We start from the raw sequence: 223129 nt of genomic DNA, 5'->3' as shown, positions 1-223129 counted from the left end.
CAAAGACGCAGAGCCGATAAAATGAGATTAATACAATCTCATTTTATCGGCTCTTTCCGTTATGTATGGATTCTTTTAATTAGTCTTCGATGTTTCTTGCTTCGTTGATACCGCTGGCTAAAGATTCCATTAAGGATAGTTCTTTGTCTGTAAAGCTATCCATGTATTTCTCTATCTGTAATCGTCGGGTGCTTTTTACCAAGTTATTAGCAGGTAAGAAAAATTCATCAACGGAAACATGAAGTAACGATACAAGGTCATAAAGAACTTGTATGCTGGGGTGTTGCCCTTTATTTTCAATATTAGTTAAGTACCGTGGGTCAATTTCAATCAATGCTCCCACTTGTTCACGAGTTAAACCTCGTTTCAATCGAGCTTCTTTAATGGCTAAACCAAAGGCTCTAAAATCATATTTATCTTCTTTTTTACGCATAGTAGACCACCTCTATACATTTTATTGTTCCTACTGAATTAAAAACAGGTATAGAAAAACGTGTTATATGGTTTATAGGTTTATATTTAATAAAAAGCACTACTAAACGCCAATAAAAAAAACCGTTATATGGTAGTGCTATTTACGCTGTTAAAATATTGTATATTACTTCCAAATGGCGGTTTGTTGGAGGTCAACGTCGCCATGAAGTACATCATATACAATAAATTTCCTTACATTGGGTTCTTGTCAAAAAAAGTCGTCTATCTGCAATAGATAAGTACGTCCACCAATGTGGTTTTATAAATCATATAGATAGAATAACAGAAGCATGTAAACAGAGAAATAAATCTGTTTATATGCTTTTTTGGCTATTCAGAACTTTTTTACAAAGTTTATTTATCAGTAATGCAACAAATCCCCCTTTCACATTGGGACTAAGAGTGAAAGGAGATAAACGAGCAAGGCTCACTTCCTTTCCTAGACAGAAAGGGGGTGAGAAACATGAAACCATCTTCTTTTCAGACCACAATAGAAAATCAGTTTGACTATATCTGTAAACGTGCTATGGAAGACGAGCGAAAGAATTATATGCTTTATCTTTCAAGGATTGCAAAGCGTGAGGTGTCCTTTTCGGATGTTGGCGATTATCTTGTTAGCCAGTTTGCGACAACAGATAACTATTCAACTGACTTTCAGATTTTTACACTCAATGGGTTATCAGTAGGCGTTGAAAATGATTTGTTGAGTGAAGCATTACGTGAGTTGCCAGACAAGAAACGTGAAATTCTACTGCTGTTTTACTTTATGGACATGAGCGATTCAGAAATTGCAGACCTGTTGAAATTGAACCGTTCTACTGTCTATCGGCATAGAACCAGTGGACTAGCCTTAATTAAAAAGTTTATGGAGGAATTTGAAGAATGAAAACACAATATCCTATGATTCCCTTTCCTCTCATTGTAAAGGCAACAGATGGCGATACCGAAGCGATTAACCAGATTCTACATCATTACAGAGGGTACATAACGAAGCGTTCCCTACGACTTATGAAAGATGAATATGGCAATCAAAGTATGGTCGTTGATGAAGTCTTACGTGGAAGAATGGAAACCAGACTGATTACAAAGATTTTGTCATTTGAAATTAAGTAATATCCTCTCTCCTTTCGTGGAAGCGTGCTAAACCATTCCACGCTTCCCGAACAGGGAGGTTTGTTATTCCACCAAAGCATATTGAGCTTTCAATGTGTTTTGATAGGCTAACGAGCCATTGTTCTTTGAAAACTGAATAAAAGTAATCGAATACGTTTCGATAAGAAAAGAGCCAACGGAACTAACCGCCATGACCTATCTTATAAAGATAGCGAGCGATTCATGTTAGTGATCCGAGAAGCAATCTTTAGCAGGATTGCCTGCAACGACATTCTTATCGTGATAATGATACTCCCATACAGTCAATAGTCCGAGCGTGATAAAACCGTCGCAGGCAATGAGTATGGCTACATGAGAACCATGCAGGGGTGGAACTCCCGTGAGCTTTGCTAAAGCTGTTCGATTGCTGGTAAAACAACTTTTATGAAATCCAAATAAGTGATTTGGAAAGGAGGATTTTATGAAGCAGACTGACATTCCTATTTGGGAACGTTATACCCTAACCATTGAAGAAGCGTCAAAATATTTTCGTATTGGCGAAAACAAGCTACGACGCTTGGCAGAGGAAAATAAAAATGCAAATTGGCTGATTATGAATGGCAATCGTATTCAGATTAAACGAAAACAATTTGAAAAAATTATAGATACATTGGACGCAATCTAGCGTCGCCAAAGGGTCTTGTATATGATAAAATAGTATTAAGTCGTATCAAGGCTCTTTCCATAAAGGAAAGGAGCAAATGCCATGTCAGAAAAAAGACGTGACAATAAAGGTCGAATCTTAAAGACTGGAGAGAGCCAACGAAAAGACGGAAGATACTTATACAAATATATAGATTCATTTGGAGAACCGCAATTTGTTTACTCGTGGAAACTTGTGGCTACAGACCGAGTACCAGCAGGAAAGCGTGATTGTATCTCACTTAGAGAGAAAATCGCAGAGTTACAGAAAGACATTCATGATGGTATTGATGTTGTAGGAAAGAAAATGACACTCTGCCAGCTTTACGCAAAACAGAACGCTCAAAGACCAAAGGTTAGAAAAAACACTGAAACTGGACGCAAATATCTTATGGATATTTTGAAGAAAGACAAGTTAGGTGTAAGAAGTATTGACAGTATTAAGCCATCAGACGCTAAAGAATGGGCTATTAGAATGAGTGAAAATGGTTATGCTTATCAAACCATCAATAACTACAAACGTTCTTTAAAGGCTTCATTCTATATTGCTATACAAGATGATTGTGTTCGGAAGAATCCATTTGACTTTCAACTGAAAGCAGTTCTTGATGATGATACTGTCCCTAAGACCGTACTAACAGAAGAACAGGAAGAAAAACTGTTAGCCTTTGCAAAAGCTGATAAAACCTACAGCAAAAATTATGATGAAATTCTGATACTCTTAAAAACAGGTCTTCGTATTTCAGAGTTTGGTGGTTTGACACTTCCAGATTTAGATTTTGAGAATCGTCTTGTCAATATAGACCATCAGCTATTGAGAGATACTGAAATTGGGTACTACATTGAAACACCAAAGACCAAAAGTGGCGAACGTCAAGTTCCTATGGTTGAAGAAGCCTATCAAGCATTTAAGCGAGTGTTAGCGAATCGAAAGAATGATAAGCGTGTTGAGATTGATGGATATAGTGATTTCCTCTTTCTTAATAGAAAGAACTATCCAAAAGTGGCAAGTGATTACAACGGCATGATGAAAGGTCTTGTTAAGAAATACAATAAGTATAACGAGGATAAATTGCCACACATCACTCCACATAGTTTGCGACATACATTCTGTACCAACTATGCAAATGCAGGAATGAATCCAAAGGCATTACAGTACATTATGGGACATGCTAATATAGCCATGACGCTGAACTATTACGCACATGCAACATTCGATTCTGCAATGGCAGAAATGAAACGCTTGAATAAAGAGAAGCAACAGGAGCGTCTTGTTGCTTAGTAGTACAAATGAATTTACTACTTATTTACCACTTCTGACAGCTAAGACATGAGGAAATATGCAAAGAAACGTGAAGTATCTTCCTACAGTAAAAATACTCGAAAGCACATAGAATAAGGCTTTACGAGCATTTAAGAAAATATAAAAAGATAATTAGAAATTTATACTTTGTTTTATTTAAAAAAATTATAATTAATGGCTATGAGAATTCTCATAGCCATTTTTATTAAATATTAATCATCTTTAAAGCTATATAAATTATATTCTATTTGTTTTTTCTAGATTTTTATCCAGTGCTTTTGAAAATAAAGCTCTATATTTACCATTCCAATCATTCACCAAATAACTGACCACTGCAGCTATATACATTATTTTTATATTTATAAAAAAAAGTATTATTATAAGTATTCTATACCTTTTAGCCTGCTTTACACTAGCACTCTCTGCTATCATTTTATTTTCTATTATGACCATTGAATCTTTAAAAGTAAATATTGCAAACAAATATTCTAGAGAAAATATAAATCCATCTACATATTCTATCCCTGAACTTACTTTGAATACCTTTAATAATTCCGCAAAAAGAATGTATACAATCATTATAATGAACAATTTTCTACTTGAATAAATAAATCGAACATTCCTTTTTAAACTACCAATTAGTTTTAATTTATATTTTTTCCCATAAAAATCCAACTTTATTTTTTTAGAGGCTATCATAGTTAAAAAATATATTATAACTCCACTACCAAATGATATCAATGAAAAACTAAAAAAGAAACTCTGTTTGATAGTATCACTGGCTAACATCTGTCTATAATTATCCAATATTTGTATAGATGACTTGCCTGATTCTCCTGAGTTTAACATTTTAGACACTTTATCTATAAACAAATACATTTCTTTTGAAAATTCATCAAAATTGGAAACCAAAGAAACATTGGTAAATGTTCTCATAATGTAGTCAAATACAAATAACATCAATAAGCTAAGGATTGATACTACTATTATTTCATTGCCTAATTCATCCATATTAAGTAAAATATATCCTGTAAAAAGCCCTATTATAGATCCTTGAATAAGCATAATTGGCGTAATAGGATTTCCCAAAATAAAAAAAGTAATCAGTATAGAAATAATTACACTCAGAGATGAATATTTCCAACCACATCTTATATATATAATTGCAAAAAAAACAGGAACTAAAAAATCATAGTATCCAAAAAAACCAAGACCAATAGCCGTACAAGCTAGTGTCAAAACCACAAAAATAGAAGTTAAAATACTTGCTTCTACCATCGGTTTTATAGTGTTTTTATTATCCATATTATACCTCCAATATCATTGAGTATATCAAAATACACTTTTCAAATCAATGAATCACTGGTTATTTGTTCCGAAAAATGTTAAAATTTATATAAAGCTATATCTTGTAATTGTATTTGTTTTTAATTTAGGAGGTGTTATTTATGCAAAAGGTAGCATTTATTGGAGCAGGTGTAATGGGAAAGAATATGATTAGAAATTTTATGAAGAAAAATATAGATATTTCTTTTTACACTAGAACTAAAGAAAAAGCATTAGATTTAATAGAGGAAGGTGCACATTGGTGTGATTCTGTAAAAGAATGTGTATCAGATAAAAAAATTATAATAACTATGGTTGGCTACCCAAGTGATATTGAAGAGATCTATTTGGGAAAAGATGGTATTATAGAAAATGCCGAAGAGGGTTCTTACTTAATTGATATGACCACTACAGATCCTGAACTAGCAAAAAAACTATTTAAGGAAGCTGAAAGTAAAGGTCTTCATTTTATGGATGCACCTGTCTCAGGAAGTGATATAAGAGCTGTGGATGGGACTCTTACTATTATGGTTGGAGGGGAATTAAGAGATTACGAAGCATGTTATCCGATCTTTAATTGCCTAGGCAATATTGTTATTTATGAAGGTCCTGCTGGAAGTGGACAACATACTAAAATGGCTAATCAAATAGCAATATCTGGTGCTATATCTGGCGTTTGCGAGGCTTTATATTATGCAAATAAGGTTGGACTAGATGAGACTAAGACCTTAATTACAATCAGTACTGGCGCTGCAGCTAGCTTCCAAATGGAAAATATGGCTCCAAAAATTTTGGATGAAGAATATGATCCAGGCTTTTTTATCAAACATTTTGTAAAAGATATGGAAATAGCTATAAAAGAAGCTAATAATAAAGATATCGATCTACCTGTTTTAAATACTGTATTAGAAAATTATAAACTACTTGAAAAAGAAGGTTATGGAAATCTAGGGATACAGGCTTTATATAAGTTTTATGAAAAAGAAGATGATTAATATTTAATAAAAATGGCTATGAGAATTCTCATAGCCATTAATTATAATTTTTTTAATTATAAACTTACTTATTAGTGGTCACAGTTTTCATCACATACATGATCTGGATTTTCAGCGATAAATTCTAAGTACTCTTTTTCAGTTTCCTTGAATTCTCTAACCATACGATCATATGAAGGAAGAGCATCTTCTTCTTCTAGCTCAGTACCATTCCAATCAGCATACATCATCTGATCACCGTTTGTTAGTATCATTCTACCAACATGAGTAGTTGCATCGATTAGTTCTAAGAAGTCCATCTGACCATCTACTACATCACTATCTAATTCGATATCATCATCCATACACTGTACTACCATTAGAGGTATTAAACTTCCCTCTTCATCTTCTGTTACTACAGTGATATCTAATAGACCTTCTACCCCATCTTCATATTCTGATAGTGGTACATCAGTTTCTACCATGTTTTCAGGAACACTTAATTCTTGAATTAAATATTCAACTACTCTATCCTTAACTAATTCTTTTGACATAGCTTATACCTCCAAATTATTATAATCAATCTTGCTAATATTATACCATTGAATATATTTAAAGTCTATAAAAAGGAAAGCACTAAAGGATAAATTAAGTAAATTAGTATAATCTTGTCTTAGACTCTTAGTGTAACTATTATTGTTATTAGTATTGGAGGGAAAGTATGAAAAATATTAAGAGAATCGTCTCAGTATGTCTGTCTTTAATGATGGTATTTACTATGATGATAGGATTTGCACACGCCGATTCAACTGGCGAAGTAATTACAATAGGTGCTAACTTAAATCAACAGCAGAAAAAAGAAATTTTAAACTATTTTGGAGTTGATGAAAATAATCCTGAAATAATGTATGTTAATAATCAGCAAGAAAGAAAATACCTAAGTGGAGTTGCTCCAGATAGCCAGCTAGGGCATGTAACTATGTCTTCATCTTATGTAGTTCCTACTGCTAGTGGTGGTATTAATGTTAAAACATCTAATATTACGTGGGTAACAAGCTCTATGATAGCCTCTACTCTATCTACTGCAGGAGTAGATAATGCCAATGTAGTTGCTGCAGCACCATTCCCAGTGAGCGGTACTGGAGCCTTAACTGGAATAATAATGGCGTTTGAAAAATCTTCTGGTGAACAACTTACTGAAGAGAAAAAACAGCTTGCAAACAAAGAACTTGTTGCTACTGGTACTCTAGCTGAAGAGGTTGGAAAAGACAAAGCTTCTGGTATTATAAATGATTCAAAAAAAGAAGTAATTAAAGATGGATTAAAAGATGAAAAAGATATTGAAAAAGCTGTAAAAGACGTTGCTAATAACTATAATGTGACTCTTAATGCTGGTGATATCAATGTTATCGTAAATTTATTAAAAGATATCGGTAACCAAAATTACAATTATAAAGATATGAAAGATACTTTAGATAATATAAGTGCCAATGTTGGATACAATCTTAAAGAAGCCGGTGAAAAGGTCGATATAGATGGTGTATTTAATAAGGCTAAATCTTTTATAAACAATAATAAAGATGCAAAAGAGTTCTTTAACCAATTTGACGATTCCAAACTATCTAAAGATGCTGTAGTAAGTACTACTGCTTCTGGTATAGAAAGTGCGCAAAAAGCTGCGGAGGATGTCGGTCAAAAGGTAAATGATAGTGGTCTTTGGGATAAAATTAAGAGTTTTTTCCAGTCACTATTTAATTAATTTAGTCGATACTATTATTCAATAAAATAAGAAAAAGTCTTCTCTATATAGGGAAGACTTTTTCTTTTATTAAATAAATTCTATAAATTAGTATAGAAATTATGACCGTAAATTAATTTTAATTAAAAAGATGGTATTATAGCACCTTTATAATTATCTTCTATGTATTTCTTTACTTCTGGAGATGTTATAGCCTTGCTAAGTGCCTTTATTTTTTCATCATCCTTATTATCAGATCTCACAGCCAAGATATTTGAGTATGGAGAATCCTTAGCTTCAGTTGCAATTGCATCCTTCAGTGGATTTAACTTTGCTTCTAATGCATAATTTGAGTTTATTACATCTAAATCAACATCTTTAAGTGCTGTTGGAAGTTGTTCTGCTGCAAGTTCTTTTACTACAATATTCTTAGGATTTTCTGTGATATCATTCTTTGTAAGAATTTCCTTATCTGCTACTTTTATCAAACCTTCTTTAGCTAATAGCTTTAGTGCTCTTGATTCGTTCGTTGGATCATTTGGAACTGCTACTAAGGCACCATCTTTTACATCATTTACCTTTTTCACTTTATCAGAATATACTCCCATTGGTTCTAAATGAACCTTTACAGTATAAGTTAGATCCGTGTTATTTTTCTTATTATACTCGTCTAGATACGGACTATGCTGATAGAAATTTGCATCTAAAGACTTTTCTGTAAGACCCTTGTTTGGGAGTACATAATCATTAAATACCTTTACTTCTAACTTATATCCATCTTTTTCAAGTAGAGGCTTTACCACATCATTTAGTATTTCAGCATGTGGATTTGGTGTTGCTCCAACTACAATAGTCTTATCATCACCCGAAGTTTTTCCTGCATCCTTATTTCCACCACAAGCTACTAAACCTAAAGATAATACAGCAACCGCTGTAAGTGTTAACAATTTTTTTGCTTTCATAAATGATTCCTCCTAAATTATAATTTTATAAAATATATTACAAATGAATAAATAATATCCATATTTTTCTAATTTTTATGACTTTTTAAATTAAATTTACAGTTTATTTAATTTTACTTCAACTTCTAATTATATATTTTTACTTTAATTTTTTATAAAGAAAATCTCCTATACCTTGTATAATTTGTACTATAATTACAAGTGATATAACCGTAAATATCATTACATTCTTATCAAACTGTTGGTATCCATACATTAGAGCTACATTACCAAGTCCACCAGCACCTACAGCACCTGCCATAGCAGTATAGCCTAGTATAGTTATAGCTGACAAAGTGATACCTGTAATAATCGATGGTGTAGCCTCTTTTACCATTACCTTAAATATTATTTGTGTATTACTAGCTCCAAATGACCTAGCTGCTTCTATTAATCCCTTATCAACTTCATCAAGAGAACTTTCTATAAGCCTTGCTATAAAAGGAGCTGAACCAACTGTTATAGGTACTATAGCCGCTGTTTCGCCTATACTTGTACCAACTATCATTCTTGTAATTGGTATCATTGCCACTATAAGTATCATAAATGGAAAACTTCTAAGTACATTTACTATTAACCCAAGAACTCTGTTTACAGATTTGTTTGGCTTTAAGCCATCTTCTTTTGTTGTAACTAATATAATTGCTATAATAAATCCTAAAAGAGATGCTATAATAGTTGGAACCAATATCATATACATAGTCTGTAACATTGCACTTGGAAACAAATTTCTAAAATAATCACTAAAGCTCATTGTCTACCTCCTGCCATCTCATATCACGCTTTGTTAAGTATTCTTTTACTTGCTCTACTGAATCCTCTGGAATATTTATTATAAGTGATCCTAAAATATTATCTCTGAATTTTTCTAATTTACCAAATATTATTGATACATCTATATCTAATTCTCTAGACATACCTGTTATAATTGCCTCATTTGATCTATCATTTGTAAATAAAAGCTTTAAATTAACACCACCTGGCAAGACAATATCATCTTCACCGAGTATTTTTCTAAGAGCAATTGGACTATTTAAAAAGATTTCTTCTGTATCCCCTATTTCAAGCACTCTACCGTCATCCATGATAGCAGTTCTTGTACAAATTTGCTTAATAACTTCCATCTGATGAGTAACGACTATTATAGTTATTCCTAGTTTTTGATTTATTTCTTGTAACAAAGATAAAATAGAACTCGTTGTCTTTGGATCTAGTGCAGAAGTTGCCTCATCACAAAGAAGTACAGATGGATTCATTGTTAGCGCTCTAGCTATTGCAACTCTTTGTTTTTGACCTCCACTTAAATTCTTTGGTCTTGAATCTTTCTTATCTAATATCCCCACCAAGTCTAACAATTCTTCTACTCTTGCTTTTATTTCCTCTTTGCTGTAACCATGACATTCCATAGGTAATGCCACATTATCAAACACTGTTTTTCTTTCTAATAGTGAAAAATGTTGAAATATCATACCTAAATTTTTTCTTAGGTCTCTAAGTTTTTTATCATCCAGAATACCTACATTTTGATCGTTGACAATAATTTCTCCTGAATCAAATGCTTCCAATCGGTTTATACATCTTAAAAGTGTTGATTTACCAGCACCACTATGCCCAATTATACCAAATATTTCGCCATCTTTTATTGTAAAATTTACATCTGTCAATACTTTGTTTTCTCCAAAACTTTTATTGACATTTTTAATTTCTATCATAAATTTTTTCTCCTTTCTATTTTATTTATATTAATTTTTATATTAATTTTTTTAATTTTGTGTACTAAAAAATGTCTGAGTAAAATAAACCCAGACATAGGAATTTCTACTCATCTTTCAGCTATATGCTGCTGGAATTAGCACCTTGATTTCTCAGGTTGCCGGGTTTCATAGGGCCAGTCCCTCCACCTCTCTCGATAAGAGATATGCAATTGTTATGTATTAATGATATATCCTAATAAGGTATTTGTCAATACGTAAATATTTTATTCTTAAAAATAAGTCTTAAAAAGCACTATAGCATTAAAAATCATGCCACCTACAATTAATAATATCATAATATAATCAATTATTAAATTTGTTTTTGAATACCTTTTAACTCCCTTTGAATCTGCTATAGTTCCTCTGTGTATTTTTATTGACTTAACTACCCCAGATCCCATAACGCCAAGACCTAATATAGCTATCAACCTAGCTGATAAAGGAATTGCCAACATCCTAGAGTACATAACTATCAAAAACCCCATAGCAATCATAAATGATGGATTAGAAAATAAATCTACCTTTTTTTTATTTTCTTCTTTTAAATGTTCTGGTCTTATATCTTTTTCATAATATGCTTTTTCTTTCTTTTTCTTCTTAGCCATAGTATCCTCCCAAAAGTTCCTACTCTCACGATATTTTATATACCGTATAGTATTATATCATAATTAGGGGGTAATTAAATGTATTTTCTGATTTTTATACGCAAATATTTTTTGGAATTTATTTACTTTAAAAAATTAATATATTGCAGATTTTTTGTTAACTTTTTTAATACTCTTATTTATTTTTTCTAATACACACTTTATATTTAAGTTAATAAAGATTTCTTATTTCTCATATTTTGTAAACAAATATTTTTAAAACACTTTTATTCTCAGGACAAAACACTACTTGGTATATTTATTTTCAATAATAAATATCTATTTAAAAATGCTATAATATAATGCATAAATAATTGTAACTATAGCAATAATTTTATAATTGAGCATTTTTACAAATAAAATTCTAAATAAAAAAATAATGCCTGTAAATTTACAGGCATTGCTTTTATTTTTAAAGATTATCTTTTTTTAATATACATACTCCTCAGTCATATTTGATTTCTCAATCATAGACTGATAAAGTTTGGAATTTGATAAAAATTCTTTATGCGTTCCTTGTGACTCAATCTTTCCATTGTTCATAACTATAATTTTGTTAGCATTTTCTATAGATTTTAATCTATGAGAAATTATTACTACTGTCTTACCTTTTATCAATTTATTCAAACTTTCTTGTATTTTTTTCTCATTTTCTATGTCCAAAGATGCTGCTATTTCATCCAGTATAATAATTGGAGCATCTTTTAATATTGCTCTTGCAATAGAAATTCTTTGTCTTTCTCCTCCAGATAATTTTGATCCATTTTCTCCAATAGAAGTATTATATCCTTGTGGTAACTTGTTTATAAAGCTATCACAGCCAGCAAATTTAGCTGCTTTTATGACCTCTTCATCACTAGCTGATAGTTTTCCTATTCTTATATTTTCCATAATTGATGAGTTAAATAGAGTTACATCCTGAAATACTATTGATATATTTTCAAATAGTGAATCAGTATCAATGTTTTTAATGTTTTTTCCATCAAGTAAAATTTCGCCTGAATCATTATCATATAATCTAGACATTAACTTTAAAATTGTAGTCTTACCACAACCAGAAGGACCTACAAGTGCAGTTACTTGATTTTGCCTTGCACTAAAGGATACATTGTCTATTATCTTTCTTCCCTCTCTAGAGTAAGAAAAGTCTACATTTTTAAATTCTATATCAAAATTATTAATTTCGCATGGTTTTCCCTCTTGTGTTTTTGTTTCCCTCAATTCTTTTATTCTTTTTATTCTTGCATCTATATAGAAGATTTCCCCTATATTTTCATATACTCCATCTACACCTTCCATAATCTTTGCTGCGGCTATTATATAACCAATCAAATATAACAGTGAAGCTTCTCCATTTAAATAAACGGCTGTTCCAAAGAAAATTGTAACTCCTAGAGTAAGCTTTAAAATTGAGCTCGATATCTGTACTGGTAGTATTTGTGAAAACTCAGTTCTTAAATGTATTTTTTCACTTTCCTCCATTTTTTTATCTAAATTCTTCTTTATTTTATTTTCTAAACCAAAACTTTTTATTTCTTGTTGCAACTCTATTGATTCCTGAAAACTTTCAGAGTTTTCTCTAAGCTGATCAAAGTACTTTGTTGAAACTTTGATTTGGTATTTTTTTGAGCCTTTGATTATTAAAAAACTCAATACCACTGGTATCAAAACGCACAAAGCAAGCTTTATATTTCCAACTAACATCATGATTCCTATTACACAAAAGTAGGCTGAAAAGCCTATAGCATGAGGAATTGCATGAGACATGGCGTGTTCAATTCTTTCCACATCACTCATTATCACCTGAGATAGATCTGATATATTGTGCTTTGAAAAATATGATAGTGGTAATGATTTTAAAGTTTCTGCTATCTCTATTCTTAAATTCGCACTCTCTTTATATGTTTCCGTATAAAGAGCATTATAATTTATATATACAATTGTACATATAACAATAGCAATTATAACTATTTCCATCACATAAAAACTCACACTTTTTAAATTACCTTCTAAAACATCTTGTGTAAAGAACATAATCAAAAATATAGGTAACATATATGACGCATACATAAAGAAAGCTGACACCGAAGCCTTCAATAATCCCTTTGCCCCAGATTCAGTAAGAGCAAATTTATTTTTTATTTTATTTATCATATTAGACCCTCCAATCATTCGCTAATTCATATAGGGTTTGTAATTGTTTATATTTCCCATCATTTTCCATGAGCTCTTTATCTGTTCCACGTTCAATAATTTTACCATCATCAACTACTAGTATTTCGTCAACATTTTTTATAGAACTTAGTCTGTGTGCTATCATTATTACAGTTTTTCCAGACATAAGATTTGAGAAAGCTTTCTGTATTTCATACTCATTTTCTGGATCTGTAGCTGCTGATGCCTCATCCAATATAACAATATTAGCATCCTTAAGAATTGCTCTTGCTATAGCTATTCTTTGTTTTTCTCCACCTGAAAGATGAACTTCACTAGACCCTACTATTGTATTTTCTCTATCTTTCAATCTATCTATTATCTCATCACAACAAGCTAAAGATAGTGCTGTCATTACCTGCTCTCTAGTAGCATTTGGATTTCCAATTTTAACATTATCATATATGCTCTTTTTAAAAAGCTTAGAGTTTTGGAATACAAAAGAAATATTGTCCATTAGAGCTTCTTTTTTATATTCCAATATATTTTTATTGGCTATTTTTATTTGTCCTGACTGAGCATTATAAAATCCTGAAAGCAATTTTGCTATCGTACTCTTTCCACTTCCACTTGAACCAACTATTGCATAGACACGTTTTTCTTTTAGCTTAAAGCTCAAATTTGAAATTATATCTTTTCCCTCTTCATATCCAAAGCTAACATTATCAAATTCTATATCATATGAATCAAAGTTTGTAATATTTCCTTCTTTCAAGGTATCTTTTAACATGTCATCATAAAGATTTTCTAGCTTTTCTACTGTTGAAATTCCCATATATTTAAATCTTCCAACACTCATAACTTTTAGAAGTACTCCAAATATCAATCCTCCAAAGCAAGCAAAGAATATAACATTTCTAAGTATAATATCAGAACTTTCTCCTCTATTGATTAAAAAAATTCCAATTGGAATTGTAAATGTTATAAATGTATTGAATAATACTTGAAACATTATATATGGTTTTCTACAACTAAATGCATAGTCTAATGCATATTTTGAATAACTTGTTATTGCATTAAAAAGCGATTTAAAAGAGGATACCGTAGTTTTAAATATTTTTACTACCTGCATACCTCTAACATACTCTATAGTTTCACTATTTAGAGTCTCCAAAGATTCAATATAAATTCCCATGAATTCTTGATTCCCAACCATTGCCTTGATCTGTAGGAAACCAACTAATGTCATTAGTATAAGAAATGCACCTATTTTAGGATCAATAAAAAATCCTAACGCAATCATAAGTATCGGTGTTACGACTACAGCCGTGTTATCTGGTATTAAATGTGCTACTATAGCATGAGTTTCTTGGGCATTATCATCTATAATTTTTCTTATTTTTCCTGAAGAATTTAAATCGAAAAATGAAAATGAAGATTTCATCAACCCTTCAATACCTCTTTTTCTCAAGTTGGTTTCCAATCTAAATCCTAAAGCATGAGTTATTGCTACTGCTACAAAGTACATTATTCCCTGTAATATTAATAACACTACTATTAATACCGCATATTGCTTAGTGTTATGAATATTTTGTGTAACTATTAATCCATCTAAAAATTTGAATAGATAGTAATATGATCCTATCAAAAATAGACTTGATATTGCTGAAAAAAACACTCCTAAATATGCCAATTTTTTCTTTTCTGGCACATAGGAAAGTAATTTATTGTAAACTTCAAACATAATTTACCTCCTTATTATTTCTAGTTTATCAATATAAATTTTATCTTCTTAATGACAATATATATCAATTAATATTCTTTTACCACTCTCAAAAAGCAGTTTTTGCTCCACTTAGTTATTTTTTTGAAAAAGTTATTGAATTTTATTTTTTAGCTCAAATTTTACATAAAAATACCGATAAGATTTTATCGGTATTCTAATTTTTTATTAATATTTATAGATTTTCATTAATATTTATAGATTTTTATTTATATGCAATATTTTGAAGGTATTACTCCCAACTCTTTTTTAAAAGCTTCTGTAAATTTAGATGGGTTTGAATATCCAACCATACTTGCAATATTTGTAACTGAATAGTCTGTTTTAATTAAAAGTTCTTTTGCCTTTTCAATTCTCATTTCTTTTGAATAACTATAGATACTTTTACCATATACTTCCTTGAATTTAATTTTTAAAGATGATACTGAAATATCAAATATTGTAGACAGTTCATCTAAAGTATAGTGTGTTTCAATATCATCAGCAATAAATTCAGCTATTTTTTTTATTTTATTTAAGTCATTTTCTCTAATATAACTAAATTTCAGGACTTCCTGATTCCAATTTGTATCTATGAGAATCATCAAAAACTCAAGGATTTTCAACATCATAAAGTTTTTGTTTATCTTACCACTTTTTTTAATATTATATATTTCTTCAAATACATGTTTTATTTTTTCGTTAGACTTATAAACTTTCACGCCTTCAGGCTTTATCATTTCTTCTATTTTATAAAGATCCATATCGAAGTATTTTATCATTTCATTTTTTAAAAGTTTTTCTATATCTAGAAAAACTGATATTCCATAATAATGTTTAATTGGAAAAACACATAGTTTATTATCTTTAATCATTCTTTTTGAAATAGCTATATCACCACTTGATACTTTTGAAGCCTCACCCTTTTTAAAAAAATATTCACCTGAACCAATCATGGAATAGTTAATTTCTATTAAATCATTTTCCGTTTGTATATTATTTCTAAGGGCTGACATATTCATATCGTTAAATGTAAGGCTTAATCCCTCAACAATATTATAAGTTTCTATATTACCCTCTCCACTTTCATCTATTACTTTATAAAAGAAACCATCTTTATTATTCAATCCATTTGTTATATCCAAAGAAAAATCATAGTAATTATCCATCTATTATTCACCCTTTCGAAAGTATATCTGTAAGTAATTGTCTTATTTTGCGGTTTTATTTCTAAGTTCTATTATACATGTCATTGATAATTATTGTCAATAATTACCGGATTTATAGCTATTTCTTTTCTAAATTTTTATTTTAATAATAATCGTTTTTCTAATCATATCTACTGAAAACATAAAAAAGACAGACATTAATTAATGTCTGTCTTTTATTTTAATTTAAAACTAAATTAATTGTATTCTTATTTATTTGTTGCCTTCATAGGTATAAAGTTACCAATTATACCAGCTATTACTACAGGAACTATCCAGAAGAATCCAAGTGTACCACCTGGCCAGCTGTTCATTGATTCTGCTACTGATGTTAATCCAGTAACTCCTATAGTAGGTAGTACTGATACTACACCAAGTATTAAAGCTACCCATACTGCACATCTGAAAATATTATTATTTTTAATTTTATCATTAAAGATACCTAATATTATGTAAGTAACAACTGCTGGATAAATCATACCAAGTAGTGGGGCTGCCAAGCTTATAATAGTATCAACACCGAAGTTAGAAACTATAGCTGAGAACACACATACTACTACTACTACTACTTCATACTTTAATTTTCCGTTTGATAATTCTCTAAAGTAGTTACCACAAGAAGAAGTAAGTCCGATTGCAGTAGTTAAACATGCAAGTGCTACTATAACTGCCAATATAACCTTACCTGGTTCACCAAGTATTGACTGAGTGATAAATACTAATAATGAAGTTCTTTCTACTGTGTCATCGAATAAAGGTGAAACTGTAGCTCCTAGATATGATAATCCACCATATACTAGTGCAAGACCTATAAATGCTATTATACCAGCTATTATAGTTGCCTTAACCATAGTTTTCTTTTCAGTATAACCTTTTTGATGAACTGATGCTATTATTATACCTGAGAATATACAGGCTGCCATAGCATCCATTGTCTGGTAACCATCATTGATACCAGTAACAAATACGTTATCAACCAAAGTTCTTTCCAAAGGCTGACCTAGAGGCATTACTATTCCCTTGATAATCAATACTGCCAAACATATTAATAATGCTGGAGTAAGGAATGCACCAACTATATCGACAACCTTTGAAGGTCTGATAGTCAATAAAAGTACGATTGCAAAGAAAATTATTGAGAATAATATTGGACTAAATGAAGTTCCAAATATAGGTGCTATACCTATCTCAAAAGTAGTTGCCGCTGTTCTTGGTATCGCCAAGAACGGTCCAATACATAGGACCATAATAGTTGCGATTACAACTGCTAGCCTACTGCCCGCTCTGGAAAACAATTTCCTTACATCTCCACTTGTTCTGGTAAGCGCTATTACTCCTAATAGAGCTAGACCACCATCTGCAAATAGAAATGCTATAAATCCTGTAAGCCATTTGGTCCCTGATAAAACTCCTAGATATGGAGGGAATATCAAGTTACCTGCTCCGAAGAACATTGCAAATAATGCGAACCCAATTACGATCATGTCTTTAAATTTTATATTCATAGAACTCCTCCTTTTTTTTAGCCCTGACTAAATTATAAGTTCAATATCAGTATACCTACAATTTTCAGTATTGTCAAACAATTCTTTAAATTCGACTTTTTTATAACAAATAGGCTTAATTAATTGTTTTATTTTCGTAATTACGCTATTTTTTATTAATTAAATAAATATAAAAAACAGTTTGATACTTTCATTTATTTTTTTAAGCTTTACTCAAAATAATCTTTTTTTCAAAAAAAATATTTTACTTTCATGAAACTTATTAAAATACCTCACTTATTATTTTAATAAGTATAGAGGATATAATATTTTATTTTTTATAATATGTTATACTCAATATTGATATTACTTTTATAAAGTTTATATGTATTGTTTTTTATTAAAGCTATATTCTTAATATTTTTCACTTTATATGTATCTATCATATCTTTTACAAATATACTTAATTCTTTAATAAGTTAAACCTTATATTTTTCTATTTTTTGACTACTTTTTTATTTAATTCAACTTTTTATTTAAATTTATAAAAAAATGAGCTCAAATAATAATTATTATGCGAAAACTAAATTTATAGTTAATTTTTAATCAATCCTTTATAACTTATTTTTGCATACTAAAGCACTTTTTAACAAGTTTTTTACAATAAAAAAAGCGACTGATTATAATTATCTGTCGCCCTTTTTAATACTAGCTTAACATATAAAGTTGACTATAAATTTATTTTTTATTTAATAACAACTCTGCCATCTTCTGCTACTATATTAATTGTATCTCCACTAGATATGTTTCCTGATATTATCCTCTTTGCAATCTCAGTTTCTAAAGTATTGCTGATATATCTCTTAAGTGGTCTAGCACCATATACAGAATCATATCCAACTTCTACTATTGAATCTTTTGCTTCATCTGTGATATTTAGTGAAATATCTTTTTCTTTTAATCTATTTCTTACACTCTGCATGAATATATCTATTATCTTTTTGATTTCTTCCTTCTGAAGTGGCTTAAACATTATTATATCGTCCACTCTGTTTAGGAATTCCGGCTTAAATCTCATCCTCATCATTTCTTTAATTCTAGAATTTACATCCTCATCTATTTTGCCACCAGCCTCTAGAAGTATTTCACTACCAATATTTGAAGTCATAATAATAAGTGTATTTCTAAAATCAACTGTTTTGCCCTTATTATCTGTAAGCCTTCCATCATCTAGTATCTGTAAGAACATGTTAAAGACGTCACTATGAGCTTTTTCTATTTCATCAAATAGTATTACAGAATATGGCTGTCTTCTTACAGCCTCAGTCAACTGTCCACCTTCTTCGTATCCAACATATCCTGGAGGTGGTCCTACCAATCTAGATACACTATGCTTTTCCATATACTCTGACATATCTATTCTTATCATATTGTCTTCGCTATCAAATAGTTCTCTAGCTAAAGTCTTTGCAAGTTCAGTCTTACCAACGCCTGTTGGTCCTAGGAATATAAATGATCCTATTGGCTTATTTTCATCGCTAAGACCAGCTCTAGACCTTAGTATTGCATCCGAAACAGCCTTTACTGCTTCATCCTGACCTACTACCCTTTCATGTAACTTATCTTCAAGTAAAAGCAGTTTTTCCCTTTCAGTTTCAACTAGCTTTGTAACAGGTATTCCTGTCCATTTTGAAACTATATCTGCAACTTCATTTTCTGTTACCTCTTCTTTTAGTAGAGTATTTTCTTCAGTATGCTTGGACATATTTTCTTCATATTTTTTAATTTGCTCTTCAAGTGTAGGAATCTCACCAAATTTCACTTCAGCAGCCTTATTAAAATCATATTCTCTTTCATATTTTTCCGCTCTACCCTTGGCGTCATCTAATTTTTCCTTTAATAGCTTGATATCCATTATCTTGCTCTTCTCAGCTTCATATTTAGATGTCATACTATCATTTTCTTCCTTTAGATCCGCTAGTTCAGCCTCAAGCTCATTTAATCTTGCCTTAGATTTTTCATCATTTTCTTTTAAAAGAGCCTCTCTTTCTATTTCAAGAGTAAATAATTTTCTTCTAACAACATCAAGTTCAGTAGGAAGAGAGTCTATTTCACTTCTTATCATAGCTCCTGCTTCATCTATCAGATCTATAGCCTTGTCTGGAAGAAATCTATCCTGTATATATCTATCAGAAAGCTTGGCTGCTGCAACAATTGCATTATCATGTATTCTTATGCCGTGATGTATTTCAAATCTTTCTTTTAGACCTCTAAGTATTGATATAGTGTCATCTACTGTTGGTTCCTCTACTATTATCGGTTGGAATCTTCTTTCCAAAGCCTTGTCTTTTTCTATATACTTTCTATATTCATCAAAAGTTGTTGCCCCTATACAGTTTAGTTCACCTCTTGCAAGCATTGGTTTAATTAAGTTACCAGCATCCATTGAGCCTTCAGTCTTTCCTGCACCAACAATATTATGTATCTCGTCTATAAATAATATTATCTTACCATCTGAGCTAGATACTTCTTTTAAAACTGCCTTTAATCTTTCTTCAAACTCTCCTCTATACTTTGCACCTGCTATCAGTGCTCCCATATCAAGAGAGAATATTATTTTATTCTTTAATCCTTCTGGAACATCACCCTTTACTATACGCTGAGCCAAACCTTCTATAATAGCTGTTTTACCAACACCTGGTTCACCTATCAATATAGGGTTATTCTTAGTTCTTCTTGAAAGGATTCTTACAGTTCTTCTTATCTCTTCATCTCTACCAATTACAGGATCTAGTTTGTTGTCCTGTGCTAGTTTTACAAGATTAGTACCATACTTTGCCAAGGCATCATATGTTCCTTCTGGATCTTGTGTATCTACTCTTTGATTCCCTCTTACTGAGTTTAAAGTATTTAAAAATTCTTGCTTAGTAAGTCCAAATCTATTAAATAAATTTCCTATATTACCATTTTTTTCGATATCAAATATTGCAAGCATTATATGCTCAACACTGATATACGAATCTTTAAACTGTTCTGAAATTTCTTCAGCCTTTACTAGAACTTCATTTATCTTTCTAGTGGCAGTAACTCCCTGTGCACTTGCTGCTTCACCTGTTACTCTAGGTAGCTTCTTCATCTCATTTCCTAGAGAATCCTTTAAAGCATCTACACTAATATTCATTTTCTCTATTATGTTCGGAATTAAACCGTCCTCTTGGTCCATCAATGCATATACCAAATGAATTATATCTACCTGCTGATTATTATTTTTTACAGCCTCAGCAAAAGCGTCATTTAGTGCATTTTGCACTCTTATAGTCATTTTTTCTACATTCATATAATACACGTCCCTTCTGTATCTTTATTAATATAACTATAGAATCTTATTTATTTTATTGAACAATTATTTATATATTGTTCAAACTAGTCATTTTTATTTTTACACGACATTAAGCTCTGTTTAATCTTTCTTAAACAACAGTATATATAACTATCGTTCAGATAGTTATCACTATATTTTATAAGTTACTAATTTTTAAATTATTCTTTAACTATTATTGATTTTCTTAAATCCAGTATGCTATCTAAAAGATCTTCACCTTTTGTTGGTTCAAAACTTAGATTTAATTTAAAGGTTTTTGCGAAGTTGAAAAAATCAAAACTCTTATTTGATAAAGGTATCAAATACAAGTCTTCATCTATGACTCTCTTTTCACCTACCTGTAGATATCTGCATTTTCTAATGAACTCATCATTATAATCCATGTAGTAAACTTTTTCCATTGGATAGTAGCTATATTTTACAACATTGTCCATAATCTTCATTATATATAGGTTTATAAAGTCATATATTTTATCATCACTATAAATTGAAATCTGATCATAAATATACTCACCAAAAAAAGGATGAACATTCTTTTTTAACTTTATAACATAGTTTCTTGGTATTGAAAACTCTAATCTCCAATAATTTGAATTTTCCTTTTCTAGTACAATTAGATTATCCGTTCTCTTTTTAGAATCAAACTCTTGCATTGAGCATAAAAAATCACTGACATTAAATATATCAATTTGATCTTCAAAGAATGAATCAAACCATTTCATTATTTCTCTATCAAACTTAAAATCCATATTAATACCCTCTTTCTTCTGCCTTTCTTCATACAATATTTTCCTCAATAATTCTACTGTACTCTTTAACTAATTTATCTCTTTCATATTTAGAGCCTTTATATGAGACTAATGGGTTAATCATATACACCCCATTTCTTACCTTTTGCATGAACTCATATTTTCTATACTCTCCAAACAATACCGATAGGCTTGTCTTTGGATAATCTAATAGCTCTGATAACTCTTTCAATGTCATCTTTATTTTATTATCCTTGTCCATAAGACTAATCAACATCATAGGTATCATTGCCTTTTTAGAACTTATAGATTCCATAGTCTTTACATAATTTTTTGGGGAAACATTTAAAAATTTTTCTACATTTTTTTTAAAGTTTACATTTCTACTTTCTGTATACTCTGTACTATCTATTTTTCGATCATGTTTTTCTATATCAAACATTCACTCATCCCCCTTTGTCTGTAACAATAATATACAACGATAATAAAATCATGTCAATTGAAAAAAAACCAAAGTTTACCTAAATGCTAAACTTTTATTTATCTAAATGCTAAACTTTATTTTTACAAACTATTGTGTTTATAAATATGCTAAACTTTTTTCAAAAAAATTATTTTTTTTATTACCCATTTGTTTTACTTATTAATGAGCATACTTTAAACCATCCGTATTTTAGACTTTTTCAGATACTAATAATATAAAATACCCAAATAGGTCAAGTTATAATTTAATCTATCTATCACATATACAAAAGCTATCATACATACAAAAGTTTCTATAAAATAACTATACAACATATATAATTACTAAACCTTTATTTTTATTTTTTTTAAAGAAAATAAGTATATTCATTTTTTTTAATTTTTAGATTTTTTATGTGCAAAGAACTCTTATCAAATATTCATTTTTTTTAAATGATAAATTAAGCAATTATTTAGGTTTTTTATGTTATAATCTATTAGGTAATATTTAAAAGAAAAGAATAGGATGTGAGTAATTTGATTTTAAATAAAAATCTTAAGTCTTTGAATGAGAATGAGACTTTAAATACAAAAAAAATAATTTCTATACTCGGTTCAACGGGTTCAATTGGAACACAAAGCTTAGATGTTATCAGGCTAAATCCAGAACTGTTTGAGGTAGAGGGTATCACTACTAATAAAAATACCAAACTACTTTTAGAACAAATAAAGGAATTTAAACCGCGTAAAGTTACAATATTTGATGAGGATTCTTATTTGGATTTTCTAAAAATAAAAAACACTTCTCTAGATAAAGATCTAGTGAAGCTGGATGTATATACAGGCCTCGACGGACTTGTTGAAATTGCCAAGTCTAAATCGATAGACATACTTGTAACTGCTGTAGTGGGTATGATCGGACTAGTTCCAACCTTAGAGGCTATCAAAAATTCTACTACTATAGCCCTAGCAAATAAAGAAACCTTGGTCACTGCAGGTAGCTTAGTTATGAAAGAAGCCAAGAAATACAATGCTTCAATTGTGCCTGTTGATAGTGAACATAGTGCAATATTTCAATGTTTAAATGGAGAAGATAATAGTAAAATAGACAAAATACTTTTAACAGCTTCTGGTGGACCTTTTAGGGGTAAGAGTAAAGAAGATTTAATAAATGTAAAAAAAGAGGCTGCTTTAAAACATCCCAATTGGACTATGGGTCAAAAGATAACTATTGATTCTTCTACTCTTATGAATAAGGGTCTTGAAGTTATAGAGGCTAAGTGGTTATTTGGAGTAGATCCTGATGATATAGTTGTACATGTTCATCCACAAAGTATAGTTCATTCTATGGTACAGTTTAGCGACTCTACTGTAATTGCTCAAATGGGTTGCCCTGATATGCGAGTTCCTATACAATATGCACTTACTTACCCTGAAAGAATAGATGCTGATTTTGAAAGGCTAAACCTTTTTGAGATAGCTAATCTTTCTTTTGAAAAAGCTAATATGGAAGTCTTTCCTTGTTTAAAATTAGCCTTCGATGCTCTAAAGCATGGAGGAACAGATTGTACAGTTTTAAATGCAGCAAATGAAGTATTAGTTGGTAAGTTTTTAAATGATGAAATCGGATTTTATGATATAGCAAAATACATTGATATAGCCATTAAAAGTCATGACTATATAGAGGAACCTAACCTAGAAGATATTCTAAAACTGGATGAATGGACTAGAGATTTCATAAATAAAACTGTAAAGTAGATAATTTTATAGTTTTATAACACTATCAATACACAAATACAGAGCCAATTTGTAAATAAGTTGGCATATAACGTAGAAAAGGAGTAAATATATGAATATTATTGCAGCAATATTGGTATTCGGATTCATTATATTCATACATGAATTAGGGCACTTTTACTTTGCTAAAAGAGCTGGCGTAACTATCCATGAGTTCTCTATAGGCATGGGGCCTCGACTGTTTGGTTGGGAAAAAGAAGGGATAGTATATAATGTTAGATTGTTTCCAATAGGCGGTTATGTGGCTATGGAAGGTGAAGATGAAGATTCCGTAGATCCAAACTCATTTGGTCAAAAATCTATTAAAGAAAGATTTCTTTCAATATTTGCAGGACCAATGGCAAATATTATCTTGTGTGTGGTTCTTTTAATACCATTTTTCTTTGTAGTTGGTACTCCAAGTACAACTTTTGGAAAAGTAATGCCAGATTCACCATCTTACAAAGTTGGTTTGAAGGCAGATGACAAGATAATCTCTATAAATGATAATAATGTGAAATCATTCAATGAAATTAGTTCTATAATTACAAAGAGTGAAGGTAAAGAATTACAAATAAAATATGAACGTGATGGAAAAACTCAACAGGTTGCTATTGTTCCAGAAAAAAATGCAGGTAAATATGCAATAGGGATACAGCCAAAGAATGAAAAAAATCCAACTAAAGCTATTTCACAAGCATTTTATTCTACATACGAAATTGCTAAGGCTATGCTACAGTTCTTATGGCAACTAGTAACTGGACAGCTTTCAGGCAATATTACCAATTCACTAGCTGGACCAGTTGGTGTAATAAATATGGTATCTAATGCCGCAACAACAGGCTTTATAAACTTAGTCTATTTAACTGCAATTATAAGTCTAAACATCGGTATAATGAACCTACTTCCTCTACCGGCTCTAGACGGTTGGAGAATATTGATGCTTATTATAGAAGCTATAAGAGGTGGTAAGAAATTACCATCAAAGGTTGAAGGATATATAAATGGAGCTGGATTGTTTGTATTACTAGCATTTATGGTATTTATTACCTATAAAGACATTCTTAGATTGTTTGCTTAATAAAATAGAAATTACTTTAAGGTATTTAATTTTTTAAATACCTTAATATATTTTTAAAGCATTGAGTTTGAATCAATAATATTTTATTGATATTACTTCTATTAGACTATATCAATAAAGTTTAATAAGTTAAAAAGGAGTCAAGATGAGTTATAAAAGAAGAGATACAAGAAAAGTAAAAATCGGAAAATTAGTTATAGGTGGAAATTCTCCTATATCAGTTCAATCAATGACTAATACGGACACTAGGGATCCAAAGGCTACAATTGAACAAATATATAGATTACAGCATGCTGGTTGTGACATTGTAAGAATAGCAGTACCAGATATGATAGCTGCCAAAGCAATTGGTGAAATAAAATCTGCTACTGCCATACCTATAGTTGCGGACATACACTTTGACTACAGGCTTGCCCTAGAGGCTATTAGGCAGGGAGTGGATGCTATTAGAATCAATCCAGGTAATATTGGTAGCATTGATAGAACCAAGGAGGTTGTTCACGCTTGTAAGGAAAAAAACATTCCTATAAGAATTGGTGTTAATGGTGGTTCTTTAGAAAAAGATCTGTTAGATAAATTTAATGGACCAACAGCAGAAGCCATGGTTGAGTCTGCTCTTAGGCATGTAAAGATATTAGAAGACCTTGATTTTTATGATATAGTTATCTCACTAAAAAATTCTGATATCAGAAAATCAATAGAGGCTTATAGGTTGATATCACAGAAGGTGGACTACCCTCTTCATCTAGGAATTACTGAAGCAGGAGGCGTATTTAAGGGTACTATCAAATCATCAATTGGTATTGGATCTTTACTGGCAGATGGCATAGGAGATACTATAAGAATATCTCTTACTGGAGACCCTGTTGAAGAAATTAAAGTCGGAAAAGAAATTTTGAGAAGTATAGGATTATTGAATGATAAAATTAAAATAGTCTCTTGTCCTACTTGTGGAAGGTGCCAAATAAATCTTATAAATTTGGCTAATGAGGTTGAAAGCAAAATTGAGCATATAGAAAAAGATATCACTGTTGCCATTATGGGATGTGCTGTGAATGGTCCTGGAGAAGCCAAAGAAGCTGACATTGGTATAGCAGGTGGAGATGGCATAGGACTTCTATTCAAAAAGGGAGAAATCGTTAAGAGGATACCTCAAGATGAAATAGTTGATACGCTAGTAGATGAAATAAATAAGCTTTAAATAATATATAGATAATATTAAAAAGTGGTGATTATAATAATCACCACTTTTAATTGATACAAATTAATTTTCTATTTTAAATCGTCTTAACTCATCAAGTTGGAATGTCCACTGAGGGCTAAGTAGTTTCTTTTCTTTTTTTACTTTTTCCAAGCTATACCATGGACTTATTTCTTTTTCTTTTTTATTGACCAATATTTGCGTCTGTTGTGCGGGCATATATGATTGCGCTAACATAAACACCTTATTATTATTCTTGTCTTTGGCCATGTCAACTACCATTATAGCGTGTCCTACTCTTTTACTTCCAGGAGTTCCACCGATAACAAATACATCTCCTATTTGCATATCATCTATATCAACTGCATATGTATCTACCTCAAGGGATAAAGTTCCTGAGTATGCATATACTAGATTTATAAATTTCTTGTATACATCTTCTGAGGATGAAGAACCTGCCCCCTCATAATAATTTCCTGTTTCTGGATCAACCCTATACCCTTTAGTATATTTACCAAAATCAGCAATTCCACCAGAAACAAAATGAAACTTAATACTATCATATTTTCCCTGCGAATATAAATAATCACCCATAAACTTGTAGCAAGCATCTGCACAATGAAGAAGGTTTTTCCCTTCCAAATCTATATCAAAAACTGAATCATAAACACCTTCACTCTTTTTCTCTTTTCCATTGTAATAGATACTTTTTTCGCCATATTTCTTTAATTTTTCATGCCTTAAAAAATATGCAAAGCTGTCTTTATCTGCCTCAATTCTACTATATCCTTTAGGTGGATTATATCTGCTTTCTATATTATCTCCATCTTTATTTAAAATTTCGTAAGTATTTTCTTTTTTATCTATAGAACAAGATGTTAATATTATCAACATTATAGAAATACTTAATAAAATAATTATATTTCTAATCATTTTATTATAAGCAGAATTGCTTTTTTCAACTTTCATCTATGATGCACCACCTAAGTTTTAAACAATATAAATTATTTAATAAAAAATACTAGAACTAGATATACATATGGAGATACTAACAGTACACTGTCAAATCTATCAAGTACTCCGCCATGCCCTGGTATTAGGTTTCCAAAGTCTTTTATACCTGCATATCTTTTGATAGAAGATGCTGTCAAGTCACCTATTTGTGCTACAATACTACCAACTAATGCAATTAAGATAAGCATTAGTACAGGAAGTTTGAATGCTATAGCAAACAAGGCACTAAACACCACACTAGCCAGGATTCCGCCTAAGCTACCCTCTACTGTCTTGTTTGGACTTACACTAGGTATTAACTTATGTTTTCCATAGTTCTTGCCAACAAAGTATGCAAATATATCTGTAGCAAATGCTATTATAAATATCAACCAAACATATAAGTGACCATCAGGAATTTTATCCACCATCATAATGATATAATTAAAGCATAAACATACATACAGTATTCCTGAAAAAGTTAAAGAAACATCTACTACATTTGCTCTATGCGATAAAACATAAATTATTGCCCCTATAAAAACTATAAATAATGCAAATGCAAAAGCTTCTGTTTGCAGCTTAAATACATTTCCAAAAAATACAAATATCGTAAATGCATATCCTAAAAATTTTATTGGCTTGTAGTCAATGTTTTCAAATGCGGAATAAAATTCATATAATGCTATTAACATCAAAATTGCACCACCAATATAGAGTGGTATTCCACGAACAATTAAAAGTATCAAAAGTGGAAGCATAATTAATGCTGAAGTAAATCTCTGTTTCATAAAAAACCTCCTATTTAACAGCGCCAAAGCGTCTATCTCTGTTTTGATAAGAATATACTGCCTTTTGTAGTTCTTCTTCATCAAAGTCTGGCCAATGAATGTCTGTATAGTAAAATTCTGAATATGCAATTTCCCAAAGCAAGAAATTGCTAAGTCTCTGTTCTCCACTTGTTCTGATAACTAAATCAGGATCTACTATATCTTTTGTATCTAGATAAGCAGAAAATACGTCATCATCTATATCTTCTATCTTTATCTTTCCATCAAGTACATCGCCACACGTTAGCTTTACAGCATCTATTATATCTGCTCTTCCACCATAATTTAATGCAAGAGTAAGAACAAGCGATTTGTTGTCCTTTGTTTTTTCTTTTGACTTATTCAGTTCATCTACACATGCTTCTGGAAGTTTTGATATATCTCCTATGGTATTTATTTTAACATCATTTTTATCAAGTTCAGCCAATTCACGTCTCAGATATGTAACTAATAACTTCATAAGTGCAGATACTTCATCTTTTGGCCTCTTCCAGTTTTCTGTTGAAAATGCATACAGAGTAAGGTATTTTATACCTAGTCTTTTAGATTCCTTTACTACTTTTCTAATTGTTTCAACTCCAGCCTTATGCCCATAAGTTCTTGGCATCATTTTAGACTTTGCCCACCTACCATTGCCATCCATTATTATCGCAATATGTTGAGGCACTCTTTCTTCATCTATATCGTAATACATCTTCTCCATACAAATGTCTCCTTTAATTTATTAATGCTTTTATCTTATATTTAGTTCAAAATATAGATACCTTAAAGATATTATACCATAACAAAAATTGTTCTACAATTATAAAGAAATTAATAATAGCTCAAAAAACAAGTCATAATTCTTTGTATTTTTGAAATATAATTTATTTTAATTTTTATATAAGCATCTTAGCCATACAATTACTTTAACAATTTTTTAAAAAAATAAAATTTTATTTTCACTCTATAGAATTTCCATAAATTTTATTTCCTATCTTTTTATTAGCATATAAACTGAATTTCACTACTATATTTTGTCAATATACGTTTCTAGGATATATTTGTCTTTTATTTCTTTTAGCTTCTTCATATGCTCTTGTTTCATATGTTCTATTTGATAAGATTCATCTTCCCATGATTCTACTAATAATATTTGATTGTCTTTGTCCATTGATACAAAATATTCATACATAATACATCCATCTTCTGATCTTATTTTATCTAGTATATCATTTTTATCAACTTCATTTAAAAATTTATCTCTACAATCCTTTTTTGATGTATATCTAACATATATATTTAATCTTTTCATGTTTTCTCCTTTTGCAACTTAGATTTTAAATAAAAAATAAGAGAGATGGAAATCCATCTCTCTTAAAAATTAAACTGACATAATGTCCTTTTCTTTTTCAGATGTTAAGTTCTCGATTTCCTTGATGTATTCATCAGTCATGCTCTGAACTTCTTCTAAAGCTTTCTTAGCTTCATCTTCTGCCAAATCTCCAGCCTTTTCCATCTTCTTTATTTCATCATTAGCATCTCTTCTGTCATTTCTTATTCTTATTTTGAATGTTTCAGATGACTTAGATACTTTTTTAGCTAGTTCTTTTCTTCTTTCCTCTGTAAGTTGAGGAACAGATATTCTTATTACAGAACCGTCATTTGTTGGTGCTATGCCGATATCTGATTCAGCAATTGCCTTTTCGATATCGTGAATACTTGACTTATCCCATGGTGTTATAGTCAATATTCTACCTTCAGCTACAGCTACAGCTGCCATCTGATTCACTGGAGTAGGTGTCCCATAGTAATCCACTCTTACCTTATCAAGCATTGATGGATTAGCTCTACCTGCTCTAACAGTACCAAACTCAAATTTTAACGCTTCAATAGTTTTATCCATTTGTTCTTCTAAAAGAACGTGAATGTCCAACTTCATAAAAACCCTCCTGAAAATAATTTTTAAAGCCAATTTCGTACTTATATTATACTATTATTCCACGATTGTTCCAAGATTTTCTCCATAAACAACCTTAATAATATTTTCAGTTGAAAGCTCAAATACCTTTATAGTGATCTTATTATCCATACATAACGATGTAGCAGTTGAGTCCATAACCTTTAGTTCTTTATTTATTACTTCCATATAAGTTAAGTTACTGAATTTTTTTGCATCATCATGGATCTTAGGATCCTTATCGTATACGGCATCAACATTCTTTGCCAATAATATTACATCTGCTTCCATTTCTGCAGCTCTAAGTGCAGCGGCTGTATCTGTTGAGAAGTATGGGTTACCTGTTCCGGCACCAAATATCACTACTCTTCCCTTTTCAAGATGTCTAACTGCTCTTCTTCTAATATATGGCTCTGCAACCTGTCTCATTTCTATACCTGTTTGAACTCTAGTAGGAACTCCTACGTTTTCTAAAGAGTCTTGTAGGGCCATAGCATTCATAACAGTAGCAAGCATACCTATATAGTCAGCAGTTGTTCTATCCATTCCTTGATTGGTTCTACCTCTCCAGAAATTACCTCCACCAACTACTACAGCTACTTCTACTCCTACATCATTTAGCTCCTTGATACCCAAAGATATATCGTGTAACACATCATTGTTAATACCAAATCCTGTTCCTCCAGATAAAGCTTCGCCACTTATCTTTAGCAACACTCTTTTGTATATAGGTTCATTCATATTAATATTCTCCTTTAACAATTAATTTTGTGTTGTATACGAAATAATTTTTATCTTGTATATTAAACACGTATTCTTATAAAAAAGAGAACACGCTAAGTGTTCTCTTTACTTTATTGATTAGTTCATCTGCTTAGCAACTTCTTCAAGGAAGCATTCCTGCTTCTTTTCAATTCCTTCGCCTACTTCATATCTAACCATTCTAGAAATCTTTATTGGGCTAGCAACTTCCTTGGCAACCTTTTCAATAAGCTTTCCTATAGTTATTTCAGAGTCCTTAATGAATACCTGATCTAATAGACAAACTTCCTTTAATTCCTTATTTAGTCTACCAACAACCATTTTTTCAACTATATTAGCTGGCTTTCCTTCGTTCAATGCCTGCTGCTTTAGAACTTCTGTTTCATGAGCTATATAATCCTGATCAACATCTTCTCTAGAGATATACTTAGGGTTCATAGCTGCTATTTGCATAGCTACGTCCTTACCTAATTCAAATATCTTATCGTCGTTAGAATCAGTGTCTAATTCTACAATAACACCTATCTTACCAGCACCATGAATATAACCTGCCATCTTTCCGTTTGTAGAGATCTTTTCAAATCTTCTTATGTCAAGCTTTTCTCCAATTTTTGCTATTTTATCATTTAAAATATCCTGAAGAGCCTTTCCTTCTTTATGTTCAACTTCAAGTAATTCAGCTACGTTTTCAGCAGAACCATCTAAAGCCATTTCTACTACATCATTTACAAAAACCTTGAAATCTTCATTCTTTGCAACGAAGTCAGTTTCAGAGTTTACTTCTACTATTGCAGCAGCAGTATTATCTTCATTAGTCTTTATAGTTACTAGACCTTCAGCAGCTACTCTATCAGCCTTCTTTGCAGCCTTTGAAAGACCTTTTTCTCTTAATATATCAATTGCTCTTTCCATATCGCCTTCAGCTTCTGTAAGAGCCTTCTTACAGTCCATCATACCTGCGCCTGTTGCTTCTCTTAATTCTTTTACCATCTGTGCAGTTACAGCCATCGTAAAATCCTCCTATTAATTAAATTATTATTTATTCACAAAATGGTAAGGGCATTGCCCTTACCATAAGCTTTACATTATTCAATGTATTTTTAATGTATTAATTACTTTTCTTCTGCAGTTGCTTCAGCTTCAACAGCTTCTTCTTCTACAGCTACATCATCAACACCTTGTCTAGCTTCGATTACAGCACTAGCCATTGCACCAGTTATTAATTTTACAGCTCTAATAGCATCATCATTAGCTGGTATTGGATAGTCGATCTCATCTGGGTCACAGTTAGTATCAACTGTACCAACTACTGGTATACCTAGTCTATGAGCTTCCTGTATTGCTATGTTTTCCTTTCTAGGATCAACTACATATATTGCAGCTGGTAGTTCTGGCATATCTTTTATACCACCTAGGAATTTTTCTAGCTTATCTTTTTCTGCTCTAAGCTGAAGAACTTCCTTCTTTGGTAGTACATCAAATGTACCATCTAATTCCATAGCTTCTAGTTCTCTTAACTTCTTGATTCTAGTCTTTATAGTCTTATGGTTAGTAAGCATTCCTCCTAGCCATCTTTCGTTTACATAGAACATTCCACATCTTTCAGCTTCTTCCTTTATAGCATCCTGAGCTTGCTTCTTTGTACCAACGAATAGTACTGGCTTTCCAGTTTCTGCTACTTCCTGCATAAACTTATAAGCTTCATCAATCTTCTTTACAGTCTTCTGTAGGTCGATTATATATATACCATTTCTTTCTGTAAATATATACTTCGACATCTTTGGGTTCCATCTTCTTGTCTGATGTCCAAAGTGTACACCAGCTTCTAGTAATTGTTTCATTGAAATTACTGACATTAATTTTTCCTCCTCGGTTTTATACCTCCAGCACGTTCTTCTCTCTAAAAAACCTCTTATAAAATATACGGCACCTTTTAGAAATCCCGTTGCTGTGTTTAATTTATTGGTCTTAAAATAACCTATATCATTTTATCATTTAAATATATAAAAGTCAACATCCAATATAAATAGATTATCTATAAAAACTTACCAAAATATAATTGTTATAATATTACTATGAATTATCTTAATTAAATTTGTTTATTCAAAATAAACCTTACTAAAATGAGTTAGTTTTTAGTTAATAATTATTTTTATATTGAATAAAATGAACATTTTATTTATGATTCTTAACAAACTTTCTTTATAAAAAAATTGAAGCCAGCATTGTTCCTACTATCAATACAACAATGGTAAGTATAACTGCCTTTTTTAATTTTTGACCTTTGTGCTTTTCTTCTATTTTTTCTGCTTTTATCGATGCTTTTTCTTCGATGGCTTGCTTGATCAATTCCTTATCGATATCCTTTAAGAATATTTGATTTGTCTTATAAAAATCTTCTGGATCAATTCTCCCTGTCTTATCCAGTACTGACTCAAGCTGTGGTTTAGATGCCATATTATTGATTTCTGTTGTACTGATTTTTGAAGTCTTATACATAAATTGGCTCAGACTCATAAGAACTTCATTATAATTTTTATAACATAAGTTATCATTTCTTTCTAATAATTTTTTTATTATATCTACAAACTCTTGATTATAATCATTTGTATTTACTTTTGTCCACATTACACCCTTATCAATTGCTCTCATCAATTGTTTTTCTGTATGAGCTTCACTAAAGGGAAATCTTTTAAAAGTTGCTTCATACAATATTACACCAACGCAATACAAATCTGTCTTTATATCCGTAAAGTCTATAGAAAGCTGTGATGGAGACAGATATTTTAAATTACCAGAGCATCTAATGTTTGTGCCTCTATTAGCTTCTGTTATACCAAAGTCTGCAATTTTGATTCCGTATTTATCATCTACCAATATATCATCAGGCTTTAAGGAACCATGATTTTTACCAAGACTCTTGTATGATTGAAGAGCTTTTATAACTTGAGTTGCTATTCTTATCAATGCATCAAGATGAAGGTAGGCTCCCCTTGTAAGCGTTGAAAGCGATACTCCATCAAAATTTTCATATACTACATAGTAAAGTAGGTTGTCCACGGTTCTGTGCACGCCAACGTCTAGTATGTTAAGTATATATGGACACTTCAACTCATTTATTATCATACTCTCATCAATAAGGTTTGGTATAAAATCTATGCTTATGTATCTATTATTTTCTATTATTTTTATCTTAACGTTTACATTTTTTTCTGAGTCATAAGCATTATAAAGCTTATTTTCCTCAATATAAACGGGCCTATCCGTTATCTCATATCTATTACCTATAAAAATCACTTTTTCTCTTCCTCCTCCAAGAAAGTAAATTTCGATTCATAAATTAAACTCTTCTTACTCAATTTTATCACAAAATGAGAATTCTTTCTATATATGATTGTTGACTTAGTGCTATAAATTTAGTATACTTTCTAGACATCATTATTGACTATTATTTATAAATTTAATATAATTAGGATATTAATAGTGTTTTTGTATTTTTAAGACTGGAGGGTTACATTTGAGCGAAAAAATAAAGAAAACAAATTCCGGTAAGGCCATTAACTTTGCTGAAAAGAAAAAAGCATACAATAATAAAAAATCACAGGCCGACACGCAAAAAAATGTATACAACGATAATCGTGTAATCCAATATGATATAAACAAGATGCGTGAACAAATAAATCAACAAACTAAAAGTAAAAACAAAGCAAAGCTAAACAGACTTAACTCACCAATTTGGGTGAAGGCAATTTATGCTGCTGCAATAATCATGTTTGTTCTTTTAATTGCTGGTAAAATTACAAATAATTTTGGAATGTCTAGTTCGGATGGTTTGCCCGATAAATTCGTAGCACAAAGTTCTACAATATCTAGTGAGGATAACTCTAAATATGAAAAGTTGATTTCAAGCTACCTAAATACTTATGTTCCAGTAGATGGCGATGTAAGGGTAGTTACAACTTCCATGCATAAAAACGATAAAATGGTCTATGCAAATGGATACTTTTCCTACCCAAATGAGAAATCTAAAATAAAATTTGATGCAGTTCTAACAGATGAAAATCTTAGTTCCTTGATTGTAAATGGATATGAACTTACAACAATAAAAAAATAAATAATTAGATTGTTCGATATCTAATTTAAGTAGAAGGCTTTTGCCTTCTACTTTTTTATATTGTCATAAAATAAAAAAGGACCAAAGTAAAATACTTTAATCCTTCTAATAAACACATTTTTTCAACGAATATATGCAAAATGTGTAGCAATCGTTCCTATTACAATACCTATTATATTCAAAATCTGACATTTCTTATAATCTTTCTTAAACACAAACAAAGTAAGAATGGAGATAACGAATGTTACCAAACCAAAATAAAAACCTTGTATTAAACCTAAATTGGATTTAAGAATAGATAATAAGCCCAATATCATAACATATACGCCGACTGTGTTTCTAATAATATAATTTTTCACGCCTCTACCATTTTTACCAACCATACAATAAATAGCAAATAGTGACAACAATATTAAAATAATTAGTCCTGCTGATGACATCTTGGCCTCCTCATACATTTAATGCTAAACAGTTTTTCTTATTTTTCAATATATATATGATAAATACTATCCAAGAAATTGTCAATGTTTTTTTGATTTTCACACATACCTTGAGCCATGAAAGCTGATCCTCCACCCTTGGCATCTACCAATTTAGATTTGTTTTTAAAATCTTCTCCCAAATTTATATATTTATGCTCTTTTGTCAATTTCTTACTTGCTTGAAGTTTTATATCTACAAAACCGTCTGCTTTATTTGCAAATAAAACTATCGCCTTATAATTTTCAGTTATATATTTCGCAATATCAGCCAGCAGCCAGTTTTTTTCACCTTCAAATATTTTATATACTATATATATATTATCTTTATTTATTTTACTTGAGTTTATAATTTCATTTGAAAATAACTCTATGTATTTAAGGCTTGAATACCTGTTTTTTTCATACAGTTCATCTTTTTTATTATTCAAGTTATGTATAGCATTTTCAATATTTTTTTCATCACAATTGAAGTTATTTAATACACGTTCAAATACGTTTTCTCTTTCCAAAACATATTTTACTGCTCTTTGTCCTACTAAATACTCAAATCTAGTTGATCCTTTGTGTCTATAAAATCTTTTTATCTTTATCATACGAAGATCTCTAGTATTGTAACAATGAACTCCACAACATGCATTTATATCCAAATTGGGAATCTCCAATACTCTTATTTCTTCTTTAGTATCTGGTAATGGTCTTCTTGTAATATTTTTTTTTCTTAATTCATCATCTATAATATAGTTTTTAATATCAATTCCTTCTTGAATTATATTATTCGCATATTCTTCTATTTCTTTTACCATATCATCTGTAAATTCGCCCTCTATATCCAGTTGTGAAAGCTCTTTTCCAATATGAAGGCCCTTTGTATTTCTTTGAAATATTTTAAAAAAACAACCTGATAATACATGTTGACCAGTATGTTGTTGCATACCATCTTCTCTTCTGTCCCAATCAACTGTACACTTTACAGGGGCATCAATATCTATTTCTCCTATATTCTCTATCAAAACCACTATTCCAAATTTTAAATCCTCTAAAACATTTATCACTTTTACTTTTATCTCATTATTATTTTTATCTACACCAGTTATATATCCAGAATCTGAAATCTGACCTCCTCCACCTGGAAAGAAGATATTTTCTTTTAGTAAAATCCCAGTTTTTCCGTTATAATCAATTACTTTCTTTATTTGAGTTTTTACTTCTTTTAGATTTCTCTCTCTATAATATAAATTCTCCATAAATAAAACAACCACCCATCTAAACAATAATTCCTTACATAAAGAGTTAGCTCATAAAAATTATTCTACAAGTGATCTAAACTCTTCATACCCTTCTTCTTTCATTTTATCATATGGTATGAACTTTAGGGAGGCTGAATTTATACAATATCTTTTACCACCCTTTTCTTCAGGGGCATCATCAAATACGTGACCTAGATGACTGTTAGCGTTTACACTTCTAACCTCAGTTCTTACCATTCCAAAAGAATAGTCAGTTCTGTTAAATATAGAAGTATCTTTTATAGGTTTATAAAAAGCTGGCCAACCACACTGAGAATCATATTTATCAGATGAAGAAAATAAAGGTGTTCCATCCACTATATCTACATAGATACCCTTTTCAAAATTATCATAGTACTCATTTTCAAATGGAACTTCAGTCATATCATTTTGGGTTACCTCAAACTGTATATTTGTAAGTTTTGCCATCAATTCGTTTCTATTTACATTTCTTCTATCCCAATTACTCTTTACAAAATTATATCTTCCTGAATTTTTATAATAATTGTTATAATGAGTAGAGTTTTTCTTGTAATAATCTTGATGATAATCCTCTGCAGGATAAAAAGCGGTAGCCTCTAATATCCTAGTTTCTACCTTTTCTTTAAAATTACGACTTTCTTCTAGTTTTTTCTTTGACTCTAATGCTATATTTTTCTGTTCCTCATCATGATAAAATATGGCCGTCTGATATTGAGAACCTCTATCTGCAAATTGACCTTGGCTATCATATGGATCTACCTGTTTCCAATAAATATTTAATAATTCTTCATACGAGATTTTTTCATCATCAAAGTGTATCTCTATAGCCTCAAAATGTCCCGTAGTACCACTGGAAACCTCTTTATAGCTAGGTTCTATAGTATCCCCACCAATATATCCACTGACTACCTTCTCAACGCCATCATACGCTGTAAATGGTTTCACCATACACCAAAAACAACCTCCAGCAAATGTTGCTAACTTCTTCATGACAATTCCCCTTTCTTTTTTAAAATAAAAATAAACTTTTATTATTTATATTATGCCCAACAAATTATATGTATAAACAATATTAGATAATCATATCATATAATTATCAATTAAAAGTGAATTCTATTTTAAATATTTAGACATCTTTCAGAAAAAAATGATATAATTAGTTGATATATTATTATTTTTTTATAAAAGTGATCAATATATTATTATTTTCAAAGGAGAATTAGGTGTATTTCATGGAAGGTAATAATTGTAAAAATACAAATAAAACAAACTATAAAGAAGAATTTTCAAATAAAAATATGGAAGTTCTCAATAAACATATTAAAAAGTTAAAAAACATAAAACTTTTTGAAGGTCTAACAGAGGAAAATTTATATTCATTTTTAGTTTCTATGGATAATAAAATAGTTCAACTAAAAAAGGGCGAAATTCTTTTCAATGAAGGCGATTTCTTCTCTAGCCTATGTATCTTACTAGACGGAGAAGTCCTTCTAACAAATAGTGACGAGTATGGAAATAGAAACATCATAGATATAGTTAAAGAAAATCAAATGTTTGCCGAAGTCTTTTCATTTACAAGTGATAAGCTAAGTCCCGTAACTGCACAAGCAAACTTAAATTCAACTGTTTTTCTTATAGACACACAGGAGCTCTTATCTATTAACAATGATCTAGACAATGAGATTCTTACAGATAAAACTATAATTGTCTCCAACCTCTTAAATATTTTTGCCAATAAAAATTTAATTTTATTATCAAAGATAGAGGTTATTTCTAGAAGAAATATCAGAGAAAAAATTATGCATTTTCTTGAATTGCAAAGGGAAAAATCAGGTAAGAATATCTTTGAAATATCATATTCAAGAAAAGATATGGCTGATTTTTTAGGAGTTGATAGAAGTGCTTTATCTAGAGAGCTGAGTAGGCTAAGAGAAGAGGGCATCATAGACTATGATAAAAATAGTTTCAAAATAATATAAATTCAGGATATAGAGCTAACTATACTTTTAACTGTTAGCTTACTTGTGTGAGTAATCTATGAATCTAAAGTTTATAAGCTTTAATTAAAAGATCGAGATAATATTATAGCCATAACTGACTTTAAAACATTAATAGTCATCTAAAATTTTCGTGAATTATTAATGTCAATCAAATTATATTTTTAAAAATTTAAAAAAAGAGCCGTTATTGTATAACGGCTCTTTTTTCTTTATGTCTCTTAATATTTTATTTGTATTTTTCTTTTGAAATGGGTAGTCCCTTCTTTTGAAGTCTATTATTTACCGATTCACCTATAATTGTATAGATTATCGCAAATAAAGGTACACCTATAACCATTCCTATTATACCAAAGAATTTTCCAGCTAATAAAAGTGAGAATAATATCCAAAAAGAAGATATTCCAATTGAATCTCCAAGTATTTTTGGTCCTATTATATTTCCATCTATTTGCTGTATTATTAATATAATGAGTGCTAGCCATAGAGCCTTTATTGGATCCACCAATAAAACAATTATTATTGAAGGTATTGCACCAATAAAAGGTCCAAAGAAAGGTATTACATTTGTTATACCTATTATAAAAGTTATTAGTATCTTGTAAGGCATTGCAGCTATTGAAAGTGTTACGAAAGTAATAAATGCAATTATACAAGAATCTATAATTTTACCAACTATAAACTTACCAAATATCTGATTTGAAAGCCTTGTTATATATAATACTTTATTTCTAACCTTTATAGGGAAGATTGCTGATATGAATTTTTTACAAAGTGCAAAAAAGCTTTCTTTATCTGCTAGTATATATATTGAAATTATCAAACCTAATACAGTATTCCATACACTCTTAACAACATTCAAGAATAGGTTTGCAAGATATGGCATTAAGTTAGTAGCAAACTCCACCGCCTTTTTACCAATTTCATTGACTCTAGAGTTGAATAAATGTTTGGATTCAGCCGATAAATTAAGACCCTCCACTAACTTGTTTGTATATGTATATAACTGATCCATTATACTTGGAAAGTCAGTCAAAAGCTTTGATAAACTGTCCGCAACCTGTGGAAGTACAAATTTTAAAAACAGGGCAATTACCACTAGTACTGTAAAATATGTCATGACTAGTGATAAAGCTCTCTTTTGTTTAAGTTTCAAGTCTCTTTTTGCGAATTTTTTGATCACTTTTTCTTCATAAAAATCTAAAACAAAATTAAATAAATATGCAAGAGAAAAACCTAATATAAATGGTTTTAATATAGCGAAAAAGGCATTTGTAAGTTCGCTTAGTCTTGAAAATTTTGTAACGCTTAAATAAAATGCTATACTCGAAAAGATGACGATAAGAGAGTATACAGCTATTGTTGTATATTTCTTGTTCCAATCAATCTTCATTAATTCGCACCCTCCAGATCCTCATATTGAGAGTCATAAAGGTTCTTATAGAAGCCTCCCTTTTCCATTAATTCACTGTGACTTCCTTGTTCTACTATATCTCCCTCATTTAATACAAGAATAAGATCTGCATTTCTTATTGTAGACAGTCTATGAGCTATTATAAAGCTAGTTCTATCTTCTATAAGGTTGTCCATAGCCTTTTGTATTAACTCTTCTGTTCTAGTGTCTACTGAGCTTGTAGCCTCATCCAAAATTAGTATTCTAGGGTTAGATAGTATTGCTCTCGCTATTGTAAGTAGCTGCTTTTGTCCCTGTGAAATATTTTTGGTATCTTCACTTAGGATCGTTTCATATCCATCTTGTTGAGTTAGTATAAATCTATCTGCATAGGCTGCATTAGCTGCCTTGTATACTTCTTCATCGCTAGCATCTAGCTTTCCATATCTCAAGTTTTCCATGATGCTACCATTAAATAGCCAAGTATCCTGTAGAACCATCGCAAAGTTGCTTCTATAGTAATCTACATTTAACTTCTTAATATCTCTTCCATCAAGTGTTATCTTACCACTATTCGGCTCATAAAATCTCATTAACAGCTTTACCAAGGTAGTCTTTCCTGCACCAGTAGGACCTACTATTGCAATTTTACTGCCTGGCTTAACATCCAAGCTAAAGTCATTAATTATAATCTTATTTTCATCATAGCCAAATTCAATATTTTCGAATTTTATGTGGCCTTCAAATTCATCTTCAGGTATAGTCTCTGTCTGAGATAGGTCTACCTCTTCTTCATCTAAAAATTCAAAGATTCTATCTGCTGCCGCTACTGTTGATTGTAGAAGATTCATAATTTGAGCTATCTGATTTAATGGCTGAGTAAATGATCTCATATACTGGATAAATGCCTGTATATCACCTACTGTTATTTTGCCCATAATAGCCATATATCCACCCAAAATAGATACTATTACATATCCCAAATTTCCAACAAACATCATGATTGGCATCATTATACTAGATAAAAATTGTGATTTCCATCCTGTTGTATAAAGTTTTGTATTTATAGAACTAAATTCTAATTCCTCAAACCTTTCGCCATTGTAACCTCTGATTACACTTTGACCCGCGAAACTTTCCTCTATTCGTCCATTTATCTTTCCTAAGTACTTTTGCTGCATTTTGAAATATACTTGTGATTTTCTTATAACGAATGTTAAAAGAAGCATCGTAAGTGGTAATATTATTAAGGCAGCCAAAGTCATCCATACATTTATAGACAACATCATTATAAATACACCTATTATCGTGATTATTGAAGTCACCACTTGCATCAAACTCTGGTTAAGTGTTTGGCTCAATGTATCTACATCATTTGTTACTCTAGATATTATATCTCCTCTACTGTTACTATCAAAGTAAGACAGTGGAAGCTTATTAAATTTTTCAGATATTTCTTTTCTTAAATTATAAGAAACTCTCTGCGAAACACCACTCATTATGTATGACTGTATATATGAAAATATTGAGCTAAGAGTATAAAGAACTGCCAGTATCAGCACTATCTTCAATACCTTAGAAAAATCAATACCATTTTGTGGATTAGATATTTTTCTTATAACACCATTAAATATCTCTGTTGTCGCTTGACCCATTATTTTAGGCCCAACTATTAAAAATATGGTTGACAGAATTGCAAATACAAACACTATTGCTATATTTTTGTAATCACCCTTCATATACTTTAAAAGTCTTTTTATACTTTTGGAAAAATTTTTATTAGAAGAATCTTTATTTTTATTTTTTGCTTTCATGCTTCAATTCCTCCTCTGTCAACTGTGATTTTGCTATTTCGTAGTAAACATCGCATCTTTGAAGAAGATCTTCATGGGTACCTTTGCCCACTATATTACCATCTTCTAATACTACGATTTCATCTGCATCTATTATTGTATTAATTCTTTGCGCTACTATAATTAGTGTTTTATCAGCTAAATTATGTTTAAGTGAGCTTCTAAGATTTCTATCTGTCTTAGAGTCTAAGGCTGAGAAACTGTCATCAAATACTATAACCTCAGAATCTCTTGCTATGGCTCTTGCTATAGAAAGTCTTTGCTTTTGACCACCTGATAAGTTTGCTCCACCCTGAGAGATTTCACTTTCAAAGCCATCTTCCTTACCATCTACAAAGTCCATTGCTTGAGCTACTTCTGCTGCCAATTTCATATTTTTATTGTTTCTTATTGCTTTACCATATTCTATATTGGAAGCTATTGTTCCTGAGAATATTACAGACTTTTGCGCAACTACAGATACTTTTTCTCTTAATGTCTTCATAGGTATTTTTCTTACATCAACACCATTTAATTTGACACTACCTTCTGTTGCATCTAAGAATCTAGGAATCATATTTACTATTGTAGTTTTACCTGATCCTGTAGAGCCTATTATAGCAGTTGTCTTACCCTTCAAAGCAGTAAAACTTATATTTTCGATTACATTTTCTGGAGCTCCATCGTATTTAAAAGAGACACCATCAAATTCTACTTTTCCTTCTTCATTAAACTTTGTAACTGTTCCATCATCTTTAATTGCTATATCACTTTTTACTACTTCTTCAATTCTGTTCGCACTAATCATTGCTCTAGGTAGTATTATAGACATCATTGAAATAAATAAAAATGCCATAATTATCTGTATTGCATATTGAATAAACGCCATCATATCACCCACTTGGATATTACCTGCATCTATACTCTTTGCACCTACCCATATAATAAGCAAAGTAGCTCCATTCATAACTAACATCATTATAGGTTGCATAAACGACATCAACCTACTAATAAATAAAGTTGTATCTGTTAATTCTTCATTTACATCATCAAATCTGTTTAATTCATACTTATTTGTTCTAAATACTCTGTTAACCTCTATTCCTGATATAAATTCTCTAGTAACAAGGTTTAACTTATCTACAATTTTTTGTATTATTTTAAACTTTGGTAGAGCTTGCCTCATTATTAAAAATATAGAAACTAAAGTTATTGCTATGGCAAGTACAATCACCCACACCATTGAAACATCTAGTTTAAACACCTTAAAAAATGCTCCTATAGCCATTATTGGACCATAAAATAGAAATCTCAATCCCATAACTGATGACTGTTGTATTTGTTGAATATCATTTGTACATCTAGATATTAATGAAGCAATTGAGAATTTGCCCATTTCGTGATTTGAAAATGAAAGTACTTTATCAAATGAATCTTGTCTCAAATCCTTTGACACCTTTGATGAGACCCTTGCAGAGATAAGGCTGACAACTATTGATAAAAGGCCTGTAGCCAATGCTATTAATAACATTATTATACCGTTTTTCCATAGATAGTTTTTCTGCATCTTATTTACATCTATTCCATTTTTCTTATAAATAGTAGAAACAGCCTTTACACCAATCTGCTCTTTCATAAAATCTGGAACTTTGTCTTCACTCATAGTACTCCACTGACTCTTTTTGTCACTTGGCATACTATTGTTCATATACTCTGCGTACTTTACAAACCCATTATTCATATGTACTTCTAATGTTTCAGTATCAACCTTTTTTTTCAAAAGATAATAGTTGATATTATACTTGTCTGTGTTTACTAATTTTGAATTCGGATTGTTCTTTTTTATATTCTGATTTTTTGAATCTTTGGACTTTGGAACCCATAGCTCATATGATTTAGCTATAGAATTTTTGTCCTTCTGATCAGAAAGCGATAGTAACACACCATAGGTATTTTCATCTATTACCTTTGGAATTGAATCCTTGATACCGTCTTGCTGGATACCTACGTTTACTATATCCGAAGTGTACTGTGGAAGTAAAAGCTCAAACTGAACTTGTGCCCCTAACACTACAATCAATAGTAAGATAGAAAGTATGTGTTTCTTAAAATATGACAATATCGTCTTCATTTTTTCTTCCTTTCTTAAAAAATATCTTATTTTTTATTATAACACTTAAAAGGCTTTTTCCCAAATAAAGTTTGTAGATATATTGAAATTAAAAAGAGGCTCCTAGGAACCTCTTTAAGCAAAATAAACACTTAAACAATATATTGCAAAAGCAATACACATTATTCATTCAAGTATTTCATTTTTTAAATCAAATCTCTTTAATTTTTAAACCATTAATTGATTTATTAAATTATTTTTCTTTGTTTATGTCTAATATATCCTTGTACTTATCTGTTAAAGCTTCCATCTTGCTTATGAATGCTTCATTTTGCTTTTGGTACATTATAGCCTTTTCTACTTCTTCCTTTACTTCTTCATATTCAGCCTGAGCAGCTTCACTGTGATCTTCTACTAATATTAAGTGATATCCAAACTGAGTCTTAACTGGAGAAGAAAGCTTTCCTACTGGAAGTTCAAATGCTATTTCTTCAAATTCTGGAACCATCTGTCCTCTACCAAAAGTACCAAGTTCTCCACCGTTCATGTTTGATGGACAAGTTGAGTATTCAACAGCAGCATCTTCAAAAGAGATTTCCTTCTTGTTTATCTTCTTTTCTACATCGCTAGCTATTTCTTCACTATCAACTAGTATATGCTTTGCAGTTATAGATTCAGGATTTACAAACTGTTCTTTATTTTCTTCATAGTACTTAAGCATTTCATCATCATTTGCTGATACTGATGATAGACAAGCGTTAATAGCAAATTGCTTTAACATATTTGCCTTGATTAATTCCATTTCCTTTACAAAGCTTTCATCTTCGTCAAGCTTATTGTCAATAGCATCAAGATAGAAAAGTTCCTGATTTATTAAATCAGCTAAAACTCTCTTTCTTCCTTCTTCACTATCGAACTGTTGTCTTTGGAATTGGTCTAAACTGTTTATTGCAGCTTCTACATCAGCAGCTGTTATTTCTTTTTCGCCTATTTTTGCTAAATAATTTAATTCTGTCATAATTATATTCCTCCGTTAATTCCCTAATTATCTTACCATTCAATGATAACATTTTTTATATACTATGTCTACAATATGTATTTTTTTGTTCTATTTATTATTATTTTATTCTAAATTATTCGATATTGTAAAATATTATAGTCTTTCTAATACTATTTAAAACGACTATTAGAAATCTTTATTATTTCATGTGCTTATTCTATTTTTAGAATATCTATACCTATATCTAATAAAAGTATGTCAATATAAGTATTAATGCTCCTGCAAGTATTCCGACAACACCTATATCATTATATTCTTTTTTTATTAATTTCCAAGATACCATCATCAAGACTATACACATAATAATCTGTGCGTATAAAAGCATTATATTTGTTTTAAATATCATAAAACTAGACAGTGTTATCAAATATGTAATCGACATGGAAAGAGCAAATAAAAAATATCTCTTAGAGTCGATTTTTTTTCTAAAATACCATATCACAAGCAGTAATATAAATAAACTATCAACAGTCAAATATATATAAAATAATATATAGTTGTAGTTTTCTATAGTTATTACACTCCACTTGTACCAATAAATTGGCCAAAACAATAAACTAATAAATCTAAAATATAATTCCATAAATGTGAGTTTTTTCATTTTAGATAGCAAATATATCCCTCCAATCTATTTTTTGTTGTATAATAAAGATATAAGTTATTTTTAATTATACCAAAGATGAGCACAATTTTAAATCTTTTGATTATACCCTTTAATTTTATTTCAATATATGTTAAAATGATAAGGTATTTTTTATAAATATTATAAACAGAAACGGAGGCTTGGACATGGGCATAAAAGATAGATTTGCTGATCAATATGCTAGGCAAAAGACTATGACTGGACCTGAAAAAAAGGCTAACGATATAATCGGTAAGCTAATGCTAAAAAAGGCTATCATACCTATAGTTATTGCAATCGCTGTAGTAATACTTGGAATAGTTGTGAAAATACCTTGGTGGGGAGTACTTATTATAGAAGTACTTGTTGCTGTTGGTACCTACTTCTACCTTAAGAAAGTAGGGGCAAAATACAATAATTTCATCCCTTATGTGGGTAATCTCATTACCTTAGAAAAAAAGGGCAAGGATGAATATGTAGCTTTGATAAAGCAGGGAAAGAAACCTGTAAAGCTTGATATTAAATACGGCGGTGAAGACTTAGAAAGAGTAAAGAGAAATTCACTTGTACAGATAACATATAATCCAGATGCTAAAATTGCAGTCTTGGTAACAAAAAACAATATCAAGAAATAAAAAAAGGTAGCTGCTTAGCTACCTTTTTTATTTTAATCTATTATTTAAATAACGGTAAAGAAATATTAAACTTATTATTTTTTATTAAATAAGCTTAATAAAATTAAAAATCAGTTTAAATTTATTTATTATATAAACATAAGATATATTTAAAATAAAAAACGCAGCACATATAATTACTTTTATATGTGCTGCGTTTATAATACTCTAAGTCAAAATATAATAGTATTTGATTCTTACTATAATTCTTCTTCTTTTAACCTCTCATGGGCATAAGATATTACATCTCGTCTTTTTATTATACCTATAAATATATTTGCATCATCTATTACAGGCACAAAATTTTGGCTTATCAATATATGAAATAGATCCACTACATTTGCATCTACTTTTACTGTTTCATTTGTAAGCCTTCTTGGTATATCCATTATATTAGTGTTTTCCAGAAGATTTCCGTCAAAAGATTTTTTAGCATTCAAATACCACAACAAATCCCCTTCCTTTACAGTCCCTAGATAATTTCCATCTTCATTTACAATGGGAACTGAAGAAAACTTATGTTGTTCTAACGTTTCTAACACTTGCTTTAGGTTGTCTTTGTCACATACACTCACTACTTCTACCTTTGGTGTTAAAAAGAATAAGATATTCATTTTATTATCTCCTTACGTTTATTTTATCTCTTATAAGTATATCACATTATGAATTTTCTTTCATTATATTTTAAAATTATAGTTAATAAAATATCAACCACAAGTAAGAAGAAAGGCTAACCAATCGGTTAGCCTTTCGCACTGTAATCACGATAAAAATTTAATAACTATTTAATCTATCTATATGTTAAAATTAAACTGTCTAAATTATTATATTCTTGATACGTTTGCAGCCTGAGGTCCCTTTGCACCATCAACGATTTCAAATTCAACCTTCTGACCTTCTTCTAGAGACTTGTATCCGTCTGCCTCTATTGCTGAGAAATGTACAAATATATCATTTTCTCCATCTACTGATATAAATCCAAATCCCTTTTCATTGTTAAACCACTTTACTACTCCGACTTTCATTAAATATCCTCCTACATAACGGACTACTGAATTTTGTTGTAATCCATTTCTATCATACAATAACACACTTATGAAAATTAGTCAATAATTTTCTATAAAACATTTACGCTTTTATGTTTTATTTACAACGTTATCGTATCTTTATTATAGCACAGTCTTTTATAAAATACCACAATTATATTAAAAAATTTTATTTAAAATGATTTTATTAGAAACATCTTATTAGATATTAGCTCATTTATACTATAATTCAGTATCTTTTCTTACTTATGCTCTATTTAAAGATCTTTCCGACCTTTGTAAATATCAAAAAGTGTGATATTATATATACAGAATTAACAATCGGAGGCAAATCAAATGAAAAATATGCAAAAAAAAGTAGCATGTGTAAATGATATTTCAGGTGTAGGAAAATGTTCCTTAACCGTAGCTCTACCTATTATATCAGCTTTAAAATGCCAATGCTGCCCTCTACCAACATCAGTGTTATCAAGTCAAACAGGCTATCCTAAGTATACCTTTACTGACTTGACTGATTCTATACAAGAATACATACAGGTATGGCATGACTTAGGTCAAGAATTTGATACAATCTATAGTGGATTTTTGGGCTCTGCTGAACAAATTAAATTAGTTGAAAATTTAATAAATTTAAACAAAAACTCCTTTGTTATTGTAGATCCTGTTCTTGCTGATTTAGGCGTATTGTTCCCAATTTTTGACGATAATCACGTAAATGAAATGAAAAAGCTAGTATCTATGGCTAATCTTATAACGCCAAATATAACAGAGGCAAACCTTTTGGCAGGCAGAAAAGCCGATTCATTTGATTATGATGATGAACAACTTCTTCAACTATGTAGAGAACTATCAGACCTAGGTCCTAAATCTGTTATAATAACAGGATTTGAGACAAATGGATCAATTATGAACATCTGTTACGATTCATCAAAGGATACTATATCAAAAATAGGAAATAAATATAACAAACTTAGCTTTAGTGGAACCGGTGATATATTCACCTCAATAGTAACTGGAATGGTCACTAGAGGTTTTGACATCAATGATAGCGTAAAATGCGCCACAGACTTCATTTATGATACTGTCAACTATACTGTTAAAGATCAAAATTTTGATAGAAATGACGGGATTCTATTTGAAAGCTTTTTAGACAGATTAGTGTCTATTTAGAACTAACAGTCGATACTTACATATATATTAAATATCTTAATTATATTTAATATATTGATCTTAATTACAATATATTAGCATAGATAAAAAGTCGGGATATTTTTCTCCCGACTTTTTATCTATGCTATTTCCTACGATCATTTAGTAGCTTGATCATAGTTATTTATATATTTCCACTGCGATATAATAGTTTCATATAGAATTTTTCTCTTTATCTAAATTAAAATTTCATATATTTTTTCTTAATAATCCATAATATTTATACTTAAATAGGCAATTATCAGTTTTGCATATGATTTTTTTAAAAAACCTCATATGTTTTCTATAGTTTATATTTATTATATGATTTTATACATTAACTGTATCAAATATTTACTTAAAATATATTTTTTCTATAATTTATATATAATTGCTGAATCTCTTCCATTTTTTTCTTTGCAATCAATTGAAGTTCCGATGCTTCCTTATAATTTCCTATTTCAATTGCATTTTTTATCATTCCGTAAATTGATGGTCCACTCAAAGTATTTTTCATAAGATCATATTTTATTTGTGCTATTGAGTCCCACATCACCTCATCTATAGCGTCCATATCGTCATGCTTATGTAACTTCTTAAAAGTTCTTAGTAATCGTATGTTTCTGTCTATGACTCTAGAAGAAAGTTTTTTCTTCCATATATCCAATGACCCTACCTTAAATGAGTTTAATATAGCTGGCGTAAACACATCATCTTCTGTTAAAACTGCTAATTTTTCTGGATAATTTTCAAAATTTAACATTGCTTCATATACAGTTGCTGGTGGTTGCCCAAATCTTTCATTTCTTTCTTCCAATGTATAGAAGTTAAATACATTATTTTCATCTCTATAAGCTCTTCCCTTTTCAAGATAAAATCCTTCTTCTTCAGGTTCTTTTGAAAGTTCTGCTTCTAATTCTTTAGTATCATATTTACCTGCATCAGCAATGGCCTTTATTCCATCTAACATAGTTTGATAACACCCAGCAACTACAAGATACTTATTTGTTCTAGGATTTGGCGATCTAAGTTCAAATCTAAGTGTCTTAGGATTTTCTATATCTCTTATTAGTCCAATCAGTACCGATCTATTTCTTGAAGAAAACTCATAGTCATGTCCAAGTGAAGTAACTGTACATACAGGAGCTTCAAACCCTGGCTCTAATCTATTAAATCCATCATTTGTATTTGTAACAATTGGCGATAAAACTTCATAGTTTTTAAGCATACCCATAAGAGATCCATATCCCATTGGGCTGAGGAAGTCCTTTCTAAGGTCTTCTGGTGCAAATAAATTTACAGATTTACCATTTTTAAGCTTTGCACTTACACCTAGATGAACATGGGCTCCACTACCTGCCACGCCATGTATTGGCTTGGCTTTAAAACTAACTTCTAATCCATGTGATTCAAATATATCGTATACCAATTCTCTAACTAATATTTCATTATCAGTTGCTTGAAGAGGTGTACTAAATCTCCAAGAAATTTCTAATTGCTCCATCGCATGGTTTGTAGAGCCTTCATTATTTATCGAACTATGTATACCACCAACTTCTTTATGTGCCATCTCTGGATTTAAGCCATACTTTTCCAATTCCAAAAGACAACTTTCAAGACAAGTTCTAATTACTCCATGTGTTCTTTTCCAATACTGTTCCTTCAAACTCTGAGAAACAAAAAGTTTTTCCAAATCTGCCTTATCTTCTGGAGTATTGACCCAAAATTCAAGTTCAGTAGCCACTGTTAAATCTATACTTTCTATATCTTTAGGGTTATTAATGTTCGTATTTTTTAATATTTCAGGATTTTCCTTTACAATTTTTCTGATAGTTTCTTTAAAATGATTCTCTGCTCTTAAAAGTGTTGCTCTAGAACATACCATTTTGTTATCATGTACCAAAAAAGCTGGTATTTTGATAGTCCCCACTGGCATTTGTGTTTTTTCATCTATAAAATCATAATTATAATCTACAAACCAAGTGGCATCTACATCTGACATTAAATCTACCTTAGCGTTATTAAGTGTAGCTATTTCATATAATTCCACCGATGAACCATCTGTTTGTATTGTAGAATTCAAAAATGAATCGATATCTTCTAAAAATAGCTTTACTGGTATCTTTTCATCTGTTGAATTCCCCCCCAAATCAACACCCATCAAAGAAACAAATTTTATATTCTTGTTTTCCTCCAAAATTTCGGCCAACCTTTTGCTTGAATGGTCTTCTTTACCTATAAAATATAATAAGTCTGACATACTTCCTCCTCACAAAATATATGAATTATTCTCTAATTATCCATTTTAATATTCGCTTTTAGTTTTTTTATATTATATATCAATTTTGATATATTTTCAAGACGATAATGGCAATTATCTGATATTTTATAGTGACAACGTTTTTATTTGCACTATAAAATATACGCTTAAATACCAACTTTACAAAACTAGTATCTTCTAGCGTATCTAACTAATATTATCTATAAATTACTATTCTGTCAATTTTATCTATTCAGAATAGAAAAAATATCGTTTGCCACTTTAAAATATAAAATTAACTTTTTAGTCATTTTATAAGATAAATTTTAATATTCTCAAATTAATTTTATTTAGTAGATTTTTAAATCACAGATATCCATCTTTCATTTTTTAATATTTTAAGATTTTTTAATAGACATTCACATCTAAATTCAACTGTAAAATACCGAGCTTATATATTATAGAAGAAAAAGTTTTTAATTGCCGTTTTTTACTACTCTAATTATAGACTAGCAATGTTTTATAATATAGTATCGATATTTTAAAGACAATATAAAAAATAACACTATTAGGAATACTTGTAACGCATATATTCTTAATAGTATTATTTATTTTTTCTTTATTATTATAGCTTAATTTTGGATCGTATAATTCAAGCAAAACATATTGTATAATTTAACTAAAACTTTAAGTCACTAGCTAATGCATCTGGATCTGTACCACATACAAAGAAATTTGTGCTCAACTCAAATCCTCCAAAATTATATTTTCTTGGAACTATATGCATATGTGTTCTAAATACTTTTCTACCTTCACATTCTAGCGGATAAGTATGAACTAATAGATTGAAAGGAATCTCTCCTTGGTAGGCATCTAACTTTACAAATAAATTTTTAAATATATAAGAAAGTTCATCTATATGTTTTTCTTTCCAATCCCCCACATCATCTTTTGTTTTAGCAATTATTCTTACTTCACCGTTATATCTGGTAGCATAGGGAACAAACGCCAAGAAGTACTCACCATTGTATATAATTCTCTTTCCATAAGAAATTTCAGACATTATTATATCATCATAAAGGTTTCTACCAGTAGCGGCTATATGTTTTTTGGCTACTTCTAACTCTTTCTCAATTTCAGGTGGAATCATATTAAATGAAACTATCTGAGAATGAGGGTGCATTAAAGACGCTCCTGCATTTCTTTTCGAATTTTTAAATATACTTACATATTTTATACCCTTAGTTTCACTTAGTTCCTTGTATCTAGAACTAAACAATCTAAATGTATTTTTAAATTCATCAATACTCATATTATAATAACTACCATTATGTCTATTTGTTTCTATTATTACTTCATGATCACCAAAGATTTCCTTTGTGGACATATCTAGTATTGGAAATTTATTACTTACGCACTTTGCAACCCAATCTTCATCATCGAATAACTCTTCTTTTAATGTGTCTGTTTCTTTTTCATTACCCCTGCAGAAAGGACAACTGCTACTATATTCATTATCTTTACTATCAAAATCATTTGTCGAATTGACCTTATCTAGAGGTCTTTTATTTCTAAAACTTGAATAGATCACTGAATCTCCAGTTATAGAGTCTCTTCTTATTTCTTTCATATCAAACACCCCTCAGTATACTTTTTTATATTAATTTTATAAATTAATATATCTCATTTATTTAAAATTATATCACTAATTTTCTATTTTTAGGAGATATTTATAAATAATTCTTTGTTAATTTATAAATATAACATAAACTTATTTATTTTTGTACAATTTTGTGTTATATTAATTCTAGAAGAAAAAAAACGTTTTTACAAATTATTTTCTTTGTAATAATACAAATTATCGTTGTAGAATTTAGTTCTACAACTATTTGAATGACATTTAATATTATGGAGGTTTATATTATGAAATTTTCTAACAGAGTTGGTTCAATGCAGGCTTCACCAGTAAGAAAGCTTGTACCATATGCTACAGCTGCAAAGAAAGAAGGAGTAAAGGTTTACCACTTAAACATAGGTCAGCCAGACATCAAGACTCCAGACGGATTTATGAATGCAATAAGAAACTTCGATCAGGATGTTTTAAAGTATGCTGATTCAGTAGGTTCTGATGAACTAGTTAACGCTATGATCGACTACTACAAGGGATACGACATACATTTCGAACCAGGTGAAATACTAATAACAAATGGTGGTTCAGAAGCATTATTATTCTCAATGATGACTCTTTGTAACTCTGGAGACAACCTTTTAGTTCCAGAACCATTCTACACTAACTACAATGGTTTCGCTAGCTGTGTTGAAGTTGGAATTAAGCCAATAACTACAAAGGCTGAAAATGGATTCCACTTACCAGCTAAGGAAGAAATACTTAAGGTAATAGATGATAAGACTAAGGGTATATTACTTTCTAACCCAGGAAACCCAACTGGTGCAGTTTATACTCGTGAAGAAATGGAAATGTTAGCAGAAGTTGCTATAGAAAAGGATCTTTGGATAATCGCTGACGAAGTATACAGAGAATTCGTTTATGATGGATTAAAGTATACAAGTTTCGGAAACATAGAAAATGTTGCTGACAGAGTAATAATAGTAGATTCAGTATCTAAGAGATACTCTGCTTGTGGTGCAAGAATCGGTTCTCTAGCTTCTAAGAACAAGGAATTCATAGCTCAGGTTCTTAAGCTTTGCCAGGGAAGACTTTGTGTTCCTACTCTAGAAATGGTTGGTGCTGCTGAACTTTACAGAACTCCTAAGTCTTACTTAGAAGAAGTAAACAAAGAATACAGCAAGAGAAGAGATGTATTATACAATGAAATAATGAAGATTCCTGGACTTGTTTGTGAAAAGCCAACAGGTGCATTCTACATCGAAGTTAAGCTTCCAGTAGAAAACGCTGAAGATTTCGTTATATTCATGTTAAATGACTTCAGACACAATGGAGCTACTACAATGGCTACTCCATCTGAAGGATTCTATGCAACTCCAGGTCTTGGTAAGGATGAAGTAAGACTTGCTTACATCTTAAATCAGGATGATCTAGTAGCTGCTGCTGAATGCTTAAAGTTAGGTCTTGAAGCTTATAAGGCTGCTGGAAACAAGTAATAATTACTTGTTCAAATTTTAAAAAAATTTAAATTAACAATATTAAACACCACTATTATATAATAGTGGTGTTTTTTTGTTTGTAAGTATAATCTGTGAATCAAAAAAGCTATTGGAATTAACCAATAGCCCCCTGACCATGCAATTTTAAACTATAAATATTTAAACTACTAATGTTAGTCAATTGATTCCATTGTATTTATTATTACCTTCATTGAATCAAAAAACTTTTCTAGATTTTCATGACCTATACCGTCTATTTTTCCATGAAGTTCATTCTTCAAATAATCCAAAAACTCACATGCCAGTTTATCGCCATCTTCTGTCAAAACAATATTATACTTTCTTCTGTCCTTTTTATCCTTTACTCTTTCGACATACTTTTTTTCTTCCAAGTCATCAATCATACTTGTCAAACTACCCTTTTCTATGTTTAACATGTTACATAATTCGCTCATACTTATAGAACCATAGTTCTTTATAAATGTAAGAGCTCTTACCTGAGTCTTGTTAATATTTCTATCCTGTATAAATGATTTTATATACTCTAGGTAAAAATCATTATACAATCTTGGCAATGATTTTACCAAAAAGGATATTGTTGTGTCCACACTTTTATACATATATATACGCCTCCATTCATGTACTCTTAAATCCATTATAAGTAAAATTGTAAGATTTTTCAATATCTCCAACTAAAATATTCTTTTTTACAGATATTAAGGCATTTTTAAAGAGGCCAAAAATAACTTTATAAGGTAATGTATAGTTAAAAAACTAAATAAAAAAAGTAAGTTAAAAACTCACTTTTTTTAGATAATATTTGCTATTTTAAATTAATACTTTTATTTTTTCGAAAAATATTAATAAATCCTTATTTTAAGAATTTTCTGTATTTTATTTTTATCTTGATTCTATCTCTATTTTATGAATTCTATTTTCTCAGGATTTTCTAATTTAATTCCCAATTCTTTCATAGTTTTTTCATTTACTACTATTCTAGCTTTATCAGTAAATACAACTGGCATTTTGCTTGTATCTTCTCCATTTAGTACTTTTGCTGCCATCTTGCCTGCTTCTCTTCCTATTTCTTTGTAGCTTAGTGAGTTTGCAGCTAGGGCACCATTTTGTACATGGGCTTCTTCAGAACCTATTACAGCTACTTTATCCTTCTTTGCAGTCTCTACTATCAAAGGCATAGATGCTGCCATTAAATTGTCTGTAGGAGTGAATATCACATCAGCCTTTTTTGCAAGAACACTTACAGCTTGACTTATTTCATTTGTTGAAGATACTCCCATATCAATTACTTCCATATCTCTTTCCTTTGCACTCTTTTTAAGATTTTCAACTTGAATTTTTGAGTTTATCTCTGATGTATTGAATATTGCACCTATTTTTTTTGCATTAGGTAATACTTTATTCATTGCATCCAATGACTTATTTATATTTTGGAAATCCGATGTACCTGTAATATTACCACCAGGATTTTCATTTGACTTCACTAACTTTGCATTTGCTGGATCGCTTACAGCCGTAAATATAATTGGTATTTCACTCGTCGCATTTTTAGCTGCTTGAACAGATGGAGTTGCAATAGCGAATATCAAATCCTTATTGTCAGTCACAAATTTATTTGCTATCGTCTGAGCCGTAGGGACGTCTCCTTGAGCATTTTGCATATCTATCTTTAGGTTCTTACCTTCTTCAAAGCCACCCTCTTTTAAGCCCTCAATGAAGCCCTCTTTTGATAAATCAAGAGCAGGATGCTCTACCAATTGTGAAATCCCAATATTTTTTGTCTCGTCTTTTTTAGAGCCACATCCAGATAATAATCCTATTGATAAAGTCGCAATCATTGCCATGCTTAAAACTTTTTTAATATTAGCTTTTTTAAATTCTTTCTTTGTAAATTTCATAATAATACCTCCAAGTATAATAAATAATAAATAGTTTTAACAAAATAAAGACTAAAACAAAAAAACCGCCAGCAAATAAACCGGCGGTAGTAAACTCAAAAATGGTATAAAAAAAACCGCCAAACATGCGGCGATTACTTAAGAAAACTACTTTAACATAAATGTTAAATCACTTTGGCCGACACGTTACAATCCTTGTACTGTTGTACTTTAAAACGGGCTGTAAACATTGTCGAAATAACTTAGTTAGTTCAAAATATGCTACAATCCCTAAATATAGTAACCAAAGTAATAATAATATGTGTTAGTAAATTTTCTCATCTTTTTTCTCCTTTTTTTAAGTGTTAGTCTCTTTTTTATTGTTATTATTATTCATCTTAACATCGACAATAGGATATGTCAATAAAAATCAGAAAATTTCTTTATTTTAATAATATTTATATATTTAAGATTTTCTAAAGAAGAGTCTATCTTAATTGATTTTTCAAGTTTTATATGGTAATATTAATAGGTAAATTTTGAATTAAAATGCAACTTATAATTGAGTGGGAGGTTATAGTTTTGTTAGAAATTTTAAAGGCCATATTCCTTGGTGTAGTCCAGGGTATAACAGAATGGCTTCCAGTAAGTAGTACTGGACATATGATTTTAGTTGACCAATTTCTGCACTTAGCAGGATCGAAAAAATTTGTCGACACATTCCTAGTGGTTATACAGTTTGGTTCTATACTGGCTGTTTTAATTTTATTCTTTGAAAAGTTAAATCCTTTTTCTAAGAAAAAAACCGCTAAAGCAAGAAAAGCTACTTGGGATCTTTGGTTAAAGGTAGTTATTGCAGTAATTCCATCAGGTATTATTGGAGTATTATTTGAAGATGAAATATCCGCTGTATTGTTTAAACCATCCGTGGTAGCTGCTGCACTTATTGTATATGGTGTTATTATGATTTGGTTGGAAAACAGACATAAAAAACCACAAATCACCAAATTTAGTCAATTATCTTATAAAACTGCCTTTCTAATAGGTATGTTCCAGATTCTTGCACTGGTTCCAGGTACTTCTAGATCAGGTTCTACTATTATAGGTGCAACACTTATAGGAACGTCTAGATTTATCGCTGCTGAGTTCTCATTTTTCTTGGCAATACCAACAATGTTTGGTGCAAGTATACTTAAGCTAATGCACGCTGGATTTGCTTTTAGTGGCTTTGAATGGCTTATTATTCTAGTTGGTTCATTAACTGCATTTATTGTTTCTATTGTAGTTATTAAATTCTTCCTAGAATATATTAAAAAACATGATTTCAAGGCTTTCGGTGTATATCGAATTGCTCTAGGTCTAATAGTATTTATTTATTTTGCCTTTGCAGGATAAATAATATTTGTATAAACAAAAAGCTATGCATAAATGCATAGCTTTTTATTTTCACTTAATTTTTTACTAGTATTTTACTCACTAGTACTTTATTTAACTCTTAGTAAACTTCACTTTTAATCTCTACTTATCAAACTCATCACTTAATACTTTTATTATATCGCTATTTTCTTCAGTGTATGAGATTATTATACTCAAGCTTTCTTCTGCTCTAGTCATAGCTGTATATACTTTGTTTAAATCCCCAGCAAAGTCATTAATAAGATAATCTTGGCTTTCAGGAGATATAGTATGGTTGTATAACATCTCTAACTCACAGGCTATCACAACCTTATATGACAGTGATTTAATTGAATATATATTCGATATAGTTACTCCATCTTTAGGAGTTATATTACTAACTGTATCATCTGCAAACATATATCCTATTCCCGCTTCTTCAAGTGATTTTCTCAACATATATTGAAAATATATAGTTTTTCCATTTTTAAGTCTTTTTTTATTGTAGGGATATACTATTGCAATATCCTCTGCAAGATATCCCAAATCATTGACCATATGTTGAATTTCCCAAATTACAGAACTAATCTGATCATCTAAATCTTCAACCCTTACTATATTCACCTCTCTATGAGATTTCCATGTTGCCTTTGTTTTCATAAATACGTCATGTGAAATATTATCTCTAAGACCGGACATAAAAGAATTTGCCCTATCACAGTATCCATTTATAAAGTTTGTGATTTCTTCACCTTGGCTATAATTGTTTTCTAGAAATAATTCATCCTCATACTCTAAAACATTCAAATTACATTTAAATATATTGAGATTATTGTTTATATTATAAGCCTTACAAACACTAACATTAAATATGTTCTTTGTACTGTATAAAAATTCATTTATCAGAAGTATTTCTTCCTCTGTTAAATTCTCTGCCTCATCAACAAATATGCCCTTATACATCTTTTTATTCTTCATAGAATTATTTATTTGTTTCATTATATTAATAAAAGATTTATCATAATTCTTTTTCAATAAATTATAATCTATTACGAGGTTATTTGCCTTTGCCAACTTAAATATAAATGAACTAAAAGTAAATACCTCTATATTGGATGTGTCTACATTTAATATATCTAGCATTTCCTTATACATATTTAACTGTTGCTTTGTAAATGTAAGTATTAGGAATTTATGATGAGGATATATCTTTGATAGCTTAATAGCTCTTCCCAATAAAAGCGAACTTTTGCCAGTGCCAGATCCACCTGCTATCAAATGATTACCATAATTTGCTGATGAAATATCAGCTATTTGTTTCTCCTCCATCATACATACTTTATATTCCAAACTATCGTGTTTGAAGGATATTTTCTTCATAAATGGATTTAAATTAACCCCTTTTGTTATTGCAAAATATTCGCTACAAATTCCATATATATACATTGATAATTCTATTTCATTATTATCGTTACCCATATATTTTTTGATATTATCTCTATCCCTCAAAAGATCTTTTACTTCTTCGCCCACTAAAATATGTTTGTTAACAAAGTCATCCATACCATATTTTTCTCCTATAGATTCTATATTGGGCATTAAAAATATGTAATTATAATCTATATTGGGATATGTTTTTTTCATATTTTTAAAAAGTAAATCATATTCTTCCTTCATTACTTCTAAAATTTCTTCATCTAAAAATGAAAATAATTCTTCTGTTGTATCCATAAACTTGATAAAAACCATAGAGTTCTCTCTAATGTAAAGCATATCCGTATTAACACCTTTAAATGGTATTACCTTTGGGATTAAAAAGTCGCTATCTTTTGCATTATGATATATTTTTTTCTCTATATCCTTAAGCTTAAGAGCTTCCAAATTTGAAACTATGCTCATATAATTTTTCAATGTTATTCCCCCCTACAAAAGCGATTCAACTATTCTGTATCGCATTGACAGATTTTTACTTCTATTACTATATTAAAACTTTACTAATATTCTAAAATAATCTTCTATAAAAATGCTCTGCTTTAACTGGTTTTTAAAATCAAGCTTATCTTTCTAATTTTCAATTCTAAATAAATACTAAAAGATTAACTTAAACAGTTTTATTAATTATTATGGTGGTGATCATGCCCACAACACTCATGACTATGATTATGGCTAGCATTAGAAATCATGCCCATAATCCTATCATAACTTTCATTTGCCAATTCCTTATAACCATTCATCTCAGAATCATCTTCATTATATATAGAATCCAATTTTTCATCATAATCTTCTGCATTAAATTCTGGTTTATTCTTGTCACCCTCATAGTGTTCTTCAAACAGTTCACTTGCAAATAGATTCTGTCCATTACTGTCAGTTAAGAATTCATTTGCCATATCTCCACAGATTTCTGACATATATCCTATATTAGATACTAAACTTTCCAAGCTTCCTTCAAAATTTTTATATACATATCCAGACATTCCATACATATCAGAAACCTTTTTGTATGTATCTAGAGATCTCTCAAACTTAGCTAGACAATCTATAGCATCATTCTTTTCCATTGCATATATCTGATTATCCATACCATATGCAGTAATCAAAGTATCTTTAATATATGTCATAGCAACACTTATTATTGCAAATGCATCTTTAATATTATATCCTTTTTCCTGCTTAACTTCATGTAATAACTGTCTACCTAGACCAAAAGTATTTGCTTCATATTCTTCTATTGTAAGCTTTATATCACCTAAGTCATCTAATCTCTTAGTTAGTGCTGATGTGTCATCATCAAACATATTAGTATCATTATTTTCCATCATGATCATAGCATATTCTGCCATAATTTTATTTCCAACCATCAATATTTTAACGGGTGAAAAATCCCTTTTCATATTAACATCAAATATATTTTTTTTAATGTTAATTTTAATTTCTATCTTATTAATTTTCTTCATAACTACCTCCTACAGGTAAGAAACCCTTAATAAATTTCTATAATTATTAAATTTATTAAATATTTGCAACTTTCTTTTTTTAGCTATTAATTGCCGATAATTTTCAGATTAATTACCTAGTTTAATGATAACATTGTAATAAAGATTATTCAATTAAATTTAGATTACAATATATTGAAATACTCGTATTTTTATATATTTATAGACATTATAGAAAAAAATATAAATTTCATTGTTAATTTTCAAAGTTTATATATAAAAAATACCTAAACCTTAGTACTGTCTATAAAATTATCAAATAATATTTTTATTATAATAAATAGGTCAAAGACGTGAAATCATGTCTTTGACCTATTTTGATTTTTATATTTTTATTATTCTATATTAAACTCTTTTGCATAAATCATTTTTCCTGATATCGAATCTACATATTGGGATAATTGCTTAACCATAAAGTTTTCTTTTGAAACTCCATCCATAGTTTCTACCCCCAATAGTTCTGATTGCACATACCCAAATCTAGGGTAATAATCTTCACTCCCTAAAACCACACTATATCCGTATCCCAATTCCTCTGCTATATTGTGTCCTGCATTTATCAAAGCGGTGCCTACTCCCATATTTTGATACTCTGGTAAAACTGACACAGGTGCCAAAGCTACTACATCTATTTCCCCTACTTTTGCCTTACTAAACATTATATGACCGACTAACATGCCATTTATTTTTGCTACTAAGGATAGTTCTGGAATAAATCCATTTCCATTTCTTAGACTATCTACTAAGTCTTGTTCATTACCATCACTATGCTTGGCACTTTCAAATGCTTTTTTTATCAAATTGTGCACATCTTTAAAATTTTCTTTTTCTTCCATTTTAATTTTTATGTCTATTTTCAACATTCATACCTCCAAAATCTCACACTTTTTGTTCTATCAATAAAGAACCCAATAGCTAAAGATTTACACTTAAGTAAGTTTCATTTAGATCTTACTTCGCCTTTACTTCATAAAAATCATATATTAATTGATTGCTTATAGATTTTTCTCCACCTACTATTACAAAATCATTTCTATGATCTTTTTTCCAAACATTATATACCGTATTTGGAATTGCATTCTTTCTTACAAGAGCTACTGGAGAGTTCAAACTTCCTGCTAGAGGGGCTGCCACAAGAGCATCTGCAAAGTTTTCTCCACTTGCCAATACTGTCATTGGATAATCATTTAATAAGCTATCCAATACTTTTGCTGATGTTTCATATCTATCCTTTCCTGCAAATCTCTTTAAGTTTTCTACAGGATTAATATTCACTTTGCTATCATGTTTACTATTACCAGTTTTCAATGTATTTTCTACATCCTTTGATACCGATGACTCTCCACCAGCAATATTAACATTTTTAACTTTCCAATTGCTTAAAGCCTTTTCTGTATTCTTAGTTAAGTTATCTTTCTTTGTTAAAAGAATTGGAGCATTTTCTTTCATTGCTAGAGAGCTAATTGATAGTGCATCTGGATAATTTTCACCCGATGCTATTTCAACTGTGTTCTTATTTCCATTTTCTCTTATCTTCTCTCCAATTAAAGCTGCTGTTTCATATCTATCTTTTCCATCAAATCTAACTACATTGTATCCATTTTCTTTTAGTTTGTTTTCAATATCTTTAGATACTGAATTTTTACCACCATTTATATAGATATTTTTAGCACCTAGACGCTCTATCTCTTTTTGAGTATTAGCTGAAATAGCTTTAGAATCTGTGTAAAGTATTGGAGCCTTAAGCTCAACTGCAAGTGGTGAAGCTGTCAATATATCTTGATACTTTTCATGATTAGCTATTATTACTGAATCAGACTTATCATACATATTTTTACTCACTTCTATAGCTGTTTCAAATCTATTATTACCACTCAATCTTTTTGCAAATCTCTCTTCACTTACTTCTTCATCAATTCCCTTCATTTCCCAGCTTGAATAAGGCGCATTTCCTTGCTTTGCTGAAACTGATATGAAATCATTTCTTCTAAAAATATTATCCATAGTAAAAGATACACTACCGTCATCATTTAATCTCGGGTTGAGATCTTCCTCTACGCTATTTTTAACTACTTTAGCTTCATTTTTTCTACCCATCATTTTTGCTGTATTTATTGTTTTAGATACTGTATTTTTGCCAACCACGTATACATATTCAGCATTTTCTTCAAATACTATTACATCTCCATTTTTAAATGGTTTATCTTCATCTCCAGGAACTACTCTTAGTTCAAAAGACTGTTTTAAAGGATTGATGGCTCCATCTGCATCCTTTCCATTTTTAATTACTGTTTCTATCTTAGGAGTAGGAGTTGAGTTGGAAACAGTTGCATGCCACTCAGTACTAGGAACGATTTTGCCAAAGTTATCAGTATATTTATGAGGACTTGAAACTATTATTTCAACTGTTTTACCTTCCTTTACAGAATAACTTCCATCAGAATTTTTAATCAAATCATCTGCAAGGCTATGTCCACTTTCTATTGAATGTTCACTTACTCTAACCTCGTTGGGTGTATCTCCATTTACATCTTTTAGTTTGTATAGAGGAATCTTATTATCAATAGTAAACATAGTGATAGATTGATATGATGCCACTGTATTTTTATCTATTTTTTCTCCCTTAGGAATTACTGATACATCCTTTAATCTATTCTCTCTAAAGGCTGCAGCCTCTATAGTTTCTATACTCTTAGGGAAACTTATTTTCTCTATTTGATTTCTAAAAAATGCGCTACTTCCTATTGATTTAAGACCCTCTGGAAAATCCACTTCTTTTAACTTGTTACTCGAAAAGGCACCTTCTTCTATACTTTCTAAGTTATTAGAAAAGTTCAGTTCTGAAATGCTATTTTCTGCAAAAGCGTACTTAGAAATACTCTTCATACTATCTGGAATAGTTAGTTTATTTATTGCATTACCCAAAAATGCCTCTTCTCCTACACTTTCCAGTTGGCTAGGTAGCTTTAATTCAAAGATAGAGTTATTTTCAAATGCTGACTTACCGATTTTTTTCAAAGAATTTGGTAGCTCTAAATTCGATATATCAGGAGTATTTATTGGATTTACATAAAACGCAAATGCATCTATCTCCTCTACCCCTTCCCCTATTATCAATTCATGCGGAAGAGGAATATTTTCTTCTGATATTTTGATTGAAATCTTTTTTACTCCTAGGTTCGATGGAAGCTTGATTGATGCCGTATTTGTAAACTTCTTTTTTCCTTGTTCCGTCAAGGCTACCCATGAATCTCCCTTCATGACTATATCACTTTTATTTAATTCTACTATATTGCGTTTTTCTTGCTTTGAATTACTTTCCAATTTACTATCCACCGTCTGATCTGCCATGGCAATTTGTCCTGGAAACATTACACTCGTCGCTATAATTGCCGACATTAATACTTTACTTATTTTTTTACTCATAAATTGTCCCTCCAAGTATCTTAAATAATCAAATAAATTTTTTTATTATATTTATATACTCATACTATATTGTACTAGTTTATTTCTATTCTAACATTTTTATAATATTGCTGCACGTATATTTTTTTATAAACTTTAAATAAAGTTATAATTTGATTTATCATATCATAAATACTTTACTAAAACAGTAAATAATTCATATTTTCAATCTATTTATATGTAAACTTAAAATACCTCAATACTAATTGACATAACATGATTTTTGATTATCAAAAAATAATAGACACTAAGAATCTACTTAGTGCCTATCGTTTTAATTTCAGAAAAAGTATTTAATTATGATTAGCTTTTTATTTTCAATTATTGTTCACTTTATATATTGATCTAGTTACAGGCAAGCCTTTAAACTATAAACAATCCTATAAAGATTCTTCATATATTGTTCTCACTCTTTCTCTAGTTGCTTCTACTGGAGCACATCCTAACAGACCATCAAGAGATGGTGTAGTAAATGCCAAATCAACTAACTTATCAAGATCAGCCTCAGAGAAACCTTCATCCTTTAGAGTTTGATTAAGTCCTACAGACTTTAACCATTCTCTTGTAAGATCTTCTGCCTTTTGAGCATCTATATTTTTTTCATCTCCAAATATTGGAGCAAATATTTCCATTATAGTTTCTTTTCTTGAATCAAAACATTGTTTTACTACTGCAGGAAGAAGTATCCCTAATCCAAATCCATGAGTCAAGTCAGTTTTTACTGCACTCAATGGATGTTCCAATGCATGTGTAAAATGTAGCATACCGTTATCAAACGCAGTTCCTGCTATCAAAGATGCGTAAGATAGATAATATCTTGCTTCTATATTACTTTTGTCTTCTAATGCCTTTGGTAGGTATTTATGTACTAATCTAACTGTTTCTTTTGCACATAATATACTGAATGGATTTGCCGCCAAACTAGTTGCTGCTTCAAACACATGATTTACAGCATCTACTGATACTGACATTGTCTGAAACTCAGGTAAACTAGTCATAAGTGCTGGATCATCAATAGCGTACATTGGATATATACAATCGTAAGCTATTGCTGGCTTATATTCTTTTTCTGGTATTGATACAACTGCGAATCTATCTACTTCTGTACCTGTTCCATGAGTAAGATTTATAGCTATTATTGGAGCAGCTTCTTTTGGAACAAATTCCAACTCATACAATTGAGCAGCTGTTTTATCAGGATACTTAAGTAGTATAGCAACAGATTTAGCTGAATCTATAGGGCTTCCTCCACCTATACCTATTACGGCTTGAGCTCCTATTTTCTTTCCCAAATCAGTAGCTTCATCTACATCTAAGTGCTGTGGATTCGGAGTAATTTTGTCAAACAAAGCATATTCTATCTTATTATCATTTAATGCCTTTTCTACAACATCCCAAGCACCTGTTTTTTTATAAGCTGCTCTTCCTGTTAAAATTACAACTTTATTAATTCCGTTACTTGCAAGTTCTTCGGCTATATTGTTAAACTTTTGTATAGCACCTGCACCTATATATGCAGTAGTCTTTACCCTTATTTCCTTAACTTCATTAACGTCCATTTCCTTTTCCCACATGATTACACCCTCCATTAATTTAAATAACTATTATTTTTTAGTAAAATAATTAACTTTATAATTATTTATCATTTTCATATCTTCTTTGAATAAATATATTATATACCTATTTAGTTAGTTTGTAAACATATTTCACAATATTTTTGTTAATTTTTTTTCTATCTTTTTAAAGTTATTTTTAATTTTGTTTTTTTAAAGTAAATTAACTTTATCCTTATATAAATATATTATATTGGTATTTTTTAGTTTTAATTATAGTTTAATCTTAAATAATTAAGATAATTATTAGTTATATTTTTATCATTATTTTACAGCTAAATATTTATCATTATTAATTTTTAATTATAATTATAAATTTTTTTCTATTACTTTCTATTAAATACTTTTTCCTGTTGATCAAAAACTATTTTCAATATCAAAATACAATCAATCTAAACTATTAATATTTTAATCAGATAAATTTCTAGACTTTTATTTTAAGTAAATATTATTTTTTAATCAACAAAAGACACCCCTATATTTTATAGAAGTGTCTTTTTATGTCTATCATATACTTATACATTCAAAACTTTCAAATTAGTTATGTAGTAATTAAAAAGTTTTTTATTTTATACTCGCATTGCTCTGAACAATTACAGGTGTTCCTACAGCTACATTATTATAAATAAGAGTTGCATTGTTATAAGGCGTATTTATACATCCACGTGAACCTGCATATTGATATCTATTTCCACCATATACTGGCTGCCAAGAAGCATCATGAATACCAATACTTCCATTAAAAGGTATCCAATAAGTTACTGGAGAAGCATATCCTGGCCCTCTTAAAACAACATTTTTCATCTTATTTTTTATTGTAAATATCCCTGGAGGTGTTGCCCAACCCTTATTAGGATTACCTGTCACTATCGGAGTTGATACAATTGCTTTACCATTTTTCCACAACCACATATGCTGACTTTTTATATCTATTTGAACATATTTATTTCCTAAAGGTGTCGCATTATTAGGTATTGTACTTGTAGTTTTAATGTATTTTGGAGTTAATCCACTATAAGATTTACCAGTAGATAGAAGCTCCATTATTCTATTTGTTTCATAGTTTACATCAACGTATGATGTTGAACCACCCTTGCCGATTATAATATTACCATTTCTTCTATATGCATAATCTTGACCACCACTAGTAGTGACTCCACTAGTGTCTATTGAAGATGCAAAGTTTTTCACTAGGTTTTTATCAAACTGAATATTAAAATCATTTTTCATATTACAGTTTAGCATTTGTAGTATATTATTACCATCTATACTCTTAGTATTTCCTGATACATTATAGGCGATAGTTACTCCCTCGTATCCAAGAATTTTATTGAATGCTTGATCTGCTTTCGGATCTCCCTTTGCATTTATAAAATCAGTAATATTATTAATTGTATTAGTAAAGTTTGCTCCACCACTTACTTGAGTAATCTCTTTCACTCTATTATTATCATTATTTAGTGCTCTCATTTGATTGTATCCAAGACCTCTTTTTTCAGAAACAAGCATTACAGGACCTTCTTTTAGGTTAGAGTTACTTGTTGAAACTGGTGCAGACTTTATATTGTTTTCAGCAGAAGCTTTGTTGTCACTATCTATAGTTTCAACTGTTTCCCCACTAATATCTTCTTGTTGAGAAGAACCTTTCTTTACATTACTATCTATTGTTGTTGTTCCTATAGTCTGATCACCTTCTGCATCATCTACTGTTGTTGTTCCTATAATGGAATCATCCTTATTGGGATCAACCTTTGTAGTTGGCTCTTTATCTTTATCCTTATCCTTATCTTTGTTGTCGATTGGTTTAGATGTATTATCTGTTATATCTTCACCATTATTGTTGCTCGCTATAATACCTGCATTTATAAGAACTGAGTCTATTAGCTTAGTAGGATTCTTGCTACCATCATCTGCTATATAGACAGTGTCGTAATTCTTATAAAATCTATTAATCATATTGTAGTTAGTTTCCTGTCTATCCTTACCAGAAATACGCTCTACATGTGTAGCAATTGAATCATATGGATTAGGAAGACTTGCAATTCCACCTATTAGAAATACACTGTCTATTCCAAGCCCATTTAAATTTGATCTAACACTTTCTGAATCATATTTATTTACAAATATAATTGGAGAATTATTTTTAGCTGCTACTGATCCTACTCCTGCAGCATCTGCTAGACCTGTCATTCCATTTACTATAAATGCATTTTCAAACTTCTTATTATCTAAATCTTTCAACTTTTCTGCTATCTTCACAGATGTTTCCACTCTGGTACTACCAGCAATTCTTTCAACTTCATAGCCTTGAGACTTCAAAGAGTTTTCTACATTTGAAGAAACTGAACCATATCCACCTATAATCGTAACTTTCTGAGCTGATAATCTTTTAATTTCTTTACTTGTGGCATTATTTAAAAAGCCATTATTAGTCAAAAGAACTGGTGCCTTCATCTTACTTGCAAGAGGTGCTACTGAAAGCGAATCCGCTACAGCATCAGAATTTACAAGCATAATATTTTTGGAACCGTTTGGCCAACCACTCTGTGAAATACTCACTGCTGTAGAGAATCTATCTACTCCACTTATGTTTTTTACATTTACCTGATCTGCAGACGCATGTGATCCCCCAAATGGAACTAGCAAAGCTGCAGCAGTTGCTATTATTAATGTTTTCTTAAATAATTTTTTCATATGATACCTCCTTAGTACTAACATACTAGTCTATACTTCTATTATACCCAATAAACAGCTAGTCTTTCAACATCGATATGATGACAATATCTAATTGAGTATCTATTTATCTGTAACAAATTGTAGCAATGGTGTCTTTTTTGTTAACTTTTTAATACTAATGTTAGTTCAACATTATTTAGTACTTATATATTGTGATCAATATTTTTTTGACTCACTGATATTTTATTAGAATTTATATTTAGCTTTGATTTTATTTAGCTTTAGCTTTATTTCTATGCATAAATATATTTATCAAAGATCTCTGTAGTAGTTTAGAATAAAAGTATCACTTCTTATAAAAGAGCTTTAAATGATTCTTTATTGATAAAACTGCAAAGAATAAATAGAATATACTAAATTTCCATAAAATTAAATTCTTATTTAGCTTTATTTATAGCTACATACTCTTCATTATTTGTGGTAAAATATATTCTAGGCTATAAGAAGGATATAATTTATTAGGAGGTAACTATGACGATAGCAGATAAAAATTTCAAGAAACTTTGTACAGAGATACTAAATAGTGGAAATAATACTCTAGGAGAGAATGTTCGTCCAAAGTATGCAGATGGAACACCATCTCATACTTATTTTATAAATCAAGTATTTGAAAAGTATGATTTATCAAAAGGAGAGCTTCCAATACTTACTCTAAGACAAACAGCTTGGAAATCAGGTATAAAGGAAGTTTTGTGGATATATCAGGATCAAAGTAACAGTTTGGATTTATTGAAGGATAAATATTCTATCACTTGGTGGGATGAATGGGATATAGGTGATAGAACTATAGGTCAAAGATATGGTGCTACTGTCAAAAAATATGATCTTATGAATAAATTATTGACAGGTTTAAAAGAACAACCTTATGGAAGAAGACATATAATGAATCTATACCAAGAGGCAGACCTTGCTGCAACTCAGGGACTTCACCCTTGTGCTATGGAGACACAATGGAGTGTTCGTGATGGATTTTTGGATATGACACTCATTCAAAGATCTTCTGATGTTCCAGTTGCAAATGCGATTAACAAGATACAATACGTTGCGTTACAAATGATGGTAGCAAGACATGTTGGCTTGGAAGTTGGAGTTTTTTGTCATTACGTAAATAATGCCCATATATATGATAGACATGTAGATCAGGTTAGAGAATTAATTTCAAGAGATCCACAGGAAAATAGTGAAAGAGTAAAGTTAATATTAAATCCTGATAAAACAAACTTCTATGATTTCACACTAGAAGATTTTACTATGGAGTCTTATACTCCTGTAAAACCAAATCTTAAATTTGAAATGGCCATATAAATACTGAGCCATATTATTAATAGAAGAAAAGAGGACAAAAATGTACGAAAATATATTTATGATTGTTGCAATGACTGGACAAACAAATGCCATTGGCTTAAATGGAGATATGCTCTATCATTTAAAGGAAGATCTAAAATATTTTAAAGAAACTACTTTGGATAATACAATTGTATGTGGAAGAAAAACATATTTTAGTTTCCCCAAAAGACCTCTTCCAAATAGAAAAAATATTATACTTACTAGGTCAGATTCTCAGTTTGAGGGAGCTTTTACACTTAATTCTAAGGAAGAAGTACTTGAATATGCACAATTAAACCCTAATGAAAAGATATTCATATGTGGTGGTGATAGCGTTTATTCTCAATTCATAGACATAGCTTCAAAGCTTTACGTTACTGTAATAGATGAAGAAGAAAATGTAACATCAGACAGCCACTTTCCAAATATAGATAGTCATATCTGGAAAATAGAAAGTGAATCTGAATATGTATACCCAGAAAATGCACCCAAATATAAATATTTGGTATATAAAAGAAACTAAGCTTTATTTTCAAGACACTCTTATTTAAGAGTGTCTTTTTTAAAAATTGTGGAAGCTTTATATTTATAATTTAATTATATATTTCGAATTAATTATAAAAGTTTCATACTTCCCGAGATATTTTACTTTTAGCAATTTTATAAAATATATTATTTCAATTTGAATCAAATAGATTCACTAAATAATTTCACTTAAAAAATGAGCAGTCAAAATAACGGCTACTCATTTAAATGCTATCCAATTTTATTTTTTATCTTCCTTAAGTTGCCATTTAATTTATTCAATATCTGATGATGATTAATTTATCAGTCTATATAAAAATATTGATATTCTTCAATTTATTTTTAGATATTAAAAATAAAACTATAGAATGGCTTCTAGATAGTTTTTATCTAAAACTTTTATTTTCTTTCTATCCAAGGTTATTATCCCCTGATTTTCTAATAGCTTCAACTCTTGATTAAGACTACTTCTGTTTACATGAAGTATATCTGCCAATACTTCTTGAGAATTCGGTATATCTATCAATTCCTCTGGATTTTTGACATATAAAAGCCAAAAGCTAAGTCTTTCCATTACTTTTCTATACTGTGTACATCTGATTATCAATTTGCTATAGCAACAGTACTCTGCCACAAATCTCAAAATATTATGAAGAAAAATTTGATCATTATCAATTATAGGAACTAGTTCCTCAACCTTTAACCATACTACTTTTGATTTTTTGAGTGCATATGTATCCGAGAAATAATTTTTGATATCGCCATACACTAAATAAAAAGGAAATGCATCTCCACCAAAATAATATGAAGAGTTAAGCTCTTTTCCACCAGCAGTATATTCAGTAGCCTTCAAAGCTCCTGATAGGATAATACCAACTGATTCTATCGCTTCTCCTTCATTCATCACAAGGTCATTTGCATGATATGAACTTTCTACCATATGCATATTTTCAATAGCATTTTTTGACTCTTCCGATATTCCTTTGAATATCATTCTATCCCAAAATAAATTATCCACTAATCTCACCCCGCCATATTTTATTTCCACATAGTTAAAAATATAGGCATTGCATCTATTTTCTGTTTATTCAATTATAACATAAAATAGAGACTATTCTGTATAGAAAAAGCAATTAGCTATTATTTATTAATTGAATATTAGATAATTAAACAATATCTTTGCAATAAATTATTAGCTTTCAATTTTTACAAAATTTTGAAATAATATGATTAAATAAAATAAATAAAGGATGAATATACTCTATCTTGCATCGATAGAAATTCACCCTTTACTCATTTTCAATACTTGAGACATCGTTTATATTAATTTATTTTTATAGCTTTTTATATTTTTGTGTTTTAAATTATTTTTGCTTATTACTTTTTCTTTGTATATTTACTTTGTATATAGATTTAATTATAAAAGACTTATAGATCTAATCATAAAAACTAATTTATTTATCAAATTTTTTTTGTTTTATCTATATTTTTTATTTCATCTATATTTTTTGTTTTTTACAGATTTTATTTATCTATATTTTGATTTTCATGGATTTTATTTATCTATATTTTTTTGTTTTTTATGGATTTTGCAATCATTATAAACAGAAGTACTAGGCCAACATATCCATTGAGTACATATACATAATTAACTAATACATCAAACTTTAATATTAATCCCATAAACGTTCCAATTATTCCCATCAAAATAGTTAATACTCTAAACTTAAGCGTTTTTTCCTTTGCAAACCTTGCTATCACCGACCAAAGTAAGGGTACAGATGTTGTATATATTCCTAAAAGAATTATTACAGAAAATACATTTGCCAACATAGGGTGTATTCTACCAGCCAATATCAAGGTTGGTATTTGGCTTCCCTTTAGACTTGCGATAGAAAAAAATATACCCAAAGACATTAATAAAACTGCTATCGAAAATCCAGCTGCACCTGTAAATGCCCCTATTCTACCTTCTTTTTGACTGTTAGCCCCTGCCCCTATTTGACCCAAAAACGCAGCGAGCCAAAGCATACAAAATCCAACATATGATCCAGCTGCCAAAAGCCAGTTGCTAGACGCTACTTTTATCTCTTTATTCTTCACTAGTTCATTTATTATAGCTGGGGCTTCTTTTGCACCGTCTAAGTTCATAATTATACTTGCTGCTCCAACAAATATTGCTATTACTACTATAATGGGACCTATATTTCCTATTATATCTACTATCTTACTCAATCCAAGGAGCACAGTTACAACAGTAATCCCTGCCATTAGTATTCCCCCTAAGTAAGGTGACCAAGAATAATGTTGACTTGTTGTTGCTCCTGCTCCTCCTATCATAACTGTAAAAGATAAAAATATAAAAAATATTGAAAAATAATCATAAAATGTACCTAACTTTTTTCCACAATAATATCTATATATATCGTTTGGAGTTTCAAATTTGTTATTATACCCAGCGGATATAAAGCTTGTCCCAATATATGCTAATAATAAAAAACAGACTACTACCCCCAAAATACCTTTGTATCCCCAAGCTGCAAAGTATTGCATGACTTCTTGACCTGTAGCGAACCCTGAACCAATTAGCAATGCTATAAATGCCCCTGCATAATTGATTACCTTACCTTTTTTAACTATTTCATTTGATTTTTCTCTAAATATTTTTTCTGATCTAATTGCATGATTTGATCCTTTCATAGAAATACTCTCCTTCTCTAAAAAATCCTGAAGGTTATTAGTTCGACCCTCAGGATTTATTATCATTCAATAATTAAATTTCTTCTAGGTCTTCGCAAGTTAGAATATTGTAGGTCCATCTACTTTTGTGCTTAATGCCTCCATAGCCTTGTACACTAGTGAATTTCTTAAACCTAATTCTTTTTTACCCTTTTCTGGATTACCAACTGGATAAGGTATAGCTATTGTAGGTACTATTCTGTTAGCACCAACTGATTTGGATATAGTTACTATAGTGGCCATATGGACAATTGGAATGCCAAATCTTTCTATTTCCTTTACTATCGTTGCACCGCAACGAGTGCAAGTACCTCATGTAGAAGTTAGTATGACACCGTCCACGCCCGCATCTTTTAGTTCTTGCCCGATTTCTTTACCAAATACGATTGAATTTCCTATCGCTGTACCAGTTCCAGTAGTTGTATAGAAATAATCGTACACCTTTCCTATTTTCCCCTCTTTTTCCAATATTCTTAATGAATCTAGAGGTACAACTCTATCCGGATCTTCATTGGCATATACTGGATCATATCCACCATGTATCGTACAATAATTTCCTTGCAACTTATCTATTGCTGATATATCATATTTTCCCCATTTTTGAGCTGATGCCGACTGAATCCTATCTGGATTCCCTAGAGGAACTATACCGCCGGTAGTAACAAGTGCTATCGTAGCCTTTGATAGATCTTTTATCTCTTCTGCAGCATCTACATTATCAAATACTGGCATAGGAAGTTCAGTTTCAAATTCTTCATTATTTAACCTCTTCATCAACATTTCTACAGCTCTTTGTGAGCCTGTCTTTTCTGAAATAACAGTTAACCTCTTTCCTTGTGCAAAATATTTATCTGTATCAGGCTTTACAACTTCTCCATTCAATAACTTCCTTGTAATATCAGCCATTATAGGGAGAGCTTTTCTCATTTTAGCTGCTGAATCTCCCGTCTGAGCAACATATGCTATTTTTTTCGCTTCATCTAGACCAGGATTTTCTTCATACATACCAGATACAACAGGAATTTGTGCTTCTTTAGCAAAAAATTCTGCAACTCCCTGACATGCCATACCATATCTACCTGCATTGAATGCTGGTCCAGCCACTACAATATCTGGCTTTATTTCTTCATTTACCTTTCTCAAGAACTCTATAGCTTCTTCCTTATTTTCATTAAAATAGTTATCTCCACATATTACAGTCGCTACAAGCTCTGCTGAATCTCCTATTTTCTTGGCAAAGGCTTCTGAAGGACCTACCCCACCTTCTTTTAAAATAGGAGCTATACCAGCCTTTTCTTCTCCACCTATCTGCCCAAAGAACTGATTTAGATAGTACAAGATTTTTTTATCTGACATTTTTACTCCCCCTTAATATAATTCTACTGTTGCATTATGTGTACCTATTTCTGAAGTTGCACCAATAACGGCATTTAATTCACACTTCATTGTTCCATCTTCTGGATTATAGGCACCTGCCCATCCACCTGCTATATTTGACACCGCTTCTGGATTCCCAAGGATTCTATCGGCCTTTTCAAGCTCTACAAGATGAGATACATTACCAGTAGATACTACAGCTATTGCTTCCTTTGCTACATCCGTCAATGGTTGACTCATTCCATCCCAGCCAGAACATTCATCTGTAATCAGAACTGACTTTATACCCTGCTTTTCAACTCTAGAGCAAATCATTACCAAGTCTGAATCTGGATTTCCATATCCTTCTTCTGATATAATTACGCCTTCAGCACCCAATATTTTGCAAAGTTTAGCTGTATAATCACAAGATACAAACTTACCATCTAAAGTTGTTTTTTCAGGCACTAATATTACACCCAAGAAATTTATTTCTTTTCCATGTAACTTATATAATTCCTTTATCACTGCATTGTTTTGGTGTTGGTAAGTTGTTATTTTATCACATGCTGCCACACAGTTACCACTGATAACTGCTCCGTCTAGTTCTTCATTTGGATGAAGCACTGTTGGAAGTATGTGGGCAGAGTCTACACCATATATATAACTTGCATGTAATAACCCTTGAGATATCAGCATTTCTACATATACTACTTTGGGAAGTTCTGGATATTTTTCTGTTTCAACATTATTATCTCCCATTTCAAATATCTCTACATTTTCAGACTCTATGTCTTTACCCGCAAGTCCTATTATTTCCGATGCTCTAAGACCCACAACTCTACAGGCCTCTTCATGTTCGTGAGGATCAAGATCATCCACTACGCTTATATCTATAACAATATTATTTGTTTTAGAAAATGGTGTCCATTTTGCACCCTCACCCCACATGTCTATAATACCTTCTTGAAATCCTACAATATCACCAATTGTTACTATAGCAGTACCATCTAGTATATTGACTACACCTTCCCCTAGCTGAGCTACATCTGACGTTACTCCTGCAAATCCTGAATTACCTTGAATTGTACACCTAGGTTGTATGACATCTTTTACAGGTATTATCCTAGTTTTCTCACCCGGTTTAGCCAGATCAATTTTAATGTCTTTTACATTTGGGATCTTTTTAAGTTCCTCAATTATTTCTTCCTTATTTAATACAAGGCTAGTATTAAACACTTTTGTTTCTTCTCCAAAGCTAATATCATAGATTGGAATTTTTCTAAGTTCTAGTTTCAATTCTGTCACCCCTTATAGTTTATATAATATTTTTTATAAAATCATTTTCCCGAATTGCCGATACAATTAAATCATAGTCTATAAGTTCATAGCCACTTATATTTTTTCTATCCACTTGCCTTTTTCCCATAGTTATATTATATTTTTCAATTCCTTTTTCTATTACTTCAATAGACAACTCATCTAGACTATATGCCTTTGTAGAAATTAATATTGATCTTACTGGCGAATAAATCATACGTATACTTGCAGCCAAAGGATAAGAAATTATCTTATGCCTTTTTTCTACAAATTTTTTGCTTGTGTTTAATACATCTATAAATTCTCCATCAACCCATATTACATTTTCAAATTTTTCTAAAACCCTTTTATTATTGCTTATTATCATATATTCATCATCTGCTACATTGATATCTATGTCCTTATACATAGACAATGTATATTTTTTATCTATTAAGTTTTCTTTTTTAATTATTTCCAATTATTATCACCCCGATTTAATAAAATACCTCTTCTGTTGATTAGTTTTTAACTATCTTTTTTAAATTTTTTTTAATTACAAAAACACAAACAAAATATAACTAATTATAAATACCCGATTACTAGTTTTTAACTTATTAAAATTCAGTTTTTCATATTTATTTGTTTTGTTAATCTTGTTACATTGATTATAGCTAATTAATAAAAAGTATAAAAGTTATTAATGCAACACTTTTTAGAATTATCTATAAAAAATAATTTAATTATCTCTTTAAAAAGCTTAGCTTACTTGATAACACTTGTATATGGATATTAATTGCGTTTTTATAAAAATACAATTAAATATCTAAATAATTGTTATAGATTTAATTGATAGAAATTGAATAGGATTTAAATTACTCAATCAAATATTTTTTAATTTATGAATAACTATTTGAATAGGCTATTTGCTTTTTTATTTATATTCATAATATCTATTATAAGTATCGTTTTTTTTAATATTCATTTAGTTAATACAAAAAAAGCCAAGACAATTAAACCTTTTAGTTTTTGTCTTGGCTTTTAATTTTATATATTTTCATTATTTTAATCAGATTATACTTAAACAAAGATATTCTAACTATTGATTATTGTTAATTTGCTTCACTTTTTAAACAATGAGCATAAACAAGAAATGAGCTGCTACACCTGCTACCAAACCACCTACTGTATGAGACAAGATTGCCTTACTTGCTAGAGGTCTTGAGTGAAGTGCATCCATCATACCTATATGAGTACTTAAATAACCTGACCAACACATACCCATTGCAGTAAATACTGCTATGTCATTTGGAGTAGCAACACCAGTTTTGATAAATTCTGGAACTAGTGACATTGCAGCTCCAACTGCTCCTAAAGATGTTACTGGAAACGCTATTGCTTCTGGTGACTGGAATCCAAATAATGGTTCAATTATAAATGAAATCTTCTGTCCTAAATAAGGTAGTAATTTTACACCCTCATAGGCAGCTCCCGTATAATTTCCATCTGGTGATGGTCCGAACGTAAGCATCATAACTAGTGTACAAACTATTAATACTCCTGGTATTATGTCCATACCCATTTCAACACCTGTCTTTCCACCTTCTAGCATTGCATCTAATATTCTTTGGAATAAGTTACCATCTCTTACAAGTCTTACTTCTCCACTTATTTCACTATTAGAATCATTATCTTCAACAATTACTGAATATGGCTCTTCCGCCTCAGATCCATAGTACTTTTTTGTTTGCTTTGTCATCAACCTTACACTTATTACACTACCAATTATAGCTCCTAAGTTACCTATTAAAGCAGGTGCTATATACTCTTTTCCTTGTGATATCATAAATGTGGTTAATATTAATCCCATACCAAAAGATGTTCCTAGATTACATAGTGCTGGAACCTGATATTTTTTAAAATACTGAGTGAACGTTTTATCCTTCGCAAAGGATATGATCGCTGGATTATCTGATAGATAAGTCGCTATTACTCCTGTTATACTTGCTCCAGGTAGCCCATACATCGGCTTCATAAGAGGAGCGAATATCTTATTGATCAGTGCAATTGCACCAAACTCTGATAATAAACCACTAATTGCTCCTGCTAAAACAGCCATTGCCATTATTAGAAATACTGTTTGCAACAATAAATCATGCGCGGTGGCCATCATCGTTTTAAACATTAGCCCCACACCCATTATATGCCCAACCCAAGCAAATCCGCCTATAAATATAAATAGAAATACGAACGTCTCAAGGGATATGGCTTTTACTTTTTTACGTCCTTCCATGTGTTACCTTCCTTTCAAGTAATGTTTAATCATCAAAAAGTTTAATATAATAATAACTAAACAAGGTCTTTTTTATTTATTATATATGTTATTGATATTTTTTTCAACTTTTATTTATTTTATATGTTATTTTTTGCAATTAAATTACTATTCTAAATAGTTTCTAAAAATAGATATATGAAATAACTATTTACTCACTCCCATTTTTTTAAATATTCATTATTTTTAGTTAGAAAGCTTATAGTCTTGTAATCATTGATATTTTTATTTACTTCAAGATATTTCGTTATGAAAATTATGATTATAATAAATGTTGCTGTGATATTCTTTCAATCAATTGACTATTCACTCAACTGATACCAAATGTTAATTACTTATATTTTTTATTTATAAAATATATACTTTGTATGTTTTTACCATATCTTTTAGTATAGTCCTTTTTAAATTATTTTTCAATAAAAAAATCATGGTAATTGAAAATAATTCAATTACCATGATAAAAATAGTTCAATATTTACTAAATTTTAATGATATTATAAAAATAACTCTAGATACTTAAGATACTATAATCAAATAAAAATTGTTTTTTAAAGCTTTATATTCAAAATTTTATTTCATTATATGTTGTGTACTTTTTAAAATTTTTATATTTTTTAAAGGATCATCAATGTACTATCAGCATAAACAAGAAATGCGCTGATATACCTGCTACCAAACCACCTACTGTATGAGACAAAATTGCCTTACTTGCTAGAGGTCTTGAGTCTAGTGCATCCATCATACCTATATGAGTACTTAAGTAACCTGACCAACACATACCCATTGCAGTAAATACTGCTATATCATTTGGAGTAGCAACACCAGTTTTGATAAATTCTGGAACTAGTGACATTGCAGCCCCAACTGCTCCTAGAGATGTTACAGGGAATGCTATTGCTTCTGGTGACTGGAAACCAAATAATGGTTCAATTATAAATGCAATTTTCTGTCCTAAATAAGGTAGTAATTTTACACCTTCATAGGCAGCTCCTGTATAAGTTCCATCAGCTGATGGCCCAAATGTAAGCATCATAACTAGTGTACAGACTATTAATACTCCTGGTATTATGTCCATACCCATTTCAACACCGTTTTTACCGCCTTCTAACATTGCGTCTAATACTCTTTGGAATAAGTTACCATCTCTTACAAGTCTTACTTCTCCATCGATTACTTCATCATCACCGTCATTACCAATAACTGTGAAAGGTTCGTCTGCTTCTGCTCCATAATACTTTCTAGTCTGCTTAGTCATTAATCTAACACTAATCACACTACCTATTATTGCTCCCAAGTTACCTATTAGAGCAGGCGCTATATATTCCTTTCCCTGTGCTATCATGAATGTAGTTAGAATCAACCCCATACCATACGCTGTACCAAGGTTACATAGAGCTGGAACCTGATACTTTTTAAAGTACTGTGTAAACGTTTTATCCTTTGCGAAAGGTATAATCGCTGGATTGTCTGACAAGTATGTTGCTATTACTCCTGTGATACTTGCTCCAGGCAGCCCATACATTGGCTTCATAAGAGGAGCGAATATCTTATTGATTAGTGCGATTGCACCAAACTCTGATAATAAACCACTAATTGCTCCTGCTAAAACAGCCATTGCCATTATTAGAAATACTGTTTGTAACAGCAGATCATGCGCGGTGGCCATCATGGTCTTGAACATTAATCCAACACCCATTATATGTCCTACCCAAGCAAATCCGCCAATGAAAATAAATAAGAAAACGAAAGTTTCAAGAGATATCGCCTTTACTTTTTTTCGTCCGTCCATAAATAGTTACCTTCCTTCCAAGCCTTTGCTTTTATATTTACAAAATATTGAAACCCTTTTATATATTATAACTTTTCTAAATATTTTTTTCAACTTTATTTTGTTCTATCCATGTTTTTTTGAAAAATACAAATTAGAGAAAAGAATATTTTACTTTTAATTAATAAAGATAAGTTCAGAAAAACGTTTCTTTTTCATGTTATTAAGTTAATTTTCGAAAAAATACTAAAAAAAATATACATTAATTTTACAACTATATTATTAGCATGAAAAATAATTAAATTATAAAGGAAAATAAATTATCAGTAATTTATTTTTAGTTTATGACTACTTTATAAATGTTTTTCACGCATTTTCACTTAATATACTTTAAATTATTTTTTTATCAATTTTTCATTAAAAATACACCTTTAAGTATACTTAAAGGTGTATTTATTAATTATTTAATTGATTTATTTATCTCTATGTATGTCGCCTTTATGTGCTTTTATAGTTGCTTGAGCTGCAGCTAACTTAGCAATTGGTACTCTAAATGGTGAACAAGATACATAGTTTAATCCTTGTCTATAACAGAATTCTACTGAAGATGGTTCTCCACCGTGTTCTCCACAGATACCAAGCTTAAGTTCTGGCTTAACACCTCTACCTAGCTTAACTGCCATTTCTACGAATTTACCAATACCGTCCTGATCTAACACCTGGAATGGGTCCTTTTCTAGTATTCCCTTGTCTACGTATTCATCAAGGAACTTACCAGCATCATCTCTTGAATATCCGAATCCCATCTGAGTAAGGTCATTTGTACCGAAACTGAAGAAGTCAGCTACTTCTGCTATTTCATCAGCAGTTATACAAGCTCTAGGTATTTCTATCATTGTACCTACAGTGTAATCAAATTTAACTCCAGCCTTTTCCATTTCATCGTTTACAGCTTCTTCAATAATTGGTCTTAGCATCTTAAGTTCATTTGCTGTACCTATTAGAGGAACCATTATTTCTGGCTTAACAGCAATGCCTTCCTTTACAGCTAATATAGCACCCTGTGCTATTGCTCTAGACTGCATTTCACATATTTCTGGATATGTTACAGCCAATCTACAACCTCTGTGTCCTAGCATTGGGTTGAATTCTTCTAAGTCAACAACTCTCTTTTGAAGATCTGATGGCTTAATATTCATCTGCTTAGCTAATGCATTTATTGAAGGTTCATCATGAGGTAAGAATTCATGTAGTGGTGGATCTAGAAGTCTTATGTTCGCTGGCATTCCATTCATTGCCTTGAATATACCATAGAAGTCATCTCTCTGGTATGGTAGAAGCTTATCAAGAGCTGCTACTCTGTCTTCTAATTCTTCTGCTAATATCATTCTTCTAACTGCTGGTATTCTTTCTTCATCAAAGAACATATGCTCAGTTCTGCATAGACCTATACCTTCTGCTCCGAATTCTATAGCCTTCTTTGCATCTCTTGGGTTGTCTGCATTAGTTCTTACTAACATATCTCTAGATTCATCTACCCATGACATAAATACTGCGAAGTTACCATGAACTTCTACACTAGTCATTTCAATAGATCCGATATATACCTTACCTGAAGAACCATCTATTGATAGATACTGTCCTTCTTTGATTACTCTATTTCCTACTCTTATTTCTCTAGCTGCTTCATCAACTCTTAACTGTCCGCATCCTGCAACACAGCACTTACCCATACCTCTAGCAACAACAGCTGCATGAGAAGTCATACCACCTCTTGCAGTAAGTATACCTTCAGCACTTACCATACCTTCGATATCTTCTGGAGAAGTTTCCTGTCTAACAAGTAAAACTTTTTCCCCTTCCTTAGCATGTGCTACTGCATCTTCTGCGTGGAAGTATACCTTACCAACTGCTGCACCTGGAGATGCTGGAAGACCCTTTGCAATTTCTTCAGCTTCCTTTAATGCCTTAGGAGCAAAAGTAGGATGTAGAAGCTGATCTAACTGATTAGGTTCTATTCTCATTATTGCTTCTTCCTTAGTAATAACACCTGCGTTTACTAGGTCAACTACTACATTTATAGCAGCCTTAGCAGTTCTCTTACCGTTTCTTGTCTGTAGTATATATAGCTTTCCTTTTTCTATTGTAAATTCTATATCCTGCATATCTCTGTAATGAGCTTCCAAAGTATGTGTAGCCTTTACAAATTCGTCATATATTTCTGGCATATCATTCTTTAGTGTATCAATACTTTGAGGTGTTCTTATTCCTGCAACAACATCTTCGCCCTGAGCGTTTATTAAGTATTCACCGAATAACTTATTTTCTCCAGTTGAAGGGTTTCTTGTAAATGCAACACCAGTACCACTATCGTCACCCATGTTACCAAATACCATTGACTGTATATTTACTGCAGTACCCAACTTGTTATCTATATCATTTAATCTTCTGTAAACGATTGCTCTTGGGTTGTTCCAAGATCTAAATACAGCTTCAATTGATAACATTAACTGCTTCTTTGGTTCCTGTGGGAAATCATCTCCAACTTCTTTTTTGTATATTGCCTTGAATTCTTCTACTATTTCCTTTAAATCTTCAGTAGTCAACTCAGTATCATCAGTATATCCCTTTGCTTGTTTTCTCTTTTCCAAAACATTTTCAAACTTATACTTTGGAACTTCCATAGCAACATCTGAGAACATTTGTATGAATCTTCTATAACTGTCATATGAGAATCTCTCGTTTTTAGTTGACTCTATCAATCCATTAACACTTATATCATTTAATCCCAAGTTCAATATTGTATCCATCATACCTGGCATTGAGAATACTGCACCAGATCTTACTGATACTAGAAGAGGATTCTTCTCGCATCCTAATGTTTTTCCCTGCTCTTTTTCAAGCTGAGCTAACTTTTCGTCGATTTGATCTAATACTTCTTGTCTTATCTTTAGATCATTATCATAGTAATCATTACAAGCCTCTGTAGTGATTGTGAATCCCTGAGGAACAGTTAAACCAATATTAGTCATTTCTGCTAAGTTTGCTCCCTTACCACCAAGCAAACCTCTCATTTCCTTATTTCCTTCGTTAAAACTGTAAACAAATTTAGTACTCATAACTTCCTCCTAAAATAAACTCGTTATTAGTCAATATTTAATCTATATTTAAAAATTTTTAGAGAGTTAGATATATATTATGGGACTTTTTAGCCCCATAATATATAGCCAACTATATCTCATAATCTTTTAATATATCAATATCATTTTCTTTTAATATATCTAATATTATTCCAGCTGTCTCTTCAATAGCCTTATTTGCTACATTTATCACTGGACATTTCAGTCTTTTCATTACTTCTTCTGAGTAATCTAATTCTTCTAGTATTCTATCTAGTTTTGCATAATTTGCTGACCCACTAAGTCCCATAGCCTTTAATCTTTCTGTTCTTATAACATTTAGCTTTTCTGGTGAATTTGTAAGCCCTATTATTCTTCTTGGATCTACACTATCTAATTCTTTTGGAATAGGAACCTCAGGTACTAGAGGTACATTTGCTACCTTTATATGCTTATTTGCTAAATACATACTAAGAGGCGTCTTTGATGTTCTTGATATTCCTACTAAGACAAGATCTGCCTTTAGAACCCCTCTTGGATCTTTACCATCATCATATTTAACTGCAAATTCGATAGCTTCCACTCTATTGAAGTAAGACTTATCCATTTTTCTGATAACTCCTGCTTCTCTTAATGGCTCCATACCAAATTTTTTACTAAGTTTATCTATTATGTCAGATAATAAATCAACATATTCTATATTTTCTTGATGACATATTTCTCTGGCAAGTTCACCTAGTTCTTTACTTACTATACTATATAAAACAAGTGCATTACTTTCCTTTGCTTGCTTTAATACTTCTTTCAATACTTCTTCATTATTTACGTATGGGAATCTCTTAATGTCCCAAGTCTCTATATCTGGAAACTGTGAAATAGTCGCTCTAGCAACAGCTCTAGCAGTCTCACCAAGAGAATCTGACACGATAAAGATTTTAAAAGTTGTCTTCATAATACCTCCCGATGTATAGAATTTATTCAGTAATTTCTACAAAAAGTCTTGTAATCGATGTCTTAGAAATTTTTCCAATTATCTTCATTTTTTCTTTGTCACCATTTATATATCTTACTACTGGGACACTGTCTACCTCTCTTTTTACAAGCTTTTTAGCTGCTTGACTAACTAAGTCGTCTTCTAATACCGTAGCAATGTTTGGTACTCTAGTCATTATCATTCCCACAGGCAGTTTAGTGATATCGCTTCCACCAACAGTTGCCTTCAAAAGATCTTTTCTAGATACTACACCGCACAGATAATCTTGCTCATCTATTATGAACACTCCGCCAGAGTCTTCTAAGAATATATTTACCACTACATCATAGACTGAATCTTCCTGTCTAGCTGTAAGGGGAATTCCCATAACTTCAGATACTTTCATTTTCTTCATAGAGGAATTTTCATTCGAAAAATCTCCCTCTCCTAAATAAAAGTAACCAACTTTAGGCCTAGCATCCAATATTCCTGTCATAGTGAGAACCACTAAATCCGAACGGAGAGTTGCCCTTGTAACATTTAATCTATCAGCAATCTTTTCTCCAGTGATTGGTTCATTTTCTTTTACTATGTCAATAATCTTCAATTGCCTTTCATTAAGCTGGATAACAATCACCTACTTTCAATTAATCTATACTAACCACTATATATGTGATATACCATTTGTATATAGTATATTATAATACTATATTTGTGATTAATCAATAGATTTATTGGAAATATATAGATATTTTAGAAAAACTACTTTTATAAAGCTTTAAATAGCTTTAATAAAAGATAATACAAAATCAAATATTACATTTTATTTAATTAAGTAGTGTGTAAGATAAAAAAAGAGAACTAAAAGGTTCACTATAACAGTTCCCCCTCTAATTCTCACAATTATGATACACTATTATTACTACTTATACACTATCTTAGATAGGTCACATATTTGTAGCATTGAGCTATAAATATTGTCAAGAAGTGCTAATCTATTGTTTTTAATTTTTTCATCATCATCCATCACCATCACTGAATCAAAGAAATTATCAATAGATCCTTTTAATGTTGCAAACTCATCAAGAGATTTAGTATACTCTTTTTGAGACATCAATTCAGATATTTCTTTATCAACAACTAAAAATTCTTTGTAAAGTTTGCCTTCTGATTCATCTACAAATAAAGATTTATCTATAACCTTGCTCTGTGATTTTTCAGCTAATGTTGATACTCTATTAAATGCTACCAACATATCTGTTAATGAATCTCTATTTATCCACTTATTTATTGCTTCCGCTCTCGTATATAGATCTAATATATTTTTTTCTTTCTGAGATAATACTGCATCTATAACGTCATATCTTATACCCATATCCTTAAACATATTCTTTGTTCTTTCATTGAAGAATATTACGATATTTTCTATAACATCTTCCTTGTTAAACTCTATGTTAGTATACTCATCCAAAACAATGCTTGCTAGGCTGGCTACATCTAGTTCTATATTATTCTTCAAAAGTATAGTTAGTATGCCTAGACACTGTCTTCTAAGAGCAAACGGATCTGCAGATCCTGTAGGTGTAATTCCTATAGCGAAGAAACCTGCAATAGTATCCATCTTATCTATTATTGACAGCATAGAGCCTTCCATAGTACTAGGAACTATATCGCCATTAAATCTTGGTAAGTAGTGTTCAAATATTGCTTTTGAAACAACACTATCTTCACCCTTGATTTTAGAATATTCCATACCCATATATCCCTGTAATTCATCGAATTCAAATACCATGTTAGTTACAAGATCTGCCTTACAAAGATATGCTGCTCTTTCTATTTTATCATTATCAACATCATAACTATCCTCTAGCTTCTTTGAAATATTACATAGTCTTTCTGATTTGTCTAGCAAAGTTCCCAACTTTTCTTGGAAAACTACTGAACTTAGTTTTTCTCTAAAATACTCTAGATCATGTAATGTGTCTTCCTTAAAGAAGAATAAAGCATCTGCTAATCTAGCTTCTAGAACCTTTTCATTACCTCTTTTTACATTTTCAATCTTATGTGAATTACCATTTCTTACAGCAATAAAGTATGGCAATAATTCACCATCATTATCTATCACTGGGAAATATCTCTGATGAGCCTTCATAGGAGTCTTCACTACTTCTTTTGGTAATTCTAGATATTCTCTGTCAAATTCACCATAAAAGGCAGTTGGATATTCAACTATGTATGTAACTTCTTCTAGCAATTCTTCATCCATATCAACATTTCCACCAACACTCTTAGCTACTTCATTGATTTGATCTAGAATCATCTTTTTTCTTAGGTCCTGATCTAAAATTACATAATTTTCCTTTAGCTTTGTTAGATACTCTTCTATACTATTTACTTCTATGTTCTTTGCCCCTAGGAATCTATGACCAACTGTTATATTTGATGCAACTATTCCTTCAAGGTCTACTGGAATTACAGTGTCATTCATAAGAGCCACTAGCCATCTAATAGGTCTAACAAATCTCATACTTCTTCCACCCCAACGCATTGACTTAGGGAATACAACATTTTTCACTATATCAGGAAGAACTTCCATCAATACTTCTGATGTTTCTAATCCCTCTTCTTTAATTGTAGCAAATAAATACTCAGTTCCCTTTATGTCTTTGAAATATACATCCTTTTCATCAAGGCCTTTACCTCTCATAAAACCAAGGGCTGCCTTTGTAAAACTACCATCTTCTGCCAATGCAATTTTCTTAGATGGTCCTCTTAGCTCTTCTTCTAGATTGCTTTGTCTATCTGCTAAGCCTTTTACTATAAGAACCAATCTTCTTGGTGTTGCATATGTATTTATTTCATCAAATTTTATTCTTTTTTCATTTAAGTCTTTAGTTAAATTTTTCTTTAATTGAACTAATGTAGATTCCACAAATCTAGCGGGCATTTCTTCTACACCAATTTCATATAGTAGATAATTATTCATTTCCTTCACCTGCTTTCATCAATGGATATCCCATTTCTTCTCTTTGCTTTACATAACTTTCAGCTACTACTTTTGCAAGATTTCTAATCTTAGCTATGAATGATGCTCTTTGGCTTACACCTATAGCTCCTCTTGCATCCAAAGTATTAAATATATGAGAACACTTTAAAACATGATCGTAACAAGGTATTACCAAGCCTATTTCAGCAAGTCTTATAGCCTCTTTTTCATATAGATCAAATATCTTAAACAACATTTCATAATCACACTCATCAAATGAGTATCTTGAATTTTCATATTCTTGCTTTTTGAAGACTTCACCATATGTTATTTTGTCATTCCATTTTAGATCATATACACTGTCTACATCCTGAATATACATTCCTATTCTTTCTAGTCCATAAGTAATTTCTCCTGTTTCAAGTTCACATTCTAAATTACCTACCTGTTGAAAATATGTAAACTGAGTAATTTCCATACCATCAAGCCAAACTTCCCAACCAAGTCCCCAAGCTCCTACTGTAGCCGCTTCCCAGTTGTCTTCAACAAATCTAATGTCATGTTCATCTGGATTGATACCTATTGCACGTAAAGAATCTAAGTAAAGATCCTGAATATTGTCTGGTGATGGCTTAAGTATTACCTGAAACTGGTGATGCTGGTATAATCTATTAGGATTTTCACCATATCTACCATCTGCTGGTCTTCTAGATGGCTCCACGTAACATACTCTCCATGGTTCTGGACCAAGAGATCTTAAAAAAGTATTTGGGTTCATAGTCCCCGCACCTTTTTCGACATCATATGGTTGTGTCATCAAACAACCTTGCTTTGCCCAGAAATTTTGCAAAGTTAAAATCATATCTTGAAAATTCATAAAACTCCTCCTGAATATATTATAGTTTTTTCAAACTACTAATTTGCTTTTTCTTTCTCTTACTTTTCTTCTTCATTTAATTCAGTTTTTTTATTATCTAAAATTATATACTCTGAATCATTTTTACTTTCTTCTTCATTAATTAACTCATCTGTAATATCTGAGCTATTATTTTTTTCATCTTCTTTATTCTTTTCATTTGCAAGAATTATTTTCATCTCTTCTAATGAACTTGTCAGCATCTCTTTTAGTATTTCTAGTTTTTCTGGAGTCATCGCACCAAATTCTACCTCTGCATCACTATTTTCATCAGCGATTCTTACAGTAAAATTGGCTATAACAGCTGCTGATAGACCTAATAATGTCGGTATCGGCATAGCAGCTACACCTAACACCCCAACACCTAGAGGGATATTTAGTATAATTCTATCAGATTTTTCTATAATCAACCTCACACTTTTTGCATTTTTTAAAAGTTCAACGATTTGTTCTCTCAATCTTTCTGTTTCTTCAGTAAATTTATCACCTATTGAATTGATATTTTCTTTCTTTATACCATCTTTCAAACCATCAAGATTAAAAGGTTTAGATTTTTCTAAAATAATAACTGCATCTAATACATCCCCATCAGCTTCCAACAAAGCGCTTTTTGCATCCTTGTAAGAAACGTATGGAAGTCTTTCCATTACTTCATCTACCATTTCTATTGTTATCTGTGCCATAATTTTCTCCTTCCCCTACTATTTAAGATTTTTTAACATTTCAAGAGACTTGAAATCTATCTTTTCAAAATAATTTACAAGATACTTTTTTAATAAATAAAAAAGCTCATTTACTAAAATATTTGAAACTTGTGCCTTACTACATACTATTATATCATTATTTAATATATATTGCATAAGTGATATCGTAGTTTGATCTATTTTTATATAAAATTTATTCGGATCTACACAACTATCACATACTATTCCACCATCTTCTATTGAAAATACTGCATATTTGTAACTTGTTTTGCCACATGATACACACTTACTTACTTGTGGCTTATATCCCATAAGATCTATAAATTTCACTATAAATATATCTAGCAGAAATATTTTATTTTCATACCCTTCTGAATATAAAAATAAAGTTTGTACCAAAAGGCCAAATAATTCATTATTAACCTGACCTTCTTCAGTGTTCATTTCCACCAACTTTAATATAAATGCAGAATAAGAAAAACTATCAAAATCCGCTGATATATTATAAAAACTCTTAATATTATCGCTTTGATATACTACAAACAAGCCTTTTTGTTTTTTTAAAGTATAGTTGTTATAAGAAAACAACTGTGATGTTGGAAGGAGCTTGCTTTTAGGCTTTTGAGCACCTCTTGCTATTGCTGATACCTTGCCATACATCCTCGTAAAAATCGTTAAAATCAAATCGTCATCATTATATTTGAGACTCTTAAGTACCACTCCTTGAGTGTTCAATACTATCATTATCATCACCTTTTAAATTCAAAAAATCCCTCTCCAATAGGAAGAGGGACATATTTCTCTATACAAAGACTGATATCAATGCAAAATACACTAGAATACCAATGATATCCATTATTACAGCTACTATTGGAGACGATATAACTGACGGATCCAATTCCATTTTTTGAAGCACTATTGGCATCAATGTACCTAGAGTAGCACCTAGTATCATATTTATTAGCGTTGCCAATACAACTACTATTGTAATACTTGGTTTTCCAATAAATATCATCATGATTATACCAACAATTACTGAAATCACGATACCATTTATTACACTACTTATTACCTCTTTTAAAATTGTATCAGAATCAACGTCTTTATCTTTATTTGTTAGATTTATAATTGTAACAGCTGATGATTGGGACCCTACATTTCCTCCCATAGCTATCACTAACGGTGTAAAGAATAATAGCTCCATCACTCCTGTATCCATCAAAGGTCTAAATTTCATAAACACATATACTGCAATCAATGATAAAAACACAGTTAGAATAAGCCACGCTATTCTACCTCTTACACAAGAAACAACTTGTTCATATAATGTAGATTTCTCATTTTCTGCTACATCACGTTCATGTTCGCTACTTCCAGCAAACTTGTACATATCTTCCGTTGCTTCTTCTTCCATAACATCTAAGACATCATCTACTGTAATAATTCCTTTTAATATTCCTTCGTTATCTACTACAGGAACCGCTACTAAATTGTACTTAGAAACAACTTTTACTGCCTCTTCTCTATCCTCATTATCTCTTACTGATTTTACATTTTCTACCATAATATCTTCTATTATTTCCGATTCTTTGGCTATAAATAGATCTCTAAGTGATAATACTCCAACCAATTTATGTTCATTGTCTATTACATATATATAATAGATTGAATCTGCTTCCGTGGCTTCCATTCTAATATGTCTGATTGCCTCAGTAACATTTAAATTTTTATTGACAGTAATAAATCCCTTTTTCATAGTAGAGCCTGATGTATCATCTAAATAAGCTAATAATTCCCTTAACTCAATTTCATCTTCCTTACTAACTACATCCAAGATTTTTTCTCTTTGTTTTTCATCTAGATCACGAAGCACATCTGATAGATCACCCAACGACATTTCGTCAAATACACTTCTAATATGTTCTTGATCCATTCTTGAAATAATATTGATAAAAAATTCTGCTTCACTTTCTTCAAGAACTGAAGCAGCCGTATCCAATGGCAATAGTTCAAATAGTTTTACTTGATCTGAATCTTCAAGTTCTAACAATATATCATATATATCCATTGTGTGATACTCTTCTAGCATTTCTCTAAGCTCTATGAGCTTATTTTCATTCATCATTTCTTTAACTACATCGTACAACTCTCGCGACGAGTCCTGTTTTTTGTCCATTACAACCACCTTTAAATTTACATTAATAATTTTTTAAAAACAAACGACCATCATCTTTAGTAATTAATCTCTGTTTTCATTTAACCCAAAATCATTGATATAATTTGGTAAATTTCTCCAATTTTCTTTTACTTTAACCCATAATTGAAGATTTACCTGCGTATCAAGTAAAAACTCTATCTCTTCTCTAGCAGATTTTCCTACTCCCTTTAATTTTCTTCCACCTTTTCCTATAATGATACCTTTATGAGAATCTCTTTCACAATAAATAACAGCAGAAATATCTACAATATTTTTATCTTTTCTCTTCTTCATTTTTTCAATTCCCACAGCTACACCATGAGGAACTTCCTCATTAGTATATAAAAGTATCTTTTCTCTGATCAATTCAGCCACTAGTACTCTTTCTGGTTGATCTGTAATCATACTGTCTGGAAAATACTTTGGTCCATCTGAAAGTTTTTTCTTTATTACTGTTACTAATTCCTCTACATTTGATCCCTTTAATGCTGATGTAGGTATTATATCTTCAAATACATTTAAATCATCATACATTTGTATTATTTCAAAAAGTTCCTCTTTATTTTTTATCTTATCAACTTTATTTATAACTAAAAACTTTGGTGTTTTAGTTTTTTTAAGATTTTCTATTATCATTGAGTCACCTTTTCCGATACTATCTGACTCATCTACTACAAAAATAATGCAATCAACATTTCTAAATGCATCTTCGGCAGACTTTACCATCATTTCACCAAGTTTATTCTTTGGTTTATGTATTCCAGGTGTGTCTAGAAAAACTATCTGAGATCCCTCATCTGTATATACAGCCTGTATTGTATTTCTTGTTGTTTGAGGTTTATCACTCATTATAGCTATCTTTTCTCCTACAATATTATTCATAAGAGTAGATTTACCTACGTTCGGTCTTCCCACAATGCTTACGAAACCCGATTTATATGCCATACTATTCTCCTTACTTTCATAATTTTATAATTTAACCACATTATATTATAACACATTTTTTATTTTAATAAAATAGTTACATAAGTAATAACCATCACATTTTATAACTATTTCAGCTTTATAAAATTTCATTTTTCATTCTTGCCTGCTTTAGCCTTAATAAAATAAACCTAGCTGGAATATTACTATTGCTATGAGAGTTCCTAATATTCCTCCTGCCATGGCTTCCCAGAAAGTGTGAATTTCTCCTTCTATACGGCTTTGTGCGACTAGTATTGCCATCAAATATGCCAAAGAAGATGCTTCTACTCTCTCAGTCATAAGTGTAATTGATGTAGCTAGTGCAAATGCCAAAGCGGCATGACCACTTGGCATACCACCCCTAAGTGGAGTACCTGTGAAAGTAATTGCCTTAACTACTACTACCGCTATTAAAACTATCACTATACATATTAACGTTATATGTAATTCTGATTCCCTTATTCTAAACACTAAGTTTCCAGTTAAATCCGTCAATTTATTATAAAACAATATATAAGCAACTACAACAGCATACATGGCAGAAACTAATACCGCTCCAGCTGCTACATCTTTAGCAATTTTTGCTAACGGATGTATTTCACTCGTAACTAAATCAACAGTTTTTTCTACTGCAGTATTCATCATTTCAGATATTACTACCAAGGTAATCGCTCCTAAAAGCAATACAAACTCAATCTTAGAGAAATTGAAAAATAAACTGGCAATCAACACTACAAAAGAGGCCAAGTAATGTAACTTCATGTTTCTTTCACTTTTAAAAGTGTACATTATTCCTTCTATTGCTGCATTTACAGATTTTACAAAACTTTGTTTTTTCTTTTTACCTTTTTTTTTGCTTCTTCTATCAGTTCTATCTCCCATCTACAGATCCCTCGTAATAGATAACTTATTTAATACATCCTCTTCTTTTGAGTGCATTTCTTTCGCTTCATCTTCTTCCATATGATCATACCCTAATAAATGGAACATACTATGACAAACTAAAAAACATATTTCTCTTTCCAGGCTGTGATTGTATTCTTTTGCTTGTTCATCAGCTCTTTCAATAGAGATTACAATGTCTCCCAAAGATTGTTCTTCATACTCAATATCAAATTCATCATCAGTCAAAAGTGGAAAAGAAAGTACATCTGTTACTTTATCTATTCCTCTAAAATCTCTATTTAGTGTTTTTATTTCATCATTTGTTACAAAAGAAAGGCTCACCTCATAATCATCTGAATATCCTTCATAGTTCAAGCATTCATTTATTACCAATTTAATCTTTTCTAACAAATCTTCGTCTAGTTTTTTAAAATCTTGTCTATCATCAAAAATTATATCCATTTTATTACACCTCTATATTTTTTATCGTTCAAATTATTTTCTTCTATTGTTTTTTGAGTTATCGCTTCTCAATTTAGGATTATCGTTTCTCATTTTTTTGCTTTCCTTATACTCTCTTTCTTTATCAAACTTAGCATAAGCCCTTATAATTCTCTGAACCAACTCGTGTCTTACAACGTCTTTTTCAGTTAGTTCCTTGTATCCTATCCCCTTCACTCCCTCTAAAATCTTGGCAGCTTGCACTAGACCACTACCTCTATGTATAGGCAAGTCTATCTGTGTAATGTCTCCTGTAACTACAGCTTTTGATCCAAAACCTAATCTAGTCAAAAACATCTTCATTTGCTCTGAAGTAGTATTTTGTGCTTCATCTAATATTATAAATGCATTATCAAGAGTTCTACCTCTCATAAACGCCAAGGGAGCAACTTCTATAGTTCCCCTCTCTAAGAATTTATTAAATTTATCAGCACCAAACATTTCAAATAAGGCGTCATACAATGGTCTTAGATATGGATCAACCTTATCTTTTAGATCTCCTGGTAAAAAACCTAAAGATTCACCTGCTTCTACGGCTGGTCTAGTCAGAATTATTCTTGAAACCTCATCATTTTTAAACGCCTTTGCCGCCATAGCAACTGCTAGGTATGTTTTTCCAGTACCAGCAGGACCTATACCAAAAGTTATATCATTATTTTCTATAAGTTTAACATACTCTTTTTGTCCAATCGTCTTTGGTTGCACGGGATTTCCTTTTTTGGTAATAACTATTGTACCCTCAAGTTCCTTTATCTTTTCTTCACTTCCATCGAATAAAAGGTCTATTGAATACAAAATAGATTGCCTATCAAGACTTTTACCTGCCTTTACCATCGAGTGTAGTTCATTCATTAGCTTCATAGCCATATCAACATTTTTTTCTTCGCCAATTAGAACTAGTTTTCCTTCTCTTAGCAATATATCTATCTTCAAACTTTTTTCTATAAGTTTCACATTTTCATCAAAATTACCAAACATTTCTCTTTCAAACTCTTGCTCGTATATTTGAAACTGCTTTTGTATTATCAAACTTTTCACTCCTTAATATATAATTTTATTTATAGTAAATATTATATCACGAATAAGTACGACTTGCATTAAAATAGAAATAATAAGGAGGATAGCACAAGCCTTTAAAAAGCTATACTACCCTCCATAATATTCATAGTGAGGCCACTACCTACTTTATTCGATAGCGACCTCTATATGTAAACCCTCTAAGGTTTCAACATAAACTACGCCTGTTCTATTAGACCGTATCCACCGTCGCCTCTTCTATATACCAAAGAAACTTCAAATGTGTCTTGATCTTTAAATAAGAAGAAATCATGTCCTAATAAGTTCATCTGCAAAACTGCTTCTTCTGGACTCATTGGCTTTAGATCAAATCTCTTTTTTCTTTCAAATGCTAATCCATCTTCTTCTGGAACGATTTCTATCTCTTCATCTAAAAGTTCTTCAAACTTGTCAAATCTGATAGTATCATTGCCTGATTTTCTAGTCTTGAATTTATTCTTGTATTTAACTATCTGTCTATTCAACTTATCACAAACTAAGTCTATTGCTGAATACAGGTCATCCTGTACCTCTTCAGCTCTTACTATTTGCCCGTTGATATTATCCAGTGTAACTTCCACTTTCTGTCTTGTCTTCTTATTTGCACTTACCGTTACTCTTAATTCTGCCTCTGGATCAAGGAGCTTTTCCAATCTGCCAAACTTCTTATTGATGTATTCTGTGATAGCATCCGTAAGTCTAATTTTTTTCCCAGATATTATGATCTTCATAAAAATCTCTCCCTTCAAGTATCAAAATATTTTTGTAAAACTAAATCTCTGATACTATTATTCTTATATATACTATACTACTTTTTCAATATTAATAATAGTCTTTAAATTTAATCTTTTTTGTGTTAGAATGTAATTATGGTTTGAAATAGCACAAAAGGACCCTCTAAACTGATTTAGAGGGCTTTTTATGCTTTTAAATTAGATTTAATCAATTAAATCCATAATATCATCGTCATCTTCAAACGTTCCAGTTTTTTCATCTCTTGTTCTTTTTTTTCTAGGATCTGATTCTGGACCTTTTCTTCTATAAGATTCACGTCTTTGTTTATCTTCTATTCTTTTTTCTCTTCTACTTTTTTCGTAGACCATTTTTTCTTGAACTTTTCTTTTATGCAATTCTGGATCCTCTAGTGTATTTATAAAGTAGGCTAAAAGAATCAAAGCACATACTAAAAACACCAAAACATATTCAAAATACATTAAATAGTCAATAAAAGCTATCCTCATTTTGTTATCAATTAGATAATTATTGAAATACATAGATGCATACACTGACACAGATACTGATACAGTATAACAAGACCAACTCGGATAAAATCCATGAAAAATCTGAATCAGCATATCTATTAAAACAAATAACAAAATCAACTGAATAACAACAAACATTATCCACATAGTTCTCGCAGAAAGAGGATCTGATATCAGCATTAAAGCTGGTAGTATCAATCCTAGTGGCAAGCTTATTAGCGAAAATACTGGTCTGGCAGCCTGAGTGCTTCCAACCGACTTCATCCTAGCTAAGACTAAAGGCACTAACACGACTGAAACACCTATGCAAAATTTTAATACTGTTCTACCAAATACAATCATTCCAAAATCGTTACAGGTAATCGCAGCTACTCCTATACCTGAATATACCAAAAACCAACTTGAAAATACATACTTCATTTTAAAGTTAAGCACATACTTTAAGGTAAAAATAATCATTATAATAGTATGAAGAACAACGCCGACTATCCAAATATATATATTTGCCTTGTCTAGCACTCCCTTCATCCAAACAGATATCAACATCAAAGACATACTAAAACTTGAAAATATCGAAAGTCCAACAGGAGACCTAAGGCTCTTATAAAAACTTTTTGTATCAAGCACTAGCTTTACAATTGTCAGTATCAATAATATCAAAGATATTATCATACATATATCACTTAAAAATGGAATTAAATTCTTAAATATATTGCCCAACAATACCCAACCAAGAGCTAATGCGGCAACTGGTAGAGGCAGTTTGGATGCAAAATCCTTCAAATACTATCACCTCACGTAAACATAATACAATACTCTATATTATATCATAAATTTATATTTTTTTGTAAAGTTTTTAAAATGCTTTTTATTTTAATTAAATTTTCAATAACTTTAATTATTTACTTTATTTATCCTCTACATTTAATACTATACTACTATACTACTTTTTTCATTTTAGTAAAAGCACTTTAAAATATTTTTCCATTCACTTTTATGTTACAATTAATATATATTATATTAGTAAAGGAGACAATTATGAACGATAAAAAACAATCACAAGTAGATAGTATAAAAAAAAGTAATAGAAATGGTTGCTTAATTGGTTGCTTGATTGCTTTTATATCACTTGCAGCTATCGTATTTTTAATTATGGCGATTTTTTTGTCTATGTATGATGAACATAGCAGTAAGTCTTCAAATATTAGCGATAAAAGTCCTTATCAATATACTAATAAGATAGATGGTTTTCACTATGTATAATTTATAAATATATTTGTCTAAAATTTCATATTTTTTTCTATCTTTCTATTTTTAAAATATGATATATAATTTAAAAATTTAAAACGATGACATAAAGGCAGTTATATACAATTGTTCTTTATTATAGAGAAATATATGATACATTCGTCAAAAATAACTATTTTAGTTAGTAAACTAATTAATATTGAAAAAACATTTTTCTTTTGATATGATAACTATAATCATATCTTTTATAAGAAAGGAAAACATATTTATGAAGTACGATTTAACAGAAGGTAGCATAACAAAAAAGCTCCTTAGATTTACACTTCCACTTATGGTCGGTAATATGCTCCAACAATTCTATAATATTGCAGATACACTGATCGTTGGTAAATTTCTAGGTAAAAACTCCTTAGCAGCTGTAGGTTCCTCGTATACCCTCATGGTCTTTCTAACTTCCATAATTTTGGGCCTATGTATGGGAAGCAGTGCATTTTTTTCTATACAATACGGTCAAAAAAAAATTGATGACTTAAAAAATAGCTTTTTTATGTCATTTGTAATGATTGGAGTTGTAGCTGTTGTAATTAACATTTTAGTATATGTTTTTTTAGACGAAATCATTACACTACTAAGGATCCCACCTGAAATTTATGACATAATGAGATCTTATCTCTTCTATGTTTTTATGGGTATTATGGCAACATTTCTATACAACTTCTTTGCAAGCCTCTTGAGGGCTCTAGGAAATTCTCTTGTACCTTTACTATTCCTATTTATATCAACAATTTTAAATATTGTTTTGGATCTTATTTTTATTTTATATTTTAAATGGGGCGTAAATGGTGCTGCAATAGCAACTGTTATAGCACAATATGTTTCTGGTATAGGTATAATGTTATATTACCTACTTTGCTTTCCTGAATTCAGGGTGGAAAAAAAGCATATGTTTTGGAATACAAGTACAATAAAAGGAATTGGAAATCTTTCTTTTCTAACTTGTGCACAACAATCAGTTATGAACTTAGGAATACTTGCTGTTCAAGGTTTGGTTAATAGCTTTGGTACCATAGTAATTGCGGCATTTGCAATAGCTGTCAAAATCGACTCTTTAGCATACATGCCAGTCCAAGATTTTGGAAACGCTTTTTCAACATTTGTTGCTCAAAACTATGGAGCCAAAAAATATGACAGAATATCAAAAGGAATGAAAATTTCTCTTATCTCTGTATTTATTTTCTGTGCTATTATAAGTTCTATAATAATATTGTTTGCCGAACCTTTAATGCGTATTTTTATTGATGCATCTCAAACTGAAATAATTGCAATCGGTGCAAAATACCTACGTATAGAAGCTTCATTCTACTTTGGAATAGGGTTACTATTCTTATTTTATGGATATTACCGAGCTATCAACAAGGCTGCTATATCTATGGTTTTAACTATTATTTCTTTGGGAAGCCGAGTAATACTAGCATATACGCTGTCTGCAATACCTTCTATAGGAATAACAGGTATTTGGATATCAGTTCCAATAGGTTGGCTCTTGGCTGATGCAATAGGAATTTTTTATTATTTTTACTATAAGAAAACCTATATTAAAGCAAGAAATATCTAGTCTTGCAAAATTAAAGCTAATATAATTTTTAACATATTTTTGTGTTTGATTAAAAATATAACCAAAAAAGTGTTTGATCAAAAATCACCACTATAAAAGGTAAGATTGTTTATACAGCTTTCGATACTATAAACAATCTTATCTTTCTTAACATTCTCAATAAAACATGATAAAAATGGTGCTTGTTGTCTAGTTGTTACTGATTTTATCATGTTTTTTATGCTCTTTTTGAACTGAATTTATATTTTTTATTTTTATATATCTTTTATATATAATTATTACATCAGTATAAAAAGTTTTATATATTTTGAATTTATACAGAGCTATTGTGCTTTGGCTATTAACCCTTTAATTTGCTTAGTCTATTAAATCTTCTTCATATATATATATTTCATATTTTAAGTTATCTAATTTAAAAACTACTTTTTTCTATATTTATAAAATTAAAATATATTTTTGCATTAAAAATCTTCTAGTTCTATAATTTATAATTAAATATTTTTTTATATTTTTCCATTCTTTTAAAACATTAATTCTCAATTTTTTATATAATAATATATAAAACTTCTATCTAATTTATGGAAGTTTTTATAAAATAAAGTTCATACATCCTTTTAAATAAAATATAATAGAAAAAAAATATGTTTATTACTTAAAATAATATATATATTTAAAACTCCTTTTTAAATAAGGGTTCAGCATATTATTTAAATAATTAATTATAGATATATACATATATATGAATATTAAAAAAAGTTAGAAAAATTTTAATTTTATAAATTTATTGTTTTTAACTTGTTTTTTAAGGTTTTACAAGAAAAATAAAACTTTAAAACACTCTTTTTGTTTTTTATATCAATCTTCTTTATAAAGTCAGAAAATAAATAAAATAAGAAGTTTTATCTTATATAAAACTTAAATTTATACCCAAAACTTAATATATATTTTCAAACCTTTTTTCTTCCTACTCTTTTTTAAGTTTAAATTATTAGTAGTTTATTTTGAAAAAACGTTTTTTTTAAACTTTTACACACATTTTTTTTTATGTTAGTATAGAATTCGTTATTACATAACACATAAAAAAGTGGGAGGTTTTATAATGAATTTATTTAAAAAGAAGGATTTGAATAAATTACTAAGTGAAAGAATTGAAAGGGAAAAAACATATGGTTTTTTAGATTTATTCTTACTAGGAATTGGAGCCATAATAGGAACTGGTATACTCGTTCTAACAGGAATAATTGCATCTACCCAAGCTGGCCCTGCTGTAATATTATCATTTTTGATTTCTGCGGTATCTGCTATTTTTATAGGTCTATGCTATGCTGAAGTTGCAACTTCAATACCAAACTCTGGCAGTATTTATGGATATGCTTGGGTTGTTCTAGGAGAATTTCCAGCTCACTTACTTGGTTGGACAATGATTGGAGTATATATTCTTTCTGCCGCTACTGTTGCAAATGGCTGGACAGGATACTTTGCAGCCTTATTTCATGACTTTGGAATTAATATTCCAGCTCAGCTTTTAAAAAGCCATTCACAGGGTGGAATAGTCAATCTTCCTGCTATGTTAGTTGTTCTTTTAATAGCATTTATATTAACTAGAGGTAGTAAGGAAAGTAAAGCAATAAATAACTTTATGGTTGGCTTAAAACTATTTATATTACTATTGTTCATAGTTGTAGGAGTATTCTACGTTAAACCATCTAACTGGACACCTTTCGCACCATTTGGATCTAGTGGAGTTTTTGCAGGAGCAGCAACTGCTTTCTTCGCATATTTAGGTTTTGATACTTTGGCCACTACAGCAGAAGAGGTAAAAGACGTTCAAAAAACTTTGCCAAAAACAATAATACTATCAGTTTTAGTATCAACTACTTTATATATAGTTGTTTGTTTGATACTTACAGGAATAACAAGTTACACTAATCTCAACAAGCCCGAAGCTATGACTTATGTTATGCAATTAGTAGGACAACACAAGGTTTCAATGATAATTTCTGCAGGATCAATAATAGGTATACTAGCTGTAATACTTGCCTTTACCCTAGGCGCATCGAATATAACAATGGCTATGTCTCGTGGAGGATTTTTCCCAAATACATTTTCTAAAATGAATGATAAATCTGGAAGTCCTAATTTTTCAATAATGTGCATTGGATTAATAACTTCTCTTTTCGCAGGTGTTTTAGATGTTAAAGCTCTAGCAAATTTGGCCAATATAGGATCTCTGATTGCATTTGCAACTTTATGCTATATTGTAGTTAAATTTAGAAAGATGTATCCAGATAATATAGGTGGTTTCAAGGTTCCACTATATCCTATTGTTCCTATTTTAGGAATTGTAATATGTGCATTCTTAATTTTAAACTTAGACTTCATGAGTTGGGTTAGTTACGCTTTATGGTTAGTTATTGGAAGCCTGATATACTTTGCTTACTCTAAAAAACACATATATAATTAAAATTAAATATTTACATTAAGCGTTTTACTGGAATAACACTATACTTCAATACAATGTGAAATATATTAATTTGTTATCGACTATTTAATAATGGTTAATAATGGAAATATAAAATTGAATATACAATTAATTGAATATTCTCACATATGTAATCTATAGTATAAGCGAAATCTATTAAAAGATGTATTTATATTATGATATTAGTACATATATCATAATTGTAATATATGGAATAATTAAAAGTTAGCATTTTTATATTTCAAAAATTCTTTTATATTTTCTTATCACTTATTTAAATTAGACTTAATAATTCCTATTTATATAAAGATAAAATTAAAAGAATTCAGTTATTATTCAATAAATATTTTTAGCTTAGGCAATCGCTATCTTATATATTTCACTATCAATTCAATAATATATAATCCGATTACTTACATGGTTTGAAATCATACTTTTGTTACTCCTTAGATAAAAAGTCTTGATTTTTATTAATTGATGGGAACATATATATGCATAGAAATATAAATAGTACTAAATTAAAGTACTAAATTAAAAATAATTACACTTACTATTTAGTAAGTGTAATTATTTATTTTTAGAATTTTTTATATTTTAAAATAATTCTATTGATTTTACCTTTTAAAGGTAATACTATAGTTAATAGATAGTTCTTTTACTAATCAATAATATACCTTAAGGAGGAATTGTAAATGAAATTGAAAAAAAGTTTTTTAACTTTAGGACTTGCTCTTAGTATTTCTATATCATTTTTCACACTAAATACTAATGCTGCTCAAAAAACTTATAAAAGATACGCAGGAAAAGACAGATCTGAAACCTGTCTTCAAACATCAGGGCTGATGAAGGTTTCCCAAGGAAAAAATATAGTTATAGCAGATGGATACAGTTTTGCTGACTCTCTTAGTGCAATGAATTTGGCTAATAAATATGACGCTATACTTCTATTAGATAGCAATTATCAAGTTGATAATTTATTAATTGAATTCTACCTAAATCTTTATCAACCTGAAAATGTATACCTAGTAGGCGGAAAGGAAAGTCGAAAATACGATAAAACAAAATATAAAAATACGAATATAGTCCATATAGCGGGAATCAACAGGTACGAAACAAATAAAAAAAGTTTGGAAATTGCCGGATATAAAAATATTGGTGTCGCAAGTGGTGAAAACTACGCAGATGCGCTAAGTTCTTATTCTTTATTAAGAGAAAAAAATCTAGGTTTAATGTTGGTTAGACCTAATGAAAACTATAACTCTAATGGACTTAATATAGAGTATACTTTTGGTGGTAAGAATTCCGTGAAAAAAGATGCTGGCGAAAGAATAGCCGGTTCTAATAGATATGACACCTCTATTAAAATAGCTGAAAAAACGAATGATAATAATATTATTTTCGTTAGCGGCAATCAGTTTGCTGATGCACTAAGCTCTATTAACCTAGTTAATTCAAAAACTGGAAACATACTTTTGACCCCTACTAATGGAGATAAAAGAGTGTCAAAACTAGCAAGTCAGGCTGATGATATTTTTGTAGTCGGAGGCAAGATGGTGCTTCCAGATAAAAATATTGAATATGCTATACAAGGAAGAGCTCTTACAGTAAATAACCCTAATTTAATAAGCAATATTTCAGGCTATAATCTAGATTTTAATATTCCTAAAGATTTGGCTAATACAGTCAGCTTCAAAAAGATAGATTACCTACAAGCCAATGACTTGGCATTTTCCATGAAATCACCTGAATCTGGAGATCTATTTACAATATATGTAAGCGATTATAGTAACGATTCAAGTGATGGTTTTCATGAAAGAAATATAGGTACTCTTAAACAAAATGGTAAAAACTACTCTGTATTTATGAACATTGGAGCTCAGCCAAACTATAGTAATAAAGACAAGTACATAAATGCTCTGAACAAACTTTCAAATGCAATAGAAAACGGTGCACTTTCTGGAACAAATGGCAGCTCATTTACACTAAACAAAGGCTTCTATAAGGAAATGAAAGACTTGTTTATACCTAAAATAAAGGCACCGACTAACTCAAATGAATTGACTATCCCAGGAACTAATGGTAAGTCAAAAATTATACTGCCAGCAAATATAATTTCAAGAGTACAGTTTAGTTCTGATGGATATTCTATACTAAACAAAAATATATACCTAAGAACTCATGATGAAATTGCATCAACATCTATATGTATGGTAAATTTGATAGATTATGTAGGAACTGATTCCAATACACACATAGCCTCTGCAACAAATACCTATGGAACAGTTATAAAAAATGGTAAAAAATACTCTTTATACGTAGATAGCCATAAAGGACCATCTTTATTTGGTACAACAATAGCTCTGTCTCAATCAGAATACAATCAACTTGATGAAGATAATCGTGCAATTGTAAATGCACTAATCAATGGCAAAACTTCTGGCATAATTCATTAGTTTGGTATTTAGTTTCTGTTATTGATTATATACAATAATTATTGATTATATAAATAAAAAGCCCACTTGCAGGTGGGCTTTTCTTATATCTCTTTAAATATTAAATTCTCATTCATGTATTTATTTAAAAACAGTTTTTTCTTTATGTTGTATACATCTGTCTTTAGACCTTTTACATCTTCTACTACTGTGTTTCCCTTTTCATCAATATATTTAAAATCAGCAATATATTCTATTTTTCTTATAGTCTTCCCCTGATATACAAATTTATCTTGGAGAAGAAATCTCGGTTGAAGTTCTAAATCTTTAATAATACTACCCTTTTCTAACATTTTTAATTCACTGTATCTTTGTGCTTCTTTTTTACTATCAAATAGTATTCCATCTAGTTCCATTTTTTTTGCTCTATATTTACTTTTTTTCTTTTTATCCGAATTTGTTTGTACGTATTTTTTGAACTCTTCTTCTGACCAATTAATCAACTTACTTCTCCTTCCTGCCAATTACAATTTCTATATTTTTCTTATTTTATAATTTAGAAAGATATAGAAATTTTAATTAGCTATTACATTTTTGATTTTCTTCATATCTTATATTACTTCATAATATAGTATATATCAAGATATGATTTTTGTTTATAATACGTTAATTATTTTACTTTTTTTAGTATAAATAATATACTATACTAATTTCCAATAGCATTTTTCTTATGTATATTTTTTCTGAATATTCTCCATTAACACACTATTTACCTTGTATATCTAAGCGAAATATGTTATTATTTGTTTATATATTGAAAGGAGAAAAACCATGGAAAAAGAAGTTTTAAAAGCTATGAATGAACATATTAATTTAGAAATTTATTCAGGGTATCTTTATTTAACTATGTCCATTCAAATGGAAAAGTATAATTATAAAGGATTCTCTAAGTGGCTGCTAGATCACTCTAAGGAAGAGTTATCCCACGCTGAAGACTTTATTTCTTATCTACAAAAAAGAAATGTTTCTGCTACTCTATATGACATCAAAGCAGACAGTATTGATAAGAAAGAACCCCTTGATATCGCAAAGTTAGTTTTAAAGCATGAAGCTAAGGTTACATCTCAAATATATGAATTGCATGATATTGCAAAGAAAAATAATGATTATGCTACAGAAGTATTTATGCATAAGTATATTAATGAGCAGATAGAAGAAGAAGATTTAGCACAAACTATAATCGATAAGTTTACATTTGCGGGAGATAGCACAGCTGCTAAATATTCCGTTGATAAAGAGTTATTTAATTTATAGTAGAGCAATATTTTATTTCTAGAAATAAGAGACACTGTGATGCATCACAGTGTCTCTATTATTTTTTAGTCTATAACCCCGCCTTTTTCTGCAGACTTAGCCATTTTTTCATATCTTTTCAAATAACCTGTTAGCTTTTTAGGTTTATATTCAAAAATTTTTGATCTTCTTTCTATTTCATCTTCACCTACATTTAGATTCAGTTTTTTATTTATTACATCTATTACTATTTCATCGCCGTCTTCAATCAAAGCAATCATGCCACCCTCAGCTGCTTCTGGTGATATATGACCTACAAAGCATCCATTATTTGTTCCAGAAAATCTACCATCTGTTATTAGAGCTGTCGATTTATTTAAACCTTGTCCATATAACATTTTCATCGGCTTAAACATTTCGGGCATCCCTGGTCCCCCTCTAGGGCCTTCATATCGTATAACCACAACGTGTCCAGCTTTAACTTTTTGATTAATTATAGCATTATTACACTCTTCTTCTGAATTAAAGCAAATCGCTTTTCCAACAAACTGTCGCACTTCCTCGGCAATAGCTGCTGGCTTTGCAACTGCGCTATTAGCTAGATTACCTTTCATAACAATCAGACCTGGTAAGTCACTAAATGCTTTGTCTAAGAAAGATATAACATCATTATTTTCTTCATATAAATATCTATAATTTTCTATGTTTTTTTCTATATTATTTCCCGTTACAGTCATGCACTCTGTATTTAGCATAGTTTTCATTCTTTCTATGACTCTTGGAACTCCTCCTGCCAAATAAAAATCTAATGCATCATATTTTGATGAAGATGGATTTATCTGAGCTATAAGTGGAACAGTTTCACCAAATTTTTCAAACATTTCCATTACTATATCCGCTTCTATACCGATTTCATTAGCAATTGCTATTATATGAATAATCGAATTTGTAGAGCCACCAACAGCCAATATCATTTTGATAGCATTTTCTATAGCTTTAAGATCAATAATATCTCTGCTAGTGATTCCCTCTTCCACTAGTTTAACTATCTGTTCTCCTGTTTTAAGGGCTATTCTAGTCCTTTCATTGTATACTGCAGGTATAACTGCAGAACCTGGTAGAGACAGTCCCATAGCCTCTGCAACACAACACATAGTGTTTGCTGTAGCCATATGTTGGCATGATCCTATTGTAGGACATGAAGTGATTGATATTAAATCCAATACATCATGATCAATCTTCCCTGCTTCATACATTCCATATGCTTCTGCAACTACTGTACTATCTGATTTTGCCTTTTCACCAAAATTTGGTCCTCCAAGAGATGGTCCTCCAGATAAAAAGATACATGGTATATCAAGTCTAGCAGCTGCCATCAACATACCAGGAACCGTTTTATCGCAAGAACCCAACAAAACTAAGCCATCTAGCTTATGAGCTCTAGCCATTATTTCTATGCTATCTGCAGTAATTTCTCTAGATGGCAAAGAATATCTAGATCCCTCATGTGTAGTACATATTCCGTCACATACAGCTAAAGTACCAAACTCTACTGGAGTAGCTCCAGCCCTATATATTCCATATTTCACTTGCTCAGCTATTTCTCTAAGATTTTTATGCCCTGGAACTATATCGCTAAAAGAATTTGCTATACCTATAACTGGTCTTTCAAAGTCGTCATCAGACAAACCTGTCGCTTTATATAAAGTCTTACAAGATATCATACTATCCGGTGTAAAAGTACCCTTTTCAAATTTTTTATTCATATAAATAATTCCTCCCCAATAATAATTCTAATTATTATATTATATAACAGCAATTGTCTTTACTCAACCGAACTCATATATTTATGGAAATCTGCCAATAGTATATTTTATAATAAATATACTAAAAATTATTATATTTAAAAGTTATTATCCTTGCTTTAATGAATAGTATTTATTAAGCTCTGTTCATATACAGTAGTTCATAGTTTGAAAATCTCACCCTATTTGATAGTTAAATACACATTTTTTGTTATAATGTTCAGCATTATAATATTAAATAAATAAAAACCCTACAAGTGTTGTTTTACAACACCTGTAGGGTTTAAGATTTTACAAATTCTTCTTAACAAGTTCATTAATTTTTCTGCCGTCTGCACGTCCTGCAGTTTTCGGCTTGATAGTAGTCATAATTTTACCCATATCCTTCATAGAAGTAGCTCCTACTTCGGCGATGGTATCAATTACAATTTTTTCTAATTCATCTTCGCTTAATTGTTGAGGTAGGTATGCTTCCAAAACTTGTATTTCAGATTTTGCTTCTTCAATCAGATCTTCTCTATTAGCCTTTTCAAACTCCACTAGGGAATCATTTCTTTGCTTTAGCTGTTTAGATATTATATCAACTACACCTTCTTCACTTAGCTCCTTGCGGTTATCAACCTCATATTGCTTTATAGCAGCTCTAATAAGTGTAATCACTGATTTTCTGACTGTATCTTTGTTCTTCATTGAAGACTTCAAATCTTCTTGCAGTTTTTCTTTAAGGGACATCCCCTTCACCTCTTCTTAATTACTATTTTTTAGCGTTTTTTCTTCTAGCAGCTTCTGCTTTTTTCTTACGCTTAACACTTGGCTTGTCATAGTGTTCTCTTTTTCTAACTTCTGACATTATGCCAGACATAGCACACTGACGCTTGAATCTTCTAAGCGCACTGTCTAATGATTCATTTTCTCTTACTCTAACTTCTGACATCTGTTTCACCTCCCTACAACTTAGCGATTTATCAAACCAAACTTTAGTTTAACACCCTAATATTATAATCTAATTTTTTATATTTATCAAGTCTTTTTGTTATAATATTTTATTTTACTACTATATTTTTAATTTTAACATTGAACTTGTCACAATCTAACTAATTTTATTTAAATTAAATTACAAAGACCTAGTCAAATACTGAATTTATCCTAGTCTGTTACTAGCTTCGTTAGTGGCTTTCCTGCCAATAGATGATAGTGAATATGATCAACTTCTTGACCACCATCCTTACCACAATTATTAATTATTCTATATCCATCCTTTGCAAAACCTTCTTGATCTGCAATTTTTCTAATAGCTCTATGAATATCTGCTATAATATCCATCTCTTCATACGAAATATCTTCTAAGCTTGCATAGTGCTTCTTAGGCACTACTAGAATATGAACTGGTGTTACTGGGTTCATATCTCTAAATGCAGCAACTTTTTCATCTTCATATACCATATCTGTTGGAATTTCTCCATTTGCTAACTTGCAAAATATACAATCCATTTTATCATCCCCCACATCTATATACTAAATATATTATAACACTTTTTGTTGATTTTACCAAACCATATCAATATAAAATGATTAATTATCTTAGTTTAACTGCAGTTCCTGAACAAGTAACCATCAACATTCCATTATCTGTTCCTAACACTTCATAATCCATTTTTACTCCTACTACAGCATCTGCACCAATATTTTCTGCTCTTCCCGCCATTTCATCAAGAGCCTCTTCTCTAGCTCTCATCAGTTCATTTTCATAGCCCTGGCTCCTTCCACCAAAGAAGTTTCTAAAGCCAGCTCCAATGTCTTTCATAAAATTGACACCAGATACTACTTCTCCAAATACAATTCCTTTATATGCCAATATCTCTCTTCCTTCTACTGAACTAGTTGTTGTTATAACCATAATTTATTCCCTCCTGTGTATCTTGCCTATGATAGTTAAAATATATATAGCCTTCATATATTATACTACAATATCTTATTTTCATAAATTACTCATTGTATAAAGTTCATAATTTTTAGAATTTTATCATTAAAGTATCATAAATATTTCTATTAGTGAACATACCTCACTTTTTACATTATATAGATATAGATTTTTTAACTTCTTCTACATATGCTTTTTATACCCTTTATATGTCTTTTATATCCTTTTTATAAATTTTTATTTTATAATTATATTTTTTGCTCTGTCTACTATTTCAACTGCATTGTTGCTAAATATTAGTTATTTATATATTAAGCTAGGTGAAAAATTTTATATTTTACTATTTATTATAATTTAAAAAAGCCATTATGTAAATTTAAAAAGGCCAACTAAATTTAGTTGACCTTTGTTAAAATCATTTCATATACAGTTAAATTACTTAATTTATATACTTGTTTTTTAAAATTTCTACCTAATTAATAAAACAGCATTTTATAGATAAGAACTATTATTTATATAAACTAAATATAAACTAACAAATTTCTGCTATACAATAATCATCCTTTACTTCTATTATCTTAACATTTAGGAATTGATCGCTTACATTTACATCTGACTTTGCTTTTACCCTTATATAGTTGTCTGTCAAACCTTCATAGACACCTTCAGAGTTTTTATCTTCAAATAATACCCTCATAGTCTTACCTATATAATTAGAAGCAAACTCCTTAAAGTTCTTAGTGCAAAGTCCCAGTAAAGCTGCACTTCTCATATTCTTAATTTGAGGATCTACCTGATCTTCCATTGAAGCTGCCGGAGTTCCTTTTCTTGGTGAATACTTAAATACATGAGTATGCATAAGCTTTATATCTTTTAAAAATGCTAGTGTCTCAGAAAATTCTTCATTTGTTTCACCTGGGAATCCTACTATAACATCTGTAGTAATCGCAACGTCAGGAATCCTTTTTCTAAGCATATCTACAATCATCTTGTACTCTTCAGCCGTATACCTTCTGTTCATTCTTTTTAAAGTTTCATCAGAACCACTCTGTAATGATAAGTGATAATGAGGAACTAATTTATCAATCTTACATATCTCATCTACAAATTCATCTGTAAACAATACCGGTTCGACTGAACTAAGTCTTATTCTCTCTATTCCATCTATTTTAGCAACTTCCTTAATTACAGTTAGTATACTTGTTCCATCTTTTAAGTCTCTACCATATGACGCTACATGAATCCCAGTAAGAACAACCTCCTTAAATCCATTTTTAGCAAGATTTCCTACCTCATTGATTATTCCATCCAATTCTCTAGATCTAATCCTTCCTCTAGCGTATGGGATGATACAGTATGTGCAATATCTATCGCATCCATCTTGTATTTTTATAAATGCTCTATTTCTTCCATTTGTCTGTACAATTTCTATTTCTTCAAATTCCCTTACCTTCATTATATCATCAACCGTACTAAGCTTAGATGTATGATCTATTGATTCTACTTTTTCTACTATAGTTTTTCTATCGTGAGTTCCCATTACCAGATTAACGTCTTCTATTTCTAATATCTCTTCTGGAGATACTTGAGAGTAACATCCTACAACTGCTATAACAGATTTAGGATTTTTCTTTTTTACCCTCCTTATATACTGTCTTGATTTTCTATCGGACATATGTGTAACTGTACATGTATTTATCACATAAACGTCCGCATATTCTTCACTATCTACTCCAGTATATCCATTTTCTTCAAACATCTCTAGCATGGCTTCTGTTTCGTATTGGTTGACTTTGCAACCTAATGTATAAAATGCCACCTTCTTCAAATTACATTCCTCCTATATCGCCCAATTCATAAAGTGTTATAGAGCTTGCCACTATTGAGGCTGTCTCTGTTCTAAATATTCTAGGTCCCATACTTACTGAATCAATTCCACTGTCTTTTATTTTCGTATTCTCAGACTCAGAGAATCCTCCTTCAGGTCCTATAAATATACCAATAGATACTTCATCTTTAGAATCTACTATTTTTTTTACTCTTTCACTTGAAAGAACTTCTTTTATTCCTAGGGATTTTTCTGCCTCATATGGAGATATATTTATATCATTTTCTTCCATATCTTTTAGTGCTTCAGCAAAGCTCAATACTCCTCTTAGTTTAGGAACTTGACCCCTCTTTGACTGTTTTGCTGCCTCGTACACTATTCTTTCCCATCTCTCAAATTTCTTGTCTGCTTTTTTATCATCAAGATTTACAACACTTCTTTTTGTACTTACGAGTATAATTTCTGACACTCCACATTCTGTTAATTTTTGAAGTATAATATCCATTTTTGTACTTTTGGGTAAGCCCTGATATAACTTGACTTTTATCTTGCTTTCTCTCTTTATTTTTACTTCTTCTAAAATATCAAGATTAACTGTTTCTTTACTTATATCTGTTATTTCACATATATATTCTTTATTATGTCCGTCACAGATTTCTATTTTATCTCCAATAGAATATCTAAGAACTTTTGATATATGTTTTACATCTTCTCCATATATATTCAAAGATTTATTTTCCATATCTATATTTTCTAACTCAACAAAAAATCTATCCATATCTACCACCTATCTCGCTAGTATGCAGGCCCATTCACCCTTTTTTTGAACTTCAATAACTGTAAATCCATTTGCTTCTAATCCTCTAGAGACCTCTTCAATTTTATCAAGAATTATACCTGAAGATATGAATACACCATCTTCAGCAAGAAAATCCCTAACATCTTTTGACAGTAATATTACAATATCTGCCATTATATTTGCAACTACTACATCTGCCTTTAGCTTTTTATCTATATCATCTGCCAAATTACCTTCCACTGCACTCATTACATCAGAAACATTATTTTTTTCTATATTTTCCTTTGCTACATCTACCGCTACTTTATCTATATCTATTCCTATTACTTTTTTAGCTCCCAGTTTTGCAGCTGTAATTCCTAGTATTCCACTTCCACACCCTATATCAAATACTATAGAATCATCTTTAACAAATTTTTCAAGATTTGCTACACACATACTAGTTGTTTCATGATTTCCTGTTCCAAATGCCATTCCTGGATTCATTTCTATTATAATGTCACTTTTATTTGCAGTGTAATCTTCCCACTCTGGCTTAATAACTATTTTTTCCCCGATTCTAGTTGGCTTATAATATTTTTTCCAATTATTTGCCCAATCCTGTTCATCTACTGATTCTGAATATACCTTACCTTCACCTACATCCAAACCATAATTTGGAAGAAGGCTTATTTTTTCTTGTATAATATTTATAAACTCTACAACATTAGTTTTTTCATCTATATAGGTTTTTATCTTGACTGAGTCATCTTCTCTATTTTCTTCAAGAATATCTTCTTCTACATAGTCCCAATCATATTCATGTGTTTTTTCAAAGTTAAAATCCTTTGGGTCATCTATCATGGCACCCTCTGCACCATTTTCAAACAATATATTTGTTACTGCTTCTACGGCTTCCGTAGTTGTTTTAATTGTTATTTCTGTCCAAATATTACTCACTTTATTCCTCCTATATTTTGCTATATATTTTGCTATATCTATTTTATTCAAATAATAATTTACATCTTTTCTATTATATCACCTTTAAAATAAAAATGCGACTTCAATCTAATTAGACTGAAATCGCATCTTTTTATTTGCTAAAAAAATCTTCTATCTTTTGACCAAAAGACTTTTTATTTTCTTGTACCTTTTCTCCGGTTTCGCCAGCAAATTCTCTTAAAAGTTCCTTTTGCTTATCTGAAAGCTTCTTTGGAACCTCAACTTTGACCTTAACGTATTGATCACCTCTTGAGCTTGAGTTCATCTTCTGAACACCCTTGCCCTTTAATCTAAATACTGTGCCTGTTTGAGTTCCTGCTGGGATAGAGTATTTAACATCACCATCAATAGTAGGGACCTGTAAGTCATCACCTAGAGCAGCCTGAACAAATGTTACTGGCATATCAATATATACATCATATCCTTCTCTAGTAAATCTCTTATCTGCCTTTACATTTACGATTATGTATAGATCTCCTCTTGGTGCACCTTGATCTCCAAATTCTCCTTGACCAGCAAGTTTTATTACTTGACCATCGTCTATACCAGCTGGTATATCAACCTCGATAGTCTTTGTCTTTCTTACTGAACCGCTTCCATTACATTCACTACATGGATGTTCTATTTCTTCTCCAGTTCCATTACACTGAGGACATGTTCTCTGAGAAGACATATTACCAAATGGTGTCTGTCTTAGTTCAGTTATTACACCTGAACCACCACATTCAGAACATGTTTTTTTAGATGTTCCTGGCTTGGCTCCAGATCCATGACAAACTTCACATTCTTCATTTCTAGTTACTTTTAATGATACTTTCTTACCAAAAGCTGCGTCTTTGAAATCAATTTTGATAGACTGTTGTATATCAGCACCTCTTACTGGTCCTCTTCTTGTAGAACCACCGAATCCGCTAAATCCACCAAATCCTCTTGAGCCTCCGCCACCGCCGCCGAATATATCTCCAAAGATATCTCCGAATATATCTTCAAATCCACCAGCGCCGCCGTATGAACCTCCAGCGCCACCAAATCCACCTTGTCCATTTACGGCATCTGCTCCGTATTGGTCATATATATTTCTTTTCTCAGAGTCTGACAGCACTTCATATGCTTCATTGATCTCCTTGAATTTTTCTTCGGCTTCTTTATCATCAGGATTTTTATCTGGATGATATTTCATAGCTAACTTTCTATAGGCTTTTTTAATTTCTTTATCGTCAGCAGTTTCTGATACACCTAAGATATCATAATAATTCTTATTTGTACTCAAATTCTTACACCTGCCTTATCTTTAATTAACAATAGCTTGTGGTTAATACCACAAGCTATTGTTCTGTATCAACACTCTTTCAATTATATTCTAAAACTATTCGAATGTCTATACTGTTTTATCTGACTACTTATTATCGTCATCCTTTACTTCTGTAAAGTCAGCGTCTACTACATTATCATCCTTTGGAGTAGATTCATCCTGAGCACCATCTCCCTGATCACCAGCAGCTTCTTGTTGTGCTTGTGCCTGAGAATACATTTCCTGAGAAATCTTCTGGAACTTATTCATTAATTCGTCAACAGCATTCTTTATTTCTTCTGATGTAGAATTTTCATTATCCTTTACTTCTCTTACCTTAGCGATTGAAGCCTCTATATCTGTTTTTTCTTCTGGCTTAATCTTATCACCAAGTTCTTCTAAAGTTTGTTCTGTCTGGTATGCTACTGATTCAGCATGGTTAACAGCTTCTATCTTTTCCTTTTTATTCTTATCAGCTTCAGCATTTGCTTCTGCTTCCTTAACCTTCTTGTCTATTTCTTCTTCTGACATATTAGTATTTGAAGTTATAGTAATCTTCTGTTCCTTGCCAGTTCCAAGATCCTTAGCAGTTACGTTTACTATACCATTAGCATCTATATCAAAGGCAACCTCTATTTGTGGCACGCCTCTCTTTGCTGGTGGTATATTAGTAAGCTGGAATCTACCAAGAGTTGTATTGTCATAAGACATTGCTCTTTCGCCCTGAAGAACATGTATATCAACTGCAGTCTGATTGTCTGCTGCTGTAGAGAATACCTGTGACTTCTTAGCAGGGATTGTAGTGTTTCTTTCTATTATCTTAGTAAATACGTTACCTAGAGTCTCTATACCTAGTGAAAGTGGAGTAACATCTAGTAGTAATATATCATTTACTTCACCTGTAAGAACACCTGCCTGTATTGAAGCACCTGCTGCAACACATTCATCTGGGTTTATTCCCTTATGAGGATCTTTACCTATAAAGTTCTTAACAGCATCCTGAACTGCTGGTATTCTTGTAGAACCACCTACTAGTAAAACATCATCAATATCTGAAGTTGAAAGACCTGCATCCTTCATTGCCTGCTTAGTTGGTTCCATTGTTCTAGTTACTAGTGCTGAAGTCAATTCATTAAACTTAGCTCTAGTTAAATCCATATTTAAATGCTTTGGACCTTCTGCTGTTGCAGTTATAAATGGTAGATTTATATTTGTTGACATTGTAGAAGAAAGTTCCTTCTTTGCCTTTTCTGCAGCTTCTTTTAATCTCTGAAGAGACATATTATCACTTCTTAGGTCTACGCCTTCTGCCTTCTGGAATTCATCTGCTAGGTAGTCCATAACTAACTTATCAAAGTCATCTCCACCAAGCTTATTATTACCTGCAGTTGCTAATACTTCAAATGTACCATCACCTATTTCAAGAATAGATATATCAAATGTACCTCCACCTAAGTCGAATACTAATATCTTCTTTTCCTGATCTAGCTTATCAAGTCCATATGCAAGTGAAGCAGCTGTTGGCTCATTTATTATTCTCTTAACTTCAAGACCTGCTATCTTACCTGCATCCTTTGTTGCCTGTCTCTGAGCATCTGTAAAGTATGCTGGAACAGTTATTACTGCTTCTGTTACTTTTTCTCCTAGATAGCTTTCTGCATCTGCCTTCAACTTCTGAAGTATTATTGCTGAAATTTCCTGTGGAGAATAATCTTTTCCATCTATCTTTACACTATAGTCAGTACCCATATGAGTCTTAATAGATGTTATTGTTCTATCTGCATTAGTTACTGCCTGTCTCTTTGCAGGTTCACCAACTAATCTTTCTCCATCCTTTGTAAATGCTACTACTGATGGAGTAGTTCTCATACCTTCATTATTAGGTATTATTGTAGGTTCTCCACCTTCTAATACTGCTACACATGAATTTGTTGTACCTAAATCTATTCCTATTACCTTTGCCATAATTTATACCTCCAAAATCGTTTATCTTTTTTTGTTTTATGATTTTTATTTTTTTTAATATATATTAATTTGATACCTTTACCATTGAGGCTCTTAGTACCTTTTTGCCTAATCTATATCCTTTTTGAAGTACTAGGGTAATCTTTCCAGCTTCATATTCTTCACTTGGCTCTTGCATAACTGCCATGTGCATATTGTGGTCAAAATCACTTCCAACTTCAGATGGGATCACTTCTAATCCAGCCTTGCCTAATGCATCTAGCATCTGCTTGTACACTAGCTCAACGCCTTTATATAAAGGATTTTCTTTATCTTCAAATGAATCAAGAGCTCTTTCCATATTATCTATTACTGGGAGTAATTCATCCATTACCTTTTCATTGGCATAAAGACCAATCGATTCTTTTTCCTCTGTTGTTCTTCTTCTGAAGTTAGAATACTCAGCATTTAATCTCAAGAAAGCTTCTTCTTGTTCTTTTATCTGGTTTTCCATTTTCTTCATTTGAAAAACTGGCTCACTGTCTATATTCTCATCATTTCCCTCAACATTGTCCACTTCTTCTTCATTTAAAGCCTCTGTTTGAGAGTCATCCTTAATATCTTCTTCTAATTCTTCAACACTATCCTTCTTTTCATTATCCAAAACATACACCCCTTTTTCGAGTCTATCTTTATCACTTTTTATCATCAAGGAGAAGACTCATATAATTTAATATTGAATAGACCTTAGAATAATCCATTCTAGTAGGTCCTATAAAACTTATCTTTCCATGTAGATTATCAGAAACATTATAAGTAGCTGTTATAATACTTAAATCAGTATTTATATCATCATTATTTTCTCCTATAACGATATTTAGATTATCTTTTTGTATACCTTTTGTCTTAATCATCTTTGCAATATTTTCTTTCTCTTCTAACATATTTAAAAATGACCTTGCCTTAACCATGTCGTTAAATTCAGGATAATTAAATATATTTGTTGCACCAGTCATAGACATCTTGTATCCATCTGTACTCATTACATTATTTAAAAGGTATACCAAGTCATCCACAATTTCTGAATACTCTCCGATTTCATACTTAATATAAGAAATCATATCTTCATCTAAATCTCCAATTCTCATTCCTTCAAGCTTATTAGATAATCTTGTTGAGATTATATTTAGTTTCGCTTGAGGAAGTTCAATTGTAGTCTCAAATTCTCTACTTTTAATTTCACCCTCTTCAGATACTACTATGAGTAATATCTTATTTAATGATAAACTAACAAGCTGAATGTATCTAATCTTATGTGCTTCCACACCACGATCATACACAGCTATAGTAGTATAATTTGTCATACTAGATAAAATCTTGGATAATTCAGAAATAAAATTATCGGATTTCTCAAAATCGCTTCTAATACATTTTTGTAATATCTCTTTTTCATGATCTTCTAGCTCATGATCACTCATAAGCGAACCAACATACAACTCATATCCTTTTTGAGTAGGTATTCTTCCCGCTGAGGTATGTGGTTGAATCAAATATCCCATATCTTCTAAGTCAGACATCTCATTTCTTATAGTTGCTGCTGAAATACCCAGGTTATACTTTTTTGATATAGTACGTGAACCAACTGCTTCAGCTGTTTCTACATAGTCCTTTACTATGGCCTTCAGTATATTCATTTGTCTATCCGTAAGATCCATAGTGTCACCCTCTTTCAAAAGTTGAACCTCACTTGTTATCACTCACCTAACAGGAGTGCTAAACACTTTCTAATACTGTTATAACATGTATATTTTTAATTGTCAATTCTTTTTTGATGTTTTTTAAAAAAAATTAAACGTCACTAATTTTAGCAAAGCAATTTGTTTATAGTATATTGGCAGTATATTTATTCCTTATTTTTCAATAAAAAAGCCAGCAAAAACATAGTAAAAAAGTTTTTGTTGGCCAAAATATTTTAATTTATTTATTTTTATTTTATTTATAGTACAGAGGCATACTTTCAAATACTCGCTTAAATAGATCAAAATCTACCCTAACACCTACTAATACATTTTTTTCTTTATTTCCTTGATTCACTATTGTTTTCCCGACACTTACATCATCTCTAGTTTCTATTGATATATTACAGTTTTTTAAGTCCAAACAGTTTTCATCTATTACGTATGCAACTGCTAAGGCATCATGTATAATTACCCCAGGGTTTTCTAACCCTTTATAACGCTTAAACATTTCATCTAATAAGCTTCCTATTATATCTGAATGTTTAGATTTAATGTCTTTAATATCTCTAATATCTTCCTCTGATAACAGTGTTTTTCTAGTAACATCCAAGCCTACCATTACCATATTAAATCCTGCTTTAAACACTATATCTGCAGCTAATGGATCAACCCATATATTAAATTCAGCATGTTCTGTTTTATTACCAGAAGCAGTACTTCCTCCCATTATGGTCAATCTTTTAATCATTTTCACTAGCTCTGGATATTTTAAAACCGCGATAGCAATATTAGTAAGTGGTCCTATAGCAATAATCTCTAAATTTCCCTTTTGTTTTTTTGCCTCATCGTATATTACATCCCAAGCGTATCTAGTATCAAAGTTCATACTTGAATCTTCTAAACATATATTACCTATTCCATTTTCGCCATGAACATCTGCAGCGGTATTCAACTTCCTATCAAGTGGTATCTGCGCTCCTTGTGACACTGGTGCTTCTATATCTAAAAGATTAGCTATATCAAGCGCATTTTTTGATGTCTTTTCTAGTGTTTGATTTCCACAAACAGTTGTAATTGCTTTTATATCTAGTTTTGATGAACTTTTTGCTAACATAATTGCCAAAAAATCATCTATTCCAGGATCTGTATCGATTATAATTGGTATTTGACTCATTTTTTCCTCCTGCTAGTTTAATCTTTTTCATATAATTATATTGTACTATAAAAAGACATTAAACCATAGTCTCATTCTTTTAATTAGTTATAACTATTTTCGTCAGATTCACGTCAAAATTGAAGTTTTATATATATTTTATACTTCAATATCTGATTAAAAGGAACTCTTTTGTAAAACTTAACTAAAACCAATCACCACAGCAAAATCTACAATACAATTTGTATAGTTAATAACTCATAAAAACAAGAGACCCCTTAATCTAAATTAAAGAGCCTCTTTATAATATACTTAACCACTTTTTCATTCAATTACTCTCTTACTTTTAATTTCTCGTTCATTTTATTACCCTTTATTAACTAACTCTTACACATGTGTTCTAACCTAGTCGACTTTTTTCATTTCTTACTACATTACTTTCCTTAACTTCTCACTTGCTAATTCATTTACGTGTTTCTTGCTGAATCAATCCTACTACTGTCTTGCTTCTCTTTCATTTTTTATCGTATTACTTCTTCTCTTACTACTTACTTTTTCCTTACTAATTACATCTCTTACTACTTCTTTTCTCTCTTACTACTTACTTTTCTCTTACTAATTACATCTCTTACTACTTACTTTTCTCTTACTACTTACTTTTCTCTTACTAATTGCTTTTCTCTTACTACTTACTTTCTCTCTTGCTACTTACTTTTCTCTTACTACTTACTTTTCTCTTAATACTTACTTTCTCTCTTGCTATTTACTTTTCCCTTACTTGCCACTTTAATATTCGTCTGACCTAGTTATTTTTTTTCTACTTTTTCTTTCACTTTATCAACCGCATCTTCTGTGGCATCCTTTACTTCTGAAGCAATCTCTTTTGCCTTTCCACTAATCTCATCAAGCACGCCTTCCGCCTTCATCTTTTTATTACCAGAGATGCTTCCCGCTGTCTTCTTAACTTTGCCTTTTGCCTTATCCTTTAGTCCTTTATCTGCCATAGATTACCTCCTTTGAAAAAAACGTATACTTAAAAATATTTCAAATACTTTCCTTACATTTATTATATATCATTTTGAATAAAAAGTCCATATATTTTTGGAATATTCTAAATATTTACTTTATTCAGGGGCTACATATATAACTTATATAATTATAATAATTGAAAAACCGTGAGATAATCCTCTCACGGCTTTCAAAAATTAATTAATATTTATATTTTATTTAGTTTTATTTTTTGATTTAAATTTTCATCATATAGAGAATACTGCATCATAATCTCCTACCTTGATGTCTATAGAGTACGGTTCTGGTAAATTTTTTCCTTCTTCTCTATAATGAGCCATCATAATCTGAGTCATATGTCTTCCCATTTTAATTGCCTGATCCATATCATCTACTTGAGTCGCAATATCAAAGTCAGGAACATGTACGTAAAATTTCCCTTCAACTTCCTTGACTGCTATTGCATAAGGTATATCTAGCATCCTAATATCGCCCCCTTAATTCTATTAATGCTTTTAGCTATCTGATTATACTTACTTATGTATAACCTTCTATATCTCCAAAAGTTCTAACCTGGGTCATCTTATTTATAACATTGAATACTAAACTTTCCCTTAATTTTATAATATATTATATGTTGTTTTTTTAATTAATGCGTGGTAAATTAATTAGAATAAAAACTTCTTTTATTTTTTATATAAAATTTCTTTGGTATATTATACTTTGTGTTCTAAAATATATCTGCTATTTTTAATTCATACAACAAAAGTATCCTCTAGCTACTAGGGGATACTTCTTTATAGTTATTGATATTACCTTATACTAAATTGTATTTTTGATGGAATTTTTTAAATTTTCACAATTTAATTTTTATTAAAGGATTATATTTTTTTGTACAAAATATAATTCTCATCATTTATTTGATTTATCAACAAAATCAATAAAATAGTTACACTGTTTTTCTAAATATTTATAGCTGGCATTTAATTTTATATTTCCATCTTCATCCATCTGGGCCCCAGCGTTAGGTATTGTAAGTCTAGGTACATTCATTATATTTACGTTAAGATAGCTCAGTAGAGTTACAAGATTATCTTGAGATAAACCAGTTCCAGACATCCCCTCAGTAATACCACTAATCGCAGCTGGTTTATTTGATAAAATAGGTGTTTTTTCACCCTCAACAGCTCTTGATAGCCAGTCTATAAGGTTCTTCAATACACCTGAGAAATAGTGATTATATTCAGGTGTAAAAAACCATAATCCATCTGCCTCTTTAACTTTTTCTCTAACCCTTTTTATACTTTCAGGTGCTGGAAACTCATAATCTTGATTAAAAAGTGGAACATCACTATAATCTAAAATCTCAAAATCCACTTTATCATCTAATATTCGTTTTGCATACAACGCCAATTGACGATTGTATGACTCCTTCCTTAAAGAACCTACAATTGCTAAAATTTTCATATCTATCCTCCACCTCTTTTTTCTTTTAAATCTGTTACCTTGATAATACATCCATATATTCTGTTTTTTCTAAAAACTCCTTTTTAGCAAACGGACACAATGGAATTATTTTTTTATTATTTGCTCTTGCCTGCTCTACTATTTCTGCTACCAATTTACTAGCAATTCCTTGACCACCGTAATTTCCTTCTACAAAAGTATGATCAATAATCCACAGCCTTGCTGATTCTGAGTATGTACACTCTCCAATATTTACTTCCTTATCATATGCTGCTGAACGTTTTTTGTCTGGCTCATATACAATTTTAATCATATTATCTACACCTACTTCCTTATATACGTTAATGCCCCTGATGGACATTTATCAATAATAGCAATTGCCTTATCTGTTGAAGCTCTATCTAGATCTATCCATGGAGTTCTTTTTACATTGAATACTTCTGGAGATCCATGTACACATGCTCCCACGTGTTTGCACAAGCTTGGCTTCCAGAAAACGATTAATTCATCTGTTTCATATTTTATAGTTTTTTCACTCATATTGAAAAACCTCTCCTTTTTACTATATTCTTTTAATAATATAGATTCCTAAGTTTGTTCTTTTTTTTAAAAGTATAATACTCGCTATCGAATTTATTACTGAATTTTTCTCTATTTCAATCCACTAATTAAATTACAAGCTATTGTTATCATCTTTTAACATATCTTATTCTTTATAGAATTCAATGTTATTAATAAATTGGTATTTATAAAATTTTAATATTTTATTTTATCTTTTATAAATGTATTTTTCCTAAGATCTGAATAAGCTTCTTCCAATTCTGCCTGTGTATTCATAACAATAGGACCTGCCCATGCAATAGGTTCATTTATTTCAAATGAACTCATAAACAATACCTGTGTTTCATCTTCAGCACTTTTAATATCTATACTGTCACCCTTTGTCAGTTTTACAGCTGTTTTTTCTTCAATTAATTCTCCATCTATATATGCCTTTCCAATTAAAGTAAATAACATTACAGATGCATCTTCATCAGTATCTATCGTAATTTGTGATCCTTCTTTAAGATGTATATCATAGTAATCAAGAGCTTGGTACTCACCCTTATATCCCTGAATATCCTTATATCTCCCAGCCAATACTCTTATCTTTCCACCTTCTATTTCTACTTCTTTAATTTCGTCGTTTTTTATACTATGATAACTAGGTTTACTAAGCTTGTCCTTTGCTGGAAGGTTTAGCCATAGTTGGACCCCCAAAAGTCGATCTGCTTCTGGTACCATTTCCTCATGCATAATCCCTGATCCAGAATTCATCCACTGCAATTCTCCATCTCCAATAGCATCTGAATTTCCTATACTATCTCTATGCACCATTTTTCCTTTGTATACATAGCTTATAGTTTCTATTCCTCTATGTGGATGAAGTGGAAATCCAGCCGTATAATCATTTGGGTTTTTACTATCAAAAGAATCCAACATCAAAATTGGATCAAATTCTCTAACTGTATTGTTTCCCAAAACTCTTACAAGATGTACTCCTGCACCATCTATTACATTTGTACCAACCACTTTAGCTTTAATCTTTCTCTTCATAGTTACCTCCATTATCATTATTTATTTTCTATGTTTTTTATATTTTTATTAATATACCCAATTTTCACTATTTACTAAACTCTATTCTCATGGGCCAAATTTTCGATGACTTTATTTAAGGTTTCCAAAAACTCTTCTTGTTTCTCAGGACTTATTCCTCTCATTGCAGATTCATCTACTATTTTGCATATTTCTTTAACCTCAAAAGCTCTTTTTTTGCCAAATTCTGTCAGAAATATATTAAAACTCCTTCCATCTTTATCATCTTTTTCTCTTTTTATTAAGCCAGTTTTCTCCATACGAATAAGTAAACTTGCTACTGTAGATTTATCCAACGTACAACCACAGGCTATTTCTATAGATTTGGCACCATCATTTTCAAGTAAATACTCTAGAATTTTTGGTTGCCCTGATGACAAATCTGTTTTATTTATTTCCTTCATTATTAAATGATTAGAATTTTGAAAGCATTTTAAAATAAGAAAATGTAATTCTCTATTTAACATTTATTTACCTCACATCTTAGTTTATATTTAATATGTATTTTAGTTTGCATTCAATCTATATTTTATATTATACATCTTTATCTGAAAATTTTCAATATTTTTATTATTAACTCATTAGTGTTTATTTATTGATTCTTGGGGTAGCATTTTTTAAATAACAAATTATTAATATAGCTAAATAAAACTCAAAAAAACAGTTTATATTTTTATTTATATTTTTCAATTTTTATACTTAAACTTATCTCATAAATAATTGAACATTAAAAACCCATTCAAATTTAAGATTTTTACAATATCAAGCTTTTTATTTATAAAAAAAAACGGTAGATATCTACCGCCCTTTTTTCTTAATTATTTATTTTTCTCATGTTTTATTATATTATTGTAATTTTTCTATTTCCATTTTTTTTATCAGCTTTTTAAAACTATAGATAAACATTAATAGTGTAGTTATTATAGCTATTGCGTCCGCTATTGGCTCTGCAAGAAATACTGCTGAAACTTTATTTTCCATAAATAAAGGAAGAATATATATAAGAGGTATCAATAGTATTAACTTTCTTAGTATCGCCAAAAAAGTTGCAGTCTTGGCATAACCAAAGGCAATAAAAGATTGTTGGCACGCAAGTTGAGCTCCCATCATAAACAATGAAGCCATATATATTCTCAATGCATGAGAAGATAACTTTATCAAACTAGGGTCACTTGTAAATGGTCTAACTAACAGTTGCGGTACAAACTGCGCTAGAATCCACATAAAACTTGAAAATACCATAGCAGAAATAATTGTTAACTTAACAATCTTTTTGATTCTGTCAATATTTTTTGCTCCATAATTATAACTGATTATAGGTTGTGCACCTTGAGTTAGTCCCTGTATCGGCAACATTGTAAACTGCATAACACTAGAAAGAATGGTCATTGCACCAACAGCTAGATCTCCTCCATATCTTAGCAAAGACGAGTTAAAACAAAGTACCAATACACTCTCTGTTGACTGCATAATAAAGGGTGCAAAACCTAATGAAATACTAGGTATCAATATTTCCTTCTTTAATTTGAAGTATTTTTTCTTTATCTTTAAAATTGTCTTTTTGCCTAATAAAAACTTTATAGCCCAAACCATACTAAGTGCCTGAGATATAACAGTTGCTATAGCAGCACCTTTAACGCCCATATTTAATCCAAAAATTAAGATTGGATCCAATATTATATTGCTGACTGCTCCTATAATTACAGTAATCATACTAACTCTTGCAAATCCTTGTGCTGAAATAAATGCATTTAATCCAAGAGTTAATTGGACAAATATGCTTCCTAATACATAAATATTCATGTAATCAAGTGCATAAGGTATTGTTTTTTCACTAGCTCCAAATAACTTTATTAATGGTAATACGTTTAGCCTAATCACTACAGTAAGTATAATCGACATAATAATTAATGCTATAAAACTATTTCCTAATATTTCTTCAGCATTATCTTTATTATTTCTACCCATTTCTATACTTGAAAGAGGTGCAGCTCCCATGGCCAAAAGTGATGCAAATGCAGATATAAGCATAATGATAGGAAAACAAACTCCAACTCCTGTAAGAGCAAGTGTACCTACATCTTTTATATGTCCTATATATATTCTATCAACCATATTATATAAAGCATTTACTACTTGAGATGTAATAGCTGGAACAGCCAGTTTAAAAAGCAATTCCCCTACTGAATCTGTCCCAAGATTTACATCTTTTGTATTTCTAATTTTCAATTAATCATATCCCCCTATTTTTTACTTTAGTTTCATCTAATATAAGCTTATATATTATCAACTAAAATTTTTCTAAATGAATTTTTTGCATTTTCAATTCATCTAGAGAATGTGCTTGCATTTCCTTTTTTGGCACACCAATAGAAAGTATTGCCTCCAAAGAATAGTTTGAAGGGACAGACAACAGTCTTTGACAAAATTCTTCTGTGCTTGTTCCATCTTCTGTAGTTCTTAATCGTCCTTGTATCCAACAACTTCCTAAATTTAAAGAGCTCGCCATTAGCTGCATATTCATCATGGCTATTGAACAATCTTCCACCCAAACGTCGCTCTTTGCTATATCAGCAAATACTATTATTGCACATTGAGCATCTTCAAGCATCTTACTGGCTTTTCCTCTGCACTTTGATAATTCCATTAGAGTGTCTTTATCCTTTACCAATATAAACTCCCATGGCCTTATCCCTCTACTTGAAGGAGATAACAAAGCTGCCTGTAATATCTTTTCAATATCATCATTTTCCAAAGCTTCATCAGTATATGTTCTTATACTCCTTCTTTTCATCATTAATTCTAATAAATCCATAATTACGCCTCCTAATTATTTTATTAAAACATACAATTTATACAAACCAATTTTTCAATGAAACTTCACAAATACTGTATTTCTATAGTATTTTTCAGTTTTTTTAATATTAAAAAATAAGCAGTTAATTTTTTCTTTAATATTCATTATAAAAGGTCTATATTAATATATTAACATCTTTAGATGAATATTCCTACTATATTAATATTTGTGAATGTTTTTAAAAATATTATAGTATAATTTTCTATAATATTTTTAAACTTAACCTATTATTTTTTCATAAACACAACTTATTTTTTTCATAAACCTAACTTATTTTTTCTAAATTGATTAAAAATAAAAAGACTAAAATATACCATTCTTCTATTTACTTAATCGTGTTTATATGATAGCATTGTCCTTGGAGGTAGAGTATGTTTAAAAAATTAAGAAAGTTAAAAAATGTTATTACAAAACCTTCTTTCAAAATAAATTATATCTAAAAAATCTATTTTGAAATGAGGTAAAAAATGAATAAAAATAAATTTAACCATTGGTCAGAAACAAAGTATCTAAAGTCTTTAGTTAGTAATCCACTTATTGAAGTCGGCGATTACTCTTATTATTCAGGTTATTATAATAATTATAGCTTTGAGGATGGTTGTGTCAGATATATGTGGGGGGACTCTAAATCTAGAGAACTCTTCAATCCTATTGAACAATTTGGCTGGGATCTAGACAGATTAATAATAGGAAACTATGTTTGCATAGCTGTAGGAGTCACTATTTTGATGGGAGGCAATCACAATCATAATACAGATTGGATTACTGTTTATCCATTTGAAAGTGAAATAAAGGACTCCTTTAAAAGTAAAGGAAACACAGTAATTAAAAGCGACGCTTGGCTTGGTATGAATTCTACTATTATGCCTGGAGTAACTATAGGCGAAGGTGCTGTTGTGGCTGCTGGGTCTGTTGTTGTCAGTGATGTGGATGCTTACACTGTTGTTGGAGGAAACCCTGCAAAGCTTATAAAGAAAAGATTTGACGATGATGAGATTGATAAATTATTGGAGATGAGATGGTTTGATTGGGATAGAGAAGATATTCTAAAGGCAAGTAAGATCTTATCTAGCCCTTCTATAGATAATCTGTACTCATATTATCTTGAGAATATAAAAAATAATAAAAAATAAAAAAAAATAAATAAATAAAGAAAATATTAGTTTTCATATAAAAAAGGGATTGTAAATTTACAATCCCTTTTGTTATGATTTATATTTTCTCATCTACCATACTCTTATTATGCATCATAGATTTTGTTTAAATTTCTTATATATTTATATAGTTGTCCATCCGCCATCTATTTGAAGCAGCTGACCTGTTGTAAAGCTAGAAGCATCAGAAGCAAAATAAATCAATGCACCATCTAATTCTCCTGGATTACCAACTCTTCCCATAGGGCAATATGCCTTTAGAATTTGCTTAAATTCTGGAGTATCTACAATTTTTTCTGTCATTTCACTACCAAAATATGATGGTCCTATCGCATTTACTGTTATATTATACTTTGCCCACTCTGCTGCAAGTGATTTAGTAAGCATCAATATACCACCCTTAGTCGTTGCATATGAAGCTACTGAAAATGGTGCCATAGCTACTGTTGAATGGATAGATCCTAAGTTGATAATTCTTCCACCCTTTCCTTGCTCCTTCATCACATTTCCAATTTCACGAGATAGGAAATATACTGAATTTAGGTTAACGTTCATTATATTTAGCCACTCTTCATCTGGCATATCTAGGGCTGGCGTTCCATATGCAACTCCAGCATTATTAACTAATATATCAATTGAGCCAAAATGTTCTTTTACATTTTTTACCATTCCTTTAATACTATCAAACTCTGTTAAATCACATTTTTGTACAAAAACATCATAACCTTCAGCCTCTAAATCCTTTTGAACTTTTTCCAATCTATCTAATCTTCTAGCTACTAGGGCAATCTTTGCACCTTGACTTGCTAGAGCTTTTGCAAACTGAACTCCCAAACCAGATGAGCCACCAGTTATAAGAGCAACTTTCCCTGTAAGATCAAAATAATTCTTCATCGACTTTCCTCCTCTTGAAAATAAATAGTACTAATTAATAATTTACTTGATTAGATTTATCATTTAAAATCTATTTTATGTAATGTTAACATCTTTTTAGACTTTTTTCAATATATTCTGAAAAAAGAATTAATTATATATAAAAAAAGAAAGCCAGAAGCTTTCCTTTTTCATTTGAATTATTATACTATTTTATTTGATTTTTCTAAATATATTACTCTATCACAAAAACACTCTACTACATCTCTATCATGTGATATAAATATATATGTTAAATTAAATTTTTCTTTTAAATCAAGCATTAAATTTAATATTTTGGCTTGAACTGAGACATCTAGAGCGGATGTGATTTCGTCACATATTATTATCTTTGGCTTTAGGACCAAAGCTCTTACAATACATACCCTTTGTCTTTGTCCACCACTAAGTTCATGTGGATATCTATCAAAATACTCTTTTCTCAATCCACATAGTTCAAAATATTCTTTTACTCTTTCATCGGCTTCTTTTCTATCAATGTTTTTTTCATGTATTAAAAGAGCTTCTGTAATCATCCTGCCTACTTTCTTCTTAGGATTTAGTGATGCAAATGAATCTTGCAATATTATCTGTATTTTTTTCTTTGTTTCCAATTTTTTAAAGTGATTTATTTCTTTCATATTATCTTTTTTTTCAAATATGCTTTCACCATCTATTTTTATAGATCCAGAATCTGCTTTTTCTATATTTACAAGACACCTAGCTATTGTCGACTTGCCACTTCCTGAATTTCCTATGAGGCCAACACATTCACCCTCATTTATATTCATCGAAAAATTATCTACTATTACTTTTCTTTTCTTTTTAAATAGATATCCTTTAGAAAAATCATATGATTTATTTAAACTCTCAACTTCTAATATTCCCATTTTTATACCTTCCAAAAATATGACATTTGCTATATGAATTCATTTCTGACTCATCAATATCTCCAAACTCCTTATCACAAGTACCAATTTCATAATAATTGCACCTATCCTTGTATACACATCCTGATTTTTTTTCTCCAAATAGAGGCATATACCCTTTTATTTGATAAAATCTTCCGTCGAAATGTTTTTTATCCGGTATAGATTTTACAAGAGCCCTTGAGTATGGATGTTCTTGATGCTTAAAAAATGCTTTTGCATTTCTTTTTTCTATTATTTCTCCCATATACATAACAGCTATTTCATCTGCAAAGTCTTCTATCCTCTTCAAATCATGAGTAATAAATATAAGTGCCATATTTTTTTCTACACACATATTTTTTAAAAGATCTAAAATACCCTTTTTTAATGAATCATCAATAGCGGTTGTAGGTTCATCTGCTATTAATATTTCAGGATCCATTGCAATAGCCATTGCTATTTGAACCCTCTGCCTCATACCTCCACTTATTTCATGTGGATATTTTTCATATACCTGTTCAGGGTTGTCAAGTTTAACTTCTTCAAAAAGCTCTATTACCCTCCCATATCTTTCATTTCTACTCATATCTGTATGTATTTTAAAAACCTCACTCACTTGATATCCGACCTTAAATACGGGGTTTAAATACTTCATCGGTTCCTGAAATACTATTCCAATATTCTTTCCCCTCATATCTTCAACAAGTTTTTTATTTCTTCCTAACATATTTTTCCCAGAAAATAATATTCTGCCCTTAACTTTTATATTATCAGGGTTAAGACCTAGTAAAGATAAAGATGTAAGAGTTTTTCCACTACCAGATTCTCCTACTAAGGCTGTTATTGTTCCTGGTAAAAGATTTAAATCTGCATTTATTTCTATATTTTTGTCTGTCTGCTCCTCTACAGGATTAAAATGTATTCTAAATCCTTCACCAATAAAATTGATAGCTAAGACTGAAATAATAATAAGAAATCCTGCTGGAAGCCATGTCCACCAATAACTTTGAAGAGCTCTCATACTTTGTGCCGAAGTTAAAATATTACCCCAACTAGGCATAGGTTCTTTAACACCTAAACCTAGAAAGCTTAGAGAGGCCTCCATAAGTATCGAATTTGCCATTGATATTGTAGCAGCAACTATAATGGATGGAATAACATTTGGTAAAATATCATTTACTATAATATTTTTACTATTAAAACCTATAACTTTCGATATATGTACAAAATCTCTATTTTTGAGAGATAAAGTTTGAGCTCTTACAATTCTTGCCACTTCTGTCCAAGACAAGACTGATATTATTATTATTAAATTTTTAAGTGATGGCCCAACTATAGATGCTATTGATATAGCAACTATAAAAAATGGAAAACACATTAGTATGTCTATTATTCTCATAATAATAAAATCTACAAACTTGCCCATGTAGCCAGCCAAAATACCCAGTGTAACACCTATAAAAATCTGCATTATAGTAGCCAAAATTCCTACTATAAGTGATACTCTTGCTCCATATACAATTCTCGTAAAAACGTCTCTTCCCAAATTGTCAGTCCCTAGAATATGGTCTGTGCTCGGAGCTGAACTGACATTAAATAAATCTATAGACGAGTAGGAATACTTTGTAATAAGAGGTGCACATATAGCCATCAACATCATTATACTTATTATTGTAAAGCCTACAACGAAATAAACATTTTTCTTTTTATTTTTGAAACTTATAATACTTGAAACTTTTGATAAAGACACATTATCACCTACCTTTCGTATAATTTATTCAAGTTCAACTCTTTTATCAACAACAGCATATAAAATATCTGCTAAAAGATTCGATAATAATATTAATACAGCAGTTATCATTAAAATCCCCATAATAAGAGGATAATCTCTATTTTGCACCGCTTCATAGCCTAACCTTCCTATGCCTGGCCAAACAAATACTGTTTCTGTCATTAATGCTCCTGAAAAAAGTGCTGGTATTTGAAGGCAAAATACAGTAATTATAGATATAAGTGCATTTTTTAATCCATGTTTAACAACAGCTTCTTTAAAACTCATGCCCTTTGCCATTGCACATTTTATATATTCTTTATTTACAATTTCAATCATAGAAGATCTAGTATATCTTATAAATGATGTTGCCTGAAGAAGTGTTAGTACTATACTTGGCAGTATAAGGTGTCTAACAATATCTGCAATTCTAGCAAATCCCACATATGAGTTTCGAACATCATACATTCCAGATGACGGAAATATATTCATGTCATATGAGAATTTTTTAATCAATAGCAAAGAAAAGAAAAATGAAGGTATTGATACTCCTATAAAAGATATCACTGTTATTAAATCATCCACATAACTATTTTTTCTATATGCTGCTATTACACCTAGAGTTATACCCAAAACACTACTCAAAAGAAGCGAAAAACTCATTAATATAAGGGTATTTTTCAATCTGTATCCTATGACTGTAGTAACAGGGTCTGCGTATTTTATAGAATAACCTAAATCAAACCTTAAAGCCCTCGAGATCCATTTAAAATACTTTTTATAAATTGGGTCATAATATCCTATTTGTTCTAGTTTTGCCCTAACTACTTCTGGTGGTGTACTCGGACTCATCATATGAGAATATGGATTTCCTGGTTGCATATTTATAAGAGCAAATATAACGATTGATATACCAAATAAAACTACCAAGGATGTTAATATTCTTTTTATTACATAACGTCTCAAAACATGTTACTCCTTTCAAAAAAATGCACCACAAAGAAAATCTCCGTGGCGCAATAATCATTATACTATTCAGCTAATTTCCAATTTTCAGCTTCAGCAAAATCCCTAAATACTGATGGATTAAATCCTTCAAGTTTTGGATTTGTAGCTATTTGTACATTTTGTTCAAATAGGTACATCCAAGGTATCTGTTCATTCATATACTCTGCAAATTTCTTATATGCAACTTTACGAGCTTCTTTATCTGTTGTACCTGCACCTTCTGCAAGCATTTGATCTAGTTCTGGAGTAGTAAATCCTGAGATATTCCATCCCATTTCTCCCTTTTTATCACTTACAGAATCCTTAGACCAGTAGGCTGTCAAGTCTGGATCTACTGAAAGATTGTTCCCCATCATATACATATCAAATTCATGATTTCCAACTACTTTTTCCATTAATGCTGGGAATTCCATCTTATTAAGTTCAACTTTAATTCCTACCTCCTTAAGGTTTTCTTGTATTATCTGAGCTGTCTGCTCTCTTACACTGTTTCCTGTTGGTACATCTAGCTTGAAAGAAAGTTTTTGACCTTCTGCATTAGTCATCACTCCATCTTTTTCCGTATATCCCGCTTCATTCAACAGTTTCTTTGCCTTTTCTTTATCATACTTGTATTCATTTAACTTAGCATCTTTTGGATATGCCCATGAACTTGAAAGCATAGGAACATTTTTTACTTCTCCATTGCCTTCTATAAGTTTATCAACCATTCCCTGTCTATCTATTGCAGTTAACATTGCCTCTCTAACCTTTATATCCTTAAATATTGGGTTTCTATAATTTAGTCCCATATATTGGAATATTGTATTTTGATGCTTGTATGTTTTGAAGCCATCTTTTTCTAAAGATTCAACATCTGCTTTTTTCAAATTTGTAACATCTGCCAAATCTATATCTCCATTCTTTAAATCAGAAGCGACAGTATCTTCACTTATAACTTTTAATACTAACTTATCAGTTTTTGCTTCTCCACCAAAGAAATCTTTATTCTTTTCAAACTTAACATCTTGACCTTCTGTAAATGAAACCATTTTAAACGGACCACTTCCAACAGGATTACTCATTAAATCCTTAGATTCTTTCCATTTATTTTCTGGAACTTTAGACCATATATGTTCTGGTATTATTCCTGTTGTTCCAAGATTAGTAAGAGCTGGATCATATGGTTGCGCAAACGTAAGCTCAATTGTGCTTTCATCTGGTGTCTTTATTCCTGATATATTATCTGCTTTTCCTTCCTTATACTCATCTACTCCCTGAACCTTTGATACATAGTCACTATGTTCTCCCTGATAATCTTTACTTGCAAGGCTTTTAAATGTAAACGCTACATCCTTAGAAGTAAGAGGTTTACCATCTGACCACTTAAGATTTTTTTTCAATTTGAATGTTATAGTTTTTTGATCTGGCGATATTTCATATTTTTCAGCCATAGATGGCTTTAAGTTTAATTCATTATCTAACTTTAATAATGAACTGTAAACCATTTCACAAACTGCATCGTCGTATACCGAATCTGTCAATAACGGATTAAATACTCCTGATGGCGATGTTGATATACCATATACAATGGTGTCTTTTTCTTTACCCGCTGTACTTGCCGTATCATTTGAACTTCCACAGCCTGATAATATTCCTACCGACATGATAAGAGTTAAAGCTAACGACGTACATTTTTTCATACTAAGTGCCATAGTACCCTCCTATTTATTTTTTAATTTTTGTCTTATAGACAACAATAATTAGTTAATTTTTATAACTAAATCAATAAAATTATACTAATTAAATTTAGTATAGTCAATACTTTGCTTTATATATAGTAAATTACAATTTTAATATATTCAGATATAGATTTTTTCTATTTTTTATACACATTTTACTTATAGAAAGTATTAGGACATAAAACTTAATATTTTTCTTTTTTTACTTATTTTAGTAATATTATAACAAAATATCTTTTTATTGATATAATTGTATCATATTTTCAAAATCTTTATAGATTAAAAGTAAACTTCATGATATTATAAATATACAAAGTAATTTAAAATAATTTATTAAATAGGAGGTAATATTATGAAGTTGAAGAAAATTATCAATTTTTCTTTGGCCACGATCCTGGGATTTTCATTTCTAGGTGGAATTTCGCATGCAGATAATATCAATCTGACGCGCATAGAGGGCCAAAATCGTTATGAAACGTCTATAAATGTTTCTAAACAAATTGCTCAATCTGATTGTGTTTTGATAGCGAGTGGCGAAGGGTATGCAGATGCATTGATTGGTGGTACTCTAGCATCACAGGAGAAAGCTCCTCTGCTGCTTACTGAAAAATCAAAGCTAAGCAAGGGAATAAGTTCAGAGATTAACAGATTAAACCCTAAAGAAGTCTTTATTCTTGGTGGGGAAAGTACACTTTCTAAAAATATAGAAAACGAAATTTCTTCTCTAGGATTTAATGTAACTAGGTTAGCAGGACAGAATCGAATAGAAACTGCAGAAAAAATAGCACAACAAAGGCTATTCATCAAAAGCGAAACAAATAAGATAGCTTCTACAAGTATAGAAGCTGGAGTTTATGGATATAATTTTCCAGATGCGCTTGTAGCTGGACCTTTGGTAGGATTATATAGTCCTGAAAAAGATGGAACTGAACTGGCTTATTTATTGCCTGAAGGAAATAAAAATAACTATTCAAAGGAATATAATTGGTATTTTGGTGGCTACAATAATTCACCAACCGATTCAAGTGTTTTTGCTGGAAAAAATAGATATGAAACATCTATATCTGTAGCAAATGCTTTTAAAAATGTTTTAAATAAGAATTTTAATACTATTATACTCGTAAATGGAGAGAACTATCCTGATGCATTATCAGCTTCTGTTCTATCAGCAAAATACAGTGCTCCAATACTTCTAACTCCTAGTAAGAGTGTCTATCAAAATCTTACTAGCTACATAAAAAATAACAATATTAAAAATATAATAGTCGTTGGTGGGAATAACTCTATAAATACCAATGTTGCAAATATATATGCAGGTAAAGCCATAGCACCAACACCTAAACCTGTACCTAAACCAGTACCTAAACCAACACCTAAGCCAGCACCTAAACCAGTACCTAAACCGACACCTAAGCCAGCACCTAAACCAGCACCTAAGCCAAATATAAATGTTTCTTATGAAACTGTTAGTGGGCGAATTCATGGAAATAGAAACAGTAAAATTTATCATGTTCCAGGACAAAGATACTATAACAGAATAAAACAAGAAAATTTAAGATTTTTTAATACTGAAGCTGAAGCTATAAGAGCTGGTTACAGAAAATCAAAAATATAATATGTAATACTAGATCTTAATTGTTAATATCTAAAGGCTTTTGAAAATAATACTTATATATTACTGAGTAATATATAAAATATGAATATTTAAACATACTTAATAGATAGGAGATTTTTATGAAAAAATTAATAACATTATTTGGCATTATACTGATGTCAGTTACATTGACATCCTGTAGCAGTGCCAAAGGTGATAATCAAAGCGCTGATAATGACTTTGTAGTCGCCATAGGAAAAGGCTTGGAAGAAAGAAATAATACAGTAAATTCAGCTTCACTGCGAGGCCTATCTGAAACAGAAAATAACGAAATTCTATCTGAAGCAATTAAAGATGAAATGAATAACTTAAAGGATTTTCAAAATAAAGAATTTCAAAATCCAGAACTAAAGAAATTATATGATGATTATATAAAACAATTAGAAATTCAAGATCAGTATGTAGTCTACTTTAATGATTTTGAAAACTTTGAAAAACAAAAAATATTTGAAGGTGCATATAACGAAAGATCTAAACTAATCAATACTTTAATAGACAAATATGGTTTAAAAATAAACTCTGAACTTGCAAAAGAGTTTAAAAATAATTCAAAAAAGGTTGAAAGTAATGAAGCTCTTGAAAATAGTCTCATTGAATCTTTAAAAAAAGCTAATTTCAAGAAAGAAGAAACATACTATGTGCGTGGAAATGTAAGAAATGATACTGGAGAAAAACTCACTAATAAAATAATACATGCTAAATTTATAAACGACGAAAATGTAACAGTTGATAATTGTCAGTACTATATTGATGGAAACTGGGAGAAGGATGAAGTAAGAACTGTTGAATTTATTCTATCTAGTGAAAAATCTTTTAGTAAAATGGAATTTAATATGGAAGAATTATAAGTGGAAGTATTTAATAATTACAAAATATTTAAAAGAAGTCAATTTTGACTTCTTTTTTATTTTTATAATTATTATGATATTATAATTTAAAACATATATAGCTGCTTATTAAGTATTATAATTATTATTGTTAAAAATACACCGTTTTCTATGTTTATTACTTTATAAATACAGGTAACTAACAATACTAATAAGAAATAAAAATATTCAACATATACAAATTAAATAAAAATGAGATCACGAAATGTAATCTCATTTTTCTAAATATTTTTTAATATTTTACTTTTTTCCTAAATCTATATTGTTAGTGTATCTCTTTGATATTTCTACTGCTGTATTATACCTATTGCTTCCTGCTACTCTTTCCTTATTTTTGACTCTTAAATTATCTTCTATAGACTTAGACACTGAATTATATCCTCCACCGATTAATACATTTTCTATTGTCCAATCATTTATTGCCTTTGCTGTTGTTGGATTAAGGGTATCTGGTGTAGTTAAAAGTATAGGAGCCTTGAACTTAGCTGCTAATGAACTGATTGTGATTCCGTCTGGGAAGTTTGTTCCATCTACCAGTATTGCTTCATCCATATTCTTACTGGTTAACCTCACTTCACTTCCTATTTTTCTAGCTGTTTCATACCTATTTTGTCCATATATTCTTCTAACATCATATCCTTCATCTTCCAATTTTCTCATTATGTCGTTTGAGATAGAGTCAGGTCCACCGGATATTATTATACTATCAGTACTTAGTCTCTTTATTTCATTGAGAGTTTTATTTGATATTTGATTTTTCTCTGACAAAAGTATTGGACTTTTTTTCTCATTTCCTAGAACAGTTGCTGTCAATACATCAGTATATTTATCACCGTTAGCTATTATTACATAGTTATTAATTGGTCTTTTATTTCCTCCACTTCCACTAGAATTATCTGATTCCGTATCCGGCTTGTTCTCCTTGATACCTTCAATTGCTCCCATAGTGACTCTATCTTTTCTATCTGTTCCAATAGCATCTTTATTTACATCTTTTATTTTTTCAAAACCACTAGCATAAGAGTTTTCAACCGGCTTAAAGTGTTCTATCTTAGCATTTTCATCACTGTAACCTACTGTATCATAACTTTGTAAATTATTTTCTAGAGTCTTTTTCTTGTCATTTTCATTTGATGATTTTATATATATATTCTTATTTTTAGTTTTATTTTCATTTGATGCTTCAAATAATATATTTTCACTTGAACCTTTTATCTTACTAGGAGTTCCAAGTAATTTTAAAAACTCCTCATTTGCATTCCCCATAAAAATATTATTTTCTCCCCTAAATAATTCATCAGTTATATCCTTCAATATAAATGTATTATGTTTTAATGAAGATGATAACATTTCTGCATGATCTAAAGTATCATTTTTTATATTGTTTGCATCCTCAAGACTACAATCTGATGAAGTATACGCAAAGTTCATTTGACTGAAATTATTAGACTTTACTGTATTATTATCAAAAGTTAGCTTCAATTTTATATTATTATTTCCATTTTTTGATGAGGTTTTTATAAAATTCATTCTCTCCTTTGGTTCTTCTTCAGGTTCTGTTGGCCTAAATTTAGTTATATTTACCATATTTATATCTTGATTATTATTCATTAATGATGAATTTTTCACATTGAAATTAGCCTTTGCTGCTACATCCCCTACTTCACCTTTACTATCTATATACTCATATCCAAGTATATTTGTTATTCCTTCAAATCTGCTTTTATCAATATTTACATTATAATCAGGATTTTTCGAATCAAGATAGCTTGAATCTGTGTGAACTCTAACAAAATTTTCTGTAACGTTTGCTTTTGATTTAATATTACTATCACTTATATTGAAGTTTTTTTCTGTGTTAACTCCTTTTCCAAGCATATCCGTATTACAAATCTCAATTTCAGACACGCTATCTACAAATTTTTTATCACTTAAGTTGTTTATAAAAGAAGTATTTCTTATATCAAAATCAGCAATACTATCTGTTTCAATGAATAAGCCTTGATTTCTTATTAATTTAATATCATCAGAATATGGCGACATTCTCCTTTTTATTAAATGTTTAACGTCATCATCAATTTTAAATTTGACTTTACTATTACTAGAAATATCAATAGGTTTTAAGTTTCTTTTTTCTATCTCGTCTTCATCAAAAAATATAGACCCACCACAGAATGCAATATTATTTTCAAATTCAACTGATGCACTTTCATCAATTTTTAATATATTATTTTTAATTGCTCCTCCAAAATAAGAAAAATTATTTTTGAATATTGTTTTCCCTCCTTGTATGTGAATAGTAGCCAATATGTCTTCATTTAATTCACAGATATTGTTCTTTTTAATATTATTAATCTTACTTTCTTCTAAATAAGATTCTTCAGAATGAATTTTATTCTGAGCTTCTGGAGGTCCGCATGGAGTATTGCATGGAGGATTAAAATCTGAACGACCAATAGCTCCACCATGCTCCGAAAAATTATCTTCAAATAAATTATTTCCTTTAAGAATTATGTTTTTAGAATTTTCTATTGCCCCACCATTATGATTCTTATTTTTTGTAAAACTACAACTTTCTATAGTTGTATTAGCCATATTGTCTATACCCCCGATTAGTGCTTTGCCAACACCTTCATTAACACCTTCATAGACTCTCCCCTCAAAGATAATATTATTTAATACAACATTTATGTCAGGATTACACCATCCAATTTTAAACATCATATATCCATCAAAACCGTACCTGGCTGTTATTTTTTTACCATTGCCTTCTATGGTAACATCCTTTTCTATAAGTATCGCATCAAGAAGTTCTATATCATTGCTAAGTTTAATTTTCTTAGTACCAGTATTCTCTACTGCTTCCTTTAATTCATCATAGCTTGATACAGTTTTTTCTTCTACAGTTTTTTCTTCTACAGCTTCTGATTTTATATCATCAGCTACATTTGTTTCAGAGTTATTTTCTAAAGAGTTGTCTACACTCTGTTCTACAACTGGTACTTCTATATCTTCTGCATTTACAATTGGAGCTATTGGTGACAATATAGTACATACACTCATTCCTATGGCTAATGATATTGCTATTTTTTTGTTGTTTTTCATATTTTTAAACTCCTATTCAAATTATTGACTCAATTTTATTAACTAAAACCATATAATACCACCCCAGTTTTATATACTATGCTAATAGTATCATATGTAATCGAAATATTGTATATTTTCTAAATATTTTATTTTTTTATTATTTTCATAAATAAATTATTACACTATACATAAGTTGTCGATATTCAATTTACATTTATAATTTTTTTATTGATAACTTGTAAGTTAAAAATATTTTTCTGAACTGTATATTATTTAACTACTCCCATTTTTTATTACATCTAGGTAGTAGTTTACAAAATCACCGTAAACATTTTCTCTCATTTATTTTATAATTAATTCTTTTTAAATCATTCTTTTCTAAATCATATAGATTTTAATTATCCCTTGTGATATTATAAACATAAGAAAGAAATAAATATTAAAAAGGAGGTTATACCATGAAATTCAAAAAAATAATTAGTTTTTCTTTAGCTGCGTTTATAGCCCTTCCACTTCTAGGAAATATTTCTAATGCAGATACTATCAATGTGGAACGTATAGAGGGACAAAATCGTTATGAAACTTCGATTAATGTTTCGAAGGAAATCGAAGAGTCTGATTATGTTTTAATAGCAAGTGGACAAGGATATGCAGATGCTTTGATTGGTGGCACCATGGCATCACAAGAAAATGCTCCACTATTATTAACTGAGAAAAACAAACTAAGTAGTGGAATTAGTTCAGAAATAAAAAGAATTAACCCTAAAGAAATATACATTTTGGGTGGTGAGAAAGCGATTTCCAAAAAGGTAGAAAAAGAATTATTATCTTTAGGTTTCCCTGTTAGAAGGCTTCACGGAAATGATAGAGTAAAAACAGCCAAGGCTGTGTCTGAAGAAAGACTAAGACTTAGCAAACTGGAAACTGAAGGTAATAAAAATATTTTACAAGCAGGGACATATGGTTGGAATTTTCCAGATGCTCTAGTTGCTGGACCTTTTATTGGTATATATAGCTCTAATAGTGAAAATAAACAAATCAACTTAGAACTAGCTAATTTGTCACTTGAAAGAAAAAAGGATATGTATCGTGATACATATGATTGGTTCTTCGGCGGAAACGGATGTAACTCTGGTAAAACCAAATATTTTTCTGGCAAAAATAGATATGAAACATCTATATCAGTAGCAGATGGTTTTAAAAATATATTAAATAAGAATTTTGATACAATTATACTTGTTAGTGGTGAGAATTATCCAGATGCCCTATCAGCTTCTGTTTTGTCTGCCAAATATACTGCACCTATACTACTGACTCCTAGCAAAACACCATATAAAAATATTGCTAACTATATTAAAAACAACAATATTAAAAATATAATCGTTGTTGGTGGCAACAGGTCTGTAGATGAAAATGTTGTAAACTCATATGCGAAAAAATATACGACTGAATCAGATACTTCAACAGAAATTCTTGGTGGTAAAATTCATGCAAATAAAGAAAGCATGATCTATCACATGCCAGGACAGAGATACTACGGCAAAATAAAAGTAGATAACTTAGAGTTTTTCAACTCTGAAAAAGAGGCTATCGATGCTGGTTACAGAAAATCCATGGTATAAATATAACTACAGATTATAGATATTTTTAAAAACAAAATCTACTAAATTTTTGTTTTTTATATATTTAAAGGAGCCATTTATGGAAATTCTTATAACCATTTTTAATTTTTTTATTTTACTTGCTATTTTAGCTCTTATTTATTTTCTAGCTAAATTTTTTTTCAAACATTTAATAAGCAAACATAAATAAAAAACACTTGTTTATTTAGCTACTTTATAAATCCCAATATTTTATATTGGGATTTGTTTTTTTACTGATATTAGTGCCATTAAAAAGTTGTCTTGGCAAACAGATATGATACATGCTTGAAAATCTTCGAATATTATAATAATAAATATAATGCTGTTACCCGTAATAACTCTTCTTCCTACTATATTAGGTAGATGTGTAGGATTATTTGTTTTAATTAATATAATAAAAAGATTAGGAGAAAAAATAGCAAATACATAGTTGAAAACTACTGGATATATCGTAAATAATTAGAACACTTACTTTGAAATGGAGAGGGCTTTAATATTAAGTCCCTCTCCATTTTTATTTTATTTTTCCACTTATTTTTAATAAAATACTTATTTTATTTTATTAAAATTTATACTTAAGTTTTATTTTTATATATTATATCTTAATTAACAAAAATTATTTATTCAAATTTGACTAACAATATATAAAGTGCTATGTTTAAAATACAGAATATTTTTAATTTTTTGCATTTTAAGGGAGGTTATATTCTTTATATTTAAAAGGAGGTTATATTAAGGAGGTTATATTAATAAAAAATATGTTATATAAGGAGGTTGTGTAATGAAAAAAATTTTAACTCTAATTTTAGCTAGTACATTTGCAATCACGGGATTTACAGTTGGAAGTTCTTTTGCTGCAGAGAAAGGTATTTCCGAAACTCCACTATTTGTGGTTTCTAAAGATAAACCTGTTGATATGCTTTCTGCTATGCCACTAGTTAATAAAGAAAAAGGCGATATTTTATATGTTAGCAATAACGGTTTAACAAAAGAAGAAAACTTAAAAATGAAAAACTCAAGAAAGGTTATATTAATAGGTGGTGAAAACTCATTAAGAAATGAGCTTTTTAATGATATAAAAATAACAAAAAGATTATCTGGACAAAATAGATTTGATACATCTCTAAAAATATTTGAATATTATAATGATAATTATAGCACTAACCAAGTAAACCTTGTTTCTGGTAAATCATATGCAGATGCAAGCATTGTAGCTTCTAAGGATATACCTGTTCTACTTATAGATAATTATAGTAATTTAATAAATAATAAAATTAAGTCAGAGTTAGATAAATATTCACTTACTAAAACTATTATTGGTGGAGAGTCAGTAATTAATAATGAACAAAAAAAATTCTTTGAAGCTAATAGAATTGCTGGAAAAGACCGTTATGAAACAAGTAAATTATTTTCTGGAAATAATGAAAATGGATATATTGAATCAGATGATGTTTCATTTATAAATAATATAAATGATGCACATAAATCATTCATTGAAAATAAGGGTTTTATTTTAAAAAGATATAAAATAAATAAAGGTGACATTATATTTGATTTAGATCAAATAGCCAGTTCACATTCAAATCATCAAATTCTTGAATCCGGAAAAAATTTGTTAACAAATACTAATACATCAAAAAATCTTTATAAAAATTTAATGTTATTCATTAATGGTGTTGACTCTGGAAAATACAAAAAAACTTATCAAATGTATAATATAATCCTTCCTATGAAGGTATATTTTGAAGAATATGAATTGGAATTACCGTATCCAGTTAAAAGTATTGATAATTCACTCTATTTTAATTTAAATAAAGATGGAAAATATCAGGGTACATTTAAAATAAAAACTACAGATGTGCTTGCTGAAAATATATTAAATGAAATAAACAATATACTTGAAAAGGAGTTTTAATAATCTGATTAAAAATTTTTAACAAAAATTATTTCTATTGTATCAGCGTTTATTTTTGTATTTATAAATTTTTTTTCATTAGCAATGGCTCAAGGAAAAACATAATCTAACAAAGATAATATGTTTTACAACAATGGAGAAACTATTTAATCAACTGAAGAACTAAAAGATTTTGAAAAAAGTCTTTCAAAAAATAGAAATAAAAGAAGCCCTGAAAGAGATGTTTTTAATATAGATGATTTAAAATATGAACTCGATTCATATGGTATAAATGTAAGTAATTTTAAAAAAGAAGTTATAAAATCTAAAAAAAATACAGTGGATGAAGAGTATTATAAACTTTTCTTTAATAATGATGGTGTTGTAGATATATCTAATAAAGGTGAAATACTTAAAGTTCAAACATTAACTGATTCAAATTTTAAAAAAATTATATTGATAAAGAAGGTAAAGTAAGTAGCCTCGTTTTTCAGAAACCTATTATGAATAATGTATTCAATCCATATGACGCTGTAAGTGTAACTATAGATGAAAAAACTAATGTTTTACTAGGATATAGTGTTTATAAAAATAAATTTGAATATAAAGGAGATATAATTTCAGAAGATTCCGCTATTAATAATTCAATTTCTAATGCTAAAAATTTTAACTCTAATAGCGAAGTGATAGGCAAAAGATTAACAGTAATAAAACCTAAAGATCGTACACTTGATAATTCAAGCGATAGTCTTATGTTAGCTTATCAAATAGATTTTGAAGACATTGTGATTTTCATTGATGCATCTAATGGAAATTATATTGGAAATACTACTAAAAAGAATAAAAAGGAAGCCCAATCTTTTTCTGACGAAGGACTTTGGAATGCTGGATACTCTGGAAATATGGCCGCTGGTGGTCTAAAACAAATGGATTATAATGTTACTAAAAATTTAAAAGCATATACTTTTAAAAATGGGAATGTAGATCAATTAAAAAATTTTATAGAAACTGGAGATGGGGGCAAAGCAATGTTTGTTAACTGCCATGGAAATCCTTATAGTTTAGCGAACACTAGAAATAATTGGTCACTTAATATTGATCAAATTAAAAACCCTAGAGTATTTAGATTTGTATTTTTGAATTCATGTAAAGGTGCTTACTATGATAATTGGGCTAGAAAATTTGGTATAAAACCTGGTGAATGGGGAGCATTTTTAGGATGGACAGATAATGTTTACACAATAGATTCTGTATTGTTCCCTGAAAGATTTTGGAAATATGCAGATGGAAGAAGACCAATCTATAGGGCTATGCAAATGGCAAAAGATGAAATGCCATCTACATATACAACTAATGCAGGTGGAGGTGGTGCAACCGGTACACCTGGTGAAGAAGGATATATACCTTCAGGAACTCATTTTGTATCACAAAAGCCTTTACCAATAAGATTTATAGGAAGTAAAGATACAGATGCATCTGGAAGAATATATTAAGATTTAATTATATATATATTGAATTTAGCATGTTTTAGAAAAAGGGGAGATAAATTTATCCCCCCTTTTCTATTTAAAGTCATTTATTTAGTACATATCTTGCTGTCTCGAATCTATTCTCCCCTTGTCCACCAACATAAATCATATTATAATCTTTTTCAGTTCCATCATCTCTAAAGTATTCTAGACCTTTCATTTTTGCTATATACTCAGCAGTTATTTTATCACCTTACTTTGTAAATCCTAAACATGATGTAAGAACTGATATATTAAATGAATTAAAGAGATGAAATATTAATAGAGTTTATGTTATGGGATATTATAATATGTTAGATAAAAGTGCGGATAATACTTTTAAATCTAAGGTAATAAGAATTGAAAAGTTGTATGGATAAGTTGGTTATAATATAGGTAATATTATTTTCAATGATGGCTTATATTTAGAAATATATAAGGGTTATAAATACTATTCAGGATATTCTTCTTTAAATTTTTTAGCATTAAAGTTATTTCTAACCGTAGTTTTCCAAGTTATTTTATAATCCCCTAAAACTGCTCTATCATTTTCTTTCATCTCTTTTTGAAAAATCTGTTCTATTTCTTTTATTTTATTCTCTATACTTTTCTTTTCCTCTTTTAGTTTAAAATAGTTTTCAATCTTTTCCCTACCATTATTTAAATACTCCAGATTTATTTTTTCTCCATTTGAATCTTTATATTTATTTCTTAGGTAATCACTATATTGATTTGAACCATCTGGCAGTGGCATACTATCTCCAGTTATATACTTTTCCCAAAATTTTTCTTCTATTTTCATCAGATATTCAATTGTTTCTTCATCTCTTAATAAAGTATGAATTTTAAATTCTTGGTTTCCTATTAATACCGCTACATAGCATTTTTCAGCTCCTGTTACTGCCATATAATGCATACATTGTATTTCATAATGTGGAGGTATGCCTTCCTCCCATTCTTTAGATGCATAGCTATTAGTAGTCTTACACTCTAGTATTCTCTTTCCTCTTCAAAATCTATATCGCTTAATTTAATGTCTTCTAGTCTATACTTTTCTACAAGATCTGTTAGTTTATCCCTATCCATGTTCCTATCCTCCCAACCATTTTTTATCTTGCTTAAATCTTTGAATCTAGCCCCAATCTTTCTAATAGATATTTTCTAGGTGTCTTCCCTTGAATAGTCATATATCCCTTTTCTTTAAGCTCTTTATTGCATTGTCTTATTATCTTGTATGCACTGCTTTGTGACGAGCTTGTTAATTTCATTACTTCTTTATGTTCTATATAGTATTTTTCTTCCATTTTACGTCCTCCTGTTTGGAATCGTTTCCTCTTTATTTTTCTAATTTTGTTCAATTCTAGGGTATATTCCGTTTTCCCTTAATTTTTCATATAAAAATAATCTCCCTTTCTGTGTCCACTTTGTATTCATTACTATTTTTGTACTTCCATCTTCAAGTGGTAAATCTATTGTTTCAGAGTGCGTATATCCTTTATTTTGATACTTAGCATAAAGTAACCACTGTCCTGATTGCTTGTATTGCACTTTTAGTTGATGTAACTTTTCGTTCATGCTTCTGCCAGCCATTCCATAATCCTTAGCAATTTGACTTATAGTTACAAGTCCGTTATTTTTCAATATTCTATCTGTATAATCAGCACTTGGCTTTAATTCTGCAATCTGCTGATCTTTGATTTTATTCTCTACTACTAGCTTTTTATTTGACTCTTTCTCTTCTTTTAATTGAGTTGCTAGTTTTATTAGAAAATCAGGACTGGTAAGAGCTTCTTCTAGTGCATTTTCCGTCATGTATGCTCCATGTTTTCTAATAGAAGGTATTACCTCGTGAGTTATCCATCTTTTAAACTCTTTAGCACTCTTTTTTCTGCTTGATAATATCAAGTTGTAAAGCCCATATTCATTAACTATATTTGACTCCCCTTGTCGACCTAAGTTAAACTTAGAGCGTTCATCTTCATCTAATCCATTAACTGCAACTGTAGCATTTGATAGTTCTAAACTCTTACATATATCCGTAGCAACAAACCAAGGGGCTCCATCTTTTTCTAAAACTCTTATTTCTCCAAACTCGTTATTGTTAAAAATCTTTAATTCGTTCATTTTCTACCTCCATAAAATTAATCATTATTTAAATCAATTACATTGAAAGGGTCTGTCACATCCTTATTGACTGCCCAAGCTAAAAACTCCTCTACTGTATATATTTTCATGATATACCTCCTTAACTAAATAGAATTAAATTCTACTTATTATTTAAAATTTTTAAAAGCAAAATCTACGAAATCAATCGGTATGTCATAAGCCTTACATATTACATCTTGTTTTTCTGGATTTACTTTCCAAGGTTCTTTTTCCCACTTTATTAAAGTAGAATGGCTTATACCAAGTTCTTTAGAAGCTTCTTTTATTGTCAGCCCAGCATTAACTCTTGCTGCTTTTAGTGAAATCGACATCCTATTCATCCCCTTTCTTCTAAGTTATAAGTCAAGCATGCTAGAATTTAATTCTACTGTCAATGCTTTTTTTAGAATTAAATTCTATATTTTTTTATTTTCCATTGACTTTTTTGGAATATAATTCTATAATCATCTTAAAGGAGTTGATTATTATGTCAGATACAAAAAAGAATATTAGCTCAAATCTAAAGAGATTGATGAATGAAAACAACATCAATAACAGTGAGCTATCTAAAAAATTAGGAGTGAGCGAAAGCACAGTTGGGAAATGGCTTTTAGAAAAATCAGTACCTCGAATGGGGGTTATAGAGCAGATAGCTTCACTATTTAACGTTCAAAAGTCAGATATACTTGAGCAATATAAAAGTAACAACACAACAGAAGATATAATAACAAAAGATAAATACTTATTGTTATCTAAGTACAATTCATTAAATGTAATCGGCAAGAAAGAAGCTTTGAAAAGAGTCTCAGAGTTGACTGAAATCGATAAATACACTACTGAACTTACTTTAGCAGCGCATAATGATGATACAAGCGAAGATCAAATAGACTTGATGATAAAAGACTTTGAGGAAATGGACAAGTGGTAATTTATGACTTTGTATGAGCATCTTTTGGAGGAAGCATATCAGGAAGGAATAATGGTAAGAGAAGTATCATTAAATAGTAACGCTGCTGGACTATATATGAATAATAAAATAGCTATAAACAAGAAAGTTTCCACAACAAGTGAGAATACATGTATTTTAGCTGAAGAGTTAGGCCATCATCATTCATCATACGGAAACATTATTGATTACAACAATATTGAAAATATTAAACAAGAACGTTTAGCTAGAAAATTAGCATATGACAAACTCATTGACTTAAATATGATTGCTGGCTTAGTAATCAACGATAATTTAAATAAATTTGAAATAATAGAAAAACTAAATGTGACAGAAGAATTTTTTAATGAAGCAGTAGAATACTATTCTCAAAAATTTGGAGTCTACAAAGAATTTGAAAACTATTCTATTATTTTTTATCCACATTTATCTATTTTTAAAAAAATTTGAAAAATTTAAAAAAGGAGAATGACAAATTCTAAAATTAATTAATAATAACTTGTATCAAATAAAAGTATAATCATTTTTGGAGGATTTATCATTGAAAAAAATAAGCTCAGAAGATTTGAAACAATTAAAAGAACTCTTAGATCAAGGTATAATAACTGAGAAAGAATTCGAAATAAAGAAAAATGAATATTTAAATGGATTTAATGAAGGCCACAATGAAAAAAAAGATATATCTTCAAATACTGAAGTCTATAATAAAGATAAAAATACTCCTCAAGGCTGCTTTAAAGTAGGATGTTTCAGTATTCTAGGTATTTTTATCTTCCTAACAATAATTCCTTTAATTTTTGGAGGGTTGGAAAAAGAAAACAAATCAAATTCTCCCAAGGTCCCAAATAAAAATATCATTGAAAATAAACAAAACAAAAATTCTAATGCAACAGCCCCTTCCAACGTTTCAGATAAAAATATGATTGGGGATAAACAGAATAAAAATTTTAATATAATATATGACGCCAAAAAATATGCTTCCAAAGATAAGGAAACCGTTATTTCAAGTTTTGGATCTCCTAATGACACAGATAACTTTAACTGGACCTCTAATACAAATAATAAAAAATATAATATTAATACGCTCATATACAAAGTAAATAATATTAGCTATGAATTTTGGATATATGATAATAAAGTAGTTAGAGTTCGAATAGAATCCGAGCCAGATAGTGTAATTGATTTTTATAACAATGACCCTTTAGAAATACTAGGATTAGATGAAGGATATTATGGTTCAAAGAAGTTCCCACTAGGAATTCAATATGCTTTTAAAAGCTATAATATGCCAGATGGTTACCCAGACTCTATAAAATTTATGGATTTAGAAGATTCAAAAAAAGACAATGAGAAAATAGGGCACGCCACTCTAATACAAATAACGTATTATAGTCTTATTGCTGGATAGTTATGCTATAAAATATAACTTGCACAACTCAAATTAATATACAAAAACTTTATTTTAAAAAGGAGAATAATAAAATGAAAAAAAACAAATGGAATATAGCATTTAAAGTGTCCTTTTTCTTTGCTATTGTGTACGTAGTTTTATACATAGTCTCAGATCCTGCATTCTTAAGTGCTGCAGTAGTATTTGGATTGCTTTCAGCGTTCTTTTTTTATAAATCTAAATCAACTAATAAAACAAATAGTTCAGGTAATATAATTACTTCCAAAGCAAACTTATGCCCTATTTGCAATGAATTTAATGATAAAAATCTAATAAAGATAGCTGATGGAGAAATTTGTTATAGTTGTTATAAAAAAATAAATGACAATATGATAACTCCTGAAAACTTCAAGAAATCAAAAAATATGCTAACTCTAGATACTGCAAAAGATATTTTAAATGAAAAAGATATTATCTCAAGTAAAGGTTTTAAACCTGTTGTTAAGTACTCGACATTTTCTGCAGATACTAAATCTGGATTATTCAGAGTAAATCAGTTGTTTGATATTAACAAAAGTAAATCAGAAAATCAAGCAGAGTGTACCTATGAATTCAGCAAAATTTTATCATATGATGTGGTCGAAGATGGAGTTACAATAACATCTGGAGGACTTGGTCGAGCGGCTATTGGGGCTATAACTTTTGGAGGTATAGGAGCTATAGTAGGCTCAGTTACTGGTGCTAAAAAACAGAGGAAATACGTTGATAATCTTAAAATAATTGTTAATATGGACAATGTTTATACTCCAGTTATAAGGATTCCTATCTTACAGAAAAAAACAAAAACATCATCAAATAAATATAGACAAGCAACTGAAGATGTAGAAAACATCATCTCTATACTCGAAAATCAAGTCAAAAAACTTGAAAAAAATAATAATATAAATAATACTAAAAGCATTGCAGATGAAATTAGAGATTTTAAAACACTTTTTGACGATGGGATTATAACAAGTGAAGAGTTTGAACAAAAGAAAAAAGATTTATTAGGAATATAACTTAAAATCAGATTATTTTCAATTTATTAAATAGTATATTTTATGAGGAGGTCTTGTAATGAATAAAAAATTTATCAAATCATTAACTTTATCAATGGCACTCCTCTTTACTTCATCTATTTCAGTATTTGCAGATATGAATGTATCAAGGATTTCTGGATACGACAGGTACGAAACATCAGTAAATGCTAATAAAAAATATATGAATAAAGCAAACGGTAACCTTGCTGTAATAGCAAGTGGAAATGATTTTAAAACAGCCTTATACGGTGGCCAATTCTCATCAGCTTTAAATGTACCTTACTTTGTAAATCCTAAACATGGTATAAGAACTGATATATTAAATGAATTAAAGAGGTTAAAAGTTAATAGAATTTATATTATGGGAGATTATAATATATTAGATAAAAGTGTAGATAATACATTAAAATCTAAGGGTATAAAAGTTGAAAGATTAGATGAAGAGATTGACTATGATGTAGACAATATTATTTTTAATACTTTTCATTACGGAGAAAATAAAGGCGATATAGGCATGGGTGCTTTCATTAACGATGAAAAATTTCCTGATTTATTATCAGTAATACCATTATCCTCATCATTAACTAGAAATGTAGAAAATTAATTAAAAAATATAAGGTATAAGGTAATCTACGAAAATAATTAATATGGAAAATATTATTATAAATGTATAAAACTAACGGCTTGACTTTTTTTTTTATAAGTGCTATAATTTTTTTAAAGATTAACCTTATATCCTCAAGGGGAATAAGGAACAATGAACAGATTAAGCCTAATCCTTATGTGGGGTTGGGCATTTTTTTTGGAGGTTAACATGGCAAATGAAAAACCATTTAAAACAACAAATCAAATGTTGAAAATATTAAGAAACCGCAACCTAATCATTAAAAATGGTTCTGAGGCAAAAAGATTCTTAGAAAGGGAAAACTACTATTGTGTAATAAATGGATACAAAGACTTATTTTTAGATAAAGATAGATCTTCGAGTGAAGATTATTATAAAGATGGTTCAAGTATATTTGAAATTTTCGAATTATTTAAAATGGATAGAGAATTAAGGAATATACTGCTCCCTGAATTAATAAAATTTGAAAGCTTTATTAAAACTAGTGTAGCATATTATTTTCATGAATCATATCCAGATAAAAACTCATATTTAGCATTTGAAAACTATACATCTGATACTAAAAAAACTAAAGATATACTACTCGTGATATCTGTATTATCAAGTAATATTTCTAAGCAAAAGAAAAATGCTGTAACATACTATATAGAAAAGTATCAACACTGTCCTCTTTGGGTTTTAACAAATTATTTAACTTTCGGAAATATTTCAAAATTATATAAAGTATGCGAATCATCAGTAAGGTTACAAATAGCAAAAGAAGTCTCAAGGCATTACTATAATAATTATAAGACTAAAATTCATATTTCAGCTGAAATGCTAGATGAATGTTTAGGCGTTGCTGTTATGTTAAGAAATGTATGCGCTCATGATGAAAGGCTTTATAACTATAAGACTAGATTTAAAGAAGGATCTTTAGAGCGTTCTTTAAATTATGATAAATTAAGAAACAAAAACATATTTTCCATTGTTGTACTGCTAAAGCTGTTTCTACCTAAGAATGAATATAAAATGTTCTTAAAAAAGCTTGAAAATTTTATTCATACGTATAATACCAGCTTCACTACCATTTCTATAGATGATATCATAAATGCAATTGGATATGATCAGAATTGGATTGATAAGAATAAATAAAAAGAAGTAGTCTCAAGTTTGACCGCATGAACTACTTCTTATATCTATCACAGGCCTTTCATTAGGCTATTTTGTGATACCTATATTATAACATAAAGGTAGGTGTAAATAAACATGACTCAATATAAAGATACCACAACTAATACCTGGTACTGTAAATTTAGGTATAAAGATTATAAAGGTGAATCAAAACAAAAATTTAAACGTGGATTTAAAACAAAAAGAGAAGCTAAAGAATGGGAAATTAATTATCTTAATGAAAATATAAAAAATATGTATGTATTGGATGCTATCGAAGAATACTTTGCATATATATCAACTAGACTTAGAGAAAATACTATTCAAAATAAAAAATGGTATGCAAAGAATCTCTCTTTACTACATGGATTAACTATCAATCAAGTTACCCCTAAAATTATTTTATTTTGGCAAGAGGACCTCTCTAAGAATGGGAAAGCAAATAAAACTATAAATCAGTCTACTAATATACTGTATAGTGTGTTTAACCATAATAATAAAATATATAATACTATTTATAATCCCGTAAAGACTATATCTAAGCTACCAACGGAAACTAAAGAAAAACAAGTATGGACAAAAGAGTATTTTGATAAATTTCTAGACTATGTAACAGATCCTGAAAAAATTATCGCATATAAGATACTTTTTTATACAGGTATTAGATATGGAGAGCTACTAGGACTTACTATAGAAGATATATACGATACATATATAGATATTAACAAAGCCTATAATTATAGGCAAAAGAGAATGGATAAAACTAAAAATCAGCAATCGGTTAGGAAAGTTCTTATACCATCTTGGTTATATAAAGAGATTATGAGCTATATTGATACCTTATATAAACCAAACAAAAAAATGCAGTTATTTTCTCATCCAACTAACACATGGTTACAAACAAATTTAATGAAAATATGCAAAGATAATAATTTAAAACATATCCGAGTACATGACCTTAGACATTCTCATGCTACAATGCTGATTAATAATGGTATTGATATTATGATTGTATCAAAAAGACTTGGTCATAAAAATATTTCTACAACCATAAATACCTATGCACATCTTTATGAAACAAGGCACCAAGAAGTTATAGATTTTTTAGAAAAATTATAAAATGGTATCAAAATGGTATCAGCCGAGGGAAACCCTCGGCTGAACATATTGAAATTACTATTACTTGGCACTTAATGCAGCCATTGTAATATAGTTGTATGGCTGGTTAAAGTGAGGAAGGAAGAATATATCCAACAGTGCCAATCTTTCTATTGTTACCTTTTCTTGTATAGCTAATGAGAACATGTGTATACCCATTGACATATCATATTCTGATGCCATCTGAGCACCTAACACTACTCTAGTCTTCTTATCATATACTATTCTTATCTTAACTTCTGGATTAGTAGTTTCGATAAATCCAGGCTTCTGAGTATCTTCGAAATCAGTGTATTCAACGTCTAAGCCTAATTTTTCGGCCTTAGATACTGTAATACCTGTTGATACCATCTTTAAGTCATATATATTAATACCGTTAGATCCCTGTACACCGATAGACTCTAGCTCAGTTCCACCAGCATTATGAGCTGCTACAATACCACTTCTTACAGCGTTAGTAGCTAAAGCAATATAGTTTGTATTGTCTATTGAGTTATCATATACAGTTGCACAATCACCTATAGCATATACATCCTTAACACTAGTTTCTTGCTTCTTATTTACTAGGTATGATCCATTCTTGAATAATTCTAGCTTATCTTTACCTAAAGCGTTGTTTGGTCTAAATCCTATAGAAAGGATAACCATGTCTGCTTCTATTTCCTTCTTATCAGTTACTACTGAACTTACCTTTCCATTAGTACCCTTGATTTCCTTTACAGCCTGATTAAATTCTAGATTTATACCATGGTCTGATAGGTTCTTCTTCATAAGGTCAGTGAATGGCTTGTCATAGTAAGCTGGTAGGCAAGTGTCAGCTATATCCACCATAGTAACATTCTTGTGATGTCTTTCGAATGCTTCTGCAAGTTCAACACCTATATATCCAGCACCAACAACTACAACATTCTTAATTTCAGGATGCTGAAGTTTTTCTATTACTTCTTGAGCGTTCTGGAATAACTTAACTTGCTGAACATTTTCCAAGTCCTTACCTGGTATATTTGGTACTATTGGAAGTGATCCTGTACCTAGTATTAACTTATCATAATTATCTTCTATTTCTGTTCCATCTTTCAATCTAACAAATACTTTTTTGTTATCGAAATCTATATTGTGAACTTCAGCCTCCATATGAACCTTAGCTCCTTGCTTTTCAAATTCTTCCTTAGAAGCATAGAAAAGACCATCTGGCTTAGAAATCTGATTACCTATCCATAGAGCCATACCACATCCTAGAAATGATATATTACTATTCTTATCATATACTACTACCTCATCGTTTGGATAGTTTGCTAATAAAGTTCTTGTTGCTGCTGTACCACCGTGATTTGCGCCTATAATTATTACTTTACTCATGTATTCTTCCTCCAGTTAAATATAATTTTATTAATTAATTGTTTGTTAATTATTTTTTATGGAATATTAATAAAAGACTTAATTTTTTATTATATCTAATTTAATATTGCCTTATAGTTTAATATTTACCCAAGAAATTGTTTTCTTAACATATTTTTAATATATTTTTAACGTTTTTTTGTTATTATTTTTTATGTCTCTTTGTCAAACACTTTAAAATATTGTTATTTCAACGTTTTAACAGATAATATATTATGAAATCTTTTTATTATTTTTCAAACTATCCTTAATATTTTTTAATTAAGAATCACATATTAATCAATTTTAGATACGATTTTTAATTAGATAATTATTTTTCTATCTATCTTTTTTTAAAGCAAAACAAATATTTTACTTTTTTTATTTTTCACTCTATAAAATCACTTTCAAAATAGAAAGTTTCGAATTCAATTTAATAGCAATTTTAAATAATATTAATAGTAATTATAAAATGAAACATTTCCAAATTATATATATTCTAATACTAGCAATGATACTTGTACTGTGTTTTGATAGTTACAACAAAAACTACTCTCAAAGTTACTATAAAATCCATTTCATAAAATGTATTGCATAAAAGGATTCGAAGCTTAAAAAACTAAAATATACTAACTTTGGATGCGAAATTTTTAATTTTGGAGAAAGATGTTTTACATGTATTTGCCAAAAAATTCTCCAAAGAAAAAATTAAATAATAACTACATTGAAAAGAAACTCGAAATTGTTGCTACAACAAGAAATTTGAATGTTATTAGCCAGCTATACAATCTCATATAGGAGTTACTACTTTTCTTATAAAATATAAATATTTTACCACTCAAAGCCTCTAAATAATATGCATTTGATAATTTCTTTTATAGTGTATCATATTAGTATTATTCAATACAAGCAAATATAATTCATTATATAGTATTAACTCTACAACTAAATCTTTATTAATAGCTAGAATAAAAATAAGGATATAATTTCTATAGATTTAGTGTTTATAATATAAATGCCGCAGAAATTTATATTTCTGCGGCATTTATTTGATTTATATTAAGTTCATTTATTTTTACTTTACGAAATCATTCTTTCTTAAAACGTCTACTGCCTTATCCACATTTGCAGTAGAAACCATTACTACAGGTCCAGTACAACCCATACCACTCTCTGCATATATAGATTCTTTCCATAGTGACTTTACAGCATCTTCAAGGTCAAGTATATCTACCCCTGTTATAGCTTCAGTAACTACTTCTTTTTCTGGAGCCTTTACTTCTTCAGTAGCTTCTTTAGGTGCTTTCTTAGCCTTTAATTCTTCTATTTCTTTATCTAGGCCGCACTTAACTGCTTTTTTGTACTCATCTCTAGCAACTACATTTACTTCACCCTTTACTATGTCATATGCATATTTTAGGGCATTAGCAACTACTGGAGAACCACTTGCTCTTGATAATATAAGAACTCTTCTATCATAGTCTTCACCTATTCCAGGTCCATATCCATATCCCTGAGCTTCAAAATCTCCACCTGTATTAAATGAAGAGAATACCTTCATAAGTAAATTACCAGTAAGAGTGTCAGTTACCATTACATCAGGAACACCTATTAATAGATCATTCCCTCTCATAACAGCTCCACCATCTGCTCTCATCGATTCAGCAAAGTCAAAGTCATACCCATTATCCTTTAGGTTTATAAGTATTTTTTCAACCTGTCTAGCACCGTCAAGATTTAATATGCCTACTGTAGGTTTTTTCTTTCCACAAGCCTTTGCAGTAGCTATACCATAGATTGCATTTCTTGTCATAGCCTCTACTCTATCAGTAGCAGATGTACCTGTTGTAGTCGCTAAGAACATCTCACGTCCTCTTCCTGGAGCTACTACTCTACCTACTGTAGATACACCTATTGGGAAATTGTAGTGCATAGTTACACAGGCATCAATCTCTTTTGCATCTAATAGTTCTTCCATCTTCTTATACATTTCATCTTCAGTTTCAACTTCATAAGACTTAAAGTCTTCATCTCCCTTACCGATTAGAACTATTTCAAACATACCATTATTGGCAAGTCTCGCCCCTTGAATTAGATTTTCACTACCATGTTCGCTTCCAAGTGTAGTTAGACCTACTTTAATTTTCTTTCCAAAGTTGCCAGATTCTATTGCATCTGCAACTTCTAACAATGCGTCAGATATTAATTTATTAGACATATCTACACCCCCTATTCTTCTATCATATCTAGGGCAATATTTCTCATTGATTCTGCTATTATCTTTCTTATCTCATCCTTAGATATTGAAGAAGTTTCCTCTTCTACGCCTGGGTTTCTTTCTACTACAAAAGATATACCATCAAATAAGTTTGTCATTCTTCCTAAGAACAAACTACCCTTACCAACTATCATAGCTCTATTTCTATCACCAGTAGTCAAATCATCCATCATAAATCCTACATAAGGAACTCCTGAAGGAATATGTCCCTGTGTTGGAGCCCAACCTGGTAGACCATGTTCAGCGATAAAGCTCTTTAACTGCTTCTTTTCTATTTCTCCTCTAGTAGCTGCTAGGGCCCCTATCATCTTATAGTTTGCTTCTGGAACATTACCTGCACCAGCTGGCTTTGTAATATCTGGATTTTGCATTTCTACTGAGTATATATCTACATCTGGAATCTTTAGTCCTACTCTATCTAGTCCCTGAGTAATAAGAGATGTCATAACAGCCTGAGGAGCTGATCCAGTACCTACTGTATGCTTACCAACTAAATCAGTTCTAATAATTGGATGAACACCATCGTTTTCTGAAACTAATACTGCAAATCCTCCTACAACGTCCTCTAATACTGGAAGACCCTTCTTTAGATGATCCTTAGCATTCATACCTAGCTTTGCAGATGCACCACCAGCCACTACCATAACGTTTTTATGAACGCCTGATTTAACTAGAGCTGCTGCATTTATCAAAGCATGAGATGGAGCCGCACAGAATCCTCTTGTATCTGATCCACTTGCATGAGTCAGACCAACCATTTCAGCTATAGCCTTTGCAAAGTTTCCTCCGCCTCTTTGGTTCATATCTCCGCAAGCCTCTTCAGAGCATTCTATTACATAGTCTATCTCTTCTCTATGAACGCCTGAACTTCTAAGCAATTCTAAAGCAGATACAACACCAGATGCCTTAACTACTAGGTTTTCAAGCATAGTATGAGCACTTAAATTTACATCTACATCATGAGCTCTCTTTACATATCCTACCAACTTATGTTCAAAGTATAATCCTTCTGCTACATGGTTGTCTAAAAGCTCTTGAGCATTAGATATATCTTCACCCTTAAGATGGTTGAAGAATGGCTCTAACTCTTTGTAGTTCTCTTCCATAGTAGATCTGATGCCATTGACAAATTCTTCTGAAAGTTTTACAAGCTCGAATGCATCACATATCTGCATCAAAGCTAAAAACTCATCTTCTGGAACTATCTGACCAAATTTACCATGTCTTTCACCCTTGTGCTCTATTTCACACCAAGGAAGCTTCTTATCAGCTAAGAACTCTGGTCTTACATTTCCTATATACACCTGATTTGGAATATAGTTTACTACCTCTTCATAACTTCTTATCTTGCTATCGATCTCTTTTAAAAACTCAGAATCTGGGTTAATTTCCTGTTCAACAGTACAAGTAGTACCATTCTTAATTATCATGTCAGGAGTATGTACCAAAACATATCCTGCTCCTCTGAATACTGGGAATGACATAATATTACCTCCAAATTTAATAATATATTCATATATTAATATTGGTACACCTAGAAAAGTTAGATGTACCAATACTATTAACAGCTATAATCTTTTATTAATCTTCAAAAACAGTCTGTCCATCAACTTCTGTAGTTAATGCCTTCAATGCATTTTCAACTAATTTTCTTCTTAGAGCCTTTTCTTCATCATGTTCTAAAGCAGGATTTCCAAGAGGATGAGGTATAGCTATTGTTGGAACTATTCTATTAGCACCAACTGTTAGTGAAATAGGAACAACTGTACACATATGAACTACAGGTAGTCCAGCTCTTTCTATTTCCTTTACCATCGTTGCACCGCAACGAGTACAAGTACCTCACGTAGAAGTTAATATGACAGCATCTACACCATCAGCTATTAATTTCTTTGCATATTCTGCTGCAAAAGCCTTAGAAGAAGCAACTGCAGTACCGTTACCAACAGTTGTGTAGAACTTATTGTGTAACTTTCCTATTACGCCTTCTTTTTCAAGGTCTCTTAATACATCTACAGGAAGAACTCTATCAGAGTCTTCATTTGCATAAGATGGGTCATATCCACCATGTGCAGTTTCCCAACCTTCTTCAGTTAGGTCATCTATACCAGTGATATCATACTCACCATACTTAGTAGCATTTGATGATTCTATTCTGTCAGGGTTACCCTTTGGAACTATACCACCTGATGTACAAAGTGCTATTGTACACTTAGATAGATCTTTAACTGCTGGGTTTGGATCTACTCTATCAAATGTTGGCATTGGATATTCTGTAACATATTCTTCGCCATTTATTTTCTTTATTAGCATATCAACAGCTCTTTTAGATCCTCTATCTTCAGCAAAATAATTTACTCTTACACCCTTTTCGATGTATCCATCTTCTGCTGGAGAACCTATTTCTTCGCCCTTAGCAAGCTTAGTAGCTAATTTTGCGATCTTAGGTAGAGCCTTTCTCATACCAGCTGCAGAGTTTGAAGTCTCTACTATGTAAAGTTCCTTCTTATACATATCTGCACCAGGATTTTCTACATACATACCTGTTAAGCAAGGTATGTTTAATTCATTCTTTACAACACTAGTTATAGTACCACAAGCAACTCCGTATCTACCTGCATTGAATGCTGGTCCAGCTATAAATAACTGTGGATCAAATCCCTTGATCATATCTAATACTTCTTCACTTGCTTCATCTATATTTTCATTGAAATAACTATCTCCACAAACAACTGAAGCTACTACTTCAAAATCTTCACCCAATTTTTTCTGTAATTGAATACTTACTGGAGGAAGTTCTTCCATAACTTTTGGTTCAACATCTGCCTTTTCTTCTCCACCGATTCCTGCAAAGAATTGGTTGATATAATGAACTACTCTAATCTTTGACATTATTTTACCTCCCATTTAGAATTCTATAAATACTTGCAGAATTCGTCTCTAATTTCTGACATTTCTTCAGCTATATCATCGCAATCTAGAACCATTTCCATCATGCCTATCTGTTCTTCATAAACATCTTCATCAAACTGTTCTTTCATAGCGTCTTCTACAACGTGGAATACGCTTAATCCTAGCTCAACACCTGCTAGTGGTCCAGCAAAAGTTGGATCTCCTGCTGTTACTGTTTCAGCTGCAAGACCTGCAGCTTCGGCTTCAGCGGCACCTAGTAAAACCACAACATTTTCGTTACCGAATTTTTCGGCAGCGTCTTTTACTCTGTTCTGATTTTCTAAGTCCATAGCCCCAGCAGCTGTTCAGACGAAACATTCAGTAGATGAGAATACTACTTCTGCGCCGTCAACAGTTTTAACACATTCTTCGATAGCAGGACCTGGTATACCGTCTCTGTCACCGATTATTATAACTTTTTTATTCTGTAAAGTTGTCATAACGATTACTCCTTTTAATTTAATTTATTTTTATACGTTGGATAATATATCTCAACTCTTTTATTGCTTATACTTAATGTTTGTTTAATGCTATCAATAGTTCTTATAAATTAAGAACTATTTATCGAGATTAATTAAAATATGTCATCTAAATTAGAATGTCTTTGCAGATAGATAACCAAATCCTGTTTCATTAGTTGCACCAGTTATAGTCTGGATTTCACACTCGATAGAACCATCTTCTCTTAGTGAATGTTCATTACCACCAGCGATGATGTTTACATATTCTACATGTCCTATTACTCTGTCCATCTTAGGTAATACTACATATTGATTGGCGTTACCACCAGTAACAACTGCATCTGCCTTGACATCTGCATCTGCTAATGATTGAGAAGCACCATCTCTACCTGCGTATTCATCTGTTACTATAACAGTCTTTATTCCTTGGTTTTCTATCTTCTTACAGTTCATTATTAGGTCAGTATCTGGGTTACCAAATCCTTCCTGAGATACAATAGCTGCATCTAGACCTAAGAATTTACAAAGCTTAGATGTCCAGTTTGAAGATCTTTCCTTGTCAGCTAAATAAACATTTTCATTAGTTATTATTACACCTAAGAAGTTTATTGATTTACCGTGCTGAGCATATAATTCTTCTATTACACCGTTGTTTAAATGTACATAAGAAGGATTCTTATCACAAGCAGAAACACAGTTTCCTGATACTACTGCACCATCCATAGTTTCTGTAGGGTATAGTATAGTAGGAACTATCTGTTTAGCATCTACACCATACACATATGTATCATGTAAAAGTCCTTGTGTCTGTAACATATAAACATATCCAACCTTTGGAAGTTCTGGATATTGAGCTATTTGTTCTAACAATGGCTTAGTTTCAAAAGTCTTTACTTCTTCAGCTTCCATATCTCTAGCTAATTCGCCAAGATACTGAGCAGCCTTGAATCCTAAGAATCTAACAGCCTTTTCATGTTCGTGTTGCTTAACACCTTCAGCAGGTTCAGCTATTACTACTAGATTTACTGTCTTAGAAAATGGAGTATAATCAGCTCCTAGACCAGTCATATCAATGATACCTTCCTGGAAACCAACTATTTTACCAGTTGTTACAACTGCCATTCCCTTAAGTACATGAGTTCTACCTTCACCAACTGTTTCTACCTTTGAAAGTATTCCTGGGAATATTCCACCCTTACCTTCAACTTTTACTCTTGGTTCAATTACATCTTTTACTGGTGTTATTCTTACGCTTTCACCAGGTCTAGCGATATCTAGATCAACTGATGCAAGATGTTCATCATCCCATATTGTGTTGATCAATTCTTCCTTGTTTACAAATAAAACACCTTTTTCTATCTTCGTAACATCTGAAAACTGGATGTCTTTAATGAAGATTTTGCCTATTTCAAGACGCATAGGTTACCTCCTATAAAAAATAATTTAATATAATAAACTTGATTAATATAAAATAAACGATTTATCTACTATAATCCTTGACCCAGCTCAAGGATTGGATAGCAATCCTTGTCTGATGTCAATTATTTAATAATCATTAAATAAGCAGATGCAATACCTATTTAACTAAGTGGATAAACAATCTAATTTAGTAAAACTTCTTTATCATGGCTTCAATGTTTGCTATATTAGCATCATCTTTTGTTATTTCTTCAACCTTTTCGCCATCTTTATAAATAGTCATTGTAGGTAGTCCAAGTACCTTCTGCTTGATTGCAAGTCTTCTAGCCTTTGTTATATCCATAGAACAGAATTTAACCTTATCACCATACTGTTCAGCTAGCTTATGCACATCTGGCATTAATGCCTTGCAAGGTTCACAACCCTCGCTCCAGAAGTCAACGAATATATATCCTTCGCCCTGTAATACTTCTTCTTCAAAGTTTGCCTTTGTTAATTCGATCATTTCAACAACCTCCTATATTTACTTTAATTTATGTAAAGTTCCTTCAAATTGATGGAATCTTTCACTCTGATTATTTTCTTACAATAATTGACTAAATTCAACTTATTAATTGAATTTTTCTGCTATATATCTTTCTGCCATTACTGCTGCTACTGCTCCATCGCTAGTAGCTGTAACAACCTGTCTTACTGGCTTTTCTCTACAGTCACCTGCAACAAATACACCAGGTATCTTAGTTTCTGTACTATCTCCTGAAATGAAATATCCCGCTTCATCACAATCTAATACATCTCTATAAAGGTGTGTTTCTGGAACATATCCTATGAATACGAAGCATCCAAAAGTACCATCTTCTTCATCAGCAAAGTGTTCTGTAATTTCACCTGTAATCTTATTTTTAAATACTATAGATTCAAGTATTCCATCGCCCTTTACTTCTTCGATTACTGTATCTAATAAGAAGTCAATCTTTGGATTTTCTTTTGCTCTATCAAGTGCTGTAGGTGCACATCTGAATCCTTGTCTTCTATGTACTATTGTTACCTTTCTTGCAAACTTAGTTAGGTACTGAGCTTCTTCTATTGCACTATCTCCACCACCTATAACAAATACTTCAAAGTCTTCAAAGAAGTCTGCGTCACAAGTAGCACAGTATGATACACCCTTACCTATTAATGGGTCTTCACCTGGACAATTCATCTTTCTTGGATTAGCACCAGTTGCAATAATTACTGATCTTGTCTTATATTCTTTGTCAGCTGTCTTTAAAATTTTTATATCTCCATCAAAATCAAAAGATGTAACATCTCCTCTTTCAATTTCACAACCAAAAGCTTTGGCCTGTTCTACCATTCTTGCTGTAAGTGATGGGCCTGTTGCATTTTCAACTGATCCAGGATAGTTGTCTACCTGATGAGTAATTACTATCTGACCACCATTTTTTTGTTTTTCTAGGATAAGAGTTTTAAGTTTACCTCTAGCACCATATAAACCTGCTGATAGTCCAGCTGGACCTCCACCAATAATTATTAAATCATAAATATTTTCCATTTTATACCTCCACACATTTTAATGTTAATTGATTAACCTAAGTCATTTCGAAAAGATAAGTTATAATCGGCTAAATCTATTTTGCTTATCTTAAAATCTATTTTTCTAATTGAGTATTCTATCAATAGTTTTACTCATCAGATCGTAGTCAATTACTCTGAAATCATCTTTTACGCTCTCTGTCCATAAGGGAGTGATTTTATTTTTTTTAAACTTATTTGCAGTTTCAATTGCGTCTTCAATTAAACTTAATGAATTAAAATCCAATTCCTTATTTGCTTTCAAGATTAAGGTCCTATATATTGTTTCATTAGGTTTAACACTTCCATACAATGGATGAGTAAGCAATTCATAGCCTTTGTGTATCAAATCTCTTGAATATTCTAAAATCCCTATATAATCTTTATTATCTAAAAATTTAAGTTCTATATCGTTTGATTTTAGAAAATCCTCTGATTCAAGAAATTTTTCATTATTAGTAATTAAAAGCATCTAAATCACCTTTCATATATCATTTTTTTGAGATAACAGCTCTTCCCCATTGGAATAAATGTTTTCCTTATCTATTCATTTAAAGTTTAATAAATCAATAGTGGAGCAAACTCTATCTTAAATATTCATAAAATGTTAGACATCCAACTAATTTTGAATATAAAAAAGGGAAATAAAGTTGTCCTTTATTCCCCCTGTCATTCATTTACCTTCAGAGATACGTCCAATTCTACTTCCTTTACCTGAGAAATTCATAACATTCTTGACGGAAATGTTACTTGTCCCTTCGGTGGCGATTGCTCTCTCATAGAATCTTCATCCGCATATTTAATTGTCTTTGTCTAACTTTTGTACAATGCCTAAGCACATCTGTAAGATAATTGTACAACATACTCCAACAAAAAATCAAGACTTATTTTTTAAAAGTTTTCTAATCTTTATAACATCAAATCAATGATTATTGAATTAGATATCTCACGTCCAGATTGTGTAAGTTTTATCGTACCGTCCTTACACTTTTCAATATATCCCTTTTTCTGATAATTATCAATACTTTTTATTATACATTTTTCCAACTCTTGATTATTGATTTTATCTATAAGTGACAAATTTATTCCAGAATTCATCCTTAATCCCAACATTATTTTTTCGTTGAAATGTTCTTTAAAGTCCAACACCTCTTTAAACTCTATTGGGAAAACGTTGGCAGTAGTAGCTTCAGCATAAGCTTTAAGTGTCTTTACATTTGTATACCTTTCATTATTTATGTATCCTGAGGCAGCAACTCCAACCCCAAAATACTCCTCACAATTCCAGTATTTTATGTTATGTTTACACTCATATCCAACATTACAAAAATTCGATATCTCGTATTGATAAAATCCATAGTTGTTCAATTTATCGACAGTGTATCTATACATCTCCAAATATTTTTCTTCAGGAACATCTTTTAACTCTCCTTTTTCATACATATCAAAAAAGTCTGTCCCCTCTTCTATAATTAAAGAATATGCAGATATATGTTCTGCTTTCATTTCTGCAACATAATCAATTGTTTCTTTCCAATCGGCAACAGTTTGATTATCAAAAGCAAATATTACATCTATATTTATATTATCAAAGCCAATCTTTCTTGCATTATAAAAACTTTCTTCAAATTGTTTAAGATTATGAATTCTACCCATAAAAAGTAAATGTTTATCTTGTACAGCTTGAAGCCCGATACTTAGTCTGTTTACTCCACCAGATTTTATTACTTTTAATTTTTCAATTGATAATGTCCCAGGATTTGCTTCTATAGTATATTCTTCAAGTTTTTGCAAATTAACCCTGTCTTTTATCATTTTAAACAATCTATCAAGCTGTATGGTGCTCAATATTGTTGGAGTTCCACCTCCAATAAAGATTGTACTGATCTCTTCTTCATTTAATTTATACATTTCTAGTTCTTTTTCTAGAGAATCTAAATATCTATCTATTTCATTTCCACTTGCTACATATGATGTAAAATCACAATATCTACATTTCTGTACACAAAAAGGAATATGTATATATAGGCCTTTTGCCTCCATATTGCACCTCCTAATTTTTTTATAGTAATATATTTATTTTTCTATTATACCTCTTTTTAATAAAATTTAAGCACTCATATTTTGCTTTATTAAAAAATATATAGAGCTATCGACAGAAATAACCATCAATAGCTCCATTAAATATGTTTATTATTCACTTTTATTTATAAAACAAAATAACTTAAATAATATTTTTCGAAATAAAATTCTTTCTTTATTATAAAGTAAATATAATTTCAAAATAATAAATTAATTTTTTATTATTTTATTTGATTTTATTTCTTATATATTACAATATCCAACTACCTTATAGTTAGATGGTATACCGTAGTCCTTACCTAAGTCATCAAATCCCCACTTAGAATCAAACATAGTTATATCTAATATAACTCCAAAGTATAACATTATTATACCAGCGTCAATCTTATTTAGATAACTACCACTATAATTTTCATTATCTATTGCTAGTACAACTCGACCACCATCAACTATAAATCTCCATGGCTGTTTATTAAGAGCTGAAGGAGCCATTCTTGCATATGAGAAAGCATCCAATAGAGCTCTTTCTTCTAGTATTTCAGACGTAGCATCATTTCCCCACTTATCTATATATACCATATCCTCCAAAGAAATTCTCTCAGAAGTAGATCCCATCTTTTCAACAGACATATCAGCCTGAGAATAGTTATCTCCTGTTCTAGTTATTCCTTCAACTTTTTTAGTTGAGCTTGCGTACCCTAGAGCTATAAGAGCTACTACTTCCATATCAGTGTCTAAGTTTAAAACTCTCTTTACCATATCTCTATCAGAGTATGATATCCAACAGCTATCAAGACCTAAATCTCTAGCCTTTAATATTGCTCTTTCGCCTATATATCCTGCATTTTCAAGATGCTGTGGCTTGTCTTCTGAAAGTAATACCAAGTAGTTAGGTGCTTCAATCATAACTCCCTGATAACCAGCTATTCCATACAATCTCTTATAAGTATCATCTCCAGCAAAAAATCTTGATTCAACTGTTATAGATGGCACTAATTTCTTGCAATCAGCTATAAAATTTTCAATTTCTAATATTTTAGCTGCATCAACTGCTGTTTCTTTAAAATGTCTTACTGATCTTCCATTCACAATTAATGACTTATAGTCCATAAATTTACCTCCAAATTTTCGTAATTTTATGCTTTTCTAGCCAAACTCAAAAGTTGGTCTTTCTCATTATCAATCGGATTGTGTATTACATGCTCAAGTAGCCCACTAAGTATCTTGCCTACTTGGGCTCCACTTGCAATATCATTTTTTATTATGTCTCTTCCGTTTAACTTCAATTGAGAAATAGAAAAACATTCTCCTAATTCTATTATATCATTAAATAGCATAAAACAGATAGAAGGATTTGTATTTTTTTCAATAAACTTTGAATATATTGCATACTTTACAAGATATATGTTGTTTAAATCTCGTAAAATATACTTTAATAATAGTTTTTTATCGGCATCACTACTCGTATTTTCAGTTAACAATTCATATTTTTCATCTTTTAGTATAGAATGTATCGAAATAGTATATTCTATTTCTTTTTTTGAATACCTTAGATTTCTCATTATTTTATTTAATTCTTCTTTAGATATTTCTTCAAATATAAGAGCTCTTTTTAGAGCCTGTTTGTATTTTTTTTCTTGATCTTCACTATCTAAATATTTACAAAACTGGTGATCATCAATAAAGCTATCTAGCCTATATGCATTATCCAAATTCTCTCTATCTAAAATATAGCCATTAAATAGCCATTTTGAAAGCTTTACAGTATTAAAATACTCTAATTTAGAAGAATTATATTCTATTATTTCTTCTAATTCTTTATTTATTCTTTCTATAGATATGTTTTCTACATTTTTTGAATTTCTTAAAATAGAAGAAAAAGTTTTTTCTTCTATTTCAAATCCTAATTTAGCAGAAAATCTAATTGCTCTAACCATCCTTAAAGCATCTTCATTAAATCTTTGATCAGGATCACCAACACACCTAATAAGTTTCTTTTTTATATCCTCTACTCCATTAAAGCTATCTATCAAACCTACTTTATTATTATATGCCATAGCATTTATTGTAAAATCTCTTCTAGATAGGTCATCTATAATATTTTCACTAAATATAACATCACTTGGATGTCTCATATCTAAGTATTTTCCATCTATTCTGTATGTAGTTGCTTCGTATCCAATATGATCTTTCATTATTGTTACTGTTCCATGCTCAACGCCTGTAGGGATAGTTCTATCAAAGATATTCATCATCTCTTTTGGAGTTGCATTTGTGGTAATATCCCAATCGTTAGGCTTTCTTTTCATAATGGAATCTCTTACACATCCTCCTACCACAAACCCTTCAAAACCATATTTTTCCAATGTTTCAATTATAAAGCTTGCTCCGGAATCTATCTCCAGAGCAAGTTCTTTTCTATCTATATTTTTCAATTAAACACCTTCTTTAGTCATCTAACTTAAGAACTGACATAAATGCCTTTTGTGGTACCTCAACATTACCAATCTGGCGCATTCTCTTCTTACCTTCCTTCTGCTTTTCAAGAAGCTTTCTTTTTCTTGAGATATCTCCACCATAACATTTTGCAAGAACGTCTTTTCTATAAGCTGCGACAGTTTCTCTTGCTATGATTTTGTTGCCAACAGCAGCCTGAATAGGTACTGGGAACTGATGTCTAGGTATTTCTTCTTTTAATTTTTCGCACATAGACTTACCTCTAACGTAAGCTCTACTTTCATGTATTATAAAGCTAAGTGCGTCTACCTGTTCTTTATTTATTAGTATATCCATCTTTACAAGATCAGATACTATATACCCCTTCATTTCGTAATCTATAGAACCATAACCTCTTGTTCTAGATTTAAGAGCATCGAAAAAGTCATATATTACTTCATTTAATGGAAGTTCATAATGAAGCATAACTCTAGTGTCATCCATATACTCCATATTTTTCATATTTCCACGTCTTTCCTGACAAAGATCCATCACCACTCCAACATAATCTTTTGGAACAATAATATCACTATTTACTATTGGTTCTTCTATAGTAAGAATTTCACTAGGGTCAGGTAGGTTTGCTGGATTTTGTATCATTACCTCTTCACCATCTAGCTTTGTTACTTTGTATATAACAGATGGTGCAGTTGTAATAATATTTAGATCAAACTCTCTTTCGAGTCTTTCCTGAATGATCTCCATATGTAAAAGCCCCAAGAATCCACATCTAAAACCAAACCCTAAAGCTGCTGAAGATTCAGATTCAAACTCTAGAGCGGCATCATTTATTTGAAGCTTTTCTAACGCATCTCTAACATTTTCATACTTTTCTCCTTCTCCTGGATATATACCACAGTATACCATTGGTGTTGCCTTTTTATATCCTGGAAGTGCTGAATCAGTTCTATTGTCAGCATCTGTAATAGTATCTCCAACTCTACAGCTTCTAATGTCTTTTATACTTGCTGCAATATATCCAACATCACCTGCTGTAAGATCGTCAAGTACTGTTGGATCTGGTGCCATAACACCGACCTCAGTTACTTCAAACTGTTTCTTACTATTCATCATTTCGATAATCATGCCTTTTTTAACTGTACCTTCAAAAACTCTAACATATGCAACAACTCCCTTGTATGCATCATAGTAAGAATCAAATATCAAGGCTTTTAAAGGCGCTGAAGAATCTCCTTGTGGAGCTGGAACATTCTTTACTATATCTTCCAAAACGGCTTCTATATTAATTCCATTTTTTGCGGATATCATTGGTGCTTCAGCACTGTCTATTCCTATAAGGTCTTCTATTTCATTTTTTACAAACTCAGGTCTTGCACTTGGCAAGTCAATTTTGTTTATTACTGGTAAAATTTCTAAATCCTGCTCTAGAGCTAGGTATACATTTGCTAAAGTTTGAGCTTCTACTCCTTGGGCAGCATCTACAACTAGTAGTGCGCCCTCGCAAGCTGCCAAACTTCTAGATACTTCATAATTAAAGTCAACATGCCCTGGGGTATCTATTAGATTTAGATGGTATACTTCTCCATCTTTCGCCTTATAAAGTAACCTTACATTCTGTAACTTTATAGTGATACCTCTTTCCCTCTCCAGATCCATATTATCCAATAGCTGTGATTTCATATCTCTATCAGCTACTAGTCCAGTATTCTGAATTAATCTATCAGCAAGAGTTGATTTACCATGATCTATATGAGCAATAATACTAAAATTCCTAGTTTTACTTTGTCTATTTCCCATTTTAACTACTCCTTTTCAAATTTACATAAGTATTCATTATATATTTTACTTTAAAACTCCGTCAAGGTAAATAATAGAAATAAAATTATTAATTTTTTTATTAAAAATTGTTTTTTTCCTTGATTTTTACTTTTAGTTCTGTTAAAATTATGTATGTTGATTATGAATTTAGATTTACGACAGGGAGGTGAATTACGTGGCAAATATTAAATCTGCAAAGAAAAGAATCGGTGTTATTGAAAAGAAGACTGCTTTAAATAGAGTTAGAAAATCTCAGATAAAGACTGCTATAAGAAGATTTGATGAGGCCGTAGCTTCTGGAAATAAGGATGAAGCTTTAGCTAACTTCAGAGCAGCTCAGAAGAGAATCTATCAGGTTGCATCTAAGGGAACTATGCATAAGAATGCTGCTGATAGAAAGGTATCAAAGCTTGCTAATAAGCTTAACTCTATGAACGCTTAATTATGCGGGACAATTTGATATCGACGGGTATCATTTATAATTGTGACTACGCAATATATAGATTATATCTTGTGTGTCAAACGTTTGAAAATACTAGATAAAAGATAAGCTTTCCAATTGGAAAGCTTATCTTTTTTAGTTTTTCTAAATAAACTTTTCAAGTATAATTTTACTATTTCTTCCCTCATTTTTCTTATTTAATTTTCAATAAATCTATCTCAAAATATATCTCGTTATTTTAATGATATATTATCTTTCCCTTTAAAAACTCTCCAAAACATAAATGCGCTTTCTTACTTATTGTCTTTATTTGTCAAATATCTTTGATACTTTCATATTACATATAATAATAGTTTTTACTTCTATAATATTTAGAATTTTATTTAATTATATATACACTTTTATGTTAAACCTAAAACCATAACTTACTCTAAATTTAATTATATATTATATATAGGTTATTAAATTTTCTAATTTAAATATATTTTTCTGTACAAATAAAACTACCTAATTTAAACATAAGTTGTGTTTATGAAAAATTGGGTAGTTTTTTGTAAAATATTCATTTTAATATAATAATTATCTACAATATTTTGCTATTAGTATCTCTGCTGCCAAATTATCTTCCATCAATCCTTGTTTTATCTTATAATCAGAATCTGATATATAGTTTAAAATGCTTACAATTCCATTTTCATCATAATTTTTTGCCTGTCTAACAACCTTATTAAAAGTATAAGGGTGCATCTTAAGAGTATCCTTAATTACCGCTTGTGGCATCTTATCTTGCTGTAGGTACTTTACCTGTATTATATGATTGAATTGTCTAGAAAGCATAGCAAACACGCCGAGAATTGACTCTCCGCTATCTATCATATCGTTTAGAATCTTAAATGATCTTTTCGCATTTTTATTTCCGATCATATCAATCAATTGGAATATATCATTTTCAACTCTTGAATTCATTAGGTTTCTAATAATATCCTTGGTTATAGATTCATCATCACCAACATAAGAACAAAGCTTAATAATTTCTTGTTCTACATCTCCAAGGGTCATCTCAGATGTTCTATCTCTGTAGCCAGTAGATTCTATAAAATAGGTAATATCTGAATTACTTATTTCAACATTCCTATTTGAGAATTGAAGCTTGCACCAGTTTAAAAGTGACATATCATCTAATTTTTTCATCTCACAGACTACACCTAGCTTGTTTATAGATTTATATATTGCCTTTCTTTTATCTACATCTCCGTGTGTTATAAATACAAGTACTGTTGTATCAGAAATATTTTCCAAAATCTTTACTAATTCTTTTTCATCAGAATCATTAAAATTTTTCTTTTTCCCTTTTAAAAGTTCAAAATCCTTTACAATTATATATCTCTTCTCGTCCATAAAAGGAAGTGTTTCTACAGAGGATCTAAACTCCTCAAGATTACTTTCCCTTCCATCTAGAACACTAAGATTAAAATCCATCATATCTTTATCTACTAAAGTTTTAAATTTTTCCTGTATTTCCTCTATAAGAAAGCTTTCTTTTCCGTATATCAAATAAATCTGTTCAATTTTTCTATTTTCAAGATTTGACAGCAATTCTTTTCTTTCCATAATATCCCTCCATATTTAGAGTTTCCTTATTATTATATCATAAATTTTATGTTTTTTTCTATTAAATAGTAGAAAAGCTTTTCTTATATCCAATGTTTAAATATTAGAAATTGTATGTTTTTACTAACTATTTTACTCAAAATATATATGATTTACCCCGAATTAAAAATATAGCCTTCACTAGATTTTTATGAAAAAGCATATTAAATGACTTCTACTTTATCATTTGATTCTAAGCATACCTAAATCACACAATATTAAAGCAAATTTATAATACTTACTGTCATATAATTTATTATTACTGCTATATCATTTATTATTACTGTTAGTTATTTTATATCTATTTTTTTCTATCATATATATCTCTAACCCCACCATCAAAAAGGTTATTATAAAATAATACATGGCTACTCTATATAGGCTAATATGTCTAAATAAAAGGTTACTCACTCCAAAATTGCCTATTTTTTTCAATAAAAACAGTACTGAAGATAAAATAGAAGCATTTACATATGAAATAATAATCGCTAATCTTATAGATATAAAATACATACCTATCGATAAAAAATCTAAAAAAATTATTATACCCACAAATGGTATTGCTACTATGTTTCCCACTATCCCAACTAAAGAGACCTCTTTAAATGAATAAGCCACAATCGGAAATGTTAATATATTTGAAGATACTGTAACTGATAGAATATCTGAATATACATAGTTTTTTATATACTTATTAAAAATCAAAATAGAAAGTACTGCTAAAAAACTAAGCTGAAAGGAAATATTATAGATAATATATGAATTTTCAATTATCATAATACTTCCTATAATACATATTAAATTGATTGCATCAGCTCTTTCATCTATTAAAAAAGCTATTATACTCAATACTGCAAGTTCTATTGCTCTATTGACAGATGCTCCTCCACCCACTAATAAACTATAAATAATTAATAATATAGCCATCGATATGAGTCTTTTTATGTTTGTAATCCCTCCAAACATAGCTATCACCATAGAAAGTATAATTGATATATGTAATCCCGAAATAGCCATAATATGACTAGTTCCAGAATCTAAGAATATATACTTTGTGTCTTGATCTAAATTGTCCTTAATTCCAAGAGTTATTGCATTTAAAACATCAGCTTTTTCCTTATAGAGATAGTCGTTGGTATCTGCCAGAGTATTTTTAAAGCTTCCAAGATATTTAAAAAATTTATTCTCACCCAATATTTCTACTTCTTTCACTTTGATACTTTTTTCTATACCCTTACTTCTTAAGTGTCTTCCAAAATTAAAATCTTTAATATAAAAGTTATCTAGGTTATTATATTCACCAAATACCCTTATATCATCCCCAATTGAAATTTCTCTATCCTTTCCAGACATATCACTAGCTAGATAGCTTCCTATATAGTACTGTTTGCATTTTTTTGATGATACTATATTAGTTACTGTTCCCTCTACAGCGCCCGTCTTAGAATGGACATCAGGGCTCTTTTGCACATTTGTAGTTAAGAAACTATAAAGTATTAATATTATAAATATCAATACGCCAATTCTTCTTACCTTCATACCATCATCCATTTCTGATAAAATAAATTTACATTTTAATTGAGATATAAATATTATCTTAGATATCTGAACTTTAGTAGTATATAGTCAAAAAAACAAAATAAGCACAGATATTTATCTGCACTTATTTAAAATTCGTTATTATATTTTAAACATATTCATTTATATGATTTATAGTAAGTTCATTCTTGATATTAGAAAAAATATCTCTAATATCTATTATATTTGCAATTTTTTTCTCCCTAATATGATCAATTTCATCGATGCTATGGTAAGAAAAACACATACAAGTAAGTTCATTTATAGTAAAAACATCCAAATCATCGTTTTTATCTTTTAAATCGCCTACCTTTTCTGTCTTTAATCGTCTATCTTCAGTATACATTTTAAAGATACCATTATTTTCTTCTATTTGGTCATCTTTTATACCGATCAAGATCTCTTCACCATTTTCTAACTCTGGATAAGGCATTGTGACATCCAACTCATCTATTAGTTTTGAAAAATTGATTATCCTTGCCATCATAAACGGGCTTATCTCAAAAGATGACTCTCTAGGATTATCCAACATAAATCTCAAAGGATCGTCCATTGGAGAATTCATTGTTACATTTTTACACTGTGTATTATGGTTGAAGATAAATTTAAGTAATGACTTGTAAGATATTATATCCTTGTAGTAACATTCTCTTACATTAAAGTCATCTGAATCAATAGAGTATACTATGTATCCAACAGGAACACCATCTCTATAATTTATATAGATATAGCCTTTTTCTGCTCTCATTTCTTCAATAAATTCTTCGAAATATTTTGTATCTCTTATTGCATATCCATTGTATCTAGACACTGCACAACTGTATATGTCTTCCAAATCGCCTGCATTATCTGCCCTTTTAAATATTCCATTTGTTTTATATTTTCTCAAATTGTATATGCTAAGCTTTTGTACTAACATATCATAGCAATTTTCATAGCCATATTTTGTATATAATCTAAAGTCAATCGGCATAAGTATTGATACTGATTGATCTAAATCATACATATGTCTAAGCGATTTATTCATAAGGTCGTTCATCTTGCCTATTCCCCTAGCTTCTGGAAGAGTAGACACCCCTACTACGTATGAAGTTTCATATTCTTTAAAATTTAAATGTATCTTATGTTGATTCAAATGAAGTGAAGATATTATATTGCCTTCATCCTCAAGAACGATTGTATTTTGGGGATTAAACTTGTATTTAAAGTAAAATTCTACATATTCATCACTATCATTAAAACAGTATTTCCAAATATCTTTTACCTGACTAGTCTCATTTTTATTACACAATCTAATATTCATAGTATCAACCTCTTTTTCTATTTTTACACTTCTCTTACTGTGTATTTTTCGACGAATCTCTCTGGATAATAAGAAAGTTTTGCCTTTCTCAAGCCTTCAACTCCCATATCTTCTTCTCTATTGACCCATTCTACATCTGGGAACTCATCTACTAAGAACATTTTGTTTATATATGGATAAAGACCTCTTATATCTGCATTCGCTTTTTCAATATGTATAAGAGCCATATTGTCATTTATCTTTTCACCCATACTGAAAGCTTCTAATTTTCCGTCTATAAATACACCATAGATTTTTAGTTTGTCACTTATTACATCATAGTTATCAAAAAGTTTTTTCATGCCTATAAATTCTTCGTCTATACTATCTTCATATTCATCATCACCACTCTTTGTTTTATTCCAACTTCTAAGAAGTTCAAAACACTCGGGAAAATCTTCTTTTGTCAATAGACGTCTCTCTACTCTGCCTTCATATTCCTTGGCAAAATGGTTAAGGTGGTTTCTCTTTCCACTCAACTTTCTACCTCTAACAGTTCTCATTTTTTCAGCATCGTATACATAGTCAAATATATCTCTTTCTGCTGTATATTCAAATCTTCCAGGGTGTAATTCCTTCAGCATCTCTACAACATCTTTATCTATACCTCTAAAATAAATCTTACGCTTATCAGTATTGAACCAATTAAGTGCATAATCTATTGCTTCTGGTATTTTTTCCTTTGGTGCTAATGGAAGTATAGAGAATACCTCTCCATTATGTTCACCGACCAATACCGCAAAGCCATCACCTATATGATAACACGTTTTATATGAGTGCTGCCACATAAAAAGTGTATTAAAACAGTATTCACAAGCCTCATAATCTACCATACCAAAATACTTATCTAATACTTCCTTTGCCTCTATATTTATTTCTTTAAACTCCATAAAAAAAACAACTCCTTATATCTTTTATACTATAACCAATTTCATATTATTTATAACAGCACACTTCACTGTACCATTAATGTTCTATATTTATTAAATTACCTTTTATAAATTTACCAAATTAACCTTTAAAAAAACTTATCTATTTTATTTTTCATAAACTCAGCAAATTGCTATTAAATATTACTTACATTAAATTTCACCTAAAACAGTAAAATCATCATCTAAAATTCATACAGCAACTCCTTTTTAAATATCTTTTTAAAAAAGCTTATATATTATTATTTTAGCCTATAATAATATATTCTTCCAACTACCCTAGTTTATACCCTATATCACTAAGTGTAAACCCTAAAATTACATTTACGGAAAGGATAACGTTTTATATGAATAGAAATTTAATTAAATTTTTTTTGAAAATTATATTTTGTATTCTATCATGTTTTATTTTAATTTCTTGTTCTAAAAGCCAAGAAGAACTACAAATAGATGTGATAGATGTTGGTCAAGGTGACTCTATTTTGATAAAAACACCTGATAATAAAAGCCTTTTAGTGGATTCAGGAGAGGAAGATTTTGCTAGAAATGTAATAAGAGATTTGAAAATTAATAAAATAAAAAAACTGGACTATCTATTATTAACACATTCAGATAGTGATCATTCAGGTGGTGCCTCAAAGCTATTGGATGAAATAAAGGCTAAAACAATTCTTCTTTCCAAAGAAGAAAAATTAAGCCCAATAACAGAGAACATATTGAAAAAATCAATGGATTTTAATATCAATATAGAATATTTAAAATCAGATGATAATATTAATATAGGAAATTATGTCAATGTATATATACTTTCTCCGTCAAAAATTTCTTCTGACCCAAATAAAGATTCTATTGTATTTTTAATGAGTTATGATAAATATTCATTTGTATTTACAGGAGATGCAGATTGTGAAATAGAAAAAGATATTTTAAATAAATATTCACTAACACATTGCAACTTTCTAAAGGTAGGACATCACGGAAGCAAAACTTCTTCTAGTGAGGAATTTATATCTTTACTTTCACCTGACATAGCAGTTATTTCTTGTGGATATAAAAATAGATACGGCCACCCAAATGAAGAAACAATCGCTAAGCTTCAAGAGTGTAATTCCAAGATATATAGAACCGATGAATATTCTAATATTAGTTTTTATTTTAATAAAGAAGGCATTTTTATATCTAAATAGAGCAGATAGCTATCTGCTCTATTTAGATATTTTTATAGGTACTTTCCAATTACTTATATACTTATAAAACTTATTATATAATTTTTTATGATTACCTATTATTATAAGTCTCTACTTAAATATTTATTTTATATTCATAAATATTTAAATCATCTTCCTTATCTAATCATAAATGCTTATAAAGATTGTATTTATTTTTCAGAGATTATATCTCTGACAATATATGATGCAATAGTTAAGCCAGCTACAGGTGGCACAAATGACATACTGCCGTTGACTCTTTTCATCACACCATCTTCTAATAGCTCTGCAGTATCTTTTGGTTTCTCTTTTGAAAATACTACTTTTAGTTTTTTGACTCCTCTTTTTTTAAGTTCTCTACGCATAACTTTTGCAAGAGGACACATTTCTGTTTTGTACAAATCAGTTATTTCTATCATTGTTGGATCTAATTTATTTCCCATTCCCATAGAACTGATAATATTTAAATCCTTATTATATGCACTTTCTATTAGATGTATTTTTGATTTAACCATATCTATGGCATCTACAACATAATCATAATCTCCACTTAATAGCTCCTCTGAGTTGGACTCATCAAATAGGGATTGATGTTTTGTAAGATTTATATCTGGATTGATATCTTTTATTCTTTTTTCCAATACATCTACCTTGTATTGGCCTATAGTTGAGTAAAGTGCAGGTATTTGTCTATTTATATTTGTTTCATCTACCGTATCAAAGTCAACTATTGTTAGATTGCCTATTCCAGCTCTTACAAGCCCCTCTACAACATAACTACCTACACCACCCAAGCCAAATACTATTACGCTTGCATCTTTTAGTTTATCTATACCTTCTTGCCCTATAACTATCTTTGTTCTCTCTTTAAATTTTTCTGACATCTATTTACCACCCTTTATATGTAATATTATTGAATTTTAATCGTCTTTACAATCTATAATTATAATTCGACCAAAGAGATATTGTCAACATTTCTATATATTTTGTACATACTACCACTCTTATCTATAATATATCACTAAATATTTATGCAAACATAGTTTTTCATATTATTTCATTTAGAATTTTAAAGTTCTAAAAAAAATATTTTTTCTCCATTTTCTTCAGTTTCATACAAAAAATTTAGTTTCTTTATAAGGGCTATAGACGCTGCATTATCAACATCTATTACTGCTTTTATATATTTCACATCAATATCTTTTAAAAACTCAACAGTGGCTAACAAGACTTCATAGGCATAATGCTGTCTAGACATTGACTTGGCTATTGAATATCCTATCCAAATGATATTCTCCTCTTTTTTGAGATACAGGTCACCTATCAATTTATTTTTATCCTTTTCGATTATCGCTAATTGAAATCCTTCTTCTAGATTATTTTGACCTATTATACTTTTTATATACTCTTCTTTTTTCAATCCTTTAAAACCTTGATATTTCATCCATTCCAAGTCATTTCTATAATCCATAAAGCTATCCATATCTTCTTTCCTAAACTCTCTTATTAAACAACGTTCACTTTCTATTTTCATTTACCGTATCCTCCATTATTTAAATATAATCCTATTTAAGCAGTCTTACACTTATTATTTAAAATTATATTGCCTATCATTTAAAATATTCAAATTATAAACACTATTTATTTAATAATAGCCACTTTAAAAATAATTATCAAGATTTATTATTTCTTATTTCAGTAGTATCTCTTATGCAAAGACTTAATACTAATATACCCATTATCTATATTGTCTATAAAGCCCAACTAAAGCTCCTAAAATAATCTTTCATACCTATTAGCTATACTGTCTATAAATATTTGTAAAAAGCACTATAACTTTTTATAAATCAAATAGTGAAATAATATAAAAATTAATTCACTTTACAATTCACTCTTTATTTTCAGCAAAATACCCAATTAGTTATATAAATATCTTTCTTTATATTTTAAAATCAAAGAAAGATCTCTTCTTTTTAAATTAATTCTATTTTAAAAAATAAATATCTTATATTAAATTGAAAATATCCACTATATTATGTATAATTAAGTTATGATATTATCAAAAATATTTGAAAATTAAACAAAAACTGGAGGGAATTGATTTGAAGAAAAAAGGTAACAACTTTAATCCTGATGAACAATTTGATGATTCTAATAATTCATCAGACAATATTGAACAAACATACAACTCTGATGGTAATAAAAGAAAAACACTATTTATAATTATTGGAATTATTGCAGCGATTGCTATTGTGTTTGGAGGATTCTTTTTAAAGAGCAAATATGAGATATCTTCTCTTGAAAAGAAAGCTGAAAACTTTATAGAAATAGAAGACTATGATGAAGCTCTAAAATTGTATTCTGATTTATATTCTAAAACAGGAAATATTGAGTATAAATCTCTTAAAAACCAGTTAGAAATCAAAAAAGAAATAGTTGATACAATAAAAGAAGCTGATGATCAGGAAAAAAGAGGAGAATTAATAAAATCCTTAACTTTATACAAAATGATTCCTAAAGAAGATGAAGAAAGCTATAAAATAGCTTCAAAGGAAATTGATACTATTCAAAAGGATATTCTCAGTAAGGCAAATTCTTTAATAGAATCAGGAAACAATTCTGAGGCGGCCTCTTTATTATCTGAGTATATTTCTATAATGCCAGAGGATAAAAAGGGAATTGAAATGTATAAAACCGCTTCTGGAAAGACAGACTCTCAGGTAAAAGAAATTATTGTAAATAAAGAAATACCAGTAGCAGTAGCGAGTACAGGTAATTCTGGTGGTGGAAATAGTGTTGCAAATGCTATTAAAAACACATATCAATATATCACTGCGGGAGAAGCCAATGTCAGGTCTTCACCAAGCAAGGGTGCTTCAGTGACTGGTACAGTTACTCGAGGTGATGAAGTATACATATATGACACATATGTAGAATCAGCCAGTAGAATCTGGTGTAGAACCGATTTAGGATGGGTATCTTACAATACAATGAATAACACTATAAGATAATTTTTAAATATTATTAAAAGTTTAAATAAAAAGGCTATCTCTGAAGAGATAGCCTTTTAAAATCATATCATTTATTTTCTACCTTAACAACATGATTGTATTATTTATTTTTAGATTTTAGATATTTATCCTCTGCTATCAATGATGCTCCTAAAGCTCCTGCATATCTACCATATTCTGCTGTATGAACAGGTAACTTTATCTTCTTTGAAAGAGAATCTGCAAAAAATTCGCTATGACTTAGTCCACCAGTAAGTACAACGTATTCAGAGTTTGCAAACTTGCTAAATAGTTGAGCTACCTTACCTGCGACAGAATCTACTACTCCTGCAGCAATATCTGATCTATTTCTTCCTTCACCAATATAATTGATTATCTCTGATTCAGCAAATACAGTACATAATGAGCTTATTGGAAGGATTTCGCCTTCTTGAGCTAGTTTAAACAAATTGTTTATATCTACTCCCAATCTATTAGCCATAACTTCAATAAACTTACCAGTACCAGCAGAACATTTATCATTCATTAGAAAATCTGAAACAAAACCATCTTCTATCTTAATGATTTTTGTATCTTGACCTCCAATATCTACAATGGTGCAGTTTCCTCCTACCATTTCATGACCGCCTCTTCCATGGCATGTAATCTCTGTTACTACATAATCTGCAAAATCAACAGCTACTCTTCCATATCCAGTGGCTCCGACTACTACCTCATCACTATTTACATCAATATCGTTGTCTTTTAATTTATCAACAATAGCTGATGCAGTTTCTTTACTGCTCCATCCAGTAGGTATAACAAATTCATACCTTTTGTCTTCTTTTCTAGCAACAACTTTTGATGCAGTAGAGCCTATGTCTATCCCTACATAAATCATATTTCACATCCTCACTAACAATATACGTCTCTATTAGGGTTCATATCCCTCTCTATCGATTCTATTGCTATTATTTCTATATCATTTTCTTTAACCACTTTCATAACGTCTTCAAGTTCTTTTTCTTCTACAATCAAAGAAATACCACAACACTTGCTAAGCGACCTCGGCGTTGGAGATATAGTAGATTTCAAAGAATTTTCTTTTAATAAAGAATTTAATTTTAAACCGTTTTCGTGATTATTAAATAATACATAAAAAATCTTTTCCATTAAAACAACTCCTCAAACTATCTGTCTAACATTTCTATAAATGCACCCACTCTAGTTCTTAACTGTTGTACATCAGAATCTGTGTAATCAGTTTCTATACCTAATACTGGTATTCCAGCCTTTTTTAATTCTCTTTCTACTAGGAATCCTTCTGTGTCGTATAGGTTACAGAACTTAAGGTTAACGTCTATTACACCATCTACATCATATTCTTTACATAATCTAATTATATCATCTATTCTAGCATCATTAGGAGTAAAACAAGCACAGTTTATTCCCATATATCTTTCAGCTAGTGCATCTATTTGTCCTTCTAAAGTAGTTTGTGTTTCGTCTACTGGTCTTTCAAAGTATCTAGTACCTGTACACATTTCTTCGCATACTACAGCTCCACCAGAAGTTTCTACTATATTATGTATCTTCCAGTTTGGTATTGCAAGTGGAGTACCTGCAAGAAGTATTCTCTTTGTTCCAGATTCGAAGACACTAACACCTTCTTCAACTCTCTTGTCTAACTCATCACAGATCTTGTTAGTCATTTCTGCAAATCTTGTTGGATCATCATAGAAAGCTATCTGAGATATTAATAAACAATCTTTTCCTGAAATAGGAATATTTTTATTCTTTCTTGTAGAATAAAGTCTTTCAAGAGCACGTCTCTTATCATTTATCATTTTTATAGAATCAGCTAGATTTTCTCTAGTAACTTCATTTCCTGTAAATTCTTGAACCTTTTCCTTAAAGTCTGTTATTTCTTCAGCCCATGCCTTATAGTCTTTTCTTCTCTTCATCTGAGGTAAATCCATGATGTACATAGGAACATCTTCCCCTAATATTTCCCAAGCCTTTTTCTTACCATCACAAGTAGTTTCACCTACATACATATCTGCTATTTTGAAGAAAGGACATGTTCCATCAAGTCTTGCTCCTACAGATGCCTTTATAAGTGGACAGGTATTAGTTGGAAGAACCTTTTCTCCTCCTGGAACCCAAAACTGTGATCCACCACATAGACCTGTGGCAATACCACCTGCTGCAAATATCACTTCATCTGGAACATATACACAAAAAGTACCAAATACCTTTGTTCCATTTTCTTTTTGAGCTTTTACTAATTCTGCTGGTCTAACACCATGTATTTCAGACACAACAAAGTCAAAATATCCCATATTTTCTGGTCTATTTTTTTGAGATAGATAGACATCTGTAAATGCCATTGGTAAAACTTCACATAATTGATCATGAGCTTCTACATCCATTCCCAAATCTTTCCACATTTCTCTGTAATCAGCCATTAATATTTCCTCCCCTAATTATTAATTATAAAAATATTTTTTACTAAAAATCTAGGTTAAACTTAAAAAGTAAATTCAATCAGACCTCAATCTCAATGTTATCATATTAAGTAATAAACTTAAATATTATTATTTATTAATTCGTTTTTTCAATAAAGCGACCTTACATTATTTGTTTTATCTATCATTAATTAAGTAATCTAATTATAAAAGTATGATTTCTATATAAATAACCTTCCTTAAGGTACTTTTTATTTAAATAAAAGAGATTTAAATTTGATAAATAAACTCTATTTATGTCTTACTCATCAAAACTTAATATACTAATTTTATAGTTAAAAATTTGATTCCATATACAAAATAGCATCTATAATTTCATCAATGTCGTATTCATTACTAAAGTATCCTGGAGTAAATCTAATGCTTCCGTTTGGAAAACTTCCTTCGACTATATGTGTGCAAGGTGAACATTGAATGCCTACTCTCGTCATAATACGTCTTCTTGCATCTATATTAAAAGCAACCATGGCATCATCTTGCTCAGTCATAGATAGTGAACAAAATGACCCATTACCTGATACCTCTGTACCATCTATCTTTTTCAGACCTTCTCTTAATCTTTCTCCAAGCCTATGCTTTTTTTCTATAATTTTATCTATTCCTACTTTTTCTACATAGTCAATTGCTGCACCTAAGGCTATTATTGCAGGGGTTGGCATTGTACCTGCTTCTAGCTTATCTGGAAGAGTGTCAGGCATATTGGGACTGTTTGATTGACTTCCTGTCCCTCCATAAATTAATGCTTCCATATCTTTTGCCATATCATCCCTTATGACAGTTGCTGCTATACCTTCTGGTCCCATCAATCCTATGTGACCACTCAAAATAAATGCATCTGCCTTTAATTTTTCCAAATCTAGCTCTCGTTCACAAATACTTTGAACTCCATCTACTATATAATAAATGTTTTTTTCAGCACATATTCTGCCTATTTCTTCAGCTTCATTCAAATAATGACCTGTAATATTATCTACAAGTGTAACAAACACAACTTTTGTTTTATTTGTTATTAATTTTTTAAACTCCATAATATCATATTTTTTATTTATTGTTTGATTTGAATTGTCACTTTTACAGATTATTTCTTTATTTGATATACAATTTTCTTCATACTTTCTAACCTCTTCTTCAGCGTCTGCTATCAATCCAAAGCTAGAGCTACCTTCTCCAGTGCTCTCACACCAAACCTTTACTCCAACATCCTTATTTTTCAAGTATTCAACCGTTCTCCATGAAGAATTATGCATGCGATCATCTACTATTATTTCGTCCCCCTTATAAAGACACCCTCTCAAAGTCATATTTATGGCTTCAGTTGCTGAGGGTGAAAATATAGTATTATAGCCCTTAGGCGCCTTTAATAACTTAGTTAGCTTATCTCTTACATCTATCACCTGCGAGGACAAGTTGTATGCCTTCATATATGTTCCTCTATTTATGCTATATGATTCATTGTCTATAAACTCACTTAGTCTTGTACTTACGCTTGGTGCCTTTGGAAAGCAGGTAGACGCATTATCTACGTAGATATCTGCCCCCAAGACTTTTCTAAGTGACTCTAAATCAATCACTGTGTGAAATTCTCCATTTTCTCCACAAATATCAACATTTTTTATTTTCTTTATTTTTTCTACAAATTCTATATCAAAATTTATCCCCAACATATCTTTAGGTATTTTTTTCTCGTCTATCTTTTTTATTTTTGCTTTCAAACCACTTGTCAAAAACTTTTCTACTATCTCTTCTCGATCCTCAAACATTAAAGGGTGTATACATTCCATGCAGACATTATCACACCTTCTTTTATTCCAAGAGAGATGATCTGATATATCAATATCTCCAAATATACAGGCTCTAGCCCCTAATTTTTTGGATTTTACTAAAGCATTTTCAAACTGTTCTTCATAATTATCTACATCTGTATCTGTAAATATTACTTCACATCTCAAAATATCCGCTACTTTTTCAAAATATTTCTTATCAAGATCATGTGTCCATGAAGTATTCATATCTTCTTTCGTTGAAACTATTATTGCTATCAAACGATGGCCTCTTTCTATCATTCTCTTAATAGACAAGGCAGAATCTTTACCACCACTAAAAGACGCTACAAATTCCACAATACATCCCCCCTAATTATTAATTTTTGCAATAAAAAAACTACTATTTTAAGTATAACACATAAAATAGTAGTAAAATATACAATATTGGCGGGAGTGTGTGAGAATCGAACTCACCCAAGAAGCTACTAACCCCTCATACTAGTTTTGAAGACTAGAGAGCACACCAGCACTCATTCACCCCCGAATACCTTATAATAGTATCATAAATACAATTTCAAAGCAATAGTTTTCATAAAAAGTCTTATTTGATTTTTGAATTAGAATTATTGCTTATCTAAATCTTTTGTAGGTATTCAAGTTTAGCTCTAATATCCTATAAAACTTAGCTAAAATCAGAATTCATAAAAATTTTTTGCATTTTCATTGACCAGAATTATATATTTTCTATCTGCCAATCAATTTTTTCTTTTCCTATAGATTCTAAAATTTCATTTATCTTCAAGAAATGTCCACATCCAAAAAATCCCCTATAAGCTGAAAGTGGACTTGGATGAGGTGCTTCTAATATATAATGTTTACTTTTGTCTATTAGCTTTTTCTTGCTCCTTGCATTTGCTCCCCATAGAACAAATATTACTGGATCTTCTCTATCACTAAGTATTTTTATTATATTATCTGTGAAAATTTCCCATCCCATACCTTTATGAGAATTTGCTTGATGAGCTCTTACAGTCAGCGCTGTATTTAAAAGCAGAACTCCTTGTTTGGCCCACTTTACTAGATAACCATTATTTGGTATATATAGACCCATTTCTTCATTTAACTCTTTATACATATTTAAAAGTGATGGTGGTGTTTTTATTCCTTCTTTTACAGAAAACGCCAAACCATGTGCCTGCCCGTCATTGTGATACGGATCTTGACCCAATATAATAACTTTTGTATCCTTGTATGATGTGTATTTCAAAGCATTAAATATGTCATACATATCTGGAAATATTTGCCCACTCGAATACTCATTTTTAAGAAATTCTCTTAGCTTTTTATAGTAATCCTTTTCAAATTCTCCTTTTAGTACTTCATCCCAATCGTTATCTATATTTACCATTTTTTCCCCCCATAACATTATTTTAAATCTAGCTATGTTTGATTTTAATATATTTTAAGATCTTATATAGTCCAAACTTTTTCTAATCTCTAAATTTTTATTAACATCAAAATTTTTATAGTTGGATAAGACCTTATTTTGTCGTCACATCAAGATCTTTTTTCGTCTTATCATCTGTTACTATTTTTATATTTATTTTGTGAGGCAAGCATACAATACTTTGCCCTGCTTTATTTATAAATCCAGCCTTTATGCATACTTCATCTGGACAATTCGCCTCTAGCATTTCAACTCCCTTGTCATGAATGTATATCACATTTTTTTCATTTCCATTTTCAATAGTTATTTTCTCATCTGCATCTATTGGATACTCTTTGTACAATTTATTTTTTACATATATTTCTATTCTATCACTATCTCCCGAATTGATAACCTTATTAGCAAAAATTGATACTAATATCGCTAGCAATATTACGCCTATCAAAATTACATCTTTCTTCTTCATTATAGCTCCTTATTTATGATATAATAGTTTGTGTGATTGTTTCACATAAATGATTATAACACATTTATCGGAGGAAAATATGAAAAAAAATATGAAAGTCATAGTATCGATAATAACTCTCGTTGTTATTGCTGCTATATTTGCATTTAATCAGTATGATAAAAAAGGCGTTTATTCTACTACAAACTATTATCTAGATACTGTAAATGAAATTTCTGTAATCAATGTTAGAAAAAGTAAAGCAGATAAAATTTTACCTGGAGCAGATAAAGTAGTTCTAGATATAAATAATGCCATGAGTTCACATCTACCATCTAGTGAGGTATCTAAAATTAATGACAACGCAGGTATTTCACCAGTTAAAGTAAGTAATGATACTTTTAAAGTCATACAAAAGTCAATTGCATATTCAAAACTTACCAATGGAAAATTTGATATCGCTATAGGACCACTCACTTCTATGTGGAATATTGGAAATGACAAGGCAAGAGTTCCAGAAAAATCTGAAATAGATAAAGCTCTTCCTCTTATCAATTCAGATAATATAATATTAAATAGCAAAAATACTACTGTCTATCTAAAAGAAAAAGGAATGAAGCTCGATTTAGGTGGAATTGCTAAAGGCTATTGCGCTGATAAGGTCGCTGAGTATCTAAAGGAAAACGGAGTAGATAATGCAATAGTAAATCTTGGTGGTAACATATATGTAATGGGAAAAAATGAAGTAAAAAAAGATTTTGTGGTTGGAATTCAAAATCCACTACAAAAGTCGAGTGATTCGATGGCAAGTGTAAAACTTTCAAATAAATCTATTGTCACTTCAGGCATTTATGAAAGATTCTTAGAAAAAGATGGAAAAATATATCATCATATGTTAGATCCCGATACAGGCTATCCATTTGATAATGAACTTAGCAGTGTCACGATTTTTTCAGATAAATCTGTAGATGGAGATGCTCTTTCTACTTCCATATATGGGCTTGGTCTTGAAAATGGAATGAAGAAAGTAAAATCAATGGATGGAATTGACGCTGTCTTTATTACAAAAGATAATAAAGTATATATTACAGATGGAATAAGAAAAGATTTCAAAATTTTGGATGATAAATATACTTTAGTTAATTAAAACGAATTACTTTAGTAAGGATTTAAAATTTCTGATATTTTAGACCAGTTTATATAATTTTCATTGAACTTGCTTCTAGTGTGTTATTGAAGCTAATCAAGCATTTATAGGAATTTTATTAATCTATAAGCCAATATATTTTGCCCCTAGTTTTGTACTGGGGGTCTTTATTATACAAAAAAAGAACTGTAAATTATACAGTTCTTTTTATTAGTTTATTAACTATTTTCCGATTACACTACCTAATATACCATTTATATATTTATAGGCATTGTCATCACAATATTTTTTAGCCAAAGTAACAGCTTGATCACATGCTACTCCATTTGGAACTATAAAAGAGTATTTTATTTCAGCAACTGCAACTCTTAATATAGCCACATCCACTGCTGGTAAAGTTTCTATAGTCCAGTTTCTCGCATATTTGTTGATATATTCATCTATCTCAGTAATATGTTCTTCTATCGCACTTGACATATCCATAAGATAGGCACTATCGAATAATGCATCTCTGTAAGTTTCTAAAGTATCAAGTTCTTTTCCTTCGTTTGCATTATGTATTTCCATTGCATCTTCTTCTACTAAGTCTAAAAAGTTATTTAGATCTTCATATATATTTGTCCAATCTTCTCCCATTAGAGCTTTTTGGTACATATACTTCATAAAAACTTCTCTTGATACAATTCTTCTTGTTAGTAAATCTTTAGTTGGATTATTTTTCATTATCTTTTTTTTCTCTTTCTTTCTTTACTTCTACACTAGCAACATGAACATTAACTTGAGATACTTTTAGTCCTGCCATAGTTTCTACTGCATTGATTATATTTTCTTGAACTTTATAACATATTTCAGGTATTACTTCTCCATGTATTACAGATAGATTAACGTCTATTACGGCCTTGTCACTATCTATCTTGACCTCTATACCGTGATTGCCTAACAATTTATCCGTAAAAGATGTAGTTTTATCTATTCCTTCAATTTCCATAGCTGCATATCCAGCTATTGTCTGAATAACGTCATTTGATATCTTTATCTGACCTAAATTCTCCATTGTACACCTCCATAAAATACTTCTAATATTATACCATATTTTTAAACTATTCGCCATTATACTCATTCTAAAAGTATAATGTTTTTCTTATTTTTTTGTAGTATAATAAATTTTTATCTATATTTAGCATAATAAAACAAGAATCTAACTACAAATGTTATATTATATTATAGACTATTTTATAAAAAATTCAAGAATATTTTTCTAATAAAAGTTAGAAATCTTATTTTTCTTTTATTAAACCACTTCTATATGCTGCCAACAAAGTCTTTAAATCTTCCACCTTCTCAGATAGTTGTTGACCATCATTTGTATTTGCAATCATCCTTCTCTTAGATTTATGCTCTACCAAAACAGTTGAAGATATAATATCTCTTTCGTTTTCAACTGCATCTTCTTTAGATGTAAAAGGCTCATGAGCTACTAGTTGTAATGTTCTAGAGTTATAGATTAGTGTGTAGCCAGCCATACCTGTCTTGCACTGATATGCCTTAGAGAATCCTCCATCTATTACAAAGACCTTTCCGTTTGCCTTAACTGGGCTCTCTCCTCTTTTAAACTTTACTGGTACATGCCCATTGATAATATGATCTTCTTCAAAATCCATACCAAACTCTTCAAAGATATCTTTTAAGACATCCATATTTTCTCTTAAAATATAGTATGGATTCTTATTTTCTTCATGAGTCTCTTTTTCCGCTATAAAATATCTTTCAAATGTAGTCATCTCGTCTTTTCCAAATAAAGATGAGCACTTGCCTGTCCAAAGATACCAAAACAAATCTAACCCATACAACCTTTTATCTTCATTGCTTTCATAATATCCTTCTCTAACCAATTTTTCCATTCGATCTAATAGTGCTTTTCCCTTATACTTTGTTCCTTTTAACTTCATCTCCATAAAACTGCCATCTTCATTAAGTGGTACTCCACCATGTATCAGAAGATTTCCATTGTACTTTAAATAGATACTACCTTTTATAAATAAGAAGTTTACATGTTTTTGAAGTTTATCACTCATTCTAAATGATCTTACAAGCTTGTCTACTATATCGTTTTCTTCCTCTGTAAGAGTATATGGTGATTTTGGATCTATTGTAGGGAAATTTTTATCCTTTAGTTCGTAATCTTTTCCATCTATTCTAATTGTTCCTCTATCATAGTCAATCTTATCTAAAAGAAGTCTATGTTCCATTTCGTATTCTGGTCTTCTATTAATTATTTCGCCTTCCAACTTGAACTGAATAATGCTAATTGCCTTGTGCATTTTAGCCACAAGTGGCACCTCTTGAGTATTAAACTCCGCATTTTCTGTCTTTGGCATAAACTCTTTACAAGGGTCATCCTTGTACATAGACATTGAAAATGTAGCTAAAGGTAAGAGATTAATCCCATAAACATCTTCTATTACATCTAAATTTGCATACCTAGAAGATATTCTTAGGGCATTAGCTATACACGTCTTCTCACCCGCAGCGGCTCCCATCCATAGTATATCATGGTTACCCCACTGTATGTCCACACAGTGATGATCCATCAGCCTATCAACAATAATATCTGGTCTAGGTCCTCTATCATATATATCCCCAACTATATGTAGCCTATCTACTACTAGTCTTTGTATTGTAGTACATATTGCTACTATAAAATCCTCGGACTGACCAAGCTCTATAATGGACTCCACAATCGATCTATAATACTCTTCTTTATGCTCACTTTTCCTATGTTCATGAAGTAATTCTTCTATTACATATCCAAATTCTTCTGGAAGAAGTTTTCTAACCTTAGATCTAGTATACTTACTTGAGCAATATTTGCAAAGTTCTACTAGTCTATAAATACTTATTCTATAGAAATCTTCTATATTTTTATCATTTTTTTTGATTAAATCCAACTTACTATGTGGATAGTATACCAAAGTAGCCAATGTCTTTTTCTCAGACTCCCTCATAGTATCGGTGAATAGTTCTTCTATTTTTCTTCTTACAGCTCCAGAACCATTCTTTAGTACATGAATAAAAGCTTCATACTCTCCATGTAAATCTGATAAAAAATGTTCAGTTCCCTTTGGAAGATTTAATATTGCTTCCAAATTAATTATCTCAGTACTAGCCTTTGATATTGTAGGATACTGATTTGCTAAAAGTTTTAAATACTTCATTTTAGATTTAAGCTCTTGATATGAGTATTTTTCTTTCATAATATAATACCTCCAAAAAAACTATTTTGCCTTTTCTTCTACGTATTTCTTTATTTCTTCAACTACTTCACCCTCATGAAACATTATGCCTTGATTTATAGCATTTTTAAATGATTTTGCATCAGAACTTCCATGTGCTTTGATTACTCCACCATCTACTCCTAGAAATGGTGCCCCACCATATGAGGTATAATCAAGTAAATCTTTTATTTTCATAAGCTCACTCTTCATAAGCAATGCACCTAGTTTGGACTTTGTAGATGACATCATTGCCTCTTTTAATTTTTTAAACAGTGAAAGTACAGATCCTTCGACTGTCTTGAGTACTATATTTCCTACAAAACCGTCACATACCACTATATCACACACTCCATTTAGTATATCTCTAGTCTCCATATTTCCAGTAAAGTTAATTGATTTCTCATCTTTTAATAATTCATATGTCTTTTTAACAAGATCATTTCCCTTGCCTTCTTCAGTCCCTATATTTGCAAGTGCAACGCGTGGATTTTTATTTTTCAAAACTTTTTTTGCATATATATCTGTCATAAATGCAAAGTCCATTAAATTTTGCGTATCGCAGTCCACATTAGCCCCAGTATCCGCCAACATAGTAGAACCCCCATTAATTGTAGGTAGGGTTGCACATATACAAGGTCTTGATATTCCCTTTATTCTCTTTATAATAAACACACCTCCACTTAGAAGTGCGCCTGTACTTCCTGCAGATATCACCAAATCAGCCTTTTTATCTTTCACCATATTCAGTGCTACAACCATAGAACTGTCTTTTTTCTTTCTTATTGCTTGAACTGGTTTTTCTTCATTTTCGATCACTTCTGTTGTATGAACTACTGATATCTTATCTTTATCATAAGCATGTTTCTTTAGTTCATCATTAATTATTTCTTCATCACCAGTTATTATTATTTCTACACCGTATTCGTTTACAGCCATACAAGCTCCTTCAACAGTGGCTTGTGGGGCGTTATCTCCACCCATTCCATCTATGACAATTTTCATATAATTCCTCCATCTGTATATATACCTCTAATGTATATAAAGAAAATGCTTTAAATAAATGTCTTTTCCAAAATCTGATACATATTTTTTATTATTAAATTTTGGAATTATATTTATTATCTAAAGTTTTATAAACATAATTAGTACAAAATATTCAAATAAGCATAACATCCTAATAATATTATATCACAAAAAAAGCATAAAAAATGTGAATGAGACAATAATCTCATTCACATTATTAACAAATTTACATTTTTCTAAAATCTAATTAGTCAACAGAAACAACTTCTTTTCCATTGTAGCTTCCACAAGTCTTGCAAACTCTATGTGGTAACTTTGGTTCGTGGCACTGAGAGCACTCTACGAAACCAGTTGGAACCATCTTTGAGTTAGCTGCTCTTCTCATATTCTTTTTAGATTTAGATGTTCTACGCTTTGGTACTGCCATGAAGACACCTCCTTACTCTATTTTAACAATTCTTTTAGTTTAGCAAATCTAGGATCAACATCATCGACATCTATGGAGTCTTCACACTTACAGTTTTCAGTATTTAAATCTACCCCACAGCCCGAACATATTCCTTTACAATATTCGCTACAAAGAAGACGTTGAGGCATATTAAAGCTCAATGTAGAATTGATAATATCCATCAAATTAACATCTGATGAATCTATCTTAAATACATCAATATCTTCAAATTCACTCTCGTCGTAATCTTCCTTCATTAGATAAGCATCAATATTATATTTCACCGGAACTTCAATATCCGCAAGACATCTACCGCAACTGGCTTTAAAAGCAAAATCTACCTCTGCTTCCAGTAAACAATTACGCCCTGTTTTTGAAACTTTTCCGGCTAGATGAATTGGTGATATTAAATTATACTCTATTCCTGAAAATTCAATGCTTGATACATCTTCGCTTAAATCGAAGTCTATACTTTTAATTTCCTTCCCATATAGAGAATCAATATTTAGCTTCATACTATTATCACCTCTAAAAACATTACTTGTCTATTATACATATTCAAAATTTATTTGTCAAGCGTTTTTGCCTTATACTTATATATTTTGTATATTTTTTATTTTATTCACCTAATTAGTGATTAAATATTAATATTTTTCCTATTTTCTGCTTAAATTTATTATTTTGCAAGTTTTAATGTATCTCTTGCTATCATTAACTCTTCATTAGTTGGTATTAATAATACCTTAACCTTAGAATCATCAGAAGAAATTACAGTATCTTTTCCTCTTACATTATTCTTTTCAGCGTCTACGCTTACTCCTAGGTATTCCATATCCTTACAGATATCAGATCTCATTCCTATACCATTTTCACCTAATCCTGCTGTAAATACTATTGCGTCTACACCATTCATTTCTGCTGCATAAGCACCTATGTACTTCTTAACTCTCTGAACATATGCATCTAAAGCATTTATAGCAAGCTTGTTGCCTTCCTTAGCTGCATCTTCTATATCTCTAAAGTCAGAAGATATACCAGTCATTCCATAAACACCTGACTGCTTGTTCATTAGATTATCTACACCATCTGCATCTAGACCTTCCTTGTTCATGATGAAAGGTATAATCGCTGGATCTATATCACCACATCTTGTTCCCATTATAAGGCCTTCAAGTGGAGTAAGTCCCATACTTGTATCTAAGCACTTACCGTGGTTAACAGCAGCTATAGAAGCACCATTACCTAAGTGGCAAGTAATTATCTTTAGATCCTCTGGAGACTTTCCTAGCATCTCTGCAGCTTTCTGAGTTACATACATATGGCTTGTTCCGTGGAAACCATATCTTCTTATTCCATACTTTGTGTATAGTTCGTGTGGAAGACCATATAAAAATGTTTTTTCTGGCATAGTCTGATGGAATGCAGTATCAAATACTCCTACCTGTACTACACCTGGTAGTATTGCCTGGCAAGCTTCTACACCCATTAAGTTTGCTGGATTGTGAAGAGGAGCTAAAGCTGAACAATCTTCTATAGCCTTTATAACTTCATCAGTTAATACTGCTGAAGAAGCGAACTTTTCTCCACCGTGTACGATTCTATGACCTACAGCGTCTATTTCCTTCATATCCTTTACAGCGCCAACCTTTGCGTCTACTACTGCATTTAGTACGTGCTTTATAGCATCCTTATGATCATTCATAGCTTCTTCTACTATATGCTTTCCTTCTAGACCTGGCTTTTCATGCTTAAGAATAGACCCTTCGATTCCAATTCTTTCCACCAAACCCTTGCATAGTACTTCTTCATTTTTCATATCTATTAACTGATACTTTAATGACGAACTTCCACAGTTTAATACTAAAACCTTCATTATATCGTTTACCTCCATAAATTTATTATTAATAATCCAATGATAATATAACACTTTTTAATATAAATGTACACATTTTTAATAGAAATAATCTATCTAGTTTTTAAAATATCAATAATAATATGTATTTATCTCTATCAATGCTATAAAAAGCTATTATTACAATAAAAAAGTGAGTTCATTATGGCCAAAAATACACGACTATTTCCTAATAGTTAATGGCTAATCATCCACAATAACTCAAATAAATTTAGTATAAGCTTTATTCATTTCATAGAACTCAAATACAAACTGAAAATTGATTTCTATTAAAAATATTAATTTTATATTTAATAATTATAAAAAGGAACACTGAGTAATAAAGTCAGGTTCACCTTTTGATAAAAGATCTCTATTATTTTTATAATAATTTTGATAGTAGATATTAGAAGAACATATATCAAAATCAAACATTTTTTTAAAAATAGGATCTTCTTTATAATCCTTCGAATTTCTAGCTTTTGCTGGAGAATTAATTAAAAAAGCATTGGATTTATTTTTAATTTGTTTCAAAACTTCTGTGCCCTTTTTATTAAATGCGAGCACTCTTATATATGGAACCTCTTTAATTTGCTTAATTATTTCCATATCTTCTTTTTTTATTCCCAATAAAATATTAAAAATACTTCTTCTTATTTTAGAAGAGCTATAACTCTTACTTGTTAGATTTGATACTAACTCTTCAAATCCTGAAGATAAAATTGCTTGCTTCCTTATAGAATTTTCCAAACCATCTTTTATCTCAAAGTATTTTTCTAAACAAGCTTCATCTCTCAGTATACTATAACAGATTTCCCCATGGAAATCTTCTCCTTCTAGAGGAATTAAATCTTTTTTTATGTTCTCAATTATTTTTTCATATGAAAAAGTAGGAACATATTTTTTAATATCATCAACTATTTTTTCCACAATTAAATCCAAATTATATCCATTATTTGTAACTGTTTTTAAGTCTGTTTCTATTGTTTTCATTTTTTCTAAAACTTCTAAATAATTCTTATAATAAAGGATTGAGCTTCTAATTGAAGTTGCCGAGCTAAAATCACCCTCTGCCACACTACTTGTATGCTCTACAGCAAATCTCTTAATAGTCCTAGCCTCAATCGTTGAGTTTAATCTCATTAATTCTTTAAGATATTCTATTCCTAGTATATTGTTTGATAAATTTAAGAAATCGTTTTTATCGTTACTATCATTTGCTAAATTTTTTCTAATAGCCTTTTCTCTAGCTATAGGAAAGGCTATTTTTTCATCTAAATATTTCGATAAATCCTTTTCATAGCTACCTTTAGTCCCAGACAATATCATAGCTACTTCCCTCAATTTTTCAAGAGTACCTTCTTCTGAACCAAAGCAGACCGAGTCTAGACATTTTAATGAATCTAGACTCAGTATTGCTCCTCTAGCATATAGTTCAGCTGTTTGAGTAGCAAAGTATGCTGGAATTTCTATCACTAAATCGGCTCCATTTCTTATAGCCATTTCTGCTCTAGAAAACTTATCTGTTATAGCAGGGCCACCTCTTTGAACAAAGTTTCCACTCATAGCTACCACTATATGAGAAATATCTTCTGTTTTTCTATATCTATCAATCTGGTACTTATGACCATTATGAAACGGATTGTATTCGGCAATAATTCCTCCTATTTTCATATCGACCTCGATTTAAAGCTGAGTCTTATTATTTCTAACTTCTGCCAACATAGCAGCAAGAGTTGCCTCAACGCTTTCTAATTGATCTATAGAATATCCTCTTGCACCTTCTCTTATGCTTCTAGAGTATTCTTGTGCTTCTCTTATCATTTTCTCAGCCTTTGCCTTTGAATCTTTGGTAATCTTACTATCCCCTACCAATTCTTGAGCTCTTATTGTAGCTTCTTTCATCATATTTTCTATTTCAGAATCAACTTGCTTATTTTTAATTATTATTTCATCATTGCATGCCTTTATTTGCTGTTCTCTTTCCCTTTTTGCATCTTCTAAAATAAAGTTTGCATCATTTCTAGCTGATTCAAGAATAGTATCTTGTTCCTTTATAATCTTAATAGCAGTATCTAACTCATATGGAAGAGCTTCCTTTAGTTCATCAATAAGGTCTAGCATATCATCTCTATCTACGCCTACCTTCTTAGATAGTGGAAAACCACTAGCCTCATTCAATATATTTTCCATATCACTTAATATTTCCATAATTTTAATATCTTCGCTCATAATGACCTCCATCAAAAATAACTTTCATAAGCCATAAAATAAACTTTATAATCTTACATAATACGAATACCTAAGATATAAACTATATTTTCACTATACTATTATACCTCAATAACTCCTATTATAGGGTATTTCTTTTCTTTTTTAATTCTTCTAAAACACATTTTGGAACCAAATTATCTATATTGGCATCAAAGTTAAGAACTTCCTTGATCAATGAAGAACTGATAAAAGAATATTTCGTATTAGTTGGCAAGATTACAGTTTCTATGCTGTCTTCCAGTTCTTTGTTCATATGCGCCATCTGTAGCTCATATGAAACATCTGCAGAGGATCTCACGCCTCTAACTAATACAGTAATATCATTTCTTCTGCAATAATCTATAAGCAATCCTTCAAAGAATATAACTTCTACATTGTCTAAGTGTTCAGTAGATTTTTTGATCAAATCTAGCCTCTCCTCAATAGTAAAAAGAGTCTTTTTATTTGGATTAATTAAAATACCAATCTGTAATTCACTAAACAATTTAGATGCTCTTTCTATTATGTCTACATGACCGTTTGTAATAGGATCAAATGTTCCTGCAAAGATTGCCTTTATAGGTCTATTATTCATCTTCTTCCTCCAAGCCATAGAATGACAATGTCGTAATTCCATACTTTTTTTCTTTATAATTAGATAGATTCCCTACATTTTCCATTTTAATCTTACTATCGTGCTCTACAACTATAATTCCATCTTCAGATAAAATATTGTGTTGATCTATCATACTCAAAATGTCTTCAAATAAGCCTTTGTAATATGGTGGATCTACAAATATAATATCAAACTTTTTTTTCTGAGATGAAAGCTTCTTAATAGCTGATTTATAATCATCCTTTATTATAAAGCTACTATCACTAAACTTTGTCTTATCTATGTTACTTTTTAAAATTTTTATACTTTCACTGCTTTTATCGCAAAAATATGCTTCTTTAGCACCTCTAGATAGACTCTCTATTCCTAAGGCACCACTACCTGAGAAAAGGTCCAGTACAATGCTATCATACATATGCATAGATATAACATTAAACATAGACTCTTTAACCCTATCAGTTGTGGGTCTTATATCATCGTTTATAGGCGCATTTAATTTAAGTCCTCTCGCACTGCCAGATATTACTCTCATTGTCGACCTCCTTTTTTACATTACTATTTATATTTTATCATACAATACACATTTTAACTAGAGTTAACTTCTCATTTAACTTGTATTTTTTTAAGTATTTCTTGTAAAAAATAAATAAACTAAAGGGAAATATTTTCACCTATATTCCTAAACATATATTCTACTTTTTCTCTTATTCCTTGATTATTCAAGTCTTTTAGGGAAGGATCTTTAGAGTATATCTCTCTTGCCTCTTTTTGCGCCATTTTTAGTATTTTCATATGCTTAAATAAGTTTGCTACTTTTAATTCTGGTAGACCATGTTGCCTAGTTCCAAAAAAATCTCCTGGTCCTCTTATCTCTAAATCTTTTTCTGATATTTTAAATCCGTCATTGCTTTCTTCCATAATGTTCATTCTTTGCTTACAAACTTCTGATTTTGAGTCATAAATCAAAGTACAGTAAGATTTATCGCTTCCTCTACCAACACGACCTCTTAGCTGATGAAGCTGAGCAAGACCAAATCTTTCTGCATTTTCAATTATCATGTAACTTGCATTAGGAACATTTACACCTACCTCAATTACTGTAGTAGATACCAATATATCTATTTTATGATTTTTAAAATCATCCATCACACTATCTTTTTCCTTACTTTTCATCCTACCATGCAGGAGTCCAATTCTCAAATCCTTAAAGAAATAATGTTGCAATTCTTCATATACTTCAGTTGCTGATTGAAGCTCCAACAGTTCACTTTCTTCCACGAGTGGACATACCACATATGCTTGTCTTCCCTTTTTTATTTCGCTTCTCACATTAGAAAGATAAAATCTTTCTCTTTTATTTTTTTCAATAGCAATTGTTTCTATCGGTTTTCTTCCAGGTGGTAGTTCATCTATAATTGATATGTCCAGATCACCATAGAGTATCAAGGCTAAAGTTCTAGGAATGGGAGTTGCTGTCATTACGATTACATCTGGATTATCTGCTTTAGATGAGAGTTTGGCTCTTTGCCTTACTCCAAACCTATGTTGTTCATCAGTTATAACAAGACCCAACTTTTTAAACTCAATCTTATCTTCTAATAATGCGTGCGTTCCTATTATTATATCTATCTGACCCTCTTTTAATTCCTCAAGTATTCTAGTTGATTCTTTTTTACTAGTACTTCCCGTTAATACCTCTACTTTTATATTTGTATTTTTAAAAAAATCGTTAAAACTTTCAAAGTGCTGTTTCGCCAATATTTCTGTAGGAGCCATGTATGCTCCTTGATATCCATTAAGAGCACAATTAGCAAGTGATAGTTGAGCGACTACTGTCTTACCACTTCCTACATCACCTTGAACCAATCTATTCATTACTTTTTTTGAGTTCATATCCTCTAAAATCTCATTATATGCTCTTTTTTGAGCCTTAGTTAGATTAAATGATAGAGATTTTTCTATATTTTCTAATTCATTACTTTTTTCAAAGCATATTCCTTCCGCGACACTAGTTCCACCTTTAATTGAAAATAGTCCCAACTGCATAAATAAGAACTCCTCAAATATTAGTCTGAACATAGCTATTTTTATATTATCCCTCGTTACAGGAAAGTGCATGCTCTTAATTGCAAAATTTATGTCACATAAACCGTATTTATCAACTAAAGACTTTGGAATGTATTCCCTGATTTTAACATCAGATGTTTCAAATATATTTCTCAGCACTCCCATTATATCTTTATTTGTAACTCCATATGTCAGTGGATAAACAGGAACTATTATACCTATATTTTTATCCAATTTATCATATTCAATCTCACAGTTGTGCATCTCTACGTTTCCAGTATTGTCTAGCTTGACAGTTCCAAATACTTTGACTATATCCCCTACCCTAAAGGTATTTCTCAGATAAGATTTATTAAAAAATACTAATTTTGCTCCAGCTGTTTCATCGCTAACAAAAAACTCAGTGATTTCCATTTTTTTAAGCTTTACACTTGAGATTCTATTTATTTTTACCTTTACGGTTATTTTCTCTGAGTCTTCAAGCTGAAATATCTTTTTTTCTCTACTTCTATCTTCAAATTGTCTAGGAAAGTAATACAAGGCATCATTTATTGTATACACACCCAGTTTTGCCATTTTATCTGCTTTTCTAGGTCCTACACCCTTTATATACTGTATGCTTTCATTCAATACACTGTACATTTTTTCACCCACATTTATAAATTTATCAGAAAAGGAGAAGATTTAATTTCACCTTCTCCCCTTTTATATCAATTATTAAATATTAATTATCCACATCAATAATAACAGGCAATTAAGTGCCCTCTAAAACAATCTCAATATTTTTACTAAAATATTTATTCAACAGATACCAAATAGTAATAAAGTGGCTGACCACCATAATACAATTCTACATCGACATCTTCAAATTGTTCCTGAATTAATTCTGCAAACTCTCTTGCACTATCTTCTTCTACACTTTCTCCATAGTATAAAGTTACTATGTCTGAATCATCATCTATCATATCAGTTATGACTTTTTTGGTAACGTCTTCTATACTCTTTCCAGATGATATAAGTTTTTTTCCTGTAATACCTATTACGTCTCCTTCTTTTACTTCTATTCCATCCATAATAGTATCTCTTACAGCATATGTAACTTCGCCTGATTTTATATTTTCTAATGTATCCGCAAAGTTTTCCATGTTCTGATCTGCATCTGCATCTGGATCAAACCCTATTAAGCATCCAATTCCCTGAGGAATATTCTTTGTAGGAACTACATATATATTCTTCTCAGAAATTTCCTTGGCTTGATTTGCAGCCATAATTACATTTCCATTATTAGGAAGTATAAATATATTTTCTGCATTGATCATATCAATTGCATTCATAAAATCTTCTGTAGAAGGATTCATTGTCTGTCCACCTTCTATTACAATGTCTACCCCTAATTCTTCAAAGATTTCTGCCAGTCCTCTTCCCATTGTAGTTGTTACAAATCCATATCTTTTCTTATTTTCATTTAGTACAAAACCTTCACTTTTGTTTACCAATTCTGTCTCTGGTTTTGCTTCTTTCTTTTCTATTTCTTCTTGCTCATCATCAGGTATTATCTGATTTTCATGTTGCAATCTCATATTTTCTATCTTAATTGTCAACAACTGACCATATTTAAGCGCTTCTTGAAGTACATTTCCTGGATTATTGGTATGAACATGAACCTTAACTACTCCATCATATCCAACTACTACCAAGCTGTCTCCATACTTAAGCATTAAATCTCTCATTGTGTCAGAATCAATATCGTCAGACTCTAGTATAAACTCTGTGCAATATCCAAATTCTATATCTACACACCTAGCACTTTCACTTGCAGTTCCAACCTTATGATTTTCTTTTACTTTTGGTTTTTCTTCCTTTTGTCCTTCTAACTTTATTGGCTGTCCCTTGATAGCCTCTAGCATACCTTCATATAGACATACTAACCCCTTACCACCAGAGTCTACAACTCCAGCATCCTTTAGATTTATTAGTAAGTCTGGGGTTCTTTCTAAAGATGCGTTTGATTCATTAACTACTAGTTCAAAGAATTCTATAATGTCATTATGTCTCTTTGCATTTTTTACTGCAAAATCTCCTGACTCTCTTACAACTGTTAAAACAGTACCCTCAATTGGCTTTATTACTGCTTTATATGCTGTATCTGATCCTGCCTTCAATGCCTTTGAAAAAGCAATTACATCTAGTTCTTTTTTTCCTTCAACTGATTGAGCTATACCTCTAATTATCTGAGATAATATTACACCTGAGTTACCTCTAGCTCCCATCAGAGATCCTTTTGATAGAGCCTTACCTATCTCTTCAATGTCATCCTTTTTTAGCTTATCAAGCTCTCTGATAGCAGATGCTATTGTAAGCGACATATTCGTTCCTGTGTCTCCATCAGGAACAGGGAATACATTTAGCCTATCAATCAAATCCTTGTTATTTTGAAGATGATTAGCACCAGATATAAACATCTCTCTAAGTAATTTTCCGTCTATAGTTTGTTTCATTCCTTCTCCTCCTGATTATTTGACTCTTATTCCTTGCACACTTACAGTAACTTGGTTCACTTTGATACCAGAATAAGTTTCAACTGTGTATTTAATTCTTTCAATAATATTGTTTGCTACAGTAGTTATATTAGTACCGTACTGTAGTATAACAAAGATTTCTATATCTATTTCTTTATCATTTAATTCTACAATATTTACACCTTTAGTTGCGTTTTCTCCCTTTAAAAGTTCTACAATACCTTTTGATTTAGATGAAAATCCAACTAAACCATAGCTTTCAGTAGCTGCTTTATAAGTTAATTGAGCAAGAACGTGCTTGTTTATTTCTATCTGTCCTAAATTATTGCTGATTACTGAGCTCATAAACTACCTCCTAATTCATATATAAAATTTAATATCCAAAAAGATTGTCTTTAATCTTTTTAAAATGAATTTTCCACTATTAAATCCTGTACCTTACATTATACAAAAAAATCCGCATTAATGCAATTTTTTACTTGATTTTTAGATTTTACTATGATATGATTAATTATGTTTTTAGGCTTAATATTTTAGTATTAAGGAGGTGTACATAGTGTCAAGAATATGTAGCGTGTGCGGTAAAGGTAAGGTATCTGGAAATAAGGTATCACACTCAAATAAGCATAATAGAAGAACTTGGTCAGCAAACTTAAGAAACGTAAGAGTTGTTGAAGAAGGAACTGCAAAGAGAGTTTCTGTTTGTACAAGATGTTTACGTTCAGGAAAAGTTGAAAGAGCATAGTAATTATTAAATAGGCTGTGGGATTAATTCCACAGCCCTTTTTATGCCTTTATTTTTTTTAAATATTTATTTATTAAAAATAATCACAGCTTTAAATAAATCTCCATCTAAATATAAATCTAAACTGCCACCCTGAGCTTCTACATAACCTTTGGCTATAGATAGGCCTAATCCAGACCCCTCAGTATTTCTGGACTTGTCTCCACGCTTAAATCTCTCTAATATATCATCCACCTCATAATCAATTTCAGTCTCTGATACATTCTTAAATACTATTTCTACTTGATTATTTTCTATGTTATCTATTTCAATATATGCCCTAGTATTTTCCATTGCATACTTAGAAATATTCACCAATAAATTTTCAAAAATTCTATATGTTTTCTCACCATCTAAATTTAAAATTACTTTTTCTTCTGGAAAATCTGTTTTTATAGTAATATTTTTTTCATTCATTCTATCACCTAATTCAAATATGCTCTGCTTCATTAGCTCTACCACATCTATATCATTCATATCTAAATTAATATTTCCAGTTTGTGCCTTAGATATCTCAAACATATCATCTATTAAAACTTTTAATCTTTCCGATTTTTTATATATCGTATCTATATATTTTTGTGACTCTTCGCTAGTTTCTACTGTTTTCAAAAGATCTGTATATGTAAGTATAGATGTTAAAGGCGTCTTTAAATCATGAGAAACATTTGATATAAGCTCACTTTTCATTTTTTGACTCTTTATTTCTTCATCTACAGATTTTTTATAAGCCTTTTGTATACTCACTAACTGCCTTTTTACTTCTTCATATACACCTACATTTTTACCTGTTATATCTTTTTCCAAATTTCCATTTGCTATTTCCTTAGTTAGATCTAAAAGATTCACATAGTCTTTAGATCCTTGCTTTATTTCACAGGCAACTACCTTAGCAAATACTATAAATACAATAAGATATACAATCAAAATAACTATCCAAACTGATGGATCCAATACAAACACAGATACTACAGATAAAAATCCTACTGCCACTATTATTATACCTATCAAATATAAGCGATTGTATCTTTTTTCAAAATCAGTATTTATAAGATTGGTAAATACTCTAGCTATTTCACTAAAGAGTGTACTAAATAACCTCACAATTAAACTTTTTTGTGACATATATTTTAATATTCCCATCTTAAAAGCCATTTTTATAAGGGATGTACAGATAAATGCCATTAAAAATACTAAAAACCAATATCCTATATTCATTAGGTTAACTACTTGTTTTGCTATACTCAAATTAACACCATTTGCTATTATAAGTTTTAACAAATTTCCTGTTATCGTTTCCCTTACAATTCTTATAGGTACATTATCACTAAGCAGTGATGAGTATAGAAATATAAATATGGTGAAAATTATCTCAAAAGGAAGCTTATTAAATCTATTCAAAGCTCTAAACCATTTCAATTTTTCGGTTGGTATTAAAAGTGTAATAACAACAATAATAAAAATCAGTGCCCTAGCTATAGTTTCTATCATTTTGTATGAATTTCTCTCACTTTTATTTATATAATTACTTACAGAATCATAGCTTGTATAGAAGTTGGCGTTAATACTTCTCGGAATAGCATACACAAACTTCATATTTTTGATAGGTTCTATTTTATAATTAGAAAAATCACTAGAAGGTTCTCCATTTATAAAAGACATTTCTCCAATATTTTTATTGGACTCCATATCTAAAAAATAGTTATTCATAGAATCTTTGTTTATACCATAACAAGCCACCAACTTACCATGTCCTTTGTCATCATATTCAACCACAACATAGTTCATAAATACTTTTTTTAAAGACTTTATATCAAAATTTTTAAAGTCATAATTTGCTAAATTATATCCAGTTTCTGTGTTTTCGCAATAATATTTTACATTTCCGTAAGAGTTCAATAAAAAGTCATTTAAATCATCAAAACTATCATTAAAAGCATTTTTTATGCTATAGCTATCCATTTCACTTGAATAATAGTCAACATTAACATTATCCATCATAGACTTTATCGTTCCTTCTGATAAAAATAAATCTGATGGTTTTATTAATTTATTTTTTTCAGCCTGATAGCTTTTATAGTATAAATAATAATTTGTATTATATAAATCTGATGCATACTCCTCTGATTCAAATGGATTCGACTTATCTTTTTGAACTTTAACTTCAACGTAATGATATCTATAAATCATGGTAAAAGAAAGCACCAACATTACTGCCAAAACGATAAATGTAAATATATTTCTTTTTTTATTATTAGATTTTGTCGATTTTATATCCAACGCCCCACACCACCTTTAAATATTTCGGGTTTTTGGAGTCAAGTTCTATCTTCTCTCTTATATTTCTTATATGAACCATCACAGTATCTGTATTGATAGCACTTTCATTCCATACTTTTTCATAGATTTCTTCTGAAGAAAATACTCTCCCTGGATTTTTCATCAATAAATTTAATATTTTAAATTCTATCGGAGTCAACTTTACAGGATTACCATCTATGGATACTATTTTTGTGTTTTCATTTAGCTCCAATCCGCCTATTACATAGAGACCTTCTGTCATCTCATCTTCTTCATTGCTATCAACTAAATTAAGATATTTTGTATATCTTCTAAGTTGTGAATTCACTCTTGCCAATAATTCTAAGGGCTTAAAAGGTTTGTTTACAAAATCATCTGCTCCTATATTGAGCCCCATAATTTTATCTACTTCTTCAGACTTTGCTGATAATATAATAACTGGAAAATCATGTTTTTCCCTCAATTTCATTATCATAGTTACACCATCCATTACAGGCATCATAATGTCAACTATTGCAAGATGTATCTCATTTTCTTCTATAGCCTTTAGCCCCTCCAGTCCATTATACGCCTTGTGCACTTCATATCCCTGATTTAGTAAATATATCTCAATAGCATCTGCTATTTCTTTTTCATCTTCTACCACCAATATACTATAAGAATTCATATAATCCTCCCTTCCAACTTTATCTATATATTACCACTATAGTAATAAAGAATATACATAGCAATCAAAAATCTGCCACATATATTCTTTATCATCTTAATAACTATAATAATCTACTTTATTTTTACCACTAATACGCAGCCATCTCTAACATCTATATGGCAAATATTATCCAACATTACATTTGACACGCCCCTTGGTACAGAATACTCCATATCAAACTCATCCAATGGATACTCCAAATTTCTAAGAGTAACCCCTTTAGCGTCCCCTCTGAAAGGTATTACAGATACTAAATCTCCTGGATTGCCTTCAAGTGTAAGCTCGTCGTTTTCAAGAATATATACCTCTTCTTTTTCACTTATTATTCTAGGATATGCGCCTCTTTTTAATATATAGTATAAAAGTCCTATATTACTGATTTCATGATCTATTCTCCCACCCAGAGCTGCAAATACATCTATACACATATTACCGCGCTCTATAGCAAGAATAATACCTAGCTCTGAATCAGTCTCATTTTTTTTGGATGGATACTTGAAAAATTCTACTTCTTTGTTATCATAGTAATCCAATACATCCTTATCTATGGAATCTAGGTCACCGACTATATAATCAGGTAGAATTCCCATATTATATAGATGATTTGATCCTCCATCCACAGCTATTATCGTTCCATAATTTTTTGACTTTATTATTTCTTTTAATACATCGTAATCTTCAACTTCTCCATTTAACATCAAACACGCTCTGTTTGAAGACATAAATTCTCCGTACAATTATATCAACTACTTTCCTTGAGCAGCTTCTCTTAAATCCTTCACTGCCTTATTTATATCATCTTGTCCAAATATTGCAGATCCAGCTACCAAAACGTCAGCTCCTGCATCTACTACTTCTTTAATATTTGATGCTTTTATTCCACCATCTATTTCTATTAAAACATTTGGATTTTTTTCTTCAATCATCGCTTTTAATTCTTTTGTTTTTTCTATAATTTCTGGTATAAACTTCTGTCCGCCAAATCCAGGATTCACTGACATAAGAAGAACCATGTCAATATCTTTGATTACATGTTTTATAGTACATACTGGTGTAGCAGGGTTAAGTACTACTCCTGCCTTCATTCCATGTGATTTAATATTTTGAATTGTTCTATGAAGATGTGTACAAGTTTCTTGGTGAACTGTTATAATATCACATCCTGCATCTGCTAAAGCTGCTATATAATCATCTGGATCTGTTATCATAAGATGGGCATCAAATATCATATTTATATCTTTTCTTATGCTCTTAATGATTGCAGGTCCAAAAGTAATATTTGGTACAAAATGTCCATCCATTACGTCAAGATGTAAGTATTCACACCCTGCGTCTTCTACCTTCTTACAATCTTCTAATAAATTGGCAAAGTTTGCCGATAGTATTGATGGTGCTAATTTCATATTAATTCCTCCTAATAAAACCTATTTAATTTATAATTTTCTTTTGAATTTTCCTCTTAAACTATTTATCTCATCCAAGATATGAAGATAACTTTCATACCTTCTTTTGGAAATATTTCCTTCTTCAACCGCTTCTTTTACTCCACATCCAGGTTCATTTTTATGGATGCACTTAGATCCAAATCTACAATCAGCATATTTTTCAAACTCTATAAAATATTCCTGTAACTCCTCTATTTCTATGTTGTTTAGCTCAAACGAGCTAAACCCTGGTGTATCTGCAATAATAGCATTTTTGCCAATCTTATATAATTGAGCGTGTCTAGTTGTATGCTTACCTCTGCCCAATTTTTTAGATATTTCAGCGGTTTCTAACCTAAAATCGGGTTCTATTGCATTTAGTATACTTGATTTACCCACTCCCGATTGGCCAGCAAATACAGATATAGAATCCTCTAGTTCTTCTTCTACTTTATCTATATTTTCACCTGTCATAGTGCTTACAGCTATCACCTTATATCCTATATTTTCAAATTCTTCTTTTATAGCTTTTGTTATTTCACCATCTTCATCAAGATCTATCTTAGATAGTACTATTACAACCTCTAAATTTTCTTTTTCTGAGAAAATGATGAATTTATCTAATAGTGACATGTTTGGATTAGGTTCTTTAATCGAAAATGTGATAATAACTTTTTCAACATTTGCAATAGGTGGTCTAACCAATTCAGACACCCTAGGGTGAATTTCTTCTACAACACCCTTTTTTGTATCTTCATCTACTACGCTTATAGAGACTCTATCTCCCACTAAAGGTGTTATATTTTTCTTTCTAAATAATCCTCTAGCCTTGCACTCATATATTTTATCTCCTACTTCGACATAGTAAAAACCACTTATGCCTTTTATTATTATTCCTTTTAACATTATTCCTCCATTCTCGATTAATATTCGCATCTGTCTATCTACATCTACGCTATTGATATCTATATTACATGATAACATATTAAAGATTTCAATAAAAGATTTAATAGGACACAAATCAAATTTATTTAAGCAAATAATATATACTAGTTCATCTAATTCATACTCTAAATATTATATAACAAATCCACCATTTACACCTATTATTTGCCCTGTTATAAAATCCGCTTTTTCTGATGCCAAAAATAATACCATAGCTGCAACATCTTCTGGATACCCCAACTTCATCAAAGGTGTATCTTCTTTCAATTCATTTACATCATCCTCTGAAAAAGAACTCATCATATCTGTCATTATCACTCCTGGGGCTACAGCATTGACATTTACACCCGATGGTCCAACTTCCTTTGCAAGAGCCTTTGTAAAGCCTATAACACCCGCTTTCGATGCTGAATAAGCTACTTCGCAGCTTCCACCGGTAACTCCCCACATAGATGCTAAATTTATTATTTTTCCACTATGGTTTGATACCATCACCTTGAGTGCTTCTTTAGAGCAGAGGAAAACAGATTTTAAGTTAGTGTTTATTAGACTATCCCACTCTTCTTCGCTCATATCTGTTATCAAGCCCTCCATACTAATTCCTGCATTATTAACTAATAAATCTAAATTTCCATATCTCTGTATACAGTAATCAATCAGCCCCTTAACTTCATCACCATTAGAAACATTAGCAGGATATGTATCCACCTCACAGCCTTCATCCTCAAGCATTTGTTTTAGTTCTTGAGCACATTTTTCAGACTTATTATAATTTATTATTACCTTATAATTATTTTTCGCGAGATCTATACATATTTGTCTCCCTATACCTCTAGATCCACCCGTTACTATAGCTATTTTCTTCAATTTATTTACGCCCTTTCACAATCAAAAAGAGTTATCAATTAAGATAACTCTTTTTAGTTTTTATTTAATTTGTGCTACCAGTATGTCCATTTCCAGTGCTTCCACCAGTATTTCCACCTGTGTTTCCACCTGTGTTTCCGCCTGTGTTTCCGCCTGTGTTTCCACCAGTATTTCCGCCAGTGCTTCCATCTGTTTCTCCACCAGTATTTCCATCTGTTTCTCCACCTGTGTTTCCACCAGTATTTCCATCTGTTTCTCCACCTGTGTTTCCACCAGTATTTCCACCTGTATTTCCGCCAGTATTTCCACCTGTGTTTCCACCAGTATTTCCATCATCAGTTGATGGAGTCTCAGTATCTGGAACTTCCTCAACTATGCTCGGACTTTCTTTCTTTGGTTTTCTTCCCTTACTCACTACCAAAGATACTTTTTGTCCTTCATCATTAGATCCACCAATTAAGCTTTGACTTAATACCGTGCCTTCTTCTGCACTATTATATTCATATTTTATATTGCCTAATAAAAGCCCATTATCATTTAGTAGTTTTTCTGCTTGAGTTAGCTTTAGACCTACTACATTAGGTACAGGAACTTTTGAATTTCCTTTACTAACAACAACACCTACCGAATCTCCCTTTTTAAGCTTTGCACCAGGACTAGGGGTCTGTGTTATTATCTTACCTTCACTTACTTGACTACTATATTCCTGCGATTTGACGACTATATTAAGCCCAGTGCCATTGACCGAGTTTTGTGCCTGTTCTATCGTCATATTAATTACACTTGGAACAGCTACATCCTCTCCACTCTTTCCTCCAAAGGGACTAAATCCGAAATACTTTGCCGCTACAACTCCATAACCTATTAGTATCATTACAAGTATAGCCGCTATTATCTTTAATCTCTTTTTTGACTTTGGAGATTCTTTTTTATTTGCTTTTTTCTTTTCTTTTCTTAATTCTCTTCTTGATTTAGTTGGCTCTTCATCTTCGTCATAATAACCATCATCGTCATCATAATCACCATCTTCATCATAGTAATCCTCATCATCATAATAGCCTTCATCAGCATATGCATCTTCTGGACCACCATACATAGCAGGTCTTCTGCCATTGAATAGACTTGGATCCCTTCTATTCATATCTGTCGTAGCAAAGTTATCATAATCTTTTACATACGGCAAATCTATATTTTTCTCTACAAATTCTATATCTTCAATCAACTCTTCAGCAGTTTGATATCTATTTGCAGGTTCTTTTTCTGTTAATTTTCCTATAATAGTTCTAACACTTTTTGGAATTCTAACAATCTCTTCCTCAGAAAAAGTAACTTCTTCATTGATATGCTTTAAAGCTATTGATATTGGGCTGTCTCCAACAAACGGAACTCTCCCCACTACCATTTCATACATCACTATTCCCAAAGAATAAAGGTCTGCATTGCTTGTTAAATGCTTGCCCTTAGCCTGCTCTGGAGAAATATAATGGACTGAACCTATTACACTTCCCATATTTGTCATAGTAGAGCTGGTTACGGCCTTTGCTATACCGAAGTCAGCAACCTTAACGAGTCTACCATCTTTTGATATCAAAATATTATGTGGTTTTATATCTCTATGAATAATACCACTTCTATGTGCAGCTCCCAAAGCTTGAGCAATCTGCTTTGCTATGTCTAGGGCTGTATACTCCTCTAAAGAACCTTCATTTTGTATTATTTCTTTAAGATTTTGACCATCTACATATTCCATTACTATGTAGTGAACTTTGCCATCCTCACCGACATCATAGACATTTACTATGTTTGGGTGAGACAAGCTTGCCACGGCTTCTGCTTCTCTTTTAAACTTCACCAAAAACTCTTGGTCATCCACATATTCTGGTCTCAAAACCTTTACTGCTACTATTCTATTTAACAACTTATCCCTAGCTTGATATACAAAGGCCATTCCACCGTCGCCTATTTTTCTAAGAATTTCATATCTATTTCCTAATACTGTCGCTCCCATAATAACACCACCTTACGCCATAACTATTATTACAGTAACATTATCTTTGCCCGAAGAACTATTAGCTAGATCTATTAGGTTATCGGCGATAACATTAGCATCGTCATCATTTACAAATACATTTTCGATTTCTTCCCTATCCGCAGCCCCAGTCAATCCGTCAGTAGCTAGCAAAAGTTTTTCTCCTTCTTCTAACTCTCTAGTAAAGATATCTACTACTACCACTGGTTCTGTACCAACAGCTCTAGTTATCTTGTTTCTATCTGGATGCACTCTAGCTTCTTCTTCTGTAATAATATTGGCCTTTACATATTCTTCTACTATTGAATGATCTGAAGTTATTTTTTCTAGCTTGCCTTCCTTATTCACCAAATAGCATCTACTATCTCCTACATTCGCTACATATGCTGTCCCTTGGTACAATACAGCAAGAGTAAGAGTTGTTCCCATTCCTTCATAGGATATGTCTTCCTTAGATTTTTCATATATCATTGAATTCACAGTATTGTATGATTGCTTTATTATATCATCAATATATTCAATCTTTATAGTATCATTTTGTATTAGCTTATCATTAAATAGCTCTATAATATTTTCAACAGCTAGCTGACTAGCTACCTCACCTTTATTATGGCCACCCATTCCATCAGCTATAGCAAAAATACCTACTTCACTATCCTCTCCAACTTCCACAATTTCTCCCTTGCAATAGTCTTCATTATTTTTTCTGACCATTCCTATGTGAGAAGTACATACAAAATCCATAATCTTCCTCCTTCAACTGTTACTTGAACTTTCTTCTTAACTGACCACAGGCACCACTTATATCTGACCCCATAGAGTTTCTGATAGTAACAGGTATATTCTTTTTGTCTAGATAATTTTTAAACCTATTAATATACTCCATATCCGGCTTTTCAAAGTCTCTTTCTTCTATTGGATTGATTGGAATCAAATTGACATGACAAAGCATACCTCTCAATAGTTCTACCAATCTCTTTGCTTCTTTTTCCGAATCATTAGTATCTTTTATTAATGAATATTCAAACGTAACTCTTCTATTTGTTTTTGAAATATAATAATTACATGCATCTATAATTTCTTCTATTGAATATTTTTTTGCCACTGGCATTATTTTCTGTCTCTCATCATCAAATGGAGAGTGCAGAGAAATTGCAATATTTATAGGTAGTTCAAGATCAGCCAATTCTATCATTTTATCTACAAGACCGCAAGTGGATAGTGTTATATGTCTATAACCTATATTTAGACCATTATCTTCATTTACAAGTTTCAAAAACCTCTTTGTATTTTCAAAGTTGTCTAATGGTTCCCCACTTCCCATCATTACAATATTTGATACTCTTTTTCCTAAATCTTGCTGTACCTTCATTATTTGGTCTAGTATCTCCCAGGCTTCTAGGTTTCTTTCCAAACCATCTATTGTTGAAGCACAGAACCTACACCCCATTCTACATCCTACTTGATTAGAAACACATACTGTAATTCTATCTTCATATTCCATAGCCACTGTTTCTATTATATTTCCATCATTTAATAAAAATAAATATTTCTTTGTTTTATCTATTTTAGAGTCCAATCTAAGGTCAATATCTATATTTCCTATAATTGATTTTTCTCTTAATTTATCTCTTAATGACTTTGGAATATTTTTCATATCATCAAAATCTCTTACATCTTTGTATATCCAAGAAAAAATTTGACTAGCTCTAAACTTTTTTTCTCCTATACTTATTAGAAAATCTCTCATTTCTTCTTCTGTAAGATTTTTTAACACTATCTTCCCTTTATACATTATATCACACCTCTAATACTTTTTAAATTTTTTTCATCTTACAAATAAAGAATCCATCCATATCACTCTCATCTGGGTATATATTAACATATCCACTATCTGATATTTTATCCTTTATTTCTATATTATTAATAGGTTCTAGTGTAAAGTTTTTATTTTCTTCTAAAAATCTTTTGATTATATCAATATTTTCTTCTTTAAACATAGTACAAGTAGAGTATAGTAAAATTCCACCTTTTTTTACATATTTAGATGCATTTTTAAGTATGTCCATCTGTATATCTGGCAAATTATTTACATCTTCCTCACTTTTGTATTTAATTTCGGGTTTTCTTCTCACTATACCCATACCTGAGCAAGGAACATCACTTAAAACATAGTCAAATTTTTCTATATATTCATCATTTAAGACTGTAGCATCTGATTTTTCTGATATAATATTTTTTAAGCCTAATCTTTTGCTATATCCATCTATTAATTTTATTTTGTGATCGTATATATCCTGCGATAAAACTTTTCCCGTATTATTCATCATTTCTGCAATGTGTGTGCTTTTTCCACCTGGAGCTGCACATAAATCTAAAACTCTTGAACCTTCTTTTGGATCTAACACCTTAGCAACCATCATTGAGCTAATATCCTGAATACTTATATAACCTTTTCTAAACATTATATTTTTCTCAATATTTTTAAAATTTTCAACTTCTAAAGCTTCATCAAATCCTTCCACTCTTTTGGCCACTATTTGATCTGCCTCTAGATTACTTATTACAAAGTCCAACATATCTTCATAGTTTTTATGTCTATTTGATTTTGTTTTATTTACTCTTATGTATAACTTTGGTTTCTCATCCAATGCCTTTATAATACTCTTTGTTTTTTCTTTTCCATACTCTTTTATCAATCTATCTACTATCCACTTTTCATATGAATATTTTATAGCAATATTATCCGCTGTATCTTCTTTTATTTTCGAAATCTCTTCTTTTTGTCTAGATACATTTCTAAGAACAGCATTTACAAAGTTGGAAGATTTTTTATCTATTTTTTTCATCATATTAACAGATTCATTAATAGCTGCATAATCAGCTACTCTATCAAGAAATACCAACTGATACACACCCATTCTCAATATTGTTTTTACAGAGTGCTCCATTTTTCTAACTTTTATTTTTGATACCTTATTTATCATATAGTCTATATATCTTTTATTCTCGATTACACCATAGACAAGTTCTGTTACCAAGCCTCTATCCCTATCATCAATATTCTCTTTATCTAAATGAGAGTTTAATGATATATTAGAATAATTTTTATTTATTTCTATATCCATCAGTACTTTATACGCAATTTTTCTTGCCGACATACAATCTCCTTCCAAGATCTTTATATCTTTTCCTATTATCTATATATAACTTTTATAATACAGCTACACTTAGCTCGTATTAACAGCCAATATTATCTATTATAACCTAACATTCATATTAAATAATATAAATAATGAAATTTTTCAAGTCATTTTTAATTTTTTTATTTTTACCAGCATAATTCATCCCTTTAAAGTGCTTAATTTGTTTATTTATTTTTATAGATTTTATATTTTTATGATTTATATAATATGTATTATTCCTTTTTTACTTTCTCTAAATAAATAATTTTATGACTATCATGACAATAAATAATATGACTATGTGCAGAGCACATAGTCATATTAAATAATTTTTATTAATCATTATTTCTTGCTATCACTACTAATCTCAATAATTGTAAAATAGCTGAAAGAGCTGCTGCTACATATGTTAAAGCTGCTGCTTTCAATACTTTCTTGCTCTGATATTTCTCCTCTTGTCCAACTATTCCCAAAGAATCTAACTGAACCAAAGCTCTTCTTGAAGCATTAAACTCTACTGGAAGAGTAACTAGTTGAAATAATACAGTTGCAGAAAATAGTACTATACCTACCCACAATAAGTTTTTATTTACAAAGAATCCCATTAAAATTATTATCCAAGATGCTGATGATGCAAAGTTCACGGCTGGAACTATTTTACTTCTAAGCACTAGTGGTATATACGATTCTTTATGTTGCATTGCATGACCACACTCATGTGCTGCAACTGAAATTGAGGTAATAGATGTTCCATAATATACTTCTTCAGAAAGATTAACCTTTCTACTTCTTGGATCATAGTGATCTGATAGGGTTCCCTTCACTGGGTATATTGGTACGGAGGCAAGACCATTAGAATCTAATATTCTTCTTGCAACCTGTTCACCTGTCATTCCCCTTGCAGATCTTACTTTAAAGTATCTGTTTGTTACAGAATTTACCTTAAAAGATGCATATGCTGATAATATTACTGCTGGTAATAATATTAGCATTGTACTGTCCCAATAAAATCCAAATGGATACATAAAACTCACTCCTTATCTGACAAATACTATCTAAAAATTACTCCTTTTTCGATAGTATTTCCTTTTATATATTCTGCTACAGGCATTCTTTTTTTATTTGGCATCTGAATATCAATTATCAAAAGAACATTGCTTCCGCAAGCTACTTCTATGCCATCTTTACTTACACTGATTACTGTTCCTGGAGCACTATTGCTGTTTTCATTAATTACCTTTGTCTTCCAAATTTTTATTTTTCCATAATCTGATTCACACCATGCCCCTGGCCAAGGTATTGTGCCTCTTACAAGATTATGTATAGTTTGGGCATCCTTTGTAAAATCTATATGTCCCAAATTTTTATCCATCATAGGTGCATATGTGGACTTGGAATTATCTTGCTTAGTTCTAGTATATGTTTTATTTTCAATTGACTTGATTGTTTCGCTCAGTACATTTGCACCCTCTACCTTCATCCAATCTTGAAGCTCTCCAGCATTAATTTCATTATCGAGTTCAAACTCTTGACTCATTATTATGTCTCCAGTATCTAGACCTTCATCCATAAACATAGTTGTGACACCAGTTTTTGAATCACCATTTATTATAGACCAATTAATAGGAGCGGCTCCTCTTAATTTTGGTAAAAGGGATACGTGAACATTTACACACCCATACTTAGCTATTTCCAATACTTCTTTTTTTAGAATTTGACCGTATGCAATTACGACTATAAGTTCTGGCTCTAATTCTTTTAATTCTTCTATAAATTCTACATCAGATGCTTTCACTGGCTGCATTACCTTTATATCATGTTTTATGGCAAGTTCCTTTACAGGCGACATAGTGAGTTTTTTCCCTCTTCCTTTTGGCCTGTCTGGCATAGTTACTACTGCGCATACATCATGTCCATCATTTATTATTCTTTCTAGAGAATCTACAGAAATGTCTGGTGTTCCCATAAAAACAATACGCATATTACTCACCCTTTTCTTCGTCTATATTTTCTTTCTCAACAATACTTTCTTCATTTACTTTTTCAACAAACAATATTCCTTCTAAGTGGTCTAGTTCATGGCAGTAAGCTCTTGCCAAGAAACCCTCACCTTCTAATTCAATCTCTTCACCGAATCTATTCTGTGCCTTAACCTTTACATAGTATGGTCTAGTCACATCACCTATGAAATTTTCTACACTTAGGCAACCTTCAGGATCTGTCTGCTCTCCAGATGACTCAACTATTACTGGGTTAACTAATTCTACCAATCCATCGCCTACATCTACTACTACTGCTCTCCTAATGATACCTACCTGAGGTGCCGCAAGTCCCACACCTTCATTTTCGTACATAGTATCTGCCATATCATCTAGCAAAGTATGTAATCTTTCATTAAAATCTACTACCATTTTACACTTTTTATTTAAAATTGGATCTCCCATTTTTACTACGTTTCTAATCGCCATTTTGTCCTCCTTGGATTTCAATTAATTATATTTAATAGAGCTATTAGCACACTGCTCTTTATATAACTATATTAACATTTTTTTTTATATTTTTTAATCTTTTTATTAAAATTTATTTTTTTATATAAAACTATTCGGATTTTGTTCAATATTGATGATAATATCTTGATCAAATATTTCATCAAACTTGTTAATACAAATGTATTTTATCATAGATTTTAGTTTTTTTACATCTATAAATCTATCTTTTACAATAACTTGCCACCTGTATTTATCATTTATCTTATTTATAGAACATTCATTTGGTCCCAAGATTGAGTTTTCTACTAAAATATCTTGTGACTTCATTAAATATTCAACTGTCATAAAGAATTTATTAGCATTTTCTCTTACTTTTGAATAATTTATTCCTGAAAATACAACTCTTATAATATTATTAAATGGTTCATATCCAAATATCTCTCTTATCTTTATCTCATCATTATAGAATCCTTCATAGTCATGTTCTACAGCCCTTTGTATTGCATAATGATCTGTATTATAAGTTTGAAGAATTACATGACCTTCTTTATCTGATCTTCCCGCTCTTCCCGATACCTGAGTAATCAATTGAAATGTTGATTCAAACGCCCTGTAATCAGGGTAATTAAGCATCATATCTGCAGATATAATACCTACAAGTGTAACATCCTTAAAATCGTGTCCCTTGCTAAGTATTTGAGTTCCTATCAAAATATCTGCCTCATGAGAATTAAATGTATTCAATATTTTTTCTAATTCACCTTTTTTTGATGTGGTATCCTTATCTACTCTAAGAACTCTGTAATCCGGAAATCTTTCTTTTAAAAGTTCCTCAATTTTTTCTGTTCCTACACCTAAAGAACTTATATGGTTTTTCCCACATTCTGGACATACATTTGGAATTTCTTTTTCCATCCCACAATAATGACATATTCCCTTATTATTATACTTGTGATAAGTAAGGGATATATCACACCTACTACATTTAAATACATACCCACAATCTTTACAAGTAACAAAGTTTGAATAACCTCTTCTATTCAAAAAGAGAATTACTTGATTTTTATCTTCAACTGTTTTTTCAATAGACTCTAGTAGCTTTCTACTTAAATCAGACGTATTCCCACTATGTAGCTCATCTCTCATATCTACTACTTCTATATCTGGAAGCTTCATCTGATTTGCTCTTTTGTATAGCTTAAGTAGTTGATAATCTCCATTTTCTGCTCTATAATAATCCGATATTGATGGTGTTGCCGAACCCAAAACCACTGACACATTTTGCTTATATGCCATATATCTAGCGACTTCTATTGAATCATACTTCGGTGTCATCTCTGACTTATAACTTATTTCATGAGCCTCATCAATTACTACTAATCCTAATGTCTGAAATGGAAGAAAAAGTGCAGATCTTGTCCCTATTACTACTCTTATATTTCCCTCTTTTATTTCTCTAAAGACATCATGTTTTTCACCTTCTGATAGCATACTGTGAAAAACCCCAACTATATTTCCAAATCTATTTCTTACTCTAGCAATTGTCTGTGGAGTAAGAGCAATTTCAGGTACTAAAAATATACTATCTAAACCTTGATCTAGCATATATTGAATAAGCTCTAAATAAACTTCCGTTTTACCACTACCAGTAACACCGTGAAGTAAGAATGGTTTTTTGTTTCCATTTTCTATTCCATTTATCATTTCTTTTAGAACATTTTCTTGTTCCAAATTAAGTTTAATATCCTTGTTTTCGTACTTCAATTTAGTTTCTATTTTTCTATAATACTTTACTTCATCTACCTTAATTAGTCCTTTAGATTTCAAACTTTTTATGGTATTTGTTGAAATACCTAATATTTGCATCAATGACTGCTGCTCGACTTCTTCATTTATTTTAAGAAAATCCAAGATGTCCTCTTGCTTGTGACCTAATCTATATTTATTGTCCGCAATTTTTTTATCCACATCTTCTTTTTTTCCGTCTAAAGAAATATATTTAATAAATTTTTCATTTTTTTTATCCTCATAAGTCCATAGTATTTTTATAAGCTTCTTTTTTTTCATATCTGAAATCAATTTTTTAGTATATATTTCAGTTAAAAGCTTATATTCAATTGAATCTGAATTTATACGAATAGTATTTATTAATTTTTTTTCATCAGTTTCTAATTCAAACTCATCTTCTATAGTATCTATTTGAACAACTTTTTTTGTTTCAAAACTGTAGCCTTTTGGATAAAATAGATATAGACAATCTGCATAAGTACACATATATCTATTTCTCATCCAAAACAGTAGTCTAATCTTATCTTTACTGAGAAATGGTCTCTCATCTAATATATCATCTATTTCTTTTATTTTCTTAGGGTCAAATTTATAGTCAATCAATTCTTTTTTAAGACCTACGACTATAGCTTCTGTGGGCTTATTAGAGCGTCCAAATGGTACGCTGACCCTATGTCCTATCTTTATATCTTCCAACATATGAGAAGGCACCTCATATGTAAAAAGCATATCAGCGAATCTTCCCTTAGATCGCAATATTACATCTGTATACACACAAAGCACCTCCTTTAAAAAAGGGAAAAGCCTCAACTCTCCCCTTAGAAAACTAATTTATTATTTCTTTTGACTCAAAATCTTTGATACCCTATCCAATATTACATCTGCAACTTCAGTTTTTAAAAGCTTTGGATACTCACAGACATCTCCATCTGCACCGATTATCTTAACGATATTCGTGTCAGAGCTAAAGCCTGCTCCTTGCTTTGTAAGATCATTGGCTACTATAAAGTCTAGATTCTTCTTTTTAATCTTTCTCGAAGCATTTTCCAAAATATCATTGGTTTCTGCTGCAAATCCGACCAATACTTTTCCATCCTTTATTTTACCAAGTTCTTGAGCTATATCTTTATTTCTAGATAACTCTATTACAAGATCTCCATCACTTTTTTTGATTTTTCTATCAGAATAACTCTTTGGCTTATAATCTGCTACTGCTGCGCTTTGTATTACAACATCACACTCAGAAAACTCTGCTAAAATCTCTCTATATAGATCATCAGCACTTTCTATTTCTATGTATTTATATAATTCCTTTGGTTTTTCTATATTAGTTTTTCCAGATACCAATATTACATTAGCACCTCTTTTGCTTGCCCTTTGAGCTATTGAATATCCCATCTTGCCACTTGATCTATTAGTTAGGTATCTTACAGGATCAATTGATTCTATAGTAGGACCTGCAGTTACGAGTATATTGAGACCTTCTAAATCTTTTTTATTATCGTCCACTGCCATATTATCAAAATAATTTTCAACATATTCTACTATTTTTTCAGTGTCTTCTAGCTTTCCTGCACCTACATCTCCACATGCCAATAGCCCTGATGCTGGATTTATAAATTCACATCCATAAGCTTCAAGCTTGGCAATATTATCCTGTACAATAGGATTGTTATACATATTTGTATTCATTGCGGGAGCAATCACCAACTGTGAAGTTCTTGCCATTACAGTAGTAGTGAGCATATCATCAGCAATTCCATTTGCAATCTTACCTATAAAATTTGCAGTTGCTGGAACTACCAAAAATAAATCTGCGGCTTTGGCCAACTCAATATGTTCAACTTCCCAAGTTTTGGGTTCTTCAAACATATCATCGATAACAAAATTATTACTCAAAGTCTGAAAAGTCATTGGGGAGACAAATTCTTTAGCAGATTTTGTCATTATTACATGAATATTAGCACCCAATTTCTTTAATTTACTCACAACATCACATGCTTTATATGCTGCAATGCCTCCAGTTACTCCTACAACAATAGTCTTATTATTTAGCATTGTCATCAATTCATCCTTTACTATTTAATCTTATTCCTGTTCTAAAAGCTTTCTTTCTTGTTCTAGCTTATGAGCTATATCTTTTGCCTTTATTTCTTCGTCTGTAAGAAGTCTATATCCTACTTTTCCTGCTATTATTTCTTCACTTGCTACCACTACTGGCTTGTCAGTCGGATCAACTTCTATTAAAGGAGCATCTCCATCCACTATTTCTCTCGCTCTCTTAGATACAGTAGCTATTAAGTAATATCTATTCTCTATCTTTTCTACTATGTCATTTAATGATGGTTTTAACATTCTTTTATCTCCTTTTCAAACATCTCTAATACTTCTAATTTGTATCTTCCCACTTTGTTCTTTTCTGCACCCACTATATTTTTTATATCAGCAACTGATTTTTCTACCACATTATTAAATATAAAATAATCATAATCGCCAATCAACTTGATTTCATTATAGGCACTTCCAAATCTTTTTTCTATCTGCTCAAATGTTTCTGTTCCTCTTCCAACTATTCTATGCTTTAATTCCAATAAACTTGGTGGAAGTATAAATATAAAAACTGCTTCTGGGTATGCTTTTTTTATCTGCATCGCCCCTTGCATTTCTATTTCCAAAATCACATCATTGCCTTTATCTAATTCATCAAATATAGCTTTACGTGGTGTTCCGTAATAGTTGTCATAAATTTTGGCGTACTCCAAGAATTCTTCTTCCTCGATCATACTCTCAAATTCTTGCATACTCTTATAAAAATAATTAATTCCTTCTTTCTCTCCATCTCTAGGTGCTCTAGTCGTTGCAGAAATTGATAATCTCATATGTTCCTTACTTACTTTCATAAGCTCTTTACATATAGTTCCCTTTCCTGCACCACTAGGACCAGAAATTACAAGTAAAAGTCCTCTTTTCTTTATGCCCATTATTTCCTCCCATAGCTACTCAATGTTTTGAATCTGTTCTCTAATCTTTTCTAGCTCTGCCTTAATATCTATAACCAAATTAGTTATATCTATGTTAGAAGATTTAGATCCTATAGTGTTTACTTCACGGTTCATTTCTTGAATCAAAAAGTCCATTTTTCTTCCTATAGTATCATCTTTTTTAACTGTATTTCTCAATTGAACAATATGACTCTTAAATCTTACAATCTCTTCTGTGATATTAGACTTATCTGCATAAATAGCAACTTCTTGTGCTAACCTAGACTCATCAACTACACTAGGATCTTCTAGTATTTCACTAATCTTATTATTCAACTTATCCTTATACTCTTTTACTACATTATCAGAATACTTCTCTATATCCAAAATAGAATTTTCTAATATATTAGTTCTATTTAGTATATCCTCTTCTAGCTTTTCTCCTTCTAAAACTCTCATCTCACAAAGTTTTTTTAAAGAAATTTCTGCAGCTTCTGATAACATATCCCATAGTAATTCTTCATCTTCTTCAGATTCTGAAGCTGTGATTATATCAGGAAACTTTGCTATATCAGTTACATTTAGATCATCCTCTATATCAAAATCTCTCTTAATTCTTCTTAGAATATCATAGTACTGAGATGCCAATTCATCATCGTATTGTAATTTGACACCAGATGATTTTACTGTCTCAAACTTGATAAATAAATCAATTCTTCCCCTACTTAGATAGTCCTTTACCAAAGCTCTCAACTTGTCTTCTAAAAAAGATATTTTTCTTGGCAATCTAGGATTGATATCTAAATACTTGTGATTAATGGCCTTGCATTCTACAGATACATTATAACTATCATTTTTGTATTCGCCAATGCCAAACCCTGTCATACTCTTTGCCATATTCATTCTCCAATTCAATTATATTATTACCGTACCTTTTATTATAACATAAAATTTTATCATTTTAAGGTTTTTAAAAATAATTCTAGCTCTCTTGTGAATTTTTTTGGCTTATAATTTACAAAACTATGAGAACTCTTTTCAAATAAACAAGTATAGGTGTTTTTTATATTATTTTCCAAATATTTTACTGTTTCAGGATTAACTAAAGATCCTGGATTTGCAAAAAATAGAGCTGTTGGAAGTGTTATTTTCTTGATAGTGTCTCTAAAATCCTCATATCCTATAGAAAACCACATCGATGTAATCGAATAAAAAGAGTTTCCTTTTAGATCTGATTCTATTATTCTTTTTAATGCATCATTATTTCTTCCCTTTAACTCTGGGTTGATATCCAAATACATCTTCAAATAAGCATCATGCATATCATCAAACTGATTTGCTATGCTATCTAGAAATTCTTTCTCACCAAACCTTCCACCCATCACTCCATACTTCCACTTCTTATCGCTTACAACCTTTGGGGTCATATCACAAATAACTATGGATGAAATTTTGTCCTCTCCATATATCTGAAGATATTTATACACTACGCAAGCTCCCATAGAATATCCAACCAATACTACATCTTTTAACTCTAAGTATTCAATCAATTCTTTTAAGTCATTAGCTAAATGTCTTAAAGACATATTTTCATTTGGCTTATCTGACTGTCCAAATCCTCTATGATCGTATATGATTCTTCTGTATCCCTCTAGATTTTCTGATGCATACTTAAAATCATTATGATCTGATCCCCACGCATGTAAAAATATTATTGCTTTGTCTTCTTTCTTTCCAAAGTCTTCATAATAAATGTTATAAGCATAACTATTTTTAAAAAACATTACTCTTCTCCTAGATCATCAAGATTTTCAAACTTCTTAATTTTTGCCTTTGCTTCATCTGAAGGAGTAACATACATAGTTTTATTCTTTTCATAAATTACTAGACCTGGCTTTGCTCCACTTGGTTTTCTAACATTTCTCTTACTAGTATAATCTACTGGAACATTTTCAGACATCTTTGCCTTACTATAATAAGCTGCCAAAGTTGCCGCTTCTAGTATTTCACTTTCTTCAAATTTCTTGCCTCCAACCTTTAAAAGAACATGAGATCCTGGAATATCTTTTGTATGAAACCATAGATCTTCATTATCTGCTAACCTCAAAGTTAGATAATCATTTTGCTTGTTATTTTTTCCAACCATTATAAGGTTTCCATTAGAAGATACATATTTCATGATATTAGTTCCAGGCTTATTATTCTTCTTAGGCATTTTGTAAGTCTTTATATATCCTTCTCTCATAAGCTCTTCTTTTATCTCTTTTAATTCCTTTTCATTATCACAGTTTTCAATACTCAAAAGTGTATTTTCTAGATACTCTGCTTCTTCTTTATTTATTATGATCTGTTTTGTAAGCTCTTCAGTAGCATTTTTTAATTTATTATATTTTTTAAAGTATTTTTGTGCATTTTCTGAAGGTGTAAAATGAGGCCTTAATTTAATTTCTATTTCTTCATTATTATCATAGAAGTTTGCGAGTTTGATAGACTCCATTCCTTGCTTTACCATATAAATATATGCAGTTAAAAGCTCCCCTCTTACCTTATACTCATCTGCCTTTTCTGAATCCTTTAGTTCTTTTGCTTGCTTTTCAAGCTTATGGTTTATACGTTCTAATTTAAGACTTATATTTTTTTTCATATTAGAAGATTTTTGATTTATTCTTTCTTTTTTATCTTTAGTCAAATAATAATCTTCTATTGCTTGAGAAACTGTATCTTTTTTTATTTCTGTTAGATCTTCATATTGTTTCAATCTTATAGAACTAAATTCAATAATCTTATCTTTTTTTTCATCTATTACTATGTTTGGCTCTATATTATGATTTTTTAAATCATCAAAAATACTATTTATTTCATTAGATATTTTTCTTGAATCTTCTAACACGATATCCTCAACATTTTTAGACTTATCTATTCCAACTCTTAAGCAAATATCTTTTGCTATCAAAGGTGATATTCCCAATACATTTCCATATATTGCTTTAAATATTGCACCTTTTTCAGACTTCATTCTATTTAAAAGTTCCAGCTCATCTACTTTTGATAGAGGGTTTATTTTATCCTGCACTGGTGGCAACTCATACTCATTGCCAGGGAGAATCTGTCTTACTCTACTTATGCTTATAGGTACTCTTTTTATAGAGTCCAAAATCTTATTTTCATTCTCTGCAACTAAAATAATATTACTGTGTTTACCCATTATTTCAACATAAAGATTTTTTACAGTCTTTTCCTTTAATTCATCGTATGACTCTACTGATATTTTTATTATTCTTTCAAAGCCTACCTGTTCTATGGCAACTATTATCCCATTTTGTATATGCTTTCTCAAAGTCATACAAAATACAGGAGCCTTTTTAGGATTGTTTTTTTCATACTTATCTGCCAAGTAAACTCTTGGGTTAGATGCACTTGCACTTATTACAAGCTTTTTATTTCCCTCTCTAGATCTTACTTTTAGACAAATTTCATCTCTTTCTGGTTGATATACCTTATCTATTTTTGATCCATCTAGAGCTTTATTTAATTCTCTTGCTAGAGAATTTACTACTATTCCATCAAATGCCATTGTTAAAACCGCCTTTTCAAAGTTTAACCAATAGATACTTTTATTCTATCAGCCAAAGCTTACTATAATTCTCAAATTATATCTTTATTAATTTAAATATTCATTATTTAAATTCCCAGCAATAATTTAATTGTATGTATTTTTATTTGAAACTCCAATTGTCAACACACACCTTTATGATTTTATATACTTTATATATTCTATAAAATCTTTATATTTACTCATGTTTAATATTTAGAAGTAAAGTCTTGTATTACTCCCAAATAGTAACTGATCCTTCTTCATTTTCTTGGGCAAATTTTACCTTCACAGACTCATTTTTTGATGTAGGAACATTTTTACCCACGTAATCTGCCCTAATAGGTAGTTCTCTATGTCCTCTATCTATTAATACAGCTAATTGTATTAATTTTGGTCTTCCATTATCTATAATATAGTCTAGCGCTGCCCTGATTGTTCTTCCTGTATAAAGAACATCATCTATTAATACTACTGTCTTATTTTCTACATCTAGATTAAAGTTTTCATCCATAGTATCCAATACTTTATCGTGAGTGATATCATCTCTATACCTAGTAATATCTATAGAATCACAAGCTATCTTAGTTTCTTCTATTTCACCGATCTTTTGTGCTATTAAATTTGCCAATGGTGTACCTTTTGTTTCTACACCTATTATATAAATATCTTTTACACCTTTATTTTTCTCTATAATTTCATGGCTTATTCTAGTAATTGCTCTAGACATAGCCTTTTGATCCATTATCTGTGCCTTTTCCATTTTACAGTTGAGCCTCCTAATATGATTTTATAAGTGTCTTATTATGTCCAATGTTTTATTAAAATACTCAGGCAAATCAGAAGTGAATTCCATATATTCACCTGTTGTCGGATGTATAAACCCAAGCTTTCTAGCATGCAACATCTGACCCTCTAGATGAGCAAATTTTTTAATTG

Annotated in this window: 198 protein-coding genes, 1 tRNA gene, 1 pseudogene and 2 riboswitches (1 of these 202 running past the window's edge); of the genes and pseudogenes, 40 read left to right on the top strand and 160 right to left on the bottom strand. The window is 30.4% G+C overall.

Going from position 1 to position 223129, the window contains the following annotated elements:
* Positions 1-79 precede the first annotated feature (79 nt).
* Positions 80-433: a helix-turn-helix transcriptional regulator gene (locus tag RR561_RS05810; RefSeq protein ID WP_001227347.1), complete on the bottom strand. Its 354-nt coding sequence runs from the start codon at positions 431-433 to the stop codon at positions 80-82.
* Positions 434-937: 504 nt separating this feature from the next.
* Here RR561_RS05810 and RR561_RS05805 point away from each other — a divergent pair.
* From RR561_RS05805 to RR561_RS05785, 4 genes are all read left to right on the top strand, one after another.
* Positions 938-1360, top strand: a complete 423-nt coding sequence (locus tag RR561_RS05805) for a sigma-70 family RNA polymerase sigma factor (RefSeq protein WP_000804885.1) — start codon at positions 938-940, stop codon at positions 1358-1360.
* Positions 1357-1587: a helix-turn-helix domain-containing protein gene (locus RR561_RS05800; protein WP_000857133.1), complete on the top strand. Its 231-nt coding sequence runs from the start codon at positions 1357-1359 to the stop codon at positions 1585-1587. The genes RR561_RS05805 and RR561_RS05800 overlap by 4 nt, the downstream gene beginning before the upstream one ends.
* Positions 1588-2047: 460 nt before the next feature.
* The gene (locus tag RR561_RS05790; RefSeq protein WP_000814511.1) at positions 2048-2251 is read left to right on the top strand and encodes an excisionase; all 204 of its coding nucleotides are present in this window, start codon (positions 2048-2050) and stop codon (positions 2249-2251) included.
* Positions 2252-2332: 81 nt separating this feature from the next.
* Entirely contained in the window at positions 2333-3550 is a 1218-nt protein-coding gene (locus RR561_RS05785) for a tyrosine-type recombinase/integrase (RefSeq protein WP_001291561.1), read from the top strand.
* A gap of 258 nt (positions 3551-3808) precedes the next feature.
* On the opposite strand, the gene RR561_RS05780 is transcribed toward RR561_RS05785, so the two are convergent.
* The gene (locus RR561_RS05780; protein WP_332506608.1) at positions 3809-4876 is read right to left on the bottom strand and encodes a hypothetical protein; all 1068 of its coding nucleotides are present in this window, start codon (positions 4874-4876) and stop codon (positions 3809-3811) included.
* Between the two features lie 143 nt (positions 4877-5019).
* Here RR561_RS05780 and RR561_RS05775 point away from each other — a divergent pair, with 143 nt between their 5' ends.
* Complete coding sequence (locus RR561_RS05775) at positions 5020-5892, top strand: NAD(P)-dependent oxidoreductase (RefSeq protein WP_332506607.1); 873 nt, start codon at positions 5020-5022, stop codon at positions 5890-5892.
* 71 nt (positions 5893-5963) lie between these two features.
* Here the strand turns inward: RR561_RS05775 and RR561_RS05770 are convergent, their stop codons facing one another.
* Complete coding sequence (locus RR561_RS05770) at positions 5964-6425, bottom strand: type I restriction enzyme HsdR N-terminal domain-containing protein (protein ID WP_332506606.1); 462 nt, start codon at positions 6423-6425, stop codon at positions 5964-5966.
* Between the two features lie 167 nt (positions 6426-6592).
* Between RR561_RS05770 and RR561_RS05765 the strand changes: the two genes are divergently transcribed.
* Positions 6593-7630 (top strand): DUF1002 domain-containing protein, encoded by a 1038-nt coding sequence (locus tag RR561_RS05765; RefSeq protein ID WP_332506605.1) that lies wholly within the window; start codon positions 6593-6595, stop codon positions 7628-7630.
* Between the two features lie 122 nt (positions 7631-7752).
* Here RR561_RS05765 and RR561_RS05760 read toward each other — a convergent pair whose 3' ends face one another.
* The 11 genes from RR561_RS05760 to RR561_RS05710 form a co-directional block, all read right to left on the bottom strand.
* Positions 7753-8571 carry a MetQ/NlpA family ABC transporter substrate-binding protein gene (locus tag RR561_RS05760; protein ID WP_332506604.1) on the bottom strand — a complete coding sequence of 273 codons (819 nt, stop codon included), beginning with the start codon at positions 8569-8571 and terminating at the stop codon, positions 7753-7755.
* Positions 8572-8710: 139 nt separating this feature from the next.
* A complete protein-coding gene (locus RR561_RS05755) occupies positions 8711-9364 on the bottom strand; it encodes a methionine ABC transporter permease (protein ID WP_332506603.1) in 654 nt (217 codons plus the stop codon).
* Positions 9354-10322: a methionine ABC transporter ATP-binding protein gene (locus tag RR561_RS05750; RefSeq protein ID WP_332506602.1), complete on the bottom strand. Its 969-nt coding sequence runs from the start codon at positions 10320-10322 to the stop codon at positions 9354-9356. Before RR561_RS05750 ends, RR561_RS05755 begins: the two co-directional genes overlap by 11 nt.
* 107 nt (positions 10323-10429) lie before the next feature.
* Positions 10430-10526, bottom strand: a riboswitch (SAM riboswitch).
* A gap of 68 nt (positions 10527-10594) precedes the next feature.
* On the bottom strand, positions 10595-10969 hold the full coding sequence (locus RR561_RS05745) for a hypothetical protein (RefSeq protein WP_332506601.1): 375 nt from the start codon (positions 10967-10969) through the stop codon (positions 10595-10597).
* Between the two features lie 468 nt (positions 10970-11437).
* Entirely contained in the window at positions 11438-13162 is a 1725-nt protein-coding gene (locus RR561_RS05740) for an ABC transporter ATP-binding protein (protein ID WP_332506600.1), read from the bottom strand.
* Position 13163: 1 nt separating this feature from the next.
* Entirely contained in the window at positions 13164-14906 is a 1743-nt protein-coding gene (locus tag RR561_RS05735) for an ABC transporter ATP-binding protein (protein WP_332506599.1), read from the bottom strand.
* Positions 14907-15154: 248 nt separating this feature from the next.
* Positions 15155-16093: a helix-turn-helix domain-containing protein gene (locus RR561_RS05730; protein ID WP_332506598.1), complete on the bottom strand. Its 939-nt coding sequence runs from the start codon at positions 16091-16093 to the stop codon at positions 15155-15157.
* Positions 16094-16341: 248 nt separating this feature from the next.
* Positions 16342-17637 carry a branched-chain amino acid transport system II carrier protein gene (brnQ, locus tag RR561_RS05725; RefSeq protein WP_332506597.1) on the bottom strand — a complete coding sequence of 432 codons (1296 nt, stop codon included), beginning with the start codon at positions 17635-17637 and terminating at the stop codon, positions 16342-16344.
* Between the two features lie 724 nt (positions 17638-18361).
* Complete coding sequence (clpB, locus tag RR561_RS05720; RefSeq protein WP_332506596.1) at positions 18362-20953, bottom strand: ATP-dependent chaperone ClpB; 2592 nt, start codon at positions 20951-20953, stop codon at positions 18362-18364.
* A gap of 203 nt (positions 20954-21156) precedes the next feature.
* The gene (locus RR561_RS05715) at positions 21157-21747 is read right to left on the bottom strand and encodes a hypothetical protein (protein WP_332506595.1); all 591 of its coding nucleotides are present in this window, start codon (positions 21745-21747) and stop codon (positions 21157-21159) included.
* Between the two features lie 28 nt (positions 21748-21775).
* Positions 21776-22189, bottom strand: a complete 414-nt coding sequence (locus tag RR561_RS05710) for a replication/maintenance protein RepL (RefSeq protein WP_332506594.1) — start codon at positions 22187-22189, stop codon at positions 21776-21778.
* Between the two features lie 557 nt (positions 22190-22746).
* Between RR561_RS05710 and RR561_RS05705 the strand changes: the two genes are divergently transcribed.
* The 3 genes from RR561_RS05705 to ispG all read left to right on the top strand — a co-directional run bounded on the left by RR561_RS05705 (position 22747) and on the right by ispG (position 26267).
* Positions 22747-23967, top strand: coding sequence for a 1-deoxy-D-xylulose-5-phosphate reductoisomerase (locus RR561_RS05705; protein ID WP_332506593.1), 1221 nt, complete (start codon positions 22747-22749; stop codon positions 23965-23967).
* 91 nt (positions 23968-24058) lie between these two features.
* On the top strand, positions 24059-25066 hold the full coding sequence (gene rseP, locus RR561_RS05700; protein WP_332506592.1) for an RIP metalloprotease RseP: 1008 nt from the start codon (positions 24059-24061) through the stop codon (positions 25064-25066).
* A gap of 145 nt (positions 25067-25211) precedes the next feature.
* Positions 25212-26267 carry a flavodoxin-dependent (E)-4-hydroxy-3-methylbut-2-enyl-diphosphate synthase gene (gene ispG, locus RR561_RS05695; RefSeq protein WP_332506591.1) on the top strand — a complete coding sequence of 352 codons (1056 nt, stop codon included), beginning with the start codon at positions 25212-25214 and terminating at the stop codon, positions 26265-26267.
* A 63-nt stretch (positions 26268-26330) separates the two neighbouring features.
* Here the strand turns inward: ispG and RR561_RS05690 are convergent, their stop codons facing one another.
* From RR561_RS05690 to RR561_RS05650, 9 genes are all read right to left on the bottom strand, one after another.
* The gene (locus RR561_RS05690) at positions 26331-27236 is read right to left on the bottom strand and encodes a DUF4846 domain-containing protein (RefSeq protein WP_332506590.1); all 906 of its coding nucleotides are present in this window, start codon (positions 27234-27236) and stop codon (positions 26331-26333) included.
* A 35-nt stretch (positions 27237-27271) separates the two neighbouring features.
* On the bottom strand, positions 27272-28051 hold the full coding sequence (locus RR561_RS05685) for a phosphatidate cytidylyltransferase (RefSeq protein WP_332506589.1): 780 nt from the start codon (positions 28049-28051) through the stop codon (positions 27272-27274).
* 10 nt (positions 28052-28061) lie between these two features.
* Complete coding sequence (locus RR561_RS05680; RefSeq protein WP_332506588.1) at positions 28062-28793, bottom strand: isoprenyl transferase; 732 nt, start codon at positions 28791-28793, stop codon at positions 28062-28064.
* 306 nt (positions 28794-29099) lie between these two features.
* Complete coding sequence (locus tag RR561_RS05675; RefSeq protein ID WP_332506587.1) at positions 29100-29384, bottom strand: putative quinol monooxygenase; 285 nt, start codon at positions 29382-29384, stop codon at positions 29100-29102.
* 69 nt (positions 29385-29453) lie between these two features.
* Positions 29454-30011, bottom strand: coding sequence for a ribosome recycling factor (gene frr / locus RR561_RS05670; RefSeq protein ID WP_332506586.1), 558 nt, complete (start codon positions 30009-30011; stop codon positions 29454-29456).
* Positions 30012-30065: 54 nt separating this feature from the next.
* On the bottom strand, positions 30066-30770 hold the full coding sequence (pyrH, locus tag RR561_RS05665; RefSeq protein ID WP_332506585.1) for a UMP kinase: 705 nt from the start codon (positions 30768-30770) through the stop codon (positions 30066-30068).
* A 120-nt stretch (positions 30771-30890) separates the two neighbouring features.
* Positions 30891-31799 (bottom strand): translation elongation factor Ts, encoded by a 909-nt coding sequence (gene tsf / locus RR561_RS05660; RefSeq protein WP_332506584.1) that lies wholly within the window; start codon positions 31797-31799, stop codon positions 30891-30893.
* A gap of 104 nt (positions 31800-31903) precedes the next feature.
* Entirely contained in the window at positions 31904-32647 is a 744-nt protein-coding gene (gene rpsB, locus RR561_RS05655) for a 30S ribosomal protein S2 (RefSeq protein ID WP_332506583.1), read from the bottom strand.
* 346 nt (positions 32648-32993) lie between these two features.
* Positions 32994-34088, bottom strand: coding sequence for a protein kinase domain-containing protein (locus tag RR561_RS05650; RefSeq protein WP_332506582.1), 1095 nt, complete (start codon positions 34086-34088; stop codon positions 32994-32996).
* A 220-nt stretch (positions 34089-34308) separates the two neighbouring features.
* On the opposite strand from RR561_RS05650, the gene RR561_RS05645 reads away from it, so the two are divergent.
* Positions 34309-34905, top strand: a complete 597-nt coding sequence (locus RR561_RS05645) for a hypothetical protein (protein ID WP_332506581.1) — start codon at positions 34309-34311, stop codon at positions 34903-34905.
* A 122-nt stretch (positions 34906-35027) separates the two neighbouring features.
* Here the strand turns inward: RR561_RS05645 and RR561_RS05640 are convergent, their stop codons facing one another.
* From RR561_RS05640 to msrB, 3 genes are read right to left on the bottom strand one after another with little or no spacing between them, the layout of a single operon-like run.
* A complete protein-coding gene (locus RR561_RS05640) occupies positions 35028-35345 on the bottom strand; it encodes a hypothetical protein (RefSeq protein WP_332506580.1) in 318 nt (105 codons plus the stop codon).
* Positions 35346-35383: 38 nt separating this feature from the next.
* Positions 35384-36631 (bottom strand): alanyl-tRNA editing protein, encoded by a 1248-nt coding sequence (locus RR561_RS05635; RefSeq protein WP_332506579.1) that lies wholly within the window; start codon positions 36629-36631, stop codon positions 35384-35386.
* Between the two features lie 60 nt (positions 36632-36691).
* Complete coding sequence (msrB, locus tag RR561_RS05630; RefSeq protein ID WP_332506578.1) at positions 36692-37645, bottom strand: peptide-methionine (R)-S-oxide reductase MsrB; 954 nt, start codon at positions 37643-37645, stop codon at positions 36692-36694.
* A 242-nt stretch (positions 37646-37887) separates the two neighbouring features.
* Between msrB and RR561_RS05625 the strand changes: the two genes are divergently transcribed.
* Positions 37888-38634: a Crp/Fnr family transcriptional regulator gene (locus RR561_RS05625; protein WP_332506577.1), complete on the top strand. Its 747-nt coding sequence runs from the start codon at positions 37888-37890 to the stop codon at positions 38632-38634.
* Positions 38635-38881: 247 nt separating this feature from the next.
* On the opposite strand, the gene RR561_RS05620 is transcribed toward RR561_RS05625, so the two are convergent.
* The 5 genes from RR561_RS05620 to RR561_RS05600 form a co-directional block, all read right to left on the bottom strand.
* Complete coding sequence (locus RR561_RS05620) at positions 38882-40045, bottom strand: AI-2E family transporter (protein ID WP_332506576.1); 1164 nt, start codon at positions 40043-40045, stop codon at positions 38882-38884.
* On the bottom strand, positions 40045-41859 hold the full coding sequence (locus tag RR561_RS05615; RefSeq protein ID WP_332506575.1) for an ABC transporter ATP-binding protein: 1815 nt from the start codon (positions 41857-41859) through the stop codon (positions 40045-40047). Before RR561_RS05615 ends, RR561_RS05620 begins: the two co-directional genes overlap by 1 nt.
* The gene (locus tag RR561_RS05610; protein WP_332506574.1) at positions 41843-44008 is read right to left on the bottom strand and encodes an ABC transporter ATP-binding protein; all 2166 of its coding nucleotides are present in this window, start codon (positions 44006-44008) and stop codon (positions 41843-41845) included. Before RR561_RS05610 ends, RR561_RS05615 begins: the two co-directional genes overlap by 17 nt.
* A gap of 232 nt (positions 44009-44240) precedes the next feature.
* Positions 44241-45005: a peptidylprolyl isomerase gene (locus tag RR561_RS05605; protein WP_332506573.1), complete on the bottom strand. Its 765-nt coding sequence runs from the start codon at positions 45003-45005 to the stop codon at positions 44241-44243.
* 226 nt (positions 45006-45231) lie between these two features.
* Entirely contained in the window at positions 45232-45660 is a 429-nt protein-coding gene (locus RR561_RS05600) for a hypothetical protein (RefSeq protein WP_332506572.1), read from the bottom strand.
* A 176-nt stretch (positions 45661-45836) separates the two neighbouring features.
* Between RR561_RS05600 and RR561_RS05595 the strand changes: the two genes are divergently transcribed.
* Positions 45837-46304, top strand: a complete 468-nt coding sequence (locus RR561_RS05595) for a hypothetical protein (protein ID WP_332506571.1) — start codon at positions 45837-45839, stop codon at positions 46302-46304.
* Between the two features lie 239 nt (positions 46305-46543).
* On the opposite strand, the gene RR561_RS05590 is transcribed toward RR561_RS05595, so the two are convergent.
* Both RR561_RS05590 and RR561_RS05585 read right to left on the bottom strand, forming a co-directional pair.
* Positions 46544-46957 carry a CBS domain-containing protein gene (locus tag RR561_RS05590; protein WP_332506570.1) on the bottom strand — a complete coding sequence of 138 codons (414 nt, stop codon included), beginning with the start codon at positions 46955-46957 and terminating at the stop codon, positions 46544-46546.
* 210 nt (positions 46958-47167) lie between these two features.
* A complete protein-coding gene (locus tag RR561_RS05585; RefSeq protein ID WP_106776679.1) occupies positions 47168-47368 on the bottom strand; it encodes a cold-shock protein in 201 nt (66 codons plus the stop codon).
* Between the two features lie 357 nt (positions 47369-47725).
* Here RR561_RS05585 and RR561_RS05580 point away from each other — a divergent pair, with 357 nt between their 5' ends.
* Positions 47726-48559 carry a pyridoxamine kinase gene (locus RR561_RS05580; protein ID WP_332506569.1) on the top strand — a complete coding sequence of 278 codons (834 nt, stop codon included), beginning with the start codon at positions 47726-47728 and terminating at the stop codon, positions 48557-48559.
* A gap of 376 nt (positions 48560-48935) precedes the next feature.
* Here the strand turns inward: RR561_RS05580 and RR561_RS05575 are convergent, their stop codons facing one another.
* Positions 48936-50837, bottom strand: a complete 1902-nt coding sequence (locus RR561_RS05575) for a hypothetical protein (RefSeq protein WP_332506568.1) — start codon at positions 50835-50837, stop codon at positions 48936-48938.
* 679 nt (positions 50838-51516) lie between these two features.
* The gene (gene galT / locus RR561_RS05570) at positions 51517-52467 is read right to left on the bottom strand and encodes a galactose-1-phosphate uridylyltransferase (RefSeq protein WP_332506567.1); all 951 of its coding nucleotides are present in this window, start codon (positions 52465-52467) and stop codon (positions 51517-51519) included.
* 293 nt (positions 52468-52760) lie between these two features.
* On the opposite strand from galT, the gene RR561_RS05565 reads away from it, so the two are divergent.
* Positions 52761-53960 carry a pyridoxal phosphate-dependent aminotransferase gene (locus RR561_RS05565; RefSeq protein WP_332506566.1) on the top strand — a complete coding sequence of 400 codons (1200 nt, stop codon included), beginning with the start codon at positions 52761-52763 and terminating at the stop codon, positions 53958-53960.
* Positions 53961-54136: 176 nt separating this feature from the next.
* On the opposite strand, the gene RR561_RS05560 is transcribed toward RR561_RS05565, so the two are convergent.
* A complete protein-coding gene (locus RR561_RS05560) occupies positions 54137-54583 on the bottom strand; it encodes a MarR family winged helix-turn-helix transcriptional regulator (protein ID WP_332506565.1) in 447 nt (148 codons plus the stop codon).
* 297 nt (positions 54584-54880) lie between these two features.
* The gene (locus tag RR561_RS05555; RefSeq protein WP_332506564.1) at positions 54881-55879 is read right to left on the bottom strand and encodes an ABC transporter substrate-binding protein; all 999 of its coding nucleotides are present in this window, start codon (positions 55877-55879) and stop codon (positions 54881-54883) included.
* Between the two features lie 528 nt (positions 55880-56407).
* Here RR561_RS05555 and RR561_RS05550 point away from each other — a divergent pair.
* Positions 56408-57253: an undecaprenyl-diphosphate phosphatase gene (locus tag RR561_RS05550; RefSeq protein ID WP_332506563.1), complete on the top strand. Its 846-nt coding sequence runs from the start codon at positions 56408-56410 to the stop codon at positions 57251-57253.
* A gap of 123 nt (positions 57254-57376) precedes the next feature.
* On the opposite strand, the gene RR561_RS05545 is transcribed toward RR561_RS05550, so the two are convergent.
* The 6 genes from RR561_RS05545 to RR561_RS05520 all read right to left on the bottom strand — a co-directional run bounded on the left by RR561_RS05545 (position 57377) and on the right by RR561_RS05520 (position 68021).
* Positions 57377-59164, bottom strand: a complete 1788-nt coding sequence (locus RR561_RS05545) for a UvrD-helicase domain-containing protein (RefSeq protein ID WP_332506562.1) — start codon at positions 59162-59164, stop codon at positions 57377-57379.
* A gap of 203 nt (positions 59165-59367) precedes the next feature.
* On the bottom strand, positions 59368-60210 hold the full coding sequence (locus RR561_RS05540; protein WP_332506561.1) for a hypothetical protein: 843 nt from the start codon (positions 60208-60210) through the stop codon (positions 59368-59370).
* A gap of 374 nt (positions 60211-60584) precedes the next feature.
* Positions 60585-61112, bottom strand: a complete 528-nt coding sequence (locus tag RR561_RS05535; protein ID WP_332506560.1) for a GNAT family N-acetyltransferase — start codon at positions 61110-61112, stop codon at positions 60585-60587.
* 88 nt (positions 61113-61200) lie between these two features.
* The gene (locus RR561_RS05530; RefSeq protein ID WP_332506559.1) at positions 61201-63675 is read right to left on the bottom strand and encodes a leucine-rich repeat protein; all 2475 of its coding nucleotides are present in this window, start codon (positions 63673-63675) and stop codon (positions 61201-61203) included.
* A 419-nt stretch (positions 63676-64094) separates the two neighbouring features.
* Positions 64095-65288 (bottom strand): iron-containing alcohol dehydrogenase, encoded by a 1194-nt coding sequence (locus tag RR561_RS05525; protein WP_332506558.1) that lies wholly within the window; start codon positions 65286-65288, stop codon positions 64095-64097.
* 603 nt (positions 65289-65891) lie between these two features.
* On the bottom strand, positions 65892-68021 hold the full coding sequence (locus tag RR561_RS05520) for a cell wall-binding repeat-containing protein (RefSeq protein WP_332506557.1): 2130 nt from the start codon (positions 68019-68021) through the stop codon (positions 65892-65894).
* A gap of 513 nt (positions 68022-68534) precedes the next feature.
* Here RR561_RS05520 and RR561_RS05515 point away from each other — a divergent pair.
* Together RR561_RS05515 and RR561_RS05510 are read left to right on the top strand one after the other, a co-directional pair.
* Positions 68535-69368 carry a thymidylate synthase gene (locus RR561_RS05515; protein WP_332506556.1) on the top strand — a complete coding sequence of 278 codons (834 nt, stop codon included), beginning with the start codon at positions 68535-68537 and terminating at the stop codon, positions 69366-69368.
* A gap of 40 nt (positions 69369-69408) precedes the next feature.
* Positions 69409-69912 (top strand): dihydrofolate reductase, encoded by a 504-nt coding sequence (locus tag RR561_RS05510; RefSeq protein WP_332506555.1) that lies wholly within the window; start codon positions 69409-69411, stop codon positions 69910-69912.
* Positions 69913-70275: 363 nt separating this feature from the next.
* On the opposite strand, the gene RR561_RS05505 is transcribed toward RR561_RS05510, so the two are convergent.
* The 21 genes from RR561_RS05505 to RR561_RS05405 form a co-directional block, all read right to left on the bottom strand.
* Positions 70276-70932 (bottom strand): Crp/Fnr family transcriptional regulator, encoded by a 657-nt coding sequence (locus tag RR561_RS05505; RefSeq protein ID WP_332506554.1) that lies wholly within the window; start codon positions 70930-70932, stop codon positions 70276-70278.
* 545 nt (positions 70933-71477) lie between these two features.
* Entirely contained in the window at positions 71478-72614 is a 1137-nt protein-coding gene (locus RR561_RS05500; RefSeq protein ID WP_332506553.1) for a YkvI family membrane protein, read from the bottom strand.
* Positions 72615-72713: 99 nt separating this feature from the next.
* Positions 72714-74009: a glycine/betaine/sarcosine/D-proline family reductase selenoprotein B gene (locus RR561_RS05495; RefSeq protein ID WP_332506552.1), complete on the bottom strand. Its 1296-nt coding sequence runs from the start codon at positions 74007-74009 to the stop codon at positions 72714-72716.
* A gap of 12 nt (positions 74010-74021) precedes the next feature.
* Complete coding sequence (locus RR561_RS05490) at positions 74022-75317, bottom strand: glycine/sarcosine/betaine reductase component B subunit (RefSeq protein WP_442952300.1); 1296 nt, start codon at positions 75315-75317, stop codon at positions 74022-74024.
* A 10-nt stretch (positions 75318-75327) separates the two neighbouring features.
* Positions 75328-75789 (bottom strand): GrdX family protein, encoded by a 462-nt coding sequence (locus RR561_RS05485; protein WP_332506550.1) that lies wholly within the window; start codon positions 75787-75789, stop codon positions 75328-75330.
* Between the two features lie 648 nt (positions 75790-76437).
* Entirely contained in the window at positions 76438-77601 is a 1164-nt protein-coding gene (locus RR561_RS05480; RefSeq protein ID WP_332506549.1) for a CD0519/CD1768 family membrane protein, read from the bottom strand.
* Between the two features lie 664 nt (positions 77602-78265).
* Positions 78266-79429 carry a CD0519/CD1768 family membrane protein gene (locus RR561_RS05475; RefSeq protein ID WP_332506548.1) on the bottom strand — a complete coding sequence of 388 codons (1164 nt, stop codon included), beginning with the start codon at positions 79427-79429 and terminating at the stop codon, positions 78266-78268.
* A gap of 452 nt (positions 79430-79881) precedes the next feature.
* On the bottom strand, positions 79882-82527 hold the full coding sequence (gene ppdK, locus RR561_RS05470; RefSeq protein ID WP_332506547.1) for a pyruvate, phosphate dikinase: 2646 nt from the start codon (positions 82525-82527) through the stop codon (positions 79882-79884).
* Between the two features lie 112 nt (positions 82528-82639).
* Positions 82640-83479: a pyruvate, water dikinase regulatory protein gene (locus RR561_RS05465; protein ID WP_332506546.1), complete on the bottom strand. Its 840-nt coding sequence runs from the start codon at positions 83477-83479 to the stop codon at positions 82640-82642.
* 22 nt (positions 83480-83501) lie between these two features.
* On the bottom strand, positions 83502-84137 hold the full coding sequence (locus RR561_RS05460) for a helix-turn-helix transcriptional regulator (RefSeq protein ID WP_334309591.1): 636 nt from the start codon (positions 84135-84137) through the stop codon (positions 83502-83504).
* Between the two features lie 285 nt (positions 84138-84422).
* Positions 84423-86486: a glycine--tRNA ligase subunit beta gene (gene glyS, locus RR561_RS05455; protein ID WP_332506544.1), complete on the bottom strand. Its 2064-nt coding sequence runs from the start codon at positions 86484-86486 to the stop codon at positions 84423-84425.
* Complete coding sequence (gene glyQ / locus RR561_RS05450; protein ID WP_332506543.1) at positions 86479-87363, bottom strand: glycine--tRNA ligase subunit alpha; 885 nt, start codon at positions 87361-87363, stop codon at positions 86479-86481. The genes glyS and glyQ overlap by 8 nt, the downstream gene beginning before the upstream one ends.
* Before the next feature lie 59 nt (positions 87364-87422).
* The gene (locus tag RR561_RS05445; RefSeq protein ID WP_332506542.1) at positions 87423-88085 is read right to left on the bottom strand and encodes a DUF4342 domain-containing protein; all 663 of its coding nucleotides are present in this window, start codon (positions 88083-88085) and stop codon (positions 87423-87425) included.
* An 18-nt stretch (positions 88086-88103) separates the two neighbouring features.
* On the bottom strand, positions 88104-88850 hold the full coding sequence (recO, locus tag RR561_RS05440; RefSeq protein ID WP_332506541.1) for a DNA repair protein RecO: 747 nt from the start codon (positions 88848-88850) through the stop codon (positions 88104-88106).
* 58 nt (positions 88851-88908) lie between these two features.
* Positions 88909-90282: a magnesium transporter gene (gene mgtE, locus RR561_RS05435; RefSeq protein ID WP_332506540.1), complete on the bottom strand. Its 1374-nt coding sequence runs from the start codon at positions 90280-90282 to the stop codon at positions 88909-88911.
* Between the two features lie 63 nt (positions 90283-90345).
* Positions 90346-91248, bottom strand: a complete 903-nt coding sequence (gene era / locus RR561_RS05430) for a GTPase Era (RefSeq protein WP_332506539.1) — start codon at positions 91246-91248, stop codon at positions 90346-90348.
* A 156-nt stretch (positions 91249-91404) separates the two neighbouring features.
* Positions 91405-92151 (bottom strand): diacylglycerol kinase, encoded by a 747-nt coding sequence (locus RR561_RS05425; protein ID WP_332506538.1) that lies wholly within the window; start codon positions 92149-92151, stop codon positions 91405-91407.
* Entirely contained in the window at positions 92152-92616 is a 465-nt protein-coding gene (gene ybeY / locus RR561_RS05420; protein WP_332506537.1) for an rRNA maturation RNase YbeY, read from the bottom strand.
* Between the two features lie 33 nt (positions 92617-92649).
* Complete coding sequence (locus tag RR561_RS05415) at positions 92650-93684, bottom strand: PhoH family protein (protein WP_332506536.1); 1035 nt, start codon at positions 93682-93684, stop codon at positions 92650-92652.
* Positions 93685-93890: 206 nt separating this feature from the next.
* A complete protein-coding gene (hpf, locus tag RR561_RS05410; RefSeq protein ID WP_332506535.1) occupies positions 93891-94442 on the bottom strand; it encodes a ribosome hibernation-promoting factor, HPF/YfiA family in 552 nt (183 codons plus the stop codon).
* A gap of 207 nt (positions 94443-94649) precedes the next feature.
* Positions 94650-95756 (bottom strand): hypothetical protein, encoded by a 1107-nt coding sequence (locus RR561_RS05405; protein WP_332506534.1) that lies wholly within the window; start codon positions 95754-95756, stop codon positions 94650-94652.
* Positions 95757-96011: 255 nt separating this feature from the next.
* On the opposite strand from RR561_RS05405, the gene RR561_RS05400 reads away from it, so the two are divergent.
* The 4 genes from RR561_RS05400 (at position 96012) to RR561_RS05385 (ending at position 102771) form a co-directional block, all read left to right on the top strand.
* Positions 96012-96236 carry a hypothetical protein gene (locus RR561_RS05400; protein WP_332506533.1) on the top strand — a complete coding sequence of 75 codons (225 nt, stop codon included), beginning with the start codon at positions 96012-96014 and terminating at the stop codon, positions 96234-96236.
* 253 nt (positions 96237-96489) lie between these two features.
* Positions 96490-97836, top strand: coding sequence for an MATE family efflux transporter (locus RR561_RS05395; RefSeq protein WP_332506532.1), 1347 nt, complete (start codon positions 96490-96492; stop codon positions 97834-97836).
* Positions 97837-98935: 1099 nt separating this feature from the next.
* Positions 98936-100300 carry an APC family permease gene (locus tag RR561_RS05390; protein WP_332506531.1) on the top strand — a complete coding sequence of 455 codons (1365 nt, stop codon included), beginning with the start codon at positions 98936-98938 and terminating at the stop codon, positions 100298-100300.
* Positions 100301-101010: 710 nt separating this feature from the next.
* Entirely contained in the window at positions 101011-102771 is a 1761-nt protein-coding gene (locus RR561_RS05385) for a cell wall-binding repeat-containing protein (protein ID WP_332506530.1), read from the top strand.
* An 83-nt stretch (positions 102772-102854) separates the two neighbouring features.
* Here the strand turns inward: RR561_RS05385 and RR561_RS05380 are convergent, their stop codons facing one another.
* The gene (locus RR561_RS05380) at positions 102855-103253 is read right to left on the bottom strand and encodes a DUF1064 domain-containing protein (RefSeq protein WP_332506529.1); all 399 of its coding nucleotides are present in this window, start codon (positions 103251-103253) and stop codon (positions 102855-102857) included.
* A 328-nt stretch (positions 103254-103581) separates the two neighbouring features.
* Between RR561_RS05380 and RR561_RS05375 the strand changes: the two genes are divergently transcribed.
* The gene (locus RR561_RS05375; RefSeq protein WP_332506528.1) at positions 103582-104064 is read left to right on the top strand and encodes a ferritin; all 483 of its coding nucleotides are present in this window, start codon (positions 103582-103584) and stop codon (positions 104062-104064) included.
* Positions 104065-104129: 65 nt separating this feature from the next.
* Here the strand turns inward: RR561_RS05375 and ilvD are convergent, their stop codons facing one another.
* From ilvD to RR561_RS05265, 22 genes are all read right to left on the bottom strand, one after another.
* Entirely contained in the window at positions 104130-105809 is a 1680-nt protein-coding gene (gene ilvD, locus RR561_RS05370) for a dihydroxy-acid dehydratase (RefSeq protein ID WP_332506527.1), read from the bottom strand.
* Between the two features lie 330 nt (positions 105810-106139).
* Positions 106140-106580: a GatB/YqeY domain-containing protein gene (locus RR561_RS05365; protein WP_332506526.1), complete on the bottom strand. Its 441-nt coding sequence runs from the start codon at positions 106578-106580 to the stop codon at positions 106140-106142.
* Between the two features lie 22 nt (positions 106581-106602).
* The gene (gene rpsU / locus RR561_RS05360; protein ID WP_074914847.1) at positions 106603-106782 is read right to left on the bottom strand and encodes a 30S ribosomal protein S21; all 180 of its coding nucleotides are present in this window, start codon (positions 106780-106782) and stop codon (positions 106603-106605) included.
* A 212-nt stretch (positions 106783-106994) separates the two neighbouring features.
* Positions 106995-107339 (bottom strand): histidine triad nucleotide-binding protein, encoded by a 345-nt coding sequence (locus tag RR561_RS05355; protein ID WP_332506525.1) that lies wholly within the window; start codon positions 107337-107339, stop codon positions 106995-106997.
* An 85-nt stretch (positions 107340-107424) separates the two neighbouring features.
* Positions 107425-107745 carry a putative heavy metal-binding protein gene (locus tag RR561_RS05350; protein ID WP_332506524.1) on the bottom strand — a complete coding sequence of 107 codons (321 nt, stop codon included), beginning with the start codon at positions 107743-107745 and terminating at the stop codon, positions 107425-107427.
* A 556-nt stretch (positions 107746-108301) separates the two neighbouring features.
* Positions 108302-109597, bottom strand: coding sequence for a tRNA (N(6)-L-threonylcarbamoyladenosine(37)-C(2))-methylthiotransferase MtaB (gene mtaB / locus RR561_RS05345; protein ID WP_334309590.1), 1296 nt, complete (start codon positions 109595-109597; stop codon positions 108302-108304).
* 1 nt (position 109598) lies between these two features.
* A complete protein-coding gene (locus RR561_RS05340) occupies positions 109599-110375 on the bottom strand; it encodes a 16S rRNA (uracil(1498)-N(3))-methyltransferase (RefSeq protein WP_332506523.1) in 777 nt (258 codons plus the stop codon).
* A gap of 9 nt (positions 110376-110384) precedes the next feature.
* Positions 110385-111335, bottom strand: coding sequence for a 50S ribosomal protein L11 methyltransferase (gene prmA / locus RR561_RS05335; RefSeq protein ID WP_332506522.1), 951 nt, complete (start codon positions 111333-111335; stop codon positions 110385-110387).
* Positions 111336-111468: 133 nt separating this feature from the next.
* Positions 111469-112647, bottom strand: a complete 1179-nt coding sequence (gene dnaJ, locus RR561_RS05330) for a molecular chaperone DnaJ (protein ID WP_332506521.1) — start codon at positions 112645-112647, stop codon at positions 111469-111471.
* A 126-nt stretch (positions 112648-112773) separates the two neighbouring features.
* A complete protein-coding gene (gene dnaK / locus RR561_RS05325) occupies positions 112774-114633 on the bottom strand; it encodes a molecular chaperone DnaK (RefSeq protein ID WP_332506520.1) in 1860 nt (619 codons plus the stop codon).
* A 64-nt stretch (positions 114634-114697) separates the two neighbouring features.
* Positions 114698-115285: a nucleotide exchange factor GrpE gene (gene grpE / locus RR561_RS05320; RefSeq protein WP_334309595.1), complete on the bottom strand. Its 588-nt coding sequence runs from the start codon at positions 115283-115285 to the stop codon at positions 114698-114700.
* A 22-nt stretch (positions 115286-115307) separates the two neighbouring features.
* Positions 115308-116327: a heat-inducible transcriptional repressor HrcA gene (gene hrcA, locus RR561_RS05315; protein WP_334309594.1), complete on the bottom strand. Its 1020-nt coding sequence runs from the start codon at positions 116325-116327 to the stop codon at positions 115308-115310.
* 277 nt (positions 116328-116604) lie between these two features.
* Complete coding sequence (locus RR561_RS05310) at positions 116605-117525, bottom strand: nucleoside hydrolase (RefSeq protein ID WP_332506517.1); 921 nt, start codon at positions 117523-117525, stop codon at positions 116605-116607.
* A gap of 785 nt (positions 117526-118310) precedes the next feature.
* Positions 118311-118508: a CsbD family protein gene (locus tag RR561_RS05305; RefSeq protein ID WP_332506516.1), complete on the bottom strand. Its 198-nt coding sequence runs from the start codon at positions 118506-118508 to the stop codon at positions 118311-118313.
* Positions 118509-118760: 252 nt separating this feature from the next.
* Positions 118761-118994, bottom strand: a complete 234-nt coding sequence (locus RR561_RS05300; protein WP_332506515.1) for a type II toxin-antitoxin system HicB family antitoxin — start codon at positions 118992-118994, stop codon at positions 118761-118763.
* Between the two features lie 430 nt (positions 118995-119424).
* Entirely contained in the window at positions 119425-119979 is a 555-nt protein-coding gene (locus RR561_RS05295; RefSeq protein ID WP_332506514.1) for an NADPH-dependent FMN reductase, read from the bottom strand.
* Between the two features lie 34 nt (positions 119980-120013).
* Positions 120014-120292: a GNAT family N-acetyltransferase gene (locus RR561_RS05290; RefSeq protein WP_332506513.1), complete on the bottom strand. Its 279-nt coding sequence runs from the start codon at positions 120290-120292 to the stop codon at positions 120014-120016.
* Between the two features lie 11 nt (positions 120293-120303).
* A complete protein-coding gene (locus RR561_RS05285) occupies positions 120304-120519 on the bottom strand; it encodes a (4Fe-4S)-binding protein (protein ID WP_332506512.1) in 216 nt (71 codons plus the stop codon).
* 216 nt (positions 120520-120735) lie between these two features.
* Positions 120736-121575: a pirin family protein gene (locus RR561_RS05280; RefSeq protein WP_332506511.1), complete on the bottom strand. Its 840-nt coding sequence runs from the start codon at positions 121573-121575 to the stop codon at positions 120736-120738.
* A gap of 74 nt (positions 121576-121649) precedes the next feature.
* Complete coding sequence (locus RR561_RS05275; protein ID WP_332506510.1) at positions 121650-122081, bottom strand: MarR family winged helix-turn-helix transcriptional regulator; 432 nt, start codon at positions 122079-122081, stop codon at positions 121650-121652.
* A 379-nt stretch (positions 122082-122460) separates the two neighbouring features.
* Complete coding sequence (locus tag RR561_RS05270) at positions 122461-123843, bottom strand: MATE family efflux transporter (protein WP_332506509.1); 1383 nt, start codon at positions 123841-123843, stop codon at positions 122461-122463.
* A 61-nt stretch (positions 123844-123904) separates the two neighbouring features.
* Positions 123905-124429, bottom strand: a complete 525-nt coding sequence (locus RR561_RS05265) for a nitroreductase family protein (RefSeq protein ID WP_332506508.1) — start codon at positions 124427-124429, stop codon at positions 123905-123907.
* 509 nt (positions 124430-124938) lie between these two features.
* Between RR561_RS05265 and RR561_RS05260 the strand changes: the two genes are divergently transcribed.
* Entirely contained in the window at positions 124939-125604 is a 666-nt protein-coding gene (locus RR561_RS05260; protein WP_332506507.1) for a CatB-related O-acetyltransferase, read from the top strand.
* Positions 125605-125748: 144 nt separating this feature from the next.
* Here RR561_RS05260 and RR561_RS05255 read toward each other — a convergent pair whose 3' ends face one another.
* From RR561_RS05255 to RR561_RS05235, 5 genes are all read right to left on the bottom strand, one after another.
* On the bottom strand, positions 125749-126519 hold the full coding sequence (locus tag RR561_RS05255) for an SDR family oxidoreductase (RefSeq protein ID WP_332506506.1): 771 nt from the start codon (positions 126517-126519) through the stop codon (positions 125749-125751).
* Positions 126520-126701: 182 nt separating this feature from the next.
* Entirely contained in the window at positions 126702-127427 is a 726-nt protein-coding gene (locus RR561_RS05250; protein WP_332506505.1) for a dipeptide/oligopeptide/nickel ABC transporter ATP-binding protein, read from the bottom strand.
* Positions 127408-129198 carry a dipeptide/oligopeptide/nickel ABC transporter permease/ATP-binding protein gene (locus RR561_RS05245; RefSeq protein WP_332506504.1) on the bottom strand — a complete coding sequence of 597 codons (1791 nt, stop codon included), beginning with the start codon at positions 129196-129198 and terminating at the stop codon, positions 127408-127410. Before RR561_RS05245 ends, RR561_RS05250 begins: the two co-directional genes overlap by 20 nt.
* A 24-nt stretch (positions 129199-129222) precedes the next feature.
* Entirely contained in the window at positions 129223-130185 is a 963-nt protein-coding gene (locus tag RR561_RS05240; RefSeq protein ID WP_332506503.1) for an ABC transporter permease, read from the bottom strand.
* Between the two features lie 65 nt (positions 130186-130250).
* Positions 130251-131921 (bottom strand): ABC transporter substrate-binding protein, encoded by a 1671-nt coding sequence (locus RR561_RS05235; RefSeq protein WP_332506502.1) that lies wholly within the window; start codon positions 131919-131921, stop codon positions 130251-130253.
* 379 nt (positions 131922-132300) lie between these two features.
* Here RR561_RS05235 and RR561_RS05230 point away from each other — a divergent pair, with 379 nt between their 5' ends.
* Positions 132301-133563: a cell wall-binding repeat-containing protein gene (locus RR561_RS05230; RefSeq protein ID WP_332506501.1), complete on the top strand. Its 1263-nt coding sequence runs from the start codon at positions 132301-132303 to the stop codon at positions 133561-133563.
* 119 nt (positions 133564-133682) lie between these two features.
* Positions 133683-134450, top strand: a complete 768-nt coding sequence (locus RR561_RS05225; protein WP_332506500.1) for a hypothetical protein — start codon at positions 133683-133685, stop codon at positions 134448-134450.
* A gap of 279 nt (positions 134451-134729) precedes the next feature.
* On the opposite strand, the gene RR561_RS05220 is transcribed toward RR561_RS05225, so the two are convergent.
* Positions 134730-137594, bottom strand: a complete 2865-nt coding sequence (locus RR561_RS05220) for a cell wall-binding repeat-containing protein (protein ID WP_332506499.1) — start codon at positions 137592-137594, stop codon at positions 134730-134732.
* Positions 137595-138034: 440 nt separating this feature from the next.
* Between RR561_RS05220 and RR561_RS05215 the strand changes: the two genes are divergently transcribed.
* From RR561_RS05215 to RR561_RS05205, 3 genes are all read left to right on the top strand, one after another.
* Positions 138035-139198, top strand: a complete 1164-nt coding sequence (locus RR561_RS05215) for a cell wall-binding repeat-containing protein (protein ID WP_332506498.1) — start codon at positions 138035-138037, stop codon at positions 139196-139198.
* Positions 139199-140000: 802 nt separating this feature from the next.
* Positions 140001-141134 (top strand): cell wall-binding repeat-containing protein, encoded by a 1134-nt coding sequence (locus RR561_RS05210; RefSeq protein WP_332506497.1) that lies wholly within the window; start codon positions 140001-140003, stop codon positions 141132-141134.
* A gap of 482 nt (positions 141135-141616) precedes the next feature.
* The gene (locus RR561_RS05205; protein WP_332506496.1) at positions 141617-142606 is read left to right on the top strand and encodes a hypothetical protein; all 990 of its coding nucleotides are present in this window, start codon (positions 141617-141619) and stop codon (positions 142604-142606) included.
* Positions 142607-143072: 466 nt separating this feature from the next.
* Here the strand turns inward: RR561_RS05205 and RR561_RS05200 are convergent, their stop codons facing one another.
* The 5 genes and pseudogenes from RR561_RS05200 to RR561_RS05185 form a co-directional block, all read right to left on the bottom strand.
* Positions 143073-143528: a hypothetical protein gene (locus RR561_RS05200; protein WP_332506495.1), complete on the bottom strand. Its 456-nt coding sequence runs from the start codon at positions 143526-143528 to the stop codon at positions 143073-143075.
* 33 nt (positions 143529-143561) lie between these two features.
* Positions 143562-143618: pseudogene (locus tag RR561_RS09080) on the bottom strand (hypothetical protein); the annotation flags it as partial.
* Positions 143619-143739: 121 nt separating this feature from the next.
* On the bottom strand, positions 143740-143925 hold the full coding sequence (locus RR561_RS05195; protein WP_332506494.1) for a DNA-binding protein: 186 nt from the start codon (positions 143923-143925) through the stop codon (positions 143740-143742).
* 40 nt (positions 143926-143965) lie between these two features.
* Positions 143966-144745, bottom strand: coding sequence for a phage antirepressor (locus RR561_RS05190; protein WP_332506493.1), 780 nt, complete (start codon positions 144743-144745; stop codon positions 143966-143968).
* A 149-nt stretch (positions 144746-144894) separates the two neighbouring features.
* Positions 144895-145098: a helix-turn-helix domain-containing protein gene (locus RR561_RS05185; RefSeq protein ID WP_332506492.1), complete on the bottom strand. Its 204-nt coding sequence runs from the start codon at positions 145096-145098 to the stop codon at positions 144895-144897.
* Positions 145099-145253: 155 nt separating this feature from the next.
* Between RR561_RS05185 and RR561_RS05180 the strand changes: the two genes are divergently transcribed.
* From RR561_RS05180 to RR561_RS05150, 7 genes are all read left to right on the top strand, one after another.
* On the top strand, positions 145254-145694 hold the full coding sequence (locus tag RR561_RS05180; RefSeq protein ID WP_332506491.1) for a helix-turn-helix domain-containing protein: 441 nt from the start codon (positions 145254-145256) through the stop codon (positions 145692-145694).
* Positions 145695-145697: 3 nt separating this feature from the next.
* The gene (locus RR561_RS05175) at positions 145698-146162 is read left to right on the top strand and encodes a hypothetical protein (protein ID WP_332506490.1); all 465 of its coding nucleotides are present in this window, start codon (positions 145698-145700) and stop codon (positions 146160-146162) included.
* Between the two features lie 91 nt (positions 146163-146253).
* Positions 146254-147120 carry an SHOCT domain-containing protein gene (locus RR561_RS05170; RefSeq protein ID WP_332506489.1) on the top strand — a complete coding sequence of 289 codons (867 nt, stop codon included), beginning with the start codon at positions 146254-146256 and terminating at the stop codon, positions 147118-147120.
* A 74-nt stretch (positions 147121-147194) separates the two neighbouring features.
* Positions 147195-148160, top strand: a complete 966-nt coding sequence (locus RR561_RS05165) for an SHOCT domain-containing protein (protein WP_332506488.1) — start codon at positions 147195-147197, stop codon at positions 148158-148160.
* A 58-nt stretch (positions 148161-148218) separates the two neighbouring features.
* A complete protein-coding gene (locus RR561_RS05160) occupies positions 148219-148785 on the top strand; it encodes a cell wall-binding repeat-containing protein (RefSeq protein ID WP_332506487.1) in 567 nt (188 codons plus the stop codon).
* A 153-nt stretch (positions 148786-148938) separates the two neighbouring features.
* Entirely contained in the window at positions 148939-149940 is a 1002-nt protein-coding gene (locus tag RR561_RS05155; protein ID WP_332506486.1) for an Abi family protein, read from the top strand.
* Between the two features lie 114 nt (positions 149941-150054).
* A complete protein-coding gene (locus RR561_RS05150; RefSeq protein ID WP_332506485.1) occupies positions 150055-151077 on the top strand; it encodes a site-specific integrase in 1023 nt (340 codons plus the stop codon).
* A 60-nt stretch (positions 151078-151137) separates the two neighbouring features.
* Here the strand turns inward: RR561_RS05150 and nox are convergent, their stop codons facing one another.
* From nox to lepA, 13 genes are all read right to left on the bottom strand, one after another.
* The gene (gene nox, locus RR561_RS05145) at positions 151138-152475 is read right to left on the bottom strand and encodes a H2O-forming NADH oxidase (protein WP_332506484.1); all 1338 of its coding nucleotides are present in this window, start codon (positions 152473-152475) and stop codon (positions 151138-151140) included.
* Positions 152476-153568: 1093 nt separating this feature from the next.
* Complete coding sequence (gene grdD / locus RR561_RS05140) at positions 153569-154711, bottom strand: glycine/sarcosine/betaine reductase complex component C subunit alpha (protein WP_332506483.1); 1143 nt, start codon at positions 154709-154711, stop codon at positions 153569-153571.
* A gap of 11 nt (positions 154712-154722) precedes the next feature.
* Positions 154723-156255, bottom strand: coding sequence for a glycine/sarcosine/betaine reductase complex component C subunit beta (gene grdC, locus RR561_RS05135; RefSeq protein ID WP_332506482.1), 1533 nt, complete (start codon positions 156253-156255; stop codon positions 154723-154725).
* 97 nt (positions 156256-156352) lie between these two features.
* On the bottom strand, positions 156353-157663 hold the full coding sequence (gene grdB, locus RR561_RS05130; RefSeq protein WP_332506481.1) for a glycine reductase complex selenoprotein B: 1311 nt from the start codon (positions 157661-157663) through the stop codon (positions 156353-156355).
* Between the two features lie 23 nt (positions 157664-157686).
* Positions 157687-158163, bottom strand: a complete 477-nt coding sequence (gene grdA / locus RR561_RS05125; protein ID WP_332506480.1) for a glycine/sarcosine/betaine reductase complex selenoprotein A — start codon at positions 158161-158163, stop codon at positions 157687-157689.
* A gap of 153 nt (positions 158164-158316) precedes the next feature.
* A complete protein-coding gene (locus RR561_RS05120; protein WP_332506479.1) occupies positions 158317-159603 on the bottom strand; it encodes a glycine/sarcosine/betaine reductase component B subunit in 1287 nt (428 codons plus the stop codon).
* A 187-nt stretch (positions 159604-159790) separates the two neighbouring features.
* A complete protein-coding gene (gene trxA / locus RR561_RS05115; protein WP_332506478.1) occupies positions 159791-160108 on the bottom strand; it encodes a thioredoxin TrxA in 318 nt (105 codons plus the stop codon).
* Between the two features lie 105 nt (positions 160109-160213).
* Positions 160214-161158 carry a thioredoxin-disulfide reductase gene (gene trxB, locus RR561_RS05110; protein ID WP_332506477.1) on the bottom strand — a complete coding sequence of 315 codons (945 nt, stop codon included), beginning with the start codon at positions 161156-161158 and terminating at the stop codon, positions 160214-160216.
* A 105-nt stretch (positions 161159-161263) separates the two neighbouring features.
* A complete protein-coding gene (locus tag RR561_RS05105; RefSeq protein WP_332506476.1) occupies positions 161264-161650 on the bottom strand; it encodes a GrdX family protein in 387 nt (128 codons plus the stop codon).
* A gap of 220 nt (positions 161651-161870) precedes the next feature.
* Positions 161871-161969: riboswitch (glycine riboswitch) on the bottom strand.
* 118 nt (positions 161970-162087) lie between these two features.
* Positions 162088-163221: a radical SAM family heme chaperone HemW gene (gene hemW, locus RR561_RS05100; protein ID WP_332506475.1), complete on the bottom strand. Its 1134-nt coding sequence runs from the start codon at positions 163219-163221 to the stop codon at positions 162088-162090.
* Positions 163222-163503: 282 nt separating this feature from the next.
* Positions 163504-164370: a nitroreductase family protein gene (locus tag RR561_RS05095; RefSeq protein WP_332506474.1), complete on the bottom strand. Its 867-nt coding sequence runs from the start codon at positions 164368-164370 to the stop codon at positions 163504-163506.
* A 26-nt stretch (positions 164371-164396) separates the two neighbouring features.
* On the bottom strand, positions 164397-165695 hold the full coding sequence (locus tag RR561_RS05090) for a CCA tRNA nucleotidyltransferase (protein ID WP_332506473.1): 1299 nt from the start codon (positions 165693-165695) through the stop codon (positions 164397-164399).
* Between the two features lie 13 nt (positions 165696-165708).
* Positions 165709-167514 carry a translation elongation factor 4 gene (gene lepA / locus RR561_RS05085; protein WP_332506472.1) on the bottom strand — a complete coding sequence of 602 codons (1806 nt, stop codon included), beginning with the start codon at positions 167512-167514 and terminating at the stop codon, positions 165709-165711.
* 196 nt (positions 167515-167710) lie between these two features.
* Between lepA and rpsT the strand changes: the two genes are divergently transcribed.
* Positions 167711-167977: a 30S ribosomal protein S20 gene (gene rpsT / locus RR561_RS05080; RefSeq protein WP_106776773.1), complete on the top strand. Its 267-nt coding sequence runs from the start codon at positions 167711-167713 to the stop codon at positions 167975-167977.
* Positions 167978-168556: 579 nt separating this feature from the next.
* On the opposite strand, the gene holA is transcribed toward rpsT, so the two are convergent.
* The 4 genes from holA to RR561_RS05060 form a co-directional block, all read right to left on the bottom strand.
* Positions 168557-169588, bottom strand: coding sequence for a DNA polymerase III subunit delta (gene holA / locus RR561_RS05075; RefSeq protein ID WP_332506471.1), 1032 nt, complete (start codon positions 169586-169588; stop codon positions 168557-168559).
* Between the two features lie 309 nt (positions 169589-169897).
* Positions 169898-171166 (bottom strand): ComEC/Rec2 family competence protein, encoded by a 1269-nt coding sequence (locus RR561_RS05070; RefSeq protein ID WP_332506470.1) that lies wholly within the window; start codon positions 171164-171166, stop codon positions 169898-169900.
* Positions 171167-171314: 148 nt separating this feature from the next.
* Positions 171315-172508, bottom strand: coding sequence for a GNAT family N-acetyltransferase (locus tag RR561_RS05065; RefSeq protein WP_332506469.1), 1194 nt, complete (start codon positions 172506-172508; stop codon positions 171315-171317).
* A 23-nt stretch (positions 172509-172531) separates the two neighbouring features.
* Positions 172532-173437 carry a DUF2156 domain-containing protein gene (locus RR561_RS05060; protein ID WP_332506468.1) on the bottom strand — a complete coding sequence of 302 codons (906 nt, stop codon included), beginning with the start codon at positions 173435-173437 and terminating at the stop codon, positions 172532-172534.
* A gap of 386 nt (positions 173438-173823) precedes the next feature.
* On the opposite strand from RR561_RS05060, the gene RR561_RS05055 reads away from it, so the two are divergent.
* Positions 173824-174663 carry a ComEC/Rec2 family competence protein gene (locus RR561_RS05055; RefSeq protein WP_332506467.1) on the top strand — a complete coding sequence of 280 codons (840 nt, stop codon included), beginning with the start codon at positions 173824-173826 and terminating at the stop codon, positions 174661-174663.
* A 191-nt stretch (positions 174664-174854) separates the two neighbouring features.
* Here RR561_RS05055 and RR561_RS05050 read toward each other — a convergent pair whose 3' ends face one another.
* A complete protein-coding gene (locus tag RR561_RS05050) occupies positions 174855-175568 on the bottom strand; it encodes a tRNA threonylcarbamoyladenosine dehydratase (RefSeq protein WP_332506466.1) in 714 nt (237 codons plus the stop codon).
* 185 nt (positions 175569-175753) lie between these two features.
* Positions 175754-176218: a GNAT family N-acetyltransferase gene (locus tag RR561_RS05045; protein ID WP_332506465.1), complete on the bottom strand. Its 465-nt coding sequence runs from the start codon at positions 176216-176218 to the stop codon at positions 175754-175756.
* A 568-nt stretch (positions 176219-176786) separates the two neighbouring features.
* Here RR561_RS05045 and RR561_RS05040 point away from each other — a divergent pair.
* The gene (locus RR561_RS05040; protein ID WP_332506464.1) at positions 176787-177695 is read left to right on the top strand and encodes an SH3 domain-containing protein; all 909 of its coding nucleotides are present in this window, start codon (positions 176787-176789) and stop codon (positions 177693-177695) included.
* A gap of 100 nt (positions 177696-177795) precedes the next feature.
* Here RR561_RS05040 and RR561_RS05035 read toward each other — a convergent pair whose 3' ends face one another.
* The 7 genes from RR561_RS05035 to RR561_RS05005 form a co-directional block, all read right to left on the bottom strand.
* Complete coding sequence (locus tag RR561_RS05035; RefSeq protein WP_332506463.1) at positions 177796-178575, bottom strand: acyl-CoA dehydratase activase; 780 nt, start codon at positions 178573-178575, stop codon at positions 177796-177798.
* A gap of 14 nt (positions 178576-178589) precedes the next feature.
* The gene (locus tag RR561_RS05030; protein WP_332506462.1) at positions 178590-178847 is read right to left on the bottom strand and encodes a DUF3343 domain-containing protein; all 258 of its coding nucleotides are present in this window, start codon (positions 178845-178847) and stop codon (positions 178590-178592) included.
* A 17-nt stretch (positions 178848-178864) separates the two neighbouring features.
* The gene (locus RR561_RS05025) at positions 178865-180142 is read right to left on the bottom strand and encodes a double-cubane-cluster-containing anaerobic reductase (protein WP_332506461.1); all 1278 of its coding nucleotides are present in this window, start codon (positions 180140-180142) and stop codon (positions 178865-178867) included.
* A 335-nt stretch (positions 180143-180477) separates the two neighbouring features.
* Positions 180478-182322 (bottom strand): aminotransferase class V-fold PLP-dependent enzyme, encoded by a 1845-nt coding sequence (locus RR561_RS05020; RefSeq protein WP_332506460.1) that lies wholly within the window; start codon positions 182320-182322, stop codon positions 180478-180480.
* Between the two features lie 88 nt (positions 182323-182410).
* Positions 182411-182507, bottom strand: a tRNA-Sec gene (locus RR561_RS05015).
* 191 nt (positions 182508-182698) lie between these two features.
* The gene (locus tag RR561_RS05010; RefSeq protein ID WP_332506459.1) at positions 182699-183373 is read right to left on the bottom strand and encodes a uracil-DNA glycosylase; all 675 of its coding nucleotides are present in this window, start codon (positions 183371-183373) and stop codon (positions 182699-182701) included.
* Positions 183374-183506: 133 nt separating this feature from the next.
* Positions 183507-183878 (bottom strand): NusG domain II-containing protein, encoded by a 372-nt coding sequence (locus RR561_RS05005; protein WP_332506458.1) that lies wholly within the window; start codon positions 183876-183878, stop codon positions 183507-183509.
* A gap of 79 nt (positions 183879-183957) precedes the next feature.
* Here RR561_RS05005 and RR561_RS05000 point away from each other — a divergent pair, with 79 nt between their 5' ends.
* Positions 183958-185004 (top strand): FAD:protein FMN transferase, encoded by a 1047-nt coding sequence (locus RR561_RS05000; RefSeq protein ID WP_332506457.1) that lies wholly within the window; start codon positions 183958-183960, stop codon positions 185002-185004.
* 222 nt (positions 185005-185226) lie between these two features.
* Here the strand turns inward: RR561_RS05000 and nusB are convergent, their stop codons facing one another.
* The 14 genes from nusB to RR561_RS04930 form a co-directional block, all read right to left on the bottom strand.
* Positions 185227-185727 carry a transcription antitermination factor NusB gene (nusB, locus tag RR561_RS04995; RefSeq protein WP_332506456.1) on the bottom strand — a complete coding sequence of 167 codons (501 nt, stop codon included), beginning with the start codon at positions 185725-185727 and terminating at the stop codon, positions 185227-185229.
* Complete coding sequence (locus RR561_RS04990; RefSeq protein ID WP_332506455.1) at positions 185717-186058, bottom strand: Asp23/Gls24 family envelope stress response protein; 342 nt, start codon at positions 186056-186058, stop codon at positions 185717-185719. The genes nusB and RR561_RS04990 overlap by 11 nt, the downstream gene beginning before the upstream one ends.
* Positions 186059-186281: 223 nt before the next feature.
* Positions 186282-188258 carry a fructose-1,6-bisphosphatase gene (locus RR561_RS04985; RefSeq protein WP_332506454.1) on the bottom strand — a complete coding sequence of 659 codons (1977 nt, stop codon included), beginning with the start codon at positions 188256-188258 and terminating at the stop codon, positions 186282-186284.
* A 21-nt stretch (positions 188259-188279) separates the two neighbouring features.
* A complete protein-coding gene (gene plsX / locus RR561_RS04980) occupies positions 188280-189281 on the bottom strand; it encodes a phosphate acyltransferase PlsX (protein WP_332506453.1) in 1002 nt (333 codons plus the stop codon).
* Positions 189282-189549: 268 nt separating this feature from the next.
* Positions 189550-189729: a 50S ribosomal protein L32 gene (gene rpmF, locus RR561_RS04975; protein ID WP_332506452.1), complete on the bottom strand. Its 180-nt coding sequence runs from the start codon at positions 189727-189729 to the stop codon at positions 189550-189552.
* A 17-nt stretch (positions 189730-189746) separates the two neighbouring features.
* Complete coding sequence (locus RR561_RS04970) at positions 189747-190265, bottom strand: YceD family protein (RefSeq protein ID WP_332506451.1); 519 nt, start codon at positions 190263-190265, stop codon at positions 189747-189749.
* A gap of 161 nt (positions 190266-190426) precedes the next feature.
* The gene (locus tag RR561_RS04965) at positions 190427-191623 is read right to left on the bottom strand and encodes an acetate kinase (RefSeq protein WP_332506450.1); all 1197 of its coding nucleotides are present in this window, start codon (positions 191621-191623) and stop codon (positions 190427-190429) included.
* Between the two features lie 336 nt (positions 191624-191959).
* Positions 191960-193315 (bottom strand): tRNA(Met) cytidine acetate ligase, encoded by a 1356-nt coding sequence (locus RR561_RS04960; protein ID WP_332506449.1) that lies wholly within the window; start codon positions 193313-193315, stop codon positions 191960-191962.
* Between the two features lie 12 nt (positions 193316-193327).
* Positions 193328-193873, bottom strand: a complete 546-nt coding sequence (locus RR561_RS04955) for a hypothetical protein (RefSeq protein ID WP_332506448.1) — start codon at positions 193871-193873, stop codon at positions 193328-193330.
* A 121-nt stretch (positions 193874-193994) separates the two neighbouring features.
* Positions 193995-194489, bottom strand: a complete 495-nt coding sequence (gene coaD, locus RR561_RS04950) for a pantetheine-phosphate adenylyltransferase (protein WP_332506447.1) — start codon at positions 194487-194489, stop codon at positions 193995-193997.
* Entirely contained in the window at positions 194482-195042 is a 561-nt protein-coding gene (gene rsmD, locus RR561_RS04945) for a 16S rRNA (guanine(966)-N(2))-methyltransferase RsmD (protein ID WP_332506446.1), read from the bottom strand. Before rsmD ends, coaD begins: the two co-directional genes overlap by 8 nt.
* 119 nt (positions 195043-195161) lie before the next feature.
* Complete coding sequence (recG, locus tag RR561_RS04940) at positions 195162-197219, bottom strand: ATP-dependent DNA helicase RecG (RefSeq protein ID WP_332506445.1); 2058 nt, start codon at positions 197217-197219, stop codon at positions 195162-195164.
* Positions 197220-197374: 155 nt separating this feature from the next.
* The gene (locus RR561_RS04935; RefSeq protein WP_332506444.1) at positions 197375-199075 is read right to left on the bottom strand and encodes a DAK2 domain-containing protein; all 1701 of its coding nucleotides are present in this window, start codon (positions 199073-199075) and stop codon (positions 197375-197377) included.
* A 15-nt stretch (positions 199076-199090) separates the two neighbouring features.
* The gene (locus RR561_RS04930) at positions 199091-199441 is read right to left on the bottom strand and encodes an Asp23/Gls24 family envelope stress response protein (RefSeq protein ID WP_332506443.1); all 351 of its coding nucleotides are present in this window, start codon (positions 199439-199441) and stop codon (positions 199091-199093) included.
* A gap of 211 nt (positions 199442-199652) precedes the next feature.
* Here RR561_RS04930 and rpmB point away from each other — a divergent pair, with 211 nt between their 5' ends.
* On the top strand, positions 199653-199841 hold the full coding sequence (gene rpmB, locus RR561_RS04925) for a 50S ribosomal protein L28 (protein ID WP_106776802.1): 189 nt from the start codon (positions 199653-199655) through the stop codon (positions 199839-199841).
* A gap of 66 nt (positions 199842-199907) precedes the next feature.
* Here rpmB and RR561_RS04920 read toward each other — a convergent pair whose 3' ends face one another.
* The 22 genes from RR561_RS04920 to RR561_RS04815 form a co-directional block, all read right to left on the bottom strand.
* On the bottom strand, positions 199908-202160 hold the full coding sequence (locus RR561_RS04920) for a sensor histidine kinase (protein WP_332506442.1): 2253 nt from the start codon (positions 202158-202160) through the stop codon (positions 199908-199910).
* Positions 202135-202848 carry a response regulator transcription factor gene (locus RR561_RS04915; RefSeq protein ID WP_332506441.1) on the bottom strand — a complete coding sequence of 238 codons (714 nt, stop codon included), beginning with the start codon at positions 202846-202848 and terminating at the stop codon, positions 202135-202137. The genes RR561_RS04920 and RR561_RS04915 overlap by 26 nt, the downstream gene beginning before the upstream one ends.
* A 113-nt stretch (positions 202849-202961) precedes the next feature.
* Positions 202962-203612: a thiamine diphosphokinase gene (locus tag RR561_RS04910; protein WP_332506440.1), complete on the bottom strand. Its 651-nt coding sequence runs from the start codon at positions 203610-203612 to the stop codon at positions 202962-202964.
* Between the two features lie 24 nt (positions 203613-203636).
* The gene (gene rpe, locus RR561_RS04905; protein WP_332506439.1) at positions 203637-204293 is read right to left on the bottom strand and encodes a ribulose-phosphate 3-epimerase; all 657 of its coding nucleotides are present in this window, start codon (positions 204291-204293) and stop codon (positions 203637-203639) included.
* A 30-nt stretch (positions 204294-204323) separates the two neighbouring features.
* The gene (gene rsgA / locus RR561_RS04900) at positions 204324-205220 is read right to left on the bottom strand and encodes a ribosome small subunit-dependent GTPase A (RefSeq protein WP_332506438.1); all 897 of its coding nucleotides are present in this window, start codon (positions 205218-205220) and stop codon (positions 204324-204326) included.
* A 171-nt stretch (positions 205221-205391) separates the two neighbouring features.
* The gene (ymfI, locus tag RR561_RS04895) at positions 205392-206126 is read right to left on the bottom strand and encodes an elongation factor P 5-aminopentanone reductase (RefSeq protein ID WP_332506437.1); all 735 of its coding nucleotides are present in this window, start codon (positions 206124-206126) and stop codon (positions 205392-205394) included.
* 64 nt (positions 206127-206190) lie between these two features.
* Positions 206191-208134: a Stk1 family PASTA domain-containing Ser/Thr kinase gene (pknB, locus tag RR561_RS04890; protein ID WP_332506436.1), complete on the bottom strand. Its 1944-nt coding sequence runs from the start codon at positions 208132-208134 to the stop codon at positions 206191-206193.
* 12 nt (positions 208135-208146) lie between these two features.
* Positions 208147-208899, bottom strand: coding sequence for a Stp1/IreP family PP2C-type Ser/Thr phosphatase (locus RR561_RS04885; RefSeq protein ID WP_332506435.1), 753 nt, complete (start codon positions 208897-208899; stop codon positions 208147-208149).
* Positions 208900-208918: 19 nt separating this feature from the next.
* Positions 208919-209950, bottom strand: coding sequence for a 23S rRNA (adenine(2503)-C(2))-methyltransferase RlmN (gene rlmN, locus RR561_RS04880; protein WP_332506434.1), 1032 nt, complete (start codon positions 209948-209950; stop codon positions 208919-208921).
* Between the two features lie 22 nt (positions 209951-209972).
* Positions 209973-211316 (bottom strand): 16S rRNA (cytosine(967)-C(5))-methyltransferase RsmB, encoded by a 1344-nt coding sequence (rsmB, locus tag RR561_RS04875; protein WP_332506433.1) that lies wholly within the window; start codon positions 211314-211316, stop codon positions 209973-209975.
* A gap of 359 nt (positions 211317-211675) precedes the next feature.
* Positions 211676-212365 (bottom strand): zinc metallopeptidase, encoded by a 690-nt coding sequence (locus tag RR561_RS04870; protein WP_332506432.1) that lies wholly within the window; start codon positions 212363-212365, stop codon positions 211676-211678.
* 26 nt (positions 212366-212391) lie between these two features.
* The gene (fmt, locus tag RR561_RS04865; RefSeq protein ID WP_332506431.1) at positions 212392-213321 is read right to left on the bottom strand and encodes a methionyl-tRNA formyltransferase; all 930 of its coding nucleotides are present in this window, start codon (positions 213319-213321) and stop codon (positions 212392-212394) included.
* A gap of 1 nt (position 213322) precedes the next feature.
* On the bottom strand, positions 213323-213808 hold the full coding sequence (gene def / locus RR561_RS04860) for a peptide deformylase (protein WP_332506430.1): 486 nt from the start codon (positions 213806-213808) through the stop codon (positions 213323-213325).
* A gap of 120 nt (positions 213809-213928) precedes the next feature.
* Positions 213929-216391 carry a primosomal protein N' gene (gene priA / locus RR561_RS04855; protein WP_332506429.1) on the bottom strand — a complete coding sequence of 821 codons (2463 nt, stop codon included), beginning with the start codon at positions 216389-216391 and terminating at the stop codon, positions 213929-213931.
* 60 nt (positions 216392-216451) lie between these two features.
* Positions 216452-217675 carry a bifunctional phosphopantothenoylcysteine decarboxylase/phosphopantothenate--cysteine ligase CoaBC gene (coaBC, locus tag RR561_RS04850; RefSeq protein ID WP_334309593.1) on the bottom strand — a complete coding sequence of 408 codons (1224 nt, stop codon included), beginning with the start codon at positions 217673-217675 and terminating at the stop codon, positions 216452-216454.
* 30 nt (positions 217676-217705) lie between these two features.
* Positions 217706-217972: a DNA-directed RNA polymerase subunit omega gene (gene rpoZ / locus RR561_RS04845; RefSeq protein WP_332506427.1), complete on the bottom strand. Its 267-nt coding sequence runs from the start codon at positions 217970-217972 to the stop codon at positions 217706-217708.
* A complete protein-coding gene (gene gmk / locus RR561_RS04840; protein ID WP_332506426.1) occupies positions 217966-218598 on the bottom strand; it encodes a guanylate kinase in 633 nt (210 codons plus the stop codon). The genes rpoZ and gmk overlap by 7 nt, the downstream gene beginning before the upstream one ends.
* Before the next feature lie 15 nt (positions 218599-218613).
* Positions 218614-219495 (bottom strand): YicC/YloC family endoribonuclease, encoded by an 882-nt coding sequence (locus tag RR561_RS04835; protein ID WP_332506425.1) that lies wholly within the window; start codon positions 219493-219495, stop codon positions 218614-218616.
* 59 nt (positions 219496-219554) lie between these two features.
* Entirely contained in the window at positions 219555-220382 is an 828-nt protein-coding gene (locus tag RR561_RS04830; RefSeq protein WP_332506424.1) for an alpha/beta fold hydrolase, read from the bottom strand.
* Complete coding sequence (locus RR561_RS04825) at positions 220382-222172, bottom strand: Rqc2 family fibronectin-binding protein (protein WP_332506422.1); 1791 nt, start codon at positions 222170-222172, stop codon at positions 220382-220384. Before RR561_RS04825 ends, RR561_RS04830 begins: the two co-directional genes overlap by 1 nt.
* 253 nt (positions 222173-222425) lie before the next feature.
* Positions 222426-222953, bottom strand: coding sequence for a bifunctional pyr operon transcriptional regulator/uracil phosphoribosyltransferase PyrR (gene pyrR / locus RR561_RS04820; protein WP_332506420.1), 528 nt, complete (start codon positions 222951-222953; stop codon positions 222426-222428).
* 27 nt (positions 222954-222980) lie between these two features.
* Positions 222981-223129: the end of an RluA family pseudouridine synthase gene (locus RR561_RS04815; protein WP_332506418.1), read on the bottom strand. 826 nt of this gene lie beyond the right edge of the window; 149 of the gene's 975 nt are visible here — the last part of the coding sequence; its start codon lies beyond the right edge, outside the window; it ends in the stop codon at positions 222981-222983.

Origin of the sequence: Peptostreptococcus sp. (assembly GCF_036639115.1) — a bacterium.
Lineage (GTDB): Bacteria > Bacillota > Clostridia > Peptostreptococcales > Peptostreptococcaceae > Peptostreptococcus.
This window is presented reverse-complemented; position numbering and strand designations above follow the sequence as displayed.

Bases quoted from the DNA above. Each gene is read 5' to 3' on its own strand.
- pknB (WP_332506436.1), bottom strand. From the start codon at position 208,134: ATGGGAGCGACAGTATTAGGAAATAGATATGAAATTCTTAGAAAAATA.
- RR561_RS05745 (WP_332506601.1), bottom strand. From the start codon at position 10,969: ATGGCTAAGAAGAAAAAGAAAGAAAAAGCATATTATGAAAAAGATATA.
- RR561_RS04915 (WP_332506441.1), bottom strand. From the start codon at position 202,848: ATGAATTCTTATAGTATATTGGTGGTAGAAGATGAAAAAGAAATAGCA.
- RR561_RS04830 (WP_332506424.1), bottom strand. From the start codon at position 220,382: ATGTTTTTTAAAAATAGTTATGCTTATAACATTTATTATGAAGACTTT.
- nox (WP_332506484.1), bottom strand. From the start codon at position 152,475: ATGAGTAAAGTAATAATTATAGGCGCAAATCACGGTGGTACAGCAGCA.
- frr (WP_332506586.1), bottom strand. From the start codon at position 30,011: ATGAAGTTGGACATTCACGTTCTTTTAGAAGAACAAATGGATAAAACT.
- RR561_RS05500 (WP_332506553.1), bottom strand. From the start codon at position 72,614: ATGAAAGGATCAAATCATGCAATTAGATCAGAAAAAATATTTAGAGAA.
- RR561_RS05610 (WP_332506574.1), bottom strand. From the start codon at position 44,008: ATGAAGACGATATTGTCATATTTTAAGAAACACATACTTTCTATCTTA.
- hrcA (WP_334309594.1), bottom strand. From the start codon at position 116,327: ATGGATCTTACGGATAGACAAATGAATATACTGAAGGCCATAGTAAAG.
- rpsU (WP_074914847.1), bottom strand. From the start codon at position 106,782: ATGTCAGAAGTTAGAGTAAGAGAAAATGAATCATTAGACAGTGCGCTT.
- ppdK (WP_332506547.1), bottom strand. From the start codon at position 82,527: ATGAGTACTAAATTTGTTTACAGTTTTAACGAAGGAAATAAGGAAATG.
- galT (WP_332506567.1), bottom strand. From the start codon at position 52,467: ATGAAAGAAATAAGAAGAGACTCTATAACTGGAGATTCAGTGATCTAT.
- RR561_RS05685 (WP_332506589.1), bottom strand. From the start codon at position 28,051: ATGAAACAGAGATTTACTTCAGCATTAATTATGCTTCCACTTTTGATA.
- RR561_RS05290 (WP_332506513.1), bottom strand. From the start codon at position 120,292: ATGATTAAAATTGTATATGAGCCAGACAAAAAACGTTCAGCAGCATAT.
- clpB (WP_332506596.1), bottom strand. From the start codon at position 20,953: ATGAATGTAGAAAAAATGACTATAAGAGTGCAAAATGCACTAAATGAC.
- RR561_RS05375 (WP_332506528.1), top strand. From the start codon at position 103,582: ATGGAAAAAGAAGTTTTAAAAGCTATGAATGAACATATTAATTTAGAA.
- trxA (WP_332506478.1), bottom strand. From the start codon at position 160,108: ATGATCGAATTAACAAAGGCAAACTTTGAAGAAGAAGTATTACAGGGC.
- coaD (WP_332506447.1), bottom strand. From the start codon at position 194,489: ATGAATAATAGACCTATAAAGGCAATCTTTGCAGGAACATTTGATCCT.
- RR561_RS05340 (WP_332506523.1), bottom strand. From the start codon at position 110,375: ATGGATAGATTTTTTGTTGAGTTAGAAAATATAGATATGGAAAATAAA.
- RR561_RS05235 (WP_332506502.1), bottom strand. From the start codon at position 131,921: ATGGCACTTAGTATGAAAAAATGTACGTCGTTAGCTTTAACTCTTATC.
- RR561_RS05530 (WP_332506559.1), bottom strand. From the start codon at position 63,675: ATGAGTAAAAAAATAAGTAAAGTATTAATGTCGGCAATTATAGCGACG.
- RR561_RS05385 (WP_332506530.1), top strand. From the start codon at position 101,011: ATGAAATTGAAAAAAAGTTTTTTAACTTTAGGACTTGCTCTTAGTATT.
- RR561_RS05760 (WP_332506604.1), bottom strand. From the start codon at position 8,571: ATGAAAGCAAAAAAATTGTTAACACTTACAGCGGTTGCTGTATTATCT.
- RR561_RS04970 (WP_332506451.1), bottom strand. From the start codon at position 190,265: ATGAAGCTAAATATTGATTCTCTATATGGGAAGGAAATTAAAAGTATA.
- RR561_RS05585 (WP_106776679.1), bottom strand. From the start codon at position 47,368: ATGAAAGTCGGAGTAGTAAAGTGGTTTAACAATGAAAAGGGATTTGGA.
- RR561_RS05635 (WP_332506579.1), bottom strand. From the start codon at position 36,631: ATGGAGAATTTATATTATAGAGAGAGAAATCTAAAAGAAGTAAAAACT.
- RR561_RS05210 (WP_332506497.1), top strand. From the start codon at position 140,001: ATGAAAAAAATTTTAACTCTAATTTTAGCTAGTACATTTGCAATCACG.
- rpe (WP_332506439.1), bottom strand. From the start codon at position 204,293: ATGAAATTAGCACCATCAATACTATCGGCAAACTTTGCCAATTTATTA.
- RR561_RS05200 (WP_332506495.1), bottom strand. From the start codon at position 143,528: ATGGCAGTAACAGGAGCTGAAAAATGCTATGTAGCGGTATTAATAGGA.
- RR561_RS05065 (WP_332506469.1), bottom strand. From the start codon at position 172,508: ATGAATATTAGATTGTGTAATAAAAATGAGACTAGTCAGGTAAAAGAT.
- RR561_RS05715 (WP_332506595.1), bottom strand. From the start codon at position 21,747: ATGGATTTTAAGTTTGATAGAGAAATAATGAAATGGTTTGATTCATTC.
- recO (WP_332506541.1), bottom strand. From the start codon at position 88,850: ATGATAGTATTGAACACTCAAGGAGTGGTACTTAAGAGTCTCAAATAT.
- RR561_RS05810 (WP_001227347.1), bottom strand. From the start codon at position 433: ATGCGTAAAAAAGAAGATAAATATGATTTTAGAGCCTTTGGTTTAGCC.
- RR561_RS05730 (WP_332506598.1), bottom strand. From the start codon at position 16,093: ATGGATAATTACTATGATTTTTCTTTGGATATAACAAATGGATTGAAT.
- fmt (WP_332506431.1), bottom strand. From the start codon at position 213,321: ATGCGTATTGTTTTTATGGGAACACCAGACATTTCTGTAGATTCTCTA.
- ilvD (WP_332506527.1), bottom strand. From the start codon at position 105,809: ATGAATAAAAAATTTGAAAAGGGTACTTTTACACCGGATAGTATGATA.
- hpf (WP_332506535.1), bottom strand. From the start codon at position 94,442: ATGAAGATCATAATATCTGGGAAAAAAATTAGACTTACGGATGCTATC.
- RR561_RS05280 (WP_332506511.1), bottom strand. From the start codon at position 121,575: ATGAAGAGAAAGATTAAAGCTAAAGTGGTTGGTACAAATGTAATAGAT.
- RR561_RS05465 (WP_332506546.1), bottom strand. From the start codon at position 83,479: ATGAAGACAACTTTTAAAATCTTTATCGTGTCAGATTCTCTTGGTGAG.
- glyS (WP_332506544.1), bottom strand. From the start codon at position 86,486: ATGAATAATTATCTACTATATGAAATTGGTGTAGAAGAAATGCCCGCT.
- RR561_RS05555 (WP_332506564.1), bottom strand. From the start codon at position 55,879: ATGAAATTTACAAAGAAAGAATTTAAAAAAGCTAATATTAAAAAAGTT.
- RR561_RS05105 (WP_332506476.1), bottom strand. From the start codon at position 161,650: ATGCTTTTAATTACTAATAATGAAAAATTTCTTGAATCAGAGGATTTT.
- RR561_RS05750 (WP_332506602.1), bottom strand. From the start codon at position 10,322: ATGATAGAAATTAAAAATGTCAATAAAAGTTTTGGAGAAAACAAAGTA.
- RR561_RS05445 (WP_332506542.1), bottom strand. From the start codon at position 88,085: ATGGCACAGATAACAATAGAAATGGTAGATGAAGTAATGGAAAGACTT.
- RR561_RS05620 (WP_332506576.1), bottom strand. From the start codon at position 40,045: ATGAAGATTGATTGGAACAAGAAATATACAACAATAGCTGTATACTCT.
- RR561_RS05160 (WP_332506487.1), top strand. From the start codon at position 148,219: ATGAATAAAAAATTTATCAAATCATTAACTTTATCAATGGCACTCCTC.
- RR561_RS05625 (WP_332506577.1), top strand. From the start codon at position 37,888: ATGGAAGGTAATAATTGTAAAAATACAAATAAAACAAACTATAAAGAA.
- RR561_RS05640 (WP_332506580.1), bottom strand. From the start codon at position 35,345: ATGTCATCAGCAGGACTAATTATTTTAATATTGTTGTCACTATTTGCT.
- nusB (WP_332506456.1), bottom strand. From the start codon at position 185,727: ATGAAAAATAATCCAACTAAAGATTTACTAACAAGAAGAATTGTATCA.
- RR561_RS05560 (WP_332506565.1), bottom strand. From the start codon at position 54,583: ATGTATAAAAGTGTGGACACAACAATATCCTTTTTGGTAAAATCATTG.
- RR561_RS05790 (WP_000814511.1), top strand. From the start codon at position 2,048: ATGAAGCAGACTGACATTCCTATTTGGGAACGTTATACCCTAACCATT.
- RR561_RS05740 (WP_332506600.1), bottom strand. From the start codon at position 13,162: ATGATAAATAAAATAAAAAATAAATTTGCTCTTACTGAATCTGGGGCA.
- RR561_RS05215 (WP_332506498.1), top strand. From the start codon at position 138,035: ATGAAATTCAAAAAAATAATTAGTTTTTCTTTAGCTGCGTTTATAGCC.
- tsf (WP_332506584.1), bottom strand. From the start codon at position 31,799: ATGGCTGTAACTGCACAGATGGTAAAAGAATTAAGAGAAGCAACAGGC.
- RR561_RS05510 (WP_332506555.1), top strand. From the start codon at position 69,409: ATGTACGAAAATATATTTATGATTGTTGCAATGACTGGACAAACAAAT.
- RR561_RS04955 (WP_332506448.1), bottom strand. From the start codon at position 193,873: ATGAGCGAAGATATTAAAATTATGGAAATATTAAGTGATATGGAAAAT.
- RR561_RS05540 (WP_332506561.1), bottom strand. From the start codon at position 60,210: ATGAAGAAAATTAATAAGATAGAAATTAAAATTAACATTAAAAAAAAT.
- RR561_RS05365 (WP_332506526.1), bottom strand. From the start codon at position 106,580: ATGTCCCTTAAAGAAAAACTGCAAGAAGATTTGAAGTCTTCAATGAAG.
- RR561_RS05735 (WP_332506599.1), bottom strand. From the start codon at position 14,906: ATGTTTGAAGTTTACAATAAATTACTTTCCTATGTGCCAGAAAAGAAA.
- RR561_RS05155 (WP_332506486.1), top strand. From the start codon at position 148,939: ATGAACAGATTAAGCCTAATCCTTATGTGGGGTTGGGCATTTTTTTTG.
- rpmF (WP_332506452.1), bottom strand. From the start codon at position 189,729: ATGGCAGTACCAAAGCGTAGAACATCTAAATCTAAAAAGAATATGAGA.
- RR561_RS05035 (WP_332506463.1), bottom strand. From the start codon at position 178,575: ATGATTTATGTAGGGATAGACATAGGCTCTACTGCATCAAAAGTTGTT.
- RR561_RS05805 (WP_000804885.1), top strand. From the start codon at position 938: ATGAAACCATCTTCTTTTCAGACCACAATAGAAAATCAGTTTGACTAT.
- RR561_RS05550 (WP_332506563.1), top strand. From the start codon at position 56,408: ATGCAACTTATAATTGAGTGGGAGGTTATAGTTTTGTTAGAAATTTTA.
- RR561_RS05765 (WP_332506605.1), top strand. From the start codon at position 6,593: ATGAAAAATATTAAGAGAATCGTCTCAGTATGTCTGTCTTTAATGATG.
- RR561_RS05770 (WP_332506606.1), bottom strand. From the start codon at position 6,425: ATGTCAAAAGAATTAGTTAAGGATAGAGTAGTTGAATATTTAATTCAA.
- RR561_RS05425 (WP_332506538.1), bottom strand. From the start codon at position 92,151: ATGGGAGATAGAACTGATAGAAGAAGCAAAAAAAAAGGTAAAAAGAAA.
- RR561_RS05520 (WP_332506557.1), bottom strand. From the start codon at position 68,021: ATGAAAAAATTATTTAAGAAAACATTAATAATAGCAACTGCTGCAGCT.
- RR561_RS05305 (WP_332506516.1), bottom strand. From the start codon at position 118,508: ATGGCAGATAAAGGACTAAAGGATAAGGCAAAAGGCAAAGTTAAGAAG.
- plsX (WP_332506453.1), bottom strand. From the start codon at position 189,281: ATGAAAATTGTCATAGATGGAATGGGTGGAGATAACGCCCCACAAGCC.
- RR561_RS04910 (WP_332506440.1), bottom strand. From the start codon at position 203,612: ATGTCTTCAAACAGAGCGTGTTTGATGTTAAATGGAGAAGTTGAAGAT.
- RR561_RS05605 (WP_332506573.1), bottom strand. From the start codon at position 45,005: ATGACAGAATTAAATTATTTAGCAAAAATAGGCGAAAAAGAAATAACA.
- RR561_RS05675 (WP_332506587.1), bottom strand. From the start codon at position 29,384: ATGAAAAGATTAAATATATATGTTAGATATACATCAAAAAAGGATTGT.
- RR561_RS04965 (WP_332506450.1), bottom strand. From the start codon at position 191,623: ATGAAGGTTTTAGTATTAAACTGTGGAAGTTCGTCATTAAAGTATCAG.
- RR561_RS05010 (WP_332506459.1), bottom strand. From the start codon at position 183,373: ATGGTAAATATAGATAACGATTGGGATGAAGTACTAAAAGGAGAATTT.
- RR561_RS05525 (WP_332506558.1), bottom strand. From the start codon at position 65,288: ATGTGGGAAAAGGAAATGGACGTTAATGAAGTTAAGGAAATAAGGGTA.
- rseP (WP_332506592.1), top strand. From the start codon at position 24,059: ATGAATATTATTGCAGCAATATTGGTATTCGGATTCATTATATTCATA.
- RR561_RS05185 (WP_332506492.1), bottom strand. From the start codon at position 145,098: ATGTCGATTTCACTAAAAGCAGCAAGAGTTAATGCTGGGCTGACAATA.
- ispG (WP_332506591.1), top strand. From the start codon at position 25,212: ATGAGTTATAAAAGAAGAGATACAAGAAAAGTAAAAATCGGAAAATTA.
- RR561_RS05050 (WP_332506466.1), bottom strand. From the start codon at position 175,568: ATGTCAGAAAAATTTAAAGAGAGAACAAAGATAGTTATAGGGCAAGAA.
- RR561_RS05250 (WP_332506505.1), bottom strand. From the start codon at position 127,427: ATGGGAATATTAGAAGTTGAGAGTTTAAATAAATCATATGATTTTTCT.
- grdD (WP_332506483.1), bottom strand. From the start codon at position 154,711: ATGTCTAATAAATTAATATCTGACGCATTGTTAGAAGTTGCAGATGCA.
- RR561_RS05355 (WP_332506525.1), bottom strand. From the start codon at position 107,339: ATGGATTGTATATTTTGCAAGTTAGCAAATGGAGAAATTCCAACAGAT.
- RR561_RS05220 (WP_332506499.1), bottom strand. From the start codon at position 137,594: ATGAAAAACAACAAAAAAATAGCAATATCATTAGCCATAGGAATGAGT.
- RR561_RS05060 (WP_332506468.1), bottom strand. From the start codon at position 173,437: ATGGAGTTTAAAGAAATAAATATAGAGGCAAAGGAAGTATTAGATAAG.
- RR561_RS05580 (WP_332506569.1), top strand. From the start codon at position 47,726: ATGAAAAATATGCAAAAAAAAGTAGCATGTGTAAATGATATTTCAGGT.
- RR561_RS04885 (WP_332506435.1), bottom strand. From the start codon at position 208,899: ATGGATTTTGTATGTACTTCTCACATAGGAATGGTCAGAAAAAATAAT.
- RR561_RS05680 (WP_332506588.1), bottom strand. From the start codon at position 28,793: ATGGAGAAGATGTATTACGATATAGATGAAGAAAGAGTGCCTCAACAT.
- RR561_RS05565 (WP_332506566.1), top strand. From the start codon at position 52,761: ATGAAATTTTCTAACAGAGTTGGTTCAATGCAGGCTTCACCAGTAAGA.
- rsmB (WP_332506433.1), bottom strand. From the start codon at position 211,316: ATGTCGGCAAGAAAAATTGCGTATAAAGTACTGATGGATATAGAAATA.
- RR561_RS05055 (WP_332506467.1), top strand. From the start codon at position 173,824: ATGAATAGAAATTTAATTAAATTTTTTTTGAAAATTATATTTTGTATT.
- lepA (WP_332506472.1), bottom strand. From the start codon at position 167,514: ATGGGAAATAGACAAAGTAAAACTAGGAATTTTAGTATTATTGCTCAT.
- RR561_RS05780 (WP_332506608.1), bottom strand. From the start codon at position 4,876: ATGGATAATAAAAACACTATAAAACCGATGGTAGAAGCAAGTATTTTA.
- def (WP_332506430.1), bottom strand. From the start codon at position 213,808: ATGGCGATTAGAAACGTAGTAAAAATGGGAGATCCAATTTTAAATAAA.
- RR561_RS05275 (WP_332506510.1), bottom strand. From the start codon at position 122,081: ATGTTAAATAGAGAATTACATTTTCTTATTTTAAAATGCTTTCAAAAT.
- RR561_RS05690 (WP_332506590.1), bottom strand. From the start codon at position 27,236: ATGAAAGTTGAAAAAAGCAATTCTGCTTATAATAAAATGATTAGAAAT.
- brnQ (WP_332506597.1), bottom strand. From the start codon at position 17,637: ATGAATATAAAATTTAAAGACATGATCGTAATTGGGTTCGCATTATTT.
- RR561_RS05070 (WP_332506470.1), bottom strand. From the start codon at position 171,166: ATGAAGGTAAGAAGAATTGGCGTATTGATATTTATAATATTAATACTT.
- RR561_RS05615 (WP_332506575.1), bottom strand. From the start codon at position 41,859: ATGAAAGCAAAAAATAAAAATAAAGATTCTTCTAATAAAAATTTTTCC.
- RR561_RS04870 (WP_332506432.1), bottom strand. From the start codon at position 212,365: ATGTATCCATTTGGATTTTATTGGGACAGTACAATGCTAATATTATTA.
- rpoZ (WP_332506427.1), bottom strand. From the start codon at position 217,972: ATGTTAAAACCATCATTAAATGACATAGTAGAAAAGATAGAGAATAGA.
- RR561_RS04935 (WP_332506444.1), bottom strand. From the start codon at position 199,075: ATGAAACAAACTATAGACGGAAAATTACTTAGAGAGATGTTTATATCT.
- RR561_RS05165 (WP_332506488.1), top strand. From the start codon at position 147,195: ATGAAAAAAAACAAATGGAATATAGCATTTAAAGTGTCCTTTTTCTTT.
- RR561_RS05535 (WP_332506560.1), bottom strand. From the start codon at position 61,112: ATGTTGAAAATAGACATAAAAATTAAAATGGAAGAAAAAGAAAATTTT.
- era (WP_332506539.1), bottom strand. From the start codon at position 91,248: ATGGCATATAAATCGGGTTTCGTAAGCATTGTGGGAAGACCGAACGTA.
- RR561_RS05575 (WP_332506568.1), bottom strand. From the start codon at position 50,837: ATGTCAGACTTATTATATTTTATAGGTAAAGAAGACCATTCAAGCAAA.
- RR561_RS05255 (WP_332506506.1), bottom strand. From the start codon at position 126,519: ATGAAGAATTATTTTGATCTTACAGGGAAAGTTGCTCTTATAACTGGT.
- RR561_RS05395 (WP_332506532.1), top strand. From the start codon at position 96,490: ATGAAGTACGATTTAACAGAAGGTAGCATAACAAAAAAGCTCCTTAGA.
- RR561_RS05025 (WP_332506461.1), bottom strand. From the start codon at position 180,142: ATGGCTGATTACAGAGAAATGTGGAAAGATTTGGGAATGGATGTAGAA.
- hemW (WP_332506475.1), bottom strand. From the start codon at position 163,221: ATGGAGGCAAAAGGCCTATATATACATATTCCTTTTTGTGTACAGAAA.
- RR561_RS05225 (WP_332506500.1), top strand. From the start codon at position 133,683: ATGAAAAAATTAATAACATTATTTGGCATTATACTGATGTCAGTTACA.
- RR561_RS05285 (WP_332506512.1), bottom strand. From the start codon at position 120,519: ATGAGTGAAAAAACTATAAAATATGAAACAGATGAATTAATCGTTTTC.
- RR561_RS04960 (WP_332506449.1), bottom strand. From the start codon at position 193,315: ATGAAAATAGGAGGAATTATTGCCGAATACAATCCGTTTCATAATGGT.
- RR561_RS05595 (WP_332506571.1), top strand. From the start codon at position 45,837: ATGGGCATAAAAGATAGATTTGCTGATCAATATGCTAGGCAAAAGACT.
- RR561_RS05475 (WP_332506548.1), bottom strand. From the start codon at position 79,429: ATGGACGGACGAAAAAAAGTAAAGGCGATATCTCTTGAAACTTTCGTT.
- RR561_RS05260 (WP_332506507.1), top strand. From the start codon at position 124,939: ATGAATAAAAATAAATTTAACCATTGGTCAGAAACAAAGTATCTAAAG.
- RR561_RS05265 (WP_332506508.1), bottom strand. From the start codon at position 124,429: ATGGATTTATTAGAATTAATGATGAAAAGAAGGAGTATAAGAACATAT.
- RR561_RS05005 (WP_332506458.1), bottom strand. From the start codon at position 183,878: ATGAAGAAGAAAGATGTAATTTTGATAGGCGTAATATTGCTAGCGATA.
- RR561_RS05710 (WP_332506594.1), bottom strand. From the start codon at position 22,189: ATGTTTGATATAGAAAAACATGATCGAAAAATAGATAGTACAGAGTAT.
- trxB (WP_332506477.1), bottom strand. From the start codon at position 161,158: ATGGAAAATATTTATGATTTAATAATTATTGGTGGAGGTCCAGCTGGA.
- grdC (WP_332506482.1), bottom strand. From the start codon at position 156,255: ATGTCATTCCCAGTATTCAGAGGAGCAGGATATGTTTTGGTACATACT.
- RR561_RS05400 (WP_332506533.1), top strand. From the start codon at position 96,012: ATGAACGATAAAAAACAATCACAAGTAGATAGTATAAAAAAAAGTAAT.
- RR561_RS05195 (WP_332506494.1), bottom strand. From the start codon at position 143,925: ATGGAAGAAAAATACTATATAGAACATAAAGAAGTAATGAAATTAACA.
- coaBC (WP_334309593.1), bottom strand. From the start codon at position 217,675: ATGCTAAATAATAAGACTATTGTTGTAGGAGTAACTGGAGGCATTGCA.
- RR561_RS05175 (WP_332506490.1), top strand. From the start codon at position 145,698: ATGACTTTGTATGAGCATCTTTTGGAGGAAGCATATCAGGAAGGAATA.
- RR561_RS05230 (WP_332506501.1), top strand. From the start codon at position 132,301: ATGAAGTTGAAGAAAATTATCAATTTTTCTTTGGCCACGATCCTGGGA.
- rsgA (WP_332506438.1), bottom strand. From the start codon at position 205,220: ATGTTAAAAGGAATAATAATAAAAGGCATAAGTGGTTTTTACTATGTC.
- RR561_RS05755 (WP_332506603.1), bottom strand. From the start codon at position 9,364: ATGAGCTTTAGTGATTATTTTAGAAATTTGTTTCCAAGTGCAATGTTA.
- RR561_RS05480 (WP_332506549.1), bottom strand. From the start codon at position 77,601: ATGGAAGGACGTAAAAAAGTAAAAGCCATATCCCTTGAGACGTTCGTA.
- RR561_RS04990 (WP_332506455.1), bottom strand. From the start codon at position 186,058: ATGGAGAATTTAGGTCAGATAAAGATATCAAATGACGTTATTCAGACA.
- RR561_RS05390 (WP_332506531.1), top strand. From the start codon at position 98,936: ATGAATTTATTTAAAAAGAAGGATTTGAATAAATTACTAAGTGAAAGA.
- RR561_RS04825 (WP_332506422.1), bottom strand. From the start codon at position 222,172: ATGGCATTTGATGGAATAGTAGTAAATTCTCTAGCAAGAGAATTAAAT.
- rlmN (WP_332506434.1), bottom strand. From the start codon at position 209,950: ATGTATAAAGGGAAGATAGTGTTAAAAAATCTTACAGAAGAAGAAATG.
- RR561_RS05310 (WP_332506517.1), bottom strand. From the start codon at position 117,525: ATGAGTCAAATACCAATTATAATCGATACAGATCCTGGAATAGATGAT.
- RR561_RS05590 (WP_332506570.1), bottom strand. From the start codon at position 46,957: ATGAATATCTTATTCTTTTTAACACCAAAGGTAGAAGTAGTGAGTGTA.
- rpsB (WP_332506583.1), bottom strand. From the start codon at position 32,647: ATGTCAGTAATTTCAATGAAACAATTACTAGAAGCTGGTGTACACTTT.
- dnaK (WP_332506520.1), bottom strand. From the start codon at position 114,633: ATGGCAAAGGTAATAGGAATAGATTTAGGTACAACAAATTCATGTGTA.
- RR561_RS05000 (WP_332506457.1), top strand. From the start codon at position 183,958: ATGAAAAAAAATATGAAAGTCATAGTATCGATAATAACTCTCGTTGTT.
- RR561_RS05515 (WP_332506556.1), top strand. From the start codon at position 68,535: ATGACGATAGCAGATAAAAATTTCAAGAAACTTTGTACAGAGATACTA.
- glyQ (WP_332506543.1), bottom strand. From the start codon at position 87,363: ATGAATTTTCAAGATATGATTTTAACTTTGCAAAATTTCTGGGCAAAG.
- rsmD (WP_332506446.1), bottom strand. From the start codon at position 195,042: ATGAGAGTAATATCTGGCAGTGCGAGAGGACTTAAATTAAATGCGCCT.
- RR561_RS04930 (WP_332506443.1), bottom strand. From the start codon at position 199,441: ATGAGCTCAGTAATCAGCAATAATTTAGGACAGATAGAAATAAACAAG.
- mgtE (WP_332506540.1), bottom strand. From the start codon at position 90,282: ATGGACAAAAAACAGGACTCGTCGCGAGAGTTGTACGATGTAGTTAAA.
- RR561_RS05350 (WP_332506524.1), bottom strand. From the start codon at position 107,745: ATGGTTATAACAACAACTAGTTCAGTAGAAGGAAGAGAGATATTGGCA.
- RR561_RS04835 (WP_332506425.1), bottom strand. From the start codon at position 219,495: ATGGCAAAGAGTATGACAGGGTTTGGCATTGGCGAATACAAAAATGAT.
- pyrH (WP_332506585.1), bottom strand. From the start codon at position 30,770: ATGAATGAACCTATATACAAAAGAGTGTTGCTAAAGATAAGTGGCGAA.
- RR561_RS04985 (WP_332506454.1), bottom strand. From the start codon at position 188,258: ATGAAAGAAAAATACTCATATCAAGAGCTTAAATCTAAAATGAAGTAT.
- RR561_RS05180 (WP_332506491.1), top strand. From the start codon at position 145,254: ATGTCAGATACAAAAAAGAATATTAGCTCAAATCTAAAGAGATTGATG.
- pyrR (WP_332506420.1), bottom strand. From the start codon at position 222,953: ATGGAAAAGGCACAGATAATGGATCAAAAGGCTATGTCTAGAGCAATT.
- RR561_RS05775 (WP_332506607.1), top strand. From the start codon at position 5,020: ATGCAAAAGGTAGCATTTATTGGAGCAGGTGTAATGGGAAAGAATATG.
- RR561_RS05800 (WP_000857133.1), top strand. From the start codon at position 1,357: ATGAAAACACAATATCCTATGATTCCCTTTCCTCTCATTGTAAAGGCA.
- RR561_RS05295 (WP_332506514.1), bottom strand. From the start codon at position 119,979: ATGAAAATTTTAGCAATTGTAGGTTCTTTAAGGAAGGAGTCATACAAT.
- RR561_RS05095 (WP_332506474.1), bottom strand. From the start codon at position 164,370: ATGGACTATAAGTCATTAATTGTGAATGGAAGATCAGTAAGACATTTT.
- RR561_RS05045 (WP_332506465.1), bottom strand. From the start codon at position 176,218: ATGAAAATAGAAAGTGAACGTTGTTTAATAAGAGAGTTTAGGAAAGAA.
- RR561_RS05120 (WP_332506479.1), bottom strand. From the start codon at position 159,603: ATGCGTCTTGAAATAGGCAAAATCTTCATTAAAGACATCCAGTTTTCA.
- RR561_RS05030 (WP_332506462.1), bottom strand. From the start codon at position 178,847: ATGGAAAAGATTTTTTATGTATTATTTAATAATCACGAAAACGGTTTA.
- holA (WP_332506471.1), bottom strand. From the start codon at position 169,588: ATGGAAAGAAAAGAATTGCTGTCAAATCTTGAAAATAGAAAAATTGAA.
- gmk (WP_332506426.1), bottom strand. From the start codon at position 218,598: ATGGGCATAAAGAAAAGAGGACTTTTACTTGTAATTTCTGGTCCTAGT.
- RR561_RS05205 (WP_332506496.1), top strand. From the start codon at position 141,617: ATGAATAATGTATTCAATCCATATGACGCTGTAAGTGTAACTATAGAT.
- RR561_RS05150 (WP_332506485.1), top strand. From the start codon at position 150,055: ATGACTCAATATAAAGATACCACAACTAATACCTGGTACTGTAAATTT.
- ybeY (WP_332506537.1), bottom strand. From the start codon at position 92,616: ATGGATATAATTTTTGATGATAGACAAGATTTTAAAAAACTAGACGAA.
- recG (WP_332506445.1), bottom strand. From the start codon at position 197,219: ATGTACAGTGTATTGAATGAAAGCATACAGTATATAAAGGGTGTAGGA.
- RR561_RS05190 (WP_332506493.1), bottom strand. From the start codon at position 144,745: ATGAACGAATTAAAGATTTTTAACAATAACGAGTTTGGAGAAATAAGA.
- msrB (WP_332506578.1), bottom strand. From the start codon at position 37,645: ATGAAGAAGTTAGCAACATTTGCTGGAGGTTGTTTTTGGTGTATGGTG.
- RR561_RS05785 (WP_001291561.1), top strand. From the start codon at position 2,333: ATGTCAGAAAAAAGACGTGACAATAAAGGTCGAATCTTAAAGACTGGA.
- RR561_RS05300 (WP_332506515.1), bottom strand. From the start codon at position 118,994: ATGCTAGATATACCTTATGCAATAGCAGTCAAGGAAGTTGAAGGGAAA.